This is a genomic window from Pseudidiomarina sp. CB1 (assembly GCF_024752025.1).
GTDB lineage: Bacteria > Pseudomonadota > Gammaproteobacteria > Enterobacterales > Alteromonadaceae > Pseudidiomarina.
In genome coordinates, this window is the sequence record NZ_JANTPU010000002.1 from 113735 (window position 1) to 344420 (window position 230686).

Annotated in this window: 208 protein-coding genes, 1 pseudogene and 1 riboswitch (2 of these 210 cut by a window edge); of the genes and pseudogenes, 118 read left to right on the forward strand and 91 right to left on the reverse strand. The window is 50.4% G+C overall.

Annotated features, from left to right (window positions below; all coding sequences use genetic code 11):
* Positions 1 to 429 carry the final stretch of a urocanate hydratase gene (gene hutU / locus NV375_RS09855; protein WP_258808061.1) on the forward strand. 1248 nt of this gene lie to the left of the window's left edge, so 429 of the gene's 1677 nt are visible here — the last part of the coding sequence; the start codon falls outside the window, past its left edge; it ends in the stop codon at positions 427 to 429.
* Positions 429 to 1955 carry a histidine ammonia-lyase gene (hutH, locus tag NV375_RS09860; protein ID WP_258808062.1) on the forward strand — a complete coding sequence of 509 codons (1527 nt, stop codon included), beginning with the start codon at positions 429 to 431 and terminating at the stop codon, positions 1953 to 1955. The genes hutU and hutH overlap by 1 nt, the downstream gene beginning before the upstream one ends.
* Before the next feature lie 27 nt (positions 1956 to 1982).
* Here the strand turns inward: hutH and NV375_RS09865 are convergent, their stop codons facing one another.
* Genes NV375_RS09865 through NV375_RS09880 form a run of 4 tightly spaced genes read right to left on the reverse strand, consistent with a single transcriptional unit; the run spans position 1983 to position 4453 of the window.
* Positions 1983 to 2231, reverse strand: coding sequence for a TraR/DksA C4-type zinc finger protein (locus tag NV375_RS09865; protein WP_258808063.1), 249 nt, complete (start codon positions 2229 to 2231; stop codon positions 1983 to 1985).
* A 19-nt stretch (positions 2232 to 2250) separates the two neighbouring features.
* Positions 2251 to 3150, reverse strand: a complete 900-nt coding sequence (locus NV375_RS09870; RefSeq protein WP_258808064.1) for a bifunctional GNAT family N-acetyltransferase/hotdog fold thioesterase — start codon at positions 3148 to 3150, stop codon at positions 2251 to 2253.
* A 3-nt stretch (positions 3151 to 3153) separates the two neighbouring features.
* Entirely contained in the window at positions 3154 to 3600 is a 447-nt protein-coding gene (dtd, locus tag NV375_RS09875) for a D-aminoacyl-tRNA deacylase (protein ID WP_258808065.1), read from the reverse strand.
* Positions 3560 to 4453, reverse strand: coding sequence for a virulence factor BrkB family protein (locus tag NV375_RS09880; RefSeq protein ID WP_258808066.1), 894 nt, complete (start codon positions 4451 to 4453; stop codon positions 3560 to 3562). Before NV375_RS09880 ends, dtd begins: the two co-directional genes overlap by 41 nt.
* 118 nt (positions 4454 to 4571) lie before the next feature.
* On the opposite strand from NV375_RS09880, the gene NV375_RS09885 reads away from it, so the two are divergent.
* From NV375_RS09885 to NV375_RS09900, 4 genes are read left to right on the forward strand one after another with little or no spacing between them, the layout of a single operon-like run.
* The gene (locus NV375_RS09885) at positions 4572 to 5273 is read left to right on the forward strand and encodes an SDR family NAD(P)-dependent oxidoreductase (RefSeq protein ID WP_258808067.1); all 702 of its coding nucleotides are present in this window, start codon (positions 4572 to 4574) and stop codon (positions 5271 to 5273) included.
* 14 nt (positions 5274 to 5287) lie between these two features.
* Positions 5288 to 5929 (forward strand): DUF2959 domain-containing protein, encoded by a 642-nt coding sequence (locus NV375_RS09890; protein WP_258808068.1) that lies wholly within the window; start codon positions 5288 to 5290, stop codon positions 5927 to 5929.
* On the forward strand, positions 5929 to 6441 hold the full coding sequence (locus NV375_RS09895; protein WP_258808069.1) for an NADPH-dependent FMN reductase: 513 nt from the start codon (positions 5929 to 5931) through the stop codon (positions 6439 to 6441). Before NV375_RS09890 ends, NV375_RS09895 begins: the two co-directional genes overlap by 1 nt.
* A 6-nt stretch (positions 6442 to 6447) precedes the next feature.
* Positions 6448 to 6945, forward strand: coding sequence for an MgtC/SapB family protein (locus NV375_RS09900; protein WP_258808070.1), 498 nt, complete (start codon positions 6448 to 6450; stop codon positions 6943 to 6945).
* Here NV375_RS09900 and NV375_RS09905 read toward each other — a convergent pair.
* Entirely contained in the window at positions 6942 to 7562 is a 621-nt protein-coding gene (locus NV375_RS09905; RefSeq protein WP_258808071.1) for a TetR family transcriptional regulator, read from the reverse strand. The two genes, NV375_RS09900 and NV375_RS09905, sit on opposite strands and share 4 nt — an antisense overlap.
* Before the next feature lie 140 nt (positions 7563 to 7702).
* Between NV375_RS09905 and NV375_RS09910 the strand changes: the two genes are divergently transcribed.
* From NV375_RS09910 to NV375_RS09920, 3 genes are read left to right on the forward strand one after another with little or no spacing between them, the layout of a single operon-like run.
* Positions 7703 to 7999: a DUF3081 domain-containing protein gene (locus NV375_RS09910; protein ID WP_258808072.1), complete on the forward strand. Its 297-nt coding sequence runs from the start codon at positions 7703 to 7705 to the stop codon at positions 7997 to 7999.
* A gap of 11 nt (positions 8000 to 8010) precedes the next feature.
* The gene (locus NV375_RS09915) at positions 8011 to 8667 is read left to right on the forward strand and encodes a hemolysin III family protein (RefSeq protein WP_258808073.1); all 657 of its coding nucleotides are present in this window, start codon (positions 8011 to 8013) and stop codon (positions 8665 to 8667) included.
* A 2-nt stretch (positions 8668 to 8669) separates the two neighbouring features.
* Complete coding sequence (locus NV375_RS09920; protein ID WP_258808074.1) at positions 8670 to 10211, forward strand: sensor domain-containing diguanylate cyclase; 1542 nt, start codon at positions 8670 to 8672, stop codon at positions 10209 to 10211.
* Between the two features lie 21 nt (positions 10212 to 10232).
* Here NV375_RS09920 and typA read toward each other — a convergent pair whose 3' ends face one another.
* Together typA and NV375_RS09930 are read right to left on the reverse strand one after the other, a co-directional pair.
* Positions 10233 to 12071, reverse strand: a complete 1839-nt coding sequence (gene typA / locus NV375_RS09925; protein WP_258808075.1) for a translational GTPase TypA — start codon at positions 12069 to 12071, stop codon at positions 10233 to 10235.
* Between the two features lie 116 nt (positions 12072 to 12187).
* On the reverse strand, positions 12188 to 14884 hold the full coding sequence (locus NV375_RS09930) for an EAL domain-containing protein (RefSeq protein WP_258808076.1): 2697 nt from the start codon (positions 14882 to 14884) through the stop codon (positions 12188 to 12190).
* A 258-nt stretch (positions 14885 to 15142) separates the two neighbouring features.
* Here NV375_RS09930 and NV375_RS09935 point away from each other — a divergent pair, with 258 nt between their 5' ends.
* From NV375_RS09935 to NV375_RS09975, 9 genes are all read left to right on the forward strand, one after another.
* Positions 15143 to 16111 (forward strand): efflux RND transporter periplasmic adaptor subunit, encoded by a 969-nt coding sequence (locus NV375_RS09935; protein WP_258808077.1) that lies wholly within the window; start codon positions 15143 to 15145, stop codon positions 16109 to 16111.
* Positions 16101 to 19220 (forward strand): efflux RND transporter permease subunit, encoded by a 3120-nt coding sequence (locus tag NV375_RS09940; protein WP_258808078.1) that lies wholly within the window; start codon positions 16101 to 16103, stop codon positions 19218 to 19220. Before NV375_RS09935 ends, NV375_RS09940 begins: the two co-directional genes overlap by 11 nt.
* Positions 19221 to 19512: 292 nt before the next feature.
* The gene (gene glnA / locus NV375_RS09945) at positions 19513 to 20925 is read left to right on the forward strand and encodes a glutamate--ammonia ligase (protein WP_258240852.1); all 1413 of its coding nucleotides are present in this window, start codon (positions 19513 to 19515) and stop codon (positions 20923 to 20925) included.
* Between the two features lie 40 nt (positions 20926 to 20965).
* Positions 20966 to 21598, forward strand: a complete 633-nt coding sequence (locus tag NV375_RS09950) for a DUF4124 domain-containing protein (protein ID WP_258808079.1) — start codon at positions 20966 to 20968, stop codon at positions 21596 to 21598.
* Positions 21585 to 22700, forward strand: coding sequence for a nitrogen regulation protein NR(II) (glnL, locus tag NV375_RS09955; protein WP_258808080.1), 1116 nt, complete (start codon positions 21585 to 21587; stop codon positions 22698 to 22700). The genes NV375_RS09950 and glnL overlap by 14 nt, the downstream gene beginning before the upstream one ends.
* A 3-nt stretch (positions 22701 to 22703) precedes the next feature.
* A complete protein-coding gene (gene ntrC, locus NV375_RS09960; RefSeq protein WP_258808081.1) occupies positions 22704 to 24119 on the forward strand; it encodes a nitrogen regulation protein NR(I) in 1416 nt (471 codons plus the stop codon).
* 76 nt (positions 24120 to 24195) lie between these two features.
* A complete protein-coding gene (locus tag NV375_RS09965) occupies positions 24196 to 24873 on the forward strand; it encodes a response regulator transcription factor (RefSeq protein WP_258808082.1) in 678 nt (225 codons plus the stop codon).
* A 9-nt stretch (positions 24874 to 24882) separates the two neighbouring features.
* Positions 24883 to 26229: a sensor histidine kinase gene (locus NV375_RS09970; RefSeq protein WP_258808083.1), complete on the forward strand. Its 1347-nt coding sequence runs from the start codon at positions 24883 to 24885 to the stop codon at positions 26227 to 26229.
* Positions 26230 to 27264, forward strand: a complete 1035-nt coding sequence (locus tag NV375_RS09975; protein ID WP_258808084.1) for an alpha/beta fold hydrolase — start codon at positions 26230 to 26232, stop codon at positions 27262 to 27264.
* On the opposite strand, the gene NV375_RS09980 is transcribed toward NV375_RS09975, so the two are convergent.
* From NV375_RS09980 to NV375_RS09990, 3 genes are read right to left on the reverse strand one after another with little or no spacing between them, the layout of a single operon-like run.
* A complete protein-coding gene (locus tag NV375_RS09980; protein WP_258808085.1) occupies positions 27191 to 28144 on the reverse strand; it encodes a cation diffusion facilitator family transporter in 954 nt (317 codons plus the stop codon). The two genes, NV375_RS09975 and NV375_RS09980, sit on opposite strands and share 74 nt — an antisense overlap.
* A complete protein-coding gene (locus NV375_RS09985; protein ID WP_258808086.1) occupies positions 28144 to 28608 on the reverse strand; it encodes a tRNA (cytidine(34)-2'-O)-methyltransferase in 465 nt (154 codons plus the stop codon). The genes NV375_RS09980 and NV375_RS09985 overlap by 1 nt, the downstream gene beginning before the upstream one ends.
* On the reverse strand, positions 28609 to 30009 hold the full coding sequence (locus NV375_RS09990) for an ABC transporter substrate-binding protein (protein ID WP_258808087.1): 1401 nt from the start codon (positions 30007 to 30009) through the stop codon (positions 28609 to 28611).
* 211 nt (positions 30010 to 30220) lie between these two features.
* Here NV375_RS09990 and NV375_RS09995 point away from each other — a divergent pair, with 211 nt between their 5' ends.
* Entirely contained in the window at positions 30221 to 31897 is a 1677-nt protein-coding gene (locus NV375_RS09995) for a cyanophycinase (protein ID WP_258808088.1), read from the forward strand.
* A 20-nt stretch (positions 31898 to 31917) separates the two neighbouring features.
* Here the strand turns inward: NV375_RS09995 and pyrE are convergent, their stop codons facing one another.
* The 4 genes from pyrE to NV375_RS10015 form a co-directional block, all read right to left on the reverse strand.
* Positions 31918 to 32562, reverse strand: coding sequence for an orotate phosphoribosyltransferase (gene pyrE, locus NV375_RS10000; protein ID WP_258808089.1), 645 nt, complete (start codon positions 32560 to 32562; stop codon positions 31918 to 31920).
* A 114-nt stretch (positions 32563 to 32676) separates the two neighbouring features.
* Positions 32677 to 33390, reverse strand: a complete 714-nt coding sequence (rph, locus tag NV375_RS10005) for a ribonuclease PH (RefSeq protein WP_258808090.1) — start codon at positions 33388 to 33390, stop codon at positions 32677 to 32679.
* A 62-nt stretch (positions 33391 to 33452) separates the two neighbouring features.
* Entirely contained in the window at positions 33453 to 33800 is a 348-nt protein-coding gene (locus NV375_RS10010) for a helix-turn-helix domain-containing protein (protein ID WP_258808091.1), read from the reverse strand.
* The gene (locus tag NV375_RS10015) at positions 33801 to 34151 is read right to left on the reverse strand and encodes a DUF6516 family protein (RefSeq protein ID WP_258808092.1); all 351 of its coding nucleotides are present in this window, start codon (positions 34149 to 34151) and stop codon (positions 33801 to 33803) included.
* Positions 34152 to 34321: 170 nt separating this feature from the next.
* Between NV375_RS10015 and NV375_RS10020 the strand changes: the two genes are divergently transcribed.
* Positions 34322 to 35185, forward strand: coding sequence for a YicC/YloC family endoribonuclease (locus NV375_RS10020; protein ID WP_258808093.1), 864 nt, complete (start codon positions 34322 to 34324; stop codon positions 35183 to 35185).
* A gap of 53 nt (positions 35186 to 35238) precedes the next feature.
* Here NV375_RS10020 and NV375_RS10025 read toward each other — a convergent pair whose 3' ends face one another.
* The 3 genes from NV375_RS10025 to NV375_RS10035 are packed head-to-tail and all read right to left on the reverse strand — an operon-like array spanning position 35239 to position 37689.
* Positions 35239 to 35883 carry a hypothetical protein gene (locus NV375_RS10025; RefSeq protein WP_258808094.1) on the reverse strand — a complete coding sequence of 215 codons (645 nt, stop codon included), beginning with the start codon at positions 35881 to 35883 and terminating at the stop codon, positions 35239 to 35241.
* Positions 35873 to 36511, reverse strand: a complete 639-nt coding sequence (locus NV375_RS10030; protein ID WP_258808095.1) for a hypothetical protein — start codon at positions 36509 to 36511, stop codon at positions 35873 to 35875. The genes NV375_RS10025 and NV375_RS10030 overlap by 11 nt, the downstream gene beginning before the upstream one ends.
* A gap of 56 nt (positions 36512 to 36567) precedes the next feature.
* Positions 36568 to 37689 (reverse strand): diguanylate cyclase domain-containing protein, encoded by a 1122-nt coding sequence (locus NV375_RS10035; protein WP_258808096.1) that lies wholly within the window; start codon positions 37687 to 37689, stop codon positions 36568 to 36570.
* A gap of 121 nt (positions 37690 to 37810) precedes the next feature.
* Between NV375_RS10035 and NV375_RS10040 the strand changes: the two genes are divergently transcribed.
* Positions 37811 to 38077: a hypothetical protein gene (locus NV375_RS10040; RefSeq protein ID WP_258808097.1), complete on the forward strand. Its 267-nt coding sequence runs from the start codon at positions 37811 to 37813 to the stop codon at positions 38075 to 38077.
* On the opposite strand, the gene NV375_RS10045 is transcribed toward NV375_RS10040, so the two are convergent.
* Positions 38074 to 38898: a putative RNA methyltransferase gene (locus NV375_RS10045; RefSeq protein WP_258808098.1), complete on the reverse strand. Its 825-nt coding sequence runs from the start codon at positions 38896 to 38898 to the stop codon at positions 38074 to 38076. The two genes, NV375_RS10040 and NV375_RS10045, sit on opposite strands and share 4 nt — an antisense overlap.
* Positions 38899 to 39038: 140 nt before the next feature.
* Here NV375_RS10045 and NV375_RS10050 point away from each other — a divergent pair, with 140 nt between their 5' ends.
* Positions 39039 to 40904, forward strand: coding sequence for a DUF885 family protein (locus NV375_RS10050; protein ID WP_258808099.1), 1866 nt, complete (start codon positions 39039 to 39041; stop codon positions 40902 to 40904).
* A 156-nt stretch (positions 40905 to 41060) separates the two neighbouring features.
* Positions 41061 to 41756, forward strand: coding sequence for a hypothetical protein (locus tag NV375_RS10055; protein ID WP_258808100.1), 696 nt, complete (start codon positions 41061 to 41063; stop codon positions 41754 to 41756).
* A gap of 47 nt (positions 41757 to 41803) precedes the next feature.
* Here NV375_RS10055 and NV375_RS10060 read toward each other — a convergent pair whose 3' ends face one another.
* Positions 41804 to 42370: an XRE family transcriptional regulator gene (locus tag NV375_RS10060; protein WP_258240889.1), complete on the reverse strand. Its 567-nt coding sequence runs from the start codon at positions 42368 to 42370 to the stop codon at positions 41804 to 41806.
* 121 nt (positions 42371 to 42491) lie between these two features.
* On the opposite strand from NV375_RS10060, the gene NV375_RS10065 reads away from it, so the two are divergent.
* The 3 genes from NV375_RS10065 to NV375_RS10075 all read left to right on the forward strand — a co-directional run bounded on the left by NV375_RS10065 (position 42492) and on the right by NV375_RS10075 (position 44706).
* Positions 42492 to 43127 carry a LysE/ArgO family amino acid transporter gene (locus NV375_RS10065; protein WP_258808101.1) on the forward strand — a complete coding sequence of 212 codons (636 nt, stop codon included), beginning with the start codon at positions 42492 to 42494 and terminating at the stop codon, positions 43125 to 43127.
* 78 nt (positions 43128 to 43205) lie between these two features.
* The gene (locus tag NV375_RS10070) at positions 43206 to 43499 is read left to right on the forward strand and encodes a helix-turn-helix domain-containing protein (RefSeq protein WP_258808102.1); all 294 of its coding nucleotides are present in this window, start codon (positions 43206 to 43208) and stop codon (positions 43497 to 43499) included.
* A gap of 58 nt (positions 43500 to 43557) precedes the next feature.
* Positions 43558 to 44706 carry a type II toxin-antitoxin system HipA family toxin gene (locus NV375_RS10075; protein WP_258808103.1) on the forward strand — a complete coding sequence of 383 codons (1149 nt, stop codon included), beginning with the start codon at positions 43558 to 43560 and terminating at the stop codon, positions 44704 to 44706.
* An 8-nt stretch (positions 44707 to 44714) separates the two neighbouring features.
* Here the strand turns inward: NV375_RS10075 and NV375_RS10080 are convergent, their stop codons facing one another.
* From NV375_RS10080 to NV375_RS10105, 6 genes are read right to left on the reverse strand one after another with little or no spacing between them, the layout of a single operon-like run.
* A complete protein-coding gene (locus NV375_RS10080) occupies positions 44715 to 47798 on the reverse strand; it encodes an efflux RND transporter permease subunit (protein WP_258808104.1) in 3084 nt (1027 codons plus the stop codon).
* Between the two features lie 8 nt (positions 47799 to 47806).
* Entirely contained in the window at positions 47807 to 49327 is a 1521-nt protein-coding gene (locus NV375_RS10085) for an efflux RND transporter periplasmic adaptor subunit (protein WP_258808105.1), read from the reverse strand.
* A 29-nt stretch (positions 49328 to 49356) separates the two neighbouring features.
* Positions 49357 to 49638 (reverse strand): hypothetical protein, encoded by a 282-nt coding sequence (locus NV375_RS10090; protein ID WP_258808106.1) that lies wholly within the window; start codon positions 49636 to 49638, stop codon positions 49357 to 49359.
* Positions 49635 to 50882, reverse strand: a complete 1248-nt coding sequence (locus NV375_RS10095; protein WP_258808107.1) for a TolC family protein — start codon at positions 50880 to 50882, stop codon at positions 49635 to 49637. Before NV375_RS10095 ends, NV375_RS10090 begins: the two co-directional genes overlap by 4 nt.
* Positions 50882 to 51820 (reverse strand): M56 family metallopeptidase, encoded by a 939-nt coding sequence (locus tag NV375_RS10100; protein WP_258808108.1) that lies wholly within the window; start codon positions 51818 to 51820, stop codon positions 50882 to 50884. The genes NV375_RS10095 and NV375_RS10100 overlap by 1 nt, the downstream gene beginning before the upstream one ends.
* A gap of 1 nt (position 51821) precedes the next feature.
* Entirely contained in the window at positions 51822 to 52193 is a 372-nt protein-coding gene (locus tag NV375_RS10105; protein WP_258808109.1) for a BlaI/MecI/CopY family transcriptional regulator, read from the reverse strand.
* Between the two features lie 166 nt (positions 52194 to 52359).
* On the opposite strand from NV375_RS10105, the gene NV375_RS10110 reads away from it, so the two are divergent.
* From NV375_RS10110 to NV375_RS10140, 7 genes are all read left to right on the forward strand, one after another.
* Positions 52360 to 54501: a TonB-dependent siderophore receptor gene (locus NV375_RS10110; protein WP_258808301.1), complete on the forward strand. Its 2142-nt coding sequence runs from the start codon at positions 52360 to 52362 to the stop codon at positions 54499 to 54501.
* A 16-nt stretch (positions 54502 to 54517) separates the two neighbouring features.
* The gene (locus tag NV375_RS10115) at positions 54518 to 55645 is read left to right on the forward strand and encodes a PepSY domain-containing protein (RefSeq protein WP_258808110.1); all 1128 of its coding nucleotides are present in this window, start codon (positions 54518 to 54520) and stop codon (positions 55643 to 55645) included.
* A gap of 79 nt (positions 55646 to 55724) precedes the next feature.
* Complete coding sequence (locus NV375_RS10120) at positions 55725 to 55994, forward strand: type II toxin-antitoxin system Phd/YefM family antitoxin (protein WP_258808111.1); 270 nt, start codon at positions 55725 to 55727, stop codon at positions 55992 to 55994.
* Positions 55978 to 56253, forward strand: a complete 276-nt coding sequence (locus NV375_RS10125) for a Txe/YoeB family addiction module toxin (RefSeq protein ID WP_258808112.1) — start codon at positions 55978 to 55980, stop codon at positions 56251 to 56253. Before NV375_RS10120 ends, NV375_RS10125 begins: the two co-directional genes overlap by 17 nt.
* Positions 56243 to 57064: a DUF547 domain-containing protein gene (locus tag NV375_RS10130; protein WP_258808113.1), complete on the forward strand. Its 822-nt coding sequence runs from the start codon at positions 56243 to 56245 to the stop codon at positions 57062 to 57064. Before NV375_RS10125 ends, NV375_RS10130 begins: the two co-directional genes overlap by 11 nt.
* Before the next feature lie 40 nt (positions 57065 to 57104).
* Entirely contained in the window at positions 57105 to 57545 is a 441-nt protein-coding gene (locus tag NV375_RS10135) for a hypothetical protein (protein WP_258808114.1), read from the forward strand.
* A gap of 20 nt (positions 57546 to 57565) precedes the next feature.
* A complete protein-coding gene (locus NV375_RS10140) occupies positions 57566 to 57940 on the forward strand; it encodes a VOC family protein (protein ID WP_258808115.1) in 375 nt (124 codons plus the stop codon).
* Between the two features lie 152 nt (positions 57941 to 58092).
* On the opposite strand, the gene NV375_RS10145 is transcribed toward NV375_RS10140, so the two are convergent.
* The gene (locus NV375_RS10145) at positions 58093 to 59565 is read right to left on the reverse strand and encodes an MvaI/BcnI family restriction endonuclease (protein ID WP_258808116.1); all 1473 of its coding nucleotides are present in this window, start codon (positions 59563 to 59565) and stop codon (positions 58093 to 58095) included.
* Between the two features lie 606 nt (positions 59566 to 60171).
* On the opposite strand from NV375_RS10145, the gene NV375_RS10150 reads away from it, so the two are divergent.
* A complete protein-coding gene (locus tag NV375_RS10150) occupies positions 60172 to 61764 on the forward strand; it encodes a DNA cytosine methyltransferase (RefSeq protein WP_258808117.1) in 1593 nt (530 codons plus the stop codon).
* Positions 61765 to 61840: 76 nt separating this feature from the next.
* On the opposite strand, the gene ppiC is transcribed toward NV375_RS10150, so the two are convergent.
* The 3 genes from ppiC to NV375_RS10165 form a co-directional block, all read right to left on the reverse strand.
* On the reverse strand, positions 61841 to 62119 hold the full coding sequence (gene ppiC / locus NV375_RS10155) for a peptidylprolyl isomerase PpiC (RefSeq protein WP_258808118.1): 279 nt from the start codon (positions 62117 to 62119) through the stop codon (positions 61841 to 61843).
* Positions 62120 to 62140: 21 nt separating this feature from the next.
* A complete protein-coding gene (locus NV375_RS10160; RefSeq protein ID WP_258808119.1) occupies positions 62141 to 63847 on the reverse strand; it encodes a methyltransferase domain-containing protein in 1707 nt (568 codons plus the stop codon).
* Between the two features lie 117 nt (positions 63848 to 63964).
* Entirely contained in the window at positions 63965 to 64399 is a 435-nt protein-coding gene (locus NV375_RS10165) for a hypothetical protein (RefSeq protein ID WP_258808120.1), read from the reverse strand.
* Positions 64400 to 64537: 138 nt separating this feature from the next.
* Here NV375_RS10165 and NV375_RS10170 point away from each other — a divergent pair, with 138 nt between their 5' ends.
* Positions 64538 to 64723, forward strand: a complete 186-nt coding sequence (locus tag NV375_RS10170; protein ID WP_258808121.1) for a hypothetical protein — start codon at positions 64538 to 64540, stop codon at positions 64721 to 64723.
* Between the two features lie 32 nt (positions 64724 to 64755).
* Here the strand turns inward: NV375_RS10170 and NV375_RS10175 are convergent, their stop codons facing one another.
* From NV375_RS10175 to NV375_RS10190, 4 genes are read right to left on the reverse strand one after another with little or no spacing between them, the layout of a single operon-like run.
* A complete protein-coding gene (locus tag NV375_RS10175) occupies positions 64756 to 64989 on the reverse strand; it encodes a hypothetical protein (protein WP_258808122.1) in 234 nt (77 codons plus the stop codon).
* A 1-nt stretch (position 64990) separates the two neighbouring features.
* Positions 64991 to 65173 (reverse strand): hypothetical protein, encoded by a 183-nt coding sequence (locus tag NV375_RS10180; RefSeq protein WP_258808123.1) that lies wholly within the window; start codon positions 65171 to 65173, stop codon positions 64991 to 64993.
* 12 nt (positions 65174 to 65185) lie between these two features.
* On the reverse strand, positions 65186 to 65413 hold the full coding sequence (locus NV375_RS10185) for a hypothetical protein (RefSeq protein WP_258808124.1): 228 nt from the start codon (positions 65411 to 65413) through the stop codon (positions 65186 to 65188).
* Positions 65414 to 65425: 12 nt separating this feature from the next.
* Positions 65426 to 65686: a hypothetical protein gene (locus NV375_RS10190; RefSeq protein WP_258808125.1), complete on the reverse strand. Its 261-nt coding sequence runs from the start codon at positions 65684 to 65686 to the stop codon at positions 65426 to 65428.
* Between the two features lie 68 nt (positions 65687 to 65754).
* Between NV375_RS10190 and NV375_RS10195 the strand changes: the two genes are divergently transcribed.
* Positions 65755 to 65973 carry a DUF1653 domain-containing protein gene (locus tag NV375_RS10195; RefSeq protein ID WP_258808126.1) on the forward strand — a complete coding sequence of 73 codons (219 nt, stop codon included), beginning with the start codon at positions 65755 to 65757 and terminating at the stop codon, positions 65971 to 65973.
* Complete coding sequence (locus NV375_RS10200; protein ID WP_258808127.1) at positions 65973 to 66392, forward strand: nuclear transport factor 2 family protein; 420 nt, start codon at positions 65973 to 65975, stop codon at positions 66390 to 66392. Before NV375_RS10195 ends, NV375_RS10200 begins: the two co-directional genes overlap by 1 nt.
* Before the next feature lie 71 nt (positions 66393 to 66463).
* Here NV375_RS10200 and NV375_RS10205 read toward each other — a convergent pair whose 3' ends face one another.
* Positions 66464 to 68416: a serine hydrolase gene (locus NV375_RS10205; protein ID WP_258808128.1), complete on the reverse strand. Its 1953-nt coding sequence runs from the start codon at positions 68414 to 68416 to the stop codon at positions 66464 to 66466.
* 19 nt (positions 68417 to 68435) lie between these two features.
* Positions 68436 to 69977 carry an amidohydrolase family protein gene (locus NV375_RS10210; protein WP_258808129.1) on the reverse strand — a complete coding sequence of 514 codons (1542 nt, stop codon included), beginning with the start codon at positions 69975 to 69977 and terminating at the stop codon, positions 68436 to 68438.
* Positions 69978 to 70190: 213 nt separating this feature from the next.
* Here NV375_RS10210 and NV375_RS10215 point away from each other — a divergent pair, with 213 nt between their 5' ends.
* Entirely contained in the window at positions 70191 to 70862 is a 672-nt protein-coding gene (locus NV375_RS10215; protein ID WP_258808130.1) for a GntR family transcriptional regulator, read from the forward strand.
* Here the strand turns inward: NV375_RS10215 and NV375_RS10220 are convergent.
* Genes NV375_RS10220 through NV375_RS10230 form a run of 3 tightly spaced genes read right to left on the reverse strand, consistent with a single transcriptional unit; the run spans position 70816 to position 75272 of the window.
* Positions 70816 to 71949 carry a hypothetical protein gene (locus tag NV375_RS10220; RefSeq protein ID WP_258808131.1) on the reverse strand — a complete coding sequence of 378 codons (1134 nt, stop codon included), beginning with the start codon at positions 71947 to 71949 and terminating at the stop codon, positions 70816 to 70818. The two genes, NV375_RS10215 and NV375_RS10220, sit on opposite strands and share 47 nt — an antisense overlap.
* The gene (locus NV375_RS10225; RefSeq protein ID WP_258808132.1) at positions 71942 to 72985 is read right to left on the reverse strand and encodes a DUF1611 domain-containing protein; all 1044 of its coding nucleotides are present in this window, start codon (positions 72983 to 72985) and stop codon (positions 71942 to 71944) included. The genes NV375_RS10220 and NV375_RS10225 overlap by 8 nt, the downstream gene beginning before the upstream one ends.
* Before the next feature lie 22 nt (positions 72986 to 73007).
* Positions 73008 to 75272, reverse strand: a complete 2265-nt coding sequence (locus NV375_RS10230; protein ID WP_258808133.1) for a TonB-dependent receptor — start codon at positions 75270 to 75272, stop codon at positions 73008 to 73010.
* 166 nt (positions 75273 to 75438) lie between these two features.
* Here NV375_RS10230 and NV375_RS10235 point away from each other — a divergent pair, with 166 nt between their 5' ends.
* Together NV375_RS10235 and NV375_RS10240 are read left to right on the forward strand one after the other, a co-directional pair.
* Entirely contained in the window at positions 75439 to 76539 is a 1101-nt protein-coding gene (locus NV375_RS10235; protein ID WP_258808134.1) for a mandelate racemase/muconate lactonizing enzyme family protein, read from the forward strand.
* Positions 76536 to 77663: a DUF819 domain-containing protein gene (locus NV375_RS10240; RefSeq protein WP_258808135.1), complete on the forward strand. Its 1128-nt coding sequence runs from the start codon at positions 76536 to 76538 to the stop codon at positions 77661 to 77663. Before NV375_RS10235 ends, NV375_RS10240 begins: the two co-directional genes overlap by 4 nt.
* A 48-nt stretch (positions 77664 to 77711) precedes the next feature.
* Here the strand turns inward: NV375_RS10240 and NV375_RS10245 are convergent, their stop codons facing one another.
* Together NV375_RS10245 and NV375_RS10250 are read right to left on the reverse strand one after the other, a co-directional pair.
* Positions 77712 to 77942 carry a helix-turn-helix domain-containing protein gene (locus NV375_RS10245; protein WP_258808136.1) on the reverse strand — a complete coding sequence of 77 codons (231 nt, stop codon included), beginning with the start codon at positions 77940 to 77942 and terminating at the stop codon, positions 77712 to 77714.
* A gap of 72 nt (positions 77943 to 78014) precedes the next feature.
* Positions 78015 to 78887, reverse strand: a complete 873-nt coding sequence (locus NV375_RS10250) for a LysR family transcriptional regulator (protein ID WP_258808137.1) — start codon at positions 78885 to 78887, stop codon at positions 78015 to 78017.
* A 112-nt stretch (positions 78888 to 78999) separates the two neighbouring features.
* Between NV375_RS10250 and NV375_RS10255 the strand changes: the two genes are divergently transcribed.
* Both NV375_RS10255 and NV375_RS10260 read left to right on the forward strand, forming a co-directional pair.
* Complete coding sequence (locus NV375_RS10255) at positions 79000 to 79452, forward strand: DoxX family protein (protein ID WP_258808138.1); 453 nt, start codon at positions 79000 to 79002, stop codon at positions 79450 to 79452.
* 15 nt (positions 79453 to 79467) lie between these two features.
* The gene (locus tag NV375_RS10260; RefSeq protein ID WP_258808139.1) at positions 79468 to 80268 is read left to right on the forward strand and encodes a class III extradiol ring-cleavage dioxygenase; all 801 of its coding nucleotides are present in this window, start codon (positions 79468 to 79470) and stop codon (positions 80266 to 80268) included.
* Here NV375_RS10260 and NV375_RS10265 read toward each other — a convergent pair.
* The 3 genes from NV375_RS10265 to NV375_RS10275 all read right to left on the reverse strand — a co-directional run bounded on the left by NV375_RS10265 (position 80253) and on the right by NV375_RS10275 (position 82005).
* Complete coding sequence (locus NV375_RS10265) at positions 80253 to 80558, reverse strand: helix-turn-helix transcriptional regulator (RefSeq protein ID WP_258808140.1); 306 nt, start codon at positions 80556 to 80558, stop codon at positions 80253 to 80255. The genes NV375_RS10260 and NV375_RS10265 overlap by 16 nt on opposite strands.
* Positions 80559 to 80561: 3 nt before the next feature.
* Positions 80562 to 80918: a type II toxin-antitoxin system RelE/ParE family toxin gene (locus NV375_RS10270; RefSeq protein ID WP_258808141.1), complete on the reverse strand. Its 357-nt coding sequence runs from the start codon at positions 80916 to 80918 to the stop codon at positions 80562 to 80564.
* Between the two features lie 112 nt (positions 80919 to 81030).
* Positions 81031 to 82005: an LLM class flavin-dependent oxidoreductase gene (locus NV375_RS10275; protein ID WP_258808142.1), complete on the reverse strand. Its 975-nt coding sequence runs from the start codon at positions 82003 to 82005 to the stop codon at positions 81031 to 81033.
* Positions 82006 to 82172: 167 nt separating this feature from the next.
* Between NV375_RS10275 and NV375_RS10280 the strand changes: the two genes are divergently transcribed.
* From NV375_RS10280 to NV375_RS10290, 3 genes are all read left to right on the forward strand, one after another.
* Positions 82173 to 84740: an EAL domain-containing protein gene (locus NV375_RS10280; RefSeq protein ID WP_258808143.1), complete on the forward strand. Its 2568-nt coding sequence runs from the start codon at positions 82173 to 82175 to the stop codon at positions 84738 to 84740.
* A gap of 92 nt (positions 84741 to 84832) precedes the next feature.
* Entirely contained in the window at positions 84833 to 85114 is a 282-nt protein-coding gene (locus NV375_RS10285; protein WP_258808144.1) for a PepSY domain-containing protein, read from the forward strand.
* Positions 85101 to 85640 carry a cytochrome b/b6 domain-containing protein gene (locus NV375_RS10290; RefSeq protein ID WP_258808145.1) on the forward strand — a complete coding sequence of 180 codons (540 nt, stop codon included), beginning with the start codon at positions 85101 to 85103 and terminating at the stop codon, positions 85638 to 85640. Before NV375_RS10285 ends, NV375_RS10290 begins: the two co-directional genes overlap by 14 nt.
* On the opposite strand, the gene NV375_RS10295 is transcribed toward NV375_RS10290, so the two are convergent.
* Positions 85637 to 86062, reverse strand: a complete 426-nt coding sequence (locus NV375_RS10295) for an OsmC family protein (RefSeq protein WP_258808146.1) — start codon at positions 86060 to 86062, stop codon at positions 85637 to 85639. The two genes, NV375_RS10290 and NV375_RS10295, sit on opposite strands and share 4 nt — an antisense overlap.
* 62 nt (positions 86063 to 86124) lie before the next feature.
* Positions 86125 to 86754 carry a uracil phosphoribosyltransferase gene (upp, locus tag NV375_RS10300; RefSeq protein WP_258808147.1) on the reverse strand — a complete coding sequence of 210 codons (630 nt, stop codon included), beginning with the start codon at positions 86752 to 86754 and terminating at the stop codon, positions 86125 to 86127.
* An 88-nt stretch (positions 86755 to 86842) separates the two neighbouring features.
* Between upp and NV375_RS10305 the strand changes: the two genes are divergently transcribed.
* Both NV375_RS10305 and katG read left to right on the forward strand, forming a co-directional pair.
* Entirely contained in the window at positions 86843 to 88735 is a 1893-nt protein-coding gene (locus NV375_RS10305) for a GGDEF domain-containing protein (protein ID WP_258808148.1), read from the forward strand.
* Between the two features lie 208 nt (positions 88736 to 88943).
* Complete coding sequence (gene katG, locus NV375_RS10310) at positions 88944 to 91115, forward strand: catalase/peroxidase HPI (protein WP_405035621.1); 2172 nt, start codon at positions 88944 to 88946, stop codon at positions 91113 to 91115.
* Positions 91116 to 91155: 40 nt separating this feature from the next.
* Here katG and NV375_RS10315 read toward each other — a convergent pair whose 3' ends face one another.
* From NV375_RS10315 to NV375_RS10325, 3 genes are all read right to left on the reverse strand, one after another.
* Positions 91156 to 91581 carry a secondary thiamine-phosphate synthase enzyme YjbQ gene (locus NV375_RS10315; RefSeq protein ID WP_258808150.1) on the reverse strand — a complete coding sequence of 142 codons (426 nt, stop codon included), beginning with the start codon at positions 91579 to 91581 and terminating at the stop codon, positions 91156 to 91158.
* Between the two features lies 1 nt (position 91582).
* On the reverse strand, positions 91583 to 92194 hold the full coding sequence (locus NV375_RS10320) for a porin family protein (protein WP_258808151.1): 612 nt from the start codon (positions 92192 to 92194) through the stop codon (positions 91583 to 91585).
* Positions 92195 to 92333: 139 nt separating this feature from the next.
* Positions 92334 to 93404, reverse strand: coding sequence for a GGDEF domain-containing protein (locus tag NV375_RS10325; RefSeq protein ID WP_258808152.1), 1071 nt, complete (start codon positions 93402 to 93404; stop codon positions 92334 to 92336).
* A gap of 144 nt (positions 93405 to 93548) precedes the next feature.
* Between NV375_RS10325 and NV375_RS10330 the strand changes: the two genes are divergently transcribed.
* Positions 93549 to 94550, forward strand: coding sequence for an ArsJ-associated glyceraldehyde-3-phosphate dehydrogenase (locus NV375_RS10330; RefSeq protein WP_258808153.1), 1002 nt, complete (start codon positions 93549 to 93551; stop codon positions 94548 to 94550).
* Positions 94544 to 95761 carry an organoarsenical effux MFS transporter ArsJ gene (gene arsJ / locus NV375_RS10335; protein ID WP_258808154.1) on the forward strand — a complete coding sequence of 406 codons (1218 nt, stop codon included), beginning with the start codon at positions 94544 to 94546 and terminating at the stop codon, positions 95759 to 95761. The genes NV375_RS10330 and arsJ overlap by 7 nt, the downstream gene beginning before the upstream one ends.
* On the opposite strand, the gene NV375_RS10340 is transcribed toward arsJ, so the two are convergent.
* From NV375_RS10340 to NV375_RS10345, 3 genes and pseudogenes are all read right to left on the reverse strand, one after another.
* Positions 95746 to 96615 carry a bifunctional diguanylate cyclase/phosphodiesterase gene (locus NV375_RS10340; protein WP_258808155.1) on the reverse strand — a complete coding sequence of 290 codons (870 nt, stop codon included), beginning with the start codon at positions 96613 to 96615 and terminating at the stop codon, positions 95746 to 95748. The genes arsJ and NV375_RS10340 overlap by 16 nt on opposite strands.
* Positions 96616 to 96858: pseudogene (locus NV375_RS12645) on the reverse strand (diguanylate cyclase domain-containing protein); the annotation flags it as partial. It abuts the gene before it with no gap.
* On the reverse strand, positions 96749 to 97225 hold the full coding sequence (locus NV375_RS10345; RefSeq protein ID WP_258808156.1) for a PAS domain-containing protein: 477 nt from the start codon (positions 97223 to 97225) through the stop codon (positions 96749 to 96751). The pseudogene NV375_RS12645 and the gene NV375_RS10345, both read right to left, overlap by 110 nt.
* Before the next feature lie 117 nt (positions 97226 to 97342).
* Here NV375_RS10345 and NV375_RS10350 point away from each other — a divergent pair, with 117 nt between their 5' ends.
* From NV375_RS10350 to NV375_RS10360, 3 genes are read left to right on the forward strand one after another with little or no spacing between them, the layout of a single operon-like run.
* Positions 97343 to 98824 carry an NAD(P)/FAD-dependent oxidoreductase gene (locus NV375_RS10350; RefSeq protein WP_258808157.1) on the forward strand — a complete coding sequence of 494 codons (1482 nt, stop codon included), beginning with the start codon at positions 97343 to 97345 and terminating at the stop codon, positions 98822 to 98824.
* Positions 98821 to 99759 carry an alpha/beta fold hydrolase gene (locus NV375_RS10355; RefSeq protein ID WP_258808158.1) on the forward strand — a complete coding sequence of 313 codons (939 nt, stop codon included), beginning with the start codon at positions 98821 to 98823 and terminating at the stop codon, positions 99757 to 99759. The genes NV375_RS10350 and NV375_RS10355 overlap by 4 nt, the downstream gene beginning before the upstream one ends.
* 18 nt (positions 99760 to 99777) lie before the next feature.
* Complete coding sequence (locus NV375_RS10360; RefSeq protein WP_258808159.1) at positions 99778 to 100860, forward strand: SMP-30/gluconolactonase/LRE family protein; 1083 nt, start codon at positions 99778 to 99780, stop codon at positions 100858 to 100860.
* Here NV375_RS10360 and mscL read toward each other — a convergent pair.
* Complete coding sequence (gene mscL / locus NV375_RS10365) at positions 100857 to 101357, reverse strand: large-conductance mechanosensitive channel protein MscL (protein ID WP_309491687.1); 501 nt, start codon at positions 101355 to 101357, stop codon at positions 100857 to 100859. The two genes, NV375_RS10360 and mscL, sit on opposite strands and share 4 nt — an antisense overlap.
* 96 nt (positions 101358 to 101453) lie before the next feature.
* Between mscL and NV375_RS10370 the strand changes: the two genes are divergently transcribed.
* The gene (locus NV375_RS10370; protein ID WP_258808161.1) at positions 101454 to 102614 is read left to right on the forward strand and encodes an alanine racemase; all 1161 of its coding nucleotides are present in this window, start codon (positions 101454 to 101456) and stop codon (positions 102612 to 102614) included.
* On the opposite strand, the gene NV375_RS10375 is transcribed toward NV375_RS10370, so the two are convergent.
* The 4 genes from NV375_RS10375 to NV375_RS10390 form a co-directional block, all read right to left on the reverse strand.
* Positions 102615 to 103088 (reverse strand): nuclear transport factor 2 family protein, encoded by a 474-nt coding sequence (locus NV375_RS10375; RefSeq protein ID WP_258808162.1) that lies wholly within the window; start codon positions 103086 to 103088, stop codon positions 102615 to 102617.
* Positions 103089 to 103101: 13 nt separating this feature from the next.
* The gene (locus NV375_RS10380) at positions 103102 to 103695 is read right to left on the reverse strand and encodes a TIGR00730 family Rossman fold protein (RefSeq protein WP_258808163.1); all 594 of its coding nucleotides are present in this window, start codon (positions 103693 to 103695) and stop codon (positions 103102 to 103104) included.
* 11 nt (positions 103696 to 103706) lie between these two features.
* Positions 103707 to 105077, reverse strand: coding sequence for a M24 family metallopeptidase (locus NV375_RS10385; RefSeq protein ID WP_258808164.1), 1371 nt, complete (start codon positions 105075 to 105077; stop codon positions 103707 to 103709).
* An 87-nt stretch (positions 105078 to 105164) separates the two neighbouring features.
* Positions 105165 to 106505, reverse strand: coding sequence for a DASH family cryptochrome (locus NV375_RS10390; RefSeq protein WP_258808165.1), 1341 nt, complete (start codon positions 106503 to 106505; stop codon positions 105165 to 105167).
* A gap of 74 nt (positions 106506 to 106579) precedes the next feature.
* Between NV375_RS10390 and NV375_RS10395 the strand changes: the two genes are divergently transcribed.
* Genes NV375_RS10395 through NV375_RS10405 form a run of 3 tightly spaced genes read left to right on the forward strand, consistent with a single transcriptional unit; the run spans position 106580 to position 111066 of the window.
* A complete protein-coding gene (locus tag NV375_RS10395; RefSeq protein ID WP_258808166.1) occupies positions 106580 to 107155 on the forward strand; it encodes a biliverdin-producing heme oxygenase in 576 nt (191 codons plus the stop codon).
* Positions 107152 to 108393 (forward strand): APC family permease, encoded by a 1242-nt coding sequence (locus NV375_RS10400; protein WP_258808167.1) that lies wholly within the window; start codon positions 107152 to 107154, stop codon positions 108391 to 108393. Before NV375_RS10395 ends, NV375_RS10400 begins: the two co-directional genes overlap by 4 nt.
* A 9-nt stretch (positions 108394 to 108402) precedes the next feature.
* Positions 108403 to 111066 carry an EAL domain-containing protein gene (locus NV375_RS10405; protein ID WP_258808168.1) on the forward strand — a complete coding sequence of 888 codons (2664 nt, stop codon included), beginning with the start codon at positions 108403 to 108405 and terminating at the stop codon, positions 111064 to 111066.
* A 39-nt stretch (positions 111067 to 111105) separates the two neighbouring features.
* On the opposite strand, the gene NV375_RS10410 is transcribed toward NV375_RS10405, so the two are convergent.
* On the reverse strand, positions 111106 to 113247 hold the full coding sequence (locus tag NV375_RS10410) for a TonB-dependent receptor domain-containing protein (protein WP_258808169.1): 2142 nt from the start codon (positions 113245 to 113247) through the stop codon (positions 111106 to 111108).
* A 71-nt stretch (positions 113248 to 113318) separates the two neighbouring features.
* On the reverse strand, positions 113319 to 114608 hold the full coding sequence (locus tag NV375_RS10415) for an anti-phage deoxyguanosine triphosphatase (RefSeq protein ID WP_258808170.1): 1290 nt from the start codon (positions 114606 to 114608) through the stop codon (positions 113319 to 113321).
* 152 nt (positions 114609 to 114760) lie between these two features.
* On the opposite strand from NV375_RS10415, the gene NV375_RS10420 reads away from it, so the two are divergent.
* On the forward strand, positions 114761 to 115981 hold the full coding sequence (locus NV375_RS10420; protein WP_258808171.1) for a permease: 1221 nt from the start codon (positions 114761 to 114763) through the stop codon (positions 115979 to 115981).
* A gap of 14 nt (positions 115982 to 115995) precedes the next feature.
* Here NV375_RS10420 and NV375_RS10425 read toward each other — a convergent pair whose 3' ends face one another.
* Positions 115996 to 116481, reverse strand: a complete 486-nt coding sequence (locus NV375_RS10425; RefSeq protein WP_258808172.1) for a YajQ family cyclic di-GMP-binding protein — start codon at positions 116479 to 116481, stop codon at positions 115996 to 115998.
* 78 nt (positions 116482 to 116559) lie between these two features.
* Here NV375_RS10425 and NV375_RS10430 point away from each other — a divergent pair, with 78 nt between their 5' ends.
* From NV375_RS10430 to NV375_RS10455, 6 genes are all read left to right on the forward strand, one after another.
* A complete protein-coding gene (locus NV375_RS10430; protein WP_258808173.1) occupies positions 116560 to 121059 on the forward strand; it encodes an EAL domain-containing protein in 4500 nt (1499 codons plus the stop codon).
* The gene (locus NV375_RS10435) at positions 121040 to 122491 is read left to right on the forward strand and encodes a GAF domain-containing protein (RefSeq protein ID WP_258808174.1); all 1452 of its coding nucleotides are present in this window, start codon (positions 121040 to 121042) and stop codon (positions 122489 to 122491) included. The genes NV375_RS10430 and NV375_RS10435 overlap by 20 nt, the downstream gene beginning before the upstream one ends.
* A gap of 89 nt (positions 122492 to 122580) precedes the next feature.
* Positions 122581 to 123492 carry an alpha/beta fold hydrolase gene (locus NV375_RS10440; RefSeq protein WP_258808175.1) on the forward strand — a complete coding sequence of 304 codons (912 nt, stop codon included), beginning with the start codon at positions 122581 to 122583 and terminating at the stop codon, positions 123490 to 123492.
* Positions 123489 to 124571, forward strand: coding sequence for a hypothetical protein (locus NV375_RS10445; protein ID WP_258808176.1), 1083 nt, complete (start codon positions 123489 to 123491; stop codon positions 124569 to 124571). The genes NV375_RS10440 and NV375_RS10445 overlap by 4 nt, the downstream gene beginning before the upstream one ends.
* An 89-nt stretch (positions 124572 to 124660) precedes the next feature.
* Positions 124661 to 125971 carry an O-acetylhomoserine aminocarboxypropyltransferase/cysteine synthase family protein gene (locus NV375_RS10450; RefSeq protein WP_258808177.1) on the forward strand — a complete coding sequence of 437 codons (1311 nt, stop codon included), beginning with the start codon at positions 124661 to 124663 and terminating at the stop codon, positions 125969 to 125971.
* Between the two features lie 44 nt (positions 125972 to 126015).
* On the forward strand, positions 126016 to 127008 hold the full coding sequence (locus NV375_RS10455) for an alpha/beta hydrolase (protein ID WP_258808178.1): 993 nt from the start codon (positions 126016 to 126018) through the stop codon (positions 127006 to 127008).
* A 4-nt stretch (positions 127009 to 127012) separates the two neighbouring features.
* Here NV375_RS10455 and NV375_RS10460 read toward each other — a convergent pair whose 3' ends face one another.
* Both NV375_RS10460 and NV375_RS10465 read right to left on the reverse strand, forming a co-directional pair.
* Complete coding sequence (locus tag NV375_RS10460; RefSeq protein ID WP_258808179.1) at positions 127013 to 128647, reverse strand: M48 family metallopeptidase; 1635 nt, start codon at positions 128645 to 128647, stop codon at positions 127013 to 127015.
* Between the two features lie 11 nt (positions 128648 to 128658).
* Positions 128659 to 129252 (reverse strand): LemA family protein, encoded by a 594-nt coding sequence (locus NV375_RS10465; RefSeq protein WP_258808180.1) that lies wholly within the window; start codon positions 129250 to 129252, stop codon positions 128659 to 128661.
* Between the two features lie 86 nt (positions 129253 to 129338).
* Between NV375_RS10465 and gmk the strand changes: the two genes are divergently transcribed.
* From gmk to NV375_RS10485, 4 genes are read left to right on the forward strand one after another with little or no spacing between them, the layout of a single operon-like run.
* On the forward strand, positions 129339 to 129980 hold the full coding sequence (gmk, locus tag NV375_RS10470; protein WP_258808181.1) for a guanylate kinase: 642 nt from the start codon (positions 129339 to 129341) through the stop codon (positions 129978 to 129980).
* 60 nt (positions 129981 to 130040) lie between these two features.
* Positions 130041 to 130316 (forward strand): DNA-directed RNA polymerase subunit omega, encoded by a 276-nt coding sequence (gene rpoZ, locus NV375_RS10475; protein WP_126773406.1) that lies wholly within the window; start codon positions 130041 to 130043, stop codon positions 130314 to 130316.
* A 5-nt stretch (positions 130317 to 130321) separates the two neighbouring features.
* Positions 130322 to 132430 carry a bifunctional GTP diphosphokinase/guanosine-3',5'-bis pyrophosphate 3'-pyrophosphohydrolase gene (spoT, locus tag NV375_RS10480; protein WP_258808182.1) on the forward strand — a complete coding sequence of 703 codons (2109 nt, stop codon included), beginning with the start codon at positions 130322 to 130324 and terminating at the stop codon, positions 132428 to 132430.
* Between the two features lies 1 nt (position 132431).
* Positions 132432 to 132824: a RidA family protein gene (locus NV375_RS10485; protein WP_258808183.1), complete on the forward strand. Its 393-nt coding sequence runs from the start codon at positions 132432 to 132434 to the stop codon at positions 132822 to 132824.
* Here NV375_RS10485 and NV375_RS10490 read toward each other — a convergent pair.
* Positions 132821 to 134152: a Na+/H+ antiporter NhaC family protein gene (locus NV375_RS10490; protein WP_258808184.1), complete on the reverse strand. Its 1332-nt coding sequence runs from the start codon at positions 134150 to 134152 to the stop codon at positions 132821 to 132823. The two genes, NV375_RS10485 and NV375_RS10490, sit on opposite strands and share 4 nt — an antisense overlap.
* Before the next feature lie 154 nt (positions 134153 to 134306).
* On the opposite strand from NV375_RS10490, the gene NV375_RS10495 reads away from it, so the two are divergent.
* Together NV375_RS10495 and NV375_RS10500 are read left to right on the forward strand one after the other, a co-directional pair.
* Positions 134307 to 135830 (forward strand): bifunctional GNAT family N-acetyltransferase/carbon-nitrogen hydrolase family protein, encoded by a 1524-nt coding sequence (locus NV375_RS10495; protein ID WP_126773414.1) that lies wholly within the window; start codon positions 134307 to 134309, stop codon positions 135828 to 135830.
* 136 nt (positions 135831 to 135966) lie between these two features.
* A complete protein-coding gene (locus tag NV375_RS10500) occupies positions 135967 to 137616 on the forward strand; it encodes a fatty acid--CoA ligase (RefSeq protein ID WP_258808185.1) in 1650 nt (549 codons plus the stop codon).
* A gap of 7 nt (positions 137617 to 137623) precedes the next feature.
* On the opposite strand, the gene NV375_RS10505 is transcribed toward NV375_RS10500, so the two are convergent.
* The 4 genes from NV375_RS10505 to NV375_RS10520 form a co-directional block, all read right to left on the reverse strand.
* A complete protein-coding gene (locus NV375_RS10505) occupies positions 137624 to 138541 on the reverse strand; it encodes a histone deacetylase family protein (RefSeq protein WP_258808186.1) in 918 nt (305 codons plus the stop codon).
* A 1-nt stretch (position 138542) separates the two neighbouring features.
* A complete protein-coding gene (locus tag NV375_RS10510; protein WP_258808187.1) occupies positions 138543 to 140408 on the reverse strand; it encodes a GNAT family N-acetyltransferase in 1866 nt (621 codons plus the stop codon).
* A gap of 16 nt (positions 140409 to 140424) precedes the next feature.
* On the reverse strand, positions 140425 to 141663 hold the full coding sequence (locus NV375_RS10515) for a M20 family metallopeptidase (RefSeq protein WP_258808302.1): 1239 nt from the start codon (positions 141661 to 141663) through the stop codon (positions 140425 to 140427).
* Between the two features lie 122 nt (positions 141664 to 141785).
* A complete protein-coding gene (locus tag NV375_RS10520; RefSeq protein WP_258808188.1) occupies positions 141786 to 142427 on the reverse strand; it encodes a TIGR01621 family pseudouridine synthase in 642 nt (213 codons plus the stop codon).
* A 37-nt stretch (positions 142428 to 142464) separates the two neighbouring features.
* On the opposite strand from NV375_RS10520, the gene trmH reads away from it, so the two are divergent.
* From trmH to hemB, 12 genes are read left to right on the forward strand one after another with little or no spacing between them, the layout of a single operon-like run.
* Positions 142465 to 143145, forward strand: a complete 681-nt coding sequence (gene trmH, locus NV375_RS10525) for a tRNA (guanosine(18)-2'-O)-methyltransferase TrmH (RefSeq protein ID WP_258808189.1) — start codon at positions 142465 to 142467, stop codon at positions 143143 to 143145.
* Position 143146: 1 nt separating this feature from the next.
* A complete protein-coding gene (gene recG / locus NV375_RS10530; protein WP_258808190.1) occupies positions 143147 to 145228 on the forward strand; it encodes an ATP-dependent DNA helicase RecG in 2082 nt (693 codons plus the stop codon).
* A gap of 42 nt (positions 145229 to 145270) precedes the next feature.
* Entirely contained in the window at positions 145271 to 146026 is a 756-nt protein-coding gene (gene ubiE, locus NV375_RS10535; protein WP_126773713.1) for a bifunctional demethylmenaquinone methyltransferase/2-methoxy-6-polyprenyl-1,4-benzoquinol methylase UbiE, read from the forward strand.
* Complete coding sequence (locus NV375_RS10540) at positions 146026 to 146628, forward strand: SCP2 domain-containing protein (protein ID WP_258808191.1); 603 nt, start codon at positions 146026 to 146028, stop codon at positions 146626 to 146628. Before ubiE ends, NV375_RS10540 begins: the two co-directional genes overlap by 1 nt.
* A gap of 2 nt (positions 146629 to 146630) precedes the next feature.
* Positions 146631 to 148271 carry a ubiquinone biosynthesis regulatory protein kinase UbiB gene (gene ubiB, locus NV375_RS10545; RefSeq protein WP_258808192.1) on the forward strand — a complete coding sequence of 547 codons (1641 nt, stop codon included), beginning with the start codon at positions 146631 to 146633 and terminating at the stop codon, positions 148269 to 148271.
* Positions 148272 to 148284: 13 nt separating this feature from the next.
* Entirely contained in the window at positions 148285 to 148485 is a 201-nt protein-coding gene (tatA, locus tag NV375_RS10550) for a Sec-independent protein translocase subunit TatA (RefSeq protein WP_258808193.1), read from the forward strand.
* A gap of 5 nt (positions 148486 to 148490) precedes the next feature.
* Positions 148491 to 148862, forward strand: coding sequence for a Sec-independent protein translocase protein TatB (tatB, locus tag NV375_RS10555; protein WP_258808194.1), 372 nt, complete (start codon positions 148491 to 148493; stop codon positions 148860 to 148862).
* Positions 148859 to 149596 (forward strand): twin-arginine translocase subunit TatC, encoded by a 738-nt coding sequence (tatC, locus tag NV375_RS10560; protein ID WP_258808195.1) that lies wholly within the window; start codon positions 148859 to 148861, stop codon positions 149594 to 149596. The genes tatB and tatC overlap by 4 nt, the downstream gene beginning before the upstream one ends.
* A 27-nt stretch (positions 149597 to 149623) precedes the next feature.
* Positions 149624 to 150127: a type VI secretion protein gene (locus NV375_RS10565; RefSeq protein WP_258808196.1), complete on the forward strand. Its 504-nt coding sequence runs from the start codon at positions 149624 to 149626 to the stop codon at positions 150125 to 150127.
* 3 nt (positions 150128 to 150130) lie between these two features.
* On the forward strand, positions 150131 to 150940 hold the full coding sequence (locus NV375_RS10570) for a TatD family hydrolase (protein ID WP_258808197.1): 810 nt from the start codon (positions 150131 to 150133) through the stop codon (positions 150938 to 150940).
* Positions 150925 to 152715, forward strand: a complete 1791-nt coding sequence (locus tag NV375_RS10575) for a diguanylate cyclase (RefSeq protein ID WP_258808198.1) — start codon at positions 150925 to 150927, stop codon at positions 152713 to 152715. The genes NV375_RS10570 and NV375_RS10575 overlap by 16 nt, the downstream gene beginning before the upstream one ends.
* Positions 152716 to 153717, forward strand: coding sequence for a porphobilinogen synthase (hemB, locus tag NV375_RS10580; protein WP_258808199.1), 1002 nt, complete (start codon positions 152716 to 152718; stop codon positions 153715 to 153717). It begins immediately after the preceding gene.
* A gap of 1 nt (position 153718) precedes the next feature.
* Here hemB and NV375_RS10585 read toward each other — a convergent pair whose 3' ends face one another.
* On the reverse strand, positions 153719 to 154636 hold the full coding sequence (locus NV375_RS10585; protein WP_258808200.1) for a Ppx/GppA family phosphatase: 918 nt from the start codon (positions 154634 to 154636) through the stop codon (positions 153719 to 153721).
* Positions 154636 to 155928: an ATP-dependent RNA helicase RhlB gene (rhlB, locus tag NV375_RS10590; RefSeq protein ID WP_258808201.1), complete on the reverse strand. Its 1293-nt coding sequence runs from the start codon at positions 155926 to 155928 to the stop codon at positions 154636 to 154638. Before rhlB ends, NV375_RS10585 begins: the two co-directional genes overlap by 1 nt.
* Positions 155929 to 156016: 88 nt before the next feature.
* On the opposite strand from rhlB, the gene trxA reads away from it, so the two are divergent.
* Positions 156017 to 156343, forward strand: coding sequence for a thioredoxin TrxA (gene trxA / locus NV375_RS10595; protein WP_126773448.1), 327 nt, complete (start codon positions 156017 to 156019; stop codon positions 156341 to 156343).
* A 223-nt stretch (positions 156344 to 156566) separates the two neighbouring features.
* On the forward strand, positions 156567 to 157832 hold the full coding sequence (rho, locus tag NV375_RS10600; RefSeq protein ID WP_258808202.1) for a transcription termination factor Rho: 1266 nt from the start codon (positions 156567 to 156569) through the stop codon (positions 157830 to 157832).
* Positions 157833 to 158253: 421 nt separating this feature from the next.
* On the opposite strand, the gene NV375_RS10605 is transcribed toward rho, so the two are convergent.
* On the reverse strand, positions 158254 to 159258 hold the full coding sequence (locus NV375_RS10605; protein WP_258808203.1) for an endonuclease/exonuclease/phosphatase family protein: 1005 nt from the start codon (positions 159256 to 159258) through the stop codon (positions 158254 to 158256).
* A 119-nt stretch (positions 159259 to 159377) separates the two neighbouring features.
* On the opposite strand from NV375_RS10605, the gene ubiD reads away from it, so the two are divergent.
* The 6 genes from ubiD to NV375_RS10635 all read left to right on the forward strand — a co-directional run bounded on the left by ubiD (position 159378) and on the right by NV375_RS10635 (position 166665).
* Positions 159378 to 160865: a 4-hydroxy-3-polyprenylbenzoate decarboxylase gene (gene ubiD / locus NV375_RS10610; protein ID WP_258808204.1), complete on the forward strand. Its 1488-nt coding sequence runs from the start codon at positions 159378 to 159380 to the stop codon at positions 160863 to 160865.
* Complete coding sequence (gene fre / locus NV375_RS10615) at positions 160862 to 161560, forward strand: NAD(P)H-flavin reductase (protein WP_258808205.1); 699 nt, start codon at positions 160862 to 160864, stop codon at positions 161558 to 161560. Before ubiD ends, fre begins: the two co-directional genes overlap by 4 nt.
* A 23-nt stretch (positions 161561 to 161583) precedes the next feature.
* Positions 161584 to 161700, forward strand: a riboswitch (TPP riboswitch).
* 60 nt (positions 161701 to 161760) lie between these two features.
* Positions 161761 to 163893 (forward strand): TonB-dependent receptor, encoded by a 2133-nt coding sequence (locus NV375_RS10620; RefSeq protein WP_258808206.1) that lies wholly within the window; start codon positions 161761 to 161763, stop codon positions 163891 to 163893.
* A 20-nt stretch (positions 163894 to 163913) separates the two neighbouring features.
* Positions 163914 to 164537 carry a nicotinamide riboside transporter PnuC gene (pnuC, locus tag NV375_RS10625; RefSeq protein ID WP_258808207.1) on the forward strand — a complete coding sequence of 208 codons (624 nt, stop codon included), beginning with the start codon at positions 163914 to 163916 and terminating at the stop codon, positions 164535 to 164537.
* Complete coding sequence (locus tag NV375_RS10630; RefSeq protein WP_258808208.1) at positions 164519 to 165301, forward strand: phosphotransferase; 783 nt, start codon at positions 164519 to 164521, stop codon at positions 165299 to 165301. Before pnuC ends, NV375_RS10630 begins: the two co-directional genes overlap by 19 nt.
* Before the next feature lie 20 nt (positions 165302 to 165321).
* Positions 165322 to 166665, forward strand: coding sequence for an MFS transporter permease (locus tag NV375_RS10635; RefSeq protein WP_258808209.1), 1344 nt, complete (start codon positions 165322 to 165324; stop codon positions 166663 to 166665).
* A 54-nt stretch (positions 166666 to 166719) separates the two neighbouring features.
* Here NV375_RS10635 and NV375_RS10640 read toward each other — a convergent pair whose 3' ends face one another.
* From NV375_RS10640 to NV375_RS10655, 4 genes are all read right to left on the reverse strand, one after another.
* Entirely contained in the window at positions 166720 to 166917 is a 198-nt protein-coding gene (locus tag NV375_RS10640; RefSeq protein ID WP_126773466.1) for a DUF3185 family protein, read from the reverse strand.
* A gap of 113 nt (positions 166918 to 167030) precedes the next feature.
* Positions 167031 to 167507, reverse strand: coding sequence for a Dps family protein (locus NV375_RS10645; protein WP_258808210.1), 477 nt, complete (start codon positions 167505 to 167507; stop codon positions 167031 to 167033).
* 118 nt (positions 167508 to 167625) lie between these two features.
* A complete protein-coding gene (locus NV375_RS10650) occupies positions 167626 to 168552 on the reverse strand; it encodes a rhodanese-related sulfurtransferase (protein WP_258808211.1) in 927 nt (308 codons plus the stop codon).
* A 74-nt stretch (positions 168553 to 168626) separates the two neighbouring features.
* On the reverse strand, positions 168627 to 169172 hold the full coding sequence (locus NV375_RS10655; RefSeq protein ID WP_258808212.1) for a fused DSP-PTPase phosphatase/NAD kinase-like protein: 546 nt from the start codon (positions 169170 to 169172) through the stop codon (positions 168627 to 168629).
* Positions 169173 to 169284: 112 nt separating this feature from the next.
* On the opposite strand from NV375_RS10655, the gene recC reads away from it, so the two are divergent.
* The 5 genes from recC to NV375_RS10680 all read left to right on the forward strand — a co-directional run bounded on the left by recC (position 169285) and on the right by NV375_RS10680 (position 181337).
* Positions 169285 to 172716 (forward strand): exodeoxyribonuclease V subunit gamma, encoded by a 3432-nt coding sequence (gene recC, locus NV375_RS10660; RefSeq protein ID WP_258808213.1) that lies wholly within the window; start codon positions 169285 to 169287, stop codon positions 172714 to 172716.
* Positions 172713 to 176375 carry an exodeoxyribonuclease V subunit beta gene (gene recB / locus NV375_RS10665; protein ID WP_258808214.1) on the forward strand — a complete coding sequence of 1221 codons (3663 nt, stop codon included), beginning with the start codon at positions 172713 to 172715 and terminating at the stop codon, positions 176373 to 176375. Before recC ends, recB begins: the two co-directional genes overlap by 4 nt.
* Positions 176372 to 178297, forward strand: a complete 1926-nt coding sequence (recD, locus tag NV375_RS10670; protein ID WP_258808215.1) for an exodeoxyribonuclease V subunit alpha — start codon at positions 176372 to 176374, stop codon at positions 178295 to 178297. The genes recB and recD overlap by 4 nt, the downstream gene beginning before the upstream one ends.
* Positions 178294 to 178713 carry an alternative ribosome rescue aminoacyl-tRNA hydrolase ArfB gene (arfB, locus tag NV375_RS10675; protein ID WP_258808216.1) on the forward strand — a complete coding sequence of 140 codons (420 nt, stop codon included), beginning with the start codon at positions 178294 to 178296 and terminating at the stop codon, positions 178711 to 178713. The genes recD and arfB overlap by 4 nt, the downstream gene beginning before the upstream one ends.
* Before the next feature lie 89 nt (positions 178714 to 178802).
* Positions 178803 to 181337: an acylase gene (locus NV375_RS10680; RefSeq protein WP_258808217.1), complete on the forward strand. Its 2535-nt coding sequence runs from the start codon at positions 178803 to 178805 to the stop codon at positions 181335 to 181337.
* Between the two features lie 13 nt (positions 181338 to 181350).
* Here NV375_RS10680 and NV375_RS10685 read toward each other — a convergent pair whose 3' ends face one another.
* A complete protein-coding gene (locus NV375_RS10685) occupies positions 181351 to 182256 on the reverse strand; it encodes a MaoC/PaaZ C-terminal domain-containing protein (protein WP_258808218.1) in 906 nt (301 codons plus the stop codon).
* Between the two features lie 103 nt (positions 182257 to 182359).
* On the opposite strand from NV375_RS10685, the gene NV375_RS10690 reads away from it, so the two are divergent.
* On the forward strand, positions 182360 to 183424 hold the full coding sequence (locus NV375_RS10690) for a YafY family protein (RefSeq protein WP_258808219.1): 1065 nt from the start codon (positions 182360 to 182362) through the stop codon (positions 183422 to 183424).
* 67 nt (positions 183425 to 183491) lie between these two features.
* A complete protein-coding gene (locus tag NV375_RS10695; protein ID WP_258808220.1) occupies positions 183492 to 184763 on the forward strand; it encodes an NAD(P)/FAD-dependent oxidoreductase in 1272 nt (423 codons plus the stop codon).
* 28 nt (positions 184764 to 184791) lie between these two features.
* Here NV375_RS10695 and NV375_RS10700 read toward each other — a convergent pair whose 3' ends face one another.
* The 6 genes from NV375_RS10700 to NV375_RS10725 all read right to left on the reverse strand — a co-directional run bounded on the left by NV375_RS10700 (position 184792) and on the right by NV375_RS10725 (position 192744).
* Positions 184792 to 186435 carry an FAD-binding oxidoreductase gene (locus tag NV375_RS10700; protein ID WP_258808221.1) on the reverse strand — a complete coding sequence of 548 codons (1644 nt, stop codon included), beginning with the start codon at positions 186433 to 186435 and terminating at the stop codon, positions 184792 to 184794.
* A complete protein-coding gene (locus NV375_RS10705; RefSeq protein WP_258808222.1) occupies positions 186432 to 187163 on the reverse strand; it encodes a PepSY domain-containing protein in 732 nt (243 codons plus the stop codon). Before NV375_RS10705 ends, NV375_RS10700 begins: the two co-directional genes overlap by 4 nt.
* Positions 187164 to 187240: 77 nt before the next feature.
* The gene (locus NV375_RS10710; RefSeq protein ID WP_258808223.1) at positions 187241 to 189946 is read right to left on the reverse strand and encodes a TonB-dependent siderophore receptor; all 2706 of its coding nucleotides are present in this window, start codon (positions 189944 to 189946) and stop codon (positions 187241 to 187243) included.
* 326 nt (positions 189947 to 190272) lie between these two features.
* Complete coding sequence (locus NV375_RS10715) at positions 190273 to 191307, reverse strand: bifunctional glycosyltransferase family 2/GtrA family protein (protein WP_258808224.1); 1035 nt, start codon at positions 191305 to 191307, stop codon at positions 190273 to 190275.
* 25 nt (positions 191308 to 191332) lie between these two features.
* Positions 191333 to 192355, reverse strand: a complete 1023-nt coding sequence (locus NV375_RS10720; RefSeq protein ID WP_258808225.1) for a DUF3667 domain-containing protein — start codon at positions 192353 to 192355, stop codon at positions 191333 to 191335.
* 116 nt (positions 192356 to 192471) lie between these two features.
* Positions 192472 to 192744, reverse strand: a complete 273-nt coding sequence (locus tag NV375_RS10725; protein WP_258808226.1) for a hypothetical protein — start codon at positions 192742 to 192744, stop codon at positions 192472 to 192474.
* A 185-nt stretch (positions 192745 to 192929) separates the two neighbouring features.
* On the opposite strand from NV375_RS10725, the gene NV375_RS10730 reads away from it, so the two are divergent.
* Complete coding sequence (locus NV375_RS10730; RefSeq protein WP_258808227.1) at positions 192930 to 193484, forward strand: WYL domain-containing protein; 555 nt, start codon at positions 192930 to 192932, stop codon at positions 193482 to 193484.
* On the opposite strand, the gene NV375_RS10735 is transcribed toward NV375_RS10730, so the two are convergent.
* Positions 193469 to 193930 (reverse strand): methylated-DNA--[protein]-cysteine S-methyltransferase, encoded by a 462-nt coding sequence (locus tag NV375_RS10735; RefSeq protein ID WP_258808228.1) that lies wholly within the window; start codon positions 193928 to 193930, stop codon positions 193469 to 193471. The two genes, NV375_RS10730 and NV375_RS10735, sit on opposite strands and share 16 nt — an antisense overlap.
* A 90-nt stretch (positions 193931 to 194020) precedes the next feature.
* On the opposite strand from NV375_RS10735, the gene NV375_RS10740 reads away from it, so the two are divergent.
* On the forward strand, positions 194021 to 195223 hold the full coding sequence (locus NV375_RS10740; protein WP_258808229.1) for an Nramp family divalent metal transporter: 1203 nt from the start codon (positions 194021 to 194023) through the stop codon (positions 195221 to 195223).
* Positions 195224 to 195227: 4 nt separating this feature from the next.
* Here NV375_RS10740 and NV375_RS10745 read toward each other — a convergent pair whose 3' ends face one another.
* Entirely contained in the window at positions 195228 to 196208 is a 981-nt protein-coding gene (locus NV375_RS10745; protein WP_258808230.1) for a hypothetical protein, read from the reverse strand.
* 69 nt (positions 196209 to 196277) lie between these two features.
* Positions 196278 to 197960, reverse strand: coding sequence for an NAD-dependent malic enzyme (locus NV375_RS10750; protein ID WP_258808231.1), 1683 nt, complete (start codon positions 197958 to 197960; stop codon positions 196278 to 196280).
* An 88-nt stretch (positions 197961 to 198048) separates the two neighbouring features.
* Between NV375_RS10750 and NV375_RS10755 the strand changes: the two genes are divergently transcribed.
* Positions 198049 to 198516, forward strand: coding sequence for an OsmC family protein (locus NV375_RS10755; protein ID WP_258240967.1), 468 nt, complete (start codon positions 198049 to 198051; stop codon positions 198514 to 198516).
* On the opposite strand, the gene NV375_RS10760 is transcribed toward NV375_RS10755, so the two are convergent.
* Both NV375_RS10760 and NV375_RS10765 read right to left on the reverse strand, forming a co-directional pair.
* Positions 198513 to 199208, reverse strand: coding sequence for a 2OG-Fe(II) oxygenase (locus NV375_RS10760; RefSeq protein ID WP_258808232.1), 696 nt, complete (start codon positions 199206 to 199208; stop codon positions 198513 to 198515). The genes NV375_RS10755 and NV375_RS10760 overlap by 4 nt on opposite strands.
* Positions 199209 to 199222: 14 nt before the next feature.
* A complete protein-coding gene (locus tag NV375_RS10765) occupies positions 199223 to 199663 on the reverse strand; it encodes a DUF488 domain-containing protein (RefSeq protein ID WP_258240969.1) in 441 nt (146 codons plus the stop codon).
* 104 nt (positions 199664 to 199767) lie between these two features.
* On the opposite strand from NV375_RS10765, the gene NV375_RS10770 reads away from it, so the two are divergent.
* The 5 genes from NV375_RS10770 (at position 199768) to NV375_RS10790 (ending at position 209264) form a co-directional block, all read left to right on the forward strand.
* Complete coding sequence (locus NV375_RS10770) at positions 199768 to 202251, forward strand: ExeM/NucH family extracellular endonuclease (RefSeq protein ID WP_258808233.1); 2484 nt, start codon at positions 199768 to 199770, stop codon at positions 202249 to 202251.
* A 121-nt stretch (positions 202252 to 202372) separates the two neighbouring features.
* Positions 202373 to 204094 carry a serine hydrolase gene (locus NV375_RS10775; RefSeq protein WP_258808234.1) on the forward strand — a complete coding sequence of 574 codons (1722 nt, stop codon included), beginning with the start codon at positions 202373 to 202375 and terminating at the stop codon, positions 204092 to 204094.
* On the forward strand, positions 204091 to 205443 hold the full coding sequence (gdhA, locus tag NV375_RS10780) for an NADP-specific glutamate dehydrogenase (RefSeq protein WP_258808235.1): 1353 nt from the start codon (positions 204091 to 204093) through the stop codon (positions 205441 to 205443). The genes NV375_RS10775 and gdhA overlap by 4 nt, the downstream gene beginning before the upstream one ends.
* Before the next feature lie 82 nt (positions 205444 to 205525).
* A complete protein-coding gene (locus NV375_RS10785) occupies positions 205526 to 207682 on the forward strand; it encodes a S46 family peptidase (protein WP_258808236.1) in 2157 nt (718 codons plus the stop codon).
* Positions 207683 to 207863: 181 nt separating this feature from the next.
* Positions 207864 to 209264, forward strand: a complete 1401-nt coding sequence (locus NV375_RS10790; RefSeq protein ID WP_258808237.1) for a DUF3300 domain-containing protein — start codon at positions 207864 to 207866, stop codon at positions 209262 to 209264.
* Between the two features lie 75 nt (positions 209265 to 209339).
* Here the strand turns inward: NV375_RS10790 and NV375_RS10795 are convergent, their stop codons facing one another.
* The gene (locus tag NV375_RS10795; protein WP_258808238.1) at positions 209340 to 212216 is read right to left on the reverse strand and encodes an insulinase family protein; all 2877 of its coding nucleotides are present in this window, start codon (positions 212214 to 212216) and stop codon (positions 209340 to 209342) included.
* A 120-nt stretch (positions 212217 to 212336) separates the two neighbouring features.
* Entirely contained in the window at positions 212337 to 213356 is a 1020-nt protein-coding gene (locus NV375_RS10800) for a CNNM domain-containing protein (protein WP_258240976.1), read from the reverse strand.
* 103 nt (positions 213357 to 213459) lie between these two features.
* On the opposite strand from NV375_RS10800, the gene NV375_RS10805 reads away from it, so the two are divergent.
* The 4 genes from NV375_RS10805 to NV375_RS10820 are packed head-to-tail and all read left to right on the forward strand — an operon-like array spanning position 213460 to position 216298.
* On the forward strand, positions 213460 to 214155 hold the full coding sequence (locus tag NV375_RS10805) for a DNA-3-methyladenine glycosylase I (RefSeq protein ID WP_258808239.1): 696 nt from the start codon (positions 213460 to 213462) through the stop codon (positions 214153 to 214155).
* Between the two features lie 57 nt (positions 214156 to 214212).
* Positions 214213 to 214593: a BlaI/MecI/CopY family transcriptional regulator gene (locus NV375_RS10810; protein WP_258240978.1), complete on the forward strand. Its 381-nt coding sequence runs from the start codon at positions 214213 to 214215 to the stop codon at positions 214591 to 214593.
* On the forward strand, positions 214586 to 215722 hold the full coding sequence (locus tag NV375_RS10815; protein ID WP_258808240.1) for a TonB family protein: 1137 nt from the start codon (positions 214586 to 214588) through the stop codon (positions 215720 to 215722). Before NV375_RS10810 ends, NV375_RS10815 begins: the two co-directional genes overlap by 8 nt.
* 21 nt (positions 215723 to 215743) lie before the next feature.
* Complete coding sequence (locus NV375_RS10820; RefSeq protein WP_258808241.1) at positions 215744 to 216298, forward strand: MarR family winged helix-turn-helix transcriptional regulator; 555 nt, start codon at positions 215744 to 215746, stop codon at positions 216296 to 216298.
* Positions 216299 to 216302: 4 nt separating this feature from the next.
* Here NV375_RS10820 and gorA read toward each other — a convergent pair whose 3' ends face one another.
* Positions 216303 to 217658, reverse strand: coding sequence for a glutathione-disulfide reductase (gorA, locus tag NV375_RS10825; protein WP_258240981.1), 1356 nt, complete (start codon positions 217656 to 217658; stop codon positions 216303 to 216305).
* Positions 217659 to 217768: 110 nt separating this feature from the next.
* Here gorA and NV375_RS10830 point away from each other — a divergent pair, with 110 nt between their 5' ends.
* Entirely contained in the window at positions 217769 to 218482 is a 714-nt protein-coding gene (locus NV375_RS10830) for a M48 family metallopeptidase (protein ID WP_258808242.1), read from the forward strand.
* Here NV375_RS10830 and NV375_RS10835 read toward each other — a convergent pair.
* The gene (locus NV375_RS10835; RefSeq protein ID WP_258808243.1) at positions 218479 to 220782 is read right to left on the reverse strand and encodes a S9 family peptidase; all 2304 of its coding nucleotides are present in this window, start codon (positions 220780 to 220782) and stop codon (positions 218479 to 218481) included. The two genes, NV375_RS10830 and NV375_RS10835, sit on opposite strands and share 4 nt — an antisense overlap.
* Before the next feature lie 105 nt (positions 220783 to 220887).
* Here NV375_RS10835 and prlC point away from each other — a divergent pair, with 105 nt between their 5' ends.
* The gene (gene prlC / locus NV375_RS10840) at positions 220888 to 222954 is read left to right on the forward strand and encodes an oligopeptidase A (RefSeq protein WP_258808244.1); all 2067 of its coding nucleotides are present in this window, start codon (positions 220888 to 220890) and stop codon (positions 222952 to 222954) included.
* A gap of 37 nt (positions 222955 to 222991) precedes the next feature.
* Here the strand turns inward: prlC and NV375_RS10845 are convergent, their stop codons facing one another.
* Both NV375_RS10845 and NV375_RS10850 read right to left on the reverse strand, forming a co-directional pair.
* Positions 222992 to 223186 (reverse strand): DUF2970 domain-containing protein, encoded by a 195-nt coding sequence (locus tag NV375_RS10845; RefSeq protein ID WP_126773538.1) that lies wholly within the window; start codon positions 223184 to 223186, stop codon positions 222992 to 222994.
* Between the two features lie 2 nt (positions 223187 to 223188).
* On the reverse strand, positions 223189 to 223545 hold the full coding sequence (locus NV375_RS10850; RefSeq protein ID WP_258808245.1) for a hypothetical protein: 357 nt from the start codon (positions 223543 to 223545) through the stop codon (positions 223189 to 223191).
* A 179-nt stretch (positions 223546 to 223724) separates the two neighbouring features.
* On the opposite strand from NV375_RS10850, the gene rpe reads away from it, so the two are divergent.
* The 8 genes from rpe to NV375_RS10890 form a co-directional block, all read left to right on the forward strand.
* Positions 223725 to 224396, forward strand: coding sequence for a ribulose-phosphate 3-epimerase (gene rpe / locus NV375_RS10855; RefSeq protein WP_258808246.1), 672 nt, complete (start codon positions 223725 to 223727; stop codon positions 224394 to 224396).
* Between the two features lie 25 nt (positions 224397 to 224421).
* Positions 224422 to 225429 carry a tryptophan--tRNA ligase gene (gene trpS, locus NV375_RS10860; RefSeq protein ID WP_258808247.1) on the forward strand — a complete coding sequence of 336 codons (1008 nt, stop codon included), beginning with the start codon at positions 224422 to 224424 and terminating at the stop codon, positions 225427 to 225429.
* Positions 225430 to 225448: 19 nt separating this feature from the next.
* Positions 225449 to 226036: an aminodeoxychorismate/anthranilate synthase component II gene (locus tag NV375_RS10865; protein ID WP_258240988.1), complete on the forward strand. Its 588-nt coding sequence runs from the start codon at positions 225449 to 225451 to the stop codon at positions 226034 to 226036.
* 182 nt (positions 226037 to 226218) lie between these two features.
* Entirely contained in the window at positions 226219 to 227421 is a 1203-nt protein-coding gene (locus NV375_RS10870) for an aspartate aminotransferase family protein (protein ID WP_258241043.1), read from the forward strand.
* A gap of 15 nt (positions 227422 to 227436) precedes the next feature.
* Positions 227437 to 228456: an arginine N-succinyltransferase gene (astA, locus tag NV375_RS10875; protein WP_258808248.1), complete on the forward strand. Its 1020-nt coding sequence runs from the start codon at positions 227437 to 227439 to the stop codon at positions 228454 to 228456.
* Between the two features lie 30 nt (positions 228457 to 228486).
* On the forward strand, positions 228487 to 229971 hold the full coding sequence (gene astD / locus NV375_RS10880) for a succinylglutamate-semialdehyde dehydrogenase (RefSeq protein ID WP_258808249.1): 1485 nt from the start codon (positions 228487 to 228489) through the stop codon (positions 229969 to 229971).
* A 15-nt stretch (positions 229972 to 229986) separates the two neighbouring features.
* Positions 229987 to 230391 carry an OsmC family protein gene (locus tag NV375_RS10885; RefSeq protein WP_126773719.1) on the forward strand — a complete coding sequence of 135 codons (405 nt, stop codon included), beginning with the start codon at positions 229987 to 229989 and terminating at the stop codon, positions 230389 to 230391.
* Positions 230392 to 230400: 9 nt separating this feature from the next.
* Positions 230401 to 230686: the 5' end (the start) of a 23S rRNA (adenine(2030)-N(6))-methyltransferase RlmJ gene (locus NV375_RS10890; protein WP_258240991.1), read on the forward strand. It continues 572 nt past the right edge of the window; the window shows 286 of its 858 coding nt (coding positions 1-286); its start codon is at positions 230401 to 230403; its stop codon lies beyond the right edge, outside the window.

A 230686-nucleotide genomic window follows, 5' to 3' on the forward strand; every position in this document is an offset into this window, starting at 1 on the left:
GACCGCGCGCGAATCGCCAAAGCGTTCAACGAGATGGTGAAAAACGGTGAACTTAAAGCACCGATTGTGATTGGTCGTGACCATTTGGACTCGGGATCGGTGGCAAGTCCTAATCGAGAAACTGAAAGTATGCTCGATGGCTCTGACGCAGTGTCGGATTGGCCGTTGTTGAACGCCCTTTTGAACACCGCCGGTGGCGCCACATGGGTAAGCTTGCATCACGGTGGCGGCGTCGGCATGGGCTACTCGCAGCATTCTGGCGTCGTGATTGTGGCCGACGGCACTGATGCGGCAGAAGCGCGTATTGGCCGTGTGCTGTGGAATGATCCAGGTACAGGCGTGATGCGTCATGCGGACGCAGGTTATGACATCGCAATTGATTGCGCGAAAGAACAAGGCCTTGATTTACCAATGGTGGAGGACAAGTAATGGCAGTATTCACTCTTGAACCGGGCAAGTTAAGCCTCGATCAGCTGCGTCAATGGTGGCAGGCTCCGCAGCAGGTCGCCCTGCATGCCGATGCTGCCGCGGCGATTGAACGCTCTTCGGCCACCATTAAAGAAGTTCTCGCCGCAGGCAAAGTCGTGTATGGCATCAACACCGGTTTTGGCTTGCTCGCCAACACCCGTATTCCGCCAGAAAAATTGGAAGATTTGCAGCGCCGTATCGTATTGTCGCACGCCGCAGGTACCGGCGAGCTCATGGACGACACTGTCGTCCGTCTGATGCTGCTACTCAAAGTTAATTCCCTCAGCCGTGGTTTTTCCGGTATTCGTCAGCAGGTGATCGACGGCTTATTAACATTATTAAATGAGCAAATGTACCCTTGTGTGCCGAGTAAAGGTTCAGTCGGAGCATCTGGTGACTTAGCGCCGCTGGCGCATTTGGTTTTACCACTCATTGGCGAAGGACGTGTACGTTATCAAGGCGAGATTTATCCAGCTAAAGAAGGTTTAGCGAAAATTGGTATGCAGCCGTTGACATTGGCACCAAAAGAAGGCTTGGCGTTGTTGAACGGTACCCAAGCGTCGACAGCTTTAGCGCTGCACGGACTGTTCCAAATTGAACGGGTGTTCCACAGCGCTGTCGTTGCTGGCGCGATGTCGGTCGAAGCTGCGATGGGCTCACGTGCGCCATTTGACCCGCGGATCCACGAAGTACGTGGCCAGTTGGGACAAATTGCGGTGGCGACGAGCTTCCGTCAGTTGTTGACCGCCAGCTCAGAAATTGCCGCGGACCATGAAAACTGTGAAAAAGTACAAGACCCTTATTCATTGCGTTGCCAACCACAAGTTATGGGTGCCGTTTATGACCAGTTGCAACATGCCAGCACAATTTTGACTCGCGAAGCGAATGGCGTGACGGATAATCCGCTGGTGTTCCACGACAATGGAGACATTATTTCGGGCGGTAACTTCCACGCTGAACCGGTAGCACTGGCGGCCGATATGTTGGCGATTGCGGCAAGCGAGATTGGCGCCCTGTCAGAACGTCGTAGTGCCTTATTGATCGACCATCACTTGAGTAACCTTCCGCCGTTTTTGGTAAACGACGGCGGCGTAAACTCTGGCTTTATGCTCGCGCAAGTCACCGCTGCGGCGCTTGCCTCGGAGAACAAAACTCTCGCGCATCCAGCCTCTGTGGATAGCTTGCCAACCTCGGCGAATCAGGAAGATCACGTTTCAATGGCAACCTTTGCGGCGCGTCGTTTAACGGATATTGCCCAAAATATTCGTGATATCGTCGCCATTGAGCTGCTCGAAGCCGCCCAAGGGATTGATTTCCGTCGTCCACTGAAGGCATCTGCTGCGATTGAACAGGCGCATGGCTTGGTGCGTGAAAAAGTGGCGTATTACGATCAAGATCGTTACTTTGCACCAGATATCGAAGCGGCAGCGACCTTGATTTACAGTGGTAAGTTGGGAGCTTTAATAACGGAAGGGGCGACTTTCTAAGGCTGTTTTCGTTCAATAGGAGGACGCTTATGCGTCCTCTTCTTCATCTTTAAGAGCTTGGCAGTCTACACACAATGCTACGTCGGGCTTAGCGGCTAAACGTGCGGCAGATATTTCATCACCACATTCAATACAGTAACCGTATTCGCCACTGCGCATGCGTTGCAGTGCAGCACTCGCTGATTCTGCTGCGTGGCTGTCCGGCTGCTCAGCGACTACGGTTTCTAATTTGCTGCGGATGCGTAACAACTGCTGGGCGGATAAAGATTCACTCATGCTTACGTCCTTTTTGAAATTATTTTTTGGCTAGCACAACAAACTGCCCGGTAAATTCAGCGACCGGCTTATCGCCATCGAACACTTGTGATTTAAGATTCACTCGCGCATTTTGTCCACTTTTGAGGCTGGATAGATCGCCATTCATGTCGACCAGTCGAGCTATCGCTCTTGGTTCATGTGTAATCGGCTTGTGGTAATGAATATTGCCATCAGCCAGTACCACAGCACCTTGCAGTTGTCGCTCGCGCAATTGTAAATGCAGTAGCCCCCAACACGTCAAGGTTGCCAGCGAATAAATACTGCCAGCAAACATGGTGCCATGTACATTAATGTTACGTGACAATTGGGCATTGGTTTCGAACTCGCGGCCGGTGTACTGACTAATACGAATGCCCATTGTTTCGGAAATCGGAATATCCTCGTGCCATGTGGACTGCAACTCTTGGCACCAGTCAGGACGATAGATGATGCGGTTGTATTCTGTCAGTGTTTTACGGAGTTGGTGCTCAGCGCTTGGATTACTGACGGTGTCGGCTTCTTCGACCAGGTCGTAACCACACTTTTGATAAAAGCCGAGCGTGTTATCACGTGAATTGATGACAATGTGTTTGGCCCCTTCGTGACGAGCGAGTTGTTCGAGTGCATAAACAATGGCAACGCCATGTCCTTCGCCGCGATGTTCCGGTGCTGAAGCCATGAAGCGAATTTGGCCTTCGTCTGGGCTGTTGAAATGAAGTCGGCCTACGGCCACGGCTTGCCCCGCGTCGTTAACGACCATGCGATGATAACCGACCTGATCATACTCGTCTTTTTCTGAGCCGCGAGGGCGCTGAAAGGGCTCACGTAGCACGCGATAGCGCAGATCATAATAGGTTTGCCATTGTTGCTCGTCATTGGGACTGATCACTTGGTACATGTTTTAACTTTTCTCCGTGTCGAGCAAAAAGGTCACTGGCCCGTCATTGGTCAGTGTAACTTGCATATCGGCACCAAACTCGCCGGTAGCAACGTTAATTTTAAGGCGCTGCAGCTCTGTGACAAAGGCCTGATAAAGCGGTTCGGCTTGTGTTGGTGGTGCAGCGCTGGAAAAGCTTGGGCGGCGCCCGCTGTTGGTATCCGCGGCGAGGGTAAATTGCGACACCACTAAAGCGCTCCCTTCGATGTCGCTCAGGCTAAGATTCATTTTATCTTGCGCATCACTAAACAGTCGGTAACCAGCGGCGCGGTGCGCGAGCTTGCGCGCGATGGCTTCGTTATCATTTGGGGTAATACCTAAAAAGATTAGTAAGCCACTGTCGATAGCGCCCACAGTTTGTCCGGCAACCTCAACTTTCGCCTGCGTGACTCTCTGCAGTAGTGCTTTCATCGCTTTCCTCAAAAAATTCTTCGATGCTGGCGGTTAGTTCAGCACCGATCAAAACAATGGTCCAAGACAAGAAGATCCACAGTAACAGAATTGGAATTGCAGCCAAAGCACCATAGATAGCTTGATAAGAAGGAAATGCGGTGACATACGAGGCAAATGCGCTCTTACTGATTTCAAACAAAATAGCGGCAAGCAGCGCGCCCCAGAAGGCGTGACGGACTTTCACCACGCGGTTGGGTAGCATCACATACATTAGCAAGAAAGCGATGACCGAGGTCACGATCGGCACTACGCCGAGCAAGGTTGTGCGAATACCCGATACGTAATCTTCAGCAAAGGTCGCTAGTGAAATCAGATAGGAGCTCACCGCCATTCCGGACCCCATAAGTAATGGGCCGAGGGTCAAAATCATCCAGTAGACCGCCAAGGCCACCGCCAAACGACGGCGCTTGGTGTTGCGCCAGATGCGATTCATGGTCGCATCGATCGTTGAGATCAGGTTCACTGCCACAACAATGACAAACACCACACCGATGGCAGTCATTTGCGAAACATTACCGACAAACTCATTTAAATACCGCGAGATTTCTTCACCCGAGGTCGGCAACAGGTTCGCAAACAAGAATGCTTCGATTTCAGCGCGTAGGGCTTCGAACATCGGGAAGGCAGAGAAAATCGAGAAAATTACCACCAGCAACGGCACCAGTGCGAGCATGCTGACAAACGTCAAATGCCCAGCAATGATGGTGATCTTGTCATCCATACAACGTCGCCCGAAATACTTTAGAAAGCTCAGCGCACAACTGAATTTAGCGCGCCAAGGTGACGTTGAGGAGCTGGTGTCGTTGCTCATAACCTTCCTTCTTGAGGATTCTATTGGGCCACTATAATCCCAAACCGCTGCGCTTGCGTAAAGTTTAAGACGAAAAGCGTTGATTGCTGCTCGATGGTCTGGGAGGGTAGAAAAGCATATGAGGCATGTTTTGGTGATTGGAGCTGGTGGCGGACTAGGAAAAGCGCTGGTTGCGCATTACCTGAATGAAGGGGCGTTAGTGACGGCTTGGAGTCGGCGTGAACGGCCTTTTATGCATGAAAACCTGCGGTGGCGGACGCTTACTGACTACAGCCCTGAGCAGCTGCAAGCCGAGATTGAGCAGCTACAGGAGCTAGATGGTGTGATCAGCACTTTGGGGATGTTGCACAATAACGACTTTATGCCCGAGAAACATTTGGGGGCGGTGAGTGCGGCACAGCTGCGGCACTCGTTCGAGGTCAACGCGATTTTGCCAATCCTACTACTTGAGCAATTGCTGCCGAAACTGCCACGCAAGCAACCGGCTTTTTGGGTGCAATTAAGCGCCAAAGTCGGGAGCATTACGGACAACTACTTAGGAGGTTGGTACAGCTATCGCGCCAGCAAGGCGGCGTTGAATATGCTGTTGAAGACTGCATCGATTGAACTCGGGCGCAGCCACAAACAGCTGGTCATTGCCGCCGTACACCCGGGAACAACGGATACTGAGCTCTCTGCGCCCTTTCAAGAACGCCTGCCAGCCGACAAGCTGTACACGCCGGAACAGTCGGCTGCTCGCATTGCGCAAGTGATTGAAAATTTGACTACGGAGCATAGCGGCAAGCTGCTACACTGGGATGGAACTGAATTACCTTATTAACAGGAGATACGGCGATGCGTTGGTTAACAATCGCGACGGCTGTTATTTTTTTAGCCGGCTGTCAAAGCGCCTATTATGGCGCCATGGAGAAGGTGGGAATTCATAAACGCGATATTCTGGTCGATCGCGTGGACGACGCACGTGATGCTCAAGCGGATGCACAAGAAGAGTTTAAATCTGCACTTGAGCGCCTTGATGAAATGCTGCAAATTGACGGTGGCGAGCTTGAGGCAGAGTACCAAGCGTTAAATGACGATTACGAAGCAAGCGTGGCTGCTGCGGAGCGTGTGTATGACCGCATTGAAGCCATTGATGACGTCGCGCAAGATCTCTTTGATGAATGGCGTGATGAGCTTGAAGAATACCGTAATGAGAGCTTACGCCGACAGAGTGAACGTTCACTCAGGGATACCGAGCGACGTTACAGTGCCTTATTACAAAGCATGGAGCGGGCTGCCGCAACCATGGATCCAGTGCTCGAAAAGTTACAGGACAATGTGTTGTACTTGAAGCACAACCTCAATGCCGCAGCGGTTGATGCAATTCGCGGCGAATACCGCAGCTTACAGGCTGATGTTGCTGCCTTGATCAAAGAAATGGAAGCCGCAATTGCCGAATCGGATGCCTTTATTCAAGCAATGCAGGAGGGACAATAATGAGTTTATTAATTATCGCAGGAAGCAGCCGTCAGGCCTCACTTAATCGTCGCTTACAAGAGCGTTTGGCTGAAGTTGCCGAGCTCAATGGTGAGCAGTGCTATGTGTATCCGCCGGCAGAGCTTGATGCGCCCTTATACCAAGGTGACTATGAAGAAGAGCATGGGGTGCCGAGTAACATTCAGAAACTTGCTACGGCGATTACCGAAGCCAGCAAAATCGTGGTGGTGACGCCTGAGTATAACGCCTCGATTCCGCCGTTATTAAAGAACGCTATTGATTGGAGTTCGCGGTTAGAGACGAACCCTTGGAAAGGTAAAACGGTACTGCTCGCCGGCGCTTCGCCCGGCCAATTTGGTGCAGTGCGGTCAATGACCGATTTGCGCGGTGTACTTGCCAACTTAGGGGCTTGGATTGCGCCGTCGGTGGCAAGTATTGCGAAAGCAGATGCGGGTAAAATCGCTGAGCTTGATGCCGAGTTTCTCGGTAACTTTTTGCAGCAAGGGGACTAACTTAAGGTGGACTGGCAACAGCTATTCGTCATCGAGCCGTTCACTTGGCCAGCCATTGGTGCTGCGTTGTTGTGCGGCACCTTAGTGGGCTTTGAACGGCAAATGCGCGGCAAGCCCGTTGGTATTCGTACCTCGTCGCTGATCACGCTCGGCACCTATTTGTTTATTGTGGGTGCTAGCTCGGTGATGACGGAAGCCACTGATCCGTCGCGAATTATTGGCCAAGTAATTACCGGTATAGGCTTTCTGGGTGCAGGTGTGATGTTGGCGCGCGATGGTGTTGTGGTTGGGGTGACCTCAGCAGCGACGATTTGGGCGTTGGCATCCATTGGTGTCGCGATTGGCCTTGGCCATTTGGAAACCGCCATAAAGTTATCGTTTGTGGTGGTCGGCGTTTTGTTTGGAGTGGATCTCATGGAAGACTATTTTCAGTCGTTGACGCGTGGCGTACACAAAAAATACAAAGGTTGGAAAACCAGCTTTCGGCGCGACAAGCAGGGCTAACCGCCCTGCTGTAGACCATGTAGATAGGTATCAAGCGTATGTTTCGCAGTTTCACTCAAGTCAAAATACTCGGTGTCGAGTAGCCAGTTGTAAAACAAGCCATCAATAAGACCAAACATCCCAATAACGACAGTGCGAGCATCAAGACCAGCACTGACAGTGTTCTGTTGTTGGGCAAGTTCGACCAGCTTTACACATTCCTCGATACATTCGTTGCGGCCACTCAAATGACGCAGGTGGATTGGTAACGTGTCTTCGACGTACTCACACTTGTGACAAAGAATATTAACCAACGCTTGCATGTGCTCGTCGTGTTGTACTTGGTGCACGATATGTAAGCAACGTTCACGCAGTTGTCGCAGCGGTTCATCGGGCAATTGGGCACGTAATTCGTCACGCATTTCATCGACCGGTAAACTAACTCGTTCCATAAGTGCGTAGATAAGATCAAGTTTGTTTTCGAAATGATGGTAGATAGCACCACGGGTTACCCCCGCAGCTTCTGCGACTTGCATCATCGATGTGTTGGAAACCCCGCGCTCGCTGAACAAGCGCTCAGCTGCATCAAGCAATTCATGCTTGGTCGTTAGGGCATCAGCTTTGGTACGTCGAACCACAATTCACCTCAAGTTAGACAACTGGCAAAGATTATACCGTAGTTTAATCAAACATTCATGTATGTATGTAAAAGTCGGGTTGTAAATGGCGGGAAAAGGCCGCATTTTGTAGATATACTCAAGAAAAAAGGAGCGCAACCATGAAAAACGAAGTTGATCAAAGATTAGTGCTCGATGCGTATGAGAAGATTCATGAGCATGGTAAAGCGGAACAAGGTAAGCACACGCTCGAAGGCATCACTGCGTATACCGATCACGATGGCTATACGGTGTTTCTTGAGGGGCACAATGTGCAAATGCGCCTAGAGTTCCATAATAAATATCACTTTGACTACAACAACGAGCGCGATTTCGACATGTTTATGCGCAAGCTCGAGCAAATTAGTCGTGATTATCACAAGCCAGGGCGTGAAGACCCTGAAGAAACGCATCGTTAAGAGGTTCCGCGTTGTCCAAGTCAAAAGCTTATAGTATCGCTGAAGAAGTCGCTCACGCCGTCACGCATGGCATTGGTGCAGTTGCCAGTATCGTCGGTTTAGTGGTGATGTTGGTATGGTCCGTCGCCTATGGTGACGCATGGCACATTGTCAGTGCCAGCGTTTATGGCGCTAGCCTTATTATTTTGTACTTGGCGTCGACCTTTTACCATGCCTTTCCGTGGCCGCGGGTCAAAAGCTTCTTTCAGCAAATGGATCATGCTGCGATTTACTTACTCATTGCCGGAACCTATACACCCTTTGCGTTAGTTAACCTGCGTGGTCCGTGGGGCTGGGCTTTGCTCGGTATTGTCTGGAGTATTGCCATTATCGGTGTGATTCTCGAGTTAGCCCTAGAGAATCGTAAGAAGTGGTTGTCGCTGAGCCTATACCTCGGTCTCGGCTGGATGGCGGTTATCGCTATTAAACCCATGCTCACTCATGTCGACACTGGTGGCCTCATGTTGTTGTTGGCTGGAGGCCTCGCCTATAGTTTTGGCGTCATCTTTTATGTCTGGAAATCGTTGAAGTTCCACCATGCCATTTGGCATATGTTTGTTCTGGCCGGAAGCGTGCTGCATTTCTTTTCCATATTCTATTACGTGCTACCGCACCCTGAAGTTATTTAATTATGCTCGTACCGGTTAACCTGAAGCTACGTTGGTTCGCAATTTACGCGGGCTTTGGTTTGCTGTTGTCGGTCGTGATCACTGCCATACTTACCCAAGCTGCAACGCGGCAAATTCAACAGCAAGTCGGCGTTAGTCTTGCCAATGTTGCTGAACAAGTCGCACACCAGTTAGAGAGCGGCATGGTTGAGCGTTTACGTGATTTACAAACGGCTGCGGAACTGATGCCAACACCGGACAGCGATGCCACAGTAGTCAGGCTCGAACGACTGGTGGCGGCGCTCTATCGCAGCTACAGTGATTATGCGTGGATTGGCATTACTGACCTATCAGGAACAGTACTCATTAGCTCAGAGAATATTCTCGAAGGCGCTGATGTGAGCGCGCGGCCATGGTTTCAAGGCGCATTGCAGCAACCCTATTTTATTGGTGATGTGCACGGTGCTCTGTTATTAGAGAAAATTCTGAACCCTGATGGCGATGAACCCCTTCGTTTTGTCGATATCTCGTTGCCGCTCAAAGATGCTGAGGGCACTATTTGGGGCGTATTTGGCAGTCATTTGAATTGGCAATGGGCGGAAGGTGTCGAGCAAAATGCGCTGCGTTATCTAGAATCGTTACCCGGTACCGATCTTCTCTTGGTGAGTTCTGAAAACCAAATCATTCTTGGCCCTGACTCCCTCAAAGAGCAAGCATTGCAGACGCCTGTGGCGACCGAGGTGCGTGAGAAAGGTTGGGGTCTTCAGGAATGGCGTGACGGCGGTGAGTACCTAATCGGGTATGCACAAGTACGTAGTAGTGCGAATTATCAAGGGCCGCAATGGCAAGTCATCGTTCGCGAACCTATCGATTTAGCTCTGCAGCCGATTACTGAATTGCGCTGGCAAGCTGCTTGGATCGGTCTTGCGGTGGCGTTGACTTTTGCTGGGATTGGTTGGATTAGTGCGGGACGTATTGCGCGGCCATTTGCGAACCTTAGCAGTAAACTCGAACGCGAAGTTCGCGAGCGCACTGACGAATTACGTGCCTCGAATGAAAAGTTGCGGCAGCTCGCGACCACCGATAGTTTAACCGGCTTACTGAATCGGCGTGCGCTCTTTGAGCGCGCTGAACAATTACAGCAACAAGCGTTGCGGCATGGTCAGCCATTGGCGGTGGTAATGCTCGATCTCGACCATTTTAAGCACGTGAACGATCGCTATGGTCATGCCGCAGGAGACGATGTGTTAGTCGCATTCGCAAATGATCTACGTGCGCAACTCCGAGAAGTTGATTTAGGGGCGCGCACCGGCGGTGAAGAGTTCACTTTGGTGCTCGACGGGAGTACCGCAGAGCAGGCCAAACAAGTTGTTGAACGGTTATCGGCAACCTTTAAGGCGCGCAGCTTTACCAGTGGGGATGACGAGTTTCAGGTCACCCTCAGTGCTGGGGTAGTGGCGTGGGAGCTGAATCAAAATTTTGATAAAGCCGTCGATCAAGCTGACAAACTACTTTATCAAGCCAAAGAAAAAGGCCGTGACTGTGTGGTCGCGGCCTCTGATTAATTCCGTATCGAGCTTGGCGGTTTAACCGTCTTTGCTACGACTTGCGCGCTTACGTTCGGTTTCAGTTAACAAACGCTTACGGATACGAATCGACTTAGGTGTGATTTCCACTAACTCATCATCGTCGATAAACTCAAGCGCTTGCTCAAGCGTTAAGCGAATCGGTGGTGACAAGGTCAACGCATCGTCGGTACCTGACGCACGGACGTTGGTCAGCTGCTTGCCTTTCAAACAGTTGACGGTAAGGTCGTTACCACGGTTATGCACACCAATAACTTGGCCCTCGTAGACCTCGTCACCGTGTGACGCCATCAACTTGCCGCGTTCTTGTAAGTTAAACAAAGCATACGTCAGCGCTTTACCGGTCGCATTCGAGATCAGTACACCATTCATACGTTGACCGATCTTACCGCCTTTGTGCGGGCCGTAATGGTCAAAGGTTTTGTACATCAAGCCTGAGCCTGAGGTCAGTGTCATGAACTCGGTTTGGAAACCAATCAAGCCACGGCTAGGAACCATAAAGTCAATACGCACACGGCCTTTACCGTCAGGGGTCATGTTGGTCATCTCAGCTTTACGCAAGCCGAGTTTTTCCATGACCGGACCTTGATGTTCTTCTTGAATATCGACGGTTAAGTTTTCGAACGGTTCTTCTTTCACGCCATTCACTTCGCGAATGATAACTTCAGGACGCGAAACCGCTAACTCGAAGCCTTCACGACGCATATTTTCGATCAAGACGCCCAAGTGCAATTCACCACGGCCTGATACACGGAAGCGGTCAGGGTTGTCGGTTTCTTCAACGCGCAAAGCAACGTTATGCTTCAACTCTTGCTGCAAACGTTCAAGAATTTGACGCGAGGTGACGAATTTACCTTCTTTACCCGCGAAAGGTGAGGTGTTGACCTGGAAAGTCATAGTTACTGTAGGCTCATCAACGCTCAGTGCTGGCAATGCTTCCGCGTTACCCGCAGCGCAAATGGTGTCAGAAATCTTCAGTTCACCTAAACCAGTAAAGGCAACGATGTCGCCAGCGCTGGCTTTGTCAGTCTCGATTCGGTCAAGACCTAAATAACCGAAGATCTGGCCAACTTTACCGTTACGCTGTGAACCATCAGCACCGATAATGGTGACTTGTTGATTGATTTTCAGCGTGCCACGCTTGATACGGCCGATACCGATAATACCTAAGTAGCTTGAGTAGTCGAGCTGCGATACCTGCATTTGCAATGGACCGTCACGGTCTGCGTCAGGCGCAGAAACACGCTCAAGAATCGTCTCGAACAACGGCGTCATGTCTTCGCTTGGTGAATCTGGGTCAAGGGTCGCAAAACCGTTTAGCGCTGAAGCATAAACGATTGGGAAGTCCAACTGCTCGTCCGTTGCGCCAAGGTTATCGAACAAGTCAAAAACTTGATCTACGACCCAGTCAGGGCGTGCGCCAGGACGGTCAATTTTGTTTACCACGACAATCGGCTTCAAGCCGTGATTAAAAGCTTTTTGGGTCACAAAGCGTGTTTGCGGCATAGGACCGTCAACAGCGTCAACCAACAGCAAGACCGAGTCCGCCATTGATAATACGCGTTCTACTTCGCCGCCGAAGTCAGCGTGTCCTGGAGTATCAAGAATGTTGATACGATAATCTTTGTAGTTGATGGCGGTGTTTTTCGCCAAAATGGTAATGCCACGCTCTTTTTCAAGATCGTTGCTATCCATAATACGCTCTTCTGCGCCACCACGGCTTTCGAGTGTGCCAGACTGCTGTAACAGCTTGTCGACAAGAGTCGTTTTGCCATGGTCTACGTGCGCAATAATGGCAATATTGCGTAATTTGGAAAGTTCGGTTGCTTGAATAGTCATTAATAAAGCCTGTAAAAACGCGAGATGAAACTTTTGAGAAGTGATCGCCGCGGACGGTTTCCCGCCATTGGTTAAAATAGCGGCGTATTATACGCAGTCACCCTAGCAGACGCCAGCTATTTTACCAATAGCTTGAGTAACTGTTCGATAGGCATGGGACGAGCGAAGAAAAACCCTTGTACGCTTTCAACGGCAAGTTGCTCGAAAATGTTCAGCTGCACCTCATCTTCAATGCCTTCAACGACAACGCGTTTATTGAGTTGTTTGCAAAGCTCGATGATTTTCTGCACGACTGCGAAGAGTTCAGGGTCATCGGCAATACCGTGCGTAAACACGCGATCGATTTTGATGATGTCGGCAGGCAGTCGATTGAGATAAGACAAGCTTGAGAAGCCGGTACCGAAGTCGTCGATAGCGACGTTGCAGCCCATGTCGCGCAGTCGTTGTAATGCGGCGATCGTAGAAGCTGTCTCGCCCGCAAACACCCCTTCGGTTAATTCCAAGGTGACGTTTCTTGCGGCAACTTGGTAATGATCTAAGCGACCAGCCAAGAATCTGGGAAAGTCGTAGCGTTGCAGCTGCTGCGCCGAAACGTTCACGGTGACCTTAATCTGCTGCAATTCTTGATGGCGCTTGATATCGGATAGCACAAGATCGAGTACTTGCTCACCGAGCGGGATAATTTGCCCGGTATTTTCCGCTATCTCAATGAACTCCGCTGGCGAGATGAATTCACCATTCAGCTGCCAGCGAACGAGACTCTCGACTCCGGTGATTGCGCGTGTTTCCGTATTGAAAATCGGCTGGTAGAACACTTGAAAATCTTTTTTATCCAGCGCAATTTGCAACGCATTGCGCAGCCTTACTTGTTGTTGATAGTCGCGGGCCATTTCGTTGACAAAGGCCTGCATAAGGTTACCGCCGAGTTGCTTGGCTTGGCTCATGGCAATTTCAGCATGCTGAATTAAGTGAACGCCTTCTATGGTTAAACCGTCATTGCTCGCACTACCGATACTGGCGGATAAATGTATATCGATACCGTCGATTTCATAGGGTTTGCGAACGGCTTGTAAAATACATTCGGCCGCTTCTTGAGTGACTTGCTCCGACGTTGGTTCAAAGTACACTAAGAATTCGTCGCCGCTAAACCGTGCAAGCAAGGCATCATGCGGCACACAAGTTTCGATCCGTCGAGCAGTCTCATACAATACTTTGTCACCAAGGGTGTGCCCCAGACTGTCATTGATCGGCTTAAAGCCGTCCAAATTAACAAATAATAGGCTGCGCTGGCGATCGGTCGCAACCTGATCACGGAGTGCTAACGCACCACTAAAGGCGTCGCGGCGGAAGAGTCCGGTAATGTCATCGTGTTTCGCAAGGTAAGCTAACTCGCGTTGGCGTTTGGCGGCACGCAGCGCATGGTCTTCGGCCAAAATGTAGATGAAAACAAAGGCGAACGTTAACCACAGTAAGAGTTGGTCAAGCTGGGCGCCGTTTTGAATGTCGGAGTAGTCGCTCAAAACACTATGAAAAGTAATTGGGCCCGAATCACCAATCGTTGCACTGCTGGTAATAAAGTGTGAAGAGCGCTGTTTCAGCTCGGCTAATGTTGAGGTTCCGGCGGCTGTGCCCTGCATGGACATAAGCAATTCTGGGCTAAATTGCAAGTAGGTATCCATGGCATCGAAGTAATTCAAGTAATTGGTCGCAATCACTTTGTTAACGTCCAGCAAGGTAAGCAGTTGCTGTCGCTCGCCAACTGGTGTGGTGAAAGGTGTCGACACGATAAAAATCGGATCATTAGTGGCAAGGGAAGTACCGTGAACAATCAGTCGAATATCTTGTTCTGCGGTCGCTAGCCAATCCAGAAAACGTTCTGAAGAGAGCATGTTCGCCGCTAAAAAATCGGTCGCGTAGCCATTGCTCATCAGCACTTGTTGCTGCGCATCATAAAGAATAAAACCGCGGACAATGGGGTTGTCAGCTTCAAAGCGCGTGGTATCGAGTTCGAGCAAGCGACTTAGTGTGGCGTCATCTCGAGCGGCGACAAAGCGCTGTTGCATTTGCTCAGCAGTATTGCGCTGCATATTCAATGTTTCATCGATCATCTGCGCAATGAGTTCGATCTTGGTCTCGGCTTTTTCGCTTTGGGTTTTCAACTCGTACAAACTGAGTGAATACCAGATACTAACCCCAATAATTGTCATCAAAATAATGACAATTTGCGAGCGAACCCTTGGTACGTATGTCTCACGGTAGGTGCGCAAGAGTATGGCTAGGGCGGTAGCGCCTAGCAGGACGAGTACCGAAATCAGACTAAGTGCAATGAAGTTGGCTTGTTTGAAGCCGATGACGCTATCGCTAAACAGGCCCCAAACGGATAATTGCGTGAACAGAAAGATAAGAATTGAGCTGCCAATACCGAAACGCCATAAACCACGGCCCAAAACGCTGGTTGGTTTCACAAAAAACAGTAGGGCAGTACCGCAGAGCAACAGTGCAACATAGGTGAGTGGGAGTGCGATAAGTCGCATGTTGCCTTGCACTTCCACCAGCCAAGCCACTGCACCAAGCACAGTTAACAAGCCAAGACCTGCAAGCCAAGTGCCCCATTTTGAGCGGTACAGCAGTGCGTATAATCCTAACCCGACGATAAGCGAGGAGTAGATTAACGAATGCGGTACCACATCCATTAGCAATTCGTTTTGATAAAGGAGTAATTCGATAGCTCCAATAATGCCCGTTACCACAAACAAGGCGGCAACTGCGACAACGAATTTTCTGGCAGCGCTGGAGCTCACTCGATGAAACATCGCATCATTCTTCTTATCTGAGGATCAAACTTGCACGTGTGCGTTAAGAATGATTCGTAATTGACCTGAAGTCAGCATACATAAATTTAATACTTGTGTAGACAGCTTTTATGATTTTTTTCAGTGGTTGAACCAGCCTAGACTTTTATTTTAGAAGTGTCTAAAATAAGCGAAATCTTAATTACTGACTACACTCAAAGTCTGCTGACAAAAACATCGAGCTAACGCTTTGAATTATTGTAGGTTGAGGAACGACTAATGACTTTACGACACTACGCAACTTGGGCTCTTGGTTTTGCTGTGATGAGCTTAATGGTTCTTCCTTCCACCGCGAATGCGGCGACGGCCACGGCACAACAGAAAAACTTAGCGGATATTTTGCAATTGCAAGGTGTGGTTGAAGCGACCAACGCAGCCACCGTCTCAGCGCAAGTATCGGGCCGTGTCGAACGGGTGTTGGTTGAAGTCGGTGACGAAGTTCCTGCGGGTGCCACGATTGTAACCATTACTTCAGTCGATCAGTATCAGGCGTTGACGCAAGCGGAATCACAATTGGCGGCCGCAAACGCCAACTTGACTGCCGCGCAACAAGAGTATGATCGCGTGGTGCGACTGGTCGAACAGAAGCTCTTGCCTACTGCGGAACGCGATCGCGTGCAAGCTAGTTTGGATAGTGCAAAAGCCCAACAACGTTCGGCGCAAGCTGCAGTCGCCCGTGCGCAAGAGCAGCTTTCTTACACGGAAGTCAAAGCGCCTTATGGTGGCGTGGTGAGCGCCCGACTGGTTGAACCGGGTGAGTTGGTGCAACCAGGAACGCCGTTGATGAGCGGTTTTGACCCGGCGGAGTTACGTATTCACGTTGACTTGCCAGCACGTTACGCGGCTGCGGCGAAGCAGTTTGCTTGGGCGCGCGTTGCGGACGTTGAACCCGCAGCATTTCAAGTATTCCCGACAGCAGACCAACAAACCGGTACGCAGCGTGTGCGTCTAAACCTCCCTGCTGATACCGACTTTTTGCCGGGGCAATGGCAATCCGTAAAGGTGAAGGTAGGCGAACATCAGGGTGTCGTGATCCCGTTTGCAGCAACTTATCGGCAAGGTGAATTGACCATGGTCAAAATGGCTGATGACAGCTGGCGCGCGGTGCGTCTGGGAGGTCGTTACGGCGATGACGTTGAAGTTGTGAGCGGTTTAGCGGCGGATGAGGTGGTGAGCTATGGCGAATAAGATGGGTATCGCTGGGCGTTTAGCTGCATGGGGCGAGCGTTCGCAGATCACACCGCTGCTCGCTGTATTTGGATTATTGCTTGGCTTGATGGCCGCTATGATCACCCCGCGCGAAGAGGAACCGCAAATTGATGTGACCATGGCTGATGTCATGGTCGCCTTTCCTGGGGCCCGCACCGAGCAGGTAGAGCAACAACTCGCTACACCGTTAGAGCAACATTTTGCCCGCATGCAGGGAATTGAACACATTTATTCGGTAGCGCAGGCTGGCCAGGCCTTGATCACGGTACAGTTTGAAGTAGGGGTGCCGCGGGATAAAGCCTTGGTGGAACTGTTTGATACCTTGGCGTCATGGCGGCAACAGCATCCGCAGACCAGTCAGCCGCTGGTCAAAGCGCGTGGCATTGATGACGTGCCAATCCTCGGGTTAACCCTGACCTCCAGCGAACTCGACTTGAAAGCTGTCGCTGACACCCTGCGTGCGCCGCTGCAAAATGTTGCTGGGGTACGCGATGTTGAAGTGATCGGTGCGGAGCCAGAGCAAATCGGCGTGACCTTAGACAGTACGGCGCTGGAACAGATAGGCCTTGACTTTAACCGTGTGGCGCAGGCGCTACAAAGCCAAAATGCCAGTGCCCAAGCGGGTTATCGTTTACAACAGGGGCAGCAGCTGGCGATTCAAGCCGGTGGCTTTATTGAGAGTGAACAACAGCTACGAGAGCTGGTGGTTGCCGTCGTCGATGGTCGCCCAGTTCGGTTAGAGCAAGTCGCAACCATTACTGCCGGTGCGAATAAAGCGTCACGTTATGTATGGTCACGGACCAAGAACGGTAGTGTCAAGCCTGCGGTAACCATGACGATTACCAAGAAAGCGGGTGAAAATGCTGTTGACGTTGCTGCGCGCGTGCTCGAGCGGCTCGACACGCTTGAAGCACAGTGGTTACCACCGGCCCTTACCGTCGAAGTTACCCGTAACTACGGACAAACCGCCGATGACAAAGCCTCAAAACTGATTCAAAAACTCATTTTTGCGACCATTTCAGTGGTGGCACTGGTGTTATTCACGCTGGGTAAACGCGAAGCGGTCGTGGTCGGTAGCGCCGTCGTGTTGACGCTTGCGACCACATTGTTTGCGTCGTGGGCTTGGGGTTTTACCTTAAACCGCGTATCGCTATTCGCATTGATCTTCTCGATTGGTATTTTGGTCGATGACGCCATTGTCGTGGTCGAAAATATTCATCGCCATTTAGGCATGGGTAAGTCGCTTAAAGAAGCCATACCACCGGCGGTAGATGAAGTCGGTGGGCCGACGATTTTGGCCACGTTCACGGTCATTGCCGCACTTTTGCCGATGGCGTTTGTGAGTGGTTTGATGGGGCCGTACATGAGCCCGATACCGATCAATGCGTCCATGGGGATGTTGCTGTCGCTGATTATTGCCCTAACGGTAACGCCATGGCTGGCGCGTCATGTGTTGAAAGACGCCGGACATCAGCACGACGCGGATGAAAAGGCTGATGGACGTCTGCAGCGCTGGTTTGAACGCATCATGCGGCCACTGCTTGAGAGCCGTAAAAAACGCTATTTCATGGGCTTTGGTTTAATTATTCTCATTGTCGCGATGCTTGGGCTCGCTGTCGTCCAAGCGGTGGTGATGAAGATGCTGCCGTTTGATAACAAGAGTGAGATCAAGCTGGTGTTGGACATGCCTGAGGACACTAGTCTTGAGCAAACCAATAAAGTTTTACTGGCATTAGCGGAAAAACTTGATGAAGTGCCTGAGGTGACGGCGACCCAAATTTATGCGGGAACCGCTTCCCCCATTGGTTTTAATGGTTTGGTGCGGCAGTACTACTTGCGCAGCGCCCCGTATCAAGGTGATATTCAAGTGACGTTGGCGGACAAAGCGGATCGCGATCGCGCAAGTCATGCGGTTGCACTCGCGATCCGGCCGCTACTGACGCCGATTGCTGAAGCTGCCGGTGGTACTTTAAAAGTGGTTGAAGTTCCACCTGGGCCGCCGGTGCTCGCTCCTATTGTGGCAGAAGTTTATGGTCCCTCCGCGCGTGAGCGTGAAGCGGCAGCGCAGCGGGTGTTAGCTCAGCTCGAGCAAACTGACGGCGTAGTTGATGTCGACAGTACTTTGGTTGCGGACGGCGTCGAAGAAATCTGGCAGATCAATAATGCACGAGCGACCCAGCTTGGGGTAAGCCCCGCACAGGCGGTGCAGGTGCTGCAAACAGCCTTGAGCGGCATGCCGGTCACCTACTTAGCCACTGGCGACGAATTACAGCCGATGCCAGTGCAACTGTTTTTGCCGGCCGAGTGGCAAGGACAACTGGCGCAGCTCGAGAGTTTGACGGTGACCAATCAACAAGGCCAAGCGGTGCCCTTAAGTGCGTTTATCGAACGCGTCACGGTGCCATTACAACAGCCGCGTTATCATAAGGACCTGCGCCCGGTCGTCTATGTGACGGCTGACATGGCGGGTGAGCTTGATTCGCCATTGTATGGGTTGTTTGCTGCTGCCGGGAACATTGACTTGCCGCAGAGTTATATCACCCAGCCCACGGAATGGGATCAAGCAGCAATCAAATGGGACGGCGAGTGGCAGATCACTTATGAAACCTTCCGTGATATGGGCTTGGCGTACGCAGTAGGCCTATTATTGATTTACCTACTGGTGGTTGGTCATTTTGGCAGTTACGGCACGCCCTTGGTCATTATGGCGCCGATTCCGCTGACCCTGATTGGTATTATGCCGGGTCATGCCCTGTTGGGCGCGCAATTCACGGCGACCTCGATGATCGGCATGATTGCGCTGGCTGGGATTATTGTGCGCAACTCCATTTTGCTGGTCGACTTTGTCCGTGAAGCGGTGGCTGCTGGCAAGCCGTTGAACGACGCCGTGATTGAAGCTGCTGCGGTGCGCACGCAACCCATCGTACTTACCGCTATTGCGGCGATGATGGGCGCCTTCTTCATCTTGGATGATCCGATTTTCAACGGCCTTGCCGTGAGCCTCATTTTCGGTATCGCGGTATCAACCGTGCTGACCCTCATCGTGATTCCGTTGCTGTACGCGTCCTTGCTGAAACGCCGTAGCTAGCAGCAGATCTTACTGCGGCGATCGGCAGCCGGTCGCCGCAGCCTTCCTAAATAATGCACTATCATGGTGCAGTTTTATGCACTATAATGGTGCAAAACCCAACAAAACAGCACGAAGTCATCGCTACAAACGCAGCAAAAATTGAAAAGAGTGCTAAGTTTAATCATAACTAACTGAATTTGTTGATGTTCGTAAAAGTTGGCATACAGCTTGCAGTCTCTCAACGAACAGCAAACGGCAAATAGCCGACAGCGCTTTTTGTTTTATCGATTAACGACCATTGGAGCAAACCATGTCGACACCACAAGACGTAATGCAATTTATTGAAGAAAACGAAGTGAAATTCGTCGATTTGCGCTTTACCGATACCAAAGGTAAAGAGCAACACGTCACCATTCCGGTGTCGCAAATCAACGAAGATTTCTTTGAAGAAGGCAAAATGTTCGATGGCTCGTCGATCAGTGGCTGGAAAGGTATCAATGAGTCAGACATGGTACTGATGCCAGACTGTTCGTCGATTGTTCTCGACCCGTTCTCAAACGTGCAAACCATGAACGTGGTGTGTGACATTCTTGAGCCGGACACCATGCAAGGCTACGATCGTGACCCACGTTCGATTGCCCGCCGTGCCGAAGCTTTCTTGCAAAGCGCAGGAATTGCGGATACCGCATTATTTGGCCCAGAGCCAGAGTTCTTCTTGTTTAACGATGTACGCTTCCACACCGACATGAGCGGCTCGTTCTACAAAATTGAAGCTGAAGAAGCAAAATGGAACTCAGGTAAAGAATACGCTGACGGTAACCTCGCTCACCGCCCAGGCGTGAAAGGTGGTTACTTCCCAGTGCCGCCAGTAGACTCTGCACATGATATTCGTAGCACGATGTGTGAGGTGATGGAAGACATGGGTCTTGTTGTTGAGGCGCATCACCACGAGGTAGCGACAGCAGGTCAGAACGAAGTCGCAACCCGCTTTAACACCTTGACTAAAAAAGCTGACGAGATCCAAGTTTACAAGTACGTTGTGCACAACGTTGCGCATTCGTACGGCATGACCGCAACCTTTATGCCGAAGCCGATTGTTGGCGATAACGGTTCAGGTATGCACGTTCACATGTCATTGGGTAAAGATGGCCAAAACCTATTCGCTGGCGACCAGTACGGCGGCTTGAGCGAAACTGCGTTGTATTACATCGGCGGTATCATCAAGCACGCACGTGCTATTAACGCTTTCGCGAACCCAGCGACCAACTCGTACAAGCGCTTGGTCCCAGGTTTTGAAGCACCAGTAATGCTTGCTTACTCGGCACGTAACCGCTCAGCGTCGATTCGTATTCCTCTTGTGGCGAGTGCCAAAGCACGCCGCATTGAAGTACGCTTCCCTGACCCTGCGGCGAACCCATACTTGTGCTTCACGGCCTTGTTAATGGCAGGTCTCGACGGCATTAAAAACAAAATCCATCCTGGCGATGCTATGGATAAAGACTTGTATGACTTGCCAGCAGAAGAAGCAAAAGAGATCCCAACCGTGTGTCACTCGCTAGAAATGGCGTTGGAAGCACTCGACAAAGATCGCGACTTCTTGAAGCAAGGCGGCGTTATGACGGATGATATGATCGACGCTTACATCGCGTTGAAGCAAAAAGAAGTCATGACCTTAAAAATGACGACGCATCCGATTGAATTTGATCTTTATTATTCAGTCTAATGCTTAGTCATTAAACCGAACGTACGACAGGAGGCCTACTATGACCCGTACACCGTTTTACCTAACGCTGTTACTCGGAGCTGTCATGGTGGGCCTTTTTTGTGCGCCGAGCAGTCATGCTCAGGTGTACAAAAAGGTGCTTGAAGACGGCACCGTGGTGTATACCGATAAAAAAGAAGCTGGCGCTGAAGAAGTTCAGGTTGAGTCAGTGGTCAGCGAGTTCGAGCCCGTGAAACGCGCTACCGACGGTGCCATCATGACCGGTCAAGAGAGCGCCGATGACGAAGAGGGTGATGACAATGTGCAAGCCTCAATTGCCATTACCAGCCCTGCTCATGAAGCAACGATCCGCAGTAATGAAGGTATTGTTAACGTGACCTGGGCGGCACAAACCCGCAACGTGAAAGGGCGGCTAAACTACCAGCTTTGGGTCGATAATCAACTGACGTACGAGGGCCCTTCGGCCGGCGTTACCTTGCGTGACATGAACCGGGGTGAGCATCGTCTCCGAGTGCGCCTGTTTGACGAAAGCGGAACGGAATTGGCGGTGTCGGACACATTGGTTATCTTCATTCACCAAGCTTCGATTTATAACCCTGCCCTCAATTCTGGTATCAGTTCTGGCAACAGTTCTGGTAACGTCAACATGGGTGGTACGAGTGGCCAGAACTGATTGCACCAAAATGGTGCAACCAGACTTTGACCAGTTGCTCACGGCAATTGTGCAACTCGATGCGCAGTTGCATATCTGCTATATGAATACCGCGGCTGAGACGTTACTCGACGGCAGCCGAAAACGCCTCGTCAATACCCCACTGTTTAGCCTTTTCAGTTTTAGTTCGTTAGAACCGGAAGTGTTGCGGCATGCGTTGCGTGATCAGCAAAGTGTTTCCGACAGCGATGTGACATGGGTCTTTCATGATGGCCAGCGCATCACTATTGAGTTCATTGCGCAGCCGCTGCAAAGCGACGATGGTTCGTTACAAGTGCTGCTCGAGTTGCGACAGGTCGATCAAATACGGCGCATCAATCAGGAAAATTCTCAGCAACAACAGTTGCAAGCGGCGCACAGTATCGTACGTGGCTTGGCGCACGAAATTAAGAATCCGTTAGGTGGATTGCGCGGTGCGGCACAACTGTTGGCCAGTGAACTAAGTGACGAAAGCTTGCACGAGTATACCGACCTGATCATGAGCCAAGCCGACCGGCTGCGAAATTTGGTGGACCGTATGCTTGGCTCCCATGAACTTCCGCAGCGTGAGACGACAAATGTGCATGCCGTGATCGAGCGCGTCATTGCGGTGGCGAAGCTAAGCGCGCCGAGCAGCATTGAGTTCGTCCGCGATTATGACCCCAGCCTGCCGGAGCTGAGTATGGCTGCCGATGCCATTGAGCAAGCTATTTTGAATGTAGTGATGAACGCCTGTGAAGCGCTGCAGCAGAGCGGCCAGCCCGGCAAGGTCTTTTTGCGAACGCGGGTGCTGCACCAGCAAACCTTGTATGGGCAACGCTACCGCCAGTGCGCGGTGATTGAAATTCAAGACACCGGCCCTGGGGTCCCTGAAGCATTGAAAGAAACCTTGTTCTACCCGATGGTAAGCGGGCGTGCCGGTGGCACCGGCTTGGGCCTAGCGATTACCCAAAACGCTGTGCATCAGCATGCCGGTAAAGTAGAGCTGCTTTCGGAGTCCGGTGATACCCGTTTCTTGTTGTACTTACCCTATATCGAGACGCGCCAAACCCAACCCCAAGTACAAGATGCAGGACAGGAGTAAGGCATGGCGACTGCGCAAAGTGAACAACCTGTGTGGCTATTGGACGACGACAGTTCGATTCGTTGGGTGCTTGAACGCGCACTGCAACGGGCCTCGATCCAGAGTCGTAGCTTTGCTGATGCGGCAAGTCTGTACCAAGCGCTTGAGCACCAACAGCCGTTGGTGCTGCTAACTGATATTCGTATGCCTGGAGATGACGGCTTGCAAGTGCTCGAGTACGTGCAGGGACACTACCCACAACTGCGAGTTATCGTGATGACCGCGCATTCCGACCTAGATTCGGCAGTGAGTGCTTTTCAGGGTGGTGCATTTGAGTATCTTGCTAAACCTTTCGACATGGACGAGGTGGTGCACACCATTAGCCGTGCGTTACAACTCGAGCAGAGCGAAAAAGGCGAACAAAGCGGGCCCGAACAGGTGTCAGGCATTATTGGCGCAGCACCGGCGATGCAAGATGTGTTTCGCGCTATCGGGCGGTTGTCGCATTCCAGTGCAACGGTACTGATTACCGGTGCTTCGGGCACGGGGAAGGAATTGGTTGCGCGAGCTTTGCACCAGCATAGTCCGCGGAGTAACAAGCCGTTTATTGCGCTGAATATGGCGGCTATTCCGGGCGATCTTATTGAGTCAGAGCTGTTTGGCCATGAAAAAGGTGCTTTTACCGGCGCAACTCAACGTCGCCGTGGGCGTTTTGAGCAAGCTGACGGCGGCACCTTGTTTTTGGATGAAATCGGCGACATGCCGCTGGCGGTGCAAACGCGCCTGCTGCGTGTATTAGCCGAGGGTCAGTTTTATCCGGTTGGCAGCTATCAACCGGTGCAAGTGAACGTGCGCATTATTGCCGCAACACACCAGCAACTTGAGCAACGGGTGCAAGAAAAAGAGTTCCGCGAAGACTTGTTTCACCGTTTGAATGTTATTCGCTTGCAGCTGCCGACCTTAGCGGAGCGTCGCAGTGATATTCCGCAGTTGACCGAACATTTTCTTGCTAAAGCGGCGACTGAACTCAACGCCGAACCCAAACAACTGACCGCGGCGGCACTGCAGAAATTACAAGCGGCCGCATGGCCCGGCAACGTGCGGCAACTCGAGAACACCTGTCGTTGGTTAACGGTTATGGCGCCTGGCCGGCGCGTGGATGTGGTTGACCTACCGAGTGATCTCGAGCCGTCCACCGACAACGCCGCTGCAACACCAAACCCTAACAGTTGGCAGATTGCGTTACGACGTGATCTTGAGCGACGCTTAGCAGGTCACGAAACGGACATTCTCAATGAGCTGATTGACGAATTAGAACGTATTGCTATCGAAGCCGCATTGGCGAGTACCGACGGACACAAGCAACGCGCTGCAGAAAAACTTGGATGGGGACGCAACACCCTTGCGCGTAAGCTAAAAAGCTTCGTAAAAGATGCGTAAATGGACTATCTATTTAGATGTGTCTTTACATAATGCTTAGTCTGTAAAGAGCTACAATAACAACACAGGGTAACTTATGAGCAAATTATTACTTGTTGACGACGATGCTGAACTAAGCAGTATGTTAGAGCAAATTCTCACCAAGGAAGGCTTTCAACTAACCCTTGCTGCCGATGGCGAGGCGGGGCTGGAGCGCGCATTAAGTGGGTCTTATGACCTCATTTTGCTCGATGTTATGTTGCCAGGAATTGATGGTTTTCAACTGCTGCAACGGTTGCGTCAGCAAGCACGCAACACGCCAGTGCTGATGTTAACCGCTCGTGGTGACGACGACGACCGCGTTGCTGGTCTTGAGCTGGGGGCTGACGATTATCTGCCGAAGCCGTTTTATCCAAAAGAACTGGTGGCGCGAGTGAAGGCGCTGCTGCGCCGCACCCCACATACCAGTGTCCGTCCTGAAAAGAGCGAATACGCTGGTTTCGTGATTGATCCGGCACAAAATGAAGCACGTTGCGATGACACGCAATTGGATCTGACACCGACCGAGTTCGACATTCTCAGAACCTTGGTTCGTGCGCATGGCGAAGTGGTTAGCAAAGATGCACTATCGGTTGCTGCACTGGGGCGTTCGTTAGCGCCGTTTGACCGTAGCCTTGACGTGCATATCAGTAATATACGTAAAAAATTACCGACCGACCCGGAGCGCATCCAAACCGTGCGTGGCCGTGGTTATCGCATTATTCAATTCGCTTAAGGTCGACTGATGCGTTGGTATCACTCGCTTTCACTGCGACTGCTGTTCCTGTTTTGGGTGCTGTTGTTCGCAGTGGCGAGCAGTGGTTACCTGCTTGCGCTATGGTTCAGTAAGCCCATTGCACCGGCACCGGTACCGGAGGCGGTGCAATCTTCGCTGGCGCCATTACTATCCGACGTCAATACCTTTCGCTCGCTCACGCCCGGGCGGCTGTTAGCGGGCGATTATCGTGTGGCAGCGAGTCTCGCACCGAGTGGCCAAGAGCGCCTGCAATTAGATCGCTCGCTGAGTGCCTCGCACCGCCGTTTGTTACTGACCCAACTCGAGGCGGATAAGCCGCAACAAATTCCGATCGGCAATCGTATGCTGATTGGCCCCTTTAAGCTCGATGGCTATAGTTTGTTAGTGACTCGCCCGATCACTGCCGAGGAGCGCGAACAGCAAGTCGTTTCGGAACAGCAAACCCAGCGCGTGCAAACCTTAGCGCTACTTATCGGCAGTTTAGCGATTGCAATTCTCTTGGGTGCTTGGCTGGTGATGCCACTGCGGCGCCTGACGCATGCCACCCGCGAAATTGCCAAAGGTAGCGAAAAACCCGAACTTAAGCGCTTGCCGAAGCGTAACGACGAACTCGGTGAGCTGGCACGGGCATTGGCGACCACTGCGCATGACCTGGCGGTTTCCCGTGATGCGCAACGGCGCTTACTATCCGATGTATCGCACGAACTGCGTTCACCGTTGGCGCGCATGCAAGTGGCGCTGATGCTGAGTCAAGATGACGACGATGGCACTGAACGCGACCAACACTTGGGTCAACTGGGCCGTGATTTAGAGCGCCTGAGTACAATCATCGAACGCATTTTATCGCTGTCACGTTTAGAAAACGGCTTGGTAAGCTTGCATACCGAAGCCGTTGATGTGCGTGAGTTGGTGTCACAATTGGTCAAAGACCTTGGCTATGTTGATCCACAGCACGGCCAGCGTTTGCAGGTGCATGACAGTGACGATTGGCCGGTTATCGACAGTGATCCTGAGTTGTTACGTTTGGTGCTTGAAAATATTATTCGGAATGGCTTGCAGTACACCGATGATGCCATCGAAATCAGTTGTCAGGAGTTGCCAGAAAGTTACACTGTAATTGTTCGTGACCACGGACAAGGCGTTCCTGAAGACCAGCTAGAACAGCTGTTTACGCCATTTTACCGCGCCGACCCATCACGTAATCATAAAGCTGGGGTTGGGCTCGGAATGGCACTGAGTTTACGCGCTGCGGCAGTGCTCGGGGGCTATGTTGATGCACGCAACCACCCTGACGGTGGACTTGAAGTTGCAGTGACGCTGAAAAGGAGCACATAGGTGCCAGAGACAGACAACCGACAAGTGTTGGCAGTCAAACCAAGCGACAATGATACGTCGGCTTGGCAGGCGTTTTTTAATGACACCATCATGCCCTACTGGCGTGCCCATGCGCAGATGTTTGAATTGGCGCGTCCGCACAATCTCATCTTACGTTATTTCTTGGTTTTCCCGGAGCAAGCCAAGGGCCTAGTGCTGCTTAGCCCCGGCCGTATTGAAGGTGCAATAAAGTATCCCGAGTTGGTGTGGGAGCTGGCCCAGCTGGGCTATGCGACGGCGATCATTGACCACCGTGGGCAAGGTTATTCAGATCGCCTGAGCGACAATCACCATAACGGGCATGTGGATCGTTTTGATGACTTTGTTGATGATTTCGCGGCTTTTACCCGCGCGAGTGAAGCTGCGATGGTTGATCATTATGGACGCGAGCTTCCGCTGCACCTTGTGGCGCATTCGATGGGTGGCGCAATTGCGGCACTCTATTTGGCGCGTTACCCGCACAAAGTCAAAAGTGCAGTATTGTGTTCGCCGATGTTTGGCATTCAGACTGGCCGACTGCCGCATTGGTTAGCGAAAGGTTTTGCCCATGCTGGCGCATTTTTGAATCAACTTATAATGCCGCACCGTCCGTGGTTCATTATTGGTACTGGCGGCTATGTTGAAGTGCCGTTTGCGCAGAATGAATTGAGTCATAGCTTAGCGCGTTATCACACCTTCCGAGAGTTGTATCGACAGCACCCTGAAGTGCAGCTCGGTGGCCCGAGTTTTCGTTGGGTATCGCAAGCGTTGTCGGCCAGCCGCCGCGCGATTGCTGAGGCTGCTGACATCCATATTCCGGTACTGGTGTTGCAAGCGGGCGGCGATACCGTCGTTGATCCACGTGGGCAAGCTGAGTTCGTTTGTGCGCTCTCGCACCCGTATAGCCGCTTAGCCACCATTGCGGAGGCCCGCCACGAACTGTTTATTGAGGCCGATGCGTATCGTCAGCCGGCGTTACAGCAGACGCTGGATTGGTTTCAGTCTGCGCAGCGCTAGGTTGCGGCACCGCTGACAGTGGGTCCATGTGAATAATCACATCAGTGTCTGGAAACAGCTCGCGTAACCTTTGTTCGGCGCCATCGGCAATGTCATGTGCCGCTTTTAGTGAGAGCTCGTCTCGGAGCTCCACGTGGCACTGAATGAACCGCGTTGGACCGGATGCTCGGGTGCGCAAGTCATGCCAACCATGAATGCCTTTGGTCGATCGCAACACCGCGACAATCTGTGCTTTGTCGTCCTCAGGAAGTTCGCGATCCATCAAACCTTGAAATGCCTCCCAGCCGATTCGAATCGCGCCGTAGGCCAGATAAATGGCAATCACAATGGCGAACGCACTATCGGCCCAATACCAGCCATAGGCACTAAGTAGTAAAGCGGCAATGACCGCGCTATTTAACAGTAAATCTGACTGAAAATGCAGATGGTCGGCGGCGATGGCTTTGGAGCCTGTGTTGCGGATGGCGACCCGTTGCAATAGCACGAGTCCGAGCGTGAGGGCAATGGCAAACAGTGAGACATAAACCCCGAGGTCGGCCTGTTGCACTTGGCTCCCTTGCCACAACTGCTGGGCGCTGTGCACTAACAACAGCATCGCCGATCCCGTGATCAGCGCCGATTGCACCAACGCCGCAAGTGACTCCGCTTTACCATGACCAAAGCGGTGCTCGCGGTCGGCGGGTTGCAGCGCGTAACGCACCGAGAAAAAGGTAAACAATGAGGCTAAGCCGTCCAACATCGAGTCGGTGGCTGACGCTAGCATGCTGGCAGCGTCGGTGGCGATCCAGGCCCACAGTTTCACGACAATGAGCGTGAAGGCAACCGTTACCGATGCGCGGGTTGCTAGTTTGACCCAGAAGCCATAATCACGCTCAGCCACTAAGCGCCCCCAACAAAGTCATGTTGGCGCCACGCTTCGTAGCTAATAATAGCAACCGCATTGGATAAATTGAGCGAACGGTTATTCGGCATCATGGGAATACGAATACGTTGCTCTGGCGTGAATTGATTCAGTACATCATCTGGTAATCCGCTCGTTTCAGAGCCAAACAACAGCACACAATCGCTAGGGTAACGTACTGACGTATAACTGCTGCTGCCTTTGGTCGTGCAGGCAAACATCTTTCGATCGCCCATCGCTTGAGCGAACGAGGCAAAGTCAGGGTAGCGTGCAACATTGCTTAAATCATGATAGTCCAACCCAGCGCGACGTAGTTTCTTTTCTTCGAAGTCAAAGCCAAGCGGTTCAATCAGATGGAGCTGGCAGCCGTTATTCGCGCTTAGACGAATAATATTACCGGTATTTGCCGGCATGACAGGGTTATGTAGAGCAATATGAAACATCTATTGCGGTCCTTGCGACTGTGACATTGGGGGCATATTTAGGTGAAACTTACTACGCTTAATGACTTCTTCGCTGTAAACTTCACGGATTTCGCCACTTTCGACTAAGCGACGAAGCTCACGATCGAACCAGTCCCGCATGCGATAACCACGGGGGTTATTGCGAAACAACACGTGAATTGGCAAAGGGTCACGAATTTGGGTTCGCACATACGGCGTTTCACCCCATTCGGGCGCCTGATTGTGGCTGCCAATCACACCGGCGACGCGGCCCATATCCAGCATGGCAAAGCAGTCGAGATGGTTGTCTGCCGCATAAAAAGTGGTCGAATCCGGAAACAAATAATTGTACATGTAGCTTTCGATGTGGCAAATCGGACGCGGGTGCTCACCGGCGCGCAGAGCTCTAGAAGTTGCCTCGTCATGGGTGAACAAATACAAGCCTTGGTCAAAATCAAGGTGATTACGCGATGCGATGGAATGCTCGGGCACAAACACAGTATAAGCACCAATAAAGGCATCGAAGCGTTCGTCAACGTAACCGCGATACGCTCGCGCTAGGCTATTGGTGAGGAGTTCAAGATCGTCAGTAACCGGAGCCATGACCTTGCTTAATAGCTGCCAATACTCTCCACGGCCATTCAGTTCGGTGTAGTCGGGAACAAGCCCCGCAGCAATACTGATTTTGCCAAACTGCTGGCCATTCTCGATGATTTTTGGCGCTAGCATTTCTGCTCCAGTGGCTTGCGCGATGGCACTGATGCGACCGTTAGCAGCCATGCGCGTTAGAATGGCTTCGACTTTGGGCACCAAGTCGGCGTAGTCTTTATATAAAAAGTGGTAGCCAGTGTTGCGGGTATAGGGAACAGTAATGGTGTGCGGGTCATTAATGGAGCGTAGTTGTCGCGCTTCAAAATCATTAACAACAACCGCTTGTACACGATTATTCTCGTAGAGCATTTCAAGTTGTTCAAAACTTACCGCTTTGATGCTCGGCTTATTGACGGTTTGCTGACCAATGACATGTTCGACCGATTGAGTGCCACCGATGTATGCATAACTTTCAATTGAGGCAAAGTTACATAGACCACACTCGCGGCGATCGGCCACCAGCACAACGCGCGAGTCAAAGAGCGGAAAGTTAACCCGCACCAAGTTACCGTATTCTTCCCCAATTTGTGGCAGACGACCTAATTCACCGGAGATCGTGCCCTTATTGGCCTCGGTGAGACTGCGATCGCGCGGCATTTCGACAAAACGGATTTTAATTCCAAGCTCGGTGTAGACCTCGGTGATTAATGTAACGACAAACTCGGTGATCGGTGACGAATCAGGCATGCGAAACACCAGCTCTTGTGGCTGCTCATTCGCTCGGACAGGGAATGAACTGAGCGCGGTCATGATCACAAGACCAAGCCCGATACTCAACGTTTTAATAGACCAAGAGCTGAACATTGAATGCAACTTCTGCGCCTCAAACGGGGTCGAAAAAAGTATGACGAAATTAGCCTTGCAGTATAGCACCTCGGTTCGGCAAAAAAAGGTGTTACACTGTGCGCCATTATCGATGGCGCGAACGCGCGCCCATGAGGCGTCCATGAGGAGTAACGACATGCGCAAAACTTTATTCACCTATGCCACGGCACTGCTAGCAGTATTGACGTGGTCGCCTGCAAGTGATGCACAAGAACCACAGCAGCAGGATTTTTATCCATTAGTGTTGCTTGGCGACGCTTTAGAAGTCTGTTCGAGTATGGCATGGCAGCGTTGCAGCGATACCGACTGGATCGATCGTGACACCATGCGTTACGACCGCTATGTAAATTTGAGTGGTCCTTACGTGGAAGCATTGCTCGACGATGCCAATTGGTCACCATTGCGCCGTGATACCCGCGACGATCTGAAAGAGGCAATCGATTTACTGCGTGATCGCATTAAGCAAGATGTCATATCTGAGCGTTCGTTTACCGAGGAGTTTACGCGCCGAGCAACGCAGTACTTGTATCAGCAACTATCGGAGCGTGACTGGAATTTAATCATCGATCACCTAGAAATGCCGGTGCCGAGCGATGCGGATTTTGGCGTTAATCTTACTGCGACCAAGAGCCAAGTGAACATTGATTACATGCGACAAATTTTGTCGCAAGCTCAGCAGGTGAGTGGTGATGAGACGCCTCATGTGCTGGTAGTGACCGCTGCACAGCGGGATAGCTTCGATTTAGTGAACTATTACTTACAAGCTTTTGCGGGCGCTGGAGCTGATGCCTCGTGGCTGCCAATCGACGTAGCCGTTGCGGCTGCGCGCGAGGCGCAAGCATGTGAAAAACTGGCTGATTATCGCGCTAGTGAAATGAGTGCGTTTCGTCGTGATGTGGTGCATGCCGACTTACACGCTCGCCAAGTCGCGTTTTGTCAGGCGGGTGATGCGCTGACGCAAATCCGTAATGCCGACGTATTGTTCTTCGCCGATGGCAATCCCGATTTATTACGTCCATTGCTGGTTACCGCATTGAACGAGCCGAACGCTTTAGCCGTCGGCATCGCTGAGCGCGTGGCCGAAGCGAAGCTGGTGGTAGCTGCGGCAGGCAAGGCCGCTAATGTCATGACCAGCCAAGCGATGGTCGCTGGCGGTAGCAGTCGCGAAGCGTTGAAAGATGGTGTGCATGCGACCCGCTTACCGGGCTTAGGTTGTCACAAAGACGATACCTGTCCGCGTGATTTGAACGAGAATAGTGTTACCTATCATCCGATCGGTGGTGCTGGCTTGTTCCGTTGGGGGTCACTGGACACGCGCATGGGTGTTGAAGGTAACCATGGCCGCTTACTACGTGTTGCGGCGACCAACCGTGTGCCATTGGCGGTCGGTATCGATGCCGAAACTGCGCTGCTGGTGAGCTTGCGTTCCGGTGACTTCAAAGTCGCAGGTGAGCGTGGGGTGTTCTTCGCCTCGGGTGCACAGCAAAATGAACGCGCAGTAGCGGCGACCTTCCATTATCTAATGGCCGGTTCGAGTGGCACTTTTAGTGGCAACGATGTCAGCGCCGTGACCTTTGCTGAGAGCGCTGAAGTGGTGCAGGTTGAGCCGACGACAAACTTTATCTCGAGCCGTGGCTTGTATGATTCGCTGCGCTTATTGTGTCGTGACCGCGAAAGTATCGAAGTGAAATGGGAGCAATTTACCATGACGCTGATTGGCGGTGACGGTGTTAAAACGCAGAAAGCGGGCGCGGAGTGTCAGGTGCAAAACGCGCGTATTGGTATGCAATACGCGCCTTCCGAAAGCTTTTAAATCGTTAAACGGCGTGGCTTTTACGCTACGCCGTACTGTTCCCGATACGCCTGTACAGCCTCGAGATGGTCAGCCAGCTCGGGGCTGTCTTTTAAGTATTCAATCACGTCATTCAGTTTGACGATGCTGACGACTTTGGTGCCGAAGTCTTGTTCGACTTCTTGAATGGCACTTAGCTCGCCTTGACCTTTTTCTTGGCGGTCGAGTGCGATTAACACGCCCGCGAGCTCAGCGTTATTGGCCTGCACAATGTCCATCGATTCACGAATAGCTGTGCCCGCAGTGATGACGTCATCGACCAGCATGATTTTGCCTTGCAATGGCGATCCCACGAGGTTGCCGCCTTCGCCGTGGTCTTTCTTTTCTTTGCGGTTGAAGCAATACGGCACGTCTTTTTGATAGGTGTCGTACAGCGCGATGGCAGCCGCCGTTGCAATCGGAATGCCTTTATACGCTGGACCAAACAGCACATCGTAATCAACGCCGCTGTCTTGCAATGCCGCTGCATAAAAACGTCCGAGCTTGGCAAGGTCAGCACCATGGTTAAAGAGGCCTGCATTGAAGAAATAAGGGCTCGTGCGCCCCGATTTTAAGGTGAACTCACCAAATTTGAGCACGCCACGGTCGATGGCGAAGCTGATAAAGTCTTTTTGATACTGTTTCATAAGGGGCCTTGGATTTTTCGTAGCCCGTACTTCTAGTACGGGGAAAACTCCCAACATAATCAATGCAAATTTGTTAGGTCAAAGATTGCCCGCAGTAGAACTGCGGGCTACAGGTTATGCCAATGCTTGCTTTTGCAGGTCCATGAGCTCGCGGATGGCGTGGCGCGCGAGACCAAGCATTTCGTTCATTTCTTCGAACGAGAACGGTTCGCCTTCGGCGGTGCCTTGCACTTCAATGAGCTTGCCCGCTTCGGTCATGACCACGTTCATATCGGTTTCAGCTTTCGAATCTTCAGGGTAATCAAGGTCTGCCACCGCATGACCGTCGTAAATACCCACCGAAATCGCTGCCACCAAACCTTTGAGCGGATTGGTTTTAACCAAGCCTTGCTTGCGCATCCAATTCAACGCGTCCACTAATGCAACGCAAGCACCGGTTATTGACGCAGTACGGGTACCGCCGTCGGCCTGCAATACGTCACAGTCGATGGTGATCGTGTTCTCACCAAGCGCCGATAGATCTACACAAGCACGTAATGAGCGGCCAATCAGACGCTGAATTTCAACCGTGCGGCCACCCTGCTTACCACGTGCGGCTTCGCGATCCATGCGGCTATGCGTTGAGCGCGGCAACATACCGTACTCAGCCGTCACCCAGCCTTGCCCTTTACCTTTTAAGAAGCGCGGCACATTGCGATCAACACTCGCCGTGCACAATACTTTGGTGTCACCGAATTCAATCAACACCGAACCTTCCGCATGACGCGTGTAGTTACGGGTAATCGTCACCGGACGAATCTGTTGGGCAGTACGACCACTTGGACGCATGGCTGGCTCCTTTTACTTGGGTATAAGCTTAGGCTTAGGCGAATTTATGGGCGGCGATTATATCAGATGTGAATCTGAAATTCTGTCGCCAGTGCAATTGGTCGTACTGACTTTTCATGCTTTTCCATTCTCACCAAACCATAATGCGACATGGTTTTGAGCGATCGCGAAAGATTGCTTGGTGCTCGACCGGATAGCGCCGCCAGCTCTTTTAATGACTGTGGTTTGTTCTCGGCTATCATTTTCAGCAGATCGCGATTTTGGTCCGATAAGATTTCTGCAAGAGAACGAATCGAGGGAAACCAAACTCGTGGCTCGTCATTCTCGGGTTTTACTTCACCCTTGGCGATCGCAATGAGTCTAGCGCGAATTTCAGACTGTGGTTTTACACCGATATGCATGACGGACATTTAATGTACCTCGTTCATAAACGCATCAGCCAAATCGAAGAAGTCTTCGAGTAACTTTGCAGCATTGATAAAATCATAAGGGATGATGCTTCCATTGAGTGTATGGATGTGGTCACTGTTGTTAGGAGCTTTCCCATACGCAGTTGCTTTTTTAATAGGATGGGCGTTGTCCATACCAAGGATTCTCGTTCCTGACTTGTTGTGGAGTGTAAGTGAATATTTGATGCCATGAGGAACGCGAATACTAGGTTTAACTATTCGTGCCTCAATAACAATCCAGTAGCCAAGCTCTTGGTAAATCACTGCTCCATCTAAATCCAGCAGCGCTTCAATAGTATAATCCACATCCATGTGAATATCACCTGATGATAAATGATTTTGTTGATTTATTAGACCATGCTAGTTGGAGACCCGCGAACCTCAAATTTCGGAGGACTTAAGCTTATGTTTTTGAGAGCTCAATTTTGCGCGATGCAAAACAATGCTAAACTAGCGCCAATTCAAGTTAAGAGAGCACTATTATGATTCAGAGTATGACCGGCTACGCGCGCCACGAACACAAAGCCGAATGGGGTACCGTGACGTGGGAACTGCGTTCGGTAAATCAACGCTTTTTAGAAACTTTTTTCCGTATGCCGGAGCAGTTCCGTGGCATGGAGAACATGCTACGCGAGAAGCTGCGCAAGCAACTGCAGCGCGGTAAAGTTGAATCTAATTTGCGCGTGAGCTTCAATGAGCAAGCTGATGGTTCTTTGCAATTAAACGAAGAGTTAGCAAAAAGTGTGATTTCCAGTGCGAACTGGATCGCGAACCAAAGTGCCTCGTCTTACCTGAACCCGATTGATGTTTTACGTTGGCCGGGTGTTGTCGCCCAAGATGAGGCCGACATGGACGCCATGCAAAATGACGTGGTTGCCGCCTTTGATGCTGCGGTCAGCGAATTTATCGGCAACCGCCAGAGCGAAGGTAAAGCTTTGGAGCGTTTAATCGAAGAACGTTTGGAAGGCGTGTCAGAACAAGTATCGGTAGTACGCAAGCGCATGCCAGAGGTGCTGGAATGGCAACGTGAGCGCTTACTCACTCGCCTGGCTGAAGCGAAAGTCGAACTCGAGCCACAGCGTTTGGAATCAGAAATGGTCATGCTGGCGCAAAAAACCGACGTCGCCGAAGAACTCGACCGCCTCGACACCCACGTCGTCGAAACCCGCAAAATCCTGCGCAAAGGTGGAGCCTGCGGCCGTCGCCTCGACTTCATGATGCAAGAGTTCAACCGCGAAGCGAACACCCTCGGCTCCAAGTCCATCAACACTGACATCACCAATGCCGCCGTCGAACTGAAGGTGCTGATTGAGCAGATGCGCGAGCAGATCCAAAACATCGAATAACAGCCACTGTAGCCCGCACTTCTAGTGCGGGTCTAACCCCAACCCCCGCAAAATCAGCCTTGGTTCTTTAACTTTAAGGCTTGCACCTCGGCCCAGCTAAGGCCGGAGCGGAATTGCGCTATGCTGTCATCTTCGTAGCTCAAGTTGAGCTCATCCATAATCGTTTTCGTGGAGCTCTCGGATAGCGTGATCCCCTTTTCAAAGATGGCACCAAAGTAAGCGCGAAGTAACGAGTGTTCGCTTCCCGTTAAATTGGTGCCTAAGCGCATTTTCTCGTGTCGCACCCAGTTATCGACAGGTAAGAGTGGCAAATCTGAGAGCCCAAATGCGGTTGTTACGTCGGCCTTTTCAGGTATCAGCTCGCTATCCGCGTCACATCTGAAAATGCGAAAGGTATAGGGCCACTGGCTATTGTAATGACTGGAGTGACTGTAACAGTCGAGTTGCTCGTCATAGGTCAGCCAAGGCATCGCGTGAATGAGTGATTTTTCGGAACTACAGACCAGCAGATCAAACTCTGAGGACATTCTTGGTTCGATATAGTCGAAATAACAAAACTCACCACAAAGCCAAAACGGTAACCGAGCTGCTTTAAGTGAAGTGATAACGTTTTGAAACGTTGATTTGAGGTTCGGTAGCGCTTTGCCTTCCATCACCGCAATAAAGTCATCGTAAACATCGCCAGTGTTAGTGCTCAACGTTCTTACCTCGGATGATTTCAAGTGACTGAGTTAAGTTGTCGGTGTGCGCCGCCATAAGTGTGTAAGGCGTTCTGGCGCCTTGAGCATAAATACCTAAATCCTCCATCGCGCGATGTTTGGGGAGCCAGTCCTGTGTTTCACCTTTATAGACACCTGAACGCCATGCGTTTCGATTCGAGTTTTGCCAGGTATCAGCCAGTAACACGCCGATGACTTTGCTTACTTCGCTTAGCGGGTTGTCGTAGACGTCTCTATGGATCATCTGTTGCAGGGACGCTGCTAGACGCGGCGACTTAATACGCGCAAGATCATCTCGCATCAAGTTGAGCTGGTCTTGGGTCGCATAATCACGCTTAGCCTCTATCAGATAGAGCGTGCCATCGATAAAAATAAGTGCATCAAGGTGATTGTTGTGCGCGTTCGTTTCAGTGCTTTCGAAAGGAACTTCAACAGCCCAAAAAGCGTTTGAGTAAAGCTCTTTAAAGGCCATGATAAAGCTGAAAACTAAGTTGGCTTCCAGCATTTCACTACCGGGTTTACATGGGCGAAAGCGCATCATATTGGCTTTGTAGTCATGGCAGAGTTTGTCAAAGACTGTTAATAAGCGAGTGTCTTGTAGGGGCATATTGGGATTCTTTGTTGTTATCAGCGGTTTGGTTTGACCCGCAGTAGAACTGCGGGCTACGAAGAGCTGAGCTGATGCTTGGCGTCGTAGAGCAGGGTGTCGGCGTTGTGCATGAGATCCTGCAGTGACGAGGCTTCACGTGAGCTGCAAGCGCCGAGGCTGAAGCTCATGGAATACCCCAGCTTATTTTTCGTGAGCTCGGCAAAATCTTGGCGTAACTGTTGGATGGTGGAGGCGTGACTTGCGCTGTCGCTTCCGCTTAACAAAATACCGAACTCTTCGCCGCCGAGGCGGCCGACGAGGCCATTGTGACGCTCTTGCTGGTCGCGCAAAAGCTTGCCAAATAAGCGTAGCACTTCGTCACCAGTGGCATGCCCATAACGGTCGTTTACGGCTTTGAACTTGTCGATGTCGAGAAAGTAAAGAGTGAAGTCTTCACCTGTCTGAATTCGTGCCTCAGCAAGCTGCTCAAAATAGTGTCGATTGTAGATGCCTGTTAGGTAATCAATATTGGCGCGCACACGCAGTCGTTCATCGGAGCGTTCTTTCAAGAAGCCAATAAAACCGATGCCATTACCTAAGCCAAGAAGAAAAGTCGCAAATATAAAGGCCTGATTAACGATAACCGGCTGCGTCATAATGAACGCTGAATCGCTCGCGGCGAGCGGCGCCCGAATGAGGCAGAACAGGCCAATCATGGCATTGACGATAAGCAGTACGCGTGGAAACACACTCGAAGGGTGCTGTTTCAGCAGCCGATAAAGTGCATAAACGCTGGCGCTAAACGGCAACACCAACAATACGGATGAGGTGACAATCATTGTATTGTTAGGGCCATCGCCACTGGTGAAGTGGAACCAAGTGAACACCCCACATGTCACTAGAGTTCCAGCCCACAAAAAGCTCGCTTTAATACCCGCAGAAGCCAGTTGATTGTAGGAACGCACCTCGGCCCAACAGCCAATAAATATCAGCAAATTCGCAATCAGACGTAAGTGATCGTAGCCGTGGTACAGAGAAATGGCGTAAAGGATGAACGAAACCGCTTTGATAAACTGCGCTAAGGCAAACGCGCGACAGGCGAAGTGCGATTCAGGATTGCTGACTTGCTGCCAACTATACAAAGCAAAAGTCAGATTAGTCAGCCCCGTGAGGACAATAATAGTGATAATATCCATGTGAATGAATCGGGTCCTCAAAAAAGAGTATTCAGCGAGTACACTACTCGTTCACCATCTTAATTCTATTTTCGTGTAATGAAAACCTACCTGATCCAGAAGACGACAAGGTAACGATCCTATGAAATTAACCATCGATATTAGTAAGTACCCACTCGCCGACAACTACATCGAACCCATTAAAGGCTTTATCGAAAAACTCAACGCCCAGCTAAGCACACATGACGATGTGAAAGTGATCACGAACACACTAAGCACGCAGGTGTTTGGCGATTACGATGCGGTGATGCAGGCACTCAACGACTGCATCAAATGGTCATTTGAAACCTATGGCAAGGTGGTCTTTGTGGTGAAATTTTTGCATGGCGACTTGCGACCTGAAGGTTAAGCCTGAAAGACCCGCAGCCAAACATCAACCGTGACCGTTAGCGACGTCAAAGCTTCGGCGCGGGCGCGGCCAGCGCTTGAAGCGCGGTACAAGTGTGGCGTCATGGCGAGCAAATCGTGAATCACTTCACGAGAAGGTAGTTCGACGCCAAACGTGACGCGCTCTTCAGAGATCAGTGTCCAGGTGTCGGATACCGGTAAATTCGAAGGCTTTTCCTTCACCTCGTCGTAAATCACCTGTTTGAGCTCATGCAAATGACTCGGAGCGGGGTCGACCATAATGAGCCGACCGTCAGCACTAAGCACGCGACTAAACTCGCTTTCGACCGGAAATCCAAATACGCACAATAAGGTGTCGATACTGTGATCGGGGACCGGAATACTGCTATTCGACGCGACTAACCACGACACGCGAGGATCGCGCTTGGCGGCGGCTTGCACGGCCCATTTGGAAATATCTAACGCGGCCGCTTTACAGGCCACATCGCGGGCATTGGCCGCATCAAGCACGTGGCGCAGGTAGTAACCTTCACCGCAGCCGGCATCAAGCAATGCTCCGACGGGTTGCGTCAACACCGCCGCCGCTAAAGCTTCAGCCAAAGGCGCGTAAAAACCTTCGGCTAAAAAGCGTGCACGAGCCTGTACCATTGCTTTGCTATCGCCCGGGTCTTTCGAGCGCTTCTTCTGCACCGGTAGCAAATTTACATAGCCCTGCTTGGCCATGTCGAAGCTATGGCCATGTTCACAGCGCCAGGTTTTGTCGTTCAGTGTTAAATCCGCGCCGTCCAGCGGGCAACAAAGATGGAAAAAAGGTCGAATCACGGTCTTCTTATCTTGCCAAATCGTTATGCTGCTAGTGTAGGCCAATTGCGACAAAAGCCGCAAATGAGCTGATGAATGGGCTCGCACCGACATGTAATGCAAGTACAATGAAAACATTATAAGAACCAGAGGAAGTTAAAATGTACAAAGCTAAAATCGCAGCGGCGGTATCGCTGGCGTTATTCATGAGTGCTTGTTCAGAAGCACCGAGCAGTAACGAAACCACTCAAGCACCAAATGCGCAAGCGCAGGCTGCACCTGAGAGCTACAGCGCTGAAGTCATTGCCGCCGAGTCCGAAAAGGCGAACCAGCTGTTTGAAGAGATCTTCATGGCGAACGTCATGCGCAGTCCGATGTTCCAAACTCGTTTGGGCATCAAAGACAATCAAGACAAGTGGGATGACTTGTCTGAACAGCATGATGCTGAAGGTTTGGCGATGGCGAAAGAGCACTTGGCGCAAGTCGAAGCAATTGATCCAGCGAAGCTCAATGAGCAAACTCGGTTAAGTTGGAAGCTCATGAAACAAGAGCTTGAAGAGGGGATTGCTGATTACAAATGGCGTCATTACAACTACCCTGTGAATCAAATGTTCGGCATGCACTCAAGCGTTGCAGCACTGCTGATCAACCAACACGGCATTGAAGAAGTGAAAGATGCCGAAGACTACATTGCACGTCTGAACGGCTTGCCAGAGTTGTTTGATCAACTCGGTGAAAACCTTAAGTTGCGCGCCGAAAAAGGCATTATTGCACCGAAGTTTGTCTATCCGTACGTGATCAGTGACAGCAAAAATATTATTACCGGTGCGCCATTTGATGACGGTGAAGCCAGCGCATTGTGGGCAGACTTTACGGGCAAGCTAGAAAATCTCGACATCGACGAGAGTCAGCACAGTGAACTGGTGAGCAAAGCTCAAACGGCGATGTTGGAGTCGGTGAAACCGGCTTACGAAAACCTTATTAGCGTAGTCGAAGATCTTGAAGCGCAAGCCAACACCAAAGACGGTGCGTGGAAATTCCCTGATGGCGAAGCGTTCTACAATAATGCGCTACAACGCACCACAACCACTGACTTAACGGCTAATGAAATCCATGAAATCGGCCTGAGCGAAGTCGCGCGTATTCACGATGAAATGCGCGTGATCATGAACAAAGTCGGCTTTGACGGCACCTTACAAGAGTTCTTCGTGCACATGCGTAACAACGAAGACTTTATCTATCCTGATACCGAAGAAGGTCGTGCGCGTTACCTAAGCGAAGCCAAAGAAATCATCGATGTGATGCGCGGCCGTTTAGACGAACTGTTCTTAACTAAGCCGAAAGCCGACATGATCGTGAAAGCGGTCGAACCGTTCCGCGAAAAGTCAGCAGGTAAAGCGTTCTATCAGCAACCGTCAATGGATGGCACGCGCCCAGGTACTTATTACGCAAACTTGTACGACATGGCGTCAATGCCGACCTACCAAATGGAAGCTTTGGCTTACCACGAAGGTATTCCGGGTCACCACATGCAAATTGCCATTCAACAAGAGCTGGAAAACGTACCTAACTTCCGTAAGTTCGGTCGCGTGACGGCGTACTCTGAAGGCTGGGGCTTGTACACTGAGAAGTTGCCAAAAGAAATCGGCTTCTACCAAGACCCGTATTCAGATTTTGGCCGCTTAGCGATGGAGCTATGGCGTGCATGCCGCTTAGTCGTCGACACTGGCATTCATGCGAAAAAATGGACGCGTGAAGAAGGTATCGAGTACTACGTGAACAACACACCGAACGCCCGTGCTGACGCGGTGAAAATGGTTGAGCGTCACATTGTGATGCCAGGCCAAGCCACGGCGTACAAAATCGGCATGAACAAGATCTTAGAATTACGCGAAAAAGCCAAAGAAGCGCTTGGCGACAAGTTCGATATTCGTGAATTCCATGACGTGATCTTGGCCAACGGCCCAGTGCCACTGAACATTCTTGAGCAATTTGTCGACGAGTATATTGCCTCAAAACAAAATTAAAAAAGTACTGCGCGTAACTTCATTGAGTTACGCTGCTTGCTCTCGAATGGCCGCACAACGTTGTGAAACGTGTGCGGCTATTTTTTGTCGCATGTAAACCCTGCCGCAAGTAAATTCGTCTACACTCATGAGACGACGAAAACAGGAACAAACTCGATGAAATTAACAATAATTGCAGTAACCGCGGCAACCATGCTGAGCGGATGTGTGGTGTATGCCAACGGTAACGGTGGTTGGGGCGATGATGATCTCAATTATGAAAAACGTGAGTTAAGCCTTGCCACTGAAGGACTCAATGAACTTGAGATTGAAGCTGGTGCAGGTTTTCTCGAAGTTTATGGCGAGCCAGATCGTACGACGATTGATGTGGTCGCCGAAATTCATTATCAAGACGCCGATGATATTGAATTGACGCTAACGCCAGACGGCGACGAAGCCGACTTGATTGCAAAAATCGCATCAAATAACTGGGGCGACGGCAGTCCGCGCATTGATCTCGTGGTTTACATGCCAGAAGCCATGGCGCTTGACGTCAATGATGGCTCGGGCTCAATCACGATCCGCAACATTAAAGCCAACGTCGACATCGAAGACGGCTCAGGCAGTCTGGAGATTGCTGACATTGTCGGTAATGTCGAAATCGATGATGGATCAGGAAGTCTCGATATTCGCGCAATTGACGGCGATCTGAAAGTCGATGATGGCTCTGGCAGCATTGATATCAACAACGTCAGCGGTAAAGTGACCATCGATGATGGCTCGGGTAGCATCACCGTGCGTGATGCAGGAGATCTGGACATTATTGACGACGGTTCAGGTAGTGTTTCAACCGAAAACGTTGGCAACCATTAACTCAAACAGTTAACGAGTCAGCTTGGTTTGTGGCTCGTAAGTTAACATTACTTAGAAGACTCACGCACAGTCATCATAAAATACACCGGTTCAGACGAGTTATTGTGATAGGAGTGAGGTACATCCGTTTGTGCGGTCATGGCATCCCCTTCGTTTAAAACATAAACGTCTTGATTGATTGTCACGGTCAGTGAGCCTTTGGTGACGAAAAGCAGCTCGGTTGTTCCTGTTGCGTGGGCATCCGCTGCAAAGCGTTCACTCGGCTGCATCAACCACTGCCATAATTCTAGCATCTCCGAGCCTTTGGTCCCTGCGGTCAGCTTGGCAAAACCACCATGTTCTCCATGCCACAATGTTGGGATATCTCTGGAGCGATGAACGGCCACATTGGGTGCCTCGGAGACGGCGACAATGTCGGCAACCGAAACGCCCAACGCATTTGCTAGCTTGCATAACATGCCAATACTGGGATTCGCGCGGCCTTGCTCAATTTGAACCAGCATGCCTTTGCTAATCCCCGCGTTTTTCGCAAGTGTATCCAACGAAAAATGATGCTCTTTTCGAAAAGCATTCACGCGTGCAGCGATGGCTTGATTAACAGCTTGGTCGATCATGACGCTCCAGACTCATAAAAAACACGGTCAATATATTGACCGAAAGTTTCATTGAATTATACTTCCCAATAGATGCATTATCATCCTGTTCAGTTACAAAGGTCAACGCGAGGGGCGCGGAATGGAGTTGTTAAGTACGTTTTTTATGGGCGCGGTGATTTCCGGCGGCTTGATTGTGGCCATCGGCAGCCAAAATGCCTTTTTGTTGAAAGCCGGCTTAACACGTAACCATCCGTTTGCTGCAGCCACCGTCTGCTTTGTCGGCGACATTCTGTTGATCGGTGCAGGCGTGTTCGGTGTAGGAGCCCTATTTGCGCTGGAAAGTATTTGGGGCTTGTTGCTTAGCGTCGCTGGGGCGTTATTCTTGCTGTGGTATGGCACAAACGCTTTGAAAGTCGCCCGCGTGGGTGACAGCAAGCTAAATGTTGCCAACGATGACACCGCCAAAACCAGCTTAAAAGCCACACTCGGTATGGCTTTCGCCATGACCTTTTTGAACCCGCATGTGTACATCGACACCGTCGTTCTTGTCGGCGGTGTCACCGCCAGTCTTGAAGACAGTTTACGACCATGGTTTGTAGCGGGTGCTCTGTTGGCCTCCGCCACCTGGTTTTACAGCCTCGTGTTTGTGGCGAAAAAACTCTCGGGCGTGCTCAACAAACCAAAAGCTTGGCGCATAATCAACACTTTCATTGGCCTGCTGATGTACCTAATTGCCGCAAAACTACTCTATGACGCCGCTCAAGCATGGCTGTAAAATGCAAAATATGGCGTCTTAATTGCTAAGTCGCCATATTTTGCTACTATGAGTATAGGTTGAAAGAGAGTAATTCCTATGCACGCAGTCGTAGAACTTCACGAACTTTTGGGCGAATTAATTAAACGTCACCGCGCACAGCGCATGGATCAACGTGAGCTGGCGGCGCGGATTGGCTGCAGTCAGCGTACGTTAACGCGCATTGAACAGGGGCATCCGGTCAATTCTGAGACCCTGTTTACAGCACTTGCGGTACTCGGGCAACTTGATGCATTTATTGAGCTTGCAGACGAAAAAGTGCGTGCGGCTGGACACCTTCCTGAACGTAAACGCTCGCAGCTACACGACCGAGGGCTCGATAATGATTTCTAGCGCTTACGTTTTCATAGAGGGGCTCGAAGAGAAACCTGTGATATGTGGACGCTTCGATTTGGACACTGTAACCAATACCGGTCGTTTTGTTTATGGTCGTTCGTATTTAGAACGCAGCGACGCCTTTGCCCTTGATCCCATCCATTTACCACTCATTGAAAAGCATCACGTATGCACTTTGCAGCATGGTATTTTCGGGGTGCTGGCCGACGCTGGTGCAGATGCCTGGGGGCGTAAACTTATTCTGCAAATGCACGAAAGCCAACCACAAAACGAACTCGAATTTCTGATCGCGGGTGCCGGCATGGGTGTTGGTGCGCTCAGTTTTAGTTTGTCGCGCGACAAAACCAAAACCAAGCGCTCGCCGAACTCATTAAACGACATCGAGCTGTTGCTGCAAGGTAAAAATGCTCTGCTTGCTGCCGAGCAAGTTTCCGACGAAGTCAAACAAGCTTTCATGTATGGCTCATCCATGGGTGGGGCGCGGCCAAAAACCTTGTTAACTCATGGTCAGCAAGATTATTTGGTCAAATTTAATAAGCCTGATGACCTCTACAATGTTGCACGCGTCGAGCACGCGACCATGCGTATGTTGGCCGAACTTAATGGTGTGCAGGTTGCCCCTACACAACTTATTACGAGCAAAAGTGGCGAAGATTTATTGCTCGTGCAGCGCTTTGACCGCAAAGGCGAGCAGGTCAGCCATCACTTTGTTAGTGCAAATAGCCTGTTGACTGAAGGTGCGGTCAGTCAGCGTAGCCTAACAAGTTGGTACAGTTATGGCCAACTTGCTGAATTACTGCGTCAGCACAGCATTGTCGCAACCGACGCCCATGAACTCTTTCAGCGTATGGTTTTTAATGTATTGATTGGCAATACCGATGATCACGCGCGTAATCACGCCTGGCTTTACGCACTGCCAGGTGCTCAGGAAGAGCATGGCTGGCGCCTCTCACCGGTTTATGATGTGTTACCGATTAGCGCCACACGGCAACATGCCTTGGGCATTGGCGAAGAGGGTCGGCTTGGTACTAAAGAAAACCTACTTTCTCAGGCATCGCGCTTCGGTTTGCAAGACTTCAAAGCGCGACAACTCGTTAACACAGTGCAGGAGTTGGTGGCCGAATGGCCAAGTTACATGGAACGGCAGGGCGTGCCTGAACGTGACGTAGATAGCTTGCGAAAGATCATTCCGCAAGCTATCTAACAGAGTACTTAATCGGCTGATGAGCGATGCATCAAGTAATAGCCTGCAGGAATGATCATCATGTTTAATAAGGTTGATGAAATCAGGCCCCACAAGATCACGATGGCCATCGGTGCTTGAATCTCGCTACCCGGCTCGCCTAAGCCCAATGACAGTGGCACTAGGGCAAGAGCTGTCGCCAACGCCGTCATGAGAATCGGCACCAGACGTTCTTCGGCGGCCTGATTAATAGCCGCAGTGAGCCCAACCCCTTGGGCGCGTAGCTGCTTAATGTAGTCCACCAAGATCACGCCATTACGTGTGGCGATACCAAACAGGGTGATAAAGCCGATGATCACGGCAATGTTGATCACCCCTCCAGCAAAATAAATACCTGCAATCCCACCGATCAATGCCAGCGGCAAGTTGAGCATGATCAAGAAGGCTTCTTGCGCGGAATTAAAGGCGGTAAGCAATAGCAAGAATATACCCACAATCACAGCGGCACCGAGCAGCATTAAGCGCGTATTGGCATTTTCCGCGCTTTCGAATTGGCCGCCATATTCAACATAATAGCCGGTCGGCAGTATCAGACTCTCGTCGAGACGCTGCTCAATGTCTTCCACCACACTTATTAAATCACGGCCGCTGACGTTGGCCATGACGACTAAGTTGCGCTGCACGTTCTCGCGCGTGATGGTATTGGCACCACGAGTTTTCTCAATCGACGCAATCGCCGAGAAAGGAATAATGGCGCCACTTGGCGTGTGGATCAGCGTATCGCGCACAGTATCGATGTCGTCGCGGTAGCTGTAAGGATAACGGACCACGAGGTCAAAAGAAGCTTGGTCTTCCAAAATACGACTCACCGAACTGCCAGCGAATACGGTTTCAAGGGCATGAGCGGCTTGCTCGACGGTCATGCCGTATTGCGCCAACTGCGCGCGCTTAAAGTCAAACGTCACAAAAGGAATTTCAGCTTGTTGATCCATCGCCACGTCAACCGCACCCGGAACCTCTTTGACAATGCTTTCGATTTGCGCACCGATTTCACGTAACTTGTAGAGTTCGCTACCAAATAGCTTGATGGCGATGTTGGCGCGAGTACCGGATAGCATATGGTCAATACGATGCGAAATCGGTTGGCCGATAATTACGTTAGTACCACTCAAGAAGAAGAACTTCTGCCGTAGACTGGTAAGCAGCTCTTCTTTTGAGCGTTCTTGCATTTGCAACTTAACGTCAATTTCGGACGCGAATACTTGTTGAGCGTGCGGATCACGCTCGGCGCGCCCCGTGCGGCGTGTGGTGGCGACAACCTCTGGTTCACTTAACAAGATGGCTTCAACGCGCTGGCCAATGCTGTCCGACTTCTCCAATGAAGTCCCTGGCACGGTTACTACACTGACGGTCAGGCTACCTTCGTTAAACTCGGGTAAGAAGCCGCGTCCGTACTGCCACGCACCAAGTAAGGCAATCACTAAGACCACTGTGGCGCCGCCAAGCAAGAGTTTCGGACGCTGCAACGAACCTTGCAGGAACGGGCGATAGCCGTTTTTCAGTACGCGAATAAAGCGCGTGTCATGCGCCGCCAACAAGCTTTTGCTAGCGCTAAGACCAAAGTAACTGAGTACGGGTGTCACGGTAATAGCCACTGCTAGTGAGGCTAGAATCGACACGATGTAGGCCACGCCCAACGGCTGCAACAGACGGCCTTCAACGCCGGTTAAGAAAAACAGCGGTAAGAACACCAGCACGATAATAAAGGTGGCAAACACAATCGAGCTTTCGATTTCGCGAGTGGCTTGGGCAATAACGTGCAGCCGCGACGCTCGTTCAGATTCTGGCTGGGCAATGTTCTCGCGCAATCGCTTAACTACGTTTTCGACCACGATGATGGCGTCGTCGACGAGGGCACCTAAAGCGATGGTCATGCCACCAAGTGTCATGGTGTTGAGTGAACCACCGAAATAACGAATGGTGAGTACTGCGACTAACAACGACAAAGGAATCGCCACGAGTGCAATAGCTGTGGCACGCGCACTGAACAAGAAGATGAACATGATGGCGATAACCAAAATAGCGCCATCGCGCAAAGCACTGTTTAAGTTGTTAATCGAAGTCGAAATAAAGTCCGCTTGACGGAAGGTATCTGTGTGCAGCGTCATTCCTTCGGGCAAACTTGCATTAATATCGGCAATGACGCTATCGAGCTGTTCGGTTAACTTAAGGGTATTGGTATTCGGTTGCTTTTGAATACCCAGCACCACTGCTTCTTCGCCATTGAACGCCGCTGTACCGCGGCGCAGCGCACCACCAATCATGACATCGGCGATATCACTGACCAGAATTGGCACTCCGGCCTTAACCGCCACGACAGTTTGTTCAATATCGCTCGCTGAAGTAATACGGCCAGCACCTTGGAGCAAGAACTCCTGTTGGTTCTGTGTCACAAAGCCAGCTGAAGCCGTCATGTTTGAGCCGCTGAGTGCCTCGGTCACTGTTTCTAACGACAAACCATGCGCAATCAATGCGGCAGGCTCAACCACCACCTGAAACTGTTTGACTTCACCGCCGGTAGAGATGACTTCTGCGACACCAGGTACGGCTAACAAACGGCGGCGAATGGTGTAATCAGCGGTGGTCTTGAGCTCAATTTCGGAATGTTCGGCAGAGCTTAGCGCTAAGAACATGACCTCGCCCATAATTGACGAAACAGGAGCCATTTGCGGTGCACCGACATCAGCTGGTAGCTCATTTTGTAGCGTTTGTAGGCGTTCCGAGACCATTTGGCGTGCGAGATAAACATCGGTTTCCCAGTCGAACTCGACGGTGACCACACTAATACCGATGCCGCTGTTGGAGCGCACACGACGCACGCCCGAAGCTCCATTCATCGCTGACTCGATAGGAAAAGTAATGAGTTTTTCGACGTCTTCTGGGGGCATGCCGTGCGCTTCTGTGACCACGGTCACCGATGGCGCGGTGAGGTCAGGGAACACGTCCACAGGCGCTTTCAAGGTGGTATAGCCACCCCAAATTAACAGTACCAAGGCAAGCGCAATAACGATAAGTCGATTATGCAACGACCAATGAATAATTCGATCAATCATAAGAATCCTTAGTGCGCGTGGCCGTGGCCAATCTCTTCGCCGCCAATCGCGGCTAAACGGACGTCATAAGCGCCAGTGCTGACGACGCGCTCGCCGGCCGTTACACCGCGTTTAACTTCAATCCAAGCGCCATCACGAATGCCGAGTTCGACTTCACGGCGCGCGAAAGTCTCACCGCTGGTATGCACGAACACCACGTCCTTACCTTCTTGACGAATGACCGCCGAAACGGGCACTGCCAGTGCGCTGTCATGTGCATCGGTAAGTGCATGAGCAGCATAGGTGGTACCTATCATCGGATGCCAAGTCTCGGTGGCAAAGGCTAGGGTCACCGCAAAAGTTCGCGATGTTTCATTCACTGCGAGATCGCGCGCTGCCACTTGAGCATTAGTCGCATCAAGGCGCACCAAACCGTTTGCGGTTTCAAGCCAGGCTCCCGAGATAGCCTTCACGTGATCGCTAAAGCGCTCAGGAATGGCTAAACGCAACCACTGCTGGTCAGCGGCGGCTAATTCGAGCAAGGTTTGTTGGGCGTCGACGTACATTCCACTTGCTAAGTGTTGCAGCAGAATCTTGCCGCTAATGGGGCTCTTCAGCGCAATACCGCCTGCTGATTCACCGAGTTGGCGTTGCGCAATTCGCGCTTCGGTGGCCGTCACTTGGGCTTGGTAACGTTGTTGTTCAGCGTGTGCTTCGGCGAGGCGTGAGGCCGGAATCGCACCACTTTTCACCAGGAGCTGCAAGCGTTCAACTTCTTGCTTGGCCAAGTTGAGTTGCGCTTGTGCGTTGCTGAGTTCTAATTGCAGAGCAATGATGTCTTGCGCTGATTCGGCGCGCGGAACCAGTACACCCAGCTCTTTACCACGTTCGACTGCACTACCGGCAGTCAGGCCTTGGGCCGGGAAAAAATAGCCAGCCTGCGGCGCGCGAACAGTGGCACGTTGCCCTGCTGGTGCTTGCACTTCGGCAAAAGCTGGTAGTGAACGCTGCAGCGCCTTTGCAGTGACCACATGAGTCGCAAAGGGCTGCTGCCATTGTTGTTCTTTTAAGTAGGTAATATCACCTTCGATGTCACGTTGTTGCACGTCAACATGCTCATTGGCTGCGAACACCTGCACGCGACCCAGGTTGTGACGTGCACTGATGCGGTCGTTGCTAAGCGCGACAATAACGTCATAGGTGCCAGCATCACGCGGCCTCACGACCGGTGTAAAAAGGCCATCGCGAGTTGGGCTTTTTACCCGAAAACGCGCTTTGAGTTCTCCTTGTTGACGCAGTTCTACGTCAACTGTGCCGTTCTTGACTGGGGCAAACTTGTCTAAATAGGTAAAGTGCGCGAGAAAGCGTGCGTCTTTGCCTTGTTGCAGCGGTGGAAACTCGACAAAGAGCTCAGTAGCCTCGGTGTAATGGGTGTAGACCAAAGGCTCTGCTTCGTCATGGGCATGACCATGCGCCGCCTCGTCAGTTGGGCTGCACGCCGCAAGGAGCGCAACAACAAATAAACTGGTCAATGTGGTCATCAATCGCATGGTCAATTCCTAATGTCGCTTGCTGGCTATTAATTATGGCTGTGTTCTTCGCCGTCACCGTGAGAGTGCGTGTCGTCTTCTTTAGCTTTGGTTTCGGTGCCGTTCTCTTCACCGTAATAGGCTTCCGTTTCCGGTTGCTGCGCGTCATGTTCATGAGTGCCTTCGCCGTGCTCGTGCGCTTCGCCTTCGTGCTCATGCTGCTCTTCAGCGTGGCTACCATCGGCATTGTGTGCGTGGCCATGGTCTTCTGAACATGCGGCAACAGAAGTCACAAGTGCTGCTGCAGCTAAAAGTTTCCAATAGGTTTTCATCGTTTAAGTTCCTCTGGTTGATAACTTAGTTGTTGTAGGTGGATCCAGTCGACGCGGGCGTTGAACTGGTGATTGAGTAAGTCGGCGCTCAGCGTTTGCTGCGTGCGTTGAATATCGATAAGTTCGGTTACCGAAATTTCACCGAGCCAATAGGCTTGGCGTGCGGTAGCGAGCATTTGTTCGGTATTGTGTAACTGCGACTGTTGGAGGCTTTGCAGAGTTGCGCGCAAGCGCTTTTTCAGGCTTGCAAACTGTTGCTGTTGCGCACACTGCAGGCGCTCGAACTCAATACTGAGTGCGGTTTGCAAGGGCACTAAGCGCGCTGCTTCGTATTGCCCACGTTGAAATAGAGGAAGCTCCACGCCTAGACTCGCGGCTGCTTCAGAGTGTTGACCCTGGGCATCTTCAATACGGCGCATACCAAGGCCCACGGTCACTTCAGGGAAGACTCTGGCCTCTGCCGCTTGCTGCTCTGCTGCTAACCTTTCGCGGAGCTGTTGCAGCATTGCCAGCTCAAGATTGTGTGTTGGCGCTCGCAACTGATTTAATGTCTCAGGCGACAACTCTTGTGGTAGCAACGGCGCAGCAAGTTGCTGTTCGATGTTTAACCCCGTGAGCGCCTCTAACTCGTGACTTAGTGCTACGGCTTCGCGAGCGAGTTCCGCGGTCTTCAACTGTGCACTTGATAAAGTTTGTTGCAGGCGAAAATGGTCCAGTCGGCTCTGCTCTTCAAGTTCAAGTTGCTGCTGACTTTGTGCCACCAGCTCAGTGAGCTGCTGGGTAAAGCGTTGCTGCTGTTGATACTGTTGCGTCAGCATAACGAGGTGATAAAACTTGGTGCGCACCTCGGCAAGTTGATCACGCAACGTGATATGTAATTGTGTGGTCGCCACTTGCGCCTGGAGGTCAGCGGCTTGCTGCCGATAACCGCGCGCACCCCAAGCCTCGAACGACTGAGTGAGCCAGAGCGCTAATTCATTTTCTTCACTGCCGTCGGCATAGCTCATCGGCTCGTAACTCAACTCGAGCTCAGGGTTCGCCAGCAATGCAGCACCGTCGCGTTGCGCTTGAATGGCCTGACGTTGTTCCGCGAGCCATTGGTCAACTCGGTGTTGCTGCAAAAAAGCTTGCACTACCTGCTGTTCGGTAAGGCCGCGTTCGGTTTGCGCAAGTGCAGCTGTGGGCACGCCAGTAATAAGCAAAGCACACACAAAAGTTGCGCTCCGCACTAGTTGTTTCAACATTAATTTATCCATCCGATAAGAGTTTCAAGCGCATGATGCTGAGCGGTCATAAATAAAAGCGAGGCGCTTACGAGGAGTACGCTAGCAAAACGCCATAAACGTTGCTGATGTGGCCGCTCGAGATCCATTTGTAGCAAGGCGTGAATGCGTTGTTCAATGCTGCCGCCATTGTGATTCATGCCTAAGGTTTCTTGTTTGATGGTAAGCATGGCCACTAGTGATTCAGCGACTACGGCGCGGCCGAAACGCTCGGCGAGTTGGCGGTCAATGCGTTGCTCGCGCGCGGCGAGCCAAGCTTCGCGCAACTGCCGGCGTGCGGTTTTTGAGTAGAAAGTTAATGCCAGTTCGATGCCAGCCATTTTCACCAGGTCACGATTGCGAATGTGTTGGAACTCATGGGCTACGACTAAACGTAAGGTTTGCTTGGAGAGTCGTTGTCGTAGTGCCTTCGAAATCACCACTTTGGGATTGTGCAGTCCTGCCACAAAGGCCAGTTCCTGTTTGCTATCGAGCCAACAGAGTGGACCCTCTTGAATATCGACAAGGCGACTTTGCAGGTTTTGTTGACGTCGCAAACGACGTACTACAGGCCATAAACGCCAGGCTAAAATCGTGACCACAAAGGCGAGTAAGGAAGCTTGTACGAAGTGCGTCTGGGTACCGGTTAAATGTTCCAAACACAGGTGCGGATGACCAAAACCATGCTCCTCACAGTGATCGGCGATCAACCCCCAATACTTACCGAACATGGTAGTGAGCATGGCAATTGCCAATAAAACGCCTGTCATCAGTGGGGCGAAGGTCAACCAACTTAGTGATAACGCTGAGCGGGCTTGCGAATGCAGAGGTAGCCAGCGTAAACGTAACTCTACCACCCCTTTCGTCAGCAAGGTGGTGGCGACGATCAACAAGAGGCAAGAAATCAGCAAGGCACTCATGTTAGCTTTCCTGCGCTTTGAGCTCGGTGATCAATGCTCGCAGCTGCGCCATTTTCTCAGCACTGACTGGAGCCTGTTGCTCGACGAAGGCGGCGAGGGTCATCGATGGGTCACTGTCGAACTCCGACAGTAATTTACCGACTAACTGCGCAGTGAGTTGCTCGCGCGTGAGCTTAGGTTCATAAATATACGCGTGAGAGCACTTACTTCGGCGCAGTACGCCTTTACGATTCAGTCGTTCAAGAGTCGATTGCACAGTGTTTTTGGTCACGTTGCGAGTTGTTTGAACCTGCTCATGAACATCTTTCACGGAGCCCGACCCCATGGTCCACATCAGCTTGGTGATAAAAGTTTCTAATTCGCCTAATTGCATCGCGCGTCTCGTTGCCTAGATTTTGAGCCCTCTAGCCTAAGCGGCAAAAAACCGACTGTCAATCGGTTTTAATAAAGTCAAATTTGGTATTGCGAACCATTCGCATTTGCATTAAGATCGCCGGCATCTTGAATTAATCGATGCCGAAGAGGACCTTGTTGTGAAAATGCTGTCTCGTGTTGCCGTAGCCGTAAGTATCGCCCTTGCCCCACAAGCTTTTGCTGCTGAAATGCAAACCATGGAAGCCATGGAGCGTCTTGAAATTAAAGGCGAGCAGCAAAGCGGTTATTTGTCGAAAGAGCAGGAGTCAGCATCGAAGCTCGATATCAGTATCAAAGAAACGCCGCAAACGGTGACGGTGATCAATGCAGAAAAACTGAAAGACTTTGCTCTGCATGACCTCAATAGCGCGTTAGAAAACTCAGCAACGATTAATGTTGAGCAAGTTGAAAGCGACCGTACGTATTACAGCTCACGTGGCTTCAAAGTGAATAACTTCCAAATCGATGGCCTAGGCTTGCCGCTAATTAACGACAACAGCCATGGCCGCGTCGACGCAGCTTTGTATGAGCGCATCGAAGTGGTACATGGCGCGAACGGCATTATGACCGGTGTTGGTAGCCCTTCAGCGACGGTAAACTTGGTGCGTAAGCGGCCAAAAAGTGAAAACCAAGGTTACGTGAGTGCCACCATTGGCTCGTGGAACACCAAACGTCTTGAAGCCGATTACTCTGCGGTCGTGAATGATGCCTTCCGCGTGCGGACTGTCGTCGTCGCCGATGATCGCGAATCGCACCTCGATCGTTATGCGAACGAGAGCCAAGTATTTTATGCCGTTGCGGATTATGCGCCAACTAACAACACCTTGATCACCCTCGGTCACAGCGAAACTAACAGCGAAACGGATGGCAACTTGTGGGGTGCACTAACGCTTTACTACGGTGACGGCACGCCAACGAACTTTGACCGTAGCACTAACATCGCCGCCGATTGGTCGGAGTGGAACGTCAAAGAAAGTCGCAGCTTCATTGACCTTGAAACCGCATTGAGCGACCGTTGGAATTTGCGTATGGCCTACAATCGCGTGCGTACCGACGAGGACAGCCACTTGTTTTACACCTACTTGGCAGACCCTGCTACGGGACTCGACCCAGAGACGGGCTTGGGCTTAGTTGGCTACGGCAGTGAGTACGACCTTGACGATCAACAAGATACTTTTGATGCCTACGTGAGTGGTAGCTTCCGCGCGTTCGGCCAAGATCATCAATTGGTCGTCGGTGCCAACTATGCACGCTTGGATTACATCGATACCAGCTTATATGACTTTCATACCGGTAATGGTTTCCCTGTCATGCCAGCACTGGAAGACTGGAACGGTAATACGCCATTTCCTGAATTTACCGATGGCCTAGCGGGTAGCGATATCGAAAACACCCAAAAAGCCGTGTATTTGCAAGGGCGCTTCTCGTTAACCGATGACCTCAAAGTGTTGGCCGGTGGTCGTTACAACAGCTTTGAAACGGAAGGCATGGGTTACGGGGTGGACAATTCGCGCGACGAAAGCGAGTTTGTACCGTATTTCGGCTTAACGTACGCCGTGACTGAAGCCGTTACCGTGTACGGCTCGTACACCGAAACCTTTATGGCGCAAAACCTGCGCGACGAAAACTTCGAGCGCTTGCCTGCCTTAACTGGCAAGAACAGTGAAGTAGGTTTCAAAGCCGATTTGTTCAACGGCGGTGCGCTGTTATCAGCTGCCTACTTTAATGTGCAGCAGGAGAACTTAGGCGTGGGCGCAGGTGACGTAGTGAACCCAGAGACTGGGGTTCCTGAGCCGGTGTACCGTGCCGTCGATGGTATTGAAAGCAAAGGTTTCGAGGTTGAGCTCGCTGGCGAAATTCTCCCTGGATTGCAAGGCAACGTTGCTTTGACCTCGTTTGATATCGAAGGCGACCAACTGGTCGAAGACTACACGCCAGAGAACCTGTTCCGTAGCTCTTTGACCTATCGTCCAGCCAGCTTAGATAAGCTGAAACTTGGCGCAACCTACATCTGGCAAGACAAGCTCTCGCGTGTACAAGGCACCGTGAGTGACGTTTACGCCAATGCCGGTGACACCATTGTGACCACGCAAGACGCTTATGGTCGCTTGAACCTAATGGCCAGTTATCAGCTGACCGACGCCGTGGTTGTGAGCGTGAATGCCAACAACGTCACTGACGAAAAATACCTGAACAGCCTATTGTGGGCGCAAGGTTATTATGGTGCCGAGCGTAACTATTCTGCGAATTTAACCTATGCGTTTTAAGGACTAGCTGACAGCGATGAGCATGCGAAAAACACTGCACAAGTGGCATGGCTGGTTGGGGATCATTTTTATGATCCCCTTTCTGCTTATTTGCCTGACCGGAAGTATTTTGGTCTTCAAGAAAGAAATCGACAGCGTCCTGCTGCCCGACGTGGCAACCTTAGCGCCTTCTGATGCGCCGCGTTTGCCTTATGACACACTCAAAGATAATGTGAACGAACAACTCCCGGGGTACGAAATCGGCAGTTGGGAAATTTTTCCTGCTGGGCACGACGAAGCCGACCGCGTGTTCGTCATCAAAGAAGGCACCGACATTTGGCACAAGGTGCATTTGAACCCGTACACCGGTCAACTGCAAAGTCAGCCTACCGAACCGAGCCACTACTTAACCGACTGGCTGGTGGAACTGCACTACACCTTGCTCCTGAACGATATTGAATGGCTCGATTTTAGTTTCGCCACGGAACATTTGGGCTTACTTATTGGCTTCACCCTCGGCTTATTCTTGTTGTTTATGGGCGTTTCGGGCTTGATCATGTACCGCCGCTTTTGGGCACGTTTCTTCACCCTGCGTTGGAACCAGCGCATGCTTGTGGTCTTCAGCGACCTGCACAAAATGGCAGGCACCTTCGCGTCTCCAGTACTGCTGGTGTTGGGTATTACTGGCGTGTACTACAACGGCCTTATTTTTTACGAAGAGTGGACTGAACATGGTGGTGGTCAAGCGCATCACATCATGACCGACCGCTTGTACAGTGACGAGGTAAATATTGATACCTTGGTTGCTGACAGCCGCACGCGTATCGACGGCTTCAAGCCGACCTACTTGCTATTTCCGTATGAACCCGAGCTGCCATTCACTGTGTTTGGCCGCGCGCCAACTGCGAACCCTTTGCTTAGCAACTACGGTAGCGTGTCGAACTATGACGCCTTCAGCGGTGATTACCTAAGTACTTATAACTTGAACGAGCAGGGTATTGGCACAAAAACCCTCGACGCTTTTCGTCGTTTGCACTTTGGCACCTGGGGCGGTCTCGCCGTGAAAATTTGGTATAGCTTCGTCGGCGTACTACCCTTATTGTTGGCCATTACTGGCACCTACATTTGGTGGCAGCGACGCAGCAAGCGTGCGCGGCGGCGCTGAGGAGTGACGGTCATAACTTGCTAGATTGTACAATGTTAAGTACAATGATTGTTGCTCTACAGCAAAGTGAGGCAGTATTATGACCGTCAAAGTAATTACCTATAGCGAGGCTCGTGCGTCGCTGAAAGGGTATATGGAGTCGGTGGCAGAGGATCATATTCCGACCGTCATTACGAGTCAGCGCGGGCGTCCGGTAGTGATGCTCTCATTGGAAGATTACACCAGCATGGAAGAGACCATTCATTTGCTAAGCTCTCCGGCAAACGCTTCACGTTTAGCCGAATCGATTGAGCAGTTCAAGCAAGGTAAGGCCTCGCAGCGGGGCCTGATCGATGACAAAGAAGAATGACTGCCTGTTGAGCTGGACGCCTCACGCTTGGGACGATTACTTGTCGTGGGAGCAGCAGCCCAAAACGCGCAAAGCCATCAATAAACTTATCAAGTCATGTATGCGTACTCCTTTTGAAGGCATCGGAAAACCCGAACCACTGAAGGGAAGTTTATCAGGCTTTTGGTCGCGGCGAATTGATCGGGAACACCGCTTAGTTTATCACTATGAAGAAGGGAATTTGACTATCTTGCAATGCCGCTATCATTATGAAAAATAAATTGATTAAGCTTATTACCCTAGTGTGGCTCTTGCCCTTGAGTGGCGTATTTGCTGCATCATTTGACCACAGTCACGCCGCTTACACCGAGTTGTTGCAGAAGCACGTCATTGTCTACGACGACGGACGTCGTTCGGTAGTCGACTACGCGGCCCTGAAAGCCGACGAACCTGCACTGAATGCCTACCTACAAGAGCTAACCGACGTTACGGATGCTCAATACGACGCATGGACCCGTGACCAACAGTTGGCGTTTTTAATAAACGCGTACAACGCTTTCACGCTGGAACTGATTATCGACAACTATGCGTCTTTTGCCAGTGGTGAAAACGAGTCCATCCGTGACCTTGGTAGCTTGTTTTACTCCGCTTGGGAGCGAGACTTTGTCGATTTGTTGGGCGAAATGCGAACGCTGGATTGGATTGAGCATGAAACGATTCGCGTCGACTTTGACGAGCCTCGGATCCACGCCGTGTTGGTGTGCGCCGCAATGAGTTGCCCCAAGTTGCGCGACGAAGCCTACACTGCCGCAACATTAGACGCGCAACTTGAGGACCAAATGCGTACCTTTTTGAGCGACCGCTCGAAAAACGGCATCGACGAACACGGTCTGTATCTCTCGCGAATCTTCGATTGGTATGAAGAGGACTTTGGCGATCTTCGCACCTATATGCGCCGCTATGCCGACGCGTTGGCCGAAGATCAGGCCGAGCGTGACGCGTTGATTGACGACATCCGCATTCGCTACACCGACTATGACTGGCGCTTGAACAATCCTGCTAACGCTAAGCTGCGAAATAATGCACGATAGACTACGCTAGAAGCAGTGGCTTGGTCAGTTGGAGAAGTGTATGTGCGTGCGACAGTTGGTGATTGCTTTAACCTTGGTACTTGTTGTCACAGGCTGTGCGTCGCCCAGTACCACCAATATGATCGGCACTGCGCGCACCCCTCTCGATGCCAGTGACGTCCTCGTTTACCTTGAGGAACCTATTTGCTTTGAAGCCATTGCACTGCTCACCGCCACCAGCGATGCTTCATTTACCTTTAGTGAACAAGCGCAAATGGACGCCGTACTGCAACGCCTCCGTGAAGCTGCCGCAGCCGTGGGTGCCAATGGCGTCTTGCTGAAGCGCACAGGCGAACAACGCGATGACTCGGTTTACGTCGGCACCGGCCTTGGCCGCAGCACCGGCAATTTCGGCTTCGGCATCAACATTGGCAAATCCTTCGGCCTGATGGACAAAACCGCCGAGGGCGTCGCGATTTGGGTGCCGGAGAACTGCGATTAATTCTTTTCGAGGATACAAACATGAACCTAGGCGCATTTTCAGTAAGTTTGGCAGTCAAAGACGTGAAAGCGTCGGTGGCGTTTTATAAGAAGCTCGGCTTTGAACAGCTTGTCGACCTGACCGAGCAAGGCTGGGCCATTTTGAAAAATGGCGACCACATCATCGGCCTGTTCCAAGGCATGATCGACGAGAACATTTTGACCTTCAATCCTGGCTGGGACCAGAACGGTAAAAACGTCGAACCTTATACCGACATCCGTGAGCTGCACAAGCAACTCGAAGCCGCCGGCGTCGAAGTTTTTAACGCCAATTTAGACGGCCCCGATAGCCGTGGCAGCTTGATGATCCGCGACCCGGATGGCAATGCGATTTTGTTGGACCAGCATCGAGCGTAGTCGCATAAAAAGCCTTGATTTTTGTTGCTTACTCCAATGTTTGATTGGTTATAGGTTTCGTAAAAACAACTTTGCTCCAAGAACTTCTGGTCGTGTCTTGTCAACCAGAAGCTCTTAGTTACTGCTCTGCACAATTGATGAATCGCCAAAAATTAAGATTCTGGTGTGGTTTTCTCGTCCGAAGTATTCAGTATATACGTAATAGGCTCGGGAAAGAGTAAGTTCAAATCAGTCTTGTTTATTTTGAATAACGGCCCTTTTTCTGATACTCGGTTAGTTTTACCACTTCTTTTTATTAAGTGGTCCATTGTTACTAATCCGTTCTCAATTAAGGGAAGAAGTTGACTTAGAATTGGCGCTTTAGTGTGAGTCACACTGATGAGTTGAAAATGTTCGACGCCATTTATAAACTCACTTTCTGCGTGAATCCAAAATGTTTCCGAGTGTTTTTCTTTCAGTCGCTGGCGAAGCAGTTTTCCAGACCACACCGCCACAAGTTCCGATTTAGTATACCACTCTTGTAGTTGATCTTTGGTTTCATCGTAAATGAAGGAAAGACCTTGAGTATTTTCACGTTGGGTACTAACAGTGCAGTAAAGTTTAAAGTCATCGTCTCTTTCATAACCGTACCGATTAAGAATTTCAGCGCTTTTTTTACATGGGCTAAGTTCCCAGTTTGGGACCTGAGCGAATAACGTTGTCCGGTTTTTTCCTCCTCTACCTGATTTGATCTCTATTCCTTTATAGTCAGGATCCTTGCTACTATTTGCAGCGATTCCCAACCTCGACTCGATGGTGTAACCGACACCGGTGCTTCCACCTCTGAGTGCGGGCATCGGCTCCAACGCTAACAGTCGAAGCTTACTTAATAACTCTTCAGCGACGGACGATTCAAATTCGCGAAGTGCGTTAAGAAAAATAGTTATCGCAGAAGATTTTGATGATAGAGAAACTGATAGCCTAACTTTACTCAAATTGAGTAGGTAGAGTGAGTCTTTGAATACAATAATGGCTATCTGATCTCCAGCTTCACAATATTGCGGAAGCTTGGAGAACCACATTCTCGGATCACCTTTTTTGGTCATAGGTCTGTAGAGGCTTACAGATGATTTTATTGATCTTTTGTCCGACAAAAGAAATGCATGCCTCTTAACTTTGTGATCTAGACCTTGACCTTGCTCATCATATGAATGGAAACCTTTCAACTCAAAAAGCGTTCTTACAACCTGAGTAGCATCAAGAATTGATTTCTTGAGTCCTGTTAAAGTTGGTTCGAAGGTGGAAAATTCAATTCCTAGCTTTGTGAGCTCTTTTTTATTCTCTGCTACAAGCTCCCGCTCTTGGATTGGAATGTCAGACGTTCGCTCTCGTTCTAGTACTTCGTAATCTTTATCCGACATTTCTACATCTTCGTCTGATACAAATTTAATTGATGGCTGGGGTATGTTTGGTCTAGCACTTTCGGATTTTAAAAGAGCTTTTCGAAACTCTTGCCATGAAGAAAATCCGTATTGTTCGCTGAGTTTTTGATAGGCAGCTGAGTGACTAATTTTTTCACTTTTTTTTAATAGCTTTGCGCGTTGTTTGATACGAGAAATGGAAGGTAGATCTTTAAATGACTTCATGATGATACTCGGAATTATAATGCACTGTGTAGGTTTGATTTACTTAGGGGATGCGGAGGCACTTTGTCTATTGACAGGTTTCCCATTGAACCAAGTTATGCATGTCAGGAACAAAACACAGTACTAAAATCCGCCCAGAACATGCTGAGTAGATGTACCAAGCGTTAATTTTGTAGATCGTGAATGTGCTCACTGCAAATCTACCGAGCATACTGTTTGCTTGGTGTATCTACAGAGATGATCAGAAGGGATCTTTTCTTAAGAAGAGTGGATTCTCTATTCAATCCAGAAAAGAAAATATCGTACTCTAAGTATATACGCAACTATAAAGCTCGGCGGAGCGTACAGAGGGCTCATTAAAAGAGAGCCTTGCGCACGATAGGTATATCAGCGTTAGAACACAGCTGCACAGATTTGTGGGTCAAGAATTTATCTTCAATTATAGTGCGATGTTACCCTTACTCTATAAGTATCAAAGGCTTAACCGTCCAGTTATGAACGATTTCAGCTTTTTGCAGACAAGGAGAGGGATTTACCTGGAAAATCTCATGTAGAATCGCTAGAATTAGCTTAATAATACCGAACCGTGGTCGGGGGAGCATAACTGTGAACTATATTGAACTTTTTGCCGGATGCGGCGGTTTGTCACTTGGGTTGGAACGAGCTGGTTTTGAACTAATTTTTGCGAATGAGCTTTCCCCTATGGCGGGTGAGTCATATGCATATAACATATTGAATGAGGACCTGAGCCAATTGGCTCAGCAATCTCAGATGCCATCTAGAACACTTTGGCTTAATAGCTCTTATCCTGATTTGCGAAGAAGATTAAGAGAGAATCCTTTTGAATTCCCAAGTGTTAAGGCCGTTGGATATTCCGATTTGAGAGGCCTAAACCAAAGCCTTAGCGGCAAGTTAATGATCGGTAGTATTGTAGAGTTGAATAAGCTCTTAGAGGAGGAATCAAGTTTAATAAAGTCGATTCGTGGTTCGAATGATGGTGAGGGAGTGGATTTAATTTCAGGAGGCCCCCCTTGTCAGAGCTTTAGTATGGCGGGTTTGCGCAGAAAAGATTGTGAGAAGAATACCTTGCCTTGGGAGTTCGCAAAATTCGTTTCTAAGATACAGCCAAAAATGGCAATGCTCGAAAATGTCACTGGAATATTAAGAGCATTTCGTGATGGCGATGGCAAAAAGTATTACGCGTGGTTTGAAGTGGCGAAAGCTTTTGCACAAATCGGCTATGTCCCTCTTTGTTTACATATTAATGCAAGGTTTGCAGGAGTACCTCAGAACCGACCTCGGTTCATTCTAATGGCATTCCGCGAAGACTTTCTGAAAAAATGGATGATTAAGAATAAGTCGCATGCAAATCAAGTTCTTTTACGTTCTTCGATGAGTTTTTTTGAGAAGATCCATATTAATGGTGAAGAGCCTGAATATGGAGACCTTAGGTATTTTGACTCCTCGAAACCTCAAGATCGTGAGTTAATCAACTCAAGCTTCTTATGTCATTTACAGAATAGCAAAGAAGTTACAGTCAGAGATGCGATCGATGATCTGAAAGTAAATCGACCTAGTTTACAAAGTGAGTACGTTAAAGACTTGAATACCCTTTTTGGCACCCCAGAAGGTACCCACATTTTTAATCATGAGAAGCGATCAAACTCACCTACGGTGCAGAGGCGATTTAGAATATATCAAATATTACAACAACTTAACGAGTCTACAGTCACAAAGGGTGTAATGGGGTTACTGAAGGGAGATTGTTCTTCATTGAGTGATGATGCTTGGAGACATTTGCGCTCTTTCAAATTCAAGCTTGAGACTGGTGAGTTGTCGCATTTTCATAAAAAAAGTGAATTGGAACAGTATCTTTTGCGACATCCGACTAAAAAACAGACTCAGAAAGCTCTTAACCCTGATCAACCAGCACCAGCAGCGTTATCTATTCCGGATGATGGTTGTCACTACGACGAGAACGAACTAAGGGTGTTTAGTGTTCGGGAAATGGCACGAATCCAGTCTTTTCCTGACGGGTTTGTGTTCCGTTCAAAAGTAACCACTGGGGGGAAAATGAGGCGTTTTGAGGTACCACAATACACCCAAGTAGGCAATGCGGTTCCCCCGCTGCTAGCTTATCGATTGGGTATTGTCTGTAGCCAAGTTCTCGGCTTTGAGCATCAAGAAATTTTGGCGTAGAAGTTGTTTGGCTAAATAAATGCCATATTTCATTTCGAATTGATTGTCACGATTAGTATGAGCTAAAGAGTGAGAACTAACCTCGACTCAAAATTTTAATCAAATGCCACCCAAACTTAGTTTTCACCGGCCCATGCACTTCCAGCGTGGGCTTGCCGAAGACGACTTTGTCGAAGGCGGGCACCATTTGGCCGCGGCGGAATTCGCCTAAGTCGCCGCCCTTTTTGCCTGATGGGCAGAGGGAATGCTTGCGGGCGAGGTCGCCGAATTTTTTGCCAGCGGCGAGCTGTTTTTTAAGCTCAACGGCTTCGGCCTGGGTTTTAACTAAAATGTGTAGGGCGTGGGCGCGGGCCATGCTAAACGTCTCCCAAAGGTGTTATCGCTGCCAATCTTCGAGCTGCTGCAAGTGCTTAATACGATCGCGCTGTAAGGTCAGCGCTTCGAAAACGTCATCGTAGCTTTCGTTTTGCGGTGACAAGTTTGGTAGTGCGAAATTGGCTTGGGTGAAGAACTCTTCGCGGTGATTCTCCCAGCCTTGGCGCCACCATTGAACGATCAAGTCGCGTGATTGCAACAGGGTTTGTGTGGTCGGTAGTTTATCCGATTTCGCTGCGTTAATGGCGGTTTTTGTCGGCAACAGATTCCACAGATCGTTGTTTGGCCAGCGCGCGAACGGGAAGGCGTGGTCGACGGCGTAATTGCGCGGCCGAATGTCAGAGCCAGACCAACAACATTGCACGTGATCTTCATTCAACAACTGTTCCACGCGTTTGCGCACGCGGCTCGTGGTGCGTTCGGGATTTTCCCACGCCAGCGCATTTAAATAGTCGACCCGTGACAGTGCGCGTTGCTGGTTTAGGGCGTAGCTTGCCATCAAGTTACTCCATTCGTTCACCAACGCAGGCTCAATCCACACACTGAAACGTGCCAACGCGTCCCAAATACTACGCGGGACGTAAAAGGTACCTAACGATTTCAAAAACTCGTAGTCCAGCACCAACGCGCCTTTGGGTTTTTGGGTCCGCTCTAGCTCGACGTGGAAGACTTCGGTTTGAGTGCCCGGCAAGGTGATGTATTTGGCGGGCATATTTCGAATGGTGGACGCAATATCTTTAAGGGTGCGGTGCACGTTCTGCGCTTCGATCGGGTCAAAATAACAAGCGCCAATGTAAAAATCGTTGGTGGTACGGTTAGTGAGCGTTTGCCAACCTTCAGGCTTCACAAAACCAAGGCCCTTATTGCTGCTGCTTTGTTGAATCCCGAGGGTATCGATTAAAGGTTTGTAGAGTTTGAGCCAATACAGCGCAACCAGTCCCATCGGCAGGGCGACTGTTTCTTCGGTTTGTTCGAGTACTGCGCCGGGGTGTCCTTCTGCTATGCGTAGCAGTGTTCGAAGTAGCGCTACTTTGTAGGTCGATGACTTGTTGTCGTTGATGACAATATTGCGAATGAGCGGAAATGCACCCGTGCCGTCATCAGGAAGCGTAAGCAGAACGGTTTGCCATGCGACGTCTTGGCGCTTTAGTTCATCTTCGCGTTTTTCTAGCAACCGAAAGGTCAGCCCTTGTTGCTGCGCGAGCTGCGCAAGCTCGTCGGCGGATACCGGGTGCATGGTGCGTTCATCGGGGCTGGCGCCATGGCGCAGCGAGACGACCATTTTGCCGTTGGGTTTGAGTAGCGAACTGAGCTTGCGGAAGCTGCGTTGCCGCGCCGAGGGTGGGATGTGCATCCACACAGCGCTGAGCAGGATCAGGTCGAATTTGGTTTGTAGTTTGTGGACCTGGCTGAGCTCGGGCAGGCTGTCGTCGAGCCAATGGATGGGATTGCATGAACTTGGCGTGTACGCATCATACTTTTGTGCGTGTTCGCGGAGTTGAGCTGCCGGCTCTACCGCAACCACATTGAAACCGTTACAGGCCAAGAAGCGCGCATCGCGGCCTGAGCCTGCGCCCACATCAAGAGCCATGCCTTCGCTCGGAATCAGCTCAAGCCAGTCACGATGCACCTGTTCAAATTCAAGGCTGTCGTACTGCTCGGCAAGTTGTTCCGCATTGCGGCTGTAGTAGGTAATGTTGTCGTCCATCCCGTGACAGCGGCTCCGTAATCGACGTATTAATTTGTATGAATAAGTCCCACTATAATGGCTTTTTTGTACAATGGCATCTCTCAGTCAGGGCATTCTGAATGCCAAGCGAAGCGTTTATAGCATATTGACTACCCAGTCGCCCCATACTTGAGTTTGGAAAACGGTGTAAATTGAAGTTGCGAGAAGCGTAAATAGCGCTATTGAAATCATCGTGCTTGACTGAATCCGGCTGGTAGTTTTCAAGTCATATATGACGATCGATGCATAAACGCAGGCTATGATGACTAACATCATGTAGCCCGGCAACGCTAATACGTGAATCAAGCGGTTTAGGCCCTCTGGCATTAATTGGACGGCAGCGGTCAGCATAAATCGCTTATGATGTGCGGGAGATTTTATGTTAAACAAACCTAATATGTAGAGACATGCGAATAGGGTCCATTGTAAGAAAGTGCTTCCTATTAACGCACCTGCTCGAACTCTTGCATTGGCGTCCTCAGGATTAAATACGCCGAAGTTAACCAAACGCTCATAGAGATCCAGCGTCATTATTACTCCGGTAAGCAAAATAGCTATAACGAGTATGACGCTTAGCTTTCCCCAAAGTCTATGCCTCGAGAATTGACGGACTCTAACCAAGTATGACTGATTCAGTAATAACAAGTACCAAGCTGCACTGAATGCACCATGTACTCCTATCCATACGGTGACTCGTTCGAGCTGGTTGGGGTTTATGAGCCAGTTAAGGATAAACCCACTAAATACGACAACAGTAATCAACAGGGCCAAGCGAAAGAAAAACGTTGGCTGTTGATAGCGATCACGATGTTGAGTCATGAATTCCCTAGATTTTTGAGCGGCGATAAAGAGTAAGTTTATCCTGATTTAATTTAATGAGCGGGTGACTAAGACCGGCTGCGCTTCAACAACACAACGCCAAAAATACCGGTCGCCACCGACGCTAACGTTTCGGCTAGTGCGCGATAAAAATTAACTGTGACGCGCTTTGTTTCTGGATAATAAAAATCATCCCAACCAGGAATAAATTCGAATGCAACCACAACATCACTCATGATCCAGATCGCATTCAGTGCATTAATTGCGCAGCCAATGATTAAAAGATAAATAAAGGGTCTCATATCATGCTCCTTTTTGGCGTTGCGCAAGCATGGCAAAGAATACAGCAAACGATGCACTTGCAATGAATTCGAGACTGTTAAAGCGAATCGAGTAGCTGCTGAAATACAGCGTCATATTCACTAGGTAAGTGAGGGCATCAATGGCCATGATCCCTGCGATAACGTACAGAAGCGTTTTCATCATTCTGCTCCTTGGTTAGAGATCGAGACCACTATCGTCTTTTTTCGTTTGCGGCGCGCTCGAAGTATCGGTTGATGCGGGCGCAGGTTTGTCGACTTGCCCCAAAACGGCAACGATAATAAACGAAATGAGTGGTGAGATAATCACGGAGAGCAGTGCGTAGCCAATAAACGAACGACCACGTGATGACGCGAATGCGCCTACAAGAACACATAAGATGAGCCAAAGAATAACGTAAAGCATAACGAAACCTTTTTAATTATTTTGAGTTGTTGTGGTAGCGCCTTTTTTTAACTGCCGAACAAAAAGCGTGAAAAAGAAAACGGCAAAAGCCAGCGGCACAGCGATATTGATAACGCTATAAAACGTTTGTAGTAAGCTAGCTTCAATCTCAGAATCAGGACTATGGCGGTATAAATACACCGAGTAGCCAGTGATGAAGGTAGTTAAAGCCCAGAGTAGAGCCGCAATAATTGTTGTTATTTTCATAAGCTTTCTCTTGGATTGTTTAATCATTAACCAGTCTTTAGAATTGTTGACGAATTGTCAAACCCAAGCGGAATAAATAAGAAACGAGTAAATAAATGACGAATGTGAAGCAAGGAATTTATCAACACTACAAAGGCCCGGAATATGAAGTGCTCGATACCGTTCGCCACTCTGAAACGGAAGAAGAGTTGGTGCTGTATCGGCCTTTATATGGTGAGCGTAAGCTGTGGGTGAGGCCGCTAACAATGTTTGTGGAGTCCGTGAACGTCGACGGTGAACAAGTACCTCGGTTCCACTATGTGAGGGATGCGTGATGCGTTACTTTATGATGTTGACTGTGTTGTTCTTGATCGGGCTCTTTTCTGCACAAGCAACCGAAGTCGATCGCGCTGTGATGGTGGAGAAATACATAGAGGCGTTCAATGCTCAAGACTCAGAAGCGATGGCACGTATGGTGACCGACGACGTGCAATGGTTGACGGTCAATGGCGCTATGGTGTCGGTGGAAACCGCTGGCCGAGAAGCTTTGGTTAAGGCGATGGATAGCTACTTCGCGTCATGTTCGTCTTGTCGGAGCAAGCTCGTTGATGTGCAGGTGCTGGGTTCACGTGTGTCCGTGATTGAAGAAGCATCCTGGCTCGCTGGTGATGAACGCCGCTCGCAGTCGAGTATTGCCGTGTATGAATTTTCCGATCAACGTATCGCACGCGTTTATTACTTTGCTAGTGAATAACGCTGATGCGTTCCATAAAAAAAGCTCTCGAACTTTCGTCCGAGAGCTTTCATAAACGCCTACTTTAACGCTTAGCTGTAGTAGTTCCAGCCAAGCATGTTCCAGTAGTAGTAGAAGTAGCACATAAATACGCCGGCGAGTACGAGCAGGCCGTAGTAGATGCGACGACCGACGGTGAAGGTTTCTTCGCCAAAGCGCTTCACGTAGCGGAATAATGCCCATAAGGTCAACGGAATGGACAGTAATGGCAAGACCAGCGCTGCTTTCAGTAAGAAAGGAACGCCGCGATACAAGCTATCCGCAAAGCCGATAAGCACCACTGTCAGGAGTACGACAAAGGCGAAGTGTGCAATGCTCATGAACAGCGAGCTGTAAGTTAGCGACTTACTGGCTGCTGGGCGTTGCTTGTAGTCTTTGCGTTTGTAGAACCAGCTCACAATCGCATGCAAGAAGAGCAACAGCGCAATTCCTGGCACTAGGTATTTGAATAGGCCTGACTCAAAGGTTGGCGTGCGTTGCATACCCATGAATGGCAGGCTTTCAAAGTAGAAGGTGTCGATGCCGTCGCCCGAACGGCTGCTAAAGACAATGCGGTCGTGGCCGTCGACTTGGCGGAACAAGTTCTCGCCTACCTCAACAAACTGACGTGGGGCATACGGACCAGTCACGAGTAAGGTGTTGTTTTCGGTTGGAATCACGTCAATGCCGCCACTCAAGAGGCCGAACATCTTCTCGATGGTGCTCACGTTGCGACGCCAGAAGGTCCATGAGCCAGCATACTTGCCTGCGCGTTCGGCAAAGTCCGATGGCGGTTCAATGGGGTCTACGTCGTCAGGGAAAAAGTGATCGTAGATCTGGCCGACAAAGTTGTTACGCGCTTTGTTACTGACAGTGGTCATGTACGAAACGAAAATACCGAGGTTATTTTCTTTATCAACAGCCATGTCGGTGTGGAACTGCATGGTATCACCACCATGGCCGACCACGCGGAAGCCATTGTAAGTTTTCTCGTAAAAACCATAAGCCATACCGTTCACCCGTGGATCGGAGCTGAACAGTTTGGAATGCGCAAGTTCCATCATTTCGGCCGACAGAATACGGTTGCCGTTAAGTTCACCGTTGTTCAAGTTGGCTTGCATGAACTTCGCCATGGCTAAAGCACTAGCAGACACTGCGCCGGCTGGACCAAAGGCGTTGATCATCTCGAACGGTTGCTCTTTCCAGACGCCAAGTTCGCGTTTGTAGCCACGGGTCATGTAAGGCTCTAACTCATCGGATAATGGTTCGTCGAAGCTGGCATACTGCATGCCCAGTGGATCAAACAGGTTCTCTTTAACGTACTGATTGAACGGCACACCGGTCACGTTTTGGACAATCAGTCCAGCGAGTGCGGTGGCATAGTTCGAGTAAGACGAGACTTCACCCGGTGGATTCACCCGCGCAGGAATGTATTTTTCCATAGCTACGGCAAGTTCAGGGCCTTTGTCTGGGTATGAATGGATTAAGTAACCTAAGCCACCGTCTTCAAAGCCAGCTGTGTGCGACAAAATATGACGTAAAGTAATCGGTTCTTCGTAGGTCGCAGGAATTTCGAAGTCCAGATACTCGTTCACGTCAGTATCTAAGTCGAGGTTACCGCGTTCGACTTGCTGCATGACTGAAAGCCAAGTGAAGAGTTTAGATGTCGAGCCAATCCGGAACAGGGAGGTCTCCGGATTGACTGCGATGCCTTCTTCGATGTCCTGCATACCGAAGCCGTTGGCGTAGACCACTTCGCCGTCTTTGACTACCGATACGGTGACGGCTTGAATGTCTTCAAGGGCCATTTGTGCTTCGATAGTGCCTTCAATGTAGGGCGCCAGACCCGGCAATGAGTCTTGTTTCATCTCTGGGGCACTTGGTGCCTCTTGTAGTTCTTGTGCCTCTTGGGCATAAAGTGGCGCACTCGCCCCAGTGATCAGTAGCGCAAGGCCACAGAGCATAGAGCTAAATGCATTGCCACAGTTGGTGTGACTAACCTGCATAATGTTCTCCTTATTGTTATTAGTTGCGCACGGCCTGACCAGGGAGGGCAGAGGTATCTAGTTTGCCGTCCTCGATCACAAACTGTCCGTTTACGATAGAGTGTTTTAACCCTTGCGAAAGCTGCGCTGGCTTTGCGAAGGTTGCTGCGTCGTTAAATTCAGGAAGCGAAAACACCACAATGTCGGCGTCGGCACCTACTTGCAGGCGGCCTTTGTGACGCATTTGCGGAATCGCTTGTTGTAAAATCTTTGCGGGGTAATAGCTGACTTTGGCGATGGCCTCGCTGAGCGAAAGCACTTCGCGCTCGCTCACGTAGTTGCTAACAAAGCGAGCGTAGGTCCCAGCACTGCGAGGGTGTGACCAAGCTTTGTCGGGTAATGGCCAGGTGTCGCCAGCGACCGGTTTGTTGTCGAGTAACCAATCACCGCCGTCAGAAGCAATCACCCCTTCAGGCATTAAAATCGCTTGATCGATGAGAGCTTGTTCGTCTGGCTTCGAGGCATCAAGAAAGTGGATAATAATATCGGTTTGCGGCGCTTCGGCTTGTAACTGTGCAAACTCTTCTTCACTTAAACGTTTGCCATCGACGGCGAAGTTGTTGGCGCTGATGCCACCAATACGTTCACGCCAACCTTCACCACGGAACATGGCAGCGCCAATGGACGTTGCTCCGGCGCCGTAAGGGTAGGCTTCGGTTGATAGTTTCACGCCTTGCTGTTGCGAGCGCAAAATCATTGGCCGAATCAGTTCGATGTCTTTCAAGCTAATGGAGTTAAGGTGCACGATGTGCGCATGCACACCGGTGCCCGCGGCCACAGCGATGATTTCTTGAATGGCTTCAAATGAGCTTTGGGGCTCTGCCATCGACAAAAAGCGTGCATGGGTAAAGGAGGGCACCCCACGTTCGGCGGCAAGTTGGTTGATGCGATAGTACTCTTTATGGCCCGAACCGGGGGCATAACCGGTTAAAAAGCCAACGCCAAGGCCGCCTTGATCAAGGCCTTCAGCAACCAACTGTTCAATCTTGTCCAACTGCTCTGGGGTGGCGATGGTGTCTTGCCAGCCGTCACGATTCAATGCTTCGGTAAACCAATCTGCGCGACTTGAGGGCTCAAGCTCTAATAATGCGGCAATGCGTGCGGTGAGCCAATTGACGGATGCGCCATAGTTAATGGGGCGGCCTTCTTCGGCACGAATACGGTAGTACTCGTCAATCGGGAAAGCGCCAGATTCGAGTTCTAGTGCAGTGGTGACGCCATCAAATGCTTGTACACGATTGGCGAGCAAGGTCTGCCCATGGGCGTGCATATCAATAAAGCCAGGACTGACTACGAGTCCAGCAACATCAATTTGGCGTTTGCCATGCATGGCTTGTTCGCTGATGGCGACAATCTTACCGTCACGAATCGCGACGTTGCGGACTGCATCGAGTCCGCTTTCGGGATCAATAACTCGCCCGCCGGTGAGGACTAGGTCATATTCATGTGTGGCCCAGCTTGGATTTGTAAGCCCCAAGCACAGCAGGGCAAGCACACTTAGGTGCTTGATCGGTTGCCACATTGTGTTTTTTCCTTTGTTGCTATTGTTGATTAATTAACCATACCTACCACTATTTGTACAGCCTTAATATTAAATAAAACTGTTATAAAGCGTGTTTTAATAAATAATGGCTGCTCTATTTAGGAAAATGCGGGTATATTATGGGCCTCAGTTGTACTAAAATGAGCTTCATTATGGCCGCTTAAGCGCCTTATTGAAGGAAGCAGACCCCTTATGAGCAAGCACGACACTTCAGATCCCTATGGCATGATTATGGACGCCATTGTCACGCAATCGCTGCCGCCCAGTCAGAAGGTTTCTGAGAACATTCTGAGTGAGACGTTCGGTATTAGCCGCGCGATTGCCCGCAATATGATGGAGCGCTTGGTCGCACAGCACTTTTTAGTCACGCTGTCGCCACGGGTGACGCAAGTTGCGCCTCTAACCTTATTAGAAATTCGCCAGAACTTTATGTTGCGGCGTATGCTGTTGCCTGAGGTTATCTCGCTTGCTGGTGCAAAAGTCGACTTTGGTCGCATAGTGGCGCTGAATGACCGCATTGCCGAATTGATGCAGTCCACCGACGATGCCGCTGCCCTCGAGCTGTTAAAGACCAACAAAGAGCTGAACCTTGCGCTGTGTGAACCGGTGGGCTATCCATTGATGGTCGACTGGATTCGTCAGTTGGAAGACACCGCCATGCGTATTTACTGGCTCTATGTTAAGACGAAGCAGTCGTATCCTTATTCCAGCGATCAGCAAAATATTATTATTGACGTGGTGCGCAGTGATGACAGCAAGCGCATTCAAACCTGCATCACAGATATGATTGCGCAAACCGAAGAACGGGTACTGAACGCTATTTTTCAGAATAAACAGTTTTATACGCAGGACTTGATTGTTTAATCACTGCGCCGAGGCCGAGCGTTAATAACGGCACAATCACCACGGCAATATAAGCGTACGACAGCATGCCGTAGCCACTGGCGATAAGATCAATAATGCCAACCGCATTGGCAAGGTAGGTCGCGACGAACACAAAGCCAATGGCAATCATTGCCCGATAATACTGCGGAAAAGCCTTGTTGCGACCGCTAAAGCTATTGGCCACCCGTTCATTAACCGCATGAATCACGCCGGTACCTGTTTCGATGAAGGTACCGAACAACATCACCTGAAAAGTCACAAACAACCATAGTAAGTTCAGTGTCGCTAGCACATCGATAATGGGTACTGCGGCGGTGAGCGTGTTGGGGTAGCCCGCCAACAAGGTAACGAACACAAAGATGCCGGGAATGATGGCAATGACGCCAGCGCATGCGCCCGCACCTAAGGCGTGGCGTGAGCGGCGAAAGCGTGGCACCACAAACAGCACGGCGGCGAGCGCGTTGAGGTTATAAGCTGCATAACGCACGCCGTCGACCCCCCAACTACCGCTGATCTCTGTTGCGGCGATGCGCTGCATGATGTCGTTGCCGTAGTTACTGAAAGTGAAGGTAAAGAGCACGATGTAGGTCAGATACAATAGCGCTGACCAGCCGACAAAGAACCTTTCGATCCACCGACTCCCAAAGAAGGCAAGGGCACCCACGCAGACCATTAAGATCAGCACACCGACGTCAGCAGGCATCCCCAACAACTGTTCGACGATTTCGCCCGCAGCGGAACCAATGACGGCCAAAACCAGTAGGGCGATCAACAGATAGATGACTTCAAACAACCACCCAAATCGTCCGAGCAATGCTTGGAAGAAGGTACGGTAGTTGTAACTTTGGGTAAGGCGGGCAAATTCAAAGGCAATGGCGAGCACGATACCCCACACCAAGCATGAGATAAGCATACCCACGAGTCCGCCAGCAGCGCCGTGAACAAGAAAGAACTCGGCAATTTCACGGCCAGTGCCGTAGCCACCACCAACAATGACGGACTGGAAAATAAGTCCCGGTACTAGATAAATACGAAACCACTGAAACCAGCGTTGTTCACTAAGCATGGATCTGCCCTACGGGTTGCTGAAACTGTTCTTGGAGTACCGACACGAAAGCGTCGCATCCATCAACCAGTGGGTCAACACAGGGGAGCCCTAGTTCAGCTTGTAAATTGTCCAAGTAAGCGCGCCGTTTGCTCGGATCCAGCGACGAGGTATTCACGCTAACTCCGATGCAACGCACGTGCGGATTGACGATCTTGGCGCATTGCAGGTGTAAATCGATGCAATCTTTAAGTTCTGGCAATGGATAGTCGGGGCAGGTGCTCACGCGTTCGCGGGCAACGTCGTGACAAACCACAATTGCGTCAGGTTGTGAGCCGTGCAACAGTCCCATGCTGACTGCTGAAAACGAGGGATTAAACAGCGATCCTTGACCTTCGATAATGTCCCAATGCTCGGGTGTATTATCGGGGGAAATGAGCTCAGCGGCACCGCTAACAAAGTCACTCACGACGCTATCGATGGGTAAGCCTTCGCCAGCGATCATGATGCCCGTCTGTCCGGTGGCACGAAAGGTCGCATTGATACCTTTCGCGTTGAGAGCATGGGTGAGTTCGAGCGCGGTGTATTTTTTGCCGACGGCACAGTCGGTGCCTACCGTGAGTAACCGTAGGCCTTGACGCTTGCGACCGGTAGCGATGGGCATTTCGGTGGTCACCTGGCGTACATTAATCACGCGTCCCTCTCCCCGCGACTGCGCCTTCAACAAGTCGGGAATGGTGGCTAAATTGGTGTGTAAGCCATTGATGATATCCATACCGTTTTCGAGTGCTTTGACAAAAGTCGGCAGCCAGCTTGCCTGAATACTGCCGCCGACAGGGGCAACGCCAATCACAAGGCTCTTTGCGCCCATTGAGAGTGCTTGCTCGAGGGTAAGGTCGGCTAAGTTGAGATCGACCTTGCAGTCGCTTAGCCGAATCTGGCCTAGTACGTCTTGCGCACACCACTTTGCTAGCCCTGCTCCCGTTTTCGCCAACGTTTTGTCCTGTATGTCACCTAAAAAGATGACATACGGGGACTTGATCTGAATTGTACTCATTGGCTACCTACCTATGGTGCGCTTAAAAGGCGTAGCTGATCGACACGCCTACTTTACGTGGTTCGAGCGGAATACCGGTGACGTCAACAACGTCGGTGCCGGGCACACCAGCAGCGTTGAAGTAGGTATAAGCTTTCTCATCAAATAAGTTATTGATATAGAACGACGCTTGCCAATTATCCCACTGTAACCCTGTAGTGAAGTTGACCGTGGTATACGCGTCACTCTTCAGGTTCACCGAGGTATCCGCTGGATCTCCGTTGTCGTACGAAGTACTCATTTCGTCTTTATAACGTGCGCTTAACGTTACCCAACCGGCAGTGCTGCTGTTGAGTTGGTAGTCATAGTAAGCTGCAGCGTTGTAGGTCCATTCAGGAACGCGCACGACCTGTGCGCCTTTATCGCCGAATAAGCCTGGCTCGTCTTCGTTCAAGGTACTGTCGGCGAAGGCGGCGCTGCCGCGGAAGCCAAAGTTGCGATTGGCTTGGAAATCAAAGCTGCCTTCCCAGCCATTTACGGTGATACCGCCTTTGGCGTTCGCGCCGGTAGTGACGCCGTAGAAGGTAGCTGTGGCTTGGAAGTTCTCCCAGTCGATGGTGTAGAGCGATGATTCATAGGTTAAGCGGTCTTCGAGTGCGCTACCTTTAATACCAATTTCATAACTCCACAAATCATCTTGTTCAATGATCGGTTGTGACAGGGTTTCGCCAGTAAATGGGTCAGCGACCGAGAGGTTCGATGATGCCGGGCGGTAGCCGCTCGCAATCCGCGCATAGAGCGAGGTAGCTTTTGACGGACGATAACGCGCAGCGAACAAGTAGGTTTCTACGGTTTCATCTGCGGTTGGCATTACGTCCATGGTTTCGCCACCGGCAAGTGGACCTTCAGTTTGCCATAAGAGTGTCTGTTCGGTATTCGACACCCGCATGCCTGCAGTAATATCGAAATCTGGGGTGAAGTAATACGTGGCGTTACCGAAGGCGGCCAATTCTGTGTAGTCACTCGGGAAGCGCGCGTCGAGTGCTAAGAAGCCTTGCGGCTCACCGGTTAAGCGTTGCGCATTGTTGGTGGTTTCTTCGGTGTAGAACAAGCCAGCAATCCACTCCCATTCGCCCTCGGTAGTTGAGGTAAGGCGTAGTTCGTGTACGGTTTTATCCGATTCAACGTCTCGGGTAAGCGGTGCTTCGGTCACGCTACCTGGATCAAAGCCGCCGATCATTTCGATGATCGGGCCATAAAGGTAGGCGACGTCAAGGGCATTGAAGCTTTCGTACTTCGCTTTACTACTGGTGAAGTCGAGCACGGCGCTATCGAATTCATAGCTGGCGCTAGCCGAAACCAATGTGTGCTTCAGTTCATCGTAGCCGAAAGAGCCATCAGACTTCAGTTCACCGTAAGCTTCGTCTTTGTCGAGCGAGGCGATGCGCACGGCTGAGCTCATACCAAAAGACGATTCTTGTTGCATGGCTTTAATGCGGATGTCGAGGCGGTCGCTGGCGTTGAAGTAGAGGTCGCCTGAGAAGCCTTCCGCTTCTGACTCATTGGCATTTTCTCTAATGATCGCACCGTCTGCGGCGCTCACTTGGTCAACGTAGCCGCCGTGATCCATGGTGAAGGCCGCGACGGTTAAGCCGACTTTACCTTCAACAATAGGGAAACTGTAGAAGCCGCGGTACAGCTGGTTCATGTCGCCGTCTTTGGTTTGCGAAAGGTCGGCGGTGAATTTGCCGCGGCCTTCGAACAGCTCAGGTTCGTTGCTGATATAACGTACGGCGCCGGCCATTGCGGTCGCACCGAAAAGTGTTCCTTGCGGGCCTTTGATTAATTCGACACGTTGAACGTCACCAAGCAGGCCGTCAAAGTACAGGCGTCCGCCTGCGGCAAAGCCGGAGTTACTGGTAAGGGGGACGTCATCCACATAGATGGCGGTCACCGCCGTATCGTTTTGTTGGCTGACACCGCGCGCCGCAATTGAGCCGCGCCCCTGTTGGCCTGTGAAGCTTTGAAAGCTAAAGCCTGGCGCTGTTTCGACGACGTCGGCGAGTGAGGTCATGCCTTTTTGAATGAAGTCGTCGGGGTCGGCGGCGTAAACAGATGCGGGTACGTCTTGGATGGTCTGTACGCGTCGTGACGAGGTGACTTCGATAATTTCGACGTCACTGTTTGCGCTTTCTTCTTGTTCGTTTGTTTCGCCTTGCTGTTGCGCCATAGCGCTTATGGAAACCACTGACATACCATAGACAAGAATGCGGATGCTGCGGGTTAAGTAGTTGATTTTACTGTTCATAGCAAGCCTTCTTTCACCTGTTGTTCTGATGTTTGAGCGGAGACGCTTAAGGACGTCCTCTTAGTGTATTGGTTAAACAATAATCAACGCATTTCTTATTGTACAGCTTTATTTTTAATTAAGACGGATTTATAGTCATTAAATCACTTTTTGAGCAGGTATAAAAATGAAAATAAGCGCTGTTAAGGTTTCAAAGCTCGATGTAGAGATGCATCAGGCCATTAAAACGCCGATAGGAGAGATCTCCGCTGCGCGTAATGTTGTCGTTTGTATTGAGACGTCTTGCGGTTTGGTTGGTTGGGGTGAAACCAGTCCTATGGCGGCGATTACTTACGATTCTCAGGCCAGTACTTATGCGATGGGTGTTGAAATGGCACCGTTGTTGCTGGGGCAGTCGTCGGTGGCGGTGGAATCCTGTTTAGCGTTGTTGCGGCGTTATTGCTCCCGCTCGAGTGTGTTGTGCGCTTTTGATATGGCCTTGTACGATTTGGCCGCGCAGGCTGCGGGTCTACCTTTATATGCATACTTAGGGGGGAGCGCACGTTCCCTTCGCACCGATCACACGATTGGCAACCAAGAGAGTGTTGAAGCGACTGTGGCGATGGCATTGGATTTGGTTGATGCGGGTTTTGACACAATAAAGCTGAAGACCGGCCGGTCAGGCACTTTGGATTTGGAGCATTTGTCGGCCGTGCGGGCAGCGGTTGGCCCCGATATCGCGTTACGCATTGATTGCAATCAAGGCTGGGATTATCCACAGGCCTTGCGCATGTTGCCGGCTTTGGCGGAACTGGGTGTTGAATATTTGGAGCAGCCTTTTCCAGTGTGGGATGTGGATAGCTTTGCGCGTTTACGAGCGCGTGGGGTATTGCCGCTATGTGCTGATGAGAGTGTGTTTAATCATCATGATGCGTGGCGTTTGCTGCGGGCCGATGCGGTGGACTACTTGAATATTAAGCTGGTGAAATCAGGCGGTTTGAATACCGCATTGAAGATCAATTCGGTAGCTGAGGCGGCTGGCGTGCGCTGTATGATTGGCTGCTTTGGCGAGAGCCGTTTGGGTTTGACTGCGGCGGCACACTTGGCCATGGCGCGGCCAACTATCCATTTTATTGATCTGGATTCGGCGCTGCATTTTTGCGAAGACCCAGTGGTTGGCGGGTTACGCTATGGTGACGGTGGGCACATCTCGGTGGTCGGCACTATAGGCTTAGGGGCGGCGTTCGAGTTGAGTGCCTTGAGCGATGTGTTTGAGGTGACGTTATGATTAGCGCCGACAACAGCTTCGCCTTGCTGGCTTGTTTGCTGCTAATGGTCTGGATTGGTTATGTAAGCGAGAAAACCAAGTGGGGCGCCGCAATGTCGGCGCCTTTGCTTATTCTGTTATTGAGTTTTGTGGTCGGCAATTTAGGTATTTTGCCGTCGTCGGCTCCTGTTTATGGTGTCGTGCAAGGCATAATGGTGCCCTTGGCGATTCCGCTGCTGTTGTTTAGCGCAGATTTGCGCATGGTTTTTCGAGAAAGTCGGCGCATGGTGTTTGCGTTTGCGTTGGCAACTTTGTTTACCGTGACTGGCGCGTTGGTCGGGGTGGCGCTGGTCGATATGGGCAGCCTCGAAGCTTCGCTGGCTGGCGTGCTAACTGCCAGTTACATTGGTGGCAGCGCTAACTTCGTCGCTACCGCCCAAGCCGTTGGCCTTGCAGACTCATCACTGTACACCGCAGCCTTAACCTCTGACGCGCTCGGTGCGATCTTCTTCCTCACGCTGCTGATGGCCTTACCCGCCATAGACTTTGCCGCCCGCCGCTTCCCCGCACCCGACTTAGCAAAGGAAGACCACTCTGCCGCCAGCGAAACAGCCGAGCCTAGGGCACCAAGCGAAGGTGGGATTGTGTTTGCGCTGCTGTTATCAGCCTTAGTATGTGCGCTGGGCCTATTCATTGCTGCTTGGCTACCAATTGAGGGAATGTTCATCATAGCGATAACCGTACTCTCTTTATTGATCGCCAACCTAGCACCGGAACGGGTAAAGAAAGGAATTGAGTACGATTACCCGCTCGGAACTATCTTTATGTATGTGTTCTTTGCGACCATTGGTTTGGGGGCAGACCTCAGCAGCATGGTGGGCGCCGCTATACCTATTGTGATATTTCTGGTAGTGCTGGTCTTGGTGCATATTGTCTTACTGGTTTGGCTAGGAGCTCGTTTTCGCTTCACCTTAGCGGAAATGATGATCGCGTCGAGCGCATGTATTCTTGGCCCCGCTGCCGCAGCCGCCTTGGCGGCAAGTAAGGGCTGGCGGCACTTGGTCACTCCTGGCATGCTGGTTGGCGTGCTGGGCTACGCCGTCGCCACTTTCATCGGCATCACCCTCACCAACCTGCTACGCTAAAAGCAAGGAGGTTCTGGCGCGTACAGACGACGAGTAAATCGCTGCGGACTAGTCATCCCAAAGCGGGCTTTCTCGCTTCTGTAGCATTAAAAGTTGTAGGTCGAGCGCCTCAGTAATTTTAAGAAGCGTGTCGATACGCGCTTCACCGCTGCTCTCAAATCGCGAGATCACCGCCTGCGTCGTGCCAACCTTACCCGCAAGTTCGCTTTGCGACCACCGCAAGGCCTTGCGCGCCTTCCGCACCGCTTCAGCTATATCCTTCGAATCGTTCAATCGCATCGTTTATATCCTTTTCTATATATAAAATATACATTAAAAGATATAAATAGCAAGGGGAGTGCCGCTTTCTCTTTAGTAGCTGTCCCAATACGGAGGATCGCCAAAATAGCCATCAATAAAATCAAGGAAAGCGCGGACTTTGCTGGCCAGCAACTGGCGGTGGGCGAAGATGGCGTACAGCGCGATGGGCTCAGGCTCGTAGGCCGTCAATATAGTTTGCAGGTCGCCGCTGCGTAGGGCTTCGCAGGCGATAAACGTGGGCTGCAGCGCAATTCCAGCGCCTTCGCAGGCTGCGGCGACCAGTACGTCGCCGTTGTTGCTACGCATCACCTGTGCGGCGGAAGGAACAAACGATTCGTCCATATAGCTATAGTGCAAATAGCGGTGTTCACGCAGCGCAGCTAAATCCACCGGTACTCCCTCCTGAGCCAAATAATCCGGCGCTGCACAATACACCAACCGCACCGGAGCCAAGCGCTTGGCAATCAATGAAGACGACTCTAACTTGCCAATCCGCAGCGCAATATCAAAACCTTCTTCAATAATATCGACCTTGCGATCGTTTAATTGCAAGTCGACCACCACTTCTGGATAAGCCTGCTGAAATGCAAATACGAGCGGTGCTAAATGCCGAATGGCAAAGGACACTGGGGCGCTGATGCGCAATACGCCGCGCGCACTTTGCTGCAAGCCCGAGAGTTGTAGTTCCATGTCATCAATGTCGGCCAGAATTTGCTGCGCTCGCGCAAAATAAGTACTACCTGCTTCGGTTAAATGCTGGCGCCGCGTGGTGCGGTTCAATAAGCGTACACCTAAATGGTCTTCAAGCTGACCCAAAGATTTGCTTATCAACTGTGGTGAAACATTCAGCTTTTCAGCGGCCTGTACAAAAGAGCCTTCATTGACGACGGTCACGAAAATGCGCATTGCTTGCAGTCTATCCATGTCTTATCTCTTTTATTAACCACATATTGTAGATAATAAAGCACGAATTACGCCATTAATCCACCAATTAAAGAGGAGTAGAGTACCACCATCAACTTAATGGAGGCAATTTATGAACACTGCAAAATTACACACACTACTCAATTCAAACGCGGGTATCGGCGCTTTTTTCTTACGCGTACCTGTTGGCATCATCCTCACTGCGCATGGCGCACAAAAGCTGTTCGGCTGGTTTGGCGGTTATGGGCTCGAAGGCACCGGACAGTGGATGGCAAGTATTGGTTTGGCGCCAGGCTTCTTAATGGCATTGCTGGCTGGCGCAGCTGAGTTCTTCGGTGGTCTTGCGTTGATTCTTGGTTTACTGACACGTCCAGCAGCCTTGGTTTCAGCGTTCACCATGGTGGCCGCGATTTTCAGCGTACATGCTAGTAATGGTTTGTTCATGGCCAACAACGGCTATGAGTTTGCGCTAAGCTTATTAGCTGCAACAGCTGCGTTGACCGCATTGGGCGGCGGTCGTCTTGCGCTTGATAACGTCATTGCCGCGAAACTTAACGCTAAATAAGCGAAGGTGAAGATCATGGCACAACATCAAGTCTTGTTTGTGTCGCACGGCGGGGGCCCTTTGCCCCTGCTTGGCGACGCGGGGCATGAAGAGCTGGTGGCGCAACTGCAGGGCATCAGCACGCAACTTGAAAAGCCAAAGGCTATTCTGGTTGTCAGCGCACATTGGGAGGCCGAAACGCCGACGGTCACAACCGCGGAAAGCCCGGGCTTGCTTTACGATTATTATGGCTTTCCGTCAAAGTCTTACGAAATTCAATACCCCGCGAAAGGTCACCCCGCTTTAGCGCAGCATGTACTAGAAACTTTGGCAGAGCATGATATTCGTGCTACCGCAGATAACCAGCGCAGCCTCGATCACGGTGTCTTTGTGCCATTAAAACTCATGTATCCTGACGCCGATATCCCCGTTATCCAAGTGTCGTTGTTACACAACTTGGAACCGCAGCAGCACATTGCCTTGGGCAGAGCTTTGGCAGCGATAGACCATGAAGGTTTGTTGATCTTGGGCTCGGGCTTTTCGTTTCACAATATGAAGGCTTTTTTCACACCGCAAAACCCGGACATCGAAAAGCGCAATTTAGCCTTCGAAAATTGGCTCAAAGACACGCTCACACGCACCAACCTTGATGAAGCAGAGCGCATGCAACGATTAATTGATTGGGAACAAGCCCCCGAAGCACGTTTCTGCCACCCGCGCGAAGAACATTTGCTCCCGCTATTAGTATGCTACGGCGCCACTGGCCGCGCTGCCGACTTCTACAGCATGGCGCGCACCCTCGGCCGCACCGCCGGCTTGTTTTACTGGTCGAAGTGAAGTCGAACGCGTTCACCATCAGGAAAGCGTGCATGCAGCTCTAGTTCACCGCCCAGTGCTTTAACGTAGCTACTTAGCGTGCTAATCCGAGCATCGGTGCGGCCTTCGATTTGCGAAATATTAGCCTGCGCAACGCCAAGCGCACTAGCCAACTCTGCTTGGCTGACACCTTGCTGTTTTCGTAATTCTTTGAGTTTGATCTCGGCGATAATCTGCTTTGCTTGAGCATTGGCCTTAGATAAAACGTCCGGCGACATTTCTGTTTCTAAATCCTTGAGTTTCATTACCATGATCTAAACTCCCAACCTTTCTTGTAAATAACGCCGATACTCATCAGCGGCCGTTTGTAGCATGCTTTTGTAAAACGACTTATCACCTGCGCCGTCCTTGCTTCCACCACATAGAAGTACACAAACACGTTCAGGGTCAAAGCGGAAAAATACGCGCATTGGCTTTCCCGATGCTTGTATCCTGAGCTCCTTACATTGGAATCTTTTGTCCAGCTTAACGGAATCCACATAAGGTCGACCTAGTTTTGGCCCAAGCTCCATAAGGACTTTTACTATTGAGTGAACAGCTACTTGCTGCTTCTCAGTCAAACTCAAAAACCAATTTCTGTAACGGTCCGTCACAACAATGTCCCAATCCATGGGGCTCTCCAAATATAAGGTATAGATTATATAATTTCAAGGTTATATATGAGTGGTCCAGCGTATCAAAAAGTTGTGATGTCCCCCTATGGGCATAAGGATTAAATAAGGGTCAGATTTCGGCGGCGATTTCGAGGCTGCGCAGGCGGGCGGTGTGGTCGTAGGCGTGACAGGTGAGCATGAGTTCGTCGACGCCGGTGGCCGCAACGAAGTCACGCAAATACTGATGTACTTCAGTAGGCGTGCCGCAGGCGGTGTACTTCAATGCGTGGTTGGCGCCGGCTAACGACACAGGATCAACCACCGCGTTAATGTCATCAACAGGTGCGGGTAGAGGTCTGGGGTTGCCGCGGCGTAATGCGACAAATTGCAGCTGCATTGAGCTCTTCAAGCGCACAGCCTCTTCCTCAGTATCGGCGGCAAACACGTTTACTGCAGCCATCGCGTAGGGTTCAGATAAATAGCGCGAGGGTTTAAATTCGCGACGATAAACGTCGAGTGCGGCGTGCAAATGGTCTGGGGCGAAGTGCGAGGCAAAAGCATAGGGCAGCCCTAATGCTGCCGCTAGCTGCGCTCCAAATAAGCTCGAGCCCAAAATCCACACCGGTACGTGTGTGCCTTGTCCGGGTACAGCGCGGATAAACGCGTCCTCGGAAGCGTCATCCAAGTAGCCTAACAATTCTCGCACGTCATCCGGAAAGCTGGACGCCGAATTATAATCACGGCGTAAGGCGCGCAAGGTCGCACCATCGGTGCCCGGCGCACGGCCTAAGCCCAAATCCACGCGGTCGCCATACAACGCCTGCAAGGTACCAAACTGTTCAGCGGCCACCAACGGCGCATGGTTCGGCAACATGATGCCACCCGCGCCAATGCGAATTGAAGACGTCACACTACCGATGTGCGCCAATGCCACAGCGGTGGCGGCACTGGCTATGCCCGTCATGTTGTGATGTTCGGCCATCCAAAAGCGTCGGTAGCCCCACTGCTCAGCGTGAGCTGCTAAGTCACCAGAACGCTGCAACGATTCGGCAGCAGACGAATCAGCGGTAATCGGGGCGAGATCTAAAATTGACAGAGGTACCACGCAAACTCCTTACTCATAGGGTTACCATGAACATGGCCGTTTTAAGTAATCGTATTTGTGTATTTTCCGTCATGCGAAACCCCGATGAGAACACAAAATCTTTGCCACAAAGCAAACCTAACTTAGAACAATGCTCCAAAAATCTCTATACTAGCTCTTACAAGTTCATGAAATTAAACGGTATGACCAAATACTTTACACAATCAGCGGCGAATTTAGCTTATTTCGGCATTATGCTTTTTTTCGCTGCTATCACTTTACTAGGTTTCATTGATATCTTAGTTACGCCGGCCAGCATGTTAATGAATGTGATTTCTGATTACATGCTGATCGCGGCAGCGACCGCACTTTTGATTCTTTATGGGTTATTCCGCTGGCGCACGCCGAAACAATTGCATTACGTGGGGCCCATTTTAACGTCACTCGGCATCACGGCTTTTATTATGCTGCAGTTGGTAGTGTGGGGTGTGTTGCCGGCCCCAGAAGCGGCGCGGTTCAGTAATCCTTTTACGCTGGCGTTGGCGTCGGTGATGTTGCTCACTTTTTTCTTAGCTCTTACTGTACGCCACAACTATCCGCACTTAAACGTCGACGCCGCCAAAGCTACCTATGTAATGTTAAGCGCGATTATCTTGCTGGGCGTGCTGGTTTGGTACGCCATGAGTGCGCGGATTGTGCACCTTGAAACAGATAACGCACGTACAAAAATTCAGTTAATTGGTAGCATGATCGACACGCGCTTTACCGATCAAATTAAGGCGCTTGAGCGCATCAAAAAGCGTGTTGAATATCTCGATGGTGAGGCGACTGATAGGTTGCTGGCAACCGACATGACCGCCTACATTAACGACTATGAGATCATTGAGGGTATGCTTATTTTGGATGAGCAGCAGCGCCCTATCGCGACGTCAGTTTTTGCTGAACCGTTTTGGCAGTTGCACATGCGCACCAGTGAGGGTATTCAGAACTGGTTGGCCCAGTCGAGTGAGACAACACGCATTGCTGCAAATGGTAGTTCGTTAAATACACAGACGCCGATTGTTATGATTGCGGTGCCGCTGCAGAGTAATAGCAGCGCAAAACAACTCGTTGCGTTATTAAACCTAAATGGGCTGGTGGCAGCAGATTATTTGGACTATCTGAGCGCAATTAAAACCTTTATGGCTTTCAATCCAGAAGTTCTCGTTGCCATGCAGGGGAGCAATGACGGTACCTACACCTTAACCCAACTGCGACAAACCTATCCGCATTTAGTGAATGACAAAGTGAAGCTCATCACTGGTATCGAGCATGATTTTTATAGTGTTTTAATCGACTACACACCGTTACATGAAGCAACGCGTTTGCTTCAAATGCTGCTTTGGCTTACTGGGGCCTTCGCGTTTATTTATATTCTCGCGGCAGATTCCACTAAACGTTTACGTGGCGAGAGTCGAAAGTTGGCAACCATGGCCCGCTTTGATGATCTCACTGGTTTTTTGCGTCGCGATGCATTTAATCAAGATACACAATCGATGATGATCGATTGCGAGGGGTGTCGACGCGCCGTGCTCTTTGTCAATCTCGACAAGTTTAACTCGATCAATGATGGCCTTGGCCACCGCATGGGTGACCATGTATTGAAGCTCACTGCCCAACGCATTCGTAGCGCGGCGCAAGGCGCTGATAGTTTTGCACGTTTTAGTAATGACGAGTTTATAATTTATTATCGCGACACGACTGCACACCAGTTAAAGAAAGATGCGGCCGCTGTGATCAAAGCGATTGCAGAGGTATTCGCCGTTGAGGAATTATCGGTACATCTGACTGCCAGTATTGGTATTGCTGTGGCAACGCAAGCACAAATCGACACCGAGCAATTAGTGCAGTTTGCCGATATTGCAATGGGTCATGCGAAGGTTGCGGGTGGTAATCAATACGCAATTTACCAAACGGACATGCAAGACAGCCATGAGCAATTGGTTGCGATTCGCACGCAGCTGCAGGTGGCGATGAATCAAGATCAATTAGAGGCCTATTACCAGCCTATTTTCAGTGCCGAAACAGGGCGTATTGTCAGCGTCGAAAGTTTGGTTCGATGGCGCAAAGACGGCAACTTTATTTCGCCGGCATTGTTTATTCCAATTGCTGAACAGACGGGGCAAGTGATTCAACTAGGCGAGCAAATGCTGCAAAAAGTGATGCGCGATCTCAGCGCAAACGTTGAGCTGCAAAAGTTGACTGTGGCCGTCAATGTTTCACCACACCAGCTGGCGCGAGCGGATTTCGTCAAAAATTTATTGAGTCAGCTTAAAGGCCATAACCTGAAACCTGAGCAATTAACTCTTGAGTTGACCGAAGCTGTCATGTCAGCTGCTGGCCAAACCGAAGAGCGTTTACGCGAATTGCGGGAACATGGTATGCATGTGGCTATAGATGATTTCGGCACAGGTTTCTCAAGCTTGGCCTACTTGACGCAACAACCGGCGGATATCATCAAAGTCGATCGTACTTTCACACTAGGCGTGGAAGCAGAAGGCAAACAACGTAATTTGCTCACTAAAATGATTGAAATGTGCAAGCAGCTCGATAAGGTTGTTGTCGTTGAGGGTGTTGAGACTTCCGATCAAGTTGAGCTTTTTAAGGTTTTGGGCGTTGACAGGCTGCAGGGTTTTTTCTTGGCAAAGCCGATGCCGTTAACGCAACTAATTGAATTAATTAGGATTAATTCGGAGAGTCCTGATAAAGATCAATAAACATCGGGATTAATGATAATGAGGGGCAAGCTTAAGGAAACTGTAAGAAACCTCATCTAAGCTTACAGCAAGACAACAAAAAGGAGTTAGCTATGAATGTTTATAAATTAGCGTTAACCGCAGCAGCCGTCGCCACACTAGCCGCCTGTAGTACTGCAGAAGAAGTCACGCAGTGCACTAGTGCGCCGATGAGCGAATGGCAAGATCAAGCGCAATTCCAGCAGAATTTGGTGAGCGAAGGGTACGCAATCAACGAATTTAAAGTAACCGAAGGCAATTGCTATGAAATCTATGGCACTGATGCTGACGGCAACAAAGTTGAAATTTACTTCAACCCAGTGAATGGTGAAGTCGTAAAACGTGAAGCTCACTAGCGACAAGCAACAAGTGCGGATCTGGCATCCCCTGATCCGCATTATTCATTGGCTATTGGTGGTTATTTTTACCGCTAACTACTTCATTCTTGAAGCGGGTAGTCAATGGCATCAGTGGCTTGGCTATACTGCCGTGGCCGCAATTATGCTAAGAATTATTTGGGGTTTTATCGGTCAAGGTTACGGCAACTTCAAAACGGTCGAACTGTCAAAGCACGTGCTCCAAGAACACCTACGACATCTTAAACAGCGCAATATACCAAGCGAAACAGGCCACAATCCACTGGGCTGGCTGATGGTTTTTGCGGTCATCGCATTGTTCATCGGACTTGGTACCACAGGCTTTATGATGGAAGAAATCGATAGATTTTTCGGCAACGAAACTCTTGAAGAGATCCATGAGTGGCTCGCCAATAGTCTTTATGCAGCGGTTCTTGTGCATATTGCCGCAGTCATCTTCACCGGCTGGCGCGGCCGTATCGAGTTGATACGGCCAATGATCACCGGCAAACGCCGTAAAAACTAAGACTCAAGTTTTGCGTCTAAAGTAATTTCGGCATTAAACAATTTCGAAATCGGGCAGTTGTCCTTCGCCGCTTCCGCGGCCTCAAGAAACTTATCGACGTCAGCACCTGGAATCGAGGCGCGCAGTTCCAAGTGAACTTTCGGCACGGCAAAGCCGCCATCTTGTTCCTCTAAATGCACGGTGGCTTTGGTATCAATGCTGTCGGCAACCATGTCGTGCTCGCCTAAGACCATGGATAACGCCATCGAAAAGCAGCCAGCGTGGGCAGCGCCAATCAACTCCTCGGGGTTGGTGCCTTTGCCATCTTCAAAGCGGGTACCAAATGAATATTGCTGTTGGTCGAGCACGCCGCTTTCCGTCGAAACCGTGCCTTTGCCGTCCTTCAAACCACCTTGCCAATGCGCAGATGCAGTGCGTTTCATAAGTACCTCCTAACAATAGAATGTACCTATAGTGTAGTCGTTAATCCCTGGGAAAGATCAAGTTAGCGGGTTCCGAAGATTTTATCGCCCGCATCGCCGAGGCCTGGCACGATGTAGCCATGTTCATTTAGATGGTCGTCCAAAGCCGCTGCGTAAATAGGAATGTCGGGGTGTGCCGTCGTTACCTTTTCCACGCCTTCTGGAGCGGCTACTAGCACCAACACACGAATATCGCGACAGCCTTTGGCTTTGAGCATGTTGAGGGTGGCGACCATGGTGCCGCCAGTGGCCAGCATCGGGTCGATCACTAAGGCGGTGCGTTGGTCGATTTCACCCGCAAACTTCTCAAAATAAGTCACTGGTTCAAGTGTTTTTTCGTTGCGGTATAAGCCAACGACACTGACTTTAGCACTGGGTAAGACTTCCAATACGCCGTCGAGCATGCCGATTCCAGCACGTAAAATAGGCACGATGGTGGCTTTTTTGCCAACTAAGCGCTTTACCGTAATTTTGTTGCCATCCCAACCATCAATGACGTGATCTTCAAGCGCAAAGTCTTGGGTGGCCTCATAGGTCAATAATGTACCTAACTCGTTGGCGAGCTCGCGAAAACTTTTAGTGGAAATATTTGTCTCGCGCAATAGCCCTAACTTATGTTGCACTAACGGATGAGTAATAACTTTGAGTGCCATAAAAACCTCGATAAATGACGGTAACGATCTAGTGACGCCGATAAATGAAAAGGTTAACCTTAATTGGACATTGCGTTAAGAGAAATCTATGACGAACAGCAAGATTGAGCGCCGTCAAGAGCCGCGAAAGAAGTTAACCACTCGTTTATTATGGCACGTGATTGGCGTGTCGTTGGTGTTGCTGTTCCTTACTTTGCTGGTTACTTTTTGGCAAACTTACCCAGCGGCAAAAAGGGATGTTGTCACGCAATTGCAAAACGAAGTCGCCGTAAAGCTCCAAGCGAATCAAATTCATCTGCAAGGCGTTGAGCGCCAGGGCGAACTTCTAGCCCGAGAATTCTTAGCTCGTTATCAAGCATTTAACGACGATCCAAAATTGCAGGACGATTTCTACGATTGGTTCGAAGAAACCTCTCCGGGGGTATGGCGTTTGCAAGAAGCCTTTTTTACGAGCGTTCAACGTGGCGAGCACTTGTTTAAGGGCATGAGTGTTTTTGTTGGGCCGCAGAAGCAACCACTTAATGATGAGTTGCGGGCGCGCTTGGTGATTAGTGTACGGACGCTAAACGAACTTGGTCCGGCTTGGCAGGAACTAGTAACCAATACACATTTGTCGCTCCCCGAAAACGCCTTGGCTATGTATTCAACGGAACAGGCTTGGGGCCGACTTGCTGCGGCGGATCTGGTGATGACCGACTATTCAACGTTGCGGTCGACGTTACAGAGTGAAAACCCAGAACGCCAGCCGAATTGGACAGGATTATATAAAGATCATAGCGCCGGCTATTGGACCATTACCTATCAACGTCCTGTCGACTTGAATGGCAAACACCTTGTCAATGCCAGTTTTGACGTCAGCCTTGCACAACTTACGCGTGATCTAAGCCGCACGGTTGATGAGAATATCGAAAGTTATGTGTTGAATGCGCAAGGCGCATTGGTGGCAAGTTCAACTTTTTCTGCTGAGCTAAGCGAGCAGCGCGACACATTGACGCCCGAAAATTATGATGACCCCTTGTACCAAAAGATAGCTGCGCGATTAGTTGACCGCCCGGCGAGTATAGAGCAAGAAGTTTGGGATGACATTGATGACGATTATTTGGTGTTGGTACAGCATCTAGGCACTCCTGACTGGTGGTATTTCTCAATTTATCCGAAAGCACTGATCACCAATCAGGCGCTTTATTTACCTTATGTCATTGCCTTCGTGGGTTCGTTACTAGTGACCGTGGTGCTCCTAACCATGGCGTATTTTGTCCAGCGTCAGGTGTCGCTACCGCTGACTCAATTGGCTGCAACGGCCACACTAATGACCGAGAAAAATTACCAAGCGATCGAAGAACAAAAGGTAAGTGGAGCGGCAATGTATGGTGAGGTGGCGCAAGTATTGCAGGCTTTTCGCGTGATGGCCCAACGCTTTGTCAAAGCCAATGCTGAACTTGAGCTGCGCGTCGACGAGCGCACGCGAGCGTTACACGAAGCGAACCGAAAGCTCGATGCATTAGTGCACATCGATGGTCTGACAGGACTGTTAAATCGTCGCGCATTCCAAACCGATCTTGCCGAAGCGGTTGCCAAGGCGAACAACGACAGTTATTTCGTGATGGCGGATATCGACGACTTTAAACCGTATAACGACAATTATGGGCATGAAGCAGGTGATCAAGCACTCATGGCCCTTGCAAAAGTTTTTCAAGCGGTGCCCGAAAGCCGAACCTATCGCTATGGTGGCGAAGAATTTGCCATGTTGTTGCAAGCCGAAAGCCCTCAGCAAGCGGACGCACGATTAGTGCAGTTACGCCAAACTATTCACCGACTGGCAATTGAACATAAGTTTGGTCGTCGCATGGGCGGTGTACTGACGGTCAGTTTTGGGATCACGCAAATCCAACAAAGTGAGCCGCCGAGTGAGGTGATCCAGCGCGCAGATAAAAATATGTACCGTGCCAAACAAGCTGGCGGTGATCAGATTATTAGCTAACTTCAACAGCCAAACCTTACTCCCTATGCTTTGTAGGGTTTTCGATTGACCTAATCTGTTTTTTCAATAGCCTTTGCCGATCTTAATCTAAGAGAACTGGACTATAGTAGTTTTGCTGTTTCGACATCTCCTAAACTATAGAGCAAAGGTGATACCAATGATTAAGAAAACTTTACCCCTCGTGTCAGCTTTGGCACTGGCGGTATCCATGGGCATGGCAGCTATCGATGTGTCAGCTCAGGAAGCTAAAAGCAAAATGTTTTGGTGGCCTGATCAACTCGACTTAACGCCTCTCCGTGATCACGACCAAGCGTCAAACCCTTACGGCGATGATTTTGACTACGCCGAAGCCTTCAAACAAGTTGACCTCGATCAGTTAAAAGCTGATATCGAAGCCTTGATGACCGACTCCCAAGATTGGTGGCCAGCGGATTACGGTCACTATGGTCCATTCTTTATTCGTATGGCCTGGCACGGCGCGGGTACCTACCGGGTTAACGATGGCCGAGGGGGTGCTGGCGGTGGCCAACAACGCTTTGAACCGCTGAATAGCTGGCCCGACAATGTCAGCTTAGACAAGGCGCGCCGTTTGCTATGGCCGATTAAACAAAAGTACGGTCGCAGCGTTTCGTGGGCCGACCTAATGGTGCTTACCGGTAACGTCGCGTTGGAGTCGATGGGTTTCAAAACCTACGGTTTCGCTGGTGGCCGCGAAGACGAATGGGAGCCTGATAATGTTTATTGGGGACCTGAAAAACAATGGTTAGAAGACAAGCGTTACAGTGGCGACCGGGAGCTTGAGAAGCCACTTGCTGCAGTACAAATGGGTTTGATTTATGTCAATCCAGAAGGCCCGAATGGTAACCCTGATCCGCTACTGGCGGCCAAGGATATTCGCGATACTTTTGGCCGTATGGCGATGAACGATGAAGAAACTGTCGCGTTGATTGCTGGAGGACACACCTTCGGTAAAGCGCACGGTGCGCACAAACCTGACGAATGCTTGGGAGCAGAGCCCGCCGCAGCGCCAGTGGAAGAGCAAGGTTTTGGTTGGAACAACAAGTGCGGCAAGGGTCACTCTGAAGACACCATCACCTCTGGATTAGAAGGTGCATGGTCGGTGAATCCGATTGCTTGGACTTCTCAGTACTTAGATAACTTATTTGGCTTTGAGTGGGAACAAACACGTAGCCCGGCCGGTGCGATTCAATGGATTCCTGTCGATGGGCAAGCAGCAAATCTTGTCCCAGATGCACACATTGAAGGTAAACGTCATGCGCCCATCATGTTCACGACGGATTTGTCGCTAAAATTTGATCCTGAATACCGCAAGATCGCCAAACGCTTCCAAGAAAATCCAGAAGAGTTTGAGTTGGCTTTTGCAAAAGCTTGGTTCAAGTTGACGCATCGTGACATGGGGCCACGTGCTCGGTACATCGTCGACACCTCGCCAGCCGAACCATTGTTGTGGCAGGATCCAATCCCTGAGGTTGATTTCACCTTAATCAACGCAAATGATGCTGCTGATATTAAGGCTTCGATTCTTGCGACGGATTTGACCGTAGCTGAGTTAGTGCGCACCGCATGGGCGGCAGCTTCAAGCTTCCGTGGCACTGATATGCGCGGTGGCGTTAATGGAGCGCGTATCGCATTGGCGCCGCAAAACCGGTGGGCAGCGAATGACCCTGAGGAACTCAACCGTGTGTTGGGTGTATTGAAACAGGTGCAAGCTGACTTCAACGACGCGCAAAGCGGCGACAAGCGGGTTTCACTGGCTGACGTTATTGTATTAGGTGGTGGCGCAGCCATTGAGAAGGCGGCCGCTGATGCAGGCTACGATGTGACCGTACCATTTGCCCCAGGCCGCACTGACGCAACCCAAAAAATGACCGACGTGCAATCGTTTGCTTTCTTGGAGCCGACGGCTGATGGCTTCCGCAACTATTACAGCGCCGAGAGCCGTATGTCACCCGCTGAAATGTTGGTCGACAAGGCTGATCTGCTAACGCTGACAGTACCGGAGCTTACCGTATTGGTAGGCGGTATGCGGACCTTGGGTGCTAATTACGACGACGCGAAGCACGGGGTCTTTACGGATAAGCCAGGCCAGTTAAGCAACGCTTTCTTCGTGAATTTGCTGAGCATGGATAACGAATGGAAGCCTAGTGCAACGGAAGGCGTGTATGAAGGCTATGACCGTGCTTCTGGTGAACTGAAGTGGACTGCCACTCCGGTGGATCTGATCTTCGGTTCGAACTCAGAGTTACGCGCTATTGCCGAGGTCTATGCATTGAGCGACTCTGACGAGAAGTTCGTAAATGATTTCGTTGATGCTTGGGTCAAAGTGATGCGTTTAGATCGCTTTGATTTAAAGAGTTAACGATCAAGTGTTAAGTAAAAGGCGCCTACGGGCGCCTTTTTCATGTGTCGTACTGTAAGGTGAGTACTAGTCTGCGTGGGCCTCCGTGATTACGATGCTCGCACAAATAAACCCCTTGCCAAGTACCTAAATTCAAACGGCCGCTGGTCACTGGAATCGACACGCTACTGCCCAACAAACTCGACTTTAAATGCGCTGGCATATCGTCAGGCCCTTCATAGGTATGCACATAATAAGGTGCATCCTCAGGAACCATCTCGTTGAAATGGCTTTCAAAATCTTGTCGTACCGTCGGATCAGCGTTTTCGTTGATCGTTAACGACGCCGATGTGTGCTGAATAAACACGTGCAAAATACCGACATTAGCATCGCGTAACTCAGGTAGAGCCGCTTCGATGTCTTCAGTAATGAGGTGAAAGCCTCTCTTGTAAGGCGTCAACTGTATTTCGGTCTGCTTTATCGGCATTCTAGAATCTAAAGCTTACGCCGGCGCGAAAGAGTTTCTCGTCGGAGTCGGCTTCAGCGCCCAAAATACCATGCACAGCGTCACTGAAGAGAATGCGTGCTTCGGCGCCATAACTGTTGGTACTGTCGTCCATCACGTTGACGTGTCGTAGGAAACCTTTTAGATGGAAGGCTGGATTCAACGCATGAGTGAAACCTACTTTCGCTCCGAAGCCGGTATCGTCTTCGGAAAAACCTTCGACTTCGCTATCCACGTAGACAACCGACGGTTCAAAAAAGAGGTCGGTAGCGCGAGATGCACTGTATTTGAAACCCACACCAGCGTTCAGCATTTCAATATCGGCGTCGAAACTAAAACTGCCAATGGTGTAGTCACCACTTACATTATCGTAGCTTGCGATAACGTACATGAAGTCATTAAATTGTTTTGAAAACTCGATCCCAAATCCGTCGGGTTCAGCATCGATACCGGCTTCATCTTCGTCGATTTCGATGAGCTGATAATAGCCTGAAAAGTAGTCATAAACAGGACTTTCAGACGCTAAAACTGTAGGTACAGAAAACACACTCGCCAATAAAGAAACTTTGGTGAAACTTGCAATGATAGACTTCATAACTTCCTCCATAAATGCGGTTGCAGTCCTTGTGGGACACCTCAGACAGTCAAGTCGAGATTCATGAAGCTGTCAATAGAATGTCATGGCTTTGCCATGTTTTTACCAAGTTGTGACGAGTGTAAACGAGGCTGCAATATCAAGATTCTAATCTTGAATTCGTAATGTGCTTGGGAATTTCCTGAATCGCCGTCACACGGTTGCGGCCCTCAGATTTACTCATATACAGGGCGGTATCGGCGCGCTTCAATAGGCGATTGAAGGTTTCGTTTTGCTTGTGCTGGCTAATGCCGATACTGGCGGTGATTTGAATTTCATGACCTAAGTCGGTACTCCAGGCATGCGAGCCGATGGCGTTGCGTAAGCGTTCGCCAATGTATTCGGCGTGTGCTAAGTCGGTTTCGGGCAGTACAATCATAAACTCTTCGCCGCCCCAACGTCCGATAATGTCATGCTGGCGCAATTCGCGTTGCATGATTTTGGCAATGTATTGCAACACTTGGTCGCCTTTGTCATGACCATAAACGTCATTGATCAGTTTAAAATGGTCAATGTCGAGTAACAATGCCGACAGTGGCAAGCTGTTGCGGTCAGCACGTGAAAATTCGATTTCAGCAAGGGCTTTGGCTTGGCGGCGATTATAAAGTTGGGTTAATTCGTCGATACTCGCAAGTCGATTCAATTTGCGGTTCGCACTACTGATCGACTTAACGTAGAAAAAGCCAAGATAGCTAAACATCGCGAAGACAACGGTAAGATTGAAGAAGAAGACGCCGAGCAAGGCATTCGCCGATATGGGCTGTAATGGCTCGTGCCAATAGCTTTGTAAGTACAGCCCTGTATAGAGTGCAAAGAGAATAACCAACGCGGTGATTGCGGTTTTTCCGCGCATTGTTACTGCCAAGGCAGGAATAAACATCAATAGGAAATAGTGGAAACCACTGCCCCAGCCGATCAGTACCGTTCCTAGTGCGGCATGTGCCACAACTTCGGTCCACACTAAAGCCGTTGCGAGGCCATTCATGCGTTTACCATAAGCATAGTAGGCGACCGCGTACATCATCACACTGATAACGTTCACCCAAGCCAGAATAGGTGATTGCAAAGCGAGGAAAATGCCGAAGAAGGCAATATCAACCGCAGCAGCAATAATACAGGTGCGTTGGGCGACGCGCCAAAACTCTGGGCGCTGACTAGTACTGCGTTCCATGCGATTCCTTGCGTTATTCTTGAGTGATTTTAGTTAAGATAAACTTATAGTAGTTATCAAGTTTTTGCCAGATTTAGCTTAACATTGTTGTAAACGTTGGCGACTATACTTCACCTTACCAACTTTAAGTGATTAGGAGCAGTTATGAGCATCAAAATTGGTATTAATGGATTAGGCCGTATTGGTCGCTTGGCTTTGCGCATTTTTAGTGAGCGTAGTGATGTTGAGGTCATCCAAGCAAATGACCCTGGCGGTGATGCCGCTACCTTTGCCCACCTGCTGCAATTTGATTCGGTGCATGGGCGTTGGTCGCAAGCTGTGCAGGCTGATGGTGATGGGCTTGTCATTGATGGCCATGCGGTGAAATTCACCCAGAACAAAGCTATTGATGACACCGATTGGAGTGGTTGTGACATCGTGCTCGAAGCGTCGGGCAAAATGAAGACCGTTGACGTGCTAAATGCTTATTTAGAACAGGGTGTAAAGCGCGTTGTCGTGTCGGCTCCGGTGAAAGAAGAAGGTGCTTTAAACCTCGTCATGGGGGTAAACGACCAGCTATTTGACCCTGCAAAACATCGAATTGTTACGGCTGCTTCGTGCACCACCAACTGCCTTGCACCAGTGGTGAAAGTGTTGCATGAAAAAATCGGTATCAAACACGGTTCGCTGACCACCATTCACTCGATTACGAATACCCAAACGATTTTGGATGCGCCGCATAAAGATCTGCGTCGCGCACGTGCTTGTGGCGAGAGTCTCATCCCAACATCGACGGGATCGGCGACCGCGATTATTGAAATCTTTCCAGAACTTAAAGGTCGCTTAGATGGCCATGCAGTGCGTGTACCTTTGGCCAATGCATCACTTACAGATTGCGTGTTTGAGATGGAGCGCGAAACCACTGCTGAAGAAGTGAATCGTTTATTGGCCGAGGCTGCCGCAGGCGAGTTGCAAGGGATTTTAGGGTATGAAGAGCGCCCGCTCGTGTCGATCGATTATCGCACCGACCCACGCTCAAGTATTGTCGATGCCTTATCGACTCGCGTTATCAATGGTACTCACGTAAAAGTCTACGCTTGGTATGACAATGAGTGGGGCTATGCGAATCGAGCCGTCGAGCTAGTAGCTAAGGTTGGCGCATGCTAGCAAAGCTGTCGCCGGCGATTCGCCAATACCTACTCGTAACGGGCAACTACTGGGCCTTCACCTTAACAGATGGTGCGTTGCGGATGCTGGTGGTATTGCACTTCCACCAGTTGGGCTACAGTGCTCTTGAAGTTGCTATGCTGTTCTTGTTTTACGAGTTTTTCGGCGTGGTGACGAACTTGTTTGGCGGTTGGTTGGGTGCGCGTTGGGGCCTCAACCGCACAATGAATATCGGCCTTGGCTTGCAGGTGCTGGCGCTTGGTATGTTACTGGTACCGCCAGCCTGGCTGACGGTATTGTGGGTCATGGCGGCACAGGCGTTGTCGGGCATTGCCAAAGATCTGAACAAAATGAGTGCGAAGAGCACGATCAAACTGTTGGTCCCAGACAGTCAGCAAGGGCAGCTCTATAAGTGGGTCGCCATCCTGACCGGTTCAAAAAATACGCTTAAGGGTGTCGGCTTCTTTCTCGGCGGTCTGCTCTTAACGGTGCTGGGTTTCCAAGGCGCCGTATTAGCGATGGCGTTGATGCTGTTGGTGGTTTGGTTGTTAAGCCTCGTGTTTTTGCGCAAAGATGCCGGCGTTGCGAAGAATAAACCGAAGTTTAAAGAACTTCTTTCGAAAAGTCGGGCGATCAACATTCTTGCCGCTGCGCGTTTTTTGCTGTTCGGTGCGCGTGATGTATGGTTTGTTGTGGCATTGCCAGTGTTTCTGGCGAGTCAGCTTGGTTGGGACCACTGGCAGGTAGGTGGTTTTTTGGCTGCTTGGGTTATCGGTTATGGCTTTGTCCAAGGGGTGGCGCCACGTGTAACAGCGACAGCGGAAACGAGTCCGCGACGGCAGGCTGTGCTCTGGGGCGCATTACTCAGTCTTAGCCCGTTACTGTTAGCTGCGGCGCTATGGCAAAGTGCGCCTATTGCCGTAAGTATTATGCTCGGTCTTGGCCTTTTTGGGGTGTTGTTCGCGGTGAACTCGAGCCTACATAGTTATCTCATTGTGGCCTATGCGCGTGCCGACGGCGTCTCGTTAGATGTGGGTTTTTATTACATGGCCAATGCTGCTGGGCGCTTACTGGGTACGGTATTGTCCGGCTGGATCTATCAGAGTTACGGATTGGTCGCTTGTCTAGTTATTTCTGCGGCGCTAGTGCTGCTATCAACCCTAGCGATACGCGGATTACCAAGCCGTGAACCCACTCAGTCTTTGAAGTAACGTTCAGCGTCAACGCTTGGGCGGCCGAAGAGATAACCTTGGAAAAATTCGCAACCCAACTCTTGTAGGCGTGCAAATTGCTTTTCGGTTTCCACACCTTCGGCAATCACCGCTAAATTCATACTGCGTCCGAGGCTGATCAAGGTTTCGGTTAACAGCTCGCCTTTGCCGTGCTGGTCAAGATCTTGGACGAAGGCCCGATCGATTTTCAGTTCATCCAATGGCAACTGGGTTAGATATGCCAACGAGGCATAGCCCGTACCGAAGTCATCGAGTGACATCGACACACCGAGCTCACGGAGACTGTTCATTTGACTGACAATGAAATTAATGTCGCCGGCCATAAGACTCTCGGTCAACTCAAATCTTAAGTTGTTTGGATTTGCGCCGGTGCGCTTGAGCAGCTGCTCCACACGCGGCACGAAGTCGCGTCGGCGGAACTGAATTGGACTCACGTTGAGTGATAATTTGAGGTGCTTTGACCTTGAGCTGGTTGCCCAGCGCACTAAGGTTTCACAGCTCTTTTCTAAAACCCAGTCACCAATTTTTAAGATGGCTCCAGTGGTTTCAGCTAATGGAATAAAGTCCGCTGGCGAAATTTCACCAAGTTCGGGATGCTGCCAACGTAGCAAAGCTTCGAACCCAATGAGCTGTTGGTATTTATTGACCTGAGGTTGCATGGCGAGACTAAGCTCGTGACGTTCAATAGCATGATTGAGTGCTTGAGATAACTGTAGACGTTGTTTTACCGCAGACTCCATTTTTCGATCGAAGAAGCTGATAGCGGTGTCGCTCGATCGCTTCGCTGTTTTCAGGGCAATGTCGGCTTGTCTTAACAGCTCGTCTCCAGCCATTGGGTTCGGACATCGAAACAGGGTAATGCCAATACATGCCGAGAGTTTGTGACTTGCGTCATTGAGTGTTAGTGGCGTCTCGAGCGCCTGCAGGACTTCAATAGCTAGTTGTTCGGCCTGTGCAGCGACCGCATCATAAGAGGAATATACGCTTGGCAGGACAATGGCAAACTCGTCCTTGCCAAGGCGTGCAAGATTGTCGGGCGACTGAGTTAGCCGGCGGAGGTATTGCGCGCATGTCAGCGTCCATGCAAAACATGATCGGTTCATCATTTGGTAGCGCCACCACGGTATGGCTTGAATAAACCGGCACCGTACTGCCGTCTTTGTGTTTAAGGTTCAGGCGTGCTGTCGGAATGCCTTGTTGGTGCTCGAACATCCAAGCCACCGCTTGTTTAACATCTTCACGCATTTCGTCTGGAATGATTAGGTCGTAAAGACTTTGTCCGAGCGCTTCCGGCGTTGCGTAACCGTAGATCTTTTCTGATGCGGCATTCCAATACACCACGGTGCCATCAGCACGATAGCCCTGAATCGACATGGCTTGAGTGTCATCAAAAAGCTTATGAAACCGTGCTTCGCTGCGTTGCTTATCGCGGTCATGGGTCATGAATGTGTGCCGTTAATTGAAGAGTGTGAGAACTGTTAAAAGTTACTACAAGTGTAGAATATGATTGATAAAACCGTTAATTTGTAGGTGACATTTACATTTTGCGGACACTCAACTTTGGCGACGGCACAACACACCTACAACGTCATCATTATTGGTACTGGCTTTGGTGGTCAGTCAGCGGCTTTGCAGTTGTTACGCCAGGGAATGACTGACTTTGTGATGCTCGAACGTCGCGCGTTTATGGGCGGAACGTGGTGCCAAAATTCTTATCCGGGAGCGCAAGTTGACGTGCAGTCGCCGTTGTATTCGCTAGCAAGTGAGCCGTATCCATGGTCACAAATGTTTGCTGAACAGCCCGAGCTTGAAGCCTACACTAAGCGAGTACTGGCGAAACATCGGTTGGCTGACAAAACCAAACTGAACACTAACGTTACAGAGCTGCGTTGGCTCGATGAACCGCAACAGTGGCAAGTGACGACCAGCCAAGGAGTATTTTTTGCAAAGTCGGTTATTAGTGCTCAGGGGCCACTAAGTAATCCTTTGATACCTGATTTTGCCGGCCAAGAAAATTTCCGCGGTACACGTTTTCATACCAATGCATGGGATCACAGTTACGATTATGCTCGCAAGCGTGTGGCGATTATTGGCAGTGGCGCCAGTGCCGCACAAGTGATTCCGGCGATCGCCAAGCAGGTTGAGCATTTGCATGTGTTTCAGCGTACGCCACACTGGGTTATGCCGCGTCCCGATCGCAATTTTGCGCCATGGTTTCGCAAGCTCTTGGGGGTAAAGCCTTTTTATCAAGTGGTAAGAAAAATCATTTATTGGGCGCTCGAATGGCGGGTATTGGCGTTCAAATACTCCCGCACGCTACTGAAGATTTTTGCCGAGCGCGAAGCGCGCGCCCATCTCCGAAAACAGATCGCAGATGTAGAATTACGTCAAAAACTAACGCCGGACTACACCATTGGCTGCAAAAGAATTATCGTATCGAATACGCTCTACCCTGCATTAGCGAGTGACAAGGTCACCTTGCATGACCGCAACGATGGCATTCGGGAATTTACCGAACACAGTCTGGTAACCCAGCAAGGACATGAACTCGAGTTAGACTTGGTCATCTATTCAACGGGGTTCAAGGCTACCGATGGGGCACTCGGTTTTAATGTGGTCGGCCGCAACGGGCAACGCCTCGATGATGCTTGGAAAGATTATCCGCGGGCTTACTTAGGAACCATGATGCCAGGCTTCCCAAATTTGTTTTTGGTCACCGGTCCGAATACCGGTATTGGTCATACGTCAGCTATTTTTGTAATAGAATCGCAGATGATTTATATCATGCGGGTGATACAGGAATTGGCGCAGCGTGATGCCTCGAGTGTAGAGGTTACTAAGGCAGCAGAACAACGCTACACTGACAAAATTCATCATGAGATGGCTCGCACCGTTTGGCAAACGGGTGGTTGCCATAGCTGGTATCAAAGTAACAGCGGTAAAGTTACCGCCATGTTTCCCGGCTTCAGCTTTGTCTATCGCTACTTAGCTTGGCGCTTTCGGCCACAAGACCACAACTTTAAACACGGAGCATCGACATGAGAAAATTTTTACTCGGTGTAGGTATTGCCTTTATTGTCTTGTGGGGGGCGACCTGGCATCCATTAACTGGACAGCTGGTCTATCAGGGCACGCAGCGCATTGAAGCGGCGCTTTACGGTTTTGCGAAAGGTGAGGTTGCTTTGGGTGACATTACTTTTTCAGTGTACCGGCGCACTGCGCAGCGAGAGAATGCGCCAACGTTGTTGCTGTTGCACGGCTACACCGCCTCGAAAGAACTTTGGTTACGCTTTGCGAATCGCATTGATGACCGGTACAACATCATCATTCCAGATTTGGCCGGTCATGGTGAAACGGGCTTTGACCCACAATGGAGTTATAGTCCAAGTGCTCAAGCCACTCGGTTAGAACGGTTGCTTAATGCGTTCGACATTAACACGGCAACGGTTATCGGTAATTCTATGGGAGGACTGATTGCTGCGAACTTTGCGCTGCAATACCCCGAGCGAACCGATGGCATTGTGGTCATTGACCCAGCGGGTGTGACGGCTCCGGTTCCGAGTCGTGCCGAGAAACTCTTCCAGCAAGGCCAATCACCGTTTGAAATTGATGGCTGGGAAGACTTTCAAGAGTTTTATGCCATGACCATGGCTGAGCCTCCTTATATTCCGGAGTTTGTGCTGCGCAGCATGGCCAAGCGTTATCAAGAACACAAAGCGGAATACATTCAAATCGCCGAAGATTTTCGCAATCTCGATCAGCTTGATGGGCGTTTAAATGAAATTACCGTACCGTCATTGATTATTTGGGGAAGTGCTGATCAACTGCTCGATGTGAGTTCAGCAGCAGTGTGGTATAAAGGCATTCCCAACGCCGAACTCGAGATTTTTGAAGGTGTTGGGCATATGCCCATGGTCGAGCGCCCAGCGCAGACCGCTGAACGTGTCGAAGCGTTTGTAAACAAGCACATAGAATAACAACAGGGACTTCAGATCATGTCGAAACGTCATGCGCTAGCGCCGAGTGCGGTCATTGTTGTGCTGGTTGTCATTGGCTACCTATTATTTTGGCCGGTACCTATCGAGCCGCGGGCGTGGAATGCCCCGCGTGATCAAGGTTTTGTCGGTGCTTATGCACAAAATAATGCTCTGCAGGACGCGCAGTCAGTAGCTTTGCCGCATTCGCAGGGACCAGAAGACATAGCTTTAGACAGTGAAGGCCGGCCAGTATTTGGCCTGCTGAATGGTGATATTGTGCGGCGCGAACACAATGGTGAGTTCTCTATTGTGACGACGACGGGTGGTCGTCCGTTAGGACTAGAATTCGGCCCAGATGGCACTTTATGGATTGCTGATGCCTACTTAGGACTCATGCGCTGGTCAGTCGAAACCGGACTTGAACTTGTGGTGACCGAAGTCGATGGACGCGAGGTTCGTTACGCCGATGATGTTGACGTTGCTGCCGATGGTACCGTTTATTTTTCCGATGCCTCGTCACGTTTTGCTGCGGACCAGTACGGCACTTACCAAGCGAGTTTGCTGGATATTATGGAGCATGCTGGCAATGGCCGCCTACTTGCCTATGATGCGAGTAGTGGTCGTACGTATACCGTGCTTGGAGGTTTGCACTTCGCTAATGGCGTTGCGGTAAGTCATGATAACCGTTGGGTACTGGTCGCCGAAACCGGTAGCTACCGTATTCTGCGCATTGGTATTGGTGATGATAACAATGGACGAATTGAAGCCGTGATGGAGAACCTTCCGGGCTTTCCCGATAATATTAATGATGCGCCCAACGGTAAGTTTTGGATTGGTCTCGTTAGCCCTCGCAGTGCGCCCCTTGATGCGCTATCGAATTACCCTTTTGTGCGCACAATTGTCCAGCGCCTACCTAGCTTTATGCGTCCACAAGCGCAGCGCTACAGCCATTTAGTTGCGATTGATGTGAATGGTAATGTGTTGCGCAGCTTGCAAGATCCGACTGGGCAATTTGCACATGTGACAGGGGCTGCTGAAAGTGATACGAAACTTTTTCTCAGCAGCCTCCATGAACCAGCCTTCGCGGAATTAAAGCTCTAACTCTCAGTAGGTGGTAGCTCTGACGTGCAGTTTGGACAGCGTGTGGCTTTTAGCGGTATTGACGAGAAGCAAAAATCACAACTCTTGGTCGTCACCGGCGCTGGCTCTTCTTTTGTGCGCAAGCTATTCATACCTTTAACCAGCCAAAAGACGGCAAAGGCAACAATGACAAAGCTAATTGTATTGGTAATAAACAGCCCGTAATTGATGGTTACGGCACCTGCTCCTTGGGCATCCGCTAGGGCCACATAAGGGCCTGGGTTTTCGATCCCAGCTTTAAGAACGATAAACATGTCATTAAAGTCGACGCCGCCAAGCAACAGACCGATGGGTGGCATGATGATGTCCGCAACAAAGCTTTTCACAATAGTGCTAAAAGCACCACCGATGATGATACCTACGGCCATATCCACGACATTGCCTTTCATGGCAAATTTCTTGAATTCATTAAACATGGTGAAGCTTCCTTGAAAGTCATGAACATGACGTATGTTCATGTACGTGATGATCTATATAGCTGTTAAGTTGAGTAAAAGGTAGCTTTTTACGAATTTCTTCACTCTGACTTGTGAGCTTGCGGAAGCTCTTCCATAATGGGTTCATCTCATTTAAGCCAGATGGTGCTCGCGATGATCAACCTCGCCGATTTAACGACCCCTTATTTGTTGCTCGATACTGCCAAAATGACACGTAATATTGACCGGCTGCAAGCGCACATGGACAAGCTTGGCGTGACGTTACGACCGCATGTAAAAACGGCGAAGTCGATTGATGTTGTGCGGCGTTTATTTACCAATGGCGTGGGGCCGATCACCGTGTCAACGCTGAAAGAAGCGGAATACTTTGCGGAGCATGGCTTTACTGACATTACGTATGCCGTGGGGATTAGTCCTGATAAATTGCCGCGAGTATTAGAGCTATTGCGGTCCGGCGTCACGGTGCGTGTATTGCTCGACAGCATGGCCCAAGCGCAGGCTGTGGTAAGTTATGCGCAAAAAGCCGGCGTTACGATTCCGGCATTGCTTGAAATTGATTGTGATGGTGAGCGTGCGGGGCTGACCAAGAATGACCCTAAAATCGTCGAAATTGCGCAGCTATTGCACGAAAATAATCAATTTTCGGGGATTTTAATGCATGCAGGGGGCTCCTATCATTGCCCCGATAAAGCCGCAAAAGAGGCCGCTGCTGAACACGAGCGTGCCACCGCGGTAGCTGTGCGCGACACGCTACAGAAGGCTGGCATTGACTGCGCAACGGTAAGCGTGGGGTCGACGCCGACCGCTCACTTTGCGAAAAACTTAAGCGGTGTTACCGAAGTCCGTGCCGGGGTTTATGTCTTTCAAGACTTGGTTATGGCCGGATTACATGTTTGTGCGCTTAGCGATATTGCGATTAGTGTTGTGGCGACGGTGATTGGTCATCGACCGGACAAGGGATGGATTATGACCGATGCTGGATGGATGGCGTTATCACGCGATCGCGGTACGGCTCAGCAAGAACTTGACCAAGGCTACGGGGTAGTGTGTGCGATGGATGGTACACCGTACCAAGATCTTATTGTGAGTAGCACCAGCCAAGAGCACGGAATCGTAGCGGTGCGCAAAGGCAGCAAAGCGAAGTTACCGCCATTGGAAGTTGGCGACCAGGTGCGGATTTTACCTAATCACGCTTGTGCCACGGCCAGCCAGTTCGAAGGTTATGTGGTTCCTGACAATAACGAACTGGTGTTCTGGCCGCGCATCAACTATTGGTGATTAGTCAGCGGTTTGTGGTGTGGCGGTACGAGTGGCATTCCAATTAACTGCCTGCCACTGGCCTCGGCGTTCGACCATCACGCCGGTATTCAAAAACGTCTCGCGGTTGCCCGTGGCGACATCGGTTGAAACTAAGGTGAAGTTGATAATAATGCTCGGCCCAAAAGCTTTGAGCTCAATGTCTTCGGCGGTATACCATGCGGTCACTTCATCTTCAGGAATCATGGTCGTGTCGATCATGCCTTCCATCAGTTGCGACTTACCAAAACGCACCCCAGACGAACTTGTGTAGGTTAATTCTGGTGCCCAAAACACATCATGGGCGTGTACGTCATTCACTGAAGCACCGTAAAGAAAGTCCTCGACGGCACTGGTGACCGCAAACTGTTCTGCATCACTAATTGGACGTGCCTCTTGCGCCGAAGCAAGGGGAGCAAAAATAAACAGGCAAACTGCTAGAACTATTGAACGCATAAAAAATCCTTACTTAAGTTTCGTTGGCGTTGATCCATTTAGGCTGCGTGGGTGGCTCGTAAGCTGCCATGAGCTCCAACAGGGTGTGTGGGTCATTATGGTTAAGTAATAAATGGCGGTGCTCGTCGCGAATAAAACCCTGCGAAATCGCGCCTTCGAGAAAGCTTAATAAGCCTTCGTAATAACCGTCAACATTAAGTACTGCACAGCTTTTTTGATGGAAGCCAAGTTGGGCCCACGTTAACATTTCGAACAGTTCTTCTAAGGTTCCCATACCGCCGGGTAGCGCAATGAAGCCATCGGCGAGCTCCGCCATTTTGGCTTTGCGAGCGTGCATGGATTCGACCACATGAAGTTCTGTGAGTCCCTCATGAGCAAGCTCCTTGTCCACTAAAGCTTGCGGGATCACGCCAATCACCTTGCCGCCGTTAGCCAACACACGATCAGCAAGAATGCCCATGAGGCCGACGCTTGAGCCCCCGTATACCAGCGTAATCCCCGCTTGACTGAGTTCGTCGGCGAGTTGTAGCGCAGCGTCTTGATAGACGGGGCTGAAGCCAGGGTTGGCACCGCAATAAACACAAATACTCTGAAATGAACTATTCATAAGGATTCCTGCTAACGAATAACATGCCATTGCGTCTGGCGACCCGCTAAATAAGTGACGCGTTTACCGTCAAATAATGCACTTTGTTCAAGCATAATTTGTACGTTTTGGCCGTCCCACATGTCGAGTGGAACTTTGGCATTCCCCTCAATGGCATAGGCAGTGTTGGCATACAAAGGCCAGTCACCCCGAATCGGTGTCGGGCCTTGATTGTCCCACATGCCAATGGTGGGGCCTGGGGCATGCCCGTAAAAGCCTAAAGGATGCGTGTAGGTGCTGGTGATCATGCTTTCGGCAGTCGTTTTTGCGATGGTTGCGTCAAGCACTTCGTTACCGGTGCGACCGACCTTGAAGGCGTCGGTCAAGTGATTTTGCCATTGGTTACCCACAGCCAACGCGGCTTGTAGTTCTGCGGGGACATCGGTCTCGCCAAAATTGAGGACATAACCAAGTTCTTGAGTGTCTGTGCACAGTTTAAGGTAACAAATTCCCACATCTGTGTGGATAACATCGCCACGTTGAATGGTCTTGCCACTTTGTCCACAGAACGGCTGTTCATCGGTACAGCCTTGGTCTTTGCGTTGCAAGGTTACATAGGGCATGAACCAGACTGGCAGTTGCAGCTCGGCAAAGCGCTCGCGGATATACCATGCGACATCCTCCGTGGTCGTGACGCCTGGAGTAATAACGCGGTTACTAAAAGCTTCCGCAATGACGGCCCGCGCTAAACTGACCACTTGCGGGTAAACTTCGATTTCTTCCGCTGTGCGAGTTTCAACCCAACGCACCACAAGCTCTTCAGCAGAGACGAGACGCTGTGCTAACTCGGCTGGCAGTACTTCTTGCAAGCGTTGTTGCAAACCATGGGTCAGGCCATCGGCGACTGGCCAATCGCGAGACACATTAATGCCAATGCGTTGCGGGTTCTTGTCGGCGATTAAATCTGCGAGAGCTTGCCACTGCGCATCAAGTTCGCCGCCGGCCCATGCTGATTCGTAGGGTTCACCAAGTGGATAACGATTGACCGAAAGTCGTTCGATGCTGCCGTCTGCTAACCGGTTAAAGACCAGCATGGTGGTTCGCCGTGCGGCAAAAGTGGGCTGCGGTACCAACGTGTAATACACAGGATCTTCTGCGTACTCACGATTGATGATCAGCCACATATCGAGTTCAGCTTCGTTCATCAGTTTCGGTAACAGCTCAGTCAGCCGTGTGTTAAGCATACGATTTTCGGGCTCAATACGGTCTTTATAGCTGAGTACGGAAAGGTTGTCGGCGCTGGTAAACACGCGCCCTTGGTCAGCCTCGTAGGCTGCGGCAGTAACGCTTACCTGCGGTGCCACTAGGGCCAATCCGAGTAGTGCTTTTATTATTGTTTTCATAAGGCTACCTCATAACGCAACCTAAGGGTTGCTGATGTATTGAGCATGCCGTTGATAGTAGCGGTGATTGCCTGGCAGAGGCAAGCACTACGTTGAGTGTGGCCAGTCTGCGGCGTCGATCCAATCGGGTTGAGCGGCGACGTCACCTTGCCAATGTTGAATGAACGCCTGGTTCGGATCGTACTGTTGCGTTTGCTTGTCGAGGTCAAAACGGCGATGGCCGCGCGGATCGGCGCCAACGCCTGCAAGATACTGCCAATTGCCCCAATTGGAGGCAACATCGTAGTCGATGAGCTGCTGTTCAAAAAAAGCTGCGCCATAGCGCCAGTCAAGTTGGAGTTCATGAACGAAGCAACTGGCAACCAGCTGCCGTCCACGGTTCGACATGTAGCCCGTGGCATTTAATTGGTTCATACAGGCATTCACCAACGGATAAGCCGTGGTACCACTACACCATTGTTGCCAGCGCGCAGCATAGAAGCTGGTCTGCGGTCGTTTACCTTGGATGCCCGCAAAACGAAACAGAACATGGTCATACTTATGGGCATACCATTGAAAGTATTCGCGCCAGAGTAATTCAAAAAAAATCCAGTAGGTACTTTCATTGGCACCTTGGCTTTTTTCGTAGTTACGCAGTTCATGTTGCACGCGACGTACACTTAACGAGCCATTGGCGAGCCACGGCGATAGTTTTGTCGACGATGACCAGTCGTCGAGCGCGTTACGGGTTACCTTGTAGCTGCTGGCTGAATCACTTGCAAAATAGCTTTGTAGGTGTTGCCATGCGGCGCGTTCGCCGCCAGTAAAGTGCGGATTTGCCGTTGTCGTTATCGCTGGTAATACACTGGCGTGTTTACGTACCCATGCGTCGATAAAGGGCGGCGGTGGGGGTAACTGGCGTGGTGGCGCGATGGGTTCGGCGATCGCGTCACGTAAATTGTCGTTTTCGAGTGTGCGGCGGAATTTGGAGAAGCTTTCAGGGAGCTCAGCAAGCGTGAAAGGGAATTGCGCCGCTCGAAAGAGCGTATTAGTGCAAACAACATGGTGCTTAATGAGCGGGTAACGCCGCTGCAAAAGCTGCTGATAGACACGCTCATAGTAGCCAGCATGTTCACTGCTGTAGACGACATCGATCGGATAATGAGCCAACAGCTCAGCGAACGTGTGCAGAGGGCTTTGCATGGTGACAATAAGCTCTTGGCCTAGCGATTTTAGTTGGCTACGTAAATCCGTTAGGGATTCAAGTAAAAAGCGCCATCGGTGAGCCCCAATCGTCAGCAACCCATATCGGTTAGCTTGAAACCATTTAGGGTTCACGCAGTAGATAAAAAGTAACTGCTCACATTCCTGTGCAGCTTTATGAATTAGTGGGTTATCATCTAAGCGCAAATCTTCGCGTAACCAAATGATTCCAGTTCGATGTGTCATGGATTGCCATCATTGTCTTAATGTGTCTAGTATTACGTAACTCAGGCTTATCTAGATCGGATGTAAGGTCCAACATGACGCAGCTGTTTCAAGATCTCAAACAAGCGACCTGTAGTGCACACCGAAAGTTGGATCATCATCCGCTTCTCGCGCGGTTAATGCACCGTGATTTAACGTTCACACACTACCGTGAAACGCTGGCGCAAATGAGGCTAGCGCACTCGGAATTAGAAGATCGAGTCGTCGATTTCTGGCGTGTAAAAAAGCATACTTATCAACCCGAACCTCGCAAGCATTTGCTAGAACAAGAATTGCAGCAGCTTGGGGTAAGTATTTACCAATTACACCCTGCTACTGACTCTGGTGAAGGCCAAGTTGCGCCCCTTCATTCCTTAAGTGAAGCGGTAGGAGCAACTTATGTGTTAGAGGGTTCGCGACTGGGTGGCATGGTTTTGGCGCGGGCGATCGAAAAGCGTCTTGTGGGGCACCGCTGTTTATTCTTCAGCGGCGACGGTGCATGTCACTGGGAAAATTTCCAACGGTTTTGTGCTGATGCTAGCGAGCACATAGAGCGATCCACTGCCATCACTACCGCTGTACAAAGTTTTGAACGTTATTATTCTGTCATTAACACAAAGAGGATTGCATGACACAGCAATTGGTTCGCTCAACGTCGTTAACGGGTGCCGTTATTTTAGGCCTGGGCTCGATTATAGGTACTGGCGCGTTCGTCAGCGTTGGCTTCGGTTATGCATTGGCGGGTGAATGGTTACTTTACGCTATCGTTTTGGCTGCTTTTATTGCCTTATGTAACGGGCTCTCTAGCGCTCAACTCGCAGCGATTCACCCCGTTAGCGGTGGCACCTATGAGTACGGTTATAAGTTCCTAAATCATGACTTAGGCTTTATTGCCGGCTGGTTTTTTATCGCCGCAAAGAGCGCATCGGCTGCGGCAGCTGCTCTGGCAAGTGCTTGGCTGGTTAATCAATATTTGGCCTGGCCTGAGTGGGCGGTGGTTCTGTTAGCGGTGAGCTTTCTCATCTTCATCACCTTGTTGGTGCTCGCTGGGTTGCGCCGCTCGAATCAGGTGAATGCGCTTTTGGTCTGTCTAGCGATTGCTGCTCTTTTGACCTTTGTTGTGTGGTCAGCGCAGGCGCCGCGACCGACCGCAAGTTATAGCGAAGACCTCGCATTCAATCTTAAAGATTTTCTAGCTGCCGCAGCGTTACTTTTTGTGGCCTATACTGGCTATGGACGTATTGCCACCATGGGTGAAGAAGTAAGAGAGCCGCGCGGGATCATTCCGCGCGCGATTGTGCTGACAATGGTTGTGGTGAGTGTGCTTTACCTAGCGGTGGCGTGGGCATTGCTGCAGCGCAACCCGCTTTATATTGGCGAAGACTTCATTTTGACTCAGCTCATGACGCCGGGGCTCACTCGTGACTTTGTTTTTGTTGGCGCCATTTTAGCGATGCTTGGCGTCACCTTAAATTTGCTGCTCGGGGTATCGCGTGTGGTGTTGGCAATGGCACGTCGCGGTGACTTACCACGTAGTTGGGCAAATTTGAACGTTACCCGCACAGCTGCCCCCAAGGCTACGATGGTAACAGCGTTGGTAATGATAGGTATCGCCGCCTTGGGTGGAATTCGCTTGGCATGGACTTTTAGTGCCTTTACTGTATTAATTTATTATTCGATTACTAATTTGGCAGCACTTCAGGTACAACATGAGCAACGGTTTATCGGCAAAATATGGTCGGTGCTAGGGCTCGTTGGATGCATTAGTTTGGCCGCAATGTTAGATGTGAACACAGTCTTTGTGGGACTGCTGGTGTTGGTCGTGGGTCTTGCTTGGCATCGTTATCGCTTTCGTTCACAACGAACCTAAGGAATAAATTTGGCGTTTCAGCAACTTGCTTGGGAACATCAACTTTTGGTTTATGGCCTGCTCCTCGCTGTGGCATCGATTGCTGTCGGCTGGTGGGTAGGCCATCGTGAACGAGTGCGTCTAGCGCGCTTAGTGGCCGCTAAATTCCGTACCTTGGCGTCGTTGGCGCAGAATAAATCATTGGAAGAAAAGCTCACTGACATCTGCGCGCTGATTGAAGATCAAATCGACGATGCACTGTGTTCAGTGATGTTGGTCGATGATCGCAAGCGAGAACTGAATGCTGCAAGTGCACTAAGTTTACCTGCTGAATTTGTTGCAGAATTACAAGGATTACCTATTGCTGACGGCGTGGGTGCTTGCGGTACGGCTGCCTATCGTCGGGTTCCAGTGATCGTCTCGGACATGTCGAAAGACCAACGTTTCGATGCTTTCCGCGATATTATTCAGCGCTTTGATTTGAAAGCGTGCTGGTCGTATCCAGTGCTGTCTCCAGCACATAAAAATGTGATCGGGACCTTCGCCGTTTACTTTCGTAAGCGTCGGCAGCCTACCCTGCGCGAACTTGATTTGTTGCAGCGTAGTCGTGACTTGGTAGCGTTAGTTATCGATCAGCACAATGACCGTGTGCAGCGTGAACGCAGTGAGCAACACAATAGGTCGTTATTTAGCTATAACCCCGAAGCGGTTTTTACCCTCGATTTAGAGGGTAACTTTATGAGTTTGAACCGCGCCGGTTCGGACTTGATTGGCTTTGATGAGTTAGAAGTTTTGGGTCAGCACTATGAGCTGGTAGTGCCGGAATCCTATCGTGAGCGAACGCGAGCCCACTTTGAAGCCACCAAAACCGGTAAACCGCAGCGCTATGAAATAAAAATTTATAACCGTAATGGCGAGTTACGGGATTTAGACATCACTAATATGCCCATTATTATTAATGGCGAAATCACCGGTGTACACGGCATTGCCAAGGACATGACCGTTCAACGACGCAACGAGTCACGGCTGAAAATTCTCGAACGTAGTGTTGAATCGAGCAATAACGGCGTGGTGATTAGTGACGCGAGTCAAAAACCTTACCCAATTATTTATGCCAATCCAGCGTTTAAAGAAATCACTGGCTATCAGGACGACAATGACTTGCTCGGCCGTAGCTGTAGCTTTTTGCAAGGTCCGGAAACGGATCCGGCAACGGTAGCCAAGATCCGTCATGCGCTGCAAACCCGAACCGAAGTGCGTGTGACCATTCTTAACTACCGCAAAGACGGCACGCCGTTTTGGAACGACTTACTCATTTCGCCTGTGCGCGATGGTGACAAAGTGACGCACTTCATTGGTTTGCAGAGCGACATTACCGACCGAGTTGAACGCGAAGAAGCCCTCGAATTTATGGCCAAGCATGACGTGCTTACGCGTTTACCGAACCGTAACGCACTGGAAGATCACCTTGCGCGGGCACTGGCGATGACGGGTGAGGATGCTGCACAGGTCTTTGTTTTATTCATCGATCTAGATGGTTTTAAACCGATTAATGACAGTCTTGGCCATGCTGTTGGCGACCGTATTTTAGTGGAAACTGCTGAGCGCCTGCGTCAACAAATAGGCCCAGGCGACTTGCTCGCACGTTTTGGTGGCGATGAGTTCGTAGCAGTAGTTACCAGTGTGCAAGAGCGAGAACAAGTAACGTTGTTAGTAGGGCGCCTATTGGCGCAGTTTCATAATCCTTACCGCTTTGACGACTTGGAAGTGTCGCTGTCAGCAACGGTGGGTATCGCCGATAATAGTGCTGATTTTAACTATCCGGTCGAGCTAATCCAGCGCGCCGACGTGGCGATGTACGAAGCCAAACGACGTGGTGGCAGCTCATGGCATTGGTATAGCTCTAATCTCGATGCGGGCATGCAACAACAAGTTGAACTACGTACCCACCTGCAAGAGGCAATTCAGAAAGAGCAGTTTGAGCTGTTTTACCAGCCGATAGTCGATAGTTTGGGTAAGCCGCGTGCAGTCGAAGCATTAGTGCGCTGGAATCACCCCGACAAAGGCTATATTCCGCCGAACGATTTTATTCCATTGGCTGAAGCGACGGGGCAGATTATCGCCATCGCGGATTGGGTTTTTGAGCGCACGTGTCGTGATACAAAGGCACTCGTTAACGCTGGTTTAGATAGTGTGAGTGTGAACTTTTCACCACTACAGTTTTACCGCGATGACTTTATCGAGAATGTCGCTGCGACGGTGCGCGATTATGGCATCGAGCCCGGGCAGATTGTAATTGAAATTACCGAAAACGTGTTCATGCGTGATAGCGAACACATGATTAACCTACTGCATCAACTGCGTGAATTAGGATTGCGCGTTGCGATTGATGACTTTGGCACGGGCTTTGCCAGTTTAAGTTACCTTAATCAACTGCCCGTTGATGGCATCAAGATTGATCGCACTTTTATTTCTGGGATTGATAACGCCGGACGCAATTCAGCGATAACGCGCGGGGTCTTGATGATAGCGAAAGAGCTTGGTGTGCGAACGATTGCGGAAGGTGTCGAAACGGAAGGTGAGCGCGAGTTTGTGGTGACGCATGGAAGTGACCTAATGCAAGGCTACCTGTTCTGTCGTCCGCAGCCGTTAGAGACTGTATTGAAGTGGGTAGCCGAGCAGGGTAAGGCATAGTTATCCTGTCGGCGACCCTCTCTTAGTTCAAGTCAGAACTTAAAACCGATAGTCAAAACCTACCGATACGGTTTGTGGTTTGTTCGGCCGTGCACCGTATGGCAAACGTGAAATAATGACTTGCTCGTCGAAAATATTCTCAACTTTCAAGAATACCGTCGTCTGCGGATTTAGCGGGTAACGACTAATCCAATCCACTGTAAGTAGTGACTCGGTGGTGGCAAATGGACTGTCACTGCGCTGACAGCCAACGCTGACACAAGTCTCATCCATGTATTTCACCACGGCGTGATTGTCCCAACCATTTTCCATCAGTAAGCCTACTTGCGCACTGAAGATTTGCTCGGGAATATCGGCTAACGTATCGCCGTCTTGGACGCCAGTAAGAGCATTATCTTCGCTAATTTCAGCGCTGGTGTAAGTGTAACTAAAGCTGACTGGCATACGGGCCCCGCTAAGTTGCCATTCGTTGCCGAGCTGTACTTCTAAACCTTGTACTAATGCTTCGCCAGTGACGTAACTACCGGACGTTGCGCCATTACTACATGGGCTTGCAACCGAACAGCTTTCCGCTTGATTGTTGAAGTCGCTACGGAAGAAGATAGCTTCGGCGAACAGGTCTTGTGCTTGATAGCGCGCACCGAACTCATAGTTAGTGCTGGTTTCCGGTTCATCAGTTGCAGTTGCACCGCCGCCAAGTGGTGCGAAGCCGCGATGCACACCAGCTAACACTTGCACATTGTCATTTAGATCATAGGTGAACGATACGCCTGGCAACCACTCTTGTGCGTTACTGCTGCGCGAGCTAGGCGTGGTTGAGCGATCAACCGTAGCGAATTGGTGGCGGAACGTGTCCACGTCTTCATAGCGCAAGGTTGCTTGCACTTTTAAGTTCGCGGTGGCTTGCCACACATCAGCGAGCCAGAAAGCCATTGCATCGGCACCTTCTAAACGGTTATCGCCGCCGGTTGGCTGAATGGTCTCTTGATACACTAAACTGCCGTTCACTTGATCGTATACTTCAACGGGTTGGAAACGATCCATGCGGTCGCTATGGTCGCGTAAGCCCAACTCAATTTCGTGCGTATGCAAATTGAGCTTGAGGCGTGCTTCAACGCCATAAGATTCATAGGCACGATTGTTGTGTTTGTAGCTTAAACCTTGATAGTCGAGCTCACCGTCAAGCACAGCTTGTGCCTGGCCGTCACCCGCATTAGCGGCTGCGATCAGTGAGCTTGGGCTGCCTTTGAACCAGTCACGCTTGTATTCATTGCGGTAACCGACAACCGCCAAGTTAAGGTTGTCGGCCAAATCCGCCTCATAAGTCAAACTTAAACCGCTATGTTGATTGTCCATTTGGTCAATAGCGGTCAAGCCGTAACGTCGTTTAGGGTTGCGGTTGAAGTCGGCATCAGTTAAGCCCGCATAGGTTTCGTTGGAAACTTGCTCGGAGTACTGTGCTTTCGCCGTCAAACTTTGGTTAACGCCGGACCAACGCAGCTTCACCAAATAGTCTTCAATATCATGGCCGGCATCACGGTTGCTGCGGTCGATGTCTTTAAAACCGTCGCTGTCGCGTTGCACGGTATCGATGAGCCAGCCCCAAGCGCCTTCAGTACCGCCGTAATAAGCATGAATATCACGGCTGTTATTTTCGCCTAGGCGTAACGTCACTTGCCCTTGTCGCTGCTGTGGGATCGGCGTCGTGACTAGGTTTACCACGCCACCTGTGGTTTGCGGTCCATAACGCAGCAAAGGAGCGCCTTTAAGCACCTCAATGGTGTGCATACGATAGGCTTCAGGGAAGTAATAAGCTGCTGGATTTGAATAGGGTGCAGGCGCGCTCATGACGCCATCTTCAAGCAGTGTTACTTTGCTGGAACGGCCGCCAGCGGCTGCCCGAATCCCGATGTTGGGTCGTAGCCCTTGGCCGTCTTCTTCACGGATGTACACACCTGGTACGGTTTTGAGTAGTTGGTTAATGTCGGTGTGAACTTCAACTTCCATTTGCTCTGGTGCGACGACGGCACTAGATCCGGCGACTGTGCGCGCAGCTTTTTTATCGCCGATAATCTGAATAACCTCAGCAGCATCAGCTTCGGTCTCAGCGACTTCGGCAGCATAAGTAGTGTTGCTGGTCAGGGCGACGGCAATAGCGCCGGCCAGAAATGAATAACGCATGTTTCCCCCAAAATTCATGATTTGAAAAGCGGGGTTGATTATAAATGCAAACTATTCGCATTTGCAATGACTCAGATCACAAAAAGGTTCCTGTACATGCGTTCGGCATAATCATCTGTCATTCCGGCAATGTAGTCGCACAAAATACGGTCAGCACTCGCTTGGCCTTGGCTGTCGTAGGCCGTTTGCCAGCGCGCTCGTGTGTTGTGCGGGAGCAGACGCAACGGCTCATTGTGAAATGCACTGAACAAATTAAGCAGCATGGTCTGACTGCGATAGCGTAATTGCTGAATTGAAGGTTGATTGATTACATGTTCGAAAACCACCGCTTTAAGGCTATCTAGCAGAAAACGTTGTGCTTCGGGTAACACTGCATTAAAGCGGATGAGTGGTTCCTGCGCTGCGGGGAGCACTTGCTCGACGCGAACCGCCGTCACAAAAATATTGACCAAGGCGCCAATCGCATCTTTGCGTACACTGTGTTCCTTAGAAAACAGTTGCGTACCGAGTTTACCCATGAGCGTGCCAAGTTCATCGTCGAGTGTATTGACGACGTGATCAAGGTGCGCGTGCCATTGGGCTTCTGAGAGTGTGCCGGTGACCACGGCATCTTCTAGATCATGTACCCCATAAGCAATGTCATCTGCAAGTTCCATCAATGACGCGTCAAAGCTCTTGTGTAAGGAGCGTTGCCACGGCGATTTATCGAGCTGTTCAACGGCTTGGAAGCGTTCACGATCGGCGTCGTTCAGAGGTTCAAGTACCCAATCGAGCAAGTCCGCATCGCAGGCAAATAAAGCTTTTGCTGGTCGCCATTGGGCCAGACTACCAGGATTGTCGAGGGTAGCTGGAGCTTCCAGTTCGGGCATGAGCACCGGATATTTGAGTAAGCCAAGTAAGGCGCGGCGGGTAAGGTCCATACCATGCTCTGCATGATAAGCCTCGAGTTTTCCGACGATGCGAAACGTTTGGCCGTTACCCTCGAATCCGCCTGAAGCCAACATTTTAAAGTTAAGTGCTGTTTCGCCGCCGTGCCCAAATGGCGGGTGGCCAATGTCGTGCGCCAAACAGAGGGTTTCCATTAAATTGAGATCGGGCAACAGCGTGCGCTCGTCTTCGTTGCCGACGTGATGCAATTGATTAATCAGCGAAGTCCCAATTTGTGCAGCTTCGAGCGAATGCGTCAGACGTGTGCGGTAAAAGTCATTTTCTCCGACATTCATGATCTGCGTCTTTGACTGCAAGCGGCGAAAAGCGGCGGAGTGCAGCACTCGAGCACGGTCACGTTGCCAGGGGGTGCGACGATCGCCAGGACGTTGGGGTGAAGGTCCGGATCTTCGTGCTTGCCAATGCTCAGTCATAGCTTTTCCTTTTTCCGCTGGTTGTTTCGCTCGTAATTCCGCTCGTAGGAGCTCGGGCTCAATACTCAAGCTATAGTATGCTATGTTTAAGTCGAGATACCAATAATGAATAAGAACAATGAGATAGCACCAACCCATTGAGGACAAGCTTCATGACTGACTTTATCGGTAACTGGCAAGCGGCGGCAACCACCAGCTTGGGTTTCTTTTGGATGGCTTTGTGGGCTTTTATCCTCGGTTATTTTATCAGCAGTATTATTCAAGTACTCGTAACACGCCGACAAATGCGTGCGGTAATGGGTGATGACGGCGCTAAATCGATAGCATTAGGCACCTTTTTCGGTTTTATATCGAGCTCGTGTAGTTTCGCTGCGCTAGCTACAACGCGAGCTTTATTCAATAAAGGTGCTGCGTTCACTGCATCTATGGCGTTTATGCTGGCATCCACCAATCTGGTGATTGAGCTTGGCTTTGTTATTGCGGTTTTCCTGAGTTGGCAGTTTGTGCTTGGTGAATATCTTGGTGGCTTTTTGCTGATCGTGTTGGCGTGGCTGTTTGTCAAGCTAACGCGGCCGCGGCAGCTCATCAACGAGGCGCGTGACAATGAAGAAGGTGCCGCCGATGAAAGTGGCTATAACCTACGTCATTGGGGCGACTTAACGGATCCTGAATTGTGGCAGATGGTCGCTAACCGCTATGTCATGGAATGGCAAATGGTGTGGAAGGACATTCTGATTGGCTTCACTGTAGCTGGGCTTATTTCCGCGTTTGTACCTTCAGAATTTTTTACCTGGTTATTCCAAGGGGCTGGCGCTAGTGGTGCCGACTTAAGCTTCTGGCAGGTGCTTCAGCAGACTGTTGTTGGGCCCATTGCGGCATTTTTCACCTTCATCGGCTCAATGGGCAATATTCCCCTCGCTGCGGTGTTGTTTGGTGAAGGTGTTGCTTTTGCTGGCGTGATGGCGTTTATCTTTTCCGATCTTGTGGTGTTGCCGGTATTACGCATCAATGCACAGTACTATGGTTGGAAAATGGCATTGTATATTGCGGCGATGCTGTTTACCTGCCTAGTAGTGGCGTCTTTACTAATGCACTACGGTCTCGCCGCGTTTGATAGTCTGCCTGACGCTAGCAGTGTGCAAGACATTGCTGAGCGTGACCACTTCAAATTAAATTATGGGTTCTATTTAAATGTGGTGGGATTACTCGTAACGGGGGCACTGATCTTATTGCATTGGCGCCACCAACAGCATGATCACGGGGAACATGATCATGACCATGGCGGTGCTTCACTAGGAACACGAGTCATGTTGGGCTTATCAGCGTTAGCGGCGTTGTGGCTGATGATCGGGGCCGTGCTAAACGCTTTATAGTGCCAACTTAATCTTTAGTCGCGAAAGTTCTCGTATTGCAGAGGCAACTCGATATCAGACTCGCGTAAAAGTGCGATGGTCTGTTGTAGGTCATCGCGTTTTTTACCTGACACCCGAACCTTGTCACCTTGAATTGAAGCTTGCACTTTTAGCTTGGCGTCTTTTATCAGCTTAACTATTTGTTTGGCTAAGGGTTGATCAATGCCTTGTTTGAAGGTAACTGTGGCACTGTAGGTTTTTCCGCTGTGCGTGAGATCTTGTGGTGATTCGGTACCGGCCATACTAAGGTTTCGCTTGGCGCAGTGATTCGCAAAAATATCGTACAGTTGTTGTACTTGAAAGTCGGATTCAGAAAGCAATGTGACGGTAAGTTCTTTCAGCTCTATTCGAGCTTCAACGCCGCGAAAATCAAAGCGTGAGTCAAGTTCTCGGTTGGCATTATCAACTGCATTTTTGAGTTCGACACGATCGACTTCGGAAACTATATCAAATGATGGCATGGTGACCGCCTTTTTAGCTGCTTTTCGTAAACTTATGTTTTATTATCATTAATAAATGGGGTTATCACAAGGAAATGTATGCCTAAATCGAGTGGCTCTTTGCTCAATGTGATTGGAATAGGTGCTTCAGCTGGGGGCTTGGAAGCCGTCTCTCAGCTATTACAACACCTGCCCGACAAGCTACCTGCAGCACTTGTGATACTGCAACACCTATCCCCTCATCATAAAAGTATGATGGCTGAGATTTTGTCTCGTGAGGCAAAGCGGGATGTTAAAGAGTTGTCAAAGACCACGCAGCTTAAAGCTGGAGGCATTTATATTGTACCGCCTAATTTCAACGCGGTTTATGAAAACGGTAAAGTCGTTCTTACTACCGCACGCCCTGAAATCTCTCCGAAGCCTTCGGTAAACCAATTTTTTGCCTCTATCGCCGATGCCTTTAAAGAAAACGCTGTTGGCGTGGTTTTGTCGGGCACCGGCTCTGACGGCACCAGTGGTTTACGGGCGATTCAAGCCAGCGGTGGCTTAACGTTGGTGCAAGAGCCAGCGACGGCAAAGTATGATGGTATGCCACGTTCGGCCATTCTCGCAGACGCCGCTGATTTTGTGCTACCGGCAACGGAAATTGGTCAGCGGTTAGTTGAGTTTACTGAATTAGCTCGAACCACTAATGAAGCCGAAAGTGATCGCTTACATACATTAATGCGCTTGGTCAAAGAGAGCTATGGCCATGACTTTGAAGGCTATAAGCAAGGTACGTTGTTGCGGCGGGTGAAGCGCCGGATGGTCGCCACCGACTGTGATTCGATAATGGCGTATGTCGACTACTTGGGGTCACACCAAGAAGAAATTTCGATGTTGGCGCGTGATTTGTTGATCTCTGTGACAGCGTTTTTCCGCGATTTAAATGCGTTCAAAAAGTTCGCTGCAGCGCTTAAGTCTTATTATGAAAGCCATGAAGATCTGCGCGAATGGCGTATTTGGGTGGCGGGCTGCGCCACCGGCGAAGAAGCTTACTCAGTGGCGATTTTGGTTGCCGAATTGCAGGAGGAATTAGAGCGCGATACCCGTATTCAAATTTTTGCCACTGATTTGGATGAGCAAGCTCTGCAAGTAGCGCGCCGTGGGCGCTACAGCGAGGGCGCGTTAGCCGATGTTCAGCAGCACCTGCGTGAGAAATACTTCGATTACGATGGCGAAGATTATGAGGTTAGCAAGCAGTTACGCGACATGGTGGTATTTGCGAAGCATAACTTAGTGTCTGATCCACCGTTCATGCGCGTCGATTTTATTACCTGCCGCAACGTTCTGATTTACTTCGATACCGAACTGCAAAAACGCGTACTTAAGCGTTTTCACTTCGCGCTAAACCCTGCTGGTTATCTATTTTTAGGACGTTCAGAAAGTATTAGTGCTGCTGAGGATTTATTTCAATCGGTCGAGCGCACCGAACGTTTGTTTATGAAGGCGAGTGCCAATGTCGATCGCTCGTTTAATGCCGTCGAGTCGGCACTCACGCGCAAGCAAAAGGCGAAGGAAAACCCCGCCCGCGATGTGTTGCAAAGCCTCACCGAAGGGCTTGATTGGGTTATCGTCGAGTTAACAAGTAAACATCGTATTCGTCGCAGTTGGGGGCAGGTCAGCCAGTTTTTTAATGTGATTGCCGGCGATAACAACGCACTCGTAACGGATATGGTTGCCCAGCAATTCCGCTCGGAACTCATATCGCTTTTGCATCGTTTCCAGCGCCAACCACAATTGTTAGAAGGACGGCCGCATAGTGTCGACGACGAACATTGGCAAGTCTTAGTACTGCCTATGAACAGTGCAGGGCAGACGGTTCCCGCGGTCGTCTTCCGACCGCTTCAAATGGCTGTTCGCACCAAGCCGACAAGTGAGTCGGCCGAAGACGATAATGTTTGGTTGCAAGAAGAGTTAGTAGCGACCAAAGAGCATCTGCAGGCGATGTTAGAAGAGCTATCGGCCTCAAACGAAGAAATGCAGTCGCTCAATGAAGAAACGCAAGCCTCAAATGAAGAGTTACAGGCGACCAATGAAGAACTTGAGGCTGCCAACGAAGAGCTGCAAGCCAGTAACGAAGAACTGATTAGCCTGAATCAAGAGCTCAATACCCGTACCCATGAATTGGCGCGTTTGAACGAAGAGTACACGCACGTGTACGATGCGTTGGAGTTCCCCATTCTGGTGTTTAGCAACGATGCAAGGTTGCAGCGTTTTAATGCTGCCGCGCAACGGCAGTTTGCTTTGCGTCAAAACATGTCGCAACGCGAGTTAGCCCAACTGAAGTTTCCAGCCAAAGTGCGTGATGTAGTATTACAGCTGTTTAGCGAAGCGCATGAATCTGGAGACGTGCAACAGCAATGGTGCCGCGATCGTGATGAGGTCATGCAGGTGACGGTGGCACCGGGCCTCAACCAAGCCCATGAGGTTGAAACGCTGTTGTTAACGTTTATCGATGTGAGCGACATCGCGGCGGCCCACGAACAATTAAGAGCATCGCAACAGCAATTGGATCAAATCATTAGTCACACCACCTTGAGTCTGGCAATGAAAGATTTGACTGGGCATTACTCACTGGTGAATCCACAGTTCTCAGAGGTGTTTGCGGTAACCAACGAAGCAGCGCAAGAGAAGACCGACTTCGAGTTATTCCCAGAAGCGTTTGCTAGTAGCATTTGGGAACATGATTTATGTGCACTGCGCGATAAACAGCCGGTTACTGCGGAACATACGTTAGTGCAAGATGATGGCGGTCGGCGTATTTTTCGGATGGTCCATCAGGCACTCGTTGATCCTAAAGGCAAACCCTATGCGCTGCTGACCGAAGCAGAAGATATCACCTTGCGCAAAAATGCTGAGCAGCAATTACAGATTGCGGCTAGGGTTTATGAGCAGGCCGGTGAAGCTATCGTTGTCTTGAATGGGCAAGGTGTTATTCAAACAGTCAATTCGGCCTTTTTGCGGCTTACCGAGTTGACTGAAGAACAAGCGCTCAATTTTCCATTCTGGAACTTCCTGACGACTGAGCAAGAACGCGGCCGTGATCCGAAAACGATTCAACAAACCTTGCAGAAAGATGGTTTGTGGCAGGGTGAAACCTTGTTGAGCTCGAAAAAAGTTGAGCAGTTATCGATTTGGTTAACGATCAATCAAATCAAGTCACATGACACCAACGACGCGGCCTACGTGGCGGTGTTTGCCGATATCTCCAACCTGAAAGAATCACAGCGTAAGGTGGAATACCTTGCTACGCATGATAGCTTGACCGGCCTGCCTAATCGAACCTTGTTCCATGACCGTTTGGAACATGCGCTCGAGGTTGCACGGCGCCGCAAAACTGAAGTGGGCGTGTTGTTTATTGACTTAGATAACTTTAAGCAACTTAACGATACTTTAGGGCATGACGCCGGCGATGAGCTGTTGATACAAGCTGCTGAGCGCTTGAAAAGCGTGGCCCGCGAGATGGACACCGTGGCGCGCCTTGGTGGTGACGAATTTACCATTATCATTGTTGATTCGACCATGGCGGCACTGGAGCGAGTTGCGCGGGAAGTGCTGGAAGTACTCGACAAACCGTTCATCATACAACGGCAACGCCATTATGTAGGTGGTAGTATAGGCATCGCCATCTACCCTGATGATGGCTTGAATATTGCGGAGTTATTAAAAGCTGCCGACACTGCGATGTATCGGGCCAAGGAAAATGGCCGAGGTCGTTATGAATTGTTTAAAGAAGAGTTGCAATCGCAAATGCTCAAGCAAACTCGACTTGAGAATGATTTACGGCAAGCTATACAAAACAACGAGCTGACGATTGCGTTTCAACCTAAATACACATTGACGGATCCGCCTCGCGTTATTGGTGCTGAGGCATTAGTACGTTGGCACCATGAAGAACACGGTGACATTAGCCCTGCCGACTTTATTCCTGCCGCCGAGCTTACCAACTTAATTGTTGAGGTCGACAGTTATGTTGCTCGTGAGCTCGTGCAGCAAATGGCCAAATGGCGCGAACATGGTCTCGACTTTCCAATTATGGCGTTAAATGCTTCACCGAAGAGCTTTCAGCACGAGAGTTACGTTGACTTAATCTTGCATTTACTGAAGCAGTACAAGCTAGATTCGTTGATGCTGCAACTGGAACTCACCGAGAGGACGTTAGTGACGCAGCAGAACACTGAGCTTGGCAATATTGAGCGGCTTCGAAATGCAGGTATTCAGCTAAGTATTGATGATTTTGGTACCGGCTACTCGTCACTAAGTTACTTAAAACGCTTGCCGTTGGCCGAGCTTAAAATTGACAAAACCTTTGTCGATGGCGTTGTGACTGAAGTGAATGACGAAGCTATCTCGCGAGCCATTTTGGCGATGGCGAAGGCACTTAAGATCAAAACGGTTGCTGAGGGCGTAGAAAACGAAGCGCAAGTACGTTGGTTGACGCAAGAAGGCTGTGACTACGCACAGGGGTACTACTTTTCGAAACCGCTGAGTCTGCCTGCGTTCGAAAAGTTATTAAAAGCAGAAAAGGAAGCCGACGATGGCAACGACAACCAGTGAATTTATTGCCCAATGCGAAAATGAAAAGCTGCATTTAAGTGGTGCAATTCAGCCGTATGGAGCCTTGTTGGTTGTTGATCATCAGCAGACAGTGACCCATGTATCACAAAATATTGGGGAGCTGTGGCGCGGGCGTGTTGGCGACTTTCTCGGTAAGTCGGCTCCTTATGAAATAACAGGGTTACTGGCACAGCTGAGTCAAAAACGCCGTTATTTTCATGCGGAACTCGATGGACCTCAGGGCACACTGGATGTGCTTCTAACGGAAGGTGTAAATGGACAAATGCTCATCGAGTTAATGCCGACGCGCCGCGACGAGCGCTTGCGCTCTGCTGTCAGCATGTTTCCGCAAAACATCGCGAGCGAGGCGGAGTTAACCGATTACCAAACGCAACTGGTCGACTATATTCGCAAAGTCACCGAAGCCTCGCGGGTAATGTATTACGAGTTTCTGCCAACCGGTGACGGTGAAGTTCTGGCGGAAGCGAAGCGCGCTGATATTGAGGGATCGTACTTACAACTCCGTTTTCCAGCTAGCGATATTCCCCAAATTGCGCGGCGCTTGTATTTTACCTCGGAATGGCGAGCTATTTACGATGCCAATGCCGAGTCGGTAGCTGTCGTCGGCGTGCAACAAGACGACGTGCCGGATCTCTCGCAGGCAGAACTCCGCAGTGTTTCACCGGTACACTTACATTATCTACGTAACATGGAAGTAAGCGCCTCGGTGTCATGGCCGATCAAAGGCGCAGATGATTTGCTGGCGCTGATTTCATTGCACCATGATGAACCGAAAGCACTTGATTACGGGGTGTTGCGACACGTTAGTGAACTTGTCGAAAATTACAATTTTGCACTTCGCGAATACCGTACCGAACAACGCATCCGCCTGCATGATCATCTGCAAGCGAAGTTTAATCACTTCCATAATCGCTTGCTCAGCGGTGAGCATGCGGAGAGCTATTGGGACGATGTGTCGCAATGGTTGCTGGAAGAGTTTGATTGTGACGGCGTGGTACTCCGCACGGAACATCAACAACTTACCGCCGGAGTTGAGTTAGAACCTGATACGATTCAGGCACTACTCACACACATGCGGCAACAAGGTGAACTGGCATTTATCTCCGATGATCTACAACACGATGTTGCGGCGATTGATTTAACTGCTGCAGCAGGTGTTGCGGTATTGCTGAATGCTCCGGCACCCAAGCAAGAAGTGGCTTTTTTTGCGGTGCGAGAGGCACATATGTATGAAGTTGCGTGGGGCGGTCGTCCAGACAAGCCGATGGAGTCCCGTGATCAACATGTGCCGGTATCACCGCGCCGTTCGTTTGAAAAGTGGGTAGAGAAGCGGATGGCACACAGTAAACCATGGGATGAGCACACTCGCATCAAGCTCATGAAGCTACGTTTACTGTTGAATGAGTTTTAATTTGGAAGTATAGCCGTCTATATTGACAAGTGCGGCGCGGCTCAGTACATTCGCTGTATTGCCATTTGAACTGAGCCAACCCCCTTATTATGTCTTTTTCCTTTCAAGATCACTTCATTGACTTACCGCAAGGTCGATTAGCACTGCGCAGTTTTGGCCGCGTCGACGCGCCTGTTGTACTGGTGCTTGGCGGTATCTCCGGCGGCCGAAAAATTTATCAGGTGGATGCGCTCCAGCATGGCCGCGGTTGGTGGCAAGGCTTGGTCGAGCACGCAGCGTTACAGTGTTACCGTTTAGTGGCGGTGGATTACTGCGGTGGCATGGGCGACAGCGAGTGCAAACAGGTTCCTGGTGACGTAAGTGAGCACGCACAACTGATCACTCAAGCACTATTACAGCTAGGCATCCGTCAATTGCATGCGGTGATTGGTGGTTCTTTTGGCGGTTGTGTGGCGATGGAACTGGCTCGGAGTTCTCAACTCGATTGCCATCGCTTAGTGGTGTTGGGCGCCGCGCATCGGCCGACGGCACAAGCGGTAATGATCCGCAGTTTGCAACGCGATTTCATTGCGCAAGCCATTGCCGCTGGCGATGAGCAGCATGGCGTACAATTGGCACGCGCTTTAGCAATGCTAAGTTACCGCGGCGCTCGAGGACTCGATGAGCGCTTTCCTGACCCTGCCATGGCGGTCATTTACATACATGAGCGAGCGGCCACCCTAGTGGCGTCCGATCCTATGCGAGCAGTGCAGTTATTCAAGGATTTCGGCCCCGCACTCGATCGTTTTAAGGTCGATCCAGAAACCTTGCAGATACCGACCTTTGTCGTCAGTTTTGTGGATGATTATCTTGCTCCTGAACACGTGATGGATGAACTTGTCTCGCGGCTACCGAACTGTCCCACGCATTTACGCGTAGCAACGCTGCATGGCCATGATGGTTTCATCCTCGACACCGCCAGTTACGGACCACAACTAAAACAATTCTTGGAGGATGCATGAGTCAAGCGGAAATCGCGTTAGGTGTTGTCGGTTGCGGTACTATTGGTGGTTATTGGCTCGATCATTTTGCGTCGCAACTATCGCTTGCGTCACAAACGCGAGTGACAGCGCTATTTCGTAGCTCGCAAGCACTGGTGACGCCGCGCGGAATAGATGTTTCGCGCTGGCGACAACTATTTGCTGAACAAGCGGAACAGAGTGACAAAAATAGGATCTTGCGCTGGATTCAGGCGAGTCAGGAGCGTGGCCAGCAGACGGTGCTCCTCGATTTAACCGCTGCAAAATCAATCAGTCGGGCTTACGTGGATTGGTTTAAGGCTGGTGCACACGTGATTTCAGCCAATAAATACGCTGGTTCGAGTGGCGTCGATACCTATCAAGAGTTACAACGCGTGCAGCAGCAGTATCAACGAACGTGGCTTTACAACACCACCGTGGGGGCTGGTTTACCCATCTTGAGCGCTATAGCGGAGCGTTGTCGCTGTGGCGATGGGATCTTACGCGTGGAGGGCAATCTGTCTGGGTCGTTATCATGGATTTTCCAAAACTACCGTAGTGGTGATGCGCTCTCACAATGGTTGCTTAAGGCGCGCGATCTTGGGCTCACTGAGCCAGACCCGCGCACTGATTTGGGCGGCATGGATGTCGCACGTAAGCTTGTCATTCTTGCCCGAGAAGCCGGTTGGTCGCTGCAACTGCGTGATGTGGCGATTCACAACTTAGTCCCCAAATCGCTGCAGGATTGCAGTACAGAAGAGTTTCTAGCTGATCTTACGGCGTTTGATCAGGCTTTTGACGACTGGCGCGCGACGCAAGACGCGAATGCTGAGCAGTGGGTCTATCTAGGCTACATCGAGCGCACTGCTGACGGGGGGGTGCGTGCGGGTACCGAGCTGGTACCTATTGCGGCCGAGTCAAGCTACGCACGTTTACCGGCGGGTAACGCCAACTTCACCGTGCGAAGTCAGCAGTATGATGCGAACCCACTGATTATCCAGGGCCCAGGTGCGGGACCGGAAGTTACTGCGGCGGGCGTACATAGTGATGTATTGCAGCTTATCGGTCAGTTAAGAAAGTAAGTAAAAAAGGCTTGCACGATGAACTCACTTATATAGTATAGACGTCTAAACGTATAAACATCTATTAACTATTCGTAAGTGAGTGCCTTATGTCTGAACATTACCGAGCCGCAACTTTAGCTATTCATCATGGTTATGAAACCGATCCGACAACCAAGGCGGTAGCGACACCGATTTATCAAACCGCGGCATTTGCCTTTGACGATGCCCAGCACGGAGCTGATCTGTTTGATCTTGCGGTGCCGGGTAATATTTACTCGCGCATCATGAATCCTACCAACGATGTGCTGGAGCAGCGTGTGGCAGCTCTCGAGGGTGGTGTCGCTGGGCTTGCAGTGGCATCTGGGATGGCGGCGATTCAATACACGCTGATCACGCTGGCTAGTCAAGGCGATAACATTGTCACCACGCCGCAACTTTACGGTGGAACCTATACCTTGTTCGCGCACATGCTGCCGTCGTTTGGTATCGAGGTACGCTTTGCCAAATCTGATGCGCCCGCAGATCTGGCGGCATGTATTGACGACAAAACCAAAGCTATCTACTGCGAAACTATTGGCAATCCGGCGGGAAATATTGCTGATCTGGAGGCCTATGGTGAGCTAGCGGAACAGCACGGCCTGCCCTTGGTGGTCGATAACACAGTGGCCTCACCGTCGTTGTGTAAACCGTTGGAATGGGGTGCCCATATTGTCGTGCATTCGTTGACCAAATACATTGGCGGACACGGCACCACAATTGGTGGCTTGATTGTTGACGGTGGACGTTTCGATTGGGTGAAGCACAAAGCCAAATTCCCGCAGTTTAATGAACCCGAACCTGCGTATCACGGCGTGGTGTACAACGAAGCGTTTGAAGCGGCTGCTTTTATAGCTCGAGTGCGCACGGTGGCCTTGCGTAACACCGGTGCGGCGTTGTCGCCGTTTAATGCCTTCTTAATTCTACAAGGACTGGAAACATTAGAGCTGCGCATTGAAAGGCACTGTCAGAACACTGAACGGGTATTGCACTTCTTGCAGCATCACCCAGACGTGGCTTGGGTCAATTATGCCGGTCTAGAAAATCATCCCCACTACGAGCTGGCGCAGAAGTACATTCGTGGTGGCTTACCCGCTTCGCTGCTGACGTTCGGCTTGAAGGGCGGCTACGAGGCTGGGGTGCAATTCTACGACAAGCTTAAGTTGTTCAAACGCTTGGTGAATATTGGTGATGCTAAGTCTCTGGCTTGCCACCCGGCCTCGACCACGCACCGACAGTTGACCCCTGAAGAGCAACTCAAGGTCGGCGTGAAGCCCGAAGCGATACGTTTGTGCGTGGGCATCGAGCATCCGGATGACATCATTGCCGATCTTGAACAGGCTTTAGTAAAGACGGCTCAGAAAGTAGCTGCAAAAATTTAGATTAGGTATAGTGAGCCTCTTTGAAGTTGGCCTGAGATAGAAATATGCAAAGAGGTTTACAATTGGTGGTGCTTGCGCTGGTGAGCACCCTACTCATGAGTTGCGCCGCAGTGGTCGAAGAGCGCCTGTCGATGCGGCCCACGGCGTTTACGTTAGAGGGTGACACCGAAGCATCGTTACGTATCTTGCAACTCGATTCACGTGAATTTTGCCTGCCTTTTCTCGGTGGCTGCACGGGCTATTTGTATGGAAAGCCCTATCATTTGCTGGCCCAAGACGGGCAAGATAAGTTTGAAAAATTTGATTTTGACTTTGCCTTCGATGTCGGTGATCGCATTGAAGAGTACCAACTGAGTTTAAAGCGTGAAGAGGTCTCGCCACAGCGTGGTACGGTGGTGCTGTTACACGGCTATGGCGGTGATAAGTCAACCATGGCCACCAACGCAGGCTATTTCATGTTTCTCGGCTACCATGTGATAGCGCCAGATCTGTTGGGTCATGGCGAATCAACGACAGATCAAATGGGCTTTGGCGTGCGTGACGCCGACATGATCTCGGCGCTGCTTGATAGCCTACCGCAACGCGAAACGCCGGGACCTTTGTATCTAGCTGGGCTTTCTATGGGCACTGTGGCAGCTGCGCAGGTGGCTAAGCAACGTGATGATGTCGATGGCTTGATTTTGTTTGCCCCGATGGCGCCTATGGATGAAGCAACGAATGCCATGCTCGAACTGTGGTTTCCGCGCATGAGTAAGCTGATGCCCACCGAGTCCATTCGCGAAGGGGTGATTGGTGCGATGCAGCGTCAAGATATCGAACTTGCCGAAACTGACTTACAACAGCTATTGCCACAACTTGACATGCCGACGTTGATGATCGCCAGTGACATGGATACCGTTGCACCCTATGAGCGTTATTTGCCATTAGAATCGCCAAAGCGCAAGCTGGTGATGGTGCCGGGGCGCCATCACATCACGGTGGGAATTGTTGATAATGAGTTGCATCAACACATTAGTGCGTGGCTCGCCGCGCACTAACAATTTATTGCAGCATCTCGTCTGGGATCGGCACCTCGATGCAAGCGCACAAAATCGCCACTAACTGACGCTCTGCTGGTGACACGACGTTATCTTTACGCACGGTTGCCAGCCATTTTTCAATGAGTGTTTCTTTTGCTTTCGGCGCCCAACCACGACAGGTATTGAGCGCTTTACCTAACGCCCCACGGTCAACGTCTTGGCCCGCATCAGCACGCTCGAGGGCAGTAACGGTTACGTCCAACGCCTTTTGGTTATCGAGCGTGTCTTTGAACTTGCCTTTGGGTAACAGCTGTCTAGCAAGCAGTTGATACAGGCCCCAGTGAAAGAGATCTTGGCTTTGCGCCATCTCTTGTAGATCCTTCAGCAGGTTCAAGCGCTGTGCTTCCGACGCTTGCCGTAACGCCGGCACGGCGAGCTCTACCAAGGCAAGTTGCTGCGCTGAATTTAATCCTTTCAGGGCTTCGTTGGGTTCTCCTAACAGTTCGCTAAGCACTAAATCATGCACAAGCTTCGGTGCTTGTTGTGGGCTATGCGCCTGCTCAAGCAGCACTGCTGGCAGCGCCAGTAAGGCTAATTTGTTCAACGCCGATGGTTTTGGCTGCGCCTCTACATGCTCTTGCTCAGAGCGGCTGCGCGCTTTACGTGGTTCAGGGTAACGTCCGTTCCAGTGCGGCTCGATGCGTTTGATGCGCTTTTCGAGTGGCGGGTGGGTGGCCATCATACCGAACCAATGTTTGAGCGCTTCGCCAAAAAATAAATGCGCTGCTTCATCGGCATTCTTACTGACCAGTCTGCTGCCATGTTGGCGTGCACCGATTTGCTTTAATGCGCCCGATAACCCTTCTGGGTTGCGCGTGAATTGCACTGCAGCGGCGTCGGCAAGGAACTCGCGCTGGCGACTCACGGCCGCTTTGATCAGGTTGCCAAACAGCACGCCGATGCCACCGACAATCATCAGGCCAATGCCAACGAGCGGTAGGGCATTTTTGTTGTTACGGCCACGACTGCGACCACCGGAATACAACAGAATCCGCCCTAGATGAGCAACCGCAAGAATCCCAGCAAGCGCGGCGATTAAGCGAATATTTAGACGCATGTCACCGTTAAGAATATGGCTAAATTCATGGGCGACCACGCCTTGTAATTGCTCGCGTGAGAAGGTTTCGACGGAGCCTCGGGTGAGCCCGATGACCGCATCGCGCGTGTCATACCCAGCGGCAAAGGCATTAATATTGCTCTCGTGTGGCAGAATATACACCGCAGGAACCGGCATATTGGCGGCGATTGCCATTTCTTCTACGACATTAAGAACACGGCGTTCAACAGGGTCTTGGGTGTCTGGCGAGACGAGTTCACCGCCAAGATACTCGGCAATCACTTTACCGCCGGCTTTGAGTTGTAGCCATTTGATGAGCATGACCAACAAAATGCCGCCACCGACCGCTAAGCTGACCCACAGAAATGGCTGAATACTGAGTTGATAGCCTCCGTTCCCATCGGTTTGCACGGCACCGGCGATAAACGCTACCACTAAAGTTACCGCGGCGATGATTAGACCGAAGGCGAGAAAGAATAAAAGTACCAGCAGACCCGTATTGCGCCGAGCCTGCTGTTGATGTTCAAAGAAATTAACCATTCTAATACGGCTTAAAAGTTAACTTTGGGTGCGGCTTGAATCTCGGCACTATCCGCAAACTCGAGTAAGCTCGCGTCTTTACCGTGACCAAAGAAGCTTGCAAATGCGACCGGCGGGAATGACTGACGATAAGTGTTGTAGCTCATTACCGCATCGTTAAATGCTTGGCGGGCAAAAGCAACGCGGTTTTCAGTGCTGGTCAACTCTTCCGACACTTGCATCATATTTTCGTTGGCTTTCAGCTCAGGGTACGCTTCCATCACCACATTCAAACGGCCTAAGGCGCTGCCTAATGCACTTTCGGCTCCGCCTAATTCATGCATGGCGCTGGCGTTGCGTGGATCTTGGGCTGCTTTGGGCAGTGCTGCTGCCGCTTGATTACGCGCTTGCGTGACCGCTTCTAGGGTTTCACTTTCGTGCTTCAAGTAGGCTTTCGCTGTCTCAACCAGATTCGGAATGAGGTCATAACGACGCTTTAGTTGTACTTCGATTTGTGCAAAAGCATTCTCAAATTGGTTCTTTAAACGCACAAGTTTGTTGTAAATGCTGATGAGATACACAAACAACACAATCGCGATAATGATAATAATCCAACCAGTACTCATGTCGGGGTTCCTTGTAGTTAAGATGTCGCACGCTTATCAGCAACATGCTATGCTTTGCCGTCATTCGCAAGTGATTTTTAGAAGCCATGACGACATCCACCGCTGACGGAAATTTATTTATTGTTGCTGCACCAAGTGGTGCAGGTAAATCCAGTTTAATCCGTGCTTTGCTTGAGCGCCACAATGATGGCAGCATGCAAGTCTCGGTTTCGTGTACGACGCGGGCGCCGCGGCCCGGTGAAGTGGATGGTGTGCACTATCACTTTCTTGATGTCGAAACCTTCCAGCGCAAGATCGAAGAAAACGCTTTTTATGAATGGGCAAAAGTCTTCGACAACTACTATGGCACGTCACGGCTGGTGATTGAAGAGACCTTAAAGCAGGGCATCGATGTTTTTCTGGATATCGATTGGCAAGGTGCCCGGCAAGTACGTGAGGCCTACCCACAAGCACAATCTATTTTTATTGTGCCGCCGAGCCTTGAAACCTTGGAACAGAGACTGCGTAGCCGCGGGCAAGATAGCGACGCAGTGATTGCAGGGCGAATGGCCAAGGCGCAAGCTGAAATGTCCCATTACCACGAGTTTGATTACCTGCTGGTCAATGATGATTTTAATGAAACACTTGCTAATTTTGAGCACATTGTGTTGGCGCGACGCCAGAGAATGGCGTTGCAGCAATCACGACATGCGGCTAAACTCAAAGATCTCTTGGCGAATGCTGGGTAAATCCGTATAATTCGTGACCCATTTTGCAATTGCAATCTATTTTATTAAGTTGGAGTAACTATGGCGCGCGTAACTGTAGAAGAAGCTGTTGATCGTATTGGCAATCGATTTGACTTGGTATTAGTCGCCTCACGCCGTGCCCGTCAGTTGGCCACCCAAGGCAAAGATGCTTTGGTGCCGTGGAAGAATAACGAGAAAGCAACCGTTGTTGCTTTGCGTGAAATCGAAGGTGGTTTGATCGACGCCGAACGTTTGGATGTTGAAGAACGCACCGAAATGGCTCAGCAAGACGCTGATGAACTTGCTGCTGTAGATGCGATCCGTGGTCTTGAGTAACGCGGGTGTATTTATTTGAAGGTCTCCGGCAGCAATTAGCCGAGTATCTGCCACCTGATCAGGTGCAGCGTGCCGCTGCGGCCTTTAAACTGGCCGCAGAAGCGCACAAAACGCAAAAACGCCGTAGCGGCGAACCTTATATCACCCATCCTGTTGCCGTAGCCGGCATCCTTGCTGACATGCGCCTTGACCATGAGACCATCATGGCTGCGCTATTGCATGACGTGATCGAAGACACCGAATTCACCCAAGAGGACCTTGCCGAGCAGTTTGGCTCCACGGTCGCTGAGTTGGTGGAAGGGGTGTCGAAACTCGATAAGCTTACCTTTGATTCGAAGGAAGAATTACAAACCGAAAACTATCGCAAAATGATTATGGCGATGGTCCACGATATCCGGGTGATTTTGATCAAGTTGGCCGACCGCACGCATAACATGCGCACTATTGGTCATTTGCGCCCCGACAAACGCCGCCGTATTGCTCGCGAAACCCTCGAAATCTATGCGCCGCTAGCGCACCGTCTTGGTATTCACGATATTAAGAACGAGCTCGAGCATCTCGGTTTCTTCGCTTTGTATCCGTGGCGCGCCAAGTTGCTTGAATCACAAGTAAAGCAAGCGCGCGGTAATCGCCGTGAGCTGGTTGAACGGGTGCAGAAAGAAGTCGAAGCACGGTTGCATGAACATGGTATTAGCGCTCGCGTGTTAGGTCGCGAAAAGCATTTGTACAGCATTTACAAAAAAATGCTGAGCAAAGAGCTGCATTTTGAACAGGTTATGGATATCTATGCTTTTCGTGTGATTGTTGACGAAGTTGACACTTGCTATCGCGTGCTGGGCGCATTGCATAACCTCTATAAACCGATCGAAACGCGTTTTAAAGATTACATTGCGATTCCGAAGTCGAACGGTTACCAGTCATTGCATACGTCGTTGAAGGGGCCTCACGGTATTCCTGTTGAGATTCAAATCCGCACCGAAGAAATGAATTTAATGGCGGATCGCGGGGTTGCCGCGCACTGGCTCTATAAAGCCGAAGAAAGTTCGGGTACGACCGCGCAGGTGCGGGCCCGCCGCTGGATGCAAAGTTTGCTCGAGCTGCAGCAAAGCACCGGTAATGCCTTTGAGTTTATTGAGAACGTCAAATCTGAGCTGTTCCCAGAAGAAATTTATGTGTTTACCCCCGAGGGCCGCATCATTGAGCTCCCGCAAGGCGCAACGCCAGTCGATTTTGCCTATGCGGTGCATACCGATATTGGTAATACCTGTATTGGTGCGCGAGTGAACCATAAAGTGTACTCGTTGAGTAAGCCGCTTGAGACTGGGCAAACCGTTGAAATTAAAACAGCGCCAGGTTCGCGCCCGAATATTGCATGGCTGAACTTTGCGGTAACCGGTAAGGCGCGCGCTAAAATCCGGCAATATTTGAAAGGGCAAGAAACCCGCGAGGCTGAGCAGCTTGGTGAACGTTTGTTGCGCGCCGCACTGGGGCCAGTGAATTATAATGATATCTCTGATGATGAGTTTGCTCGCGTCTGTGAAGAAGTCAAAATTGAATCGAAGGCGCAGCTGTTGCGTGAAATTGGCCTTGGCAACATGATGTCCGTGGCAATTGCGAAAAGGCTCTTGGGCGAAATGCAGCAGCTCAGAGACGAGCAGCCGAGCAATGGCCGTGGACTCTCCATCAAAGGCGCTGAAGGGCTGTTGGTGAGCTTCGCTAAATGTTGTCGACCGATTCCAGGCGATGACATTATTGCCCACGTTAGCCCAGGTAAAGGATTGGTCATCCATCGCCGCGAGTGCAAGAACGTGCGTGGCCATGAAGACGAGCCAGGCCGTTACTTCCCGGTGCAGTGGGACAACAAACCTGAAGCAGAATTTATTACTGAAGTACGGGTCGAGGTGGTGAATCATCAGGGTGCCTTGGCGAAACTGACGTCAAATATTGCGGCCACGGGGTGTAACATTCACGGCCTTAAGACCGAAGAAGTCGATGCCAATATCTATTACATTGATGTGGCATTAACCGTTCATGATCGTAAGCAGCTTGCTGATGTGATTCGTCATATTCGCAAGATGCCAGATGTACAACGCGTCGCGCGTTTAAGGAAATAACATGTCAAAAGTCATTATTAATACCGACAAGGCACCAGCGGCGATTGGTACCTACTCGCAAGCCGTAAAAATCGGCACAACAGTATACTTGTCAGGGCAAATTCCATTGGTACCTGAGACCATGGAATTCGTCAGCGAAGATTTTCGTGCGCAAGCAGTTCAGGTGTTTAAGAATCTTTCGGCCGTGTGTGAAGCCGCCGGCGGTGAATTGCAAGATATGGTGAAAGTACAAATTTACCTGACTGATTTGGGTCAATTTGCCATTGTAAATGAAGTGATGGCTGAATTTTTCCGCACGCCGTATCCTGCGCGCGCCGCTATCGGCGTGAAAGCTCTACCGAAGGGCGCGCAAATCGAAATTGACGGCGTTATGGAGTTACCGAGCACCAATTAAGTGGTGCTCGGCTCAAGCTTTTCACGCCCTTCTAACGGCTTACGCCAGATAATCATTGCTAGCGCCACAGCGCCAAGAATGAAGCAGTAGCCAGTATTCACACTCACTTGAATCGGCGTTAGCCCAAAACTAGCGCCCATAAAGAGTGCTTGTGCACCGTACGGCAAAGCACCTTGCACCACACACGCAAAAATATCCAACAAACTCGCGCTTTGTCGTGGTGCTAGATTCCCCTCTTCGGCAAGACGTTTACTGACTTCACCAGAAAGCAAAATCGTCACCGTGTTATTGGCTACTGCGAAGTTGGTGAGGCCAGTTAAGCCAGCTACGCCGAATGCGGCGCGTTGCTGCGGGTGCTTGAATAAGCGCTTGGTGATATTACCGACCGTTGTCGCCAGAAACTTTAAACCACCTTGTTGACGAATGAGCGCCGATAGGCCTCCAATCAGTAAGCTAAGCAAGAAAATTTCTTGCATGCTGGCGAAGCCCTTGTAGATGTCCTGACTGAACGCCACCCATTGATAATCCACGGTCACCATGCCAAAGGCGGCGGCTAAAATGATACCAAGCGTCAGCACCGCAAAAACATTGAGTCCCATGACTGCCAGCACAATGATGAAGAAGTACGGAAGGCTCAACCACAAATTCGCTTCCGGAATTTGCGGTGGAGTGGCGCCAGTATCGTAGCTAACCAACCACAAAATCGTGATGATCGCAGCTGGGATTGCTATTTTTAGGTTGGCCTTAAACTTGTCACTCATATTACAGCCTTGCGTACGCGTGGCAGCAATCGTCGTATCAGAAATGATGGACAGGTTGTCACCAAACATGGCCCCGCTTACCAACACCCCTGCTAGTAGCGGCAGGTCGATGCCTGACGCTTGGCCAAGGCCTAAAGCCACTGGCGCCAAAGCGCCTAGGGTTCCCATTGAGGTGCCCATAGCCGTAGACACCACAGCGGCGATAATGAACAAGCCCGGTAGCAAGAAGCTGGCGGGAATCACGTGCAGGCCTAATGCAACCATGGCGTCGACCCCACCCGTAGCCGCAGCCACGGTAGAAAACGCGCCTGCGAGCAGATAGATCATACACATGGTGACAATATTGCGGTCACCCACACCGGCTACGAAGGTGTTGATACGTTCTTCAAAGGCCTGTTTGCTCAGCAAAACGGCTAAAATGATCGCCGGTAGAATCGCAACTGGGCTCGCCAGTTGGTAAAACGCCATATCGACGCCAGTAGCTTGAAAGTAAATACCGGCACCGAGAAACAGCGCGAGAAAAAGCCCCAATGGGAGCAGCGCACGAGCGCTAGCAGCTTCAGTCATAAGTTAGCGAACCTTTATAATTTTATTTGGACGTCCAGAAGTGTATACATCCTTAACTTCGGGTGCAAGCGCCAAAGCCGATTAGCTGTTGCCAATTACCGCGACTTCGTCATACTAAGTTACATGTTGTACTAAGGAATATGAAGGATGTCGAATGAGCCCTGATGATCTGCACTTGCAGTTGCGTAATTTACGCAAAGAGGATTACCCACAACTCAAAGCGTTAATGGATAAAGTCTACCCTGATATTGGTGGCGCTTGGGGTGAGCATACCATCCTGAAACTAGTCAAAGAGTTTCCCGAAGGGCAAATCTGTTTAGAAGATAATGGCCAACTCGTTGGTGTTGCACTGACCGTGCAAGTAAAGTACGCGCGCTTCAGTAACCCGCACACCTACGACGATTTGATGGATGCCCGCGAAAACATTCTTAATGATCGCAAAGGCGACGCACTGTACGGCCTCGATGTACTGATCCATCCTGATTACCGTGGTTTTCGCTTAGGCCGTCGCTTGTATGACGCACGTAAAGAACTTTGTCGTCAGCTCAACCTGAAAGCGATTCTAGCTGGTGGTCGTATTGTGAACTTCCATAAATACGCAGACGAGCTCACGCCTGGGCAGTACATTGAAGGCGTACACCGCCGTGAGATTTATGATCCGATTCTAACGTTCCAGTTAGCCAACGACTTCACTGTGAAGCGCTTACTCGGTAAATATTTACCGGAAGACAAACGCTCGGTAGGTTTTGCGACCTTGCTCGAGTGGAACAACTTTTTGTACGAGCCGTCCGACAATATTCTCGGCAGCCGTATTCGCAACGTGCGCATCGGCGCTGTGCAGTGGCAGATGCGTGAAATTGACTCAGTGGAAGAAATGCTCAAGCAAGTGGAGTACTTTGTCGACGCGATGTCGAGTTATCAGAGTGACTTTGCGGTGTTCCCAGAATTTTTTAATGCGCCACTGATGGGCCTTACCGATCAAAGCCAGCAAAAAGATGCGATTCGCTTCTTGGCGGGTTACACCGAACGCTTCAAACGTGAAATGTCGCAAATGGCGGTCAGTTATAACGTCAACATCATTACCGGTTCGATGCCTCTCGATGAAGACGACGTTATCTACAACGTTTCGTACTTGTGTCGCCGCGACGGCACCATCGAAGAGCAGCGCAAAATCCACGTAACACCGCACGAGAAGCGCGATTGGGTAATCGAGGGCGGTAATCATGTGCAAGTGTTCGACACTGATGCTGGCAAGATCGGTATTTTGATTTGTTACGACGTTGAGTTCCCAGAGTTAGGCCGACTCATGGCCGCCGAAGGCCTCGAAATTCTTTTCGTGCCGTTCTGGACCGATACGCGTAATGCTTATTTGCGTGTGCGCCACTGCGCACAAGCGCGGGCGGTTGAAAATGAATGCTATGTGGTCACCTGCGGTAGTGTCGGCAATTTACCTCAGGTGGAAAGCCTTGATGTGCAGTATGCACAGTCTGCAGTGTTCTCACCGTCGGACTTTGCCTTCCCGTACGACGCGATCTTGGCGGAGACGACACCGAACACCGAGCAATTGATTTTCTCTGATCTAAACTTAGATGAATTGCGGTATTTACATCACGAGGGGTCGGTGACGAATTTAAAAGATCGCCGCACCGATATCTACGAAGTCACCCGTAAATGGTAAAAGCCGACGTTCTGTAGCCCGTGGTTCTACCACGGGGGAATTCAAATTGGAAACGGCATGGTCGAAACGTCGGGTGTGACCCGTGGTAGAACCAAGGGCTACCAAACACGAACAGCGAACAACGAGGGTATTTTCTATGGCGGTAAAACTGATTTCTCCAGCGGACGAAGCCTATAACTATCCGCTTCTGATCAAACAGCTCTTGCTGTCAGCCGAGCGTTATGCCGGCGATAACGAAATCGTTGGCGGTAACAATGGCCAGCGCTTTAGCTATGCCGAATTCATCGAGCGGGTGCATCGCTTAGCTAATGTGTTGACCGAAGCGGGCGTCAAAGAAGGCGATACGGTAGCTGTGCTGGATTGGGATACGCCGCGTTACCTCGAGTGTTTCTTTGCCATCCCAATGATTGGTGCGGTGCTCCACACGGTCAATGTGCGTTTGGCTCCTGAGCAAGTGGTGTACACCATGAATCATGCCCAGGATGACTTGGTTTTAGTGCACGATGACTTTTTGCCGCTGATCGCCAAGGTGCAAGACCAATTAACGACAGTGAAAGGTTACATCCAACTCACCGACGAAGCCCAAGCACCTGATGCACCGATCGAGGTCATTGGCGATTACGAAAGCTTGCTAGCCGGTGCTATGACGGAGTTCGATTTTCCCGACTTTGATGAAAATGCGATTGCGACGACCTTCTATACCACGGGTACGACGGGCAATCCGAAAGGCGTGTTTTTCTCGCATCGGCAATTGGTATTGCATACCTTGGCGTTGTCTGCAACCACCAGTATGAACGACAACATGCAGTTGATGCAGGCGTCGAGTGTGTATATGCCGATCACGCCGATGTTCCATGTGCATGCTTGGGGCGTGCCGTATGTTGCCACCATGATGGGCTTGAAGCAGGTTTACCCTGGTCGCTACGAGCCGGCCACCCTGTTGAAACTTTACATGACAGAAAAAGTGACCTTCTCGCATTGTGTGCCAACGATTCTGCAGATGGTGTTAAGTAGTGAAAAGGCGAAAGCCATTGATTTTAGTGGCTGGCAGGTATTGATTGGCGGCAGTGCACTCACCGAAGGACTAGCCAAGGCTGCGCTAGAACGCGGCATTCAGATCTATACCGGTTACGGGATGTCGGAGACTTGTCCACTGCTGAGCACCACCTGGATGCCACTTGATGCCGATAGCTTCAGTATGGAGCAACAAGTGCGTACACGCGTGCAAACAGGTAAGCCCGTGCCCTTAGTTAACATGCGCATTATTGATGATAACGGCCGGTTCTTACCGCACGATGGTAAGGCGATGGGGGAAGTTGTGGTGCGCACACCTTGGCTCACGCAAGGGTATTTGCACGAGCCGGAAAAGAGCGACGAGCTATGGGCCAACGGTTGGATGCACACTGGTGACGTTGGCAGTATCGATAATAGCTACACGTTGCAAATTCGTGACCGCATTAAGGATGTGATCAAAACCGGTGGCGAGTGGGTGTCGTCCCTCGATATTGAGAACTTGATTAGCCAGCACCCTGACATTGAGCTCTCGGCGGTGATCGGTTTGCCTGATGACGAGTGGGGCGAGCGGCCACATGCGGTGGTGACCGTGCGTGAAGGTGCGCAGGTTGATCAACAAGCAGTGGCTGACTTTATGCAGAAATTTGTCGATGAAGGCCACATCGAGAAGTGGGCCATTCCAGATACCATCAAAGTGGTGGATGAGATTCCACGGACCAGTGTCGGTAAAGTCGACAAAAAACTGATCCGTAGTCAACTGCAGGAAGGTTAGCTCTTTATTAAATTAAGCCTTTGATGAATGCGACCACACTTCGTCCCAACGAGCTGTGGTCGTAGCCTCCTTCAAGCATGCCAACAATGCGACCCGAACAAAATTGCTCGGCGTAGCCCTTTAGTTCTTTGGCGATCCAAAAGTAATCATCTTCACGCAGCTTAAAGTTACCCATGTCGTCTTCGGCATGCCCATCAAATCCAGCCGAAACGAGAATGAGCTGCGGCTCAAAACGTTCGAGCGCCGGCCACCAACGTGCCATGACTTCTTTGCGCCAAGTTTCGCCGGTAGTACCAGCGGGCATCGGCGAATTAATGATATGCGGGCTGATGGTGTCGGCACCGGTGTCAGGGTAAAACGGATGCTGGAAAGATGAACACAGTAATACGCGTTCGTCATTCAAAAAGATGTCCTCGGTACCGTTGCCGTGATGAACATCGAAATCAATGATGGCCACTCGTTCGAGTTGATGCGCACTCATGGCATGGGTTGCAGCAACGGCAATATTGTTAAAAATGCAGAAGCCCATGGCTTTGTCGTAACAAGCATGATGTCCCGGCGGGCGCACCACGCAAAAAGCACGTTGGTTGTCGCCCTGCATGACTTCATCTACCGCACTGATACCACAACCTGCAGCGTATAGTGCGGCATCCAATGAGCCGGGCGTCATTAGTGTGTCAGGATCAAGCCAAATGTGACCTTCGGCGGGGGCGCGGGCAAAAACATCGTTCACATAGTCGACGCTATGGGCGTGATAGAGCTGCTCTTGCGTCGCTTTGCCACCATCGCGTTGGCTGATCGCTAACTCGAGGCCGGAGCGAATAATCTGATCATTAATGGCACTAAGACGCGCAGGTTCCTCGGGATGTACCTCGGTGACTTGATGCTGCATGCATTGCGGATGGCTAAATACAGTAATCGACATGTTACGACTCGTCGGTAGCAGTAAGTGGAAGCTTCAAGTGAACTTCACCTGGGTCCTCACTTGGTAAACGTTTAAAGCCAGCGCGTTCAAACACCGCTAGCATCTTATGATTTTCGGCACGCACGTAGGCGACCATGTGGTCGATATGGCGTAGTTTGGCAATGCGGATCATCTCGTCCAGTAAGCGACTGGCCATGCCTTTGCCTTGATGAATTTCGCGAGTAACAAACGCCACTTCGCAGCTGTTGTTTTGCGGTACATAATAATAGCGACCGACGGCTTGGATTTCGGCTGCAGAGCCTTTCTGGCGCACGATACAGAGGGCAAGGTCGGTCGCTTGATCAACACTCACCAGCGTACACGATTTTTCCCGGCTCATTTGCGTTGGCACAGTGTTGTAACGCATTTGCAGGGTTTCTTTGGTATGCGAGTAGAAGAACTCTTGCAAGCGTCGCTCATCACTTGGATTAAGAGGGCGTAAGTCATAGCATTGGCCGTCGATGTTTAATTCACGAAAACCGACGCTGCCAAGCTCAGGAACCTCCACCGATTTAATGGTTTGATAGTTGGGCACGTAATAGTGTTTACGCACTTCTTCAAGGAGTTGCTGGCGAAACTTGGGGTGGGCCACTCGTATGAGCTCAAGGGCGCGTTCGCGAATGCTTTTGCCGCGCAACGAAGCCACTCCAAACTCGGTAACCACGTAATAAACATGTGCTCGCGAGGTCGCGACTCCAACGCCCTCAGTAAGGTGCGGGACAATCCTTGAGATGGTGCCGTTTTTAGCGGTTGAGGGCAGCGCAATAACTGGCTTTCCACCCTTACTCATCGAGGCACCGCGGCTGAAGTCGACGTGCCCACCAATGCCACTATAGAACTGATGGCCAATCGAGTCCGACACAACTTGACCCGTTAGGTCGACTTCGATCGCACTATTAATCGAAATCATGTTGTCGTTGCGGGCAATATTGGCCGGCGAATTCACATACTCACTTGGGTAAAAACCAATGTGTGGATTGCCATCGACAAAGTCGTATAAGGCTTTACTGCCGACGCAGAAACTGGTGACAGCTTTGTGCTGGTGATAGGTCTTTTTGCGGTTGTTAATGACCCCCTTTTGCATCAATTCCATGATGCCATCGGTGATCATCTCGCTATGAACGCCCAAGTCTTTATGGTTACCGAGATAACGCAAAACTGCGTCACAAATATTGCCGAAGCCAATTTGGATGGTGGCGCCGTCATCGATCAGCAATGACACATATTGACCGATCCGTTCGGTCACCGCGTCGAGTTCAGTGGCTTCGATTTCCGGGAGCTCTGCTTCGGCTTCAAAAAAAGCGTCAATTTGCCCTTTGTGGATAAAGGCTTGGCCGAAGGTCACGGGCATTTTGGGATTGACTTGGGCAATCACTTTTTTCGCCGCTTTTAGCGCTGACGAAACAATATCTACGGAAACGCCAAGTGAATGATAGCCATATTTGTCGGCCGGGCTGACCATAATCAAAGCGGCATCGAGCGGCAGTATACCTTCAGAAAACAGGTAGGGGATGTCGGACATGAAGCACGGCGTATAGTCCGCTCGCCCTTCGGCTACTGCAGAGCGAACCTGAGGACCGCCAATGAACAGACTGTTGACCTTGAATTGTTGGGTGTATTTAGGCTCGGCCCACTGGTTGTCGCCGAGAGCATACACTTGCACGATTTCGATATCGTGCAAGTGTTGACTGTGGGCCATCAGGTCATTGATCAGCGCGTGCGGTACCGCAGCATGGGAGCCGATGAAAATGCGGTTGCCGGACTTCAGTAGCTGTTGCCAATGGGTAAGTTTACCCTCGACCATTAAACTACCTTGCGCGCCTGCCATCGTGACCTCCTGTTGGTTAGTCTTCTGCGTAGTCGAACACCCAGTTTACATACAATTCAGTGCCGACTTTGAGCGCATCTTCATCGGCGTAAAAGTACGGTGAGTGGTTACTCGGCGCTGTTGCTGGATCTTGCCCTTCGGGTGTTATTCCTAAAAAGACGAAGAGTCCCGGAACCTCTAGTGCGTAGAACGAGAAGTCTTCTGCACCAGTAACCAGCGGATTCACTTTTACTTTGTCGGCGCCGGCAACTTGTTCAATGGTCGGCAACATTTGTGCGGTTAACTCCGGGTTATTAATTGTTACCGGATAACCTTCGTCAATATGCACATGCGCTTCAGCGCCAGAGCTAGCGGCAGTGTGCTCTGCTGTGGTTTTGAGGTTTTCAAAAATTTGTGCGCGGTTGTCCATGTCGAAGTTACGAATGGTGCCTTCTAAGTAAACTTCATCCGGAATAATATTGTTACGCACGCCACCTTCGACAATACCAAAGCTGACGACTGCTGGCGCTTTGGTGATATCCACTTGGCGACTGATAATAGTTTGTGTGTTGTTAATGATTTGCGCTGCAGTAACAATAGGGTCAACACCACCCCACGGACGCGAGCCGTGTGTTTGACGACCTTTAACGTTGATTTCAAAGCGATCAGAGGATGCCATCAAAGGGCCTGAGCGATAACCAATATGCCCAGTTGTGCCCGCAGACCATACGTGAATACCAAACACTGCGTCTGGTTTAAGGTCGGCAAAGAGACCTTGCTCAAGCATCAACTCAGCACCACCTTCTTCGCCCTTCGGTGCGCCTTCCTCGGCAGGCTGAAAGATAAACATGACGGTACCAGCAAGTTCGTTTTGCAGCGCAGCAAGTTGCTCTGCGGCACCCATTAACATGGCGACATGCATGTCATGGCCACAGGCATGCATCACACCTACTTCTTCACCACGGTACTCGGCGGTGGCGGTCGATTTAAAGGGGAGGTCGGTTTTTTCGGTGACCGGCAAGGCGTCCATGTCAGCGCGTAATGCGACGACTGGGCCCGGCTTTGCGCCTTTAAGGATACCGACAACACCGGTGTGGGCAACTTCGGTTTGCACCTCTAAGCCGAGTTCACGTAAGTGTTCTGCAACGACTTTTGCTGTGCGAAATTCGCGGTTACTGAGTTCAGGGTGCTGATGCAGGTCACGACGCCATTCAATCACCTGCTGCTCTAGCTCGGCAGAGATGCGCACCGGTTCATCGGCAGCTAGCGCCGCCATTGGCGCGACAGTTAGTGTCGCACAGCAGGCTAAAGTAAGTTTTGCGATCGCAGAAAGTTTCGACATGACCAATCACCTTTGCAAGTTGTAATAAAAGTGATTTGAGTATGCCTCGTTGCTGATTATTTTGCCAATGCGGCTTTGGTCGCAGGATCGGTAAACAAGCCGTAGTTGGGTACTGGGGCGGTAATGGCGAATGCTTCGTGCGCATAAGTAAATGCTAGTTGCCACGCGTGAAGATGGAGATAGGTGTTGGCTTCACCACCGTAGCGGGCATCGCCGACGATGGGAGCTCCGAGGCTTTTTAGCGCCACGCGGAGCTGATGCGTACGCCCCGTTTGTGGGTGCAGATGATACAGCCGATATCCCGTTGCGATGGCTTCGCTGCTAAATTGTGTGCGCGCCGGATTAACTTTACTATGCGTTAAACGCCAACTGCCGCGGCGGGCCTTGACCATATCACCTACTACCCAGCCTTGCTTTTTCTTTGGCTTGCCAGCAGCAATGGCTAAGTAAGTTTTAGTGATAGCGCGGTCGGCGAAGAGTTGACTCAATGCTGCCGCAGCATTGGCGTTACGAGCGATTAAAAGAACCCCTGAGGTGGGGGTATCAAGGCGATGGACTGGCCATAATTGCTCACCTAATTGCTCGGCAAGTTGATGTACAACGCTGGCTTCGTTGTCGTTTGCATGCATGGGAGCGCCTGCGGGTTTGTTAAGCGCATAAAAATCAGCATGTTGAAAAACTAGGGTTAACTCACGCATACCGTTATACTCAGTAAAAAATGCTTTTGGATTTTTTATGTCACCGGAACGCTTTGCTCGCATCAACAAATTACTCGATCGGCGCCAACCCGATCTTACGCTCTGTCTCGAGAGTGTCCACAAAAACCATAACCTATCGGCGCTTATTCGCACCGCGGACGCCGTAGGCCTGCATGAAGTTCATGCCATCTGGTTCGATCGCAAAGGCAAAATCAAAGGCGGCACAGCCATGGGTTCGCAGCAGTGGGTGAAAGTGCACCACCATGACAGCACGGCAGAAACCATTGCTCAGCTGAAAGCCGAGGGCAAGCAGGTGTTAGTGACTCACCTGTCGGCGTCAGCTATCGACTTTCGTAAAGTGGATTACACCAAGCCGACGGCAATTCTATTCGGTCAAGAAAAACACGGTGTCTCTGAGCAAGCGCTGGCGTTGGCCGATCAACATGTGGTGATTCCGATGGTAGGTATGGCGCAATCGCTGAATGTTTCTGTGGCTGCGGCAGCGATTTTATATGAAGCACAGCGGCAACGTGAAAATGCGGGTATGTACGAGCAACCACAATTGTCGGCGGATGAGCGCCATCGGGTACTGTTTGAAGGTGGTCATCCGATTTTTGCCAAGCTTTGTCGGCGCAAGAAGCTCGCTTATCCAGAGCTGGATGAGCACGGGCAAATTGTTGCTGATGAGGCGTGGTGGCACGCGGTGAGGTCAAATTGATATGAGCCAAGCGGGGTTGCATCGCATTCCTGTTTCAGTCCTTAAAGGGGTGGGACCGAAACTGCAGGAGCGCTTGACCAAATTGGGCTTGGCGACCGTGCAGGATGTGCTTTTGCATCTACCACTTCGTTATGAAGATCGCTCGCGTATTTATCCGATTGCCGCGCTACAACCCGGTACCACAGCTACAGTGATTGCTCGCGTAGTCAAAGCCGATGTTGTGTATGGCCGCCGCCGTATGCTGAAGGTTAACGTGCGTGACGCCAGCGGCGGCTTAAACTTGGTATTCTTTCAGTTCAGTGCGGCGCAGTTGAAGCAGTTTGCGCAAGGAACGCAGTTGCAGCTATTCGGTGAGGTGCGCCGCGGTATGCAAGGGCCGGATATGATTCATCCGGAGTACAAGATGGTGCAAGGTGACGTACCGCAGCTGGCAGAAAGCTCGTTAACACCGGTGTACCCCACCACTGAAGGTGTCCAGCAAGCGACCTTACGAAAATTGAGTGAGCAAGCACTTACCTACCTGACGCCGAAAGCTTTACCAGAGTTGCTGCCAGAACATCTGCGTCCGGGCGGAATGGCGTTGAGTGCGGCGATTCAATTGTTGCACCGACCACCGCTCGACGTGCACTTGCGTGAGTTGCAAGAAGGTACACATCCGGCACAATTGCGGCTTGCGATGGAAGAACTTGTCGCTCATCAGTTAAGCCTGCTGAAACTACGGAGTCTAAAACAACAACATCAAGCTCGTGCGTTGCAACCGCATAATGCATTAGAGTCAGCATTTTTGCAGCAACTACCGTTTCAGCCCACCCAAGCTCAACAGCGTGTCGTCAATGAGATCCAGCAAGATTTAGCGCAACCGATCCCGATGATGCGTTTAGTGCAAGGTGACGTGGGATCAGGCAAGACCTTGGTGGCAGCTCTCGCGGCACTAACGGCAATTGGGCAAGGTTACCAAGTAGCGTTAATGGCACCGACGGAAATCTTGGCCGAACAGCATGCGCTGACGTTTCGTCAATGGTTTGCCCCGCTGGGGATCGAGGTTGGCTGGCTAGCTGGCAAGCAAACTAGCAAGCAACGCAACGAGGCATTGGCGACGCTGAGAACCGGGCAAACCCAGTTGGTAGTGGGCACACATGCGCTTTTTCAAGCCGATGTTGAGTATCATAATTTGTCATTAGTGATTATTGATGAACAGCACCGTTTTGGTGTGCATCAGCGCTTAGAGCTTCGCGAGAAAGGTGTGCAGCAAGGCTTTCAGCCGCATCAGTTGATTATGACCGCAACACCGATTCCGCGGACGCTGGCGATGACTGCCTATGCTGACTTAGCCACATCTATTATCGATGAATTACCACCGGGACGTACACCGGTCACTACAGTGGCGATTCCAGATACGCGTCGCGAGCAGGTAGTGGCACGGGTGCACAAAGTCTGCACTGAAGAAAAACGCCAAGCTTATTGGGTGTGTACGTTGATCGAAGAATCGGAAGCATTGCAATGCCAAGCCGCTGAAGACACTGCGAATCAACTTGCCGCTGCGCTTCCAGACTTGCGCATTGGACTTGTGCACGGGCGCTTAAAGAGCGCTGAAAAAGAAGCGGTAATGCAGGCCTTTAAAGCCCACGAACTCGATCTGCTGGTCGCTACGACAGTGATTGAGGTGGGTGTTGACGTGCCGAATGCGAGTTTGATGATTATCGAGAATCCCGAACGCCTCGGTTTAGCGCAACTGCACCAGTTGCGCGGGCGAGTGGGCCGTGGTGCTGTGGCGAGTCACTGTGTGCTGCTGTACCATGCGCCGTTATCGAAAACAGCTACGCAACGTCTTGGTGTGTTGCGCGATAGCAGCGACGGCTTTGTTATCGCCGAGCGTGATCTAGAGCTCCGCGGGCCGGGGGAGTTATTGGGACAGCGACAGACCGGATTGACCGAAATGAAGGTTGCGGACGTAATGAAGCACAGTGATTTGTTGGCACCAGCGCAGCATCTGGCGCAACAGCTTTGGGGTGATTATCGCGAAACATCCGAAGCATTGATCCAACGCTGGTTACCGCGTCGAGACCACTACGCCCAAGCATGATTTCGTAGTACACTAGACGCACATTAGTAAAAAGGCAGTATGATGAAAGATTCGAAGTCAGACACCATTGATTTTGGCTATAAGCAAGTTGCCCGCGACGAGAAGCAGGGACTGGTAGCCAATGTCTTTAATTCAGTGGCCAAAAAATACGACATCATGAATGACGTCATGTCGTTCGGTATTCATCGGCTTTGGAAGCGCTACACTATCGATTGCAGCGGTGTTCGCAAGGGCATGAAGGTGCTCGATATTGCCGGCGGTACAGGTGATCTAACCGCGCAATTTTCCCGCCGTGTGGGGCCGACCGGAGAAGTCGTCTTAGCAGATATTAACCAAGCCATGCTTGATGTCGGCCGTGATAAATTACGCAATATGGGAATTGTCGACAACGTTGACTACGTGCAAGCAAACGCTGAAGAATTACCGTTTGAGAGTGACCGCTTCGACATCATTACCATTGCCTTTGGTTTGCGTAATGTCACCGATAAGCAAAAAGCGCTGGAATCAATGTTTCGCGTACTTAAGCCGGGTGGCCGTTTGCTGGTACTTGAATTTTCTAAGCCGGTACCGCCGTTGTTATCGCAAGCCTATGATTTTTATTCGTTCAATGTATTACCGAAAATGGGACAGCTGGTTGCAGGGGATGCCGAAAGTTACCAGTATCTCGCCGAGTCTATTCGCATGCACCCTGATCAAGAGACCCTCAAGGGAATGATGCAAACAGCTGGCTATGAGCAGGTGACCTATCACAACCTAACGGGTGGTATTGTTGCACTGCATCGAGGTTTCAAGTTCTGATGCTGTGGACCGTGTTGCCAAATCAATTACTGGAGCTTGCGGCGCAGCAGCTGCTCGCCCTAGACCCAGCGAGCGCTGACCGATTGACGAAACTTGCCGGAAAACGCTTGCGGGTGACGTTGAGGGAAGTCGGTAAGCCGCTCACCATAACGGTTACTGAAAGCAGCGTGTTGTTCAGTTGGATTGATACAGCAGAGGTCGACTGTCATATTATGACCGAATTGGCGGTCCTCCCCGAGCTTCGCGATAGCGCTAATATCACGCGCTTGATCAAAGCAGACAAGCTCGACATTGACGGCGATCCGATGTTGGCCCAGCAATTAAGCAAACTTTTTACTGATCTTGCGATTGACTGGCCCGAACAGCTCTCGCAGCGGATTGGCGATGTTCCTGCACAGTTGTTGGTAACTGCCTTTCAGCGCAGTCGTTCGCGATTTAAACAATGGCGAGCAGATAGTCAGCAGTGGGTTCAAGATGCGCTGATCGAAGAAAAGCAGGTGCTACCCGCACGCGCACAGTTCCTGCAATTCCAAGCTGACGTGCAAGCATTACGCGCCCGCATCGATAAACTTGAACGGCAGCTACGGGAACCAAGAGATTGAGTATGCGAGCCAAGCGACTGTATCAGATCACGCGAACATTTTTGCACTATGGCTTGAATGAACTTATTCCTGCCAAGTGGATGCCTTGGTCTGTTCGAGTGGCAAGAGTTGGGTTGTTTTGGTTATCAAACCGGCACAAAGAGAAGCCAGCCGGCGAACGCTTGCGCTTAGCGCTTGAGTCCCTAGGTCCAGTGTGGGTCAAATTTGGCCAAATGCTCTCGACACGGCGTGACCTTTTGCCGCCGGATATAGCGCTGGAGCTGGCAAAACTGCAAGATAAAGTGAAACCGTTCAGCGGTGAACGTGCGCAAAAGCTTATCGAAAAGGCGCTGGGGCTAAAGCATATTGATGAACTTTTCGATGACTTTAACGTTACGCCGTTAGCATCGGCCTCAATTGCACAAGTGCACACAGCGAAGTTGAAGCATGGTGACGATGCCGGCGCCGATGTGGTTATCAAAGTGATTCGTCCAGATATTCGTGATGCCATTGATGCCGACTTGAGCTTGATGGAAACCTTAGCGTCAGTTCTAGCGAAGCATCTGCCCGACGGACGTCGCCTAAAACCTCGCGAAGTGGTTAAAGAATATCGCAAAACGCTACTTGATGAGCTCGATTTAGCGCGCGAAGCAGCAAACGCAATTCAATTACGCCGTAATTTTGAAGATTCTAAGTTGCTCTATATACCGAAGGTCTACAGTGACTTCAGCCGCCATAATGTGATGGTGATGGAGCGTATCGACGGTATTCCTGTGAGCGATGTTGACACCTTGATGGCACTTGGTGTCGATATGAAGAAGCTCGCTGAACGCGGTGTCGAAGTGTTCTTTACACAAGTCTTTCGCGATAGTTTTTTTCATGCCGATATGCACCCAGGCAATATTTTTGTCGCACGCGAACATCCAGAAGACCCGCAGTACCTTGGTATTGACTTTGGGATTGTCGGCACCCTCAACCGTGAAGATAAACGTTACTTAGCAGAAAATTTTCTCGCCTTCTTTAATCGTGACTACCGCAAAGTGGCTGAATTACATGTGGATTCGGGCTGGGTACCTGCACATATCAACGTCGAGGAATTTGAATCGGCGATTCGAACGGTCTGCGAACCTATTTTCAATAAACCGCTCGCCGATATTTCTTTTGGCCATGTACTGGTAAACTTATTTAATACGGCGCGACGGTTTGAAATGGAAGTTCAGCCACAACTGGTGTTGTTACAGAAAACCTTACTTTACGTCGAGGGATTAGGGCGTACGTTGTATCCGCAGTTGGATTTATGGCAAACCGCGAAGCCGTTTTTAGAGCGTTGGATGCAAGAACAACTCGGTTGGCGTGCGGTGTTACGTTCGGTGAAGGAACATGCACCTTATTGGGCCGAAAAAATGCCGGAAATGCCAACTTTGCTCTATGATTACTTGCGCAACCAAAAGCATCAAGTTGAGCAGCAACAATTGGCGACGCAGGCATTATTGGCTGGCCAGAGAAAGATGGTGTGGCGCTTATGGTGGGGCTTAATGAGTACTGCCACCTTAGTGAGTACAACCTTGCTGTGGGTGACCGAACAGAATCACTGGCTGACCGCTTTAAGCGGCGTGGCAACGTTGGCCAGTGTTGTGATGAGCTGGCGCAAACCAGCAAAGTAGAACAGAGGACATTATGGGAATTAGTATTTGGCAACTGTTGATCGTATTGGTCATTATCGTGTTGTTGTTTGGCACTAAGCGCTTGCGCTCGTTAGGTAGTGACTTGGGTTCAGCGGTCAAGGGCTTCAAAAAGTCAGTGAGTGACGAAGACGCAGAAAAATCGCAAGAGCAAAAAAAAGTAGACAGCAAGAACGACACTGACAAGGACGCTTAACCGCCATGTTTGATATTGGCTTTTGGGAGCTCCTATTGGTCGCGCTTATAGGCCTGCTAGTATTGGGTCCTGAGCGTTTACCGACAGCGTTGCGAGCCTTGCAGCGCGGCATTCAAAAAGCCAAAAGTTTTGGCACATCGGTGCAAGCGGAGCTCAATCACGAGTTACGCATCAAAGAACTGCACGAACATTTGCGTAAAGCTGAACAGCTTGATGCCGACAAGCTGTCGCCGGAATTACAACGTTCGATGGCTGAATTGCGCGATGCCGCTGCGGCGGTTCAACGTCCGTATGCGAAGCAAGAAAAGCCTACGTCGGAAACGCGCGATAGCAAACCGTCTACCTCTTCTTCGGACCAAGATAAGTCATCGTCATGAGCCAGTCGCCGCTGCTAGATCATTTATTAGAGCTAAGACGCCGAGTGTTACGTGGGGTCTTGGTAGTATTGGCGATTTTTGCGGTGCTAGCGGTGTTTGCCGATGAGCTTTATAGCTTTCTTGCCGCGCCAATGTTGGCCAGCTTGCCGCAAGGTAGTACCTTAATCGCGACCGATGTAGCGACACCGTTCTTCACGCCTTTCAAATTAGCTCTCGTGGTTTCTGTCGCATTAGCGATACCGGTCTTACTGTGGCAGTTGTGGGCATTTGTGGCGCCAGGGCTATACCAACGAGAAAAGCGTTTAGTGGTGCCACTCATGGTGTCCAGCACGCTATTGTTTTATGCCGGTATCGCCTTTGCTTATTGGGCGGTTTTACCTTTGGCATTGAACTTTTTGGCAAATGCGGCGCCTGAAGGAGTAACAGTTGCCACCGATATTGCCCGTTATTTGGATTTTGTGCTGGCTATTTTTATGGCGTTCGGTATTGCGTTTGAAACCCCGGTTGCCATTATTTTGCTCTGTTGGACCGGTGTGACTAACGTCAAGTCCTTGCGTGCAAAGCGACCGTATGTCATTGTCGTTGCTTTCATTGTTGGCATGATTTTGACGCCGCCTGATGTGATATCGCAAACGCTATTGGCGATCCCTATGTGGTTGCTCTTTGAACTTGGCTTGCTGATTGCTAGTCTATACCAACAAACACCGCGTGCGGCAGAAGCCGAGCGTGATTGAATAATCAAGAAGTAGGAAGCAAAAAAAATGCTTAAATTGTTAGCTTTGGGGAGTGTTGTCAGTTGTTTGTCAGTGGCACTTCTGTGGACTCCAAATGCTAGTGCTCAAGAGCCAACACTAGAGCAACTGCGCACCTGTGCAGCTATTGAAAACCCGTTAAAACGTTTGGTCTGCTATGACAAGGTCGCCGCCGGTGAAGGCGTCGAGATAGCCGTTGCTGAAACCAATAAGCAAGCTCCTGCCAAGAAGTCCAATGCACGCCAAGAGCCCGCAGATGATTTTGGGTTGCCCGCGCAAGAGTCGAATGAGGACAGCGACACGATCTATGTTGCTATCGACAAAACCGAGAAAGACCCATACGGCAAGTGGATTATTTATTTCACCAACGGGCAAGTATGGAAGCAAACCGACTCGCAGACGTTCCAATTACCACTTGACGGTAATTACGCCATTGAACGTGGACTGTTAAACGGTTATTTCCTTGGCCGCGAAGGTGTCAATAAGCGCATTAAAGTGCGCCGTATTAAGTAAATAATGACGCTTGACCAGCTGCAATGGTTTGACGCAGGGGTCAACCTGACGAACGCCCGTTTGCAGCAGCGGTTAGATGGCGTCATCCAGCGTGCACACGAGGCAGGCGTTGACAGCATGTTGGTCATCGCCTGTAATCTTGACGAAGCACGTCAGGCCTGCGAGCTTGCCGAACGCCACCCCGAGCTCGTTGTCACTGCCGGTGTTCATCCGCACGACGCAAAAGACGCTCCTCGTAACCTGCAAGTTCAATTACATGAGATAGCGCAACATCCAGCGGTTGTCGCGATTGGTGAATGTGGGCTTGATTTCAACCGCAATTACTCCCCTCGAGACGCACAACAGAAGGTTTTTGAGCAACAGCTTGAGGTCGCAGCGGACTTGCAGCTTCCCGTTTACCTACACGAGCGTGATGCTTTTACCGAGCAGTACGCTTTGTTACAAAAGTTTGCCGAAAAAATACCAAGAAAATTAGCACATTGCTTCACAAGTGGTTGCAGTGAACTCAAAGAGTATCTAAAGTTAGGCTGTTACATAGGAATCACAGGATGGGTCTGCGACGAGCGGCGTGGGGGCGCTTTACGCGAAGCGGTACCACTGATTCCTCGTGAGCGTTTGCTCTTGGAAACTGATGCTCCATTTTTGCTTCCGAGAACGCTCAAACCCCGCCCAAGCATGAATGAGCCTTGCTGGCTCCCAGAAATAGCACGCGTTGTAGCAGAGTTGCGAGACGAGAGTCTTGCAAGTGTTGCGACGTATACTCGAAACAATAGTTTTTCATTTTTTGGACGCGTAGGATGGCAAAACAACTAAAGCGCTGGTTCGCTGTGTGTATGTTGATGCTCACTTGGGTATCGGCCGCAGCGCATGCGCAAGAATCAATGCCCCCTGTCTATTACCACGTGGACAGCACAGGTAACCAGTCGGTTGAGCAGTTACTCGATAAAGAGCCAAGTTATTGGAGTATACTCCCGGGCGACGGCGCGTCGTTTGGCTATACGTCAGATGTTTACTGGTTTTACTTCACCCTTGCGGCGGCTGATTACGACCGCATGATCCGCATTGGTTATCCGCTTCTTGATCGTATCGACGCCTACTTTGTGCGCGATGGAGAAATTATTAATCGGATCAAAGCTGGTGATAGCTATGAGTTCGATCAACGGCAAGTGAATAGCCGTAATTTTATATTCCCAGTTGATACCCACGACGAGGTTAAAGTTTACTTGCGGGTGGAGACCACGAGCTCCATGCGCGTGCCTTTAAGCATTTGGCAGCCGAGTGATTTGATTGGTTCGGAGCAAGCGCTTAATACCGCAACGGCAATGTACTTTGGCCTATTATTGTGCATGATTATCTACAACCTATTCAGTTACACCGTTACTCGCGATAAACGCTTTGCCTATTATAGCGCCTATATTGTCGCTATTGGCTTATTGCTAGCGGGGCTTGACGGTACTGGCTATCAGTATTTGTGGCCTTGGTCTGAATGGATTCAATACAAGTCGATTGCGTTATTTGGTAGCGTCGTGTTTGTTTTTGCCAGCCTTGTTGCGAGTCAAGTATTACAGACGGAAAGCCGTGCACCGAAGTTGCATAAAGGGTTGCAGGGCATCATGATTGCCGCCGGCTTACTCTTCGTTGCATCACTAATATTACCTTATGAATTAATGATCAACGCGGTTCTCGTCGTCGCAATTTTGGCGAGCAGCTTTCTCATTATCACGGGTTTTACGCTATGGCAGCAGGGACTTGCTTACGCTCGAATCTATAGCTTAGCGCTGAGTGTCCTGCTATTGGCGATTATCATTAACGCCCTTGGCTATTTAGGCTTTTTTGAATCGTTCTTTATTCAACGTTATCTCATCATGATTGGCTCGGCGATCGAGATCATGCTGTTGAGTCTGGTTTTAGCGATTCGCTTCAATGAAGATCGACGCGAGCGTTTGGCTGCGGAACAACGTTTGAATTCACGTCTAGAAGTGAAAGTTAAGCAACGTACCGCTGAGCTTGAAGCAGTAATGCGCAAGCTCAAAGAAATGAACCAGCGCTTGGAAGTAAAAAGCAACGAAGACCGGCTAACGAAACTTTATAATCGCGGTGTTCTTGACGACGACCTACCTCTTGAAGTTCGCCGCGCACGCCGTACCGGCTATGATATTGCGGTGGTGATGATCGACATTGATCACTTCAAAAAAGTGAACGACAACTTAGGCCATCAAGCGGGCGATGAAGTGTTAGTCGAGTTAGCCCGATTACTGCGCGTTAACTTCCGTCGCGCGGGCGACCGTATTTATCGCTATGGCGGTGAAGAATTCGTGGTTCTCATGCCGGGCGCGCAAGAGCTTGGTTGTCACGATAAAGTTCTGACGGTCACTGAAGTCATTCGTGCGCACTCGTTTAAAACTGAGCGTGGAGAAGTTAAAATTACCGTTAGTGTTGGTATGGCATTGCTGAATAGCATGCCTGGCCATGCATCGAGTAAGCAGTTGCTAGAAGCAGCAGATAACGCGTTGTACCAAGCCAAGAATGCAGGTCGTGATCAAATACGAATTGCCCGTTCATTGAATGATGTGAGTGAAAAGCCATAGATGTCTAACGTAGGTGCCTTTCCGTTCCGCCGCATGCGTCGCTTGCGGCGGCATGATTTTAGTCGTCGCATGGTCGCTGAGCACACGCTTACAGCGGCTGATTTTATTTATCCCATGTTCGTTATTCCAGGCGAGGGGCAACGTGAAAAAGTTGCATCCATGCCTGGGGTGGAACGCTTGTCCATCGATCTATTGGTTGCTGAATGTCAGGCTATCTATGCCCTTGGGATTCCTGCGATAGCGTTGTTTCCGGTTACACCAGCAAGCGATAAATCGCTGACTGCAGAAGCAGCTTGGGATGCTGATGGCTTAGCTCAGCGCGCAGTGCGCGCGATCAAACGGGCAGTGCCTGAGTTGGGCGTTATCACCGATGTTGCTCTTGACCCGTTTACCACCCATGGGCAAGACGGCATTATCGATGACGAAGGTTACGTGCAAAACGATATCACCACCGAAGCCTTAGTTCGGCAAGCTTTGTCCCATGCTGCTGCCGGTGCCGATGTGGTTGCTCCGTCAGATATGATGGATGGTCGGATAGGAGCTATTCGTGACGCCTTAGAAGAGAACGGCTATGTGAATGTGCAAATCATGGCTTACTCGGCCAAATATGCATCAGCCTTTTATGGACCGTTTCGTGATGCAGTGGGCTCTGCGGGTAACCTGAAAGGTGGTAACAAGAAAACCTATCAAATGGACCCCGCCAATAGTGATGAAGCGCTGCATGAAGTTGCTTTAGACCTTGAAGAGGGTGCCGATATGGTCATGGTTAAGCCAGGTATGCCTTATCTAGACATTGTGCGGCGCGTAAAAGAAACCTTTAAGGTGCCGACCTTTGCTTATCAGGTTAGTGGCGAGTATGCGATGATGCAGGCGGCAATTGCCAACGGTTGGCTGACTGAAGATGCGATTTTTGAAGCTTTACTTGGCTTCAAGCGTGCTGGTGCTGATGGCATTCTTACTTATTTTGCTAAGTCTGCTGCCGAAAAACTTGCTCAGCGCTAAGTTAACGCGCTGCGCCACGCTCAGCGAGCATGGTGTGAACTAAACCTTCACGTAAAGCGCCTTGGGCCAAGTCAACTTGCTTAATGTTAAGTGTTTTGACCAAGGCAACCAAAATAGCAAGGCCGCCGCAGAATACCGCAATACGATCTTCCCGAATACCCAACTCAAGCAAGCGCTGACTATCACCAAGGTCAATGGTCGCTTGCATGGTATCCATAATAAACGCTGCGTCCATGTTCTCAGAGCTTAAGTGGCGCAGTCGGTCTTGCAGCGCGCGGAATGTACCCGACGCACCACATACTGTATCCCAGCCATGAGCTTGATAGGTCTTGGCGAGCGGTGCAATAAGTTCTTCAGCCGCGGCAATTGCGCGAGCAAAACTTTGTGTATCAATCGCGTTGGCGAAAAAACGATTCTGCCAAACCACACACCCCATATCGAGGCTTTTTAACACGTGCGGCTCAGTGCCGATGCCGGCAATGACCTCTGTACTTGCGCCGCCGATATCAAGCACCAACATCGGCTGTTGCACTTGCGCAAGCTCCGCAGTGGCGCCGCGGTAGATAAGACCTGCCTCGGTGGTTCCTGAAATGACATCAATCGGAAAGCCTAGCGCTTGTTCAAACAGCTTGAGCAACTGTTTGCGGTTTTTTGCTAAACGCAATGTCGCTGTTGCGACGCATCGCACCTGTAGCGGTTGGTAACGTTCAATAAGCTCGGCGAAGCCTTGTAAACAAGCAACGCCGCGTTCGAGTGCGGCGTTGTCAACGGTGAGATCGTTTTGTAAGCCATCAGCCAGGCGAACCTTTTGGCGTTGGCGAGTGAGAATGCGATAGCCACGCGAAGTCGCCTTGGCAATCAACATGTGAAAGCTGTTTGAGCCCAAGTCGATTGCCGCAAGGCGCGTGTTAACCTGCATTAGCTGCTACTGCGCTTACCTGAGGGCTTGCCCCCGCGATTGTTGCCACCCCGACGTTGCTGGCTGCCACCTCGGCGACCGCCCCGCGCACGACGTCGACCCGAAGGACGAGGGCTGCGAATATCGGTAAGTAAGGCATCAGGATCATACTTCGTGACCGGAATGGTGTGACCGATGTAATCTTCGATCGCAGGCAAATTGTACACGTACTCTTCGCAGGCAAGATTAATCGCCTTACCACTTGCCCCAGCACGCCCAGTACGACCAATACGATGCACGTAGTCTTCAAAGTCGTCGGGCAAGTCATAATTATAAACATGACTGACTTCGGGGATGTGTAAGCCGCGAGCTGCGACGTCGGTTGCCACAAGAAAATCGAGGGAACCGTCGGTGAATTGCTCAAGGATTTTTAGGCGCTTGCGTTGCGGTACGTCACCTGTCAGTAAACCAACGCGGTGACCATCGGCCGCAAGCCATTGATAAAGCTTTTCACAAACGTGTTTGGTGTTGGCAAAAATAATCGCTTTATCTGGCCAATCTTCTTCGATCAATGTGAGCAGAAGCTTAATTTTATCTTGCTTTGATGGATAAAAAAGTTCTTCCGAGATGCGGATACCTGTTTTTTGCGTCGGTTCCACTTCAACTTTCGTTGGCGAATTCATGTGATCATAAGCAAGTTCTTGCACGCGCTGTGACAGCGTCGCTGAGAACAACATGCTTTGGCGTTCTTTCGCACCCGGCATTTTGTTGAACATGTAACGAATGTCTTTGATAAACCCCAAGTCGAACATACGGTCGGCTTCATCAAGCACCACTACCTCAATTTTGTCGAGCTGGTAGATGCCTTGTTTGCAATAGTCAATCAAACGGCCCGTGGTGCCGATTAAAATATCGACCCCTTCTTCGAGCTTCTGCCGTTGACTTTCGTAACCTTCGCCCCCATAAATGATGCCAAGGCGCATGTCGCAGTGATCCGCTAACAGTTCTGCATCGTTTGCAATCTGAATGGCGAGTTCACGCGTAGGAGCCATAATAATAGCGCGCGGATAACGTTTTTCGCCCTCTCGCGGCTTATTTAGCAAAGTGGTAAAGGTCGCCACAAGGAATGCTAGGGTTTTACCTGTCCCAGTTTGTGCTTGACCAGCGACATCCTGGCCTTTCAAGGCGACAGGTAAGCTCAAAGCTTGAATAGGCGTGCAATATTCAAAGCCCGCCTTGTTTAAAGCAGTTAATACCTGCGGATGCAGGTCGAGATCGGCAAAGCGTGTCTCTGTAAGGTGTGTTTTACTCATAGCCTAAGCATACCAGTTTGCGCTAACATTCAAAAACAGAAATAATAGGGTTTTATTATTTCACGCGAATTCAGCAGCGGAGATTACCATGAGTGATAAAATTGTTCAGCTAAGTGATGATACTTTTGAGGCCGACGTCCTCAATTCAGATAAGCCAGTACTGGTCGACTTTTGGGCCGAATGGTGTGGCCCGTGCAAAATGATTGCACCGATTCTAGACGACATTGCAAACGAGTACGGCGATCGCATCACTATCGGTAAACTGAACGTTGATCATAATAGTCAGACACCACCGAAGTATGGTATCCGCGGTATTCCAACGTTGTTGTTATTTAAGAACGGCGAAGTAGCGGGCACTAAAGTGGGTGCGTTGTCGAAAGCTCAATTGGCTGAGTTTATTGACTCAAACCTATAAGATTGAGTTGCGAAAAATGTTGCCAAACCGCAAGGTTTGGTGACGTTTTCGTGAACTTTAGCCTAAATAAGCAGCAAAAAACTGGACGAATCGCTATTTAGGTGTTACTTTTCACCCATATTTCTTCAGGTTGCCAGCCTTCCGGCAGCCAGATAGCAACCCCGAAAGCTATAAACTAAACGAACCCTTTGTTTTCTTTGGACACTAAAGTCATACCCTTCTTATGAATCTTACAGAATTAAAAAATAAACCAGTAAACGAGCTGGTACAGCTCGCAGAATCCATGGGCCTAGAGGCCATGGCACGTACCCGCAAACAAGACATCATTTTTGCCATTTTGAAAGCTCACGCGAAAAGCGGTGAAGACATTTATGGCGACGGGGTGTTAGAAATCTTGCAAGACGGTTTTGGCTTCTTGCGTTCCGCGGACTCTTCTTACCTTGCCGGGCCTGACGACATTTACGTGTCGCCAAGCCAGATTCGTCGGTTCAACTTGCGCACGGGTGATACCGTCGCCGGCAAAATCCGACCGCCGAAAGAAGGCGAACGTTATTTTGCCCTCCTTAAGATTCGCGAAGTCAACTTCGACAAGCCAGAAAACTCCCGCAACAAAATCCTCTTTGAAAACCTTACCCCACTGCATGCCGACGAACGTCTGCGCATGGAGCGTGGTAATGGCTCAACAGAAGATATCACTGCGCGCGTACTCGACTTAGCCTCACCGATTGGTAAAGGTCAGCGTGGCTTGATCGTAGCGCCACCGAAAGCGGGTAAAACCTTGTTGCTGCAGAACATCGCCCAGTCGATTGCGGCGAACCACCCTGACTGTGTGTTGATGGTGTTGTTGATTGATGAGCGTCCGGAAGAAGTTACCGAGATGCATCGCCTAGTGAAAGGCGAAGTGGTTGCGTCGACCTTCGACGAGCCAGCAAACCGTCACGTGCAAGTTGCTGAAATGGTCATCGAAAAAGCGAAACGCTTGGTTGAGCACAAGAAAGACGTGGTGATTCTACTCGACTCGATTACCCGTTTGGCTCGCGCTTACAACACGGTTATCCCAAGCTCAGGTAAAGTCCTGACCGGTGGTGTCGACGCCAACGCCTTGCACAAACCGAAGCGTTTCTTCGGTGCGGCGCGTAACGTCGAGGAAGGTGGCAGCTTAACGATTATCGCAACGGCGCTTATCGATACCGGCTCGAAAATGGATGAAGTCATCTACGAAGAGTTTAAAGGTACCGGTAACATGGAATTGCACCTGAACCGCAAGATTGCAGAGAAGCGCGTCTTCCCAGCGATCGACTTCAACCGTTCAGGCACCCGTCGTGAAGAGCTTCTTACCTCACCGGAAGAACTCCAGAAAATGTGGATCCTACGCAAAATCGTTCACCCAATGGGCGAAACCGAAGCGATGGAATTCCTCATCGACAAACTTCAAATGACCAAAACCAACGACGAATTCTTCGAGGCCATGAAGCGCCAGAAATCGTAACGGTTGGCTTGCACGGCCGCCCTTGGCTTCGGCGCTTCCACGCGCTCGATTGCTGAGGGACGCCGTGAACCCATCCCTGGGGGCTTGTGTGCCGCATCCCTGCGGCACGCACCCTCAGCCAATCGAGCGCGTGAAATCACCTTCGCCTGCGGGCGGCCATCCAATCCAACACTAACGATTTCTACACCCCTGCTACTCGGGTTGCGACCTCACACTCGGCATTCATCAATAACCCATCTTTTATAGGTTTAGATGTTCCACAATGTTTAGGTTTTAATGCTTATTCGTGCGAAGGGTGCAGATGAGTTCGGGGATCCATTTCCTGAGGTGCGTGCCGCAGGGATGCGGCACACAAGCCCCCAGGGATGGGTTCACAGCGTCCTCAGGAAATGGATCCCCGAATTCGCCAAAAGCCCGAAGCTTAGTCTTGGCGTTTGAGGGCGAGCTCGATCAGTAGTGGGAAGTGGTCGGAGCCGAATTTGGGAAGGCGGCGCATTTTGACCAGCATGAAGTGTTCGCTATGGAACAGGTGATCGAGGGGCCAGCGTAAGAACGGCAGTTGCGCGTGGAACGTGTTGAAAAAGCCGCGGCCCATGCGTGGGTCGAGGAGCCTACTGACGCGCAGGAATTCGCGCGTGGTTGGTGACCAGGCGACGTCGTTGAGATCGCCGGTGACAATGACCGGGCCGCTGTCGTTAGCGGCGCGTTTGGCAACTTGCAAAAGTTCGCGATCGCGAGGCTTCGACTTTTCATTTTCGGTTGGGCTCGGTGGTGCTGGGTGCACACAGCGCAGTTTCACGACCCGCCCATCAGGCATCTGAATATCAGCATGAATCGATGGTACGTTGTCTTCGATAATGTTCTCAATTTGCACATTCTCGAGTGGCCAGACCGAGTAAAGCATCATGCCGTAAAGGTTATTCTGTGGTACGCGTACGACGTGCGGTAAGTCATCCTCAATGTCTGTGAGTTGCTTTTCCCACCAGTCGTCGGTTTCGACCGCGACGATGATGTCAGGGCGCTCGCGGTTGATCATGCGAACCAGCTCGACCGCATTGCGGTTATGTTCGAGTACATTGACCGTCAAAATACGCAAGTGCTCTTCGACCGACTTTTCGTCGTGCTTGCGGTGGTAGCGCGGTACTGTTCGCGCAGCTAGCGGCGTGTATGGAAAAATCCACCAGAGCTGCCAAGCACAGCAGACGACCTGAATACTAACAAGAAACCATGTTGTACTGCTGGCTATTGGTAACCAAATAGCGCTCGCCACGAGCAGCGTGAGCGCAACTGCCGTGAGTTGTAGCCGCGGAAAGTCCCAGAGTCGAATCAACCAGTGCGTACGCTGCGATAAAGGTAGCAGACTGGCCACAGTTAACAGCAAAGTGAAGAGTCCAATCGCAATGACGGCAGGGTTAAATTCGAGCATAAAGGGGTGATCGTCCGTGGCTGATAATGCGTTTAAGCCTAGCGCACTTTCGAGGCGCTGAAAACAGCTAGAAAAACCAGTATACTAGCGGCAATTGAGTCGCGAAAAGGGCGGACGCAGTGAAGTATCAAGATTTGCGTGATTTTATCGCGTTGCTAGAGCAGCGCGGCGAGCTAAAACGAATTCAAATGGAGGTGGATCCGTATTTGGAGATCACCGAAATTTCCGATCGTACGTTGAAAGCGGGTGGCCCAGCGCTGTTATTTGAAAATGTGAAAGGTCACTCGGTGCCGGTACTGGCGAATTTGTTTGGGACGCCTGAACGGGTGGCACTAGGCATGGGCCAAGAGTCGGTTGCAGCGTTACGCGATGTGGGTAAGTTACTCGCGTTTTTGAAAGAGCCGGAGCCGCCGAAAGGCTTTCGCGACGCACTAAATCTGTTACCGATGTACAAGAAAGTTTTGAGCATGTCGCCGAAGCAACTTAAGAAAGCGCCTTGCCAAGAGGTGGTGCTGAGTGGCGATGAGGTTGATTTAACTAAGCTGCCCATTCAGCATTGTTGGCCGGGTGATGTGGCGCCGTTGATCACTTGGGGGCTGACGGTAACCAAAGGGCCGCATAAAGAGCGCCAGAATCTTGGTATTTATCGCCAGCAGTTGCTTGGAAAAAATAAAGTCATTATGCGCTGGTTGTCGCATCGTGGCGGCGCCTTGGATTTTCAAGAATGGCAAAAGCAGCATCCAGGTGAACGCTTTCCAGTCGCCGTGGCACTAGGTGCTGATCCGGCAACGATTCTTGGTGCTGTGACACCAGTGCCAGACACTCTTTCGGAATATGCTTTTGCCGGTTTGTTACGCGATGGAAAAACCGAAGTCGCCAAGTGTGTAAGTAACGACTTACAGGTGCCCGCGCACGCTGAAATCATTCTGGAAGGCTATATTGAACCGGGCGAAATGGCTCCCGAAGGGCCTTATGGCGATCACACCGGTTACTACAATGAAGTGGATGACTTCCCAGTCTTTACGGTGACCCATGTTACGCAGCGCCGTGAGCCTATTTATCACTCGACCTACACGGGGCGGCCACCGGATGAACCGGCGGTGTTGGGTGTCGCCTTGAACGAAGTGTTTGTGCCGCTGTTACAAAAGCAGTTTCCTGAAATTGTGGATTTCTATCTGCCACCAGAGGGCTGTTCTTATCGGGTGGCGGTGGTGACCATGAAAAAGCAATACGCCGGTCATGCCAAGCGCGTGATGATGGGCGTGTGGTCGTTCTTGCGCCAATTTATGTACACCAAATTCGTGATTGTCTGTGATGATGACGTGAACGCGCGTGATTGGAAAGATGTGATTTGGGCGATGACGACGCGCATGGATCCCGCACGTGACACCGTGTTGATTGAGAATACACCGATTGATTACCTTGATTTTGCGTCACCCGTATCGGGGCTGGGTTCGAAAATGGGCATGGACGCGACCAATAAGTGGCCGGGCGAGACCGATCGTGAGTGGGGTGTACCCATCGTCATGGACGAGGCGGTAAAACAGCGCGTCGACGACATGTGGGATGACCTTGGAATTTTGCAACAGGATAAGTCAGTTAAATGAAACAGTTTTCTTGTAAGGTTACAGCGCTAGAAACCCTTTCACCAAACGTCTACCGCGTGCTTTTGGAACTTCCCGAAGCCATTGATTTTGTGGCCGGGCAGTACTTACAAGTGGTGATGGGCGAACGCGATAAGCGACCTTTTTCGATTGCCTCATGCCCGTCGAAAACCCGTGAGCTTGAGTTGCACATTGGTGCCACGCCGGACAACCCTTATGCCATGGAGGTTATCGAGGCCATTCGTGTCGATGGCGAGTTAACAGTGGAAGCACCTTTAGGTGACGCGGGGTATCGCGAAGCAAGTGAGCGCCCACTGATTCTGATCGCTGGCGGTACGGGTTTTTCTTATACTTGGTCGATCTTACAGGCACATTTACGTAGCGGGGCAAAGCGCCCGATCACGCTGTATTGGGGGGGGCGTAAGGCGGCTGACTTGTACTACGACGACAGGCTGAAACAGTTGAGCACTGAACATGAAAACTTTCATTACCGGCCCGTTGTAGAAGAAGCGGGAGCTGATTGGCACGGCGCTATTGGCTTAGTTCCCCATGCCGTATTGGCAGAACAATCTGACTTAAATGAAGCTGACGTTTATGTGGCGGGGCGTTTTGAAATGGTGCGCGTGATTCGTGATGATTTTCACGCACGCGGTTTGCCATTAGAGCAACTTTATGGCGACGCACTAGCCTTCATTTAACCGCGCTGCTATACTTCGCAGCGCAATTTACCAAGGGGTGCCCCTGTAGCGATTCGTCGTGCAGTGGCTGAGATGCAACATGCGAACCCTTTGCACCTGATCCGGTTAATACTGGCGTAGGGATGGTAGCTAACAACCTTAGTCCATTTGAATCCTGCCCGACCGGATTATTTCTGAACCAGACGTTGAGGAAATGATCCATGCAAAAATCTACCCTGGCCGTTGCGGTCTATTTAGGTCTATCAAGTCTCGCGACAACGCCGATGGTGTTCGCACAAGAGAACCAAAGCGACGCACAGAAGTCCGTTGAACGTATCACCATTCAAGGTGAATTCCGCCAGATGACTGTGCAAGAAGCACCAACAAGTGTCACAGCTTTAGTGGCCGAAGAGGTGGCCGAGCGCGGCGCCTTGCACCTCGAGTCAACGCTGAATGCATTTGCCAATGTGAATTTTTCCGGTGGCTCATCGCGTGCACGGTTTATTCAAATCCGTGGTGTCGGTGAACGCAGCCAATTCGTTGATCCTATCCAACCTTCCGTGGGGCTGTTAGTTGACGGCATCAACTACAGCGGGTTAGCGCAAGCGGCACAACTGTTCGATATTAGCCAAATTGAAGTCTACCGTGGCCCGCAAAGCGGCCGCTTCGGTGCTGATGGCATGGCCGGTATGATGGTGTTGGAGAGCACCATGCCGAGTGCGGAAACCAAAGGTGTGTGGCAACTTGGCATGGCCAACTACGACGCGCTTAGTGGTGGCTTTGCCGTAGGGGGCGATCTTGGTGCTTTGGGTAGCGGACGTTTAAGTGTGTTCCAACAGCGTGATGATGGCTTTATCGAGAATACCTATTTAAATCGTGACGATACCAACAAACGCTCTGAGCGCAATTTACGTGCGAATCTCTACAGCGATTTAGGACAAGATTGGCAATTACGTACCACCTTGCATGCCTTACGCCAAGACAATGGTTACGATGCTTTTTCATTAGATAATAATCGCACCACCCTTTCCGATGAGCCCGGTGAAGATGATTTACGCACCCGCGCTGCGCGCCTTGCGCTTACTTATGCCGGATGGCAAGGTGCCGAGGTTGAGCTGGCCTACGCGTTTTTAGGGGCCGAGAGTGTGTATAGTTACGATGAAGATTGGAGTTACGTAGGTATTGCGCCGGGCTGGGAATACAGTTCGTTTGATGCCTATGAACGTGAGCGTGATGATCATACCCTCGAGGCCCGTTTGGTCAGTACGCAGCCGATTCGTGTGTTAGGAAGTGACAGTGACTGGGTGCTCGGCGTTTACCATTACCGCCGCGACGAAGTACTTACCCGTGACTTCTTTAACTGGGATATAGGGCAGCAGGATAGTTTTTCCAGCACCTATGAAAGCCGTCACAATGCGCTGTACGGTGAACTCACGCAGCACTTGTCACCGGAGTGGCGCATTACCACTGGCGCACGAGCTGAGCGTTATGATAACCCTTACACCGACACTAATGGCGTGAACGAGACGCCTGAAGACACCATGTGGGGCGGACGTTTAAGCCTGAGTTACTTACCGGACACCGACGTCTTATGGTACGCCACCGTTGCGCGTGGCTACAAAGCCGGCGGGGTTAATGGTGACGCTTTAGGTAAGGTGCAAGACACCGAGCTCACCGAGTTACGCGAGTATCTGCTGGCGCGCGCAACCTTTGCACCAGAACTTCTAACCAGCCTTGAGGTTGGCCACAAACGCGTTAGTGCCGATGGCCGCCTGAGCATGCAATTAGCTGTTTTCGCGCATCAACGCGATGATGTGCAGCTCAAAGGCTGGGTGAACCGTGACCAAAGCTTTGTTGGTTATTTGCAAAATGCAGCAGAAGGTAAGGCCTATGGTGCCGAGTTTGAAGTAAGTTATCGTCCGCTTGAAGCGCTCGAGCTTTTTACCAATATTGGCTTACTCGAAACGGAAATTGAAGGCTTTGTCACTGAAGATGGTGTTGACATGAGCGGACGCGAACAAGCCCATGCGCCGAACTATCAGGTTAACGCAGGCGTGAATTACCAGCTTGCAGAAGCTTGGCAAATGGGACTTTCGGTCGATGCCAAAGATGGCTTTTACTATTCTGATTCGCACATGAGCGAGGCCGATAGCATGGCGGTAGTGAACGCTTACATTCGCTGGCGCAAGGGACCATGGCGAGTGCGCCTTTGGGCCCGTAATTTGAATGATGAAGATTACGGTATTCGCGGTTTTTACTTTGGTAACGATCCGCGCAAAGAGTACGTCAGTGAAACCTACGAGCAATTCGGTGAACCGCGACGTGTTGGTGTGACACTGAATTACCACTTTTAAGCGCCGTTAAGGACACACATATGACTGATTTTGTGCAGACCATTAGTGAACAAGTTATGGCGACTTCGTGGTTGGAGTGGTCGGCCGTAGTGTTAGCTGTGGCTTATTTGGTATTGGCTGCACATCAGTCATTGTGGTGTTGGTTGGCCGCCGCCATCAGCTGCAGTATTTATACTTATTTGATGTGGCATGCGCAGTTGTATATGGAGACCGTGTTACAGGTGGTTTATGTGCTGCTTGCTGGCTATGGTTGGTGGCAATGGCGCTACGGAGCGGGGCGGTCTGCAGCACAAAAGGTTGCTGAGTTAAGTCTCGCTTGGCATTTGCGTTGGCTGGCGATTTTAGTGTTAGTAGCTAGTGCAGTGGCTTTAGCGTTAGAGTGCTATACAACGGCCGATGCGGTATGGCTCGATAGCTACACCACGGTCTTTTCATTATTTGCGACTTGGCTGCTCACCCGCAAGCAGTTTGCCAATTGGTGGTACTGGCTGATCATCGATACTGTTTATGTTTACCTGTATGCGAGCAAAGGATTTGTGATCACGGGTGCACTTTATTTCGTATACCTTATACTAGTGTTTTATGCGATGTGGCAGTGGCAAACAGCAAGGACGGAACAGCAACAATGCAGCAGCAGTGGCTAGATAGCCTTCCTATACACGGCGTGATCAAAGCAGAGCCCCTCTTGCGCGGGGTGGCGAACAACGTCTACAAAATCACCACAACGAAAAGCAACTATATTCTGAAGCAATTTCGCTTTGATCACCCCTATGGACTGGATCGTGATCAAGAAGTGCTTGTGCAACGTCAGCTGGCCGAGCAGCAACTTGCTCCTGACGTTTTGCATTATGATGCGGCACAAGGATTGGTATTGCAGGCTTACCTTGAAGAGCCGGATCTTGCGCATGCCGATCTATCGATGGCTGACAAACTTCGTGAACTAGCAGATTTAGCTGCGCACATTCACCGCGTCACTATTAAGGCACCGGTGTGGTCCTTGCGTGAGCGTTTGGCACGGTATTGTCAGCAACTCGCAGAATTTGACCGTGAACATGCCAAACAATTTGAACTTCGTTTGCGGAGTTTTCGTAAGTTAATCGATAACTTTGCTTCGCATCCGGTCTTTTGTCATAACGATTTAGGCTTACACCATGTCTTCCTTGCGCCAACGCCACGGGTTATTGACTGGGAATATTCAGGTATGGGAGAGCGTTACTTTGATTTGGCTAACGCCATGGCGGCCAATGAACTGGAGCTACCGCAACGCAGTGCATTTGTGAACGCTTATGAGGCCAGTGCAGGTTTTCAAGTGCATCGTGATACGCTCGAAAACTGGCGCGAGCTGGTCGCCGTAGTGAACCAGCTTTGGTACGAATTACATCATCATCTGCAACGCATTAGCGATTAGGATCTGAATAAGGATAGTTTATGACTGCACGGCAATCACAGGAATTGACAGAGAAGCTCTATGGTTACCTTGCAGAAGATGAAGATGCACGTGTCTGTAAAGACATTCCCGAGTCCGCGTGTAACGACCAGCCGCAAGCCTTTATTGCTCACTTAGTTGCGCTGAGCATGACCAAGCTGGGTGATTCGTTGGTCAGTGCAAGATTAGTTTTACCGTGGATTCTTTCTTCGTTGGGTGCGCCTTCCGCATTTATCAGTGCCTTGGTTCCGTTACGTGAATCACTGGCATTATTGCCCCAACTTATCATTGCCCAACAACTGCGCGAAACGCCGGTGCGTAAGTGGTTTTGGGTTGCTGGGAGTATCGGTCAAGCGCTTGCGCTGGTGGGTATGGTATTTAGTGTGCTGACTTTACGTGAAAGCGTATTGGGCTGGGCTATCGTCATCTTACTCACATTTTTTAGTATTGCGCGGGGTGTTTGCTCAGTATCGATTAAAGATGTACAAGGCAAAACGATTTCAAAAACCCGCCGTGGTCGATTATCCGGATTGGCTGCCTCTGTAGCAGGCTTTTTGTCTGTGATTACTGCTCTAGTGGTGCTGTTTTCACCGACGTTATTCGGGGCCTCTGTCACTGAAGGCAACACACTTATTTTTGCCAGTCTATTGGGTGTGGCGGCGATGTTGTGGCTTGTCGCAGCTATCACTTATGCGCAAGTGCCTGAAGTTCCCGGGGCGACGGAAGGCGGCGGCAATGCACTCATTGAAGCTTTAAAATCCATTCGCTTGTTATGGCAAGACAAACAGTTTGGTAGTTTTGTACTGACCCGTGCTTTACTGGTGTCATCGGCTTTTGCAATTCCTTACATTGTGGTCATGATTCAGCGCAGCGGTGAGGGGAGTTTAACTAGCCTCGGTGGTTTAATGTTGGCGAGCGGTATTGCCGGAATGCTCGCTGGACGTTTCTGGGGGAAGTGGTCGGATTCAGCGAGCCATCATGTTATGGCGGCGGCAGCATTTATCGCTGTGAGTGTAATGGCTGCCGCTCTCGCGATGTTCACCATGGCAAGTGATCTTTTGGCGCAACAATGGCTTGGTGGTTTGCTGATATTTATTGCGGCAGTGGCGCATCATGGTGCTCGTGTTGGGCGCAAAACCTATCTTGTTGATATGGCCACCCAAGATAATCGCGCTGAGTTTACGGCAGTCTCTAATACGGTAATTGGCTTGGTTTTATTACTTGGTATTGTCTTGGGCGCAGTTGACGCGTACGCGGGTGTTGAAGCGGTAATGTTGCTACTGATTGCGCTCGGAATTATTGCGGGTGTGCGCGCTTTAACCTTGCCTAATGTGCAGCAAGATTAAAAAAAGCCAACGCGGTTGAGGCGTTGGCTTAATGACTATCGATCAAGAAGTGGCTTACTTGCCGCGAATCACGCCATACAAACCGACAATAACGGCAATCGCTCCACCAATCAGATACCACATAGCGTTATCTGTTGGTTCACCAGTGACCGCATTCGATAGCTCTGACGCCGGTGAGTTATAAGCCTCGTAGCCGAAGTACAACAAGATAATACCAACCACAAGCAAGATAATTCCGATAACTTTGTTCATGAAACCTTCCTTTAGTTATTTTTGTGTATAGGTACTGCTGAATTCAGCATAGCAAAAACCCAGTGCAATACAATTACACTGAGTTTTCTTTACGTTTATTAAGCATCTACTGATTAGGAACCTAAATAAGAAGTGAGCATCCAAGCGGTTTTTTCCTGCTCTTTAATGTAATCACTCATCAGTGCGGACGTACCTTCATCACCGGCATCGCCAGCGAGCTCGAGCAACTCGCGTTGCAAACGAATAGTAACGCGGTAGCTGTCGAGGATTTCACGTACACAAGCCTTACCGTCGTGAATGTCCTTCGCTTCTTGGATTTCACTGCTCTTAATATAGGTTGAGTAGGCGTGCAGAGGGCGTTGACCTAGTGTTAAAATGCGCTCTGCAATCTCATCGATTTTCAGTAGCAGGTCATTGTAGGTTTCTTCGAACTTGGCGTGTAACTCAAAGAATTCTTGGCCTTTGATGTTCCAGTGGAAGCCCCGCACATTCATGTAGAAGATTTGGTAATTGGCGAGCAAGGTATTCAGCTTTTCGCCAAGTTGCTCGGCGTGATGATGATCTAATCCAATAACATTCAGTTGTTGCATTATGAACTCCTTGTTGGAACGCTTGAAAATAAGTCTAAAAACTTGATCTTATTATTAATTACATAAGGTCAGTATAGACCTTTTCAAGCGCCAACGAGAAGTTGAGTTTAGCGATAGCTTAAATCGATTTTTCCTCAACTTTGCCATCGCGGATGTGTTCTTCACCACGTTGTTTGGCAAGTTGGATTTGCTTTTCACGTTCGGCGAAGCGTTCTTTTTGCTCCGCTGTTGTCTTGTCGAAGCAATGTGGGCAACTGACACCTTTTTGATAGTGCTCTGACTGCTTTTCGGCTTCGGTGATCGGCATGCGGCAAGCGTAGCATTGGTCATAGTCACCCTGCTGCAAGCCATGACGCACCGTGACGCGCTGATCAAAGACAAAACAATCGCCTTGCCAGGTTGAGTCATCTTCTGGCATTTCTTCGAGGTACTTTAGAATACCGCCTTTCAAATGGTAGACGTCATTAAAGCCCAGTGACTTCAAGTAAGCGGTAGACTTTTCGCAGCGGATGCCACCGGTACAAAACATCGCAACTTTCTTATGCTTTTCAGGGTCGAGATGATCCTTTACATAGTCCGGGAATTCGCGAAAAGTTTCGGTCTTTGGGTTAATGGCGCCCTCAAATGTGCCGACTGCATACTCGTAATCGTTACGAGTATCGATCAGTAAAACTTCCGGATCCCGAATCAAGTCGTTCCATTCTTTTGGATCAACGTAGGTACCGACCACATTCTTTGGGTCCACCCAGTCGATGCCCATGGTGACGATTTCCTTTTTCAGCTTCACTTTAGTGCGATAAAAGGCTTGTGTGTCACTGGGGGACTCTTTGTGTTCGATATCGGCGAAAGCGTCTTGAGAACGAATAAAATCGAGGACGTTATCGATACCTTCACGGGTACCACAAATCGTACCATTGATGCCTTCGCGGGCAAGCAAGAGAGTGCCTTTCACTGCGTTCTCGACCATGCAGTCATAGAGCGGCTCGCGAAAGGCTTCAAACTCGTTAAATTCCACAAACTTGTAGAGTGCGGCGCAAATATACATCTGTTACTTCCTTCTTTTGGCGGTTCGGATCGCAAATCCGAGGTCAAAAATTGCGCGCGCATTCTAACATGAAATTAGTCGCTGAGCAGCTCTTCGACGCGCTTGCGTAAACTGGTCATGCCGTAGCGCTCGCCGAGCGCAAGCGCTTCAGCCTTGCTGGCGCCCTGATGCCAAGCTGCGCGCAACGCCATCATGGCCCCAACGCGGTTGCTACTGGCGCAGTGCATGAAAACTGTCTGGTCGTTTGTGTTTTGCAAGGTTTGGTGGAAAATCTGCACGTTTTCTTTGGTCAAGCCATCGGCGCCGGCAATTGGAATGTGGTAGTACGCCATTTGGTTAGCGGTCGTCCATTCGGCTTCGTTGATAGCATTCATTTCAGCATGGCTACGCAGATTAATAACTGCATCCACGCCACTGTTTGCCAACGCGGCGATTCCATTTTTCTTGGGTTGGCCCCCCGCAAGGTGATGTGGCGCTGGTTGCGCGAAGTTGTAGATTTCACTTGCGGTAGCGGAAACGACAACAGCTTCCGGTGCGCTTGGTTGCGGCGTTGTTTCAGTAGCGCAACCGCTGAGACCAATGACTAGAGAAAGAGTGACAACAGTGATGGCTAATTTCATCTCGAATTCCTTCTAAACTTTTGCCCTGTGCGACATTAACTGTCGCGCCAACTTGCTAGCCTACCGCTGCATGTTTGGGTAGGATGAGCCATATGCAAGGAGAGGATAGCAAATGAGTGAACAAAGCGCAGGACTAATCGTTGCCCACAGCCATAAGTTAGAGGAACTGACTGATTTGGTTGTGGAGATGACAAGGATTGCTCCTCTCGCCCCGCTTGAGTCTGAATGTGTGTTGGTACAATCCAATGGTATTGCGCAGTGGCTGAAGCGTCACTGGGCCGAGTCTTTGGGTATTGCCGCGATGGTCGATGTGACGCTGCCCGCGCGCTTTCAATGGCAAGCTTATCGCGCCGTGCTTGGGAATGACCTACCACGGCATTCGCCGTTCGATAAAGATCGCCTGACTTGGCGATTGTTGCGCTTACTTCCACTACACCTTGATAAGCCAGAGTTTGCTGCGTTAGCCAATTACATACGTGATGATACTGAGCAGCGTAAGCTTTATCAGCTCGCTGAGCGCTTAGCCGACCTGTACGATCAATATCAAATGTACCGCGCCGACTGGCTAGCGGACTGGGCTGCAGGAGGCAGCATAGCAGCTGATAGCGATAATGCGTGGCAACCTTTGTTGTGGCAACTACTGCGCGAAGATATTGGCGCTCATGGCCTCAGTGATCGCGCTCAGTTGCATCAACGTTTCATTGCCAAAGCGCAAACGCTATCGACTGACCAACGCCCTAAAGGCTTACCACCACGCGTGATCGTGTTCGGTATTTCGAGCCTTCCGCAACAAATGATTGAGGTATTGAATGCCCTAGCCAACTGCTGTCAGGTCATCCTCTGTGTACATAACCCGAGTCAGCACTTTTGGATGGACAGTATTGAGGGGCGTGATGTACTGCGTGAAATTAAGCGGAAACGCTTGCAGCGTAAGCCTGGACAGGCTGAACTCGATATTAATAATTTGCACACAGAAACTCACCCGTTACTCGCCTCGTGGGGTAAGCAGGGCGGTGATTATATTCGGATGCTCGATGCGTTTGACGGCACGCAAACGCAGCAGAGTCGGTTTCCTGAACTCAAGTTTGATTTGTTCGACGAGCCTGAAGCTCCGCGGTGTCGCTTAGCGCAACTGCAATCCGACATGCTGCATTTACGCAGCGTCAGCGAAGCGAAGCAGCTTTGGACTAAGTATAAGGCAGATGATTCGTTTAAGTTTGTCAGTTGCCATAGTCCGCAACGCGAAGTTGAGGTGCTGCACGACAGGTTACTCGAGCTGTTTGTGGCCAATGATGACCTAAAGCCAAGTGATATCATTGTTATGGTGCCTGACGTTGATCAGTATGCGCCGCATATTCAAGCGGTGTTTGGCCGCTATGCTGCCGATGATAAACGACGTATTCCGTTTAGCATTGCTGACCAAGGCATGCGACAGCGTCATCCTATTTTATTGGCCCTTGAATACGCCTTGAAATTGAACGTTGAGCGCGCTACTGCAAGCGATGTACTCGATTTATTGCAAGTTGCCGCTGTGCAACAGCGCTTTGCCCTTACCCCGACTGACGTTGAACAGCTTCAACGTTGGCTGCATGAGGCCGGCGTGCGCTGGGGCCTGCATGCTGAACACCGTGAGCAACTTGGATTACCACCTGCCGAAGGGCGACATAGTTGGTGGTTTGGCTTGCGCCGTATGTTGCTCGGGTATGCCGTAGGGCGTCCTGATCAATTGACCACCGCATGGTTAGACGATGAGCCGTACCCTGAAGTCGGCGGTCTTGCCGCGGCGAGCGTGGGCGGCTTACAGCAATTGATTCGTGTGCTTGATGAGGTTTTTCAGCTTACCTTACAACAGCTTACACCAGCACAGTGGGGGCTTGAACTGACGCAGGTCATGGAACAGCTGTTTCAGACCGATGACGATCAAGATGCTTGGGTGCTGACGCGACTGCAAACGCAATTGAACGCCTGGCTCGACGGTGTGAACACGGCTGAGTATGACCAACCTATTGGGTTGGCCGTCGTATTGGAGAGTTGGCTCTCGAAGGTCGATGAACATCAGCTTACCCAGCGCTTTTTGGCCGGCAGTGTTAATTTCGCGACCTTAATGCCAATGCGAGCGATCCCCTTTAAAGGTGTGTTCTTGCTGGGCATGAATGATGGTGACTATCCGCGTCAGCGTAAGCCTTTTGATTTTGACTTGATGGCGCATGACCGTCGCCCCGGCGATCGTTCGCGCCGTGAAGATGACCGTTACCTGTTTTTAGAGGCATTGCTATCGGCCCGGCAGTGGCTGTATCTGAGTTGGTGTGGGCGCAGTAGCAAGGACAATAGCGAACAGCCGCCGTCGGTGCTGGTGAGTCAATTACGCGATCACTTACAGCAGTTAGAGCAGAAGGCTCTCGTCGAAGAGCATTATCTACAACCGTTTAATCCTGCCTATTTTCAAGCGCAATTATCGCCGCATTTATTTACTTTTGCGCGTGAGTGGCATGCGCTCCACGCCGAGAGCGGTGCTGTAGCGGCAAGAAACCAGCCACCGTTGGCGCAATGGCTGCCTGCTGGGCCTGTGCAGTTGCGGCAGCTTAAAGGATTTCTCGAAGAACCTGCGCGCTGGTTCTTACAACAACGCTTCCAGTGTTACTTGCCTGAGGCGCGGGTTGAAAATCAAGATGATGAGCTGTTCCGCTTGGATGGCTTATCGCGCTGGCAGCTCCTCGATAGCTTACAGGAGCCTTTGCGTGATGCGCTGCGGTGCGATCAGACTGAGAATGAATGGTTGCAATACTTGCAGCACCTTGTGCAACGCATGCAAGGCGAGGGAGCACTCGCTACAGGAGCTGCAGGCGTTACCCAGCAACAACAGGTGATTGAAGCTGGCTATAACATGTGGCACCAGGTACAAGACCTCGTTAGCGCTTACCCGTACGAAGTCGGTGCTTGCTCGCTAGCGTATGGTGCAGAGGCCACAGTGCAGGTTGAAGATGTGGTGCGTGGGGTGCGCACCAATGGTGCAGATGAGCGGGTGTACCTCAAGTTTTCAGCGTCGGACTTGCTCAATAAAAAGGGCGCGGTGCGTTTAGAAAAGCTACTCGACAGCTGGCTTGAGCATCTCTTGCTAAACACTGAAGCGCCTTGCGCAACGTTCATAGTGTCTGCGGAACATCGCTTGCAGCTGCCGCCACTGGCAACTGAGCTTGCATGCGCATGGCTTGATAACATCTTGTGCCGCGCAACCGAAGCATTATGTGGGCCCTTGCCTCTGCACTTTGAATTGGTATTAGCTGGCTGGAACAAGCGTTTGACTAAAGGGGTCGCGAAATTCTTGGCTACTGAGGACTTTAATTTCATGAACGAAGATGCTCAGCGTCGTTATGATGAGTCTGATCCCTTTAGTTTTCAAACAGCGCTGCGCCTAAGTGCCCGCTACATCAGCCGTTTTTATCCAAGTTTCGCGGACATACCGGAACTCGAGGACCAGCTAAGGCTGGTAAGTGACTTATATTTGCCATTGCTCGAGACGTTAGCTCAGGAGGAGCAAGCATGAGTGCAACAGCGCTAGATCCCTTAGCTTTTCCACTGCGCAACAGCCACTTGATTGAGGCCAGTGCCGGTACCGGTAAAACCTATACAATTGCCGCGCTCTACTTGCGCTTGGTGCTGGGACACGACCCTGAAGACCAAGGGCAAATGAATGCGGGTGAGCGCATGAAGACGCCACCGGAAATCCTGGTGGTGACCTTTACTGATGCTGCCACCCAAGAACTGCGCGATCGAATTCGCGCACGCTTGACTGAAGCTGCTAGTTTTTTCCGTCAAGAATTAACGACCAAGGATGCGTTTTTGCTCGGCTTGCGCGCAGCCTATGCTGAAGAAAGTTGGCCGACGCAGGCGCGTATTCTGGATTTAGCTGCGCAACAGATGGATGAGGCTGCGGTGTCGACCATTCATGGCTGGTGTAATCGCATGTTGAGTGAACATGCGTTTGCCAGTGGTAGCCTGTTTAGCCAGACTCTGAATACTGACAACAGTGAGCTTTGGCTGCGAGCGGCGCAGGACTACTGGCGGCATTTCGTGGCGAGTTTAAAAGACCATGAAGTCGAAAAATATGAGCTTCTCGTCGATGCGTTGTACTCGCCGGATAAACTACTTGAGCGTACGCGCGAACTACAGCAATTTGAAGGCGCCGGTGATGACCTTGGTTTGTCGGCGTTGGATAACTATCTGGCGGCGCAGACGAAACTGCGTGAGCAGTGGCATGATGTGCGCGCATGGCAGACGGCGCTGGCTGACTTCGATGAGCACTTCGTGGAACACTTTGGCAGTCAGGTTAAGGTTGATGGACGCAAACTGAAACTGGTTAACTTGCAGGACTGGTTGGCGAAGTTGCACGAGTGGGTCGATGAGCTCAGTGCTGCAGGCGAACGAGCGCCATTGCAGCCAAGTCTTACGGACGCTGCGGCTAAGCGCCTGACTCCCGAAGGCTTAGCGGAAGCGTGCAAGACTGAACTGAACGCGCAGCAACTCGCGTTGCCGCAGCGCTTAGCCGAGCTTGCCGCCGCAGTCGCAGCCCTGCCGAATCCGGACAACAGTATTTTGCGTCATGCGGGCCGCTGGCTGCAGCAACGTTTTCGCCAGTTGCAGCAGCAACGTGCTGAAATTGGCTTTAACGACATGCTCACTCGCTTGCGCGATGCCTTGCGCGCAGAAAATGGCGAGTTGCTTGCGGCGCAATTGCGCGCGCAATTTCCCATTGCCATGATTGACGAGTTCCAAGATACCGATCCTGTTCAATACGAGATTTTTGACCGCGTTTATCGCGTCGCCGAAACGCCCGAAAATAATGGCCTGTTTCTTATTGGTGACCCAAAGCAGGCGATTTATTCATTCCGTAATGCCGATATTTTCACTTATTTGAAAGCGCGCCACGCAACCGCAGGACGGCATCATACGCTGGGCACAAACTTTCGCTCCACCCAAGCAATGGTGGCTAGCGTCAACGCTTTGTTCGAACAGGCTGAAGCCAGCCCCAAAGGCGCATTTAGGTTTAAGGCCGAAAATGGCGCAAATGACATGCCCTTTCTGCCGGTTGAGGCCAACGGTTTGACGCGTGAGTTAGTGGTTGGCGGAGCAGCGCAGAAGGCGCTAACTGTGCTCGATTACAGCGACCATAAGGTGAAAAAAAATGCTGAGGCTGATCAGCTTTTGGCTGAAGCTTTTGCAGAAACCATCGTACAGCTGTTGAATGACCTTGAAACTGGGTTTCGGGACCTGAACACGGGTGAACTTACCCGCCTTGCACCGCGAGATATTGCGATACTAGTCGCGAGTGGCCCGCAGGCGCAAGTCATGCGCGCTGCATTACGCCGCCGTAAGCTACGTAGTGTTTATTTGTCGGAACGTGACTCGGTCTTTACTGGGCGGGTTGCTCAGGAACTGTACACCCTTTTGCATGCCTGCGCCTCTCCGCGCGATCCGCGGCGTTTGCGCAGTGTGTTGGGCTGCGAACTTTTAGGCATGCAGTTGGCTGAAATCGATGCGATTAACACCAATGAATTGCAGTGGGACGCCTTTGCCGTGCAGTTTGTCGAGTTCAACGAGATCTGGTTAAAACAAGGCGTATTGCCGATGGTGCAACATGTTCTGCATGAATTTGCCATTCCGCAACGACTGCTGGCCTTGCCCAACGGCGAGCGCGAGTTGACGGATATTTTGCACCTTGCCGAGCTGTTGCAGCAGCATGCACAGCAAGTAGAAGGCACGCATGGCTTACTGCGCTTTTTAGCCGAGCATATTGCCAAAACTCAGGAGCAAGGCAGCAGCGTCGACGCTGCCGAACAGCAGGTGCGCCTAGAAAGTGACGCGGAGCTTATTCAAGTGGTGACGATTCACAAATCGAAGGGGCTGCAGTATCCGCTGGTGTTTTTACCCTTCGTGAGTAGTACACGCGATGCAAGCCACATGAAATTCCCGCAGCGCTACCACAATGAACAAGGTGAACTATCGCTCTGCTTCGATAAAGAGGATGAGTCGGGCAAAGCCCAGGTGGTTGAAGAGGCCTTTGCCGAAGAAATCCGTAAGCTTTATGTCGCTGTCACGCGGGCGCAATATGCAACTTATGTGGGCGTCGCGGGTTACAAGACACTGCCGCAAACAGCGTGGCATTATTTGTTTGCGGCCAATGCTGAGGCGCAAGACTCGGTGCGTTATCAAGTCGATGGCTACAGTACCTCATATACCCCCACGTTGGACGGCGAGCCGACGCTCTATCAAGCACCACAGCTCAATGACCAAGAGTTTAGCGTACGCCGTTTACCAGAGGGCTTCGGTTTTGCCTCATGGTGGATGGCCAGTTACAGTGCGCTGCGTTACGGCGAATGGTTAACAGTCGATGACGCTGATGCCGAGAATTTACAAGAGGGTTTGCACGATGTCGCGCCTGATGTGCCCGCACAACCGCAACTTGGAACTATTCACAGTTTTACCCGTGGTGCCGACGCCGGGACCTTTTTACATAACTTATTAGAAGCTGCGGCCGATGAGGGCTTTGCCGATTTAGCGGCGCAACCAACGCAATGCCAGCAGTGGCTTGCCGAGCAGCTACGGCACTTAACCGATGAAAGCGAGCAGCAAAGCCTACAACAGTGGTTGCCTGCGTATTTGACCACAGCGTTTCCGCTTGGCGATGACGTGCCTCCTGTGCAGTTGGCGGATCTTCAGCAGTACCAAGCAGAACCCGAGTTTTGGTTCCCTACACAGCATGTACAAGCCACGGACATTGACCATTTGGTTTGCCACTATGTGTTGCCGAAGCGCTCTCGCCCCAAATTACTTGAGCGTACCCTCAACGGTATGCTGAAGGGCTTTATTGACCTTGTTTTTGAATGGCAGGGCAAATATTACGTGGCAGATTACAAGTCGAATTACCTCGGGGCGGATGCGACGGCATACAGCGAAGAGGCGATGGAACATAAGATTTTGGAAAGTCGTTATGATTTGCAGTTTGTCATCTATACCCTCGCGTTGCATAAGCTGCTCAAAGCGCGCTTAGGAGATACTTATGACTACGATAAGCATGTAGGCGGCAGCGTTTATTTGTTTTTGCGAGGTTATGAAGCCGAGAGCGCGGGCGCTTATTTTCATCGACCAGCACGTGCGTTGATTGAACAGCTAGAACAGTGCTTTGCAGGCAAGGAGGCAGTATGAAGCCGATCAACATTTTGCGGACGTGGTATGAGCATGGATGGTTGCGCGCAGTGGACTTGAGCTTAGCTGACTATCTGTTAGATAAGCTTGGCGACGACGCCGAGAGTGTGGCGTTTTTAGCCGCGCTGACGAGCCATCAGCTGGGTCATGGGCATCCTTGCTTAGATCTCAAGCGGCTCAGTGAAGATGCCGATACAGTGTTACAGTTACCGCCGGAACATGCATCGTTTGAAAGCAAGCACGCGTGCTTAACCGCCGCGCAAGCTTTAGCGCAATTACCTAATGACTGGCTAACGCTGTTGCAAGACTCTTTGGCGGTGAATCAAGCGAACTCGCCTTTGGTGTTGGCGAATAAGCAACGGCTCTACCTGCGTCGCTATTACAACTATGAACAGGCGATTAAAAGCGACCTTGCCCAGCGTTGTGAGCAACAAGACGAGATCGATGTAAGTCAGCTGCGCGAGACACTCAATGCCTTATTTGGAGCCAGTGAACAATTGAGCTGGCAGCGCCTTGCTTGCGCAATGGCAGTACGTAGTGGGTTCACGATTATTACCGGAGGCCCAGGCACTGGTAAAACCTACACTGTGGTGCGCTTATTGGCGACCCTCCAGCGACATCGCACTGGGTCGACACCACTACGTATCCGCCTCGCTGCACCAACAGGAAAGGCGGCAGCACGAATGACCAGCTCTATTGAAGGGGAACTTGGCAATTTACCTAAGCAATTCCGTGCGACGCTCGAAAGCACCATGGCCAATCGCCAGGCGGTCACCTTGCATCGCTTGCTGGGCAGTCAAAGCCATAGTCGCGAATTCAAGCACAACAGCCGCAATCCGCTGTTAGCCGACGTGGTGATTGTCGATGAAGCATCCATGGTGGATATCGAAATGATGGCGGCATTAACGTCTGCGCTTGCTGCTGAAACGCGCTTGATTCTGTTGGGCGATAAAGACCAATTGGCCTCGGTTGAGGCCGGTGCGGTGTTGGGTCAATTATGTGAGCAAGCTGAGCACGGGCATTATGCGCCAGAGCTGGCCGAATGGCTGGCCGATAGTCATGGTTTAACTGAGTTACCGCAAACCTATGCGGATAAACAAGGCGCATCGTCTTGGCCTTACTTGCAGCATACGGTCATGCTCCACGAAAGCCGTCGATTTAATGCCGAGCAGGGGATTGGTAAATTAGCGCACGAGGTCAATACGCAACAGACGCAATGGCTTGCACGTTGGTTACAAGATGCGCAAAGCATAGCGGCGGAAAACCCAGCGTTCAACAATATTCACACGCTGGAGATCTCGAGTGTCGGCCACAAAGCGTTACGCCAATTGGTACAAGAAGGCTACCAACCGCTGCTGGACTTGCTGCAGCAAGAGTCGGGAAACGATATAGAACAATGGGGCGAGCGCTTACTTGAAGAACTTGAGCGCTTTCAGCTGTTGGCGGCGGTGCGTAGCGGTGACTGGGGCGTCGAAAACCTTAATAAAACAATCACCCACTGGCTGTTCGGTGAACAGGTTAGTGCCGACAAATGGTTTGTTGGGCGCCCAGTGATGATCACCCAAAACGATTACAGCGTAGACTTACGCAATGGTGATATCGGTCTTGCCGTGCGAACTGCGGCGGACGAACCGATAAGGGTGCTGTTCCGCGGTGCTGCTGGTGAGTTACGCTGGTTACTACCCTCACGCTTGGCGCATGTTGAAACAGCTTTTGCCATGACCATTCATAAATCACAAGGATCGGAATTTAACCATACCGTCGTGGTGATGCCCGATCATGACTCGCCAATTCTCACCAAAGAGCTACTCTATACCGGTATCACCCGCGCGAGTGAGCACTGTACCTTGGTGTTTAAACAACAAGAACTCGTGTTGCGGGCAACTGAGCGGCGTATTCAACGAAGTGGTGGCTTAACATGAGTGCTATTCAAGTATCGCAGCGGGTTAGCATCCCTGAACATGAAGTTGAGTGGCAATTTATTCGCTCGAGCGGCGCGGGCGGGCAGAATGTGAACAAAGTCGCGACAGCTGCACAGTTGATCTTCGATATTCAGGCCTCTTCACTGCCTGATTTTTATAAACAGCGTTTACTGGCGAAAAGTGATCACCGCATTACGCCGAGTGGCAAGATCATCATTAAGTCGCAAGCAACTCGCAGTCAGGCACAGAACCGAGAATTGGCACTCGCACAATTCATTGAATTAGTTGCCAGTGTGAACCGCGTGCAAAAGAAGCGCATACCTACCAAACCCAGTAAAGCTAGTAAAAAGCGCCGTATCGAGAAAAAGAAAAAACGTAGTGACGTCAAGTCCATGCGACAGAAGCCATTGGTCTAAACCGACTTGCGAGCTTGCCATTGACCAACCATACTGCTTTGATAACAAATTGCTAAACCAACAATAACAACTTAAAGCAGGTATTTATTATGGCAGAACAACAATTGAAGCGCAGTATGCTTGCGCTGATGGTCAGTGCGAGTGTGCTCACGCTTAGCGCCTGTGGTGATGGCTATGATCCAGAGCCCGTCGATGATGTCGTGATTACCAACCCGGAGCCCACGGGGCTGATCACTTTTGCACCTGACGGAGAGCTTGCTGCTGATGTGACTTGGACCGACTATGGCGTCCCCTATGTCACGGCAGAAAATTTAGAGAGCTTGGGATTCGGCGTGGGTTATGCATTTGCGCGTGACAATATTTGCATTTTAGCCGATCAAATTATCAAGTTTAATTCTCAGCGTTCGATGTATTTTGGCCCAGATCAAGTTCCGGGCAGCGGCGACTCAGGGAATATTCTAAATGACTTCGGCTATTTGGCACTCGGCATCCGAGAAAACGCTGAACAAGGCTTTGAACAAATTAGTGAGCGCTCACAAGCGTTGATCACGGGTTATGCCGCTGGCTACAATAAATACCTCGCCGATACCGGAGTTGATAACATTGCACCAGCCTGTGCAGGTCAACCTTGGGTACAGCCGATCACACCGATCGATATGATGACGTATGCACAAGGTGTTGCGTTACTGCCCGGAGCAGCCAACTTTACTGGGCCGTTGTTCTTAGCTGTGCCACCTAACCAGAGTGCTGGGGCAATGAACAAGGCAACGGGTGAAGCCATGGAGCTGGCACCGATTGCGGCTCAACACAGTGAGGTTCCAGATACGAACCCAACCGATTCCGGCTCGAATGGCTGGGCTATCGGCTCAGATTTAAGTGCGTCAGGGCAAGGTATGCTCATTGCTAACCCGCATTTCCCTCATACTGGTAACCAACGCTTCTGGCAATTCGGCATCGAAATTCCAGGTGAAATGAAAGTTGTGGGCGGCTCGTTATCGGGTATGCCGGGTATCGTCAATATTGGCTTTAATGAAAATGTCGCTTGGACGCACACCTTCTCAACCGCATCGCGTTTTACCATTCACCGTCTTACGTTAGATAGTAACGATGACTCAGGCAACACTTATATGCTTGATGGTGAGCCTGTAGCGATGACCAAGCAGGAGCACTCGATTGAAGTGGCAACTGGGCCAGGAACTTTCATGACCCTGCAACGTTCAAGTTACCATAGTGAGTTTGGGCCAATTATCGTGATTCCTAATGGCTTACCGTGGGGGACCGATCCGGTCACCGGGCAGCAAGTTGCCTATGCTTTGCACGATGCTAATTTACCAAATTATGAGTTATTCGATCATTGGCTGGGTATGAACTTGGCTGATAGCATCGAAAGCTACAAGCAAACGTTTGTTGATTACACCGGTACTGTTTTCAATAACGCAATGGCTGTTGATAAAGATGGTAACGCATTTTTCACAGACGGTTCATCAGTGCCGAATATTGTGCCGGAGGCATTAGAAGCTTGGTCGCAAAGCCAGTTATACCAAGGGCTGTCACAACAGGCCGGACTCTTTATCTTCCCTGGCGACGAGAGTTTGTACTTGCCACAAGGAACAGTACCGTTTTCTCAAGCACCGCAGCTCGAACGTACTGACTTTGTGCAGAACTCGAATGACAGTTATTGGCTGACAAACCCTGCTGCGCCTATCACTGGAGTTTCACCATTGTGGGGTCCCGTAGGTAATCAGCAGTCATTCCGCTCGCGGATGGGGCAGAAGATGCTTGCTGAAGGTGGTTCGGTTGACGGCAAATTCACGCGAGAAGATCTGGTCGAACGTTTGATCGGCAATCGTGCCTGGTTATCGGAAGAGGTGTTAGCTGACTTAGTTGCGCACTGTGAAGCGCAGGGCTCGACGCCAGTCACCAGCGCAAGTGGGGCAAGTGTTGATATTTCTGCCAGCTGTAATGCTTTGGCGCAGTTTGATGGCCGCATGAACCTCAATAGTGTCGGCGCTATGCTATTTCGCGAGTTTGCCACAGAGTTCCGTCGCAACCCGCAATGGCAAGTTGCTTACGACCCGTCACAACCGGTGACAACACCGCATACACTAGTCGCCAATAACGTCGTGTTGAGTCAACTGGCAACCGCGCAAGAACGTACCCAAAATGCAGGTCTTGCGGTAGATGCAACCTTAGGTGAAGTGCAATTCGTCGAGCGTAGCTTGCCGAATGGCCAGCCATCAGGGCAGAAACTGCCTTGGGGTGGTGCGAATAACATCGAAGGCGGCTTTAATGTCTTTAACAGCAACATGGGCAACGATGGTACCCTGTTACCACGCCATACTTATCCGTTATTACCCGGCTCGGTGCTGAGCGAAGCTGCTGGCGGATATCACATTACTTACGGCTCAAGCTGGATGTTTGCCATGGAATTTACCCCAGAAGGGCCAATGGCGAATGGCTTACTAAGTTACTCTCAAGCATCTGATAGTAACTCAGATCATTACCTTGATCAGACCTTGCTTTATTCGTCACAACCACAGTTGCGTCCTCTGCACTTTAGCAATGATGACGTTGCTGCAGCCGCAGATGAACAAATGACATTGACGGGAGAGAGTGTGCGTTAAGCACACTCATTCGTTACGCGAGGGTATAACTTCCTTCAAGGCGCTGGAGTAAATCTTCAGCGCCACATACCTGATAGGTTCCACTCATCATCTCAGCGTTATCACTTTGTTCCCAAAGCTGAATTTTTGCTGGTAACGGTACTGGCCGTTTGAAAGTCACATCAATGCGCTGGACCGGTTTCGCATACTTATTTTCGATCTCAGCTTGCGCGCGTCCCGCCATGTACATGCCGTGAATGATTGGTTTTTCAAAGCCGAACCAACGCGATAATAACGGGTGTAGATGAATTGGATTAAAATCACCGGACAAGCGCGCATAGGTGCGGCCACTTGTCGCATCAAGTTGCCAACTACCTATTGCATGCCATTCTTCGCCCGGTGCTTGCGCTTGCTTCTTTTCGCGCGGCTTAGCGGGCTTATTGGCATTTTTGGGCATGACTTGATATTCGCTTTTACAGGTGACGATAGGTTTGTCATTTTGCAGAAAAACGACCGTAAACAGCGGACGTAGACGCCGCGGCGAAACTTTTGGACCCCGCGCGGGTAATTGAATCGTCGCTTGTATGCGAAAAGCCTTGTTTAGCTCAATGTTGCTGTGCAGCTCTAGTTCGTTGCTAACGTGCACCAAGCCCGGCGCGGGCCAAGGAAAGTTCTCACCAAGCATTTGCGCCAAATGGACGCGTTGCGCCAAACAGTACATGAGCGTTAACGGAACCTCGCTGACAAAGCCGGGAAAAGCATCTTTGTAGCGCGCTACCTGACTCTGAGTCAGTGCCGGTGCGGTAAAAGTGTCGTGCAACTTCGTCGCCGCAGCTTCCGCCTGATCATTGCGGGCTACGGTGAATAACGAGCGAAAAAACATGCCCGGTAACTTCGGTAGCTGTGCTGCATGTTCCATAGATGACGATACTTCCTGCATAAAAATTCCTTAATCCAACTGCTGCAACGATAACATAATTTTGACTTTTGCCGGTAATGCTAAGTAGCATCAGACTTACAACTAGTATACATGGAATCGCACGATGGAAGGACATACCACTGCAAACGCAAGCCTCACAATTCGTTGCATCTATATGCTATTGGCGTTGTATGAGAAAAATAGAACGACTGCAGAGCTGTTAGATTACTTAGAACGCAAAGAGCTCGCCAACGTCTCTAGGCGCACAATTCAGCGCAATCTCGAAGATTTGGAAGGTTATTTTGGGCTCTCGCGATTACCTAAAAATGGGGCGAATGAGCCCGACGTTTGGCAACTGGAGCAGCAGGAGTTCGAGCGTTTACTCGAACTTGAAGACCCAGTAGCGTTAGCATTAGTCATCGCTGAGCAGCAACTGGCTGAACTGGGACCCATGGATGTGTTCAAGCCGGTTGAAGGGCTGTTCAAACGTGCAAAAGAGCAATTAGCAGCACGTAACAGTTTAGCGTCGCTGTGGTATCGCCGCGTGAAAGTGAGTGCCGCATCGCATCGTCTAACGGGACCCGAGTTAGATAGTGAGAAGAGTCAACGTTTACTGGAAGTCGCGCTCAAGCAAGTGGCGGTGCGGTTGCACTACCATCCACATCAAGATGATCCTGCACAGGTGATAAGAGCCACAGCGCTCGCAGTATTTTATCGTGGTGCGGTCGCTTACTTAGTGCTGCGCGACCATGCGAGTGACCGAGTAAGGCAATTACCCTTTTCGCGCATTAGTGAGGTGCGAGAAATCGTCACTGACGATCCGCGTGTTGGTGATTTTGATCTTGAAGCGTATGCCGCAAGTGGAGCACTAGCTTATAAATTCGGCGAGCCGTTTCGCCTCGAAGCCATTATTTTTAATTCCGTCCGTCGGGAAATAGAAGATGCACCGTTGGGTGACGATCAAGAAATTTCGCCTATCGAGGGCCAACCGAACTGTCGGCGCTTAAGCGTTACGGTGCCTTATACGTTAAACCTCGTGCAGTGGCTTTTAGCGCGTGCGGCTTATCTGAAAATTCTTGCGCCAACCGACTTTCGCGATAAGTTTAAAGAGGAACTGGTTCGCGCATTAGCAAACATTGAGAACGATCAATTAAATGTGCCGCAGCGCCGCAATTTTGGGACTGATTAAAAAATAAACTTGACGAAGCGCAATTACCCAATGATATTTTAGAGACATCTAAAGTACTGAGGTTCGTATGGCTAGGGTGATTGTGGTAGGTGCAGGGTTAGGCGGTGTCTCTGTGGCTTTCGAGTTGCGCGAAGTGTTGTCAAAACAACACAGCGTTATGGTGGTCGGTGAGGGAGACGAGTTTAATTTCGTGCCCTCTAACCCATGGGTTGCGCTAGGGGCGCGAACGCGAGAGCAAGTCGTGATGCCGATCGCGACTATTTTTGCGAAACACGCCATCGACTTTAATAGCTCTGGTGTTGCGCATATTGACGCTGAGCAACGCAAACTTAAGCTGGGTGATGGTTCGAGCTGCAATTACGATTTCTTGGTGTTGTGCACGGGGCCTAAGTTGGCGTTCGAGAATGTTCCTGGCGCTGGCCCTGAGCCTGGCTTCACCCAGTCGATTTGCACCGTAGACCATGCCGTAGAAGCGCATAAAGCGTTTACCCGTTTACTTGAGGAACCCGGTCCTGTGCTCGTGGGAGCTCTGCCCGGTGCAAGTTGCTTTGGTCCAGCATATGAGTACGTACTGTCACTCGAGTATGAACTTCGTAAACGTAAGGTTCGCGATCGCGTACCCATTACCTTTATTACTCCAGAGCCTTATTTAGGGCATATGGGATTAGGCGGGGTTGGCGACTCAAAGAGCTTAATGGAACATAAGTTCCGCGAGCATGGTATCAAGTGGGAGTGCAATGCCAAACTGACTGAATTTACTACGAACGAAGCTCACTTTACCGTGCTCGACGACAACGGTGAAGAAAAATCAAAAGAACAGCGGCCGTATAAACTCGCTATGTTTTTGCCTGCCTTTAAAGGCTCGCCTGCGGTCGCAGAGGTACCTGACTTGTGTAATCCCAAAGGTTTTGTGAAAACCAATACATTTCAGCGTGCTGAAGCTTACCCAGAAATTTATGCCGCGGGTGTGTGCGTGGCGATAGCGCCAATTGAGGCGACGCCAGTGCCAGTCGGGGTACCTAAAACCGGCTTAATGATTGAGTCAATGACGTCGGCAATTGTGAAAAACATTCATGTCAGTCTAGAGGGCAGCGAAGCATGGGTGGAACCTACCTTGAGTGCACTTTGCCTTGCCGATATGGGGAATACCGGCGCAGCCTTTCTGGCGGTTCCACAAAACCCACCGCGTAATCGTAATTGGACCGGATCAGGACGTTGGGTGCATTGGGCAAAAGTCGCTTTCGAAAAATACTTTATGTACAAGGTTCGCCATGGCACCAGCGAACCAGTGTACGAAAAAGTGGGTTTAAGAATGATGGGATTGAAGCGCTTGAAATGATTCAAGCGCTTCAGCGAGGGCTGACTTGTTAAATCCCAAAGTCATCAAACTTGATGTGGTCACGCGGTACGCCAAGTTCAGCTAGCATTTTCATGGTTGCTTCTAACATCAATGGCGGACCACACACATAGACATCCACTTGTTGAGTGTCCTGCTCGCGCAACCAAGCTTCTGCAACTTCATGGACGAAGCCGGTTTGCCCGGTCCATTGGTCTTTTTCAGGAGCTGCCGAGAGTACCGGAACGTAAGTCACATTTGGGTTTTGTTCGAACTCTTCCGTATAGCAGAGCTCCGCGCTGTTACGCGCGCCATAGAAAAACATCGCCGCACGCGGTGTTGCTGACTGTTGTTCCGCTTGTACGAGTGCTCGTAATGGCGCAATGCCGGCACCACCGCCAATAAACACCTGCTGACGTGACGACGCTTCGGTCAATAAGAAGTCGCCGAAGGGACCAATAGCTTCAACGTGGTCACCAGACTGTAAGCGGCAGAGAAAACTAGAGCCGACACCTGCAGGAACCCCACTTTTAGGTGCTGGCATGTGGCGCACTGTGAAGACTAGTTTATCGTCATTGTTTGGTGCCGTTGCCAATGAATAATGACGCTCCAACACGGTACTTTCATGCGGGATCTTAAACTGCAGGAACTGGCCCGCTTGATAATCTAAACGCCGCGTACTTGTGAACGTAAGTTCAGCAATGCTTGGCGTAAGATCACGTTTGCTATGCAAGGTAAGTAGATGACTTGCAACGTTTTCATTGGCTAATTTCACCGTGTCCGTGGATTGGACTTTATGCTGACAGGCCAAGCGTAGGCCGCCAGCAAGTTCGGCGTCACTAAGCATCACTTTTTCTGCGGCAGTCGGAGTCGGTAACTCAGAACTTGTAAAGGTAACCTTGCAAAGACCACAAGTACCGCCACCACCACAGCTACTCGCAATAGGCTTTTCTTCACGCTGAAGTTGCTCAAGCCAAGTGGGTTTGCGACGTGGATTAAAATCACCTTGGCTGATATTACGAATCAGCAGAATCAATCCGGATAACGAGAACCATAAGGCGAATAGGCCGGCACTCCAAATCAGTAGGTGATTAAAACTGCGCTCACCGCTGTAGTCCATGAAGTGTAAGCGGAAAGCCCAATCGGCGATGGTCCATGGGGTGTTACGGTGCTCTACGATTTGACCCGAGGCAGCGTCAACATAAACGCGTGTATTTAAGTCATCGGCAAATTGCACACGGTAGCCAGCTGCTGACCAATCCACAACTTCTGCAGCGCCAGTGACTTGCTCAACTTCTGCGATATGTCCCGGTCCATCATAGCTCGCGAGTGCTAATGCTTGGGCAAGATTGACGTCGGTTTGCCAAGGTTGTCCAGTATGTCCGTCAAGGTAAAGCCATTCACCGGATACGTTGACTTGATATTGGGGATGACCCAACACATTCGTCAGTAAAATGGTATCGGCTTGAGCATGTGTTGCGCGAACCTGTTGAATCGACCATTGTGGGGATTCGTCAGCAAGCATCTCGGGATGGATATGGCGCATATATTGATGCCCAGACATGCCATGATGACCCATGATGCTGAAGACTGTCGCACTTATCAGCCACAATACGACTTGAATAATCAAAATGAGGCTAACCCAGCGGTGCAGCCATTGCATAAAGCGCATCATGCAGCACCTCCTTTAGGCTTGCGTTTGAAGCTAATGGTGTAGACCAGCAAGACAGCGCCCGTGATCATTAAAATAAACGTGCCAAAGATAAACGCTTGTAACCACCAGGTCTCAATATCGACACGCTCATCGTAATCCATGATGTGAATCATCCAGAAAATGTCGAAGCCACGCCAAAAAGTGTGACGTTTGACTAACATCTCGCCGGTACTTTCCGACAGGTAAAGGCTAGTACTTCCGAAGTCGTCAAAGTTAACTTGCCAAATCGGCAACAATGCCGGATTTAACTCTGTTGGTGGGTTATCGGTGAGATAAACCACTGACTCGACTTTAGGTTCAGGTAGAGCATAATAGCGCGTTGCTAATGCCTCGATGTCGGCCTCGTCGAATGAAATCGGAGCTAAAGTTGTGGCATTGATAAGTTGCTCGCCGTTGTGGCCTGTCAGCTTATAAACGGCTTGTTGCCGTCCGTCATACCACAGCGATTCAAGTGTGACTGACTGCGTATGAGGGTGTGCATTAAGAACCTCGTCAATCGTTGCAACACTTGTGCTTGCCGGAATTGGCTGGGTGATTTCTTGCACCAAGTGATCGCCATGAATGTAATCAAGGTCAAAGAAAACCATGTAGGCGCCGCTGATGCTCCAGAGCACCATTTGCACGCCGAATATGAGTGAGAGCCAACGGTGCCAAACACGCCAACGGCTCGAACGCGTAACCTGCGTCATGAATTATCCTCGGAATAGTACATAATGAGCAGTTGCCACTTACTTTAAAGCAAGTGGCAACTGATGTTCTACTTAGCTTAGAAGCTGTAGCGAACTTTCAGATAGAGCTGGCGACCAAGTAAGTCGTAAGTCATCGTATCTGTGTTGGCGTCGGTCCAGCTTTGGATGTACGGAGGTTGCTTGTCAAACAGGTTGTTCGCACCAGCCGTAACACTCAGTTTCTCATTGAAGAAGTAAGTGCCTTGTGCATTATGATAGAAAACACTTGGTGCATGGTCGCCGATGTCACCTGGCGAAGCGTTGATATCATCTGCACCGCCAATGTACTGCACACCATAGTGGAAGCGCCATGCATCTTTCACAAAGGTTGCCGTTGCATTTGAGCGCAGGTGCGTATAGCTACCACGACCCCCGGTAATGTAACCAGCGTACTCAATTGCAGGAGCGCCAGCAAAAGGAGTGAAGGTATATTCGTCTAAGTAGCTCATGTTCCAAGAGAAGTCGCTTTCCCATCCAGCAACGTTGGTTTTATAGAACATCGCAAGATCTAGGCCTGAAACTTTCTCAGTCGCAGCATTCGTGGGTTGAGCTGACAGGAAGTTAATATCGCCAGTTAGCGAATCACGGGTAAAGTGATCCGAGCTACAGAATGGGTGCGATAAGTTATCTGAGTTATAACACGCCGCAAGCTTGGTTGAGCCAGGGATAGTCTGAATCGCATCTTCAATTTCGATATTGTAGTAATCCAGCGTAACTTGCAGGTTCTCAACGAATTGTACATCCCACACGAAGCCAGCCGTAAAGGTATCTGCGTCTTCTGGTTTGAGGTTCGGGTTACCGCCAACGGTGGTAAGAACCGTAGCACCGAACTGCTCGTAACCGGCCGGGACACCATCAGCTTGGCAGTTCGCTGCAACTGTTGGATCTGCACCAGCTTGGTCCCAACCATCACATGGATCAGTGGTAGTGAGGTTACCTTCAGCTACACCACCAAACAGCTCTGGAATATTTGGAATTCGGAATGCTGTCGATTGAGTTGCGCGTACTTTGAAGGCGTCGTTAATACGCCATTGTAAACCGACTTTGTAGTTACCATCGCTACCAAACGAGTCATAGTCACTGTAGCGGTAGGCGAGCTCGACGCTTAAGTCTTGGGCAAAGGCTTTATCACGTAATAAAGGTACTGCAGTTTCAACATACACTTCGTTGACCGTATAGCTACCCTCGATTGGGTCAGCTTGGTTGGTATTCATGATACCTGCAGCGATAGAAGAATCGGGATGGCGCCAACCTTTTTCTTTACGGTGTTCAACACCAAAGGCAAACGGGACCCATCCCGCAGGGAGGTCAAACACATCACCAGAAATATTAGCCGACAATGAACGTTGTTCATTACCGCCATTATCCGTGGTGCGGAACATAATATGGTCAAGGGCTTCTTGGTCGAGACCACCATACCCCAAAAGGTCGATACAAGGAGCGCCGTTTGAACCACAGTTTTCGGCGTCAAGGCCTTGCGCCAAGCGCTCCATATTGACAATATTCGTCATGCCATCGATAGCTGTGTTACGGCCATAGTTATACGCAACGTCCCATTGCCAGCCGTTATCCAAGTAGCCATTTAAGCCCACGACCGTACGGAAGGTATTGACGTCTTGGAAGAAAATACGCGGGCCACCTTCAAGTAGGCGACGACCATCTAATCGAATCGTTTCACCGACTGGGTTGGTTGGATGATCAGGAGCGAACTCAATGCCGCGCAATGTGCCTGGCGTCGCTAATTGTTCTGATGTACGGTTGTTGTATAGAACTTCGGTAAATACTGTGGTATCCGACGTTAACTGGTAATCAGCAAAGGTCGAAAAGTTCCAATTGGTGATAGGGTTCACAGCATTCAGGTAAGGGAAGAACGCGAAATTATGAGCGGCGGAACTATACGGTTCGTAAAAGTCACCGTCACCGTTCGGATCTTGATTAAAGTTAATGCGTGCGCCTGCGTCAGGGCCGGTCAAAATCGTAGCGCGACCGCCGATCGTACTTGAGCTGCCAAAGCAATCAAGTTGACCCGGGGTTAATTCACCCAACGCACAGCCTGCTTGGTCGGCCATGTTGATCTCGTCAGATGAACGATAACCAAGAGTGGCCATGATTCGGCCTTTATCGCTGCTGGCGCCAATAATCATATTTACATTGCGATCTTGTCCATCACCGCTATCAGTGGCACCAACGCGTCCCTCGATACTAAAGCCTTCATAGCCTTTCTTTGTGATGATGTTCACCACGCCGGCTACGGCGTCTGCACCATAAATGGCAGATGCTCCGTCTTTTAGTACCTCGATGCGCTGAATGACTTCAACCGGAATCATATTCAGGTCAACAGAACTATTTGCACCTGTACCGCCGTTAACGATACGGCGGCCATTTAGTAAAACCAATGTGCGGTTAATTCCTAAGCCACGTAAGTTAACTTGCGCCGTGCCATACCCGTTACCGGTCCAGTAGGCATTGCTTTGGTTACCTGCAAAGCCCGCTGATGCCGACATCTTCTGCAAGATGAGCTCCACTGATGTTACACCTGATACTTCGATGTCTTCAGCAGTGAAGACTTGCACTGGTGCCGCGCTCTCGGCTTCTACGCGTTGCAAACGCGAGCCCGTAACGGTAATGCGCTCATCGGCGCTAGCGCTTTCATTGCTCGTGGTTTCTTGAGCTTGGACATTTGCGGACGGCAATAACGCAAAGGCTATGGCGACGGCAAGGGGAGAAGTAATGTGGTTTTTCATGTGGTCACCCTGAATAATCTATAGTTGTTATGAGCTTATGTTGTTCCGTTAAAATCACAAATAGGAATACTTGTGTATACAACTCAACAATAGCTGAAATTAAAGCGCTGTAAAGCTGAAACCATTGTAAAGTTGTATAGCGAATAGCCAAATCAAAGGATTTTACGCTGGTTGTATAGTCAAGTTTAGGGGGTGCTAATACGCATAGACTCGCAGACTATAAGACCTTTCACGGTCAAAACTAACACGGGAATAAAAAGTTGTGCAACGCATTTGTGGAATATTTTATTCTGCATAAAAATGCAGTTTGATTGTATGTTTATCAACTATATGGATTTGAAGACAAGTTTCTTTTGTAATCGGTAGCTAAGCATAAAAATAATGACTTCGGCGGCAGGTTTACCGATGAAAGGAGATACCCCAAGCAATAATAAACTTTTGGTCAGGGCGTAGTTTGCGCCAACGAGAATGGCTGCAAGCAGAGTGTATTGTGAGGCGTCACGAACTAATGTGCCGCCTTTACCAAACACCCACTGGCGGTTCAGGCTAAAGTTAAAGATCCCCGAACATAGGCGGGCGACGGCGATGGCGAGCAGAATTTCGCCGGTGAAGCCATAAATCAGCGCAAAAAGTCCGTAATCGATTGCTGCTGATGCTATACCCACGCCCGAGAACTTTAGGAATTTCTTATAAATGAGTGCAGAGTCGTGCAGCGGCTTGAAATGACTGCTTTGATTCCCTTGTTCATAGACGGTTTGAATGGCAACGCTCTCAAACGCTAGCTTTTCTCGCTTCGCAAGAATAAGCATATCCAGTTCGAACTCATAGCGATCGCTCGGTAACTCTACCAGTTCAGCTAACAGCTTTTGGGGAATACCGCGAAGACCTGTTTGTGTGTCAGGAATATTAATACGTAAGCCAAGACGAAAGGTGAGGCGGGCAAAGTTGTTACCCAACCATGAACGAAAGGGAATGCCTTTTTCGGAAAAGTTACGGCTGCCAAGCCAGAGTGCGTCCGGTTTATTGCTGAATGCCTGCAGTACCGCCAGAACATCTTCTGGTAGGTGCTGACCATCGGCATCAGCGGTAACAACGCCTTGCGCTGCGGGATAGTGCTGAATAACCCAACGAAACCCGGTCTTTAATGCTGCGCCCTTACCTTTGTTCACGTCATGGGTAACAATTTCTAGCTGCTCGCGGCTTTGTAAGGATTTAAACAATGCATCATCATCACTCCCATCGTTCACTATTACAATACGCTGCTCTGGGTCAGCTTGACGCTGGAGGGCGTCTACCACGTTCACCAAGCTTTGGTCTGGATTATACGCGGGAATAATAATGACGGGATGTGTGCTTGGCAAAATGGAGCCTCGTTAGCTAGTAAAGTTACGCTGTTAATATGCCGATAAACAACATGATGATAAAGGCAAAACTAAGTAAAACAATGTATGCCAAACCTGAGAGCGCAAATTTGAAGAGCGTCATTGGCCAGCCTTGCTCATAAAAGAGCTTCTGCGTGAAAAGCATATAACTTACTATCCAGACCAGTAGGATATTCTCGGCCCAGTCAATGGTTTCCTCAATGACACCATAGCCGGTCATGTCTGCCGCCCAAGCAGACCCTTTCGAGAGTACCGTCAAGATCATCAATGAAAGTAGTAAGAAGGCGTGTGTATGTAATGCCGCGCTCAGATGTTCTAAGTAATAGCGTCCAGAAAAAGCGTAAATAAGCTTCAAGAACAATGCCCAGAAAGGCAGCATGATCAGCATCATTTGCGGTGCCAGTGAAACCAGCCGTTTAGTGAGCACTTTGGGTTCTTTTGCGAGTTCTCTAATGCGCTGTTCGATTTGCGCCTCTTCTTCCTCGGTTGCTAATGGCAGCGACACGCTAAGGTTCCCGAAGGGGTCGGTGAGCTCACTTGCGGGCGGCCGAACGGGCACAGTTATACCTTGTTCGGTGAGCACTTTATCGGTTTGCTCAAGTTGCTTTTCAAGCTCTGCTTGTTGTTCCGGAGTGGTCTCGGTTTGTATCGCGTTGACGTTATCAAAGTCGATCAGGGTCGTCAGCACTAAAAACGAAATCAACGAAATGAAAAAATACAGCCGCAATGGCGGCACATACGAAGCATGTCGACCTTTCACAAACTCTTGGGTGAGAAAACCAGGCCGCATGAACAAACTGAAAAGCGTTCGATAAAAACGTGAGTCCCAATGGCTAATTTCACCCATTAGATCGCCCACGACGGCGAAAATACTGCGAATGTAATGGCGGTCTTGTTGCCCGCACACATGACAAAACTCACCGAGAAGTTCACTATCACAATTTTTACAACGGTGCTGACTAGTAGTGCCACTGCGCGAAAGCGGTGGTTGTTCGTTCGTCAGTGCTTCTTGGCTCGATTCGGTCATAGTGGCGAATTTATTATAATTTTAATAACCACAGTGTAGCCTAAGTTACTCGCTGAGCACAAAAAAAGCCGATCCTTCGATCGGCTTTTCGTTTTACGCTGTTTTACGGCAGATGACTAACGGTTATCGCCGTTGTCTTTCTTCTTACCGTTATCTTTCTTCTTCTTGCTTTCATCTTGTAAGGCTTTACGTTGTGCTTCACGTTCGGCTTTCATCGCTTCATGCTCAGCCTTCATTTTTTCGCGCAGCTCAGCCTTGCGTTCTTCAGCTGTTTTCTTCGCATCTTCGGCTTTTTCTTGCCCTTGCGAGGCGTTTTGTGCTTGCGCTAGTGCGGGCTCAGCAGCGAATAAGCCGATGCCAACAACGAGTAACATAAGTAAGCGGTTCATAGTCATCACCTCCATTTGTGGTGTGATCAAGTGTATCTCAATTCTTATTACCCTGCTTAAAAATACAGCGTTATCCCTTAAAGTTTGCGATAGTTTTACAAAAATGAAATGCTGCGACGTAACATGTCGCAGTGGGGGTATAACCTTGCATAGAACCGACACTGAATCAGAAAGGGAGTTCAGTCATGCAAACGGTACTGCGCTACCTATTAATGTTGCGGCACATACCCAAACAGCCGCAGAAAATTGACGTCAATACCCTGCGGGAACGCCTTACTGAGCAAGGCATCGATGTGAGTGTCCGTACGATTCAGCGTAACCTCGTTGAATTGTCAGAGGTGTTTCCATTGACAACAGATGAGCGGTGCAAGCCGTTTGGCTGGAGTTTACTTGCGGATGCGCCATTGCTGCCCTTAGCTTCCAATGGAAGCGCAGCACGTCGCACTAATGGTAATGGCAGTTTGCACTCTAACGGGTTGTCGGGTGAAACGGTGGAAATCGAACTGGAATGTGACCTTGCGTTACAACCGCAGCTCGAGGCTTATCCGTTAAATAAGTCACAAAAGCTGACAGCGGGTGCTGATACCTTTACGTTAACAGCGGATGCTGAGCTGTCGACCGAATTATTGGTATGGATCTTAAGTCACGGGGCGCAGATAGAGGTGATTGCGCCGGCGAGTCTAAGAACCGAGGTCGCACAGCACGCTGAAGCAATGTACCGCTACTATTTTGACCAGTGACAGCCTTCGTGCTGTAACAACCACTCTTTTTTCTCGAGCCCTCCGGCATAGCCGGTCAAGCTCCCGTCTGCCCCGATGATCCGATGACAGGGGACGACAATTGCAATGGGATTTTTACTGTTCGCCATGCCGACGGCTCGCACACCTTTAGGATTATGGATTGCGTCAGCAATAGCGGCGTAGCTTACGGTTTGCCCAAATGGCACCTGCGTCAGTGCTTGCCATACGCGTTGCTGAAAGTCGGTACCGCTTGGTTTCAGAGGCAAGTCAAACTGCTTTCTGCGACCGCCGAAGTAGTCCTCGAGTTGCCGTAAAGCTTCGTTAAGTATGCGACACGTCGATGTGTTGGCTCGGTTGCTGGAACCAAATTCAATGGCGGTCACGTGGTCGCCGTCACTACTTACGACAACCGGACCCAGAGGAGACGAAAGCTGTGCTTGATACATTGCGGTTTTCTCACTGTTTGCGTAACTTAGTTTTAGTTAATTTATTCAGCATACGCCATCATCGGCGACAAGCAAGAGGCGCGGGTTTCTATGCGTAAAGGTTTTAGTTTTGGTCCGGCGACCTTGGTCGCTGCCGCTTTCATCGGGCCTGGAACGGTTGTAACAGCAAGTTTAGCTGGCGCAAATTATGGCTATGCGCTGTTGTGGGCACTGGTTTTTTCGGTACTCGCGACGATGATTTTACAAGAGATGGCGGCGCGTTTGGGCGTTGTCACGCAACAGGGACTAGGCGAGGCGATACGGCAACAGGTCAAGCAGCCGCTGTTACGTTGGGGCGCTATCGTGTTGGTGGTCGCTGCTGTGATCATTGGTAATAGTGTTTATCAAGGCGGTAATTTAACCGGTGCAAGCATGGGCGTTGCTGGGATTATTGGCGAGCAAGCGGCTTGGCTGCCTATCGTTCTTGGTGGCTTAGCAGCGGTACTTTTGTGGCGCGGTAGCTACGTGTTGTTGGAACGCGTATTGATCGGGCTGGTGTTATTGATGAGTCTTACGTTTGTCGCCTCCTTTTTGCTGGTGCAGCCCGACTGGATGGCGTTCTTCAAAGGCTTACTGGTACCTAGCCTACCCACTGGCTCAGTGTTAACGGTCATTGCGCTCATCGGTACCACTGTTGTGCCTTATAACCTTTTCTTGCATGCAGCGAGTTCCGCCAAGAAGTGGCAGCAACCAGAACAGTTAAACGAGGCGCGGCGTGATTTATGGGTGTCGATTCCTTTAGGCGGATTAATCTCAGTTGCCATAGTCTCAACAGCGGCAGCAGCATTTTTTGGCAAGGCGTTAAGTATCGAGGGAGCAGCTGATCTCAGTCAATCTTTACGGCCCTTGGCGGGTGATTGGGCCACATGGTTGATGGCCTTAGGCTTATTTGCCGCTGGTTTGTCCTCATCAATTACTGCGCCATTGGCTTCCGCTTACGCCCTCAGCGGGATACTCGGACGGAGTGGTGATTTGAAAGGGCTGCCGTTTCGTTTGACCTGGATCGGTATTATCACCATTGGCGTCATCATCGCATCGCTGCAAATCAAACCCGTGACCGTTATTTGGTTTGCGCAAGTCGCTAATGGCCTACTGTTGCCAATCATGGCGTTGTTTTTAGTGTGGGCCTGCAACCATAAGATGATGGGTGGCTACCGCAACAGTTGGCGGCAGAATGCGCTGGCATTGGTCGTCGTGCTGGTAGCGGTCGGCTTGGGTGTTCGAAGCGTTGGTGCGGCTTTGCAGTTGTGGTAGTGACTTAGTCGCCGAACTGCAATTCAAACTCAACACCCACCAACCAACGGGGCTGGCGCGATTCGTCTAAAAATTCGCGCGGCCAATGCAGCCCGACCCAGCCTTCGAAGTATAGCCAATCGCGCAAAAAGCGGGAGCGGTGCAGCGCTTTTACGCCGTAATCTTGCAGCGGAACGATGCGTTTGGTCTCGCCATACCACCACACTTCAGCGCCTAGAGCGCGTTCATGATGGTAAATATAATAAAGCTTTTCAGAAGCGTGCCAGCGCACTCCTTCAGTACGTTCAGCGAAGGTACCGCGTACCCAAAATTTATTAAACCACTGCTCACTTAGGGCGACGTCATACTCGATGGTTTGGGCAATACCAAAGCCATCACTATCGCGCCAAAACCCGACACTTTGGAAATGTAGTTCGCTGCTGTCACTGAGAATTTCCTCGAAGCGGTAGCGCGCGCGCACATAGGGGTCAAGCTTTAAACCACCACGAAATCCAGCACCGAATGACAGGCTATGGTCATCGCGTACGACTGGATCGAAGCCGAGGCCGACCATCCATTCTTCATCGGCCTGTTCCCGTTGAATAACTGTAGGTCGAGTGGTTTGTTGGTCGTTGATAAAATCGTCGAAATCACCGCGGCCGATGACCGCCGAAAATTTGCGTTCAGCATGCGGTAACACAACGCGTGCGCGGAAGCTGGAATCGACCTCAAAGCCCTCATACTCGTCCCATTGGGGCGCCACGGTGAGGCTGCCATAGACATCGTCATAGACTGAGCGGTCGACGGATTCAGTGAAAAAAGAGTCGAGCCATGCCGCAGTGGCACTGACTGTGGTGCGCAAACCACTTCGCATGTCGTCAATGAGCTCTTGATCGGCGGCCTCATTGCCGTCTTCTTGTTTTTGCTGCGCCCAAGCAGTGGTAGTGGCTGCGCTAAACGCGAGCACGAGTAGACTTAGCTGCAGTAAAGTAGAAGAATGCCGCATCGCTCAATTTCCTCTCCTGTAGGTTATTGAACATACAAGGAAACGAGCGATGTTGCCAGTTAAGAAAGATTAAATACTAATCCGTTTATAGTGACGATATTCAGGCGCCCAGAAGTGTCCTTCGATGCGCTCCATGAGTATCTCGTCGCTGATTTCGAGCGCATGCCCTTGAGCCTGCGCCACTTTCGCAACGGCAAACGCGATGCGCTTACTTAGCTCGGCAATCTCGGTCAGTGGCGGCAGTAACGTATCGCCTTCACCATTTGCTCGCGGCGAGGCATCGGCGAGCGTATTGCTGGCTGCCATAAGCATTTCATCACTAATAATCCGCGCTTTTACGGCAAGTACTCCAAGTCCAATACCTGGGAAAATATAGCTATTGTTGCACTGTGCGATCGGGAACGCGCTACCATTGAATTTTATTGCATCATAGGGGCTGCCCGTTGCAACGATAGCGTCACCGTTGGTCCACTCGATGACATGCGCCGGATGCGCTTCAATTTGTCGTGATGGGTTGGATAGCGGAAAGATAATCGGTTGCTTGGTGTATTGGTGCATGGCACGAATGACTTGCTCAGTAAAGAGTCCTGGTTGGCCTGACACGCCAATAAGAATCGTCGGCTTAGCACAATGCATAACATCGAGTAGCGATGGATAATCGCCACTATGTTGCCAGTCTTCGAGCTGATGACGTGGCTGCGCGAGAGCTTGCTGGAAGTCGCGTAAGCCGTCCATACCATCGGTAAGGAGACCAAAGCGGTCTACCATGTAAATGCGAGCGCGCGCCTCTTGGTCGCTAAGTCCTTCCGCAACCATTTGGGCGATGACTTGCTCGGCGATACCGCAACCCGCAGAACCTGCGCCAACAAAAGCTACGCGTTGATCTTTTAAGGCAACTCCTTTGACTTTGCAGGCCGAAAGTAAAGTTCCTACGGTGACGGCAGCAGTGCCTTGAATGTCATCGTTGAAACAGCAAAAATCATCACGATAGCGTTGCAAAATTGGCATTGCATTCGGTTGCGCAAAGTCCTCGAACTGAATCATGGCTTCCGGCCAACGACGCCGCACCGCATGCATAAATTTCTCGATGAATTCATCGTAGCTGGCTTGGTCAATGCGTTTGTGGCGCGCGCCCATGTACATTGGATCGTTGAGAAGTTTTTCGTTATTGGTACCGACATCAAGACATACAGGCAGCGTATAAGCTGGGCTGATGCCGCCACACGCCGTGTACAGACTCAATTTACCAATTGGAATCCCCATCCCGCCAATGCCTTGGTCACCAAGACCAAGAATGCGTTCACCATCGGTGACAACAATAACTTTTACCTTACGCTTCGTGGCATTACGCAAGATATCATCGAGTTGATCGCGTTCTTCATATGAAATAAATAGGCCGCGTGAGCTGCGATAGATATCCGAAAACTGTTCACAGGCATCACCCACAGTTGGCGTATAAATGATCGGCATCATCTCTTCCAGATTATCTTGTAGTAATCTGTAAAACAGCGTTTCATTGTTATCTTGGATCGCGCGCAAGTAAATGTGTTTGTTTAGTGCAGTGTCAAAGCTTGAGTATTGCATGTAGCAACGCTGCACCTGCTCCTCGATAGTCTCGTAGCGTGGCGGCAACAAACCGGTGAGATTGAACATAGCTCGCTCTTCGCGGGTAAAAGCACTACCTTTATTGAGCAAGGGGGTTTCAAGCAGGTTTGGCCCAGCATAGGGAATGTACAGCGGATTCTTCGACATAGAAGCATTCTCCTGGCGCATACGATTGGTGGCAAGTTTACTCGTAAAAATACAGCCCGTGATTATGGCAGAAATAAGAGAGGATCACATGGAAAATCCGACGTTTGAGGTAAATCTTGAGTTACTCGACAATTATAAATTTGCGATCGATTTTGGTGAGTTCGGTGAAATCATTACTGACGAACCCGAGCCGCTCGGCGCAGGTGAAGGCCCAAACCCCAGTCGGTTACTGGCTGCTGCAACAGCGAATTGCTTGGCGGCGAGCTTAATGTTTGCTATCCGCAAGTACAAAGGTGATCCGGGCAAAGTTACGGCAACGGTAAAAGGCCATCTTGAACGTGTTGATGGTCGTTGGCGCGTGACCAGTATGGATGTTGATTTACGCTTAGGGAACAGCGCCGCTAAGCTTGAAAAGCTTGACCGTGTACTCGCTCAGTTCGAGGATTTTTGCGTGGTGACACAGAGCGTTCGCAGTGGTATCGAGGTGAATGTACACGTACGAGACCAAGACGGTACCGGCTTAGTGTTACCTGATAACTGCGATGACGAAACCTAGCCGAAAATCTGCGCACCAGGGTTTATCAATATCCAACTGGTGAGTATATATTTGTCACCGGATATTGGCGTGCTGCCGCGGTGGGTATGGGTAAAGTAGCCTGGTGCAATGACCATACGGCCTTGGCGTGGTTGAATGCTCCGCTGTTGATAGTAAAAGTCGGTACTGCCACCCTCTTCAACATCATTCAAATAAAACATGAATAGCAATGTGCGATGCAGCGCTTCTACGCTATTTTTTTCTGGAAAAACTTCGCAGTGCCAGTAGTTATAGTTACCTTTACCTTGCGCATAGCGTTGCGCCTGGATCGGGCCGAGGCGATAAAGCAGTTGCATGTACGCAGCTTCATTGCCAGCGGCGACTTCATCGAAGTTTTCATGGGTAAGGGCGACCGCCTCGCCGGTTTTCGGGTGGCGCACTTGGAGTGCAAGTGGGGCGATCAACGCAAAACGGTATTTTTTGAAGTATTCAACAGCATAGTCAAAGGTTGCTTGCTGGATAACGCTTAGTTGTTCTTGGTAGTCAGCGTGCTGATTCAAGTACAAATCGTTACTGAGCTTCTTACTGACGTCCACACCTCCTCCAGTTCGCCCTTGTTGCAGGTGAGGACTGGCGTCGAAGGTTTGCATAAAGGCTTCGCAGAAATCAGGGCTCAAAGCGTTATCGTAAACTTCAATAAAATCGTGACTCATAAGTTCGTGGTTCGTTAATCGTGTGGTTGATAGTCGTTGGCGAAGCAGACAGGAGAACTGTTCTCGGTACCATTCGCGTGTTCGTCCTCGTGGCGCAGAGCATCCTCTACTGCGTAACGTAGCACGGGGAGGTGGGAGTGCTCCAGCTGTTTGACCGCACTCAATAATGTAACGGGCCCTTGACGGGCAGCTCGCATTAACGGCAGTAACGCGTCGGCATTACTCTTAAGCTCGTTGAGATAGGCTTCGGCAAAATGCTCAAAGGTAATTTCTTCGGCATGGTAGCGTTGACGTAAGTCGTTCGAGGGTGTCACTTCTTTTACCCATTCATCGAGTTGTGCTTGGGTTTTTTTGATGCCTCGTGGCCAAAGGCGATCGGCGAGAATTCGCGTGCCATCCGAGGCACTCACTGGTTCGTAAATACGCTTTAAAGTGATGTCATAGGTTTTCGGCATAATGTCATCCTTGTGTAATAAAAAGTCATTAAGTTGTTACAAAATTTGCGTTATAGTGCCTAATGCATATCAAATTTGGACTACAAACAATAAGAGAATGGACTATGAAACGTCATAACTTAGCAATCGCATTATCAGCGCTCCTTGCGAGTGGCGCCGCTAATGCGGACATCATCATTTCAGAGTATATCGAAGGAAGTTCGAACAACAAGGCCGTAGAATTTTTCAATGCGGGTAGCGCAGATGTTGATCTGAGCACTTATGTTTTAGAAATTTACTCAAATGGCAGTACTGAAGCTGGAAATACGGTTCCTTTAGAAGGGACTCTTCCGCCCAATGGCTTGTTCGTGGTTGCCCACCCATCAGCAAATGAGTCAATTTTAGCGATTGCGGATAAAACCGGTAACTTGTATTACAACGGCAACGATGCGTTAGTTTTGAAAGACGGTGAAGTCGTTATTGATTCGATGGGCCAAGTCGGCGTCGATGAGGATTGGGCAAGCGAAGGTGTGGCCATGGCTGAGCAAACGCTACGCCGTAAAGATAGTATTACTTCAGGTGATACTGATCCAAGTGATGTCTATGAGCCTCATGTTGAGTTTGATAGTTATGAACGTGACGATATCAGTAACCTTGGTTTTCACTTAGGCTTCGGTGAGGCCCCCCCAGAACCGGAACCAGAACCGGCTCCTGAATTTGGCGCTTGTGGTGATAGTGCCACGCTAATTTCGGCGGTGCAGGGCGCAGGCTTTAGCAGTCCAATGGTGGATCAGGAAGTTGTCGTTGAAGCTATTGTGACCGCCGACCATCAAGGTGGTAGTGGTTCACTTGGCGGGTTCTTCTTGCAAGAAGAAGATGCCGATCAAGACGGTGACCCAGCTACCTCAGAAGGTATTTTCGTTTACCATCAAGACACCGATGTAAGCGTTGGTGACCGTGTCCGCTTAGCTGGTCCAGTAAGTGAGTACTACGATTCAACGCAAATCAGTAACCTTACTAATATTATCGTTTGTAGTTCAGGTGAAACGGTAAGTGCAGCGGCACTTTCATTGCCAGTAAGCGCAATGGCAGACTTCGAAGCTATCGAAGGCATGCTGGTTACGTTTGATCATGCTGTGGTGGTTAACAGCGTTGATACCCTAAGCCGTTATGGTGAGTTTGCGATTTCTAACGAACGCCATTACACCCCAACGCAAGTGGCTGCGCCAGGTGAAGCCGAAGAACCGAATCTAGGTTTAAGCTCGATGCTGATTGATGATGCGATGAGCGGCAGTAACCCCGAGGTTGTGCCATTCCCAGCGGGTAACTTGAGTGCGTTAAACTCTTTACGTGTAGGTACCGAAATCACCAATCCAACAGGTGTCATTAATTATTCTTTCAGTGAGTACCGCTTAGTACCTACTGAAGAATTGCAGTACGTCGACACGAACCCTCGTACCGATAGTCCTGAATTAGCTGACGAAGGTGATTTGCGTATCGCTTCATTTAACGTTGAGAACCTCTACAACGGTGATGGTCAAGGTGGTGGCTTCCCGACGGATCGCGGTGCGGATACACAAGCTGAGTATCAACGTCAACTCGCCAAGATCGTTGCGGCTATCGTCAACATGAATGCTGACATTGTCGGCCTTAATGAAATCGAAAACGACGGGTTTGGTGAAAACAGTGCCATTGCTCAGCTCACGGCTGAAGTAAGCGCTGAAAGCGGTGTCGATTGGGCCTATGTTGTGTTTGAGGGCTCTGACTTTGTCGGTAGTGACTCTATCACCAACGCCATGATTTATCGTACGGACCGTGTTGCTGAAACAGGTACAGCGGTATTCACGACCGATGCGCCATTCGATTTTGGTAACCGTCCACCGATTGCCCAAACGTTCCATGACCTGCTGAATGAAGATGAAGTGACCGTTGTGGTTAACCATTTCCGTTCAAAAGGCGGCTGTAGTGATAGCGCAGCAGCAGGCGACCAAGATAGCGGCGATGGCCAAGGTTGCTGGAATGCGACGCGAGTGCAAGCGGCTGAAACGATGCTAGATTGGCTTGCTGGTGATCCGACTGGACGTGACGTCGAAGACGTATTGGTTATCGGTGACTTAAACGCTTATGGCATGGAAGACCCGATTCAAGCGCTCATTGATGGCGGCATGACTGACCTGCAAATGGCTGAATTAGGTGCCGAAAACCATACTTACTTGTACCAAGGTTTGTCGGGCTCACTCGACCATGCACTCGCTTCAGCGAGCTTGTCGGATAAAGTTGTCGCGGTTGCGAATTGGCATATTAACGCTGATGAACCCGTCGCTCTGGATTACAACGTTGAGTATAAGAGCGAAACTAATCAGGCGAACTTCTATAATGCTGACCCGTATCGTAGCTCGGACCACGATCCTGTCATCGTAGCAATTGCCACTGTTGAAGGTGATACTGGCGATAACGATGGCGGAGATCCAGATGTTGACGATGGCGGCTCGGCGCCTCCGGGTGAAGAAGAGATGCCGAACATCGACCATGCGACCACCAGCGGTTCATTCCCGCTATGGTTAGGTTTAAGTGCATTATTCTTGGCTTTGGTGCGTCGTCGCGCGTAAGTCACAAATCGCATGTAGATAAAGACAAGCGCTGACCTCGGTCAGCGCTTTTTTTTATGTCCTAGGCAGTATTGAAAAAGCTCGTCTACTATTGAACAAAAATAATACTAAGGAGACGACCATGCGTACCCACCTCATTTTTTTGATCACCCTGAGTTTTAGCTTCGTCGGCTGCGATCAAGGTGCCGACGCTAATCGCGCTAAAGAGCCGCGAGTAGTGCAACAAGAGCAAACTTCGACGAACGCTTCGCAGCAGCTCGACGCTATTCTTGAGCGCATTTATGCCGCCAATGAGCCGGGAGTTACCGTCGCAGTCGTACAGCAAGGTAACGTGATTTACCACACTGCCCGCGGCATGGCTGATCTCGAATTAGAGGTCGCCATGCAGCCCGAACATGTTCTTAAGATAGGCTCCATTACCAAACAGTTTACCGCCGCAGCCGTACTACGTTTAGCTGAGCAGGGTAAGTTAACCATGCAGACTAAGGTGGGTGACCTGTTGCCAAACTTTCACGAGCCGGAACTGACCGTTCACCAATTACTAAATCATACCTCTGGATTGCCAAGTTACACCGATGACGGTGAGTACATGATGGGTGACGGTATTCGAGCGGATGTGACTGCTGAGGAGATCATCGCATTGACCTCCGATCAACCGCTTGATTTTGTCCCAGGCGCGGATTGGCGCTATAGCAACTCTGGTTACGTGGTGCTGGGGGCGATCATCGAAAAGTTATCGGGGATGAGTTGGCATGAGTATATCGCAACTGAGTTGATTGACCCGCTAGGTTTGGCATTCACCGGCTACTTCAATGAGGCTGAGATCGTAGCGGGTCGTGTACCAGGCTACATGTACGAAAATGGCTTCACCAACGCGCCGTTTATCAGTATGACGCAACCGCACGCTGCCGGTGCTTTTTACTCTACGGCGCAGGAGCTGGCGCGCTGGCAATATGCATTACACACGGGGCAAGTGCTGGAACCAGCAAGCTATGCGCAAATGATCGACGCCAGTCAAGGTCTTAATAGCTATGCCTATGCTCTCGATATCATCAGCTTACGTGGCACCAAGATGATCAGTCATGGTGGTGGTATTCATGGCTTTAGTGCTTTCGGGTTGTGGTTACCTGAACATCAGCTGTCGGTGGTCGCCTTGACCAACCGTATGGGGCCTGGAATGGGATCCTCGGGCACCGCGATGCGTATTGCCGCACAACTGATGGACCAGCCATTTCCACTTGAGCAAGCATCAGTCAACATTGATGCTGCTGAATTACAGGCGTTGGTAGGAACCTATCGCGTCGACGAGGACACGCTTCGTACAATTTTTATCAAAGACGATGTGCTCTACAGTAAGCGTGGCGACGGTCCGCCCTATGCAGCTCGCTATGTTGGCAATGATCAATTCGTGTTTGCGGATACCTTGGTTTATTTCGAAGTCGTACGTGACGATGCAGGTAGCGTAACAGGTCTAAACTATTACCAATTGGAACAAGCCGAGCCGGAATTCAGTGAAAAAGTCAGTGATGAAGTGCAAGTCCGTACGGCCATTGAATTAACTGATGCGCAAGCCCAACGCTTGGAGGGGGACTATCAGTTACAACCCAATTTCGTTATTAGCATACGTCATACTGATGCTGGTTTAACGGCCCAAGCCACTGGGCAATCGGCGTTTTTGGTGGACGCTTCGAGCGCTGACGTTTTATTTAACGAAGAGTTTGGTATTGTGATGGAATTCGACTTACCGGACGAGGGCCCAGCAACGCAATTGAATTTGTTGCAAGGTGGTCAAAAGCAGCCTGCTCCGCGTATCGATAGTAGTACCAACAAGGAGGATGAATGACCTACATTCACGATAGTATTGAGCAGTTAAAGAAAACCAGCCCAGCGCAGACTGAGTTTTACCAGGCGGTGGAAGAGATTTTGGAGTCATTAGCTCCATTACTCGAAAGAAACCCCAAATATCGACAACATTCAATCATTGAGCGTTTGTTGGAGCCTGAACGGCAAATCATGTTCCGTGTGCCTTGGGTGGATGATGACGGTAAAATTCAGGTCAATAAGGGCTACCGAGTTGAGTTTAATTCGGCCTTAGGTCCTTACAAAGGTGGGCTGCGTTTTCATCCAAGTGTAAATGCATCGATCGTGAAATTTCTTGGGTTTGAGCAGATATTTAAGAACGCGCTGACAGGGTTGCCCATCGGTGGCGGAAAAGGCGGCGCTAATTTTGATCCAAAAGGTAAATCCGACGCGGAAATCATGCGCTTCTGTCAGTCTTTCATGACTGAATTACATCGGCATATTGGCCCCAACACAGATGTCCCAGCTGGCGATATTGGCGTCGGTACTCGTGAGATTGGCTATTTGTTTGGGCAATATAAGCGTTTGGTTAATCGTTTTGATGGTGTCTTGACCGGCAAAAGTATTCTTTGGGGCGGTTCTGAGTTGCGAAAAGAAGCGACCGGCTTCGGTTGCGTGTATTTTGCTCAGAATATGCTTGAAGATGTGAATCATGGTCTCGAAAACAAGCGCTGCTTGGTGTCGGGCTCTGGCAATGTTGCCATCTATACCATGGAAAAGCTTTATGAGCTTGGCGCTAAACCCATTGCGTGTTCGGATTCCAATGGCACGATTTATCACCAACAAGGCATTGATCTCGATTTGGTCAAAGAGATTAAAGAGGTGCGTCATGGTCGTCTGAGCGAATATTGTGAGACTCACGAGGATGCTGAGTTTACTGCACGCGAAGACTACCCAGAAGATGGTGAGCAAATTTGGCGCTACGAAGCGGACGTTGCGTTCCCCTGTGCCACACAAAACGAACTGAATGAACATGATGCACAATGTCTACTCGAAAATGGTGTAAAAGCGGTGATCGAGGGCGCCAACATGCCATGCACCCAAAAGGCCATTGATTTGTTTGTTGAACAGCGCATCGCTTTTGGTCCCGGCAAGGCCGCCAATGCGGGCGGAGTGGCAACGAGCCAACTTGAAATGGCGCAAAATGCGAGTCTGACGCGGTGGTCAAAAGAAGAAGTCGACGAGCAATTACAGTGCATTATGTGCCGGATTTATACCGACGCTAAGCGCACGGCTGAGGAGTTCGATCAGCCAAACAACTTAGTTCTTGGTGCCAACATTGCCGGATTCCGTCGCGTTGCCGACGCGATGATTGATCAGGGGGTGGTCTAGCCGTTGACATTAGAAGCTCCAGCGACAATCATGATGGACAACTTTTTATTAACGTCATATGTCCATAACAACGAGAATAACTATGAAAAAATCATTGATTGCGCTGGCGCTGCTAAGTACCTCAGCTCTGGCAGATGAAGGCATGTGGATGCCGCAACAGTTGCCGGAAATTGCCGATAAGCTCAAAGCCGCAGGTTTAGAGCTGGACCCAGCCAGTTTAACGAAGCTTACTGAATTTCCAATGGGGGCTGTGGTGAGCCTAGGTGGCTGTTCAGCGTCTTTTGTTTCACCACAGGGCTTAGTTGTCACTAACCATCACTGTGTTTACAACAGCATTGCCTATAACTCGACCCCAGAAAACGACCTGCTTGCCAATGGTTTTCTAGCGGAAACCATGGCAGACGAAGTTGCCGCCGCACCTGGCTCACGTATTTACGTGACCAAAGCTGTTGAAAATGTGACCAGCCAAGTGATTGATAGCGAAACGGCAGCACTGACAGGTAAAGCTCGCGTCGATGCGATTGAAAACAACTACAAGGAAATTGTCGCTGCTTGTGAAGAAGACGCAGGTCACCGATGCAGTGTCTCATCGTTTTATGGCGGTCTCGAGTACTACCTTATTAAACAGCTAGAAATTAAGGATGTACGCCTAGTACATGCACCTGCGGAAGGCGTAGGTAAGTTTGGCGGCGATACCGATAACTGGATGTGGCCGCGTCATACCGGTGATTATTCGTTCTATCGTGCTTATGTTAGTCCAGAGGGCGAATCAGCCGAATTCGCCGAGGAAAATGTACCTTACCAGCCAGAATTCCATTTGAAGATCAGCCAAGATGCATTGAACGAGGGTGATTTTGTGATGGCGCTTGGTTACCCAGGTCGCACCAACCGCCACCGTTTACCAAGTGAAGTTGAAAACACTTTTGCGTGGAGCTATCCGAATACGGTTAAACGGTTCCGCGATAACTTGGACATTATTGCCGCACAAACGGCCAGTGATAAGGATGCTGAGCTTAAATATGCGAGTCGCGTAGCGGGCTTAAACAATTACCTAAAAAACCGCCAAGGTATGTTGGATAGTTTTGCGAACTCAGACTTACTTGAGCGTAAAAAAGCAGAGCATGCGGCGCTTACCGAGTGGGTAACTCAGTCAGCAGAAAACCGCGCGGCGTATGCCGAAGACCTGCAAGCTATCGAGTCATTATTAGCGGAGCGTCAAGAGCGTGATCGTAGCGATTATTATCGCTCGTTAGCAACGCCTCGTTTGCTCGGCGTAGCGCAGGCGCTTTATAAGCTGAGCCAAGAACAAACCAAACCTGATGCTGAACGTGAAGTGGGTTATCAAGAACGTGATTTGCCGCGCTATAAAGCCTATATGGCCGGTCTTGACCGCAGCTTTGATACCAGTGTCGAACAAGCTTTAGATTTTTATAATCTGAAAAATTACTTGCAGGTACCGGCGGCACAGCGTGATGCGACGTTCGATGCGGCGCTTGGTATTCAAGCCGACATGAGCGATGCCGAGCTACGTGAGTTGATTTCATCTTGGTATGCCAATACTGATTTAACCGAGCTCGATAGTCGCAATGCGTTGTTGGCTGCTAAGCCTAGTCAATTTGCTGATAGCCAAGATGTTTTTGTGCAAGCAGCGGTGGAGCTGTACCCTCAACAAGAAGCTGAGCAAGATGAGAGCGAAGAGTTGTCAGGAAAAATCCAAGAAGCCTATGCCAATTACATGAAAGCAAAAATCGCCTTTATGAATGAACAGGGCGAAGCGGTTTACCCAGACGCAAACAGCACGTTGCGTGTCACCTTTGGCACTGTTACTGGGCGTGATCACGGCACCTACGATGGTACCGCATGGACCGCATTCACCACTTTACGTGGCATTCAAGAGAAAGCCACTGGTGAAGGTGAGTTTAATGCTCCGCAAGAGCAGCTCGATGCGATAGCCGCTAAAGACTACGGCGACTACTATGTTGAGAGCCTTGATTCGGTGCCAGTGAACTACTTAGCGACCTTGGATATCACCGGGGGCAACTCAGGTTCAGCGGTACTGAACGGTAAGGCAGAACTGGTTGGCTTAGCTTTTGATGGCACTTTAGATTCGATTATTTCGGATTGGGATTTCAATATTGATAATACGCGTTCAATTCAAGTCGACAGTCGCTTTATGCTGTGGCAAATGCAGCACGTTGATAATGCTGATAACCTCTTGAAAGAACTTGGTATTGAATAAAAAGTACGCACTGCGACATCATCAAAGCCGCTCTATCGAGCGGCTTTTTTCTGCCACTAAGAAACACTTCTTTACATTCCCTTTACTAAGCAGCGGTCACGATAAAGCGCATGGGAGCGTCTATACTGGTATCGATGGTGCAGACCATCCAACAAACGGAGGCGCTCTTATGAGACAGTCAATGAGACAGTTAAAATCAGCCAAAATCCCGTTGTTGAAGTTAAGTGTTGTGTCCTTGGCTTTAGCAGCTTCCGTGGGTTGTACTACGGTACCAAAAGCCTACGCAACCACCACTGAAAACTATACAGCCTATGCTGTAGATGGTGTGTATCAGCGCGCAGACCTCGATCGTATGCTCGCACCAATTGCACTGTATCCCGATAGCTTGCTTTCGCACATTTTGATTGCCGCAACCTATCCTTTAGAAGTTATTCAAGCGGACCGCTGGGTGCAGCAGAATCAGCGGTTATCCAGTGAGCGTTTGCTAAGTGCCGCCGATAACAAGGATTGGGACCCAAGTGTCAAAGCATTGGTGGCAACGCCAGATGTGCTTAAACGTATGAGTGAAGATCTTGAATGGACGCAAGCCATTGGCGAAGCGTTTCTCGCACAGCAAGAAGATGTGCTTGCGAGTATTCAGGTGTTGCGTGACCGGGCATACGCTGCAGGGAACCTACGTAGCGACGAGCGAATTGCGGTGCAACGTGAACGTGAAGCAATTCGTATTGAGACGGTGCGGCGTGAATATGTGTATGTCCCAGTATATGACAGCCGCTATGTCTATGGCTCTTGGTGGCACCATCGTCCCCCTGTTTATTGGGATGGCTTTGGCGTTTCTGTAAGCTTCGGACACGGCATCCGTTGGGCCCTCTCGTACAACGTTCCGAGTTGGTATTTCTATAGTGACTTCTACTGGCCTAATCGCTATGTGGTTATTCATCACCACCACTATCATGACCGCAATCGCGATCGTCGTCATCGCCGTGATTTCTATCGCCCGCGCCCAGGAGATGGTGATCGTTGGCGGCATGACCCGCGCCATCGTCGCAATGTCGATTACCGTCATCGTGACTTAGTGCGTAACCCTCCTCAGTTTAAGTCCGACGGTGGCCCCGGCCACGTTGTCCAGAAGCCGGTGCGTGAAAAACGACCGCCGCAGGTTGAATTGCGCCGTCGGTTACTGGAAGCCGAAGCGCAACCGCGGTTAGTGCGTAACAAACAGCCGCGTGTTGAACAGAAGCCTGTTGATCCAGTGGTTCGTCAAAAACCGCATATGGAGGCCAAGCCTAGGCAGCCGGTGGTAAGACAACAGCCACGACTCGAGCCGCGGCCCGAACAACGTGTTGTGCGACAAGAACCGCGTTTTGCGACAAAGCCTGAAAAGCGTATGACGCCACAGCAGCCGCGCTTCGAGCCTAAGCAGCGCCCTGCGGTACAAAGACCACCAGTGGCACAAAGACCAGTCGTACAAAGGCCGGTAGCACAAAAGCCTGCGGTACAGAAACCCGAGCGGGTAGAGCGCGGTAGACCGAGCATGAAGCGGTCACGTTCGCAGCAAGGCGATGTGAGAGAAATCGACTAAAAAACGGGAGCGCAATTGGGAGCCCATGAATTGGTGCTCCCAACGCTGCTCCCGCAGTTTTATCTTAAGGTTTAATTACTGCTTAGCCATTGTTCTATGGAACTCAGCTAGGCTTTCAACCTGAGTTTGCTCGGCAAAGTTTGCAAACGGCTGTTCGACAAACTTGGTGCCACGCATTTGTACATTTATACGAGCCGCCTCAGGATTTAACATCGTTTCCTGATAGAAAGCTTGCACGTCAGCTAAGGTGACGTCCTCTACTGCCGTAATCAATTGTTGCTTACTGTCGAAATTGAACTCTTCACGATACCAATCACTCAGTAATGGTGCGGCTTCTTCCGACATGTTTTTTGGCGGTTCTTTTAAGGTGACCAACGTGCTGGCTTTGAGTTGTGCGAACTCTTCTTCAGTGAGTTCGGCAAGCACAGCCGCGTATTCATCACGGAAGGCGTCAAAGCGTGCTTGCATTGCTGCAGCATCTTTAACTGGCGTTTGGATGTACATGGCAAATCCAGTGTAATCATCTAGTCGCGTCGCGGTGCCTCCCACAGCATAAGCGAGCTGCTCTTCAGTACGTAAACGATCGAAAGCAACATTGCTAAAATGATCTTTCAGTACCGTAGCTGCCGCGTAGGTTGCGTAGCCCGGCGTCGGATTCACCTTCACATCGATCAAGCCGACATCGGCGACATCGATATTCTCTTGCCAAACCAGTGTCTTACCTAGTTGTGGACGCCAGAATGCAGCGCTACGGTAAGCGAAGTTTTTACGATCTTCGGGCAATGCTTGCGCTACTTTGCTGACCACATTTTCGAGTGCGGCTTGATTATAGTTGCCGAATGCAAAGATACGAGTGTGGTTGGCCTGCAGGAACTCCTGCATGAAGCTTTCAAGGTCACTTGGCTCGAGTTCTTTAGCCGTAGCAATTAACGTAGCCGAATTAAAGTTACCTTCACGAATCAGCTTGTTATAGGCTCCGAAGGCTTGGTAGAACGGAAATTGCTTGCCTTGATTCTGAAGCGCGCGGACGTAGCGATCAATGGCCTGTGCAAAGCCTTGCTCATCAATGTCTACGCGTAAACCTGCAAGTGCTTTTTCAAGTAAGACTGCTTGTTTATCGGTAAAACCACCGACGCGTAACGTTAAACCTGTACCAGCTGATAAGTTCATATTCATGCCAGCAATGCCTGCTTCAGTGGCGAGTGCACTTTGTTGCAGCGTGAACAAATCGCGCCACAGCGCTAACAGCACTTCCGCCTTCGCTGAAGTCAGTGCTGCAGGGTAGTTCATGTGGATATTCATCCAACCGCGCGGCTGATCGGCGAAATCTTTACTCGGATAGTGCCAAGCTTGAATACCGTCTTGCGTCACCACCACCTCAGGTTTGTCACGCTGCGTTTTGGCAACGATGTCGAAATTCTCTGGCAACATGTTATTTACTGAGGGTAGCTGCAGCGGAATATTGAGTGCTTGCTGCCAGGTGGCTTTCTCTTCAGCACTGATATCGACCACTTTGTACTTACCGTCATAGTAGTGCAGTTCGCTATCGTGCGGTTCTTGCTTGCTCACATACCAAATGCGTAAACGCTCAGGCGTCAGCTGATCCAGAACATTACGAATAGCGTCAGCATCAAAGCGCTCGTAATGATAAGGAGCTGCAATGGCCATACTTGCGGGAACATTCTGCATGGCTTCAGCGAGATTAGACACATAACCAAATTCATCCGATTTTTCTAAGAACCGGAACTGGTTGTCCAAACTGGTTTTAATTTCATCGTAGTACTTCGCATCAACGCCTTGGGCTTTGATGAGATCGATGTACTGCAACAGCATTGCGGTGATCATTTCACGGTTTTGCATACCGGCATCGGTAAGGTTCACGTCAATTGAGAGTGCGCCGTAGTTACCGTAATAGGTTGGGCTTGCCGAGGCATTAAGACTTGAAATCATACCGCTATTTTTAAGGACAAATGCGGGGGTACCCGGCATTTCGGAGCCGATCAAATAAGCAATGAATTGATTAGGTTTTACCGCAAACTCGTCGCTGTTGTCATCGATGATGAATTCAAGGCGTAATTGTTTGATGTCTTGATTCGGCACATAGTGAATGCGCTTGCCGCCGACTTTTTCGAAATTAAGCGTCGTCGTTACCTCAGGCTCAGCGATGGCCTGGTTCTCGATCTCGCTGAAGTGTTTGCGCGCTAATGCTTCTAACTCGGCGAGAGACTGATTGCCAAGCAATGCAACCTTCATAATGTTGGCTGAGTAATAGCGTTCATAGAAGTCGACAGTTTCAGCGTGTAACTGACTACCTTCTTTGTCGCCTAACGACTCAAGGTTACCAATCAAAAAACGGTTGGCTGGGTGATCGCCAAGCAGGTTGCGCGCCAGTTTAAACTGTCCGAAAAAGTCCATTTCGCGACGCATAGACCACTCGGCATTGACCGCGTTCTTTTCTTTGTCGGTGTATTCCGGATAAAGCATAGGTGCTTTAAAAAAGTCAGAGAAACGATCGAGCGCTTCATCGACCGCGTCGTTGTTGACGCTAAACATATAGTTGGTGATATCGAGCCACGTGTAGGCGTTCTGTGAGCCGCCGTTTGCAGTCATGAACTCAGAGTAGCCTTTAGTGTCTGGATAGTCTTCGGTGCCCAAGAACAACATGTGCTCGAGATAATGCGCCATCCCTTGTTGGGTCATAGGGTCTTGCAGTAAGCCTACGCCGACACTCAATGATGCCGCAGACTTTTCAGTACTCGGATCGGAAACCAACATAACTTCGAGTTGATTAGGTAGGGTAATCACGCGGTACTGACGGTCATCGTTTGGAGATTTTACGACTGAGGCCTGGGCCTGTTCGACGCTGGTGGTCTGCTCGGGTTGTGTTGTTTGGGTGCTACAACCACCGAGAAGGGCCAAACTGATCGCACTACTTAACAGTAATCGTTTCATGGTCTGTTGCTCTTAGCTCGTGAAGTGAAAAAAGACACCAATGAGTTTAGAGCTTAAGGTTTTGAGTGTGGAGCGTTTGAACGTAAATGTTACAGGAGCTTTGTAACAAAGTTTTAAAGGCTACTCTTCTTCGGCTTTTATACGTTGACCCCAACGTTGCTTTGCGTAGCGACGCAGGCTTGGTACCGTGTCGGTCTCGTCCATAATGGGCTGCCCCAGAATCGTTTCGATAATGTCCTCGAGCGTGATCACGCCTAACCAGGTTCCGTGTTCATCATAGACCACAGCCATATGCTGACGCGTCTCTAAAAATCGCGTAAGCGCACTTTCTAAATCGACTGTAGGCGATAACACCTCGACGTCACGCACCAGCGTACTAATTTTTTCTTCGCGGTGTGACTCAAGCGCTTCGTTACGTAGAATCAGACCGTGGGGGACTTCATCCGCGTCAATAACGGGGAAACGCGAGTAGGGCATCGCTTTAACTTGTTCCAAAAACTCGGCGACGGTGCAGTCGGGACGCACCGATTCACTGACGGTACGGGGGGTCATTGCTTTGCTGACCTTGATAGCATGCAAATCGAGAATGTTACTGATCACACGCTTTTCGTCATTGTCGATGACGTTTTGCTCGTTGCCGACAATGGCGAGCGCCTTAATTTCGTTACGTACATCGATATCGTGTGACTCACCGCCAATACGCTTGGTGATTTGGTCTGAGAGCCAAATAAACGGCTTCAAGCTAATAATCATGAAGTTGAGTGTCGGTGGGAGCACCGGTGCCAGGCCCCGCCAAAACTTTGCCCCAATGGTCTTGGGAATGATTTCTGAGAGTAAGAGTATCAGGACTGTCATGACGGCTGAAGCGATGGCGAGATAGCCGTCACCAAACACCACCCCCACTTGTGCACCGACGCCGGCTGCACCGACTGTATGGGCAATAGTGTTTAAGGTGAGTATGGCTGCGAGAGGGCGATCGATGTTTGCTTTAAGTCGCTGAAGCTGCCGATGCAATCTCGGCTTCGTCGCCTTTTGTTGCGCGATATAGCTTGGCGTGATCGACAACAGCGCTGCCTCGAGCACAGAACAGATAAATGAGACACCTATCGCGATGAAAGCAAAAACAATAAGTAAAAACATTCGCATCCAACTTTGGGGTTCGGTTATGCTGAAAGTACCACAACTAAATTGCTGTAAGCTAGCTAAACGATGGGGTTAGCCCAGCGAAATAACGAGGTAAGGTGTGAAATTCTCCTATTTTTATGACCGCGCAGTCGCGCGTAAAGGTAAGCAAGAAGTGCATGCGCGCTTGCCTAAGTTACGATCCGCGGAGGAATTGCGTGCTCATAGCGATGCGTACTACCTAGCGGAAATGACGCGCGGGATTTTTCGTGCTGGTTTTGTGTGGCGTATTATTGATGCCAAGTGGGCTGGGTTTGAAGAAGCTTTTAGTGGTTTCGTGCCAGTCTATTGGCAACAAGTTCCACCCGAACGACTTGAGCAACTTGCTGATGATACCCGCATTATTCGTAACTGGCAGAAGATTGAAGCGGTTCCGGTAAATGCTCGCATGATCGTCGAAATTGCTGAAGAATACGGCAGTTTTGGTGAATTTCTCGCGCAGTACCCTTCGTCTGAGCAAGCGCAGTTGCTGACCTATTTAAAGAAGCATGGTTCACGCATGGGCGGGGCTACGGCACAACACTTTTTACGCCGAGTGGGTTGGGACGGCTACGTCCTTTCGCCTGATGTACTTACCGCGCTACGTAACCATAAGTTGTTAGATGCCAGCGAGAGCAGCCAACGTGGACTGGCACAAGTACAAGACGCATTTAACACGTGGCATGAGGAGACCGGAATGCCATACAGTCACCTATCACGCATTTTATCTATGACGGTAGATGCCACGCCAGCCGAGCGCCACGGAAAAAAAGTTTGACAGATTAGATTACAGCTGTAATCCTTATGATTACAAATGTAATCAAAGGTCTGTCCCATGATTGAGATTAGCAACGCTGAACTTGAAGTTATGAAAGTGCTTTGGCACGAAGCACCCTTACCTGCGGCAACCATCGTCGCACGCTTACAACACACTTCTGATTGGCAAGCAAAGACCATCAAGACGATGCTCAACCGCCTCGTGCAAAAAGGCGCTCTTGATTATCAACAACAAGGCCGCGCCTACCTGTATCAACCGGCGATTGCACAAAACGACTACCAACGGCATGCGGGACAACATTTTGTTAAACGTCTGTTCTCGGGCAAAGTCGCTCCTTTGGTCGCCAGTTTCGCCGATGCTGACAACTTAAGCCAAGATGATATTGCTGAGCTTAAAGCTTTGTTAGCCAAGCTTGAACAGGAGCAACAGCATGATTGAGTGGCTGAGCGAGGCAAGTGTAGTGCTTGCGGTGGTTGGCGCTTTACGTTTAGTGGGGCACCGCTGGCTGTTGCAAAAACTAGGTGCGGTTAGCCTCTATAGTTTATGGGCAGTCGTGCCTATTCTTTTGCTGGCGGTGTTGCTGCCGCACAACTGGTGGCCGCTGGCCGACGCTATTTCGTCGTTGCGGTTTGTTATTGATGTCCAGCAGCAATTCGAGAACCTCGCTGTGCCAGCTCCAACCAATGTATTGAGCATCATTTGGGTAGCTGGTTTTGTGCTTGCGCTCGGCGCCTTCCTATTACGTTGGCCGCGGGTAAATCAGTATTGGCGATGCGGTAACCTACGCATCGTCAGAATCGCCTCGGGCGGCAGCCCAGCGATCGCGGGAGTGCTGCGCCCAACGTTATTTCTGCCCGCTGATTTCAGTCAGCGGTTTGATGCGCAGCAAAGACGCCTCATCTTAAAACACGAACAACACCATTGGCGCCGCGGTGACACCGTGGCCAATATAGTCGCCTTCATACTTTGCATGATTTTTTGGTTTCATCCAGTAGCTTGGTTGTGCTACCGCCGGTTTCGTTGCGACCAAGAACTCGCTTGTGACGCAGTCATACTTGCGCAAGTTTCGCCGTCACAGCGTGTTCGTTATGGTCACACGTTACTACAGGTTGCGGCTACGACATCAACGCGGGTGCAGTTAGACCCTTATCTCTACCACTACGGAGCAAAACAAGCTATGAAAGAACGTATTCAACAACTCAGTTCGACTCAACCACTACGTTATTGGCCGTTACTATCTGCTTTAGCCTTAGGTTTAGCGTTGCTAAGTGTTTGGCAAACACCAGTATTAGCTGAAGTAAAGAGCGATGCACAAGCCTCGCCAATTATTCGGGTCAGTCCGAGTTATCCCATCGAAGCTGCTGAGCAGGGCATTGAAGGTCAAGTCACCTTACGTTTTACGATTACTGACGACGGTAAAGTTGCAGACATTGAAGTTGTCGATGCTAAGCCTGCTGGAACATTTGATACGGCCGCCGTCGCAGCGTTACAGAAGTGGCGCTACGATCCGAGTTTTGCTGGGAGTGGGCACAAAGTTGCTTTAGCTTTTCAATTGGCGAAAGACTAATTCAGCACTTGCGGACTTTGCGTGAAGCGCATAATCTTTGCGCAAAGTCTAAATCTGGATACCGATGTGCCGATCAATAACCTGAATCGCTTTCCCGAGTTACTTGCGCGCGTAACCAAACAATGGCAAACAGAGCGCCCCGATTTATCCGTGCATGAAGCTGCTTTGGTCGGTTGTCTACTGGGCGTTGCCGCTAACCTCGAAGATATGGGTGATGTGGCACTTAAGCAGGCCGGTTTAAGTCAGCGAGAGCATGATGTACTGGCCTGTTTGCGCCGCCAAGGCGAACCTTATCAAGCAACACCTAGCTTATTGTTGGAAGAAGTTCGTATTACCTCAGGGGCGTTAACCTTGTGCTGTGATCGGCTTATTAAACGTGGTTTATTAACCCGTACCCATGCACAAGAAGACCGCCGTTCACGTTTATTGGCATTAACTACTGACGGCAAAGGTTTGATCGATACCATCACCACGCAACGTTTTCAGCTCGCTGAGCAAGTGATGTCAGGCTTAAGCCAGAACGAACAAAAGCAGCTAAAACAGCTGCTTTTGAAGGTTCAAACACAAATTACTTAGGTGTCTAACGTAGCGTAACAAACTCTTCTGCGCTGGTTGGGTGCAAGGCTACAGTTGCATCAAAGTCAGCTTTCGTCGCGCCCATTTTCATTGCCACTGCGAAACCTTGTAGGATTTCGTCCATGCCTTCACCAATGCCGTGGATCCCAACGACTTTTTCTTCTGGGCCAGTGCAGACTAACTTGAAGGTGCTTAGGGCACGGTGAGGAGTCACGGCATTGTACATTGCCGCAAATTTTGACCGATACACTTTGACATTGCCTTCGCCATATTTAGCCACCGCTTCAACCTCAGTAAGTCCCACGGTACCAATCGGTGGATGACTGAACACAATCGTAGGGATCTGCGTGTAATCCATGTGCGCGTCCGGCAAATCGGGATTGAATAAGCGTTCTGCAAGCAAACGTCCTGCTTTAATCGCAACTGGTGTCAGCTGTGCTTCGCCAGTGATATCGCCGACTGCATAAATACCTTCAATATTGGTGTTTTGATACTTATCGGTGCGAATAAAACCAACTGGGTCGACTTCAACGCCCGCTGCTTCAAGGTTGATTTTGTCGGTTGCCGGCTCGCGACCAATAGCCCAAACCAAGCAGTCGACACCCTCAATAGTGTCGCCTGTTTCAGTGTGAATAGTGAGTAAGCCATCTTCACCTTTGACTACTTTTTGCACGACGGTGTTGGTGTGCAACGTTGGTCCGTCTTGCGCAAGACGTTCGAGGAGAGCTTCGGTAATATCTTCATCAAAATAGCGTAGCGGGCGATCACGACGTACCAGTAAGTGACTATCTGAGCCAAGTGCATGCAGCACGCCGGCGATTTCGACAGCAATATAACCAGCACCCACAACGACAGCTTTGTTCGGGCGTTCTTCTAAGGCAAAGAAGCCGTCGGAATCGATACCGTACTCAGCACCTTCGCAACTTGGAATGATAGCGCGGCCACCGACAGCAATAGTGATGTGGTCGGCAGTGATTTGCTCGCCATTCACTTCAACGGTATTTTTATCAACAAAGCGAGCAAAGCCTTCAATGTAGTCAACGCCGTTACTTTCAAAGCCACGTTTGTAGCCACCGTGAATACGTTCAATATAGGCTTCACGATTGCGCACTAACGTGCTCCAATCAAAGCCATTTTGCTGCAAGTCAAAGCCGTAGGCTTCACTGTATTTGATGGCTTCGGCGATGTGCGCTCCGTACCACATGACTTTTTTGGGGACGCAGCCGACATTTACGCACGTGCCACCAACGGCTTTCGCTTCAATTACTGCGGCCTTGGCGCCACGAATTGCTGCGCGGTTGGCTGAGGCAATACCGCCGCTGCCAGCACCGATGGCTAAATAATCGTAATGTCGAGTCATGCGTTGTACTCCTGTAACATGCTAATCTTGGAAAATTGAAAGGCAGTATGATCACCCAAAACGCCTGAGTGTGCAACGTAACTGGGTCAAACCTTGAGCTGAAAAAACCGATGAGCGCAATCTATTCAATTCAACGCAGTCGCCGCCGTCGTTCTGTTGCGATTAAAGTTCGTGCTGGTGAAGTGGTGGTGCAGGCACCGCAACATATGCCGGAACGCCAGGTGTATGCCTTTGTGCAGACGAAGCAGGCGTGGATTGAGCGACACCTGACACAACAGCGCGAAGTTCTTGCCAACTTAGCACCGCGGCAATGGGCGAACGGCGAACGTTTGCGCTGGTTGGGGCAGCCACTGCAGTTGGTGGTTGGTGAGGCAACGCGTAAATCATGTCGGCGTCGTGGGGATGTGCTTATGGCGACGGTGACACCGCGCAGTAATCCAGCAAAGGAACCACGAGAATTGATTCGTAAGTGGTACTGCCAGCAAGCACAAGACTGGCTTGATGACTTTTTCGACGCATGGCCAGCTGATCATGCCCTACAGCCGAAAATCTGGAGTGTGGGAAGCTTCTCCAGCAAGTGGGGGCACTGCAACCGTCGTGGTGAACTTAAATTCAGCTGGAAGCTTTGGTTGGCGCCCGAATGGGTCGTGCGTAATGTGGTGATTCACGAGCTGTGTCATTTGCGAGAATTCAACCATGGCGCACGGTTTTGGCAGCTGGTCGCCGAGCATTCCAACGATTATCAAGAGGCTGAGAAGTGGCTTCGCCAGCACGGCATGACCGTGCTAAACGAAGCCTATTTGGATTACGCCGAGGCGACTTAACGAGCGCCGGTAGGTAGGTGTTCTGTTAAAAATTCAGTCATCATGGTGCGCAAGTGCAGGGTAGTTCCCTCGCCTTCACGGATGCCATGGGTACGGTTCGGATAAGCGAAGAACTCGAACTGTTTGCCATGTTTGATGAGTTCGTTGACCAATCGCTCCGATCCTTGAAAGTGGACGTTGTCATCACCGGTACCGTGCACGAGTAGCAAATCACCTTGTAAATTTTCGGCGTGGGTAATGGCAGACGTTTCTTTATAGCGTTCCGCCGATTCCGGCAACAACCCTGAGTAGCGCTCTTGATAAATGGTGTCATACAGCGTCAAATCAGGTACCGGTGCTAGTGCTAGCCCCACATGATAATGTTCTGGATAACGGAACAGTGCATTTAAGGTTTGCGAACCACCACCACTATGCCCCCAAATACCGACGCGCTCTTCGTCAATAAAGCTCCAACGCTCCAGCATAGCTTGCAATGCATCGTACTGGTCGCGCACGGTGATCACACCAAGGTTCTTGTAGATTGAGCGCCGCCATTCAAATCCGCGCGGTGACTTCGTACCGCGGTTATCGATGGAGGCGACGATGTACCCTTGTTGCGTAAGGTAGGTATGCCAAAGGAAGCGTTCGCCACCCCAGCTATTGCTGACCGTTTGTCCCCAAGGCTCGCCGTAGACATAAAAAACAATGGGATATTCTTTCGTTGGATCGAAGTCGACGGGCTTCATTAAAAAGCCATCGAGCTGCAAGCCATCGCGCGCGGGCACACGGAAAAACTCAAAACTACCCTTAGCAAGCGCATCGAAGGCCTGTTGCGCCGAAGCATTGTCTTTGATCATACGAATGTGCTGGTGATCGGGTAGGCTCACCATATCGACTTGAGGGACCTGCTGAGCACTTGAATAGGTGTGCACAGCATAGTCCGCATTGGCTGAGAGTTGGTAGCTGTGCGAGCCTGGCTGCGCAGGTGTGAGTCGCTCAAGTTTACCTGAGCCATCTAAGCTGGCGCGGAACAGATAGCGTTCGAGCGGCGTTTCTGGCGACGCAATAAAGTAAACCCAGCCTTGTTGTTCGTTGATCTGCAGGACTTCGACGACGTCCCAGTTACCGCGGGTAATCGCATTCAAGCGTCCGCTATCGCGGTCGACGCGATAGATATGGCGATAACCACTGCGTTCACTCAACCAAGTAAAGTCGCCGCTTTCAAGAAACTTAACATCGTCGACATACTCGGCCCAGCTTTCGGTAGTTTCACGCAAGAGTTCATTGACCGCTCCGTTGCTAGCAGCGGCAACAAAGGTTTTATTGATGGCTTGCGAACGCGTGAGCTGCTGGATCAATAACTGCTCAGAGTTACCTGCCCATTGCATGCGCACTAAGTAATGCTGGCGCGGATCACCTGGTACCTTCATCCAGGTGGTATCGCCACCGTCAGCATCCATGACGCCAATACGCATGGCAGCATTGGTTTCACCAACTTTTGGATACGGGAATGTCTTCAACGTCGGGTAAAGCGCATCAGTGTTGTTGATCATGGTGAAGACTGGCGTACCCTCGGTATCGAGTTGCCAATACGCAATATGTTCGCCGTCTGGACTCCAACGAAAACCATCGCGCAAAAAGAATTCCTCTTCGTTTACCCAATCGAAGGTACCGTTAACGATCGTATCGTTACCGTCATGGGTAAGTTGCGTCACTTTTCCCGAAGCCAATGCTTCAACGTAAATGTTGTTGTTAACCACGTAGGCTACGCGTTGCGCCTGGGGGTCGAACTTGGCAAACTGCAAGGTTGAAGGATCGGCAAATGAGCCGAGTTGCTGTAGTTCACGCGAGTTGAGATCAAACACCCAGTAGTCGCCTAAGGTGTGGGTACGCCATGAGCGCTTCGTGTTGGTAAAAATAAGCAGTTTGCTGCCATCACTAGACCACTGATAGTCGGCCAAAGAGAGCGGTGCGTCCTGCCCGTCAGGCGTTAGCTCAGCCGCAGTGATCAGCACATCACGGGCCTGCGTTTCGGGGTGGTAGCGCACTAAGTCATCGCCAGCAGAGGTCGCGCTCGGCTCTAACGTGGTGTAGCCGCTACCGTCACTCAGCCAGCGTGTTGGCGGAACACCGCCGGCATGATAGGTCGACTCGGCGTAAAGCGCTGGCAGCGTCAACGCTTCACCTTTTTGGTTCGTCGTGCTGGCGCTGTCGCTGGCTGGGGGCGCGCTGATGTTACTACAACCGGCTAAACTTAAGAGTGCGAGACCTGCGTATAACGTATTTCGCATGTGCTTGCTGGCAATGTGACTCAGTTTCATGGTTATTGTTGTCCTGTTTGGGCAGTTGCCGCCTTGAAAAATTGAACTTCGGCCAAACATCTGCTGTAGAGTACTTACACAGCGCATTATTCAAGAGGAAGCCGCATGAGTCAAAACCCTTTATTGAGCGATTACCATTTACCGCCTTTTGCTGACACTCAACCGGAGCATATTGTACCCGCCATTGAACAGCGTATTGCGGCGTGTAAAAGCACAATCGAACAAGTGCTAGAGCGCGGTGACTATTCATGGCAAGGCTTAGTTGCGCCGCTGGAAGAGGTCGATGATCTGCTGGAACGGAGTTGGTCACCGGTGTCGCACTTAAATGCTGTGGTCAGCTCTGCAGAATTGCGCGAAGCTCATGACGCTTGCTTACCTATGCTCAGTGATTACGGCACTTATGTCGGGCAGCACGAAGGCTTATACCAAGCGTTTCAAGCGTTGGCAGAGAGCGCTGAATTTGCCGAATTAAGTGAAGCACAACGAAAAGTCGTAAGTGACACTTTGCGTGATTTTAAATTGTCAGGGGTTGCCCTTCCGCAACAGCAAAAACAACGCTACGCAGAGATTCAAACACGCCTTTCGGATTTAGCGTCACAGTTTAGTAATAACGTGTTGGATGCGACTGACGGCTGGCATTATTTGGTGACCGATGAGCAACGCCTGCAAGGTCTCCCAGAGAGCGCTGTTGCGGCTGCCGCTAGTGCTGCAGAAGAAAATGAACAGCAAGGCTGGCGCTTTGGATTGTCGATACCAAGTTATTTGCCAGTCATGATGTACGCCGACGACAGTGAATTGCGTAAGGTCATGTATCAAGCATTCACGACGCGCGCATCTGAGCAAGGTCCGCAGGCTGGCCACTATGACAACACAAAAGTGATGGCTGAAACGTTAGCGTTGCGACATGAGCTTGCGCAATTGCTCGGTTTTAAGAATTACGCAGAGCTGAGCTTGGCAACCAAAATGGCCGAATCACCGGCGCAAGTCGAAAGTTTTTTGCGCGATTTAGCCACGCGTTCGTTGCCACAAGCAAAGCAAGATTACCAAGAAGTGGTTGAGTTTGCCGCGAAAGAACACGGTGTAACCGATCTCGAGGCGTGGGATGTCGCATATTTCAGCGAAAAGCTGAAGCAACAAAAATACGCCATCTCAGACGAAGAATTGCGCCCGTACTTTCCTGAAGGGCAAGTCTTGAAAGGGTTGTTCAGCGTGGTTGAAAGCCTGTTCGGTATGCAAGTTAACGAAGCAACGCCACCTTCTCGTTATCATCAACATGTGCGCTACTTTGTCATTACCGATAGTAACGGCGAACAACGTGGTAGTTTCTTCCTCGATCTCTATGCCCGCAGCGGTAAGCGTGGTGGTGCCTGGATGGCTGAATGTGCCGTACGGCGCATTACTAGCAGTGCACAGTTGCAACTGCCGGTAGCCTATCTGACCTGCAACTTTAATAAGCCGCAGGGTGGTAAGCCAGCATTGTTCACCCACGACGAGGTGCTGACGTTATTTCATGAATTTGGTCATGGTTTGCATCACATGCTCACCAAAGTTGATGTCGCTGGCGTATCAGGGATCAACGGCGTGGCGTGGGATGCGGTTGAACTGCCGTCACAGTTCCTAGAGAACTGGTGCTGGGAGCCGGAAGCTCTAGCCATGATTTCAGGGCACTACGAAACAGGTGAGCCGTTACCGCAAGCAATGCTCGACCGCATGCTCGCTGCTCGTAACTTTCAGTCGGCCATGCAGATGGTTCGGCAACTTGAATTTAGCCTGTTCGACTTGTTGATTCATCGCGATTACGACGCGCAGCAGGGGGATCAAATTCAGGCCATTCTGGACCAAGTTCGTGAGCAAGTGGCGGTACGCAAGCCACCTGCGTACAACCGTTTTCAGCACAGTTTTGGCCACATCTTTGCCGGCGGTTATGCCGCTGGGTATTACAGTTACAAGTGGGCTGAGGTGCTTTCGGCCGATGCCTTTGGTCGCTTTGAAGAAGAAGGCATTTTCAATCGTGAAGTGGGCCAAGATTTCTTACGCGCGATTTTGGAGCGCGGCGGTACCCGCGATGCGATGGATTTATTCAAAGCGTTTCGTGGTCGCGAGCCTGACGTTGAAGCTTTGCTTCGCCATTCAGGTATCGAGTCTCTCGAACAAGCTGGGGCGGCACTTTAAGCCGCCCTTAGGTTTGGCAAATGAGGGGCTTGACGAGCTAAGGCAAAACTAAGTTCACGACCAATAAAAGTGTCGCCACGAACAGGACAATAAAGAAGACGCCAACCGCAATAAAAATACCAGGATGGCCCTTGCTAAAATCGCGTTGCCGATTTTGCTCTGTTTGCACACCAAAAAGTGCGGCAAGCACACTCACGATGACACTAAAGAAGTTGGGTTGGTTAGCGCTCATGCTTAGAGACTAACTTTCTTGCTGCTGCCGTATTGATTAGATTGCTGCTCGTTACTGCCAAATAGCAGCTCGAACAAATCGAGGAAGTGAAATTGGGTAGAACGACTACCGCCACCGAACCAACTCGCCCAGCTCAAATCTTTTGCTGGTTGAGCGCTAACACATTGCTGCACAGCGGCTGGTTGCTCAGCATTGTTGAGAAGTTGCTTGCAGGCTTGTTCAGAAGCGGTGATAGAACCAGTGCCGTCATTACTAAACATCGCCATTGATACAAAGAAGCCAGCCACCAAGAATCCCGAAACGGCTTTCTTGTGCTGTTTTGCTTTCTGTATGGTGGTTTTAGCAACGTGTATTGTCACGTTCGACACTCCTACACAAATTGTGTGAATTACGTACAATTTAGCAGCAAATAGGTGCTGTTGCCAAGCGCTTTAGCGCATTTTTTTCGCTGGCAAGCGCTCTTAGGTCTGGTACACTAGTGCACTTTCTACGCAGCTTGCGTCGCAGTTGGTTCATCTTCACAGCATCGGAGAACATTATGGCAGATTTCCTTATCGCACCTTCTATTTTGTCCGCAGATTTTGCGCGGCTGGGCGAAGAAGTTGACGCGGTACTTAAAGCCGGTGCTGATGTGGTGCACTTTGATGTGATGGATAATCATTTCGTGCCGAACCTAACCATTGGGCCGATGGTCTGTAAGGCGCTCCGCGACTACGGTATCAGTGCACCCATTGACGTGCATTTAATGGTCCAGCCGGTGGAGCGAATGATCGATGAGTTCGCTAACGCTGGCGCTTCGATTATTACCTTTCATCCAGAAGCTGCAACACATGTTGATCGCTGTTTGCAACAAATTCGCGATCACGGTTGTAAGGCGGGCTTGGTGTTTAACCCAGCAACGCCATTGCATTACCTTGATTATGTGATGGACAAGGTCGATGTGGTGCTTTTAATGTCGGTTAATCCGGGTTTTGGCGGCCAAAAGTTTATTCCAGCAACGCTCGATAAACTGCGTGAAGCGCGGCAACGTATTGATGCCAGTGGCTTTGACATTCGTCTGGAAATTGACGGTGGCGTGAAAACCGATAACATTGCCGAAATTGCGGCTGCAGGCGCTGATATGTTTGTCGCCGGCTCGGCCATTTTCAATCAAGCCGACTATGCGCAGGTGATTACCGAAATGCGCGCCGAGCTTGCCAAAGTTAATTAAAATAAGTGAAGTAACGGAAATTATCATGAGTCAACCCATTGTATTAAGCGGCTGTCAGCCATCTGGACAACTTTCGATTGGTAACTACATTGGTGCGCTACGCCAGTGGGTACGTATGCAAGAGACTCATGACTGTCGGTTTATGCTGGTGGATTTGCATGCGATCACGGTGCGCCAAGAGCCAGCAAAGCTGCGTGAAGCAACTTTAGATGGACTTGCTCTGTACATGGCCTGCGGTTTGGATCCTGACAAGAGCACCATCTTTGTTCAGTCGCATGTGCCAGAGCATGCACAATTGGCGTGGGTACTGAACTGCTACACCCAAATGGGCGAGCTCAATCGTATGACGCAGTTCAAAGATAAGTCTGATCGTCATGCGCACAATATCAACGCTGGCTTGTTTACTTACCCAGCTTTGATGGCCGCAGATATTTTGTTGTACCAAGCCAACCAAGTACCAGTAGGTAACGACCAGAAGCAACACTTGGAACTCGCCCGCGACGTTGCGACGCGTTTCAATAACATCTACGGCGATGTGTTCACCATTCCTGACCCGTTCATTCCTGAAGTGGGCGCTCGCGTTATGAGTTTGCAAGATCCGCTGAAGAAAATGTCAAAGTCGGATGAGAACCCCAATAACTTTATTGGCCTGCTTGAAGAGCCAAAGAAAATCACCAAGAAGCTCAAGCGTGCGGTCACCGATTCTGACGAGCAAGCGCGCATTTACTTCGATGTTGAAGAAAAACCTGGGGTCTCGAACTTGTTGTCGATTCTGTCGGCAGCCACTGGCACGCCGATCGCAGACCTCGTGCCGGCCTATGAAGATAAAATGTATGGTCATTTGAAAACCGATACTGCCGAAGCTGTCGTGGCAATGTTAGAGCCAATCCAGCAGCGTTATCACGACTACCGAAACAACATGGACTTTTTGAACGACGTGATGGCCAAAGGCGCCGATCAAGCCAGTGCTCATGCCGAGGAAACCTTGCGAAAAGTATATGAAGTCGTTGGTTTTGTTCCGCGTCCGCGCTAAATAAACAACGAGTCGCAGTATGCTGCTAATGATCGATAACTACGACTCGTTTACGCATAATGTTGTGCGTTATCTACGCGAGTTGGAATGTGAAGTGATGGTCGTCCGTAATGATGCCATCACGATCGATGAAATCGCACAACTACCACTCACTGGCATTGTCCTGTCACCTGGTCCTTGCACGCCCAACGAGGCGGGGATCACCCTTGAGGTTATTCGCCGTTTCGCGGGCACGTTGCCGCTGCTTGGGGTTTGTCTTGGTCATCAAGCTATTGGCCAAGCTTTTGGTGCACAAGTGGTCCGCGCTCGCCAAATTATGCATGGCAAAACGTCATTGTTGCGCCACGCTAATCAGGGCTTGATGGCTGGGCTGCCACCATCGTTTCGCGTTGCTCGTTATCATTCCTTAGTGGTGGAGCCGACGTCATTACCAGAGACTTTGATCGTTGATGCTTGGACGACCGATACGCCACATGAAATTATGGCGATGCATCACAAGACACTGCCGATTTGGGGAGTGCAATACCATCCCGAAGCGATCGAAACCGAATTTGGTCATCAGGTTTTGCAAAATTTTGTGCAATTTTGCGCCACTTCTCCGCGTTAACTATTCAGTAATTCTCACAACTTATGCATAGTTATGCATCATCTGCGCAAGCTTAACGCAACAAGCTGAAACGCCTGTTTTTTCTGCTCTTCAGCCACGACAATTGGGTAAATTTCTGCCATAATACGGCCACTCAAATCCCCGTATATGAATCCGAATGAGAGGAATTTATGGCAGAACACATGAAAGTTACCCGCGCTACTTTTGATGACGTGATGGTACCGAATTACAACCCAGCGAAAATGATCCCAGTGAAAGGCGAAGGTTCACGCGTTTGGGATCAAGAAGGCAAAGAATACATCGATTTCGCGGGTGGTATTGCCGTGAACTGCCTAGGTCATTGTCATCCGGCGATGGTCAACGCGTTGACTGAGCAAGGTAATAAATTGTGGCACCTGAGCAACGTGTTCACCAATGAACCGGCCATTCGTTTAGCGAAAAAGTTGACCGATGCAACCTTCGCCGACCGCGTTTACTTTGCTAACTCAGGTGCTGAAGCGAACGAAGCAGCTTTGAAGCTGGCACGCCGCTGGGCGTTGGATAAGCACGGCGCTGATAAGAATCAAATTATTGCATTTACCAAGGGCTTCCACGGCCGTACGTTTTTTACCGTAACGGTTGGCGGTCAGCCGGCATACTCTGATGGTTTCGGCCCGAAGCCAGGTGCAATCGAGCACGTTGACTACAACGACTTAGCTGCGCTGGAAGCTCAAATGTCAGATAAAACCTGTGCGGTGATGATGGAGCCACTCCAAGGTGAGGGTGGTGTGATCAGCCCAGATGCAGAGTTTGTTAAAGGTGTTCGCGAGCTTTGTGACAAATACAACGCACTGTTGATTTTTGATGAAGTACAAACTGGTTTCGGTCGCACTGGTAGCCTTTATGCTTACCAGCAGCTTGGCGTCACTCCTGATATTTTGGCATCAGCGAAATCTCTTGGTGGCGGCTTCCCGATTGGCGCAATGTTGACGACTGCTGAAATCGCCGAGCACTTGAAGCCAGGCACGCATGGTAGTACCTACGGCGGTAACCCGCTTGCCTGTGCAGTTGCCGAAGCGGTATTCGACGTGGTGCACACCGATGAAGTACTCGCGGGCGTGCAAGTACGTGAGGAACTGTTCAAAAGCAAATTAGCCGAAATCAACCAACGCTACGGTATTTTCCAAGATATCCGCGGCAAAGGATTACTTATTGGTGCCGAGCTAACCGAGGAGTACGCTGGTAAAGCGCGCGACTTCCTTAATGCTGGCGCTGATGAGGGCGTTATGGTGCTTGTCGCAGGGCCAAGCGTGGTGCGCTTTACGCCATCGTTGATTATCCCTGAAGCTGACGTGTTAGAAGGTTTAGCGCGTTTTGAGAAAGCGATCGCCAAGATCGTCGGTTAAGACGACGGAGCCCTTATGTTAGTGGTACGTCCGATCACGCCGCAGGATTATGCGGCACTCTATACGTGTGCAGTGGAGTCAGGTTATGGCTTCACTTCATTACCGGTAGATGAAGGCTTGTTGAAGCGTCGCATTGCTCGAGCACAAGAGGCATTTGCGCGTGACCATGTGAGTGAGCCCGGCGAAGAAGGCTACCTATTCGTCATGGAAGACACCGAAACTGGCGAAGTGGTGGGTTGCAGTGGCATTGAAGCTGCGGTGGGTTTAACTGAAGCGTTTTATCACTACCGCCTCGGTAAAGTCGTTCACCACTCGAAAAGCCTCGACGTCTACAATGCGTTAGAAACACTCACGCTTTGCAACGATTACACCGGTGTCAGTGAGTTGTGCACACTCTTTTTGCGGGAGCCGTTCCGGAAAAATCAAAACGGCCGTGTGCTGTCGCGGTTCCGCATGTTGTTTATGGCGGAATTTCGTGAGCGTTTTAGCCAGTTTGCGATTGCTGAAATGCGCGGTGTTTCGAATGACAACGGCGAATCGCCATTTTGGGGTTGGCTGGAAAAACACTTCTTCAACATGGACTTTAACCAAGCCGATTACTTAACGGGTATTGGCGAGAAGGCCTTTGTCGCTGAACTCATGCCGACCTTTCCGCTCTACGTGAAAATGCTCGAACCTGAAGCGCAAGCGGTTATTGGCAAAGTCCATGAAAATACCCGTCCGGCTTTGCGGATGCTTGAAAACGAGGGCTTTCGCTTCCGCGGTTATGTGGATATTTTTGATGCGGGGCCGACCGTTGAAGTTGAAGTTGCCAATATCAAAAGTGTTCGCGAGAGTCGCCGTCTGCATGTTCGCATTGGTGAGCCGAGTGCCGATAACGCGCAACGTTTTATTGTTTGCAATACGCGGGTGAGTGATTTCCGCGCAGGACAAGCGAACGTCGAAATTCAAGATGATCATTTACTCATTAGTCCTACTGCAGCGCAAGCCTTGCGCTTAGCCGAGGGCGATGCAGCGCGTTGCGTTGCACTGTAGCTTTGTTGCTTGAAAAACAAGGAGCTTAAGATGTCTGAACAGAATTTATATATCGGTGGCCAGTGGGTCGCTGGTGAAGGTGATGAATTTAAATCGATAAATCCAGCTCGTGATGAAGTGGTATGGCAAGGTCGTTGTGCTACAGAAGCACAGGTCGAAGCGGCGATTCTTGCAGCACGAGAAGCGTTCATCGATTGGGCTGAGCGTGATTTTGATGAGCGCCTTGCTATCTGCAAAAAATTTGCCGAATTACTCGAAGAAAACAAGCAAGAATTTGCCCAGATTATTGCTGAAGAAACCGGTAAGCCAGTGTGGGAAACGCTCACTGAAGTTGGCGCAATGATTGGTAAAGTCGCTATTTCTGAGCGAGCGTATCACGAGCGCACCGGTACCGTTGAAAACCCTATGCCTTCAGGTAAGGCGTTTATTCGTCATAAACCGCATGGTGTGGTCGCAGTGTATGGACCTTATAACTTCCCAGGACATTTACCCAACGGGCACATCGTACCATCGCTATTAGCCGGAAATACCGTTGTCTTTAAACCGAGTGAAATGACGCCAAAAGTGGCGGAATTTACCGTTAAGCTTTGGGAAAAAGCAGGCATTCCCGCCGGGGTTGTTAATCTCGTGCAAGGCCTGGTTGATACCGGGAAAGCCTTGTCCGCGCACCCGCAAATCGATGGTTTGTTCTTTACTGGTTCATCGACGACTGGCCACTTGCTGCACAAACAATTTGCCGGACGCCCAGATAAAATTCTGGCGCTTGAGATGGGCGGTAACAACCCGTTGATCGTCAAAGATGTTGAAGACATTGAAGGTGCGGTGCACGACATCGTGCAATCGGCGTTCATTACTTCGGGGCAACGCTGCACCTGTGCGCGACGCTTGTTTATTGAGCGCAGCGCAAACGGTGATGCAATTCTTGAGCGTTTGCTTGAGGTTACCAAGCAGATTGAGGTTGGTGATTATGCCGCTGACCCGCAGCCGTTTATGGGCGCCATGATTTCGGCAAAAGCCGCGAACGACATGGTTAAAGCGCAAAATGATCTTGCCGACGCCGGTGCTAGCGTGTTGTTACGTATGCAACAAAAAGACCATAATCTTGGTTTTGTAACGCCAGGTATCTTAGATGTTACTAATGTCGAAGAAATGCCGGATATTGAGCACTTCGGACCGTTGCTGAAGGTTTATCGTTACACCGATTTTGACGCAGCAATTAAAGAAGCCAACAACACCAGCTTTGGTTTATCTGCGGGTATCTTGTGTGATGAAGAAAGTACCTATCGCTACTTCTTCAAACGTATTCGCGCGGGTATTGTTAATTGGAATAAACCGATTACCGGTGCCAGCAGTGCGGCACCATTTGGCGGTATTGGCGCAAGCGGTAACCACCGCGCTAGCGCTTACTATGCCGCCGATTACTGTGCGTACCCAGTTGCGTCGGTTGAGGCTGAGCGGGTAACGATGCCAGAGAAGACTGCGCCTGGCCTGCACTTCGACAAGAGCGAGGGCTAACGCATGGCCGCAGCAATGCAAGCAAACGTGCAGTGGCAAAACGATCTGGTCTTTACCGCAACGACAGGTTCGGGCCAAAGCGTGCAGATGGACGGGAACAAAACCGCAGCAGCATCACCGATGGAGTTGGTGCTTGCTGCTGCCGGTGGTTGTTCGTCCGTCGACGTGGTGAGTATTCTCGAGAAAGCCCGTCAAGACGTGACTGCGGTGCGTTGTGAAGTTAATGGTGAGCGGGCTGACGCGGTACCTGCAGTCTTTACTAAGATCCATTTGCACTTTGTGGTGACTGGGCGTGACGTTGCCGAGAAGCACGTTGAGCGTGCGGTGCAATTGTCGGCAGAGAAATACTGCTCGGTTGCGAAAATGCTCGAAGCCTCAGTCACTATGACCCATAGTTTCAGCATTGAGCAAGCGGATTAAGTTACGGCAATGAATTACCGCCACAGCTATCATGCTGGTAACTTTGCTGACGTCATGAAACACGCCCTGCAATGGGCGTGTTTGTCTTATTTGCAGCAAAAAGACAAGCCCTTTTGGTTGCTCGACACCCATGCTGGTATTGGTATGTATGACCTGCTGGGAGAGCAAGCAACGAAAACTGGCGAATGGCAACAAGGTATTGCCAAAGTGCTGGCGGCAGCCAATCCACCGACCGAGATTGCTGGCTATTTAGAAGCGGTGCGCCAACTTAACCCAGGCACCGATTTGCGGTGGT

Excerpts from the sequence above, each read along its gene's own strand:
- hutH (WP_258808062.1), top strand. The coding sequence starts at position 429 with ATGGCAGTATTCACTCTTGAACCGGGCAAGTTAAGCCTCGATCAGCTG.
- NV375_RS09865 (WP_258808063.1), bottom strand. The coding sequence starts at position 2,231 with ATGAGTGAATCTTTATCCGCCCAGCAGTTGTTACGCATCCGCAGCAAA.
- NV375_RS09870 (WP_258808064.1), bottom strand. The coding sequence starts at position 3,150 with ATGTACCAAGTGATCAGTCCCAATGACGAGCAACAATGGCAAACCTAT.
- dtd (WP_258808065.1), bottom strand. The coding sequence starts at position 3,600 with ATGAAAGCACTACTGCAGAGAGTCACGCAGGCGAAAGTTGAGGTTGCC.
- NV375_RS09880 (WP_258808066.1), bottom strand. The coding sequence starts at position 4,453 with ATGAGCAACGACACCAGCTCCTCAACGTCACCTTGGCGCGCTAAATTC.
- NV375_RS09885 (WP_258808067.1), top strand. The coding sequence starts at position 4,572 with ATGAGGCATGTTTTGGTGATTGGAGCTGGTGGCGGACTAGGAAAAGCG.
- NV375_RS09890 (WP_258808068.1), top strand. The coding sequence starts at position 5,288 with ATGCGTTGGTTAACAATCGCGACGGCTGTTATTTTTTTAGCCGGCTGT.
- NV375_RS09895 (WP_258808069.1), top strand. The coding sequence starts at position 5,929 with ATGAGTTTATTAATTATCGCAGGAAGCAGCCGTCAGGCCTCACTTAAT.
- NV375_RS09910 (WP_258808072.1), top strand. The coding sequence starts at position 7,703 with ATGAAAAACGAAGTTGATCAAAGATTAGTGCTCGATGCGTATGAGAAG.
- NV375_RS09920 (WP_258808074.1), top strand. The coding sequence starts at position 8,670 with ATGCTCGTACCGGTTAACCTGAAGCTACGTTGGTTCGCAATTTACGCG.
- typA (WP_258808075.1), bottom strand. The coding sequence starts at position 12,071 with ATGACTATTCAAGCAACCGAACTTTCCAAATTACGCAATATTGCCATT.
- NV375_RS09930 (WP_258808076.1), bottom strand. The coding sequence starts at position 14,884 with ATGTTTCATCGAGTGAGCTCCAGCGCTGCCAGAAAATTCGTTGTCGCA.
- NV375_RS09935 (WP_258808077.1), top strand. The coding sequence starts at position 15,143 with ATGACTTTACGACACTACGCAACTTGGGCTCTTGGTTTTGCTGTGATG.
- NV375_RS09940 (WP_258808078.1), top strand. The coding sequence starts at position 16,101 with ATGGCGAATAAGATGGGTATCGCTGGGCGTTTAGCTGCATGGGGCGAG.
- glnA (WP_258240852.1), top strand. The coding sequence starts at position 19,513 with ATGTCGACACCACAAGACGTAATGCAATTTATTGAAGAAAACGAAGTG.
- NV375_RS09950 (WP_258808079.1), top strand. The coding sequence starts at position 20,966 with ATGACCCGTACACCGTTTTACCTAACGCTGTTACTCGGAGCTGTCATG.
- ntrC (WP_258808081.1), top strand. The coding sequence starts at position 22,704 with ATGGCGACTGCGCAAAGTGAACAACCTGTGTGGCTATTGGACGACGAC.
- NV375_RS09965 (WP_258808082.1), top strand. The coding sequence starts at position 24,196 with ATGAGCAAATTATTACTTGTTGACGACGATGCTGAACTAAGCAGTATG.
- NV375_RS09970 (WP_258808083.1), top strand. The coding sequence starts at position 24,883 with ATGCGTTGGTATCACTCGCTTTCACTGCGACTGCTGTTCCTGTTTTGG.
- NV375_RS09985 (WP_258808086.1), bottom strand. The coding sequence starts at position 28,608 with ATGTTTCATATTGCTCTACATAACCCTGTCATGCCGGCAAATACCGGT.
- NV375_RS09990 (WP_258808087.1), bottom strand. The coding sequence starts at position 30,009 with ATGACCGCGCTCAGTTCATTCCCTGTCCGAGCGAATGAGCAGCCACAA.
- NV375_RS09995 (WP_258808088.1), top strand. The coding sequence starts at position 30,221 with ATGCGCAAAACTTTATTCACCTATGCCACGGCACTGCTAGCAGTATTG.
- pyrE (WP_258808089.1), bottom strand. The coding sequence starts at position 32,562 with ATGAAACAGTATCAAAAAGACTTTATCAGCTTCGCCATCGACCGTGGC.
- rph (WP_258808090.1), bottom strand. The coding sequence starts at position 33,390 with ATGCGTCCAAGTGGTCGTACTGCCCAACAGATTCGTCCGGTGACGATT.
- NV375_RS10010 (WP_258808091.1), bottom strand. The coding sequence starts at position 33,800 with ATGTCCGTCATGCATATCGGTGTAAAACCACAGTCTGAAATTCGCGCT.
- NV375_RS10015 (WP_258808092.1), bottom strand. The coding sequence starts at position 34,151 with ATGGATGTGGATTATACTATTGAAGCGCTGCTGGATTTAGATGGAGCA.
- NV375_RS10020 (WP_258808093.1), top strand. The coding sequence starts at position 34,322 with ATGATTCAGAGTATGACCGGCTACGCGCGCCACGAACACAAAGCCGAA.
- NV375_RS10030 (WP_258808095.1), bottom strand. The coding sequence starts at position 36,511 with ATGCCCCTACAAGACACTCGCTTATTAACAGTCTTTGACAAACTCTGC.
- NV375_RS10035 (WP_258808096.1), bottom strand. The coding sequence starts at position 37,689 with ATGGATATTATCACTATTATTGTCCTCACGGGGCTGACTAATCTGACT.
- NV375_RS10040 (WP_258808097.1), top strand. The coding sequence starts at position 37,811 with ATGAAATTAACCATCGATATTAGTAAGTACCCACTCGCCGACAACTAC.
- NV375_RS10050 (WP_258808099.1), top strand. The coding sequence starts at position 39,039 with ATGTACAAAGCTAAAATCGCAGCGGCGGTATCGCTGGCGTTATTCATG.
- NV375_RS10055 (WP_258808100.1), top strand. The coding sequence starts at position 41,061 with ATGAAATTAACAATAATTGCAGTAACCGCGGCAACCATGCTGAGCGGA.
- NV375_RS10060 (WP_258240889.1), bottom strand. The coding sequence starts at position 42,370 with ATGATCGACCAAGCTGTTAATCAAGCCATCGCTGCACGCGTGAATGCT.
- NV375_RS10065 (WP_258808101.1), top strand. The coding sequence starts at position 42,492 with ATGGAGTTGTTAAGTACGTTTTTTATGGGCGCGGTGATTTCCGGCGGC.
- NV375_RS10070 (WP_258808102.1), top strand. The coding sequence starts at position 43,206 with ATGCACGCAGTCGTAGAACTTCACGAACTTTTGGGCGAATTAATTAAA.
- NV375_RS10080 (WP_258808104.1), bottom strand. The coding sequence starts at position 47,798 with ATGATTGATCGAATTATTCATTGGTCGTTGCATAATCGACTTATCGTT.
- NV375_RS10085 (WP_258808105.1), bottom strand. The coding sequence starts at position 49,327 with ATGCGATTGATGACCACATTGACCAGTTTATTTGTTGTTGCGCTCCTT.
- NV375_RS10090 (WP_258808106.1), bottom strand. The coding sequence starts at position 49,638 with ATGAAAACCTATTGGAAACTTTTAGCTGCAGCAGCACTTGTGACTTCT.
- NV375_RS10095 (WP_258808107.1), bottom strand. The coding sequence starts at position 50,882 with ATGTTGAAACAACTAGTGCGGAGCGCAACTTTTGTGTGTGCTTTGCTT.
- NV375_RS10100 (WP_258808108.1), bottom strand. The coding sequence starts at position 51,820 with ATGAGTGCCTTGCTGATTTCTTGCCTCTTGTTGATCGTCGCCACCACC.
- NV375_RS10105 (WP_258808109.1), bottom strand. The coding sequence starts at position 52,193 with ATGCAATTAGGCGAATTAGAAACTTTTATCACCAAGCTGATGTGGACC.
- NV375_RS10110 (WP_258808301.1), top strand. The coding sequence starts at position 52,360 with ATGCTGTCTCGTGTTGCCGTAGCCGTAAGTATCGCCCTTGCCCCACAA.
- NV375_RS10115 (WP_258808110.1), top strand. The coding sequence starts at position 54,518 with ATGAGCATGCGAAAAACACTGCACAAGTGGCATGGCTGGTTGGGGATC.
- NV375_RS10120 (WP_258808111.1), top strand. The coding sequence starts at position 55,725 with ATGACCGTCAAAGTAATTACCTATAGCGAGGCTCGTGCGTCGCTGAAA.
- NV375_RS10125 (WP_258808112.1), top strand. The coding sequence starts at position 55,978 with ATGACAAAGAAGAATGACTGCCTGTTGAGCTGGACGCCTCACGCTTGG.
- NV375_RS10130 (WP_258808113.1), top strand. The coding sequence starts at position 56,243 with ATGAAAAATAAATTGATTAAGCTTATTACCCTAGTGTGGCTCTTGCCC.
- NV375_RS10135 (WP_258808114.1), top strand. The coding sequence starts at position 57,105 with ATGTGCGTGCGACAGTTGGTGATTGCTTTAACCTTGGTACTTGTTGTC.
- NV375_RS10140 (WP_258808115.1), top strand. The coding sequence starts at position 57,566 with ATGAACCTAGGCGCATTTTCAGTAAGTTTGGCAGTCAAAGACGTGAAA.
- NV375_RS10145 (WP_258808116.1), bottom strand. The coding sequence starts at position 59,565 with ATGAAGTCATTTAAAGATCTACCTTCCATTTCTCGTATCAAACAACGC.
- ppiC (WP_258808118.1), bottom strand. The coding sequence starts at position 62,119 with ATGGCCCGCGCCCACGCCCTACACATTTTAGTTAAAACCCAGGCCGAA.
- NV375_RS10160 (WP_258808119.1), bottom strand. The coding sequence starts at position 63,847 with ATGGACGACAACATTACCTACTACAGCCGCAATGCGGAACAACTTGCC.
- NV375_RS10165 (WP_258808120.1), bottom strand. The coding sequence starts at position 64,399 with ATGACGCTGGATCTCTATGAGCGTTTGGTTAACTTCGGCGTATTTAAT.
- NV375_RS10170 (WP_258808121.1), top strand. The coding sequence starts at position 64,538 with ATGTACTCCTATCCATACGGTGACTCGTTCGAGCTGGTTGGGGTTTAT.
- NV375_RS10175 (WP_258808122.1), bottom strand. The coding sequence starts at position 64,989 with ATGAGACCCTTTATTTATCTTTTAATCATTGGCTGCGCAATTAATGCA.
- NV375_RS10180 (WP_258808123.1), bottom strand. The coding sequence starts at position 65,173 with ATGATGAAAACGCTTCTGTACGTTATCGCAGGGATCATGGCCATTGAT.
- NV375_RS10185 (WP_258808124.1), bottom strand. The coding sequence starts at position 65,413 with ATGCTTTACGTTATTCTTTGGCTCATCTTATGTGTTCTTGTAGGCGCA.
- NV375_RS10190 (WP_258808125.1), bottom strand. The coding sequence starts at position 65,686 with ATGATTAAACAATCCAAGAGAAAGCTTATGAAAATAACAACAATTATT.
- NV375_RS10195 (WP_258808126.1), top strand. The coding sequence starts at position 65,755 with ATGACGAATGTGAAGCAAGGAATTTATCAACACTACAAAGGCCCGGAA.
- NV375_RS10200 (WP_258808127.1), top strand. The coding sequence starts at position 65,973 with ATGCGTTACTTTATGATGTTGACTGTGTTGTTCTTGATCGGGCTCTTT.
- NV375_RS10205 (WP_258808128.1), bottom strand. The coding sequence starts at position 68,416 with ATGCAGGTTAGTCACACCAACTGTGGCAATGCATTTAGCTCTATGCTC.
- NV375_RS10210 (WP_258808129.1), bottom strand. The coding sequence starts at position 69,977 with ATGTGGCAACCGATCAAGCACCTAAGTGTGCTTGCCCTGCTGTGCTTG.
- NV375_RS10215 (WP_258808130.1), top strand. The coding sequence starts at position 70,191 with ATGAGCAAGCACGACACTTCAGATCCCTATGGCATGATTATGGACGCC.
- NV375_RS10220 (WP_258808131.1), bottom strand. The coding sequence starts at position 71,949 with ATGCTTAGTGAACAACGCTGGTTTCAGTGGTTTCGTATTTATCTAGTA.
- NV375_RS10225 (WP_258808132.1), bottom strand. The coding sequence starts at position 72,985 with ATGAGTACAATTCAGATCAAGTCCCCGTATGTCATCTTTTTAGGTGAC.
- NV375_RS10230 (WP_258808133.1), bottom strand. The coding sequence starts at position 75,272 with ATGAACAGTAAAATCAACTACTTAACCCGCAGCATCCGCATTCTTGTC.
- NV375_RS10235 (WP_258808134.1), top strand. The coding sequence starts at position 75,439 with ATGAAAATAAGCGCTGTTAAGGTTTCAAAGCTCGATGTAGAGATGCAT.
- NV375_RS10240 (WP_258808135.1), top strand. The coding sequence starts at position 76,536 with ATGATTAGCGCCGACAACAGCTTCGCCTTGCTGGCTTGTTTGCTGCTA.
- NV375_RS10245 (WP_258808136.1), bottom strand. The coding sequence starts at position 77,942 with ATGCGATTGAACGATTCGAAGGATATAGCTGAAGCGGTGCGGAAGGCG.
- NV375_RS10250 (WP_258808137.1), bottom strand. The coding sequence starts at position 78,887 with ATGGATAGACTGCAAGCAATGCGCATTTTCGTGACCGTCGTCAATGAA.
- NV375_RS10255 (WP_258808138.1), top strand. The coding sequence starts at position 79,000 with ATGAACACTGCAAAATTACACACACTACTCAATTCAAACGCGGGTATC.
- NV375_RS10260 (WP_258808139.1), top strand. The coding sequence starts at position 79,468 with ATGGCACAACATCAAGTCTTGTTTGTGTCGCACGGCGGGGGCCCTTTG.
- NV375_RS10265 (WP_258808140.1), bottom strand. The coding sequence starts at position 80,558 with ATGGTAATGAAACTCAAGGATTTAGAAACAGAAATGTCGCCGGACGTT.
- NV375_RS10270 (WP_258808141.1), bottom strand. The coding sequence starts at position 80,918 with ATGGATTGGGACATTGTTGTGACGGACCGTTACAGAAATTGGTTTTTG.
- NV375_RS10280 (WP_258808143.1), top strand. The coding sequence starts at position 82,173 with ATGAAATTAAACGGTATGACCAAATACTTTACACAATCAGCGGCGAAT.
- NV375_RS10285 (WP_258808144.1), top strand. The coding sequence starts at position 84,833 with ATGAATGTTTATAAATTAGCGTTAACCGCAGCAGCCGTCGCCACACTA.
- NV375_RS10295 (WP_258808146.1), bottom strand. The coding sequence starts at position 86,062 with ATGAAACGCACTGCATCTGCGCATTGGCAAGGTGGTTTGAAGGACGGC.
- upp (WP_258808147.1), bottom strand. The coding sequence starts at position 86,754 with ATGGCACTCAAAGTTATTACTCATCCGTTAGTGCAACATAAGTTAGGG.
- NV375_RS10305 (WP_258808148.1), top strand. The coding sequence starts at position 86,843 with ATGACGAACAGCAAGATTGAGCGCCGTCAAGAGCCGCGAAAGAAGTTA.
- katG (WP_405035621.1), top strand. The coding sequence starts at position 88,944 with ATGGGCATGGCAGCTATCGATGTGTCAGCTCAGGAAGCTAAAAGCAAA.
- NV375_RS10315 (WP_258808150.1), bottom strand. The coding sequence starts at position 91,581 with ATGCCGATAAAGCAGACCGAAATACAGTTGACGCCTTACAAGAGAGGC.
- NV375_RS10320 (WP_258808151.1), bottom strand. The coding sequence starts at position 92,194 with ATGAAGTCTATCATTGCAAGTTTCACCAAAGTTTCTTTATTGGCGAGT.
- NV375_RS10325 (WP_258808152.1), bottom strand. The coding sequence starts at position 93,404 with ATGGAACGCAGTACTAGTCAGCGCCCAGAGTTTTGGCGCGTCGCCCAA.
- NV375_RS10330 (WP_258808153.1), top strand. The coding sequence starts at position 93,549 with ATGAGCATCAAAATTGGTATTAATGGATTAGGCCGTATTGGTCGCTTG.
- arsJ (WP_258808154.1), top strand. The coding sequence starts at position 94,544 with ATGCTAGCAAAGCTGTCGCCGGCGATTCGCCAATACCTACTCGTAACG.
- NV375_RS10340 (WP_258808155.1), bottom strand. The coding sequence starts at position 96,615 with ATGGCTGGAGACGAGCTGTTAAGACAAGCCGACATTGCCCTGAAAACA.
- NV375_RS10345 (WP_258808156.1), bottom strand. The coding sequence starts at position 97,225 with ATGACCCATGACCGCGATAAGCAACGCAGCGAAGCACGGTTTCATAAG.
- NV375_RS10355 (WP_258808158.1), top strand. The coding sequence starts at position 98,821 with ATGAGAAAATTTTTACTCGGTGTAGGTATTGCCTTTATTGTCTTGTGG.
- NV375_RS10360 (WP_258808159.1), top strand. The coding sequence starts at position 99,778 with ATGTCGAAACGTCATGCGCTAGCGCCGAGTGCGGTCATTGTTGTGCTG.
- mscL (WP_309491687.1), bottom strand. The coding sequence starts at position 101,357 with ATGAACATACGTCATGTTCATGACTTTCAAGGAAGCTTCACCATGTTT.
- NV375_RS10370 (WP_258808161.1), top strand. The coding sequence starts at position 101,454 with ATGGGTTCATCTCATTTAAGCCAGATGGTGCTCGCGATGATCAACCTC.
- NV375_RS10375 (WP_258808162.1), bottom strand. The coding sequence starts at position 103,088 with ATGCGTTCAATAGTTCTAGCAGTTTGCCTGTTTATTTTTGCTCCCCTT.
- NV375_RS10380 (WP_258808163.1), bottom strand. The coding sequence starts at position 103,695 with ATGAATAGTTCATTTCAGAGTATTTGTGTTTATTGCGGTGCCAACCCT.
- NV375_RS10385 (WP_258808164.1), bottom strand. The coding sequence starts at position 105,077 with ATGAAAACAATAATAAAAGCACTACTCGGATTGGCCCTAGTGGCACCG.
- NV375_RS10390 (WP_258808165.1), bottom strand. The coding sequence starts at position 106,505 with ATGACACATCGAACTGGAATCATTTGGTTACGCGAAGATTTGCGCTTA.
- NV375_RS10395 (WP_258808166.1), top strand. The coding sequence starts at position 106,580 with ATGACGCAGCTGTTTCAAGATCTCAAACAAGCGACCTGTAGTGCACAC.
- NV375_RS10400 (WP_258808167.1), top strand. The coding sequence starts at position 107,152 with ATGACACAGCAATTGGTTCGCTCAACGTCGTTAACGGGTGCCGTTATT.
- NV375_RS10410 (WP_258808169.1), bottom strand. The coding sequence starts at position 113,247 with ATGCGTTATTCATTTCTGGCCGGCGCTATTGCCGTCGCCCTGACCAGC.
- NV375_RS10415 (WP_258808170.1), bottom strand. The coding sequence starts at position 114,608 with ATGACTGAGCATTGGCAAGCACGAAGATCCGGACCTTCACCCCAACGT.
- NV375_RS10420 (WP_258808171.1), top strand. The coding sequence starts at position 114,761 with ATGACTGACTTTATCGGTAACTGGCAAGCGGCGGCAACCACCAGCTTG.
- NV375_RS10425 (WP_258808172.1), bottom strand. The coding sequence starts at position 116,481 with ATGCCATCATTTGATATAGTTTCCGAAGTCGATCGTGTCGAACTCAAA.
- NV375_RS10430 (WP_258808173.1), top strand. The coding sequence starts at position 116,560 with ATGCCTAAATCGAGTGGCTCTTTGCTCAATGTGATTGGAATAGGTGCT.
- NV375_RS10435 (WP_258808174.1), top strand. The coding sequence starts at position 121,040 with ATGGCAACGACAACCAGTGAATTTATTGCCCAATGCGAAAATGAAAAG.
- NV375_RS10440 (WP_258808175.1), top strand. The coding sequence starts at position 122,581 with ATGTCTTTTTCCTTTCAAGATCACTTCATTGACTTACCGCAAGGTCGA.
- NV375_RS10445 (WP_258808176.1), top strand. The coding sequence starts at position 123,489 with ATGAGTCAAGCGGAAATCGCGTTAGGTGTTGTCGGTTGCGGTACTATT.
- NV375_RS10450 (WP_258808177.1), top strand. The coding sequence starts at position 124,661 with ATGTCTGAACATTACCGAGCCGCAACTTTAGCTATTCATCATGGTTAT.
- NV375_RS10455 (WP_258808178.1), top strand. The coding sequence starts at position 126,016 with ATGCAAAGAGGTTTACAATTGGTGGTGCTTGCGCTGGTGAGCACCCTA.
- NV375_RS10460 (WP_258808179.1), bottom strand. The coding sequence starts at position 128,647 with ATGGTTAATTTCTTTGAACATCAACAGCAGGCTCGGCGCAATACGGGT.
- NV375_RS10465 (WP_258808180.1), bottom strand. The coding sequence starts at position 129,252 with ATGAGTACTGGTTGGATTATTATCATTATCGCGATTGTGTTGTTTGTG.
- gmk (WP_258808181.1), top strand. The coding sequence starts at position 129,339 with ATGACGACATCCACCGCTGACGGAAATTTATTTATTGTTGCTGCACCA.
- rpoZ (WP_126773406.1), top strand. The coding sequence starts at position 130,041 with ATGGCGCGCGTAACTGTAGAAGAAGCTGTTGATCGTATTGGCAATCGA.
- NV375_RS10485 (WP_258808183.1), top strand. The coding sequence starts at position 132,432 with ATGTCAAAAGTCATTATTAATACCGACAAGGCACCAGCGGCGATTGGT.
- NV375_RS10490 (WP_258808184.1), bottom strand. The coding sequence starts at position 134,152 with ATGACTGAAGCTGCTAGCGCTCGTGCGCTGCTCCCATTGGGGCTTTTT.
- NV375_RS10495 (WP_126773414.1), top strand. The coding sequence starts at position 134,307 with ATGAGCCCTGATGATCTGCACTTGCAGTTGCGTAATTTACGCAAAGAG.
- NV375_RS10500 (WP_258808185.1), top strand. The coding sequence starts at position 135,967 with ATGGCGGTAAAACTGATTTCTCCAGCGGACGAAGCCTATAACTATCCG.
- NV375_RS10505 (WP_258808186.1), bottom strand. The coding sequence starts at position 138,541 with ATGTCGATTACTGTATTTAGCCATCCGCAATGCATGCAGCATCAAGTC.
- NV375_RS10510 (WP_258808187.1), bottom strand. The coding sequence starts at position 140,408 with ATGGCAGGCGCGCAAGGTAGTTTAATGGTCGAGGGTAAACTTACCCAT.
- NV375_RS10515 (WP_258808302.1), bottom strand. The coding sequence starts at position 141,663 with ATGGCGGCGCTAGCTGCCGATGAACCGGTGCGCATCTCTGCCGAGCTA.
- NV375_RS10520 (WP_258808188.1), bottom strand. The coding sequence starts at position 142,427 with ATGCGTGAGTTAACCCTAGTTTTTCAACATGCTGATTTTTATGCGCTT.
- trmH (WP_258808189.1), top strand. The coding sequence starts at position 142,465 with ATGTCACCGGAACGCTTTGCTCGCATCAACAAATTACTCGATCGGCGC.
- recG (WP_258808190.1), top strand. The coding sequence starts at position 143,147 with ATGAGCCAAGCGGGGTTGCATCGCATTCCTGTTTCAGTCCTTAAAGGG.
- ubiE (WP_126773713.1), top strand. The coding sequence starts at position 145,271 with ATGAAAGATTCGAAGTCAGACACCATTGATTTTGGCTATAAGCAAGTT.
- NV375_RS10540 (WP_258808191.1), top strand. The coding sequence starts at position 146,026 with ATGCTGTGGACCGTGTTGCCAAATCAATTACTGGAGCTTGCGGCGCAG.
- ubiB (WP_258808192.1), top strand. The coding sequence starts at position 146,631 with ATGCGAGCCAAGCGACTGTATCAGATCACGCGAACATTTTTGCACTAT.
- tatA (WP_258808193.1), top strand. The coding sequence starts at position 148,285 with ATGGGAATTAGTATTTGGCAACTGTTGATCGTATTGGTCATTATCGTG.
- tatB (WP_258808194.1), top strand. The coding sequence starts at position 148,491 with ATGTTTGATATTGGCTTTTGGGAGCTCCTATTGGTCGCGCTTATAGGC.
- tatC (WP_258808195.1), top strand. The coding sequence starts at position 148,859 with ATGAGCCAGTCGCCGCTGCTAGATCATTTATTAGAGCTAAGACGCCGA.
- NV375_RS10565 (WP_258808196.1), top strand. The coding sequence starts at position 149,624 with ATGCTTAAATTGTTAGCTTTGGGGAGTGTTGTCAGTTGTTTGTCAGTG.
- NV375_RS10570 (WP_258808197.1), top strand. The coding sequence starts at position 150,131 with ATGACGCTTGACCAGCTGCAATGGTTTGACGCAGGGGTCAACCTGACG.
- NV375_RS10575 (WP_258808198.1), top strand. The coding sequence starts at position 150,925 with ATGGCAAAACAACTAAAGCGCTGGTTCGCTGTGTGTATGTTGATGCTC.
- hemB (WP_258808199.1), top strand. The coding sequence starts at position 152,716 with ATGTCTAACGTAGGTGCCTTTCCGTTCCGCCGCATGCGTCGCTTGCGG.
- NV375_RS10585 (WP_258808200.1), bottom strand. The coding sequence starts at position 154,636 with ATGCAGGTTAACACGCGCCTTGCGGCAATCGACTTGGGCTCAAACAGC.
- rhlB (WP_258808201.1), bottom strand. The coding sequence starts at position 155,928 with ATGAGTAAAACACACCTTACAGAGACACGCTTTGCCGATCTCGACCTG.
- trxA (WP_126773448.1), top strand. The coding sequence starts at position 156,017 with ATGAGTGATAAAATTGTTCAGCTAAGTGATGATACTTTTGAGGCCGAC.
- rho (WP_258808202.1), top strand. The coding sequence starts at position 156,567 with ATGAATCTTACAGAATTAAAAAATAAACCAGTAAACGAGCTGGTACAG.
- NV375_RS10605 (WP_258808203.1), bottom strand. The coding sequence starts at position 159,258 with ATGCTCGAATTTAACCCTGCCGTCATTGCGATTGGACTCTTCACTTTG.
- fre (WP_258808205.1), top strand. The coding sequence starts at position 160,862 with ATGAAACAGTTTTCTTGTAAGGTTACAGCGCTAGAAACCCTTTCACCA.
- NV375_RS10620 (WP_258808206.1), top strand. The coding sequence starts at position 161,761 with ATGCAAAAATCTACCCTGGCCGTTGCGGTCTATTTAGGTCTATCAAGT.
- pnuC (WP_258808207.1), top strand. The coding sequence starts at position 163,914 with ATGACTGATTTTGTGCAGACCATTAGTGAACAAGTTATGGCGACTTCG.
- NV375_RS10630 (WP_258808208.1), top strand. The coding sequence starts at position 164,519 with ATGCAGCAGCAGTGGCTAGATAGCCTTCCTATACACGGCGTGATCAAA.
- NV375_RS10635 (WP_258808209.1), top strand. The coding sequence starts at position 165,322 with ATGACTGCACGGCAATCACAGGAATTGACAGAGAAGCTCTATGGTTAC.
- NV375_RS10640 (WP_126773466.1), bottom strand. The coding sequence starts at position 166,917 with ATGAACAAAGTTATCGGAATTATCTTGCTTGTGGTTGGTATTATCTTG.
- NV375_RS10645 (WP_258808210.1), bottom strand. The coding sequence starts at position 167,507 with ATGCAACAACTGAATGTTATTGGATTAGATCATCATCACGCCGAGCAA.
- NV375_RS10650 (WP_258808211.1), bottom strand. The coding sequence starts at position 168,552 with ATGTATATTTGCGCCGCACTCTACAAGTTTGTGGAATTTAACGAGTTT.
- NV375_RS10655 (WP_258808212.1), bottom strand. The coding sequence starts at position 169,172 with ATGAAATTAGCCATCACTGTTGTCACTCTTTCTCTAGTCATTGGTCTC.
- recC (WP_258808213.1), top strand. The coding sequence starts at position 169,285 with ATGAGTGAACAAAGCGCAGGACTAATCGTTGCCCACAGCCATAAGTTA.
- recB (WP_258808214.1), top strand. The coding sequence starts at position 172,713 with ATGAGTGCAACAGCGCTAGATCCCTTAGCTTTTCCACTGCGCAACAGC.
- recD (WP_258808215.1), top strand. The coding sequence starts at position 176,372 with ATGAAGCCGATCAACATTTTGCGGACGTGGTATGAGCATGGATGGTTG.
- arfB (WP_258808216.1), top strand. The coding sequence starts at position 178,294 with ATGAGTGCTATTCAAGTATCGCAGCGGGTTAGCATCCCTGAACATGAA.
- NV375_RS10680 (WP_258808217.1), top strand. The coding sequence starts at position 178,803 with ATGGCAGAACAACAATTGAAGCGCAGTATGCTTGCGCTGATGGTCAGT.
- NV375_RS10685 (WP_258808218.1), bottom strand. The coding sequence starts at position 182,256 with ATGCAGGAAGTATCGTCATCTATGGAACATGCAGCACAGCTACCGAAG.
- NV375_RS10690 (WP_258808219.1), top strand. The coding sequence starts at position 182,360 with ATGGAAGGACATACCACTGCAAACGCAAGCCTCACAATTCGTTGCATC.
- NV375_RS10695 (WP_258808220.1), top strand. The coding sequence starts at position 183,492 with ATGGCTAGGGTGATTGTGGTAGGTGCAGGGTTAGGCGGTGTCTCTGTG.
- NV375_RS10700 (WP_258808221.1), bottom strand. The coding sequence starts at position 186,435 with ATGATGCGCTTTATGCAATGGCTGCACCGCTGGGTTAGCCTCATTTTG.
- NV375_RS10705 (WP_258808222.1), bottom strand. The coding sequence starts at position 187,163 with ATGACGCAGGTTACGCGTTCGAGCCGTTGGCGTGTTTGGCACCGTTGG.
- NV375_RS10710 (WP_258808223.1), bottom strand. The coding sequence starts at position 189,946 with ATGAAAAACCACATTACTTCTCCCCTTGCCGTCGCCATAGCCTTTGCG.
- NV375_RS10720 (WP_258808225.1), bottom strand. The coding sequence starts at position 192,355 with ATGACCGAATCGAGCCAAGAAGCACTGACGAACGAACAACCACCGCTT.
- NV375_RS10725 (WP_258808226.1), bottom strand. The coding sequence starts at position 192,744 with ATGAACCGCTTACTTATGTTACTCGTTGTTGGCATCGGCTTATTCGCT.
- NV375_RS10730 (WP_258808227.1), top strand. The coding sequence starts at position 192,930 with ATGCAAACGGTACTGCGCTACCTATTAATGTTGCGGCACATACCCAAA.
- NV375_RS10735 (WP_258808228.1), bottom strand. The coding sequence starts at position 193,930 with ATGTATCAAGCACAGCTTTCGTCTCCTCTGGGTCCGGTTGTCGTAAGT.
- NV375_RS10740 (WP_258808229.1), top strand. The coding sequence starts at position 194,021 with ATGCGTAAAGGTTTTAGTTTTGGTCCGGCGACCTTGGTCGCTGCCGCT.
- NV375_RS10745 (WP_258808230.1), bottom strand. The coding sequence starts at position 196,208 with ATGCGGCATTCTTCTACTTTACTGCAGCTAAGTCTACTCGTGCTCGCG.
- NV375_RS10750 (WP_258808231.1), bottom strand. The coding sequence starts at position 197,960 with ATGTCGAAGAATCCGCTGTACATTCCCTATGCTGGGCCAAACCTGCTT.
- NV375_RS10755 (WP_258240967.1), top strand. The coding sequence starts at position 198,049 with ATGGAAAATCCGACGTTTGAGGTAAATCTTGAGTTACTCGACAATTAT.
- NV375_RS10760 (WP_258808232.1), bottom strand. The coding sequence starts at position 199,208 with ATGAGTCACGATTTTATTGAAGTTTACGATAACGCTTTGAGCCCTGAT.
- NV375_RS10765 (WP_258240969.1), bottom strand. The coding sequence starts at position 199,663 with ATGCCGAAAACCTATGACATCACTTTAAAGCGTATTTACGAACCAGTG.
- NV375_RS10770 (WP_258808233.1), top strand. The coding sequence starts at position 199,768 with ATGAAACGTCATAACTTAGCAATCGCATTATCAGCGCTCCTTGCGAGT.
- NV375_RS10775 (WP_258808234.1), top strand. The coding sequence starts at position 202,373 with ATGCGTACCCACCTCATTTTTTTGATCACCCTGAGTTTTAGCTTCGTC.
- gdhA (WP_258808235.1), top strand. The coding sequence starts at position 204,091 with ATGACCTACATTCACGATAGTATTGAGCAGTTAAAGAAAACCAGCCCA.
- NV375_RS10785 (WP_258808236.1), top strand. The coding sequence starts at position 205,526 with ATGAAAAAATCATTGATTGCGCTGGCGCTGCTAAGTACCTCAGCTCTG.
- NV375_RS10790 (WP_258808237.1), top strand. The coding sequence starts at position 207,864 with ATGAGACAGTTAAAATCAGCCAAAATCCCGTTGTTGAAGTTAAGTGTT.
- NV375_RS10795 (WP_258808238.1), bottom strand. The coding sequence starts at position 212,216 with ATGAAACGATTACTGTTAAGTAGTGCGATCAGTTTGGCCCTTCTCGGT.
- NV375_RS10800 (WP_258240976.1), bottom strand. The coding sequence starts at position 213,356 with ATGTTTTTACTTATTGTTTTTGCTTTCATCGCGATAGGTGTCTCATTT.
- NV375_RS10810 (WP_258240978.1), top strand. The coding sequence starts at position 214,213 with ATGATTGAGATTAGCAACGCTGAACTTGAAGTTATGAAAGTGCTTTGG.
- NV375_RS10815 (WP_258808240.1), top strand. The coding sequence starts at position 214,586 with ATGATTGAGTGGCTGAGCGAGGCAAGTGTAGTGCTTGCGGTGGTTGGC.
- gorA (WP_258240981.1), bottom strand. The coding sequence starts at position 217,658 with ATGACTCGACATTACGATTATTTAGCCATCGGTGCTGGCAGCGGCGGT.
- NV375_RS10830 (WP_258808242.1), top strand. The coding sequence starts at position 217,769 with ATGAGCGCAATCTATTCAATTCAACGCAGTCGCCGCCGTCGTTCTGTT.
- NV375_RS10835 (WP_258808243.1), bottom strand. The coding sequence starts at position 220,782 with ATGAAACTGAGTCACATTGCCAGCAAGCACATGCGAAATACGTTATAC.
- prlC (WP_258808244.1), top strand. The coding sequence starts at position 220,888 with ATGAGTCAAAACCCTTTATTGAGCGATTACCATTTACCGCCTTTTGCT.
- NV375_RS10845 (WP_126773538.1), bottom strand. The coding sequence starts at position 223,186 with ATGAGCGCTAACCAACCCAACTTCTTTAGTGTCATCGTGAGTGTGCTT.
- rpe (WP_258808246.1), top strand. The coding sequence starts at position 223,725 with ATGGCAGATTTCCTTATCGCACCTTCTATTTTGTCCGCAGATTTTGCG.
- trpS (WP_258808247.1), top strand. The coding sequence starts at position 224,422 with ATGAGTCAACCCATTGTATTAAGCGGCTGTCAGCCATCTGGACAACTT.
- NV375_RS10865 (WP_258240988.1), top strand. The coding sequence starts at position 225,449 with ATGCTGCTAATGATCGATAACTACGACTCGTTTACGCATAATGTTGTG.
- NV375_RS10870 (WP_258241043.1), top strand. The coding sequence starts at position 226,219 with ATGAAAGTTACCCGCGCTACTTTTGATGACGTGATGGTACCGAATTAC.
- astA (WP_258808248.1), top strand. The coding sequence starts at position 227,437 with ATGTTAGTGGTACGTCCGATCACGCCGCAGGATTATGCGGCACTCTAT.
- astD (WP_258808249.1), top strand. The coding sequence starts at position 228,487 with ATGTCTGAACAGAATTTATATATCGGTGGCCAGTGGGTCGCTGGTGAA.
- NV375_RS10885 (WP_126773719.1), top strand. The coding sequence starts at position 229,987 with ATGCAAGCAAACGTGCAGTGGCAAAACGATCTGGTCTTTACCGCAACG.